Consider the following 225,916-nt stretch of genomic DNA (forward strand, 5'->3'; position numbering starts at 1 on the left):
TCTCCTTGGCCCGGATCTTCGAGCCCATGGCCTCGATCGACTCGGGCGTCGGCCCGACCCAGGTGAGACCGGCGTCGACGACGGCGCGGGCGAAGTCGGCGTTCTCGGACAGGAAGCCGTAGCCGGGGTGGACCGCGTCGGCCCCCGCGCGACGGGCCGCGTCGAGAACCAGGTCGATCCGCAGGTAGGTCTCGCCCGGCGCGTTGCCCGGCAGGCGTACGGCGGTGTCGGCCTCGCGGACGTAGGGCAGATCGGCGTCCGCGTCGGAGTGGATCGCGACGGTCTCGATGCCGAGCGCGTGGCAGGTCCGGAAGACGCGGCTCGCGATCTCGGCCCGGTTGGCGACCAACAGTCGCTTGATCATGGCCGGAACACCCCGAATCGGTCGGTGCCCACGATGGGCTTGTTCTCGATCACGGACAGGCAGATGCCCAGCACCGTGCGGGTGTCGCGCGGGTCGATGACGCCGTCGTCGTAGAGCATCCCGGAGAGGAAGAACGGCAGCGACTGCTCCTCGACGGAGGCCTCGATGAAGGCCCGCATGCCGGCGTCGGCCTCCTCGTCGTACTCCTGCCCGCGACCCTCGGCCGCCGCGCGCGCGACGATCGAGAGCACGCCGGCGAGCTGCGCCGGGCCCATCACCGCGGACTTCGCGGAGGGCCAGGTGAAGAGGAAGCGCGGGTCGTAGGCGCGGCCGTTCATGCCGTAGTTGCCGGCGCCGTACGACGCGCCCATGATCACCGTCAGGTGCGGCACGGTGGAGTTGCTGATCGCGTTGATCATCATCGCGCCGTGCTTGATGATCCCGCCCTGCTCGTACTCCTTGCCGACCATGTAGCCGGTGGTGTTGTGCAGGAAGAGCAGGGGCGTGTCGGTCTGGTTGGCGAGCTGCACGAACTGCGTCGCCTTCTGCGCCTCCTCGGAGAAGAGCACGCCCTGGGCGTTGGCGAGGATGCCGATCGGGCGACCGTGCAGCTTCGCCCATCCCGTGACCAGCGAGGTGCCGTAGAGCGGCTTGAACTCGTCGAAGACGGCGCCGTTCGTCGGGGAGACCCCGTCGCACAGCCGGCGGATCACCTCGCGCGGATCGAAGGGCTCCTTGAGGTCGGCCGGGATCAGGTCGAGCAGACTGTCGGGGTCCTCGTCCGGCTCCGCGTACGCCGACGGCGCGGCCGTGGCCTTCTGCCAGTTGAGCCGGGCCACGATGCGGCGCCCGATCCGGATCGCGTCGAGCTCGTCCTCGGCCAGGTAGTCCGCGAGGCCCGAGGTCCGGGCGTGCATCTCGGCGCCGCCGAGCGACTCGTCGTCGGACTCCTCGCCGGTCGCCATCTTCACCAGCGGCGGGCCGCCGAGGAAGACCTTCGCCTGCTCCTTGACCATCACCGTGTAGTCGGACATGCCGGGCACGTAGGCGCCGCCGGCCGTGGAGTTGCCGAAGACCAGCGCGATCGTCGGCTCCTTGCGCGCCGAGGCGCGGGTGAGGTCGCGGAAGAGCTTGCCGCCCGGGATGAAGATCTCCTTCTGGGTCGGCAGGTCAGCACCGCCGGACTCGACCAGCGAGATCGTCGGGAGGCCGTTCTCCTCGGCGATCTGCGCGGCCCGGAAGATCTTCCTCACCGTCCACGGGTTGGAGGCGCCGCCCTTGACCGTCGGGTCGTTGGCGGTGATCAGGCACTCCACGCCCTCGACGACGCCGATGCCCGTGACGACCGAGGCACCGACGGTGAAGTCCGAGCCCCAGCCCGCCAGCGGGGAGAGCTCGAGGAAGGCGGAGCCCTCGTCGACGAGCAGCTCGATCCGCTCGCGGGGCAGCAGCTTGCCGCGCGCGTGGTGGCGTCCGGCGTACTTCTCCCCGCCGCCGGCGACGGCCTTGGCGTGCTCGGCGTCGAGGTCGGCGAGCTTCTCGAGCATGGCCGTGCGGTGGTCAGCCACGCTCGACGACCTCCTTCATCCGCTCGAGGGTGGTGCGCATGCCGCGCTCGTTGGTGCGGCCGCGCAGCGCGCCGAGCAGCAGCCAGTAGAGGCGCAGGTAGAGCCGGGGCTCGAGCCGGAAGTACTCCGTGACCAGCGAGCCGTCGCCGTCCGGCTCGATGCGGTAGCCCCAGTTGTTGACGGTGATGTTGTCGGCGCCGACGCAGAACTCGAAGACCCGGCCGGGCTCGCAGGCGGTCACCGTGCAGAGCGTCCAGTACGTCGGGCCGACGCCGTTGCGCTTGACGTGTCCCTTGAACTGCGCGCCCTTCACCGGCCCGGTCGAGCCGCGTGTCCACTTCGCCTCGAAGGTCTCCGGCGAGAACTCACCGATGCGGGTCACGTCGCTGACGAGGTCCCACACCTGCTCCGGCGCGGCGTCCATCCGGAGCGTCACCTCGCCCTTCACGAGTGCCCCCTCATGACGCGTAGCCCAGCAGCTTGGCGGCTAGATCGGTCAGCACTTCGCTGGCCCCTCCTCCGATCGGCAGGATCCGGGCGTCGCGGTAGTGCCGCTCCACCTCGGTCCCGTGCATGTATCCCGTCCCGCCGTGCAGCTGGACGGCCTGGTCACAGACGTACGTCGCGCAGTCGACCGCGGTCTGCTTGGCGAGGCAGGCCTCGGCGACCACGAACTCTCCGGCCGCGTGCCGGCGCGCGACCTCGCGCGTGTAGGTGCGCGCGACCTCGACCTGTCTTCGCATCTCGACGAGCTTGTGCCGGACCACCTGCCGGCTGACCAGCGGCTTGCCGAAGGTGTCGCGGTCGCGGCAGTAGGCCGCCGTCAGCTCGAGCGACCGGCCGGCGATGCCGTAGGCGTGGACGGCGAGCGCGAGCCGCTCGACCACGAACTGCTGGGCGATCTGCGCGAAGCCGCTGTGCTCCTCGCCGACGAGGTTGGCCACCGGGACCCGGACGTCGACGAACGACAGCTCGGCGGTGTCGGAGCAGTGCCAGCCCATCTTCGACAGGGCCCGGTCGACGGTGAAGCCGGGAGTCCCCTTCTCGATCACGAGCAGGCTGACGCCGCCGGCGCCGGGGCCGCCGGTGCGGACCGCGGTGGTCACGAAGTCGGCGCGCACCCCGCTCGTGATGAAGGTCTTGGCGCCGTTGACGACGAAGTGGTCGCCGTCGCGGACCGCCGTCGTACGGACCGCTCCGACATCGGAGCCGCCGCCGGGCTCGGTGATGCCGAGCGCGCCGATCATCTCGCCGGCCAGCGTCGGCCGGACGAAGCGGTCGACCAGGTCGGCGTTGCCCGACGCAGCGATGTGCGGGAGCGCGATCCCGCCGGTGAAGAGCGCCGCCATCAGACCGGACGAGGCGCCCTCGGCGAACATCCCCTCCTGCAGGTCCACCGTGTCGAGCACGTCGCCGCCCTGCCCGCCGACCTCCTCGGGGAAGGAGATCCCCAGCAGGCCCTGCTTCGCGGCGGCGAGGTGGAGCGACCGCGGGATCTCGCCGGCGTCCTCCCACTCCTGGAGGTGGGGCGTCACCTCGCGGCGGGTGAACTCGGCGCCGAGCTCGTGGAGCTCCGACATCAGAGCAGCCCCTCCTGGACGTGGACGATCCGCGAGCGGACCCACTCGCCGAGGCCCTTGGCCTGCGGGTCGAAGCGGGTCGACGCGGCGACGCCGTCGCCGAGCAGCCCGCGGATCAGCACGTTGATGCCGCCGAGGTTGGGGAGCACGTGCACCTCGACCTCGAGCTCGGCGGCCTCAGGGACGAGCTCGCGGATCTTGCGCGGGGTGATCAGCTTGGTCAGCCAGGTGACCCGTGCGGCGTACTTGCCCGAGCCGTCGTGGACCACCCACAGCCCCAGGTTGGCGTCGCCGCCCTTGTCGCCCGACCGCGCGTGCACGAACGAGCCGAGCGGCGCGCGGCGAGTGAGGGTGTCCGGCGGGGCGGGGTAGGGCGAGGGTCGCAGGCTGTCGGTGTGCTCGGGGTCGGAGAAGTCGGTCGGGTCGGCGACGACCTCGCGACGGCCGTCCGCGTGCACGACGGTGTGGGTGACGGCCGAGCGCTCGACGTACTCCGCGCGATAGACGCCGTACGGCGCGGGCGCGGCCGGCGGCGCGGTCATCGTGAAGCCGGGGTAGGACGCGAGCGCGAGCTCGACCGCGGCGGCGGTGAAGCCGCGGCCGACCGGGTCGGGCTTCGGGTCCTTGACGGTGCAGCGCAGCAGGGCGGACGCGCCCTCCTCGGTGTCGGCGTCGGCGGGCGGCAGCGCGGTGCGGGTCCAGCTCACCTCGCTGGCGGTCAGGGACGGGGTCAGCTGCTCGCGGACCCAGTCGGCCTTGGCGTCGATGTCGAGGCCGGTGAGCACCAGCTCGACGGTGTTGCGGAAGCCGCCGAGCTCGTTGACGCAGACCTTGAGCCGCTCGGGCGGCGCCTCGCCGCGCACGCCCGCGACCGACACCCGGTCGTGCCCGACCTCGGCGAGCTCGATGGTGTCGAGCAGCGTCGTGACGTCGGGGTTGAGGTAGCGCGTGGACTGGATCTCGTACATCAGCTGGGCGGTCACGGTGTCGACCGTGACCGCGCCGCCGGTGCCCGCGTGCTTGGTGATGACGCTGCTGCCGTCGGCCGCGATCTCGGCGAGCGGGAAGCCCAGGGGGCTGCCGTCGTGGGGCAGCGTCGTGAAGCCGGAGAAGTTGCCGCCGGTCGCCTGGCAGCCGCACTCGAGCACGTGCCCGGCGACGACGGCGCCGGCCAGCTCGTCGTACGACGTCGGCGTCCAGCCGTGGTGCGCGATCGCGGGTCCGACCACGAGCGAGGCGTCGGTGACCCGGCCGGTGACGACGATGTCGGCGCCCTCGCGCAGCGCGGCGGCGATGCCGAAGCCGCCCAGGTAGGCGTTGGCGGTGAGTGCACCCTCGAAGCTCAACGCACGTACGTCGTCGCCCTCGACGTGGGCGATGGCGGGGTCGAGCCCGAGCCCCTGCGCCACCTCGCGCAGCTTGTCGGCGAGGCCGGCGGGGTTGAGGCCGCCGGCGTTGCTGACGATCCGCACGCCCTGCTCGAGGGCGAGGCCGAGGCAGTCCTCGACCTGGCGCACGAAGGTCTTCGCGTAGCCGAGGGACGGGTCCTTCATGGTGTCCTTGCCGAGGATGAGCATGGTCAGCTCGGCGAGGTAGTCGCCCGTGAGGTAGTCCAGCTCGCCGCCCTCGAGCATCTCGCGCATCGCGGAGAGCCGGTCGCCGTAGAAGCCGGAGCAGTTGCCGATCCTCACGCCTTGGCCCGCCCCTCACCCGAAGGGCCGGCGAAGGCCTGCGCGATCCGCAGCCACTGCTCGGCGTCGGTGCCGCTCGCGACCAGGTCGGTGTCGTCGCGATGGACCCGCTGGGTGACGAGCAGGGCGAAGTCCCACGCCGAGCCGGTCACCGTCTGCGCGGCGCCCTCCGGACCCCATGACCACTGCTCCTCCGAGGGCGACACGAGGTCGACGCGGAACTCCTCGGCCGGCGGCGCGAGCTCGTGCACGGAGAACGCGAAGTCGCGGGTGCGGACGCCGAGGTGCGCCACGTGGCGCACCCGGTCGCTCTGCTCCGGGTCGATCCCGAGTGCCTCGTAGACGTCGAGCGCGTGGGCCCACGTCTCCATGAAGCGCGCGGTGGCCATCGACGCCGGCGACATCGGCGGGCCGAACCACGGCATCCGCTCGCCGGACGGGTAGTCGCGCAGGGCGCGGCCGAGCCCCTCGCGGGCGGCACCCCACCGGGCGAGCAGCGCTTCCGGGGCGAGCCGGGCTACCTCCAGGGCCGCCGCGTCGACGTACCCGTCGGGGTCCTGGAGCGCCTCGAGGACGACGGCGTCCCAGGCCTCCTTGCCCTCGGGCGTCCGCGCCCCGGCGGCGAGCACCGCCATCTCGTCGGTCCAGGCCAGGTGCGCGACCTGGGTCGCGACGGTCCACCCGTCGGCGGGGGTGGCGGTCTGCCAGCCACCCTCGTCCAGGCCGGCGACGGCGGTCCAGAGCCGGTCGCCCTCGACCTTCAGGTCGGCCAGCAGGTCGTCGAGCAGGCTCATGGGATCTCCCTCTCCAGCACCTCGGCCCAGCGGTCGAGGATCCGCCCGCGGCGGCGGGCGTCGTTGCCGATCGTGTTGGCCAGGCCGAGACCGCGCACCAGGTCGAGCGTGGCCTGGACGAGCTCGCGGTTGCCGGGCACCGACTCGTCGATGCCGAGCAGCTCGACGGTCAGCCGGTGGGTCTCGCGGCCGACCCGCTGCTCCAGGGGAGCGACGGCCGCGAGCAGGGCGGGGTCGGTGCGGGCGGCGTTCCAGAGCTCGAGCGCGGCCGCGAAGACCGGACTGGCGAAGTGGTCGCCGAGCACCTGCAGCACCGCGCGGGTGTGGCTCGGACCGATCGGCAGCGTGGCGGCGGCCTCGGCGAGCTCGGCGCCCCGCTTCTCGGTCAGGTGCTCGACCGCGGCGACGACGAGGGCGTTCTTGGTCGGGAAGTGGTGGAGCTGGGCACCCCGGCTGACGCCGGCCCGCTCGGAGACCAGGGTGGTCGAGGTCCCGGCGAAGCCGCGCTCGACCAGGCAGTCGACGGTCGCCTCGAGCAGCCGGGCCCGCATCGCCCGGGTCCGCTCCTCCTGCGGCACGCGGGCGGACGCGGGAGAGCTGGCCATGCCCGTCAGCATGGTCGGTCACCAACAAACAGTCAAGCCTGACTTTTTCTTGTACGGGGGCCTGCGGACACGACCGGACAGCAGCGGACATGGGACGGCGCCCGGGACCACGTGGGTCCCGGGCGCCGTACCGGTGCTGCTGGGTGCTGCTTCGTGCTGCTGGCTACGACGTGACGTCGACCAGCGTGATGGCGTCGGTCTCCGGGTAGGACAGGAAGCCGAGGTAGTGGCTGTCGGCATCCAGGCCGGACCACGACACCGTCACCGACGTCTCCTCGTTCTGGGTGACCGGGACCGGGTTCGGGGTGACCGTGAGGTCGCCCGCGGTGGTCGTCGGGTCGATGTCCCAGAAGTCGAAGTCGTACGGGATCGGCGACCCGGAGGCCCCCGGCGCGTAGCCGTCGATCTCGACCAGGTAGGTACCCGGGTCAGGATCCTGGAGCGTCACCGCCTCGTCGCCCGAGGCGGTCGCCGACGAGCCCACCTCGGCCGTGATGTCGGCCTGGTCGCAGGAGTCGCTGGCGTAGACGTACATGTCGATGTCGGCGTCGGCGTCCACCGCGTCGACCTCGAACCTCGCGAGCGAGCTGTCGGCGGCGACTGTCACGCACTCCATGTTGTAGTCACCCGCCGCGACCGAGTCCGACTTCGTGTCGGACTCGGCCATCCCGTGGGTCCCGATGTCCAGGTTGCCCGTGAAGCCGGCCGTGATCGCCACGTCCTCCGAGCCGGAGGTGCCGGTGCCGGAGACCGTGCCCGGAGCGTCCACGCTCAGCGGCCGCAGGGCCACCGGGATCCGGACCGAGGTCGGGCCGGACAGCGTGACCGCGCCCTGGGAGTAGTCGCCCAGCGCGGCGTCGTCCCGGGTGAAGGTGAAGGTGACCTCCTGCAGGTCGTTGACCCGCTTGGACACGATCTTCTTCACGCTGGTGTGCATCGTGAAGCCCGGGACCCCGCCCTTGATCGTCCAGGTGCCCGCACGGGACGCCCGGAAGGTGCGGGTGAAGGACGTCTCGCCGGTCACCGAGCCGTCGGCCATCGACGGGACGTTGACCTGCTTGGCGTCGACCGGGTCGACACCGATGTCGTAGCCCAGGCTCTGGATGAAGCCCTGCCACTGCGTCGCGCCGGAGGTAACGAACAGCCCCGGGTCGAACATCTTCTTGGGGCTGACCTCGCCCGACCCCTGCGCGAGCGCGTCGGTCGACGCCTTGCCCGCGGCGGTCTTGGTGGGCGTGGCCGTGGTCATCAGCGCCGACTTGATCTCCGCCGGCGTCCACATCGGGTGCTTGCTCTGGATGAAGGCGGCCAGACCGGTGATGTGCGGAGCCGCCATCGACGTGCCGGAGTAGAGGTCGTACTTGCGGCCCGAGTTGGACGGCGGCGCGACCGCGGCGAGGACGCTCACGCCCGGCGCCGAGATGTCCGGCTTGAGCAGGTCACCACCGGCGAGCGGCGTCGGGCCGCGCGAGGAGAAGCCCGCGACCTGCGGCAGCGGGGTCTTCGTGCCGGTGACGTTGCCGAGCTTGAACGACGCCGTGGCCTTGTTGCCGGCCGAGGCCAGGTAGTTGTAGACCTTCGGGCCGTCGGTGTCGGAGATGTGGATCGTCGGCACCGAGTGGAAGTCGGCGTCGAGGCTGTTCTCCGACGGGTTGATCAGCACCATGCCGATGCCGCCGGCACGCTTGACCTCGGCGCTCTTGGCGACCCGGTCGTAGACGCCACGCGCACAGACCACGATGTCGCCGGAGGCGTCCCCGAGGGTGTCGGGGCCGCAGAGCTTGGCGTCGTCCTCGTCCGCACCCTCGGCCATCACGTCGGTCGAGGCGACGAGCGGCTTGTCGGTGAGGGTCTTGTCGCTGATCGAGGCGCCGACGATCTTCTTGCCGTTGCCGAGCACCAGCGTGTTCTCGAAGTTGACGTAGGTGCTGGCGGCGACGGTGGTGATCCACGGGGTCGCGTTGTCGAGCGTCGACGCGGACGGACCGCTGTTGCCGGCCGAGGCCGAGATGAAGACGCCCGCCTCGGCGGCCCCCTCGAACGCAGCCTGGATGGAGTCGAGGTCGGCGCTCGCCGAGCCGCCGATCGAGTAGTTGATCACGTCGACGCCGTCGGCGACGGCCTGGTCGATCGCCTGGACGATGTCGGGCGTCGTGCACGAGCTCTTGTCGGGGTCGGCGGCCTCCCAGCAGACCTTGTAGACGGCGAGCTTGGCGGCCGGCGCCATGCCGACGACGGTGCCGAACTTGCGGCCCTCGACGGTGACGTTGTCGACCTGCTCGCCGGCCGCGGTGCTGGCGGTGTGCGAGCCGTGGCCGCCGCCGTCGCGCGCGGAGTCCTGCTCGTAGGGCGACCACTCCGACGGCGGGACCGTCGCGGTGAAGCCGTCGCCGTAGTAGCGGGCGCTGATGATCTTGGTGGTGCAGTCGGTGGCGGCCCAGCCGTCACCGGCCTCGCACTCGCCGTGGAAGTAGGTGCCGTCCGCCTTCTCCATCGTGGTGGCGGTGCCGGTCTGAGAGATGTCCCACGCGGTCTGCGGCTTGGTCGTCAGCTTCGCGCCCTTGAACGACTTGGACTCGGGCCAGATGCCGGTGTCCAGGTCGCCGATGACGATGCCGGCGCCGGCGTTCTTCTGGCCGCCGTGCTTGGCCCAGGCGCCCTTCTTGCCGTTCATGCCGAGGAAGTCGGCTGTGTTGGTCGACGTCACGTGGAGGCTCTCGGACCGGTCCACCAGCAGCACCCGGCTGTCGGTCGCCAGCGACTGGGCCTGCTTGGCGCTCAGGTCGGCGACGAAGCCGTTCGTGGCCATCGTGAGGTGACCCGCGGCGGTGGCGCCGACTGACTTCGCGACCTTCGTCTGCGTGTCACGGAGGTGGCTGGAGTAGGCGGCGACCGCTGCGGACCGGGAGTTGAAGCTTCCGGTCCGCGAGTACGTCGCGGCGTACTTCGGGTTGGCGCCCTTGTAGCCCGAGGCCGCTGGGGCCTTGAGCGTGACGATGTAGCGGCCAGCGGTGAGCTGGCTGAGCGGGGCCTTCACCGCAGGGGCGGTGGAGGCGGCCGTCGCCGGCGAGGCGGCGACGAGCATGCTGGTCACGACCGCACCGGCCGCGAAGAGGCCGGCGGCATGCCGGACCGGCCTCGGGATTCGAACTGGCACCTAGGGCTCCGTCCACGAGAGTTGCCGAGAGGATCGCGCCCTCCCCCGATGGTGGACGGGCACGTGGCGTCCACCCAAGATCACGAAATCGGCCGCGTCAAGAGAGTGGACGCAGGAAATCGTCCGGGAAACAGAAGCGTTACCGGTAGGTGATCGCGTCCCCGTCGAGGTGCGGGTGCTCGTTGAAGGTCAGCAGCCGGGCGCCGGTGGAGCCGACGACCACCCGGGTCACCGACGAGTTGACCGTCACGGCGTTGAAGCGGGCCCACAGCCGGGCCGTGCCGCCCGGGTCCGCCTCGGGGTCGACCAGGCGCGCGCACGCGACGCCGATCGGCCCACCGGAGCTGACCGCGACGACAGTGCGCCCCGACCCCGCCTCGGCGGCGGCCGCGTCCAGCGCCGCGTCGACCCGGCCGACGAAGCCGGCGTACGTCTCGGGGTAGTCGCCGACCCCGGCGGTCCACCGCGACGTGGCCCGCTCGAAGAGCTGCTGGAAGCCGCGCCGGTCCAGGCCGTCGACGCTCTCGCCCTGAGCGCGGACGACCGCGAGGTGGTCGAACTCGTCCCACCGGTCGTCGACGACCGGCTCGGTGGTCCAGCCGGCCGCCTCGGTCATCGCGTCGAGCGTCTCGCGGTGCCGGCGCATCGATCCGCGGACGACGACGTCGGGTGTCAGGCCGCGCTCGGCCAGCCAGCCGCCGAGCCGGCGGCCCTGCTCCCACCCGATCTCCGAGAGGACGTCGTAGTCGTCGGCACCGAACGACGCCTGGCCGTGCCGGACCAGGAGGAGAAGACCCATGCGCGGCAGCGTAGAAGGCTCGCGAAATCCGGCGATGACGGGGCGGCTCGCCCGGGACTAGCGTCGGAAGATGTTCATCCAGATCATCCAGGGCACGTGCACGCGGCAGGACGAGCTGCGCGCGGTGCTGGACAGGTGGCCCGAGGAGCTCGCGCCCGGCGCGGACGGCTGGCTCGGCGGCACCTACGGCTTCACCGACGACGACCTCTTCGTGGCGGTCGTCCGCTTCACCGACCGGGAGTCGGCCATGGCCAACTCGGAGCGTCCGGAGCAGGGTCGCTGGGCCGAGGAGATGATGGCCTGCTTCGACGGGCCCGTGGAGTTCCACGACTCCGACGACGTGACCCTGCTCTTCGACGGCGGCTCGGACGAGGCCGGCTTCGTGCAGGTCATCCGCGGCAGGGTCGACGACCCCGAGCGACTGCGCCGGCTGATCGCCTCGGACCCGACCGAGCTCAAGCGGATGCGGCCGGAGATCCTCGGGGCCACGTTGGCGATCGAGCCGGACGGCACCTTCACCGAGACGGTCGCCTTCACCGACGAGGCGAGCGCCCGCGGTGGCGAGACCGTCGAGCCGCCGGAGGACGTGCAGGCCGAGCTCGCCTACGCGATGGCCGGCGCGACCTTCTACGACCTGCACCACCCCTGGTTCGGCGCCCGCTGACCCGGCAGAGACTTCCTGCCGGGTCAGCGTGCTGTTGCTGCCGGGTCGGCGTCAGGCAGGGAACGAGCCGCCGGACGCGGCCAGCTCGCGCAGGTACGACGTCGGGCGGAAGCGCTCGCCGTACGCGTCGGCGAGCTCGTCGGCGCGGGCCACGAACGCGCCCAGGCCCACCTGACCGGCTGCGTTCTGGTAGCCCTGCATGAACTGCGCGGCGCCGCCGGTCATGGCCGGGAAGCCGATGCCCATGATCGAGCCGATGTTGGCCGCGGCGGCCGACTCGATGACGCCCTCCTCGAAGCACTTCGCGGTCTCGATGGCCTCCGCGAAGAGCATCCGGTCCTTCATGTCCTGGAAGGGGATGGCGTCGGCGATCGGGAACTGCTCGGCGAGGCCGGACCACATCGAGCCGCGCTTGCCGTCGGCGTACTCGTAGAAGCCGGCGCCCTCGAGCCGCGACGGGCGGCCGAGCTCGATCATCTTCTCGACGACCAGGCTGCCCGGGTGCGGGTCGTAGGTGCCGCCGTCGCGCTCGGCGGCGTCCTTGGTGGCCTTGGCGATCTTGCCCATCAGCACCATGTTGAGCTCGTCGGTCAGCTGCAGCGGGCCGACGGGGTAGCCGGCCTGCGTCGCGGCCCGCTCGATCGACCAGGGCTGCTGGCCCTCGGCGACCATCGCGAGGCCCTCGTTGACCATCGTGCCGATGACCCGCGAGGTGTAGAAGCCGCGGCTGTCGTTGACGACGATCGGCGTCTTCCTGATCTGCTGCACGACGTCGTAGGCCCTGGCCAGCGCGACGTCCGAGGTCTCCTTGCCCCTGATGATCTCGACGAGCGGCATCTTGTCGACGGGGCTGAAGAAGTGCAGGCCGATGAAGTCGGCGGGCCGGTCGACGCCGGTGGCCAGCTCGGTGATCGGGAGCGTGGAGGTGTTGGAGCAGAGCAGCGCGTCCGGGTTGACGTACGGCGCGATCTCGGCGAAGACCTGCTTCTTCAGGGACGGGTCCTCGAAGACCGCCTCGATCACCAGGTCGCAGCCGGCCAGGTCGGCCGGGTCGGCGGTCGGGGTGATCCTCATCAGGAGCTCCTGGGACTTCTCCTCGGTGAGCTTGCCGCGCGAGATCGCCTTGGCGTTGAGGCCCTCGGAGTAGGCCTTGCCCTTGGCCGCGCCCTCGGCGGACACGTCCTTGAGCACGACCTGCATGCCCGCGCGGGCGCAGGAGTAGGCGATGCCGGCGCCCATCATGCCGGCGCCGAGGACGCCGACCTTGGTCGCCTTGTAGGGCTCGATGCCCTGCGGGCGGAGCTTGCCGGCGTTGATCGCCTGCAGGTCGAAGAAGAACGCCTGGATCATGTTCTTCGAGCCCTGGTTGACGATCAGGTTCGTCAGGTAGCGCGACTCGATCCGCGACGCCGTGTCGAAGTCGACGCTCGCGCCCTCGACCGCGGCCGAGAGGATCGCCCGCGGGGCGAGGTAGACCGCGCCCTTGGTCTGCTTGCGCAGCAGCGCCGGGAAGGCCGGCAGGAAGCCCGCGAGCGCCGGGGTCTTCGGGGTGCCACCGGGCATCTTGTAGCCGGGCTTGTCCCAGGGGTTCTGCGCCTCGTCGGGGTTGGCCTTGATCCACGCCTTCGCGGCCGGGACCAGCTCCTCGCGGGTCGCGACCAGCTCGTCGACCAGGCCCTTCTCCTTCGCGGCGTCCGGGGAGAACTGCGTGCCCGGGAGCAGCACGTCCATCAGGCCCTGCTGCAGGCCGAGGAGGCGGACGACGCGGGTCACGCCGCCGCCGCCGGGAAGCAGGCCGAGCGTCGACTCGGGCAGGCCGATCTTGACCGAGCGGTCGTCGACGGCGATGCGGTGGTTGCAGGCCAGGCAGATCTCGTAGCCACCGCCGAGCGCGGCGCCGTTGATCGCGGCGACGACCGGGCGCGGGTAGAGCTCGAGCCTGCGCAGCCCGGCCTTGACCGCCTCGCCCATCGCGAAGACCGGCGCGGCGTCGTCCTTGGTCGCCTGCATCATGTTCTTGAGGTTGCCGCCCGCGAAGAAGGTCTTCTTGGCGCTGGCGATCACGACGCCCGTCACGTCGTCGACCTCGTCGTACAGCTTCTGCACGGCGGCGGCCATCGACTCCTGGTAGAGCTCGTTCATCGTGTTGGCGCTGGCGGTCGGGTCGTCGAGGGTGAGGGTGACGATGCCGTCGGCGTCGCGCTCGTAGTGGACGGCCGTCTGCTGCTCGGTGCTGGTGCTCATGGGTGTGTGAGTTCCTGTTCTGGTCAGACGATCTCGACGATGGTGGCGATGCCCATGCCGCCGCCGACGCAGAGCGTGGCGAGGCCGCGGCGCAGGTCGCGGCGCTGGAGCTCGTCGACGAGGGTGCCGAGGATCATCGCGCCGGTCGCGCCGAGCGGGTGGCCCATCGCGATCGCGCCACCGTTGACGTTGGTGATCTCGTGGCTGATGCCGAGGTCGCGCATGAAGCGCATGGCGACGGCGGCGAAGGCCTCGTTGATCTCGAAGAGGTCGATGTCCTCCACCTCGAGCCCGGCCTTGGCCAGCGCCTTGCGGGCGGCCGGGGCGGGACCGGTGAGCATGATCGTCGGGTCGGCGCCGGAGACGGCGGTCGCGATGATGCGCGCCCGCGGGGTGAGGCCGAGCTGGCTGCCGACCTCCTCGGAGCCGATCGCGACCAGGGCCGCGCCGTCGACGATGCCGGAGCTGTTGCCGGCGTGGTGGACGTGGTCGATCTTCTCGACCCAGTGGTACTTCTCCAGCGCGACGTCGTCGAAGCCCGCGTCGCGACCGATCTGGGCGAAGCTCGGCTTGAGGCCGGCCAGGCCCTCCGGCGTCGTGTCCGGGCGGATCAGCTCGTCGGTGTCGAGCACGGTCAGGCCGTTGAGGTCCTTGACCGGGACGATGGCGTTGGAGAAGTAGCCGTTGGCCCACGCCTTCGCGGCGCGGTGGTTGGACTCCGCGGCGTACGCGTCGACGTCGTGCCGGCTCCAGCCCTCGATGGTGGCGATCAGGTCGGCGCCGATGCCCTGCGGCACGAAGCCGGTCGTCAGCGCGGTGGCCGGGTCGGAGGCCCACGCGCCGCCGTCGGAGCCCATCGCGACCCGGCTCATCGACTCGACGCCGCCGGCGAGGATGAGGTCCTCGAAGCCGCCGCGGACGCGGGACGCCGCCTGGTTGACCGCCTCGAGACCCGAGGCACAGAAGCGGTTGAGCTGCACGCCGGCCACCGTCTCGGGGTAGCCGGCCTTGAGCGCGGCGGTCTTCGCGATGTCGCCGCCCTGCTCGCCGATCGGCGAGACCACGCCGAGGACGACGTCGTCGACGCGCTCGGGGTCCAGGGTCGGGTTGCGGACCTTGATCTCGTCGAGCAGGCCGACCACCAGGTCGACCGGCTTGACCTCGTGCAGCGAGCCCGCCGCCTTGCCCTTGCCGCGCGGCGTGCGGATGTGGTCGTACACGAATGCTTCAGCCATGACCGTCCTACTCCATCGAGAGCTGTATCGAGAGCTGCAGAGAGCTGGGGTGGTGAGGAATCCTCTCCTCGATTGTGACACTATTACTGTCACCGTCAAGGAGACGGTCGCTGTGGCGGGGGTCACTCCCGTGCCGCACTGGGGGCTGACGAGCATGGACGAGAACGTCGAGACGCGGCGCGAGCTGCTGACCCTCGACGAGCTGACCGCCCGGGTCGGGATGAGCGTGCGCAACATCCGCTTCTACACGACCAAGGGCCTGGTGCCGCCGCCGATCCGGCGCGGCCGCTCGGGCTACTACAGCTCCGAGCACATCGCCCGGCTCGAGCTGGTCCAGGAGCTCCAGGCGCACGGCTTCACGCTCTCCGCGATCGAGCGGTACGTCGCCGGCATCCCCGTCGACGCCTCCCCCGAGGAGATCGCGCTGCACCGCACGATGCTCGCTCCGTGGCAGGCCGACCTGCCCGTCGAGATGTCGCGCGCGGAGCTCGACCGGCGCACCGGCCGGACGCTCAGCGACGACGACCTCACCACCCTCGCCGCCCTCGGCATCGTCTTCCGCACCAAGCGCGGTCGCTACGAGGTGGCCGTCTCCCAGCTGTCGGTGGGGCTCGGCCTGCTCGACCTCGGCTTCCCGGTCGAGGCCGCGCTCGCCGCCGCGGAGGTGTACGCCGAGCACGGCCGCCAGGTCGCCCACGAGCTCAACGAGCTCTTCCGCACCATGGTGTGGCCGGTCTACAAGGAGTCCGGCGCCAGCGCGGAGACGCTGCGCGAGGTCGTCGAGCGGCTCAAGCCGCTGTCGATCGCCAGCCTGGTCTCGGCGTACGAGGCCGGCATGGACGAGGACCGCCGGCAGCGCGCCGAGCGGCGCGCCCGGCGCGCGTCCGGCGACTAGTGCTGCACCTGGGCTGGCGGCTGGGTCCTGCCGGTGAGTGGTGCGGGTTCACCAAGGGATGAAGGTGAGCCGACACTTCCCCCGGCGAACTCGCCACGGGAGGTGCGGGTTCGACCTGATCCCTTGGTGAGCCACCAGATCCCTCGCCGAACCAGCAGCCAGCCGCGGTCAGCGGTCGAGGCGCAGGTGCAGCCAGGGCCGGGACAGCTCGAAGCGGCGCCCGGTGACCGCGGTCGGGACGATCTCGACCACGTCGTACTTCGGCGAGCCGAGCCACGGCCGCAACGGCAGCTGCTCGGCCCGGTGCGCCTCGTCCTCCTCCAGGTGCCTGGCCCGGCCGCGCACCACGACGCTCACGGCGGTCTCGCCGGCCACGTCGTCGACCTCGAAAGCCACCTCGTGGCCGAGCTCGACGGCGAGGAGCTTGGTGCCGGGTGCGGTGCGGAAGAGCAGGGTGGGGTCGCCGCCACTGTCGTCCACCGCGTAGTTGATCGGCGTGATGTGCTGCTCGTCGACGATCGTGAACGCAAGCCGCCCGAGCTCACGGGCCCGGAGCAGCTCCCAGCACTCCTGCTGGGTCATCTCGGGAAGGGTCGGGTCGTCCATGCACCCACGCTAGGCACCGCCGGGTGGTCCGACGAGAGTCATTGGTCCCGGAACGGGGTACGACCTGGCCGATGACTGCACCCCTGACGATCCTGGTCGCCGGCGCGTCCGGCTTCATCGGCCGCCACCTGGTCCCCGAGCTGCTCGACCGCGGCCACCGCGTGCGCGCGATGACCCGCCACCCCGAGTCGTACGACGGGCCGGGCGAGCCGGTCCACGGCGACGTGGCCGACCCCGGCAGCCTCGGCGACCCCATGGACGGCGTCGACGTGGCCGTCTACCTCGTGCACTCGCTCGACGACGCCGACTTCGAGCGCAAGGACGCCGAGGCCGCGCGGGCGTTCGGGCTCGCCGCGGCCGCGACCGGCGTGCAGCAGATCGTCTACCTCGGCGGCCTCGGCCGCGACGGCGACGAGCTGTCCGCGCACCTGCGCTCCCGGCGCGAGGTCGAGCGGGTGCTGGGCGAGTCCGGCGTCCCGGTCACCGTGCTGCGGGCCGCGATCGTGGTCGGCGCGGGCGGCATCTCGTGGGAGATGACCCGGCAGCTGGTGAAGAACCTGCCGGCGATGGTGGTGCCCAAGTGGGCCAGCACGCTGACCCAGCCGATCGCGCTCGACGACGTCGTCCGCTACCTCGCCGGCGTGATCGGGCTCGAGGACGCGAAGGGCCGCGTCTTCGAGATCGGCGGCGCCGACCAGCTGACCTACGTCGACATGCTCCAGCAGGCCGGCGAGGTCATCGACGGGCGCACGGTCCCCGTCATCACCGTGCCGGTGCTGACCCCGCAGCTCTCCTCGCGCTGGATCTCGCTGGTGACCGACGTCGACACGACCACCGGGCGCAACCTGATCGACTCGATGGGCACCGAGGTCGTGGTCACCGACAACGCGATCCTCGACCTGGTGCCGGGCGACCCCCTGACCTACAAGGAGGCCGTCCGCCGCGCCCTAGAAGAGCGCGGGTAGCGCGAGCAGCATGACCAGCGACCAGGTGCCGTGCACGATCGCCGGGGCGAGGACACCGCCGCTGCGCTCCCGGACGACGGCGGTCACCAGGCCGAGCAGCGCCGCCGCGAAGACGAGCATGGCGTTGCCGGTCGCGAGCGTCGCCACGGTGTAGACGACCGTCGTCACGACCACCGGTCGGCCGACGACGTCGTAGAGGGCGCCGCGGAAGAAGAGCTCCTCGCACACCCCGGTGAGCACCGCGACCAGGCCGATCAGCGGGCCGGACCCGCGCTCGGCGTACGCCGTCACCGACCCCACCAGGTCGTCCAGCGCCGGAATCTCGCGCACCACCAGGGCCCCGACGACGAAGACCGCGCCCAGCCCCAGGCCGACGAGCAGCGGCAGGACCGGGGAGCGGGAGCCGAGCGGCGGCGGTCCGCCGAGCACGCCGCCGAGCGCCCAGGTCGCGGCGAGGACGAGGGCGGCCGGGTAGAACCAGTCCTGGCCGGGCTCGACGTGCAGGGAGATGCCGAGGAGGACGGTCCCGAGCACGAGGAAACCGCCGACGACCAGCGGTCGTCGGCGGTCTCGGATCACAGTCGGCGAGGCTACTTCTTCAGCCCGTCCTTGACGTCCTTCGCGGCGTCCTTCAGGTGCTCGCCGGCGTTCTTGACCTTGGCCCCCATCTGGTCGGCCTTGCCCTCGGCCTCCAGGTCCCGGTCACCGGTCGCCTTGCCGGCGGACTCCTTGCCCTGGCCCTTGAGCTCGTCGACCTTGTTCTCGGCCTTGTCCTTCAGACCCATCGCTACCTCCTCGGGTGTGCGTACACCCGGGAAGTGACCGGTCTGCGCGACGGTCAAACCCCTCGGGGCGCTCAGGCCGAGGAGGTCGGGCGCCGGCCGCGGCCGCCGCGGCGGCGGCGGTTGCCGCTGCCCTGCGGGCGAGCGCCCTGCTGCCCGGCCGGACGCCGGCGCTGACCCTGCTTCGGGGCCTGCTTCGGCCGCTGCTGCTGAGCCGGCGCCTCGACCACGAGACCACCGGGCACCAGCACGCGCTCGCCCGGGGCGAGGTCGGCGAGCACCGGGTGGCTGGCGCCGACGACCTTGGTCGTCGTCGGCTTGATGCCGGCGGCCCGGGTCAGGCTGCGCACCTCACGCACCTGGTCGTCGGTCATCAGGGTGACGACGGTGCCCTTGGCGCCGGCCCGCGCCGTACGACCGGAGCGGTGCAGGTAGGCCTTGTGCTCGACCGGCGGGTCGGCGTGCACGACGAGCGCGACGTCGTCGACGTGGATGCCACGAGCGGCGATGTCGGTGGCGACCAGCGTGGTGGCGCGACCGGAGTGGAAGGCCTCCATGTTGCGGGTGCGGGCGCCCTGGCTGAGGTTGCCGTGCAGCTCGACCGAGGGCACCCCCGCGCTGTTGAGCTGGCGGGTGAGCGCCTTCGCGCCGTGCTTGGTGCGGGTGAAGACGACGGTGCGACCGGGCGCGCTGGTCAGGTCGACCAGGACCGGCACGCGGTGCTCGCGCGCGACGTGCAGGACGTGGTGGTCCATGGTGGCGACCGGCGACTGCGCCGAGTCGGCCTGGTGGGTGACCGGGTTGCGCAGGTAGCGCTTGACCAGCACGTCGATCGCCTTGTCGAGCGTGGCCGAGAAGAGCAGCCGCTGGCTGTCCTGCGGGGTCTTGTCGAGGAGGCGGCGTACGGCGGGCAGGAAGCCGAGGTCGGCCATGTGGTCGGCCTCGTCGAGCACGGTCACCTCGATCGCGCCGAGGTCGCAGTGACCCTGGCCGATGAGGTCCTCGAGCCGGCCGGGGCAGGCGAGGACGATGTCGGCACCGCGGCGCAGGCCGACGACCTGCGGCTGCTGGCCGACGCCGCCGAAGACGGTGCGGGTGGTCAGGCCCGCGGCGGCCGCGAGCGGCGCCAGCGAGGCCTCGATCTGGGCGACCAGCTCACGGGTCGGGGCGAGCACGAGGGCGCGCGGGCGCTTGCTCTGCGCCGGCTTGCCACCCGCGAGGCGGGCGACGAGCGGGACCAGGAACGCGTAGGTCTTGCCGGAGCCGGTGCGGCCCCGGCCGAGGACGTCGCGTCCGGCGAGGGAGTCGGGGAGGGTCGCGGCCTGGATCGGCGTCGGGGTCATGATGCCGAGGTCCGCGAGGACGGTGGACAGGTCCGCGGGCACGCCGAGGTCGGCGAAGCCCGCAGTCGTGACTGCAGAAGACAAGGGGTTCTACTCACTGCTGGGGTGTCTCGCCAGCGATGGGATCCCGAGAGGGGCGCAGGGCACGAGGCCCGCGGGCGGCCCGAGGCAAGACGGAACGGGCTGCACCACCCAGCCTAGGCGCCGGGTGGGCGCACTCCCGCATCCGTGGCTACGTGAACTGCAGCACGCCGTCGTCGACCGGCTTGCGCCCCAGCGTCCTGCGGTCGGCGAGGTAGTCCTGTCGCAGCTTCCACGGCTCGCGGTCGCCCTGGACCGGCAGCTCGTCGAGCGCGCGCAGGATGTAGCCGGACTCGAAGTCCATCAGCCGCTCCTCACCGACGGACGGGTCGCGCGGGGCCACGACGATGCGCGCCCCCGCCTCGTCCATCCGGGTCAGCAGCCGGCACACGAAGTCGGCGACCAGGTCGGCCTTCAGGGTCCAGGACGCATTGGTGTAGCCGATGGTGAAGGCCAGGTTGGGGACGTCGCTGAGCATCAGCGCGCGGTAGGCGAGCGTCTCGTGCGGCTTGACCGGCTCGCCGTCGACCGTCAGCGTCGCGCCGCCGAAGAGCTGGAGCTTGAGACCGGTGGCGGTCACGATGATGTCGGCGTCCAGCTCCTCGCCGGAGGCGAGCCGGATGCCGGTCTCGGTGAAGGTGTCGATCTGGTCGGTGACCACCGAGGCGTCGCCGCGGCTGATCGCCTTGAAGAGGTCGCCGTCCGGGACGAAGCACATCCGCTGGGTCCACGGGTCGTAGGTGGGCTTGAAGTGCCGGTCGACGTCGTACCCCTCCGGGAGCTGCGGCAGCATCTGCTTGCGCAGCCAGCCGCGGATCTGGTCGGGGCGCCGGCGCGAGCGCTGGTAGAAGAAGCGGAAGGTCAGGATCGACTTCCACCGGACGAGCGGGAAGCGGAGCCGCTGGGGCAGCCAGCGCAGGGCGTGGGCGACCGGGTCCGCGCCGGGCAGCGAGAGCACGTACGACGGGGAGCGCTGCAGCATCGTGACGTGGCCCGCGCCGCGGTCGGCCATGGCGGGCACCAACGTCACCGCTGTCGCTCCGGAGCCGATGACGACGACCTTCTTGCCGGTGTAGTCGAGGTCCTCGGGCCAGTGCTGCGGGTGGATCACCGTGCCGCGGAAGTCGTCGCGGCCCGGGAAGACCGGCGTGTGGCCCTGGTCGTAGTCGTAGTAGCCGGTGCAGCCGTAGAGGAAGCCGGTCGTCAGCTGGCTGGTCTCGCCGTCGTGCTCGACCGTGACCGTCCACAGCGCGGTGGAGGAGTCCCAGTCGGCCGCGAGCATGCGGTGCCCGAAGCGGACCAGCCGGTCGACGCCGTACTCCCGGGCGGTGTCCTGGACGTAGCCGCGGATGGACGCGCCGTCGGCGAGCGCGCGCTCGTCGGCCCAGGGACGCCAGGCATAGCCGAGGGTGAACATGTCGGAGTCCGAGCGGATGCCGGGATAGCGGAAGAGGTCCCACGTGCCGCCGATGGCATCGCGGGCCTCGAGGATCGCCAGGCTGCGGCCGGGGTGCTCGGTGCGCAGCCGGCACGCCGCGCCGATGCCCGAGAGGCCGGCACCGACGACGAGGACATCGACATGCTCCGTCATGTCCCGCACCCTACTGAATATCTGTCAACAAGAGAAGAGCTCGACGAAACGGGCCAGCAGCCGGGGCGGGTGCTCGACGTGGCTCGACCGCGCCATCGCGACCAGGCCGTCGGCCTCGGGCGGGTCGAAGTAGCCGTGGCCGGCGTAGGTGCGGATGCGCAGGACGAGGCCCTCGATGTCGAGCTCGGGGTGGAACTGCGTGGCGTAGACGCGCTGCTTGATCCGGAAGGCGTGGACCGGGCAGTCGGCGCTGGAGGCCAGCAGGACGGCGCCGTCCGGGAGCCGGCTGACCGCTTCCTTGTGGCCGAGGAACGCCTGGAACGTCGGGGGCATGGTGCCGAGGAGCGGGTCCTCGCGGCCGGCGTCGGTGAGGGCGATCTCGCGGGCGGAGATCGGCTCGGCGTACGTGCGGTCGACGACGCCGCCCCGGAGCGTGCCGAGCACGCCGACGCCGTAGCAGGCGCCGAGGAAGGGCGCGTCCCGGTCGACGGCCTGCTCGGCGAGGACCTTGAGCTCGGCCTCGGCGCGCTGCTGGGCCGGGCTCTTGGTGTCCTCGGGATCGCTGGTGTTGAACGGCCCACCGCCGAGGATCACGCCGGACCAGTCGTCGAGGTCGACCGGACCGACGGTGTCGAGGCTGTCGCGCTCGAGCCGGACCCGGCGCACGTCGCGCTCGTCGAGACCCGCACAGCGGAGCACGGCGGCGTACTCGCTGTCCGCCGCGGCGTCCTCGGCGCGGGTGCCGATGAAGAGGAACGGCTTCACACCTGGACCGCCACACCCTTCTCGATGAGGGCGTCGACGTCGCCGATGCCCCAGGCGGTGAGCGCCTCGAGGGTGTGCTCGCCGGCGACCTTCGACGGCGGCAGGCCGAGGCTCGGCGCGGTGCGGGAGAAGCGCGGCGCCGGCATCGGCTGGGTGATGCCTTCGTGCTCGACGAAGACGCCGCGGCCCTTCATGTGCGGGTGCTCGACCGCCTCGGTGAAGGGGATGATCCCGGCGACGCAGGCGTCCGTGCCCTCGAAGATCGCGACCCACTCGGCCTGGGTCTTGGTCATGAAGGTCTCGGTGAGGATCGCCCGCATCTCGTCGTACCGCTCCGGCTCGCCCTGCCCCGGGCAGGTGTCCTTGACGCCGAGGATGGTGACGAGCGCGTCGAAGAACTGCGGCTCCAGCGACCCGACCGACACGTGCTTGCCGTCCGAGGTCTCGTAGATGTCGTAGAAGGGGACGCCGCCGTCGAGCAGGTTGGTGGCGCGCTCCTCGCGGTAGCCGCCGCTGGCGAGGAACGCCGCGGTCATCGCGTTGAGGTGGGCGGTGCCGTCGACGATCGCGGCGTCGATCACCTGGCCCTGGCCGGAGACCTTCGCCTCGAGGAGGGCGGCGAGGATGCCGATGACGAGGTACGTCGAGCCGCCGCCGAAGTCGCCGACCAGGTTGCTCGGGAAGTGCGGGCGGCTCTTGTCCTGGCCCATCATGTGCAGCGCGCCGGTGATGGCGATGTAGTTCATGTCGTGGCCGGCCGCCTGCGCGAGCGGGCCGTCCTGGCCCCAGCCGGTCATCCGGCCGTAGACGACCGTCGGGTTGACCGCCAGGCAGTCCTCGGGGCCGAGCCCCAGGCGCTCGGTGACGCCCGGTCGCATGCCCTCGATCACCACGTCGGCGGTCTTCACCAGCTCGAGCACGGTGGCGACGGCCTCCGGGTCCTTGAGGTTGAGCGCCACGCTCGGCCGACCGCGGTTGAGCACCATCGTCGCCCCGCCGGCCAGCATCTGCCCGCCCGGCCGCTCGACCCGGATCACGTCCGCGCCCAGGTCGGCCAGGATCATGCACGCGTGCGGCCCCGGCCCGATGCCCGCGATCTCGACGACCTTCACGCCCCGCAGCGGTCCGGTGCCCTGCCCCAGCTCGTAGCTCATGCCTCGCATGATGACAGAAGTGCTGTCAGCGTCGGGGGGCGGCGCGATCCGTGCGGCGGTGGGTTCGGCTCGGTTTTCCCGAGCGAAAGCGAGCCGAACCCACCGCTGGACGGCCAGTAATCGTCCACAGCGAGCGCTCGAACACCTGAATCCACAGGGCGCTGTCGGTCCTGGCTCGGGCCTCGGGCTCTCGGGTTGGACTCCGGGCATGCGACCGATCCCCGAAACCCTGATGCACGGGCCGTTCAGCCGCGCTCAGGCGCTCGACGTCGGCGTCTCCAAAAAGATGCTCGAAGGCCGACGATTCGTGCCGATCTACCGCGGTGTCTGGCGACACGTGGCGCACGAGATGACCCCGGACGACTGGGTGGTCGCGGCTCGTCTGGCCCTGCCGGCGTCCGCCCATCTGACCGGCATCAGCCGGATCCAGCAGCTGGGTCTCGACTTCGGGCCGCGTCTTCCGGTGCGGTTCGTCGTCGAGGGCGACCTGCACCTGGCCTTCGACAACGTCTTCCTGCACCGCACGAAGCGCCTGGCCCCCACCGACCACGTCGGCGTGGTACCGGCTGCCGCCTTCATCGCCTACTGCGCTCGCGCGCGGGTGATCGACGCAATCAAGGTTGGCGACTGGCTCCTTCACGAGGGTCACACCACCCTCGCCGAGATCAGGACCCTGGCGCTGGCTGGTCAATGGCGGCACGGCGCCGACGAGGCGATCTGGCTCCTCGACCACCTCGATGCCAGGTCGAGATCGTTGAAGGAGAGTGAGGCTCGCGCCATCCTCTGCTTCGCCGGACTCCCGCGGCCCGCCGTGAACGTCGCGCTGCCGGTGGGCGAGCACGTCAAGGTGATCGGTGATCTCTGGTACGCGGAGTGGAACACCCTGATCGAGTACGAAGGCACTCACCACCAGCAAGACCGGACCACCTATCTCGGCGACCTCGACAGGTACGCGCTCATCCGGGGCGCGTCGATCAACTACGTCCAGGTCGCGAAGGAACGGCTCGATCACGCCCGCACCTTCGTCGGAACAGTCTTCCGTGCACTTGTCGATGCCGGCTACGACGGGCAGCCGCCGACCTTTGGCGACCGATGGGACCTGCTCTTCGGCGGCGTGTCCGTCGCGGTCGGTCCGCGGAAGGACCGGGACCGCCACTCAGCGGTGGGTTAGGCACCGTTTCCACCCTGCCAACCGAGCCGAACCCACCGCCGCCTGGGCGGACGACGGGTCAGCGGTGGGTTGCGCTCGGTCTCAGTCGTACAAACCGAGCCGAACCCACCGCTCCACGGCTCAGGCCGGCGGCAGCACCCGCGCCAGGAACTGCCGGGTCCGCTCCTCGCGGGGCGAGCTGAAGATCTGGGCGGGCGGGCCCTGCTCGAGGATCCGGCCCTCGTGGAGGAAGCAGACCTGGGTGGCGACGTCGCGGGCGAAGGCCATCTCGTGGGTGGCGATCACCATCGTCGTGCCGGCGGCGGCCTCGGCGCGGACGATCGAGAGGACCTCGCCGACCAGCTCGGGGTCGAGCGCGGCGGTGATCTCGTCGAGCAGCAGCAGCGTGGGCGAGGTGCACATCGCGCGGACCAGGGCGGCGCGCTGCTGCTGGCCACCGGACAGCCGGTCGGGGTGCTTGGTCGCGTGCTCCTCGAGCCCGAAGCGGGACAGCAGCTCGAGCGCCCGTGCCTCGGCGTCCGCCTTCCGTACGCCGTGGACGCGGCGCGGCGCGAGGGTGCAGTTGTCGAGGACGGTCAGGTGCGGGAAGAGGTTGTAGGCCTGGAAGACCATCCCGATCCGGGACCGGACGGCGCGCGCGTCGACCCGCGGGTCGGAGATCTCGCGGCCGTCGAAGCTGATGACGCCGTCGTCGATCTCCTCGAGCAGGTTGAGGCAGCGCAGCAAGGTCGACTTCCCCGAGCCGGACGAGCCGATCAGGCAGACCACCTCGTGCGGCTCGACCGACAGCGAGACGTCGTCGAGGACGACGCGGTCGCCGTACGACTTCCGGAGACCGGAGACGGACAGGAGGCTCGCAGCGTCAGTCACAGCGTCACTCACAGGGCACCCGCCAGCTCACGTCGCCGCATCCGCGCGGTCAGCCAGTCGCACAGCCGCGCGAGCGGCACGGTCATCGCGATGAAGAAGGCGGCGACCACGAGGTAGGGCGTGAAGTTGAAGTTGTAGAGGGAGTAGTCGCGCGAGGTCGCGAGGGCCTCGAAGACACCGGCCGCGGACGCGAGCGCGGTGTCCTTCTGCAGCGAGACGAAGTCGTTGAGCAGCGGGGGTACGACGCGGCGCACCGCCTGCGGCACGACCACGTGCCGCAGGGCCTGGCCGCGGGAGAGCCCGAGCGCCTCGGCGCTGGCCCACTGCGAGGGGTGCACGGACTGGATGCCGGACCGGAACACCTCGGCGACGTACGCGCTGTAGCTGATGACCAGCGCCACCGTCGCCCAGAAGAAGGGGCTCTTCGGCAGGCCCTGCAGCTCGAGGGCGGGCATGCCGTAGGCCATCACGTAGACGAGCAGGATCGTCGGGATGCCGCGGACGACGTCGGTGTAGACGATCGCGGAGATCCGCAGCGGGGTCAGCCACGCGGAGCGGCTCACCCGGGCCATCGCGATCAGCATCGCGAAGACCAGGATGAAGACCTCGGCGATCAGGAACATCTTGATGTTCAGCCAGATCGCGTCCCAGACGTCCGGGAGCGAGTCCTTGGCGTCCGACCAGCTCAGGAAGTAGTCCTGGAAGCGCGGCCACCCCGGGGACGCGGTGATGCCGAACCCGACGACGACGTAGACCAGCACCGTCATCGCGGTCGCGATCAGGACCGATCGCGTCCGCAGCCGCCGGCGTACCCGCCGGCGCTCCAGCTCGTGCTCGCTCGGTGACCAGTCGGTCACTGGAGCTCGGGGACGTTCACGGTGTCGGAGAGCCACTGCTTCTCGAGCTGGTCGAGCGTGCCGTCGTCCTTGAGCGCGGCGAGCGCCTGGTCGACGCACGGGACGAGCGCGCTGCCCTTCTCGAAGAGCATGCCGAACTCCTCCTGCTCACCGGTCTCCGGCTGGAACTGCCCGATGATCGTGCTCTTCGGGATCTCGACGGCGGAGATGTAGAACGCGGTGGGCAGGTCGGCCAGGATCGCGTCGACCTGGTCGTTCTCCAGGGCGCTCTTGGCGGCGTTGGTGTCCTCGAAGACGGCCGGGTCGCTGTCGGGCTGGATGACGTCGCGGATCGCGGTCAGCGACGTGGTGCCGGTCTGGGCGCCGAGCCGCAGGCCCTTGAGGTCGGCGAGGCTCGTCGCCTCGGCACCGGGGGTGCCCTTGAGCGCGATGACGGCCTGCGACGCGGCGTAGTAGCCGTCCGAGAAGTCGACCACCTCGGCACGCTTCGGCGTGATCGAGATCTGGTTGATGTCGAAGTCGAAGTCCTTCGGGCCGGGCGCGTAGGACTTGTTGAAGGGCTCCTTGACCCAGGTCACCTGGTCCTGGCTGAAGCCGAGCTGCTCGGCGACGGCGTAGGCCACCGCGGACTCGTAGCCCTTGCCGTTGCCCGGGTCGTTGTCGACGAACCACGGCTCGTACGCCGGGGAGTCCGTGGCGATCGTGAGCTGGCCGTCGGTGCGCAGCGGCAGCGAGTCGAGGTCGCACGACCCGGTGCTGCCGGAGGCGGACGGGTCGGAGGCGGAGGAGCCGTCGGACTCCGGGGCGCACGCGGCGGCGGCGACGATGAACGGGATCACGGCCGCGGCGGCCAGGGTGCGACGTACCAGCATGGCCAGAATCGTAGGGCTACCGTCGCAGCATGCGCCGGGCGACTGCTGCTTCTGTAGCCGCGGTCACGCTCGCCACCGGGTGCACGTCCAGCCCACCGGACGATCCCCCGCCCGTGCCCCGGACCCAGACCACCGCGCCGGCGCCGACCGTGACCGCGTCGCCGCCGGCCACCTTCGAGGCGGCGCGGGCGATGCGCACGGTACGGCACCTGGCCGGCCGGATCGGCCCGCGGCTGGCGACCGGGCCGGCCTTCCGCGAGGCGGCGGAGTGGGTGGCCGACGCGCTCCGCGAGCGGGGGTACGACGTCCGCCGCCAGTCCTTCGACGTGCCCGCCGGCGACTCATGGGGCGTGCCGGTCGCCGCCGGCCGCTCCACCAACGTGATCGCGACTCCGGCCGACTTCGACCCGGACGCGCCGTACGTCCTGGTCGGCGCGCACCTCGACACCGTCGCCGTCGCGCCGGGCGCGGAGGACAACGCGTCCGGGGTCGCGGTCCTGCTCGAGCTCGGCCGCGTGCTCGGCGGCACGGGTCAGGTGGTGCTGGTGGCCTTCGGCGGCGAGGAGCCGCGCGGGCCCGGCGACCTGCACCACTTCGGGTCGACGGCATACGTCGCCGCGATGTCGCCGGCCGAGCGCCGCCACCTGAGCGGCATGGTCGCCATGGACCGGGTCGGCGTCGGGGCGGTCGTGCCGCTGTCGTCGGTCGCGGGCACCCCGACCGCCACCCGCGATCGGCTCGCCCGGATCGGCGACGGCCTCGCCGTCCCGACCCTCGTGGAGACCGACGCGGCCAGCGACCACGAGTCCTTCGCCGACGCCGGGCTGCCCGCGGCGCGGATCGGCAGCACGCCGTACGCCGGCTACCACTCGGCGGCCGACGTGCCCGCCGTCGTCAGCCCGGCGCAGCTGCGCCGGGTCGGCGAGCTGGTCACCGCCTGGGCGCGGCGAGCGAGCTGAACGCCCAGAACGGGTCGAGCACCGACCCGGCGTCCGTGACCGGGACGACGTGCGGCGCGAAGTCGTCGTCCATCCGGTAGGGCACGAAGTCGGCCGCCATCAGCCGGCCGCCCCAGAAGGTCGCCTCGAGCACCAGCCCCTCCATCGTCTGCGGCGAGAAGTCCATGTCGAAGACGAAGTTGCCGAGCGAGTGCACGACCAGCGCGTCGCCGACCTGCTCGGCGCCCTGCACCCAGTGCGGGTGCCCCCCGACCACGAGGTCCGCGCCGGCGCGGACCAGCGCCCGCGCCACGACGTGCTGCACCGGCTCGGGCCGGTGGGTGTACTGCGTGCCCCAGTGCGGCAGCACGACCACCACGTCGACCCGGCGTGCGAGCCGGCGTACGTCGCCGAGGACCCGGTCGAGCTCGGCCCGGTCGAGTGGGCCGGTCCGCGGCGGCATGCTCACGGCGTTGGCGCCCGGCTGGTCCGGGCCGGCCTCGGGGGTCTCGCCGATCGCGTTGAAGCCGAGGAACCCGAAGCGGATCCCGTGCCGCGCGACCACCACCGGCGCCCGGGCCTCGGCGAGGTCCGCGCCGGCGCCGAAGGGCCGGAGCCCACCCGCGTCGAGGAGCCGCACGGTCTGCTCCAGCGCGCGGTCGCCGTAGTCGCCGGCGTGGTTGTTGGCCAGGTCGAGCGCGTCGAACCCCGCCCCGCGCAGGTCGGCGCGCACCGACGGCGAGGCGTGGAAGGAGTCGCCGCCCTGGGTCGGCGCACCGTCGTCGGAGAGCGTGCTCTCCAGGTTGCCGACGGTGATGTCCGCGGCCGCGAGCCGCTCGGACATCGGCGCCAGCGGGTCGCCGCTCACCCCGCGGCCGAGCATGACGTCACCGACCACGGTCAGGGTCGTCACCGGCGCGGGTGCGGGACCCTGCACCTGGACGGCGTACGACGCGGGGTCGCGCAGCGGGTCCACGCCGTCGACGGTCGCGACCCGCAGCGCGGGGGTCATCGCGTCCGCGACCTCGATCGCGATGGTGTCCATCGGCAGGTGTCGCAGCCCTGGCGACAGGTCGGTGGTCCGCAGGCGCCCGCCGGCCTGGCCGACCTGCGACCACCGGTGGATCGCGCCGCGCTGCAGCCGGTCGGCCTGCCGCGTGGTGAGGTCGAGCGGCGGCCTACGGGCGTTGACGGCGAAGACCAGCGGGCGGGTGGTGAGGTCGTCGAGGTCCTCGGTGACCCACGGCGGCGGCGACGTGGGCAGGGGTGCCGAGGACGACGGTGAGGCGGACGTCGGCCCCACCGACGACGGCGGCCGGGACCCGCCGCCCGGGTAGTCGGTGCACCCGGCGGCGAGCACCGCCAGCACCACGACCCACCCGGCCTGCGACCGCATGACCCAACGGTAGGTTGCCGGGGTGATCGAGGACCTCTCGGACGACGAAGCCCGCCGCGCGCTGCCCCTGAAGTGGGAGGACCCGGACACGGTCCCGGCCTGGGTCGCCGAGATGGACTTCCGGCAGGCCGAGCCGATCACGCAGGCGCTCGTCGACGCCGTCCGCGACGGTGCGCTCGGCTACCCGCCGCACGCCGACGAGCTCGGCTCGTCGTTCGCCGACTTCGCCCACCGCCACTGGGACTGGTCGGTCCCGGCAGAGGCCTCGGTGCCGACCGGCGGCGTCATCGCCGGCGTCCGGCTCGCGCTCGAGGTGCTCTGCCCGCCGGGACCTGTCGTGGTGCCGCTGCCCTGCTACCCGCCCTTCCGCGACGTCGTCGAGGTGACCGGCCGCGAGGTCGTCGGCGTGACCGTCGACCCCGACAGCGAGCCCGCCGCGCTCGACCTCGGGCAGGTCGAGGCGGCGTTCGCCGCCGGCGCCCGCACCTTCCTGCTCTGCAACCCGCACAACCCGCTCGGCCGGGTCCCCTCCCGCGCCGAGCTGGGCGCGCTCGCCGACCTCGCCCGCGCGTACGACGTCCGGGTGATCACCGACGAGATCCACGGCCCGCTGGTGCTGTCCGGCGCGACGTTCACGCCGTACCTCACCGTCGACGAGCGCGCCGTCCTGGTCACCAGCCCGAGCAAGTCCTTCAACATGCCGGCCGTCCACGGGGCCCAGCTCGTGGTGCTCGACCCGGACGACCAGAAGGCCCTGCGCTCCGTGCCGATCCCGGCGCAGAACACCTGGTCGGCGCTCGGCGTCGTCGCCGGCACCGCCGCCTGGCGCGACGGCGACGCCTGGCTCGCCGCGCTGCTGTCCCGGCTGTCGGTGCAGCGCGAGGTCCTCGAGGAGCTGGTCGCCGACCGGCTCCCCCGCGCCCGGATGCGCCGGCTGGAGGCGACGTACCTCGCCTGGCTCGACCTGCGCGCGTACGGCGTCGCCGACCCGGCCGCGGCCGCGCTCGACCAGGGCGCGCGGGTCGCGCCGGGCCACGACTACCAGCCGGGCCTCGACGGCCACGTCCGGATCAACGTCGCCACCAGCCCGGACCGGCTGGAGCACGTGGTCAACGCGCTCGCGCGCGCCGTGATGGGCTGACGCGCTCGCGCGAAGCAGGATTCACCGGTGCACCGGTGAATCCTGCACTTCTCAGGCATTGCAACAGCCGATAAGTGCAGGAGTCCCCTGAGAAGTACGCCGGATCGGCGACCTCAGCCGATCGACTTGGTCTGCGCGGCGATCACGTCGGCGTACCACTGGAAGGACCGCTTGGGGGTCCGCACCTGGGTCTCGTAGTCGACGTGCACGAGGCCGAAGCGCTGGGTGTAGCCCTCGGCCCACTCGAAGTTGTCCATGAGCGACCACGTGTAGTAGCCGCGGACGTCGACGCCGCGCTGGCAGGCGGTCGCGACCGCCTGCAGGTGGGCGTCGAGGTAGTCGATGCGGGCCTGGTCGTCGACCACGCCGTGCTCGTCCGGGCCGACGTTGTAGGCGCAGCCGGACTCGGTGATGACGATCGGCGGGAGGGCGGCGCGGTAGCGGGCGCGGAGCACGATGAGGTACTCGCGCAGCGCGTCCGGGACGACCGGCCAGCCGAAGTCGGTGACCGGGTAGCCGAGGAGCTCGCGGAACTCGAAGGGCATCTCCGCGTCCTCGGACGTCGCGCCGATCTTGAACGGGTTGTAGTAGTTGAGCCCGTAGAAGTCGAGCGGCTGCCGGATCACCGACAGGTCGCCGTCGCGGACCACGCCCTCGAGCAGCGGCTCGAGGTCGGCCGGGTAGCGGCCGAGCAGCATCGGCTCGGTGAACATGCCGTTCCACAGCGCGTCGAAGAGCTTCGAGGCACCCACGTCCGCCTCGTCGTCGCTGGCCGGCCACATCGGGGCGTGGTTGTTGGCGCAGCCGACGCTGGTCGCGCCGGCGGCGCGCAGCGCGATCGCCGCGCGGCCGTGGCCGAGGAGCAGGTGGTGGGCGACGGGGACGGCGTCGAACATCAGCGACTGACCGGGCGCGTGGGTGCCGATCGCGTGGCCGAGCATCATCACGACGTTGGGCTCGTTGACCGGGATCCAGTGCTCGACCCGGTCGCCGAGCGCCTCACCGACGATCGCGGCGTAGTCGGCGAAGCGGTCGACCGTCGCCCGGTTGAGCCAGCCGCCGTCGTCCTGCAGCGCCTGCGGCAGGTCCCAGTGGTAGAGCGTCACCATCGGCTGGACGTCGGCGGCGAGCAGCTCGTCGACGAGGCGGTCGTAGAACGCGAGACCCGCCGCGTTGGGCGCGCCCGAGCCGGTCGGCTGGATCCGCGGCCACGACACCGAGAGCCGGTAGCCGCCGACCCCGAGCCGCTTCATCAGCGCGACGTCCTCGGCGTACCGGTGGTAGTGGTCGCAGGCCACGTCGCCGGTCGAGCCGTCGACGATCCGGCCCTCCTGGTGGGTGAAGGTGTCCCAGATGCTGGGGCCCTTCCCGTCCTCGCTCGCCGCTCCCTCGATCTGGTACGACGCCGTGCTGGTGCCGAATCGGAAGCCGGGCGGGAGCTGCGGGAGGGGCACGGCACAATCATGCAGGTGGCTGTGGAGATCCGTCGGGGAACCGATCGCTACCTCACCCGGGGTGAGGGCTATTTCACCCGGCACTCGTTCGCGTTCGGAGGTCACTACGACCCGGAGAACGTGCGCTTCGGCCGCCTCGTCTGCCACGACGACCACCGGCTCAAGGCGGGCGCCGGCTTCCCCGACCACGAGCACCGCGACGTCGAGATCGTGACGTGGGTGCTGTCCGGCTCGCTCGAGCACAGCGACTCCGAGGGCCACACCGCCACCGTGCGGCCGGGCGAGGTCCAGGTGCTCTCCGCCGGCTCCGGCGTGACGCACGCGGAGGTCGCCGGCCCCGAGGGGCAGGTCCGGTTCGTCCAGGCGTGGCTGACCCCCGAGGAGCCCGGCACGACGCCGGCGTACGACGTCCGCCCGGTGTCCCTCGAGCCCGGCGCACTCACCGAGGTGGTGACCCTCGGCGACGCCACGCTGCTGGTCGCACGGCTCGATGCCGGCCAGACCGTGACCCTCCCGGACGCGCCGCTGCAGCACGTCTTCGTCGCGGGCGGCGCGCTGACCCGCTCGTCGCTGGCCGAGCCGCTCGCCGACGGCGACGCGTTCCGGATCACCGACGAGCCGGGCCACGAGGTCACCGCCGCCGTGCCGACCCAGCTGATGGTGTGGACGTTCCGGTAGCTCAGCAGATGATGCCGACCGCGCCGGGGACGACCTCGACCACCATCGGGTCGGCGAGGAGCGGGGGCAGGGTGCCGAGCGGCTCGCCGTCGCCGCCGACCGGGATCGGGGCGCGACCGGTGCCGGCCACCTCGACCCGCTTGCCGGACAGGACGGTGACCTCGTCGAGCGCGACGTGGGCACCGTCGTAGACCTTCGGCAGCGAGCGCATCAGGGCGATCCGCGAGGCCGCCTCGATGACCACGACGTCGAGGACGCCGTCGGTGACGGACGCGGGCGGCGCGATCTGCATCCCCTTCCCGTAGTAGGCCGAGTTGGCGACCACGACGGTGGCGGCGGCGTACTCCCGCTCCTCACCGTCGACCGAGACCCGGTAGCGACCGGGGCGGTACGTCGCGAGGGCGCGGAGCGCGGCGTAGGGGTACTGCAGCCGCCGCGGCAGCCAGCCGGCCCGGTCGACGATCTCGGCGGCGCGGGCGTCGACGCCCGCGTAAACCGACCCGGCCACGAGCCGGCGCTCGCCGGGGCCGGTGACGGCGAGCAGGTCGACCCGTCGTACGTCGCCCTCGAGCAGCAGTCGTGCCTGCGCCTCGGGGTCGTCGGGGAGGCCGAGCATCCGCGCGAAGTCGTTGCCGCGGCCGGCCGGCAGCACGGCCAGCGTCCCGGACCGGGCCGAGACCAGGCCGGCCAGCGAGGAGAGCATGCCGTCTCCGCCGACCGAGACCACGACGTCGCCGCGCTCGACCGCCTCGTCGACGAGGCCGACCATCGCGTGCGGGCCGGGTGAGTAGGTGACGTCGACGGTGGCGCCGGCCTCGCGCAGCAGCCGGGCGACGGGCACGACCGCGCCGGGTGCGGCGCCGCCGCCGGCGCTCGGGTTGACCAGGAAGGTGAAGGCTCTGCTGTTCCCCGGGGAGCTCACGGGACCATCACCCCCGGGTTGAGGACCCCGGTCGGGTCGAGGTCGGCCTTGACCGCGCGCAGGACCGAGACGCCGAGCGGCCCGATCTCCCGGGCGAACCACGGCTTGTGGTCGGTGCCGACCGCGTGGTGGTGGGTGATCGTCGCGCCGGCGTCGATCATCGCGTCGCTCGCGGCGGCCTTGGCGCGGCCCCAGCGCTCGAGCGGCGCGTCACCCTCGGGCGCGGCCACGGTGAAGTAGAGCGAGCAGCCGGTCTCGTAGACGTGCGAGATGTGGCAGAGCACGATCGCCGGGTCGCCGAGCTCGGCGGTCAGCGCGCCCTTGACGCCGTCGTACAGGGTGCCGAGGTTGGACCAGAACGTCGCGGTCTCCAGCGTCTCGACGAGCACGCCGACGTCGAGCATCGAGTCGCGGAGGTACGGCGCGTCGAAGCGCCCGTGCGCCCACTTGTCGCCGGCCGCCTCGCCGACCGAGGTGCCACCGAGGCCGGCCAGGACGGCGGTGACCGCGGTGCGCTTGGCCTCCACCGCGGCCGGGGTGCCCTCGAAGCCGGTGATCATCAGGCAGCCCGCCGCGCCCTCGCCGCCGATCGCGGCCGGGTCGGCCAGGTTGATCGCGGTCTCGGCCTCGTCGGAGAGCCGGAGCACGGTCGGCAGCAGGCCCGCCTGGGCGAGGGTGCGCATCGCGGCCGCACCGTCGGCGAAGGACGGCCAGCGCCAGCCCTCGTAGACCTTGACCTCGGCGACCGGACGGACCCGCACGGTGACGGAGGTGATGACCCCGAAGGCGCCCTCGGAGCCGAGGAAGAGCTGGCGCAGGTCGGGCCCGGCCGCGTTGGCCGGTGCCGACCCCAGCTCGAGGCTGCCCCGCGGGGTCGCGACGGTCAGGCCCACGACGAGGGAGTCGAAGCGGCCGAAGCCGGCGCTCGACTGACCGCTGGACCGGGTGGCCGCGAAGCCGCCGATGGAGGCGTACTCGAAGGACTGCGGGAAGTGCCCGAGGGTGACGCCCTCGGTCGCGAGCAGGGCCTCGGCCTCCGGACCGCGCAGGCCGGGCTCGAGGGTCGCAGTCATCGACACGTGGTCGACGGCGAGCAGCTTCTTCATCCGCACCAGGTCGAGGCTGAGCACGCCGGCGTACCCCTCGCGCAGCGCGACCAGGCCGCCGGTCACCGAGGTGCCGCCGCCGAAGGGGACGACGGCGAGGTGCTCGACCACGGCCAGCTCGAGGAGCTCGACGACCTGCTCGTGCGAGGCCGGGCGTACGACGGCGTCGGGCGCGTCGGCGAGGTCGCCGGCCCGGGCCTTGAGGAGGTCGGGCGTCGACTTGCCGCGGGTGCGCAGCCGCCGGGTCTCGTCGTCGGTGTGCACGTGGTCGGGGCCGACGACGGCGGCGATCTTCGCGAGCACGGCGCCGTCGAGGACGGAGGGCGCGAGGGCCGGCTGCTCGACGGCGGGCCGCTCGTCGAGGCCGAACACCATCTCGACGAGGCCGCGGGCCTCGGCGGGCAGGGCGGCGGCGCGGGCCGGGTCGCCCCAGCGGGACGGGTGCATCTCGACGGTCATGCGTTACACTGTGACACATGACGTCACTTCGTCACAACACCGACGAGCAGCCGAGCCCGCGGGACGGCTACCTCGACGCCGCCCGCGACTGCATCCTCGACGTCGGCTGGCGACGGACGACGCTCACCGAGGTCGCCCGCCGGGCCGGGGTCTCCCGGATGACGATCTACCGCGCCTGGCCCGACATGCCGACGCTGCTCGGCGACCTGATGACGCGCGAGTGGGGCGGCGTGGTCGCCGACTCGCTCGCCGAGGAGGACCCGGCCCTGCCGACGGTCGAGCGGCTGGTCGGCGACATCGTCGGGACCGTCCAGCGGCTGCGCGACAACGAGCTCTTCATCCGCATCGTCGACCTCGATCCCGAGCTGATCCTCCCCTACCTCTTCTCCCGCCGGGGCCGCTCGCAGGACGGCATCCTCGAGCTCACCGTGGCCGCGCTCCGCGACGCCCAGGCCGAGGGCGTCGCGCGCGCCGGCAACCCGGTCGCGATGGCCCGCGCCATGCTGCTCGCCGCCCACGGCTTCGTGCTGTCGGCCCACACGATGGTCGACGACGAGGTGTCCGCCGAGGACCTCGACGCCGAGCTGCGCCTGGCCCTGACCCGGAGCCTGCAGCCGTGACCGCTCCGGAGCCGCGGCGGATCACCCCCGGCCTGGTCGACGCTCCCACCGACGTCGACCTCGTCGTGATCGGCCTCGGCATCACCGGCGCCGGCGTCGCCCTCGACGCGGCCAGCCGCGGGCTGTCGGTGCTCGCCGTCGACGCCCACGACCTCGCCTTCGGCACCTCGCGCTGGTCCTCGAAGATGGTCCACGGCGGCCTGCGCTACCTCGCCAAGGGCCAGGTCGGCGTCGCCCACGAGAGCGCCGTCGAGCGCGGCCTCCTCATGGAGGTGACCGCACCCCACCTCACCCACGCGATGCCGTACGTCGTCCCGCTCACCTCCACCGTCACCCGGGTCCAGCAGGCGATGACGCGGGTCGGCATCGCCGCCGGCGACCTGCTCCGCCGCGGCGCTCGCACCGACGCCTCGACCCTCCCGAAGCCACGGCACCTCTCCGCCACCGAGACCCAGCGGCTGGTCCCGGCGCTGCGCCCCGGCGGGCTGCACGGCGCGATGCTCGCCTGGGACGGCCAGCTCGAGGACGACGCCCGCCTGGTCATCACGGTGGCCCGCACGGCCGCGTCGTCCGGCGCCCACGTGCGGACCCGCGCGCGGGTCCTGACCGCTACCGGCACGAGCGTCGAGCTCCGCGACGAGCTGACCGGTGCCACGCACACCGTCACGGCCCGCGCGGTGGTCAACGCGACCGGCGTGTGGGCCGCGAGCCTGGTCGACGGGATCTCGCTGCGACCCAGCCGCGGCACCCACCTGGTGCTCCGTGCCGAGTCCCTGCCCGGCCTGTCGATGTCGGTCTTCTGCCCGGTGCCCGACGAGACCAACCGCTTCGTCATGGTGCTGCCGCAGCCCGACGGCACCGTCTACGCCGGCCTCACCGACGAGCCGGTCGAGGGCGACGTCCCCGACGTCCCGCAGCCGACGGAGGCCGAGATCGGCTTCCTCCTCGACGTGGTGTCGGCGGCCTTCGCCCACCAGCTGCACCGCTCCGACGTGGTCGGCGCGTTCGCGGGCCTGCGCCCCCTGCTCGACAGCAGCGACGGGCGTACGTCGGACCTCTCCCGCCAGCACGCCGTGCTCACCAGCAGCACCGGCGTGATCACGGTCGTGGGCGGCAAGCTCACGACCTACCGCAAGATGGCGGAGGACGCCGTCGACGCGGCGGTCGCCGCCGGCGGCCTGCCGGCCCGGCGGTGCCGCACCCGCGAGCTCCCGCTGCTCGGCGCCGCGTCGCGGTCGGTGCTCGCCGGACTGGAGGAGCCGGCCCGGCTGGTGCGGCGCTTCGGCACCGACGCGGCGCTGGTGCTGGCCGACGCCCGCGAGGTCACCGGCCTGTCCGACGAGGAGCTGCTGGCGCCGGTCTCGGGGCAGGTCCCGGTCACGCTGGCCGAGCTCGTCTTCGGCGTCACCCACGAGGGCGCGGCCGACGTCGACGACCTGCTCGACCGGCGCACCCGGGTCGGGCTGGTGCCCGGCGACCGGGCGGCCGCCGTACCCCTCGCCGAGCGAGCGATGAGTCTGGTGGTCGACGCCGGTCGGTAGTCCCATGCAGACTGGAGCGGTCATGACGACGGTGGACGATCCCGGGGCGGAGCTCGACGACTTCCCCACCCTCACGCAGCGCTACCAGCGCGAGCTGTTGGCGCACTGCTACCGGATGTCCGGGTCGGTGCAGGAGGCCGAGGACCTGGTCCAGGAGACCTTCCTGCGCGCGTGGAAGGCGGCCGAGAAGTTCGAGGGGCGCTCGTCGGTGCGCACCTGGCTCTACCGGATCGCCACCAACGTGTGCCTCACCAACCTGGAGAACAAGCCCCGCCGACCGCTGCCGGCCGGGCTCGGCACCCCCGACGCCGTGGCGGGCGACGCCCTGGAGATGGACCACGAGATCGCGTGGCTCGAGCCGGTGCCCGACGCCGCCGTCGTGGTCGCCGAGCGCGACTCGATCCGGCTCGCGTTCGTCGCCGCCCTCCAGCACCTGCCGGCCCGCCAGCGGGCCGTGCTGATCATGCGCGACGTGCTGCGCTGGTCGGCCGCCGAGGTCGCCGAGGCGCTCGACACCACCACCGCCGCGGTCAACTCCGCCCTCCAGCGCGCGCACGCCCAGCTCGCCGAGCGAGGCCTGACCGAGGACACCGTCTGCAACGAGCTCTCCCCCGCCCAGGAGCAGCTGCTCGAGCGGTACGTCGACGCGTTCTGGCGCAAGGACGTCGACGCGATCGTCAGCCTGCTGACCGCCGAGGCGACCTGGGACATGCCGCCCTTCACCAGCTGGTACAAGGGCGCGCGCAACATCGGCTGGCTGATCGGCACCGAGTGCCCGGGCGGCGCGATGGACATGCCGATGCTGCGCACGTCGGCCAACGGGCAGCCGGCGTACGGCCTCTACATGCGCACCCCCACCGGGGACTTCGAGCCCTTCCAGCTCCAGGTGCTCGAGCTCGACGGCGACCGGGTCCGCCACGTCACGGCCTTCTTCGACCACGCGCTCTTCGAGAAGTTCGGCCTCCCGCTCCGCCTCCCCGCCGACCACCAGCCGGCCGACCACCAGCCCGCATGACCGGCACGCTCGGCGCCTCCGTCGAGCTGCTCGAGCGGGCCCTCGGCTACACCCGCCTCCGCCTCGCCGAGGTCGACGCGAGCCTGCTCGACCGGCCCACCCCGTGCGCCGGCTGGGACCTCGCGGACCTCCTCGCGCACATGGAGGACGCCCTCGACGCCTTCACCGAGGCCGCGGGCGGCGAGGTCTCCGCACCCGTACGCCGGCCGCCGGGGAGCACCGCCACGATCTGCGACAAGGCCTGCGCGCTGCTCGGCGTCTGGGCGCGGCCGGCGCCCGGCGACGTGCTCGTCGGGGACCGCGAGCTCACCAGCAGCCTGCTGGTCGCGACGGCGGCGCTCGAGGTGACGGTGCACGGCTGGGACGTCGGGCAGAGCACCGGCTCCGGGGTGCCGGTGCCCCCGCTCCTGGCCGCCGACCTGCTCCCGGTCGCGCACCTGACCGTCACCCGCCACGACCGGGGTGTCCGCTTCGCCGACCCGCGGCCAGGCCGGCCCGGCGAGCCCGCCGACGTCCGGCTCCTCGACTTCCTCGGCCGCTCCGGACTGGTCCAGTCCGGCTGATCCCCTCATTTCCCCGCGGCGGGCAGCACCGGGCTCCTAGATTCCGGGGCATGCCGAGCACGCCGCCGACCGCCGGAGACCTGGCCCGGGCCGGCGAGGTGACGGCCGCGCTCGCGCTGCTGGCCGCCGAGGCCGACCCGAGCGAGCCCGTCCTGCTGCTGGCCGTCGAGCTCGACTGCCGGCTGGCGCGCGGCGAGCTCGGCGAGGCGCTCGGCCTCGGCGAGCGGCTCGGCCCCTACCTCGACCAGCCCGATGGCGCAGGCGCGGTCGCGCACCACGGTCGCGGCGAGCTGTCCGCCGCGACCGGCGACCCCGACCTCGCCGGCGCCCACTTCGCCCGCGTCGCCCGGCTCGTCCGGCCCGCCGAGGACGACCCGGGCGTGCTGCCCTGGCGGGTCTCGGCCGCCCTCGCGGCGGTGCGCGCCGGGCGTCGGGCCGAGGGCGCCGCGCTCGCCCGCGAGCACCTCGCGCTCGCCCGGGCCGTCGGTTCGACCTACGGCACGGCGCTGGGACTGCGCGCCCTCGCGACCGTCGACCCGCGGGCCGACCACCAGGCGCTGCTGCGCGAGGCGCTCGCGCTGGTCGCGACCCGGCCCGCGGCGCGGCTGGCCGCCCAGGTCCGGGCCGACCTGGCCGGCCTGCTCCTGCTCGGCGCCGGACCCGACGGGCACCTCGAGGCGCTGACGCTGCTCCGCGACGCGGAGACCTACGCCGCGCGCGAGCAGCTGTGGCCGCTCCAGGGCCGCGTCCGCCGGCTGCTCGCCCGGCTGAACCAGCCGTCCCTCGCGGCCTCCCGCGACCGGATCGCGCTGCTCACCGGCACCGAGCAGAAGGTGGCCCGGCTGGCCGCCGAGGGCCGCTCCAACCGCGAGGCGGCCCAGGAGCTCGAGGTGACGGTCAAGGCCGTCGAGTGGCACCTCTCCCACGTCTACCGCAAGCTCGGCATCCGCTCGCGCGTCGAGCTGCCGGGCGCCCTGGGCCTCGCCGTACCTCTGCCCCTAGGGTGACGGCATGTCCGGGCGGACCACGCACACCGCGATCCGGATGGGTGGGCGCGATCCGCACGAGCGGGGCCGCACGTCCACACCGCTGGAGCTGCTCTTCGACCTGACCTTCGTGATCGCGTTCGGCGCGGCCGCGGACCAGCTGGCGCACTTCCTGGCGGAGGACCACGTCGGTGACGGCATCGTCGCCTTCGCGTTCACGACCTTCGCGGTGTCGTGGGCGTGGATCAACTTCACCTGGTTCGCGTCGGCGTACGACACCGACGACTGGATCTACCGGCTGACCACGATGGTGCAGATGATCGGCGTGATCATCCTGGCCATCGGTGTCCCCGACATCTTCGAGTCCATGCTCGCGGGCGGGCACATGGACAACCAGGTCCTCGTGCTCGGGTACGTCGTGATGCGGGTCCCGATGATCGTGCAGTGGTTCCGGGCCAGCAAGCAGGACCCCGACCGCGCGTCGGTGTGCCACGTCTTCATCCTCACGCTGGCGATCTCGCAGACGGCCTGGGTCGTGCTCGCGCTGGTCGACACGTCGATCCCGCTCTTCTTCCTCTGCGCCCTGCCGGTCCTGCTCGTCGAGCTGGTCGGCCCCTTCCTGGCCGAGCAGGTCGGGAGCGGGACGCCCTGGCACGCCCACCACATCGCCGAGCGCTACGGCCTGATGGTGATCATCGCGCTCGGCGAGGGCCTGATCGGCGGCACGGCCACGCTGACCGCGCTGATCTCGACCCAGGGGTGGACCAGCGAGGTCGTCGTGCTCGGGCTCGCCGGCGTCGGCGTCACCTTCGGGATGTGGTGGACCTACTTCGTGATCCCGAGCGGTGACATCCTGCACGCGCACCGGGCCCGCGGCTTCGTGTGGGGCTACGGGCACATCCCCGTCTTCGCGTCCCTGGTCGCGGTCGGCGCCGGGCTGCACGCCGCGGCGTACCGGCTCGAGGACCACTCCGAGCTCGGCGACACCCAGACGCTCGCCGCCGTGGTCGTCCCGCTCGGCATCTACGCGCTGCTGCTCTACGCGCTGTACGCCGCGATGTCGCTGACCCTCGACCCGTTCCACCTGGTGCTCATCGCGATCACCGCGGTGGTGCTGGTCGCCAGCGTGGTGCTCGTCGCGGCGGGTGCGTCGCTGTCGTGGGCGTTGCTGGTCGCGGCGCTGTCGCCGTGGGTGACGGTGGTCGGGTACGAGGCGGTCGGCTACCGCCACAACGAGGAGGTCCTCGACAGCCTGTAGCCGCCTCAGCCGGTCGTGAGCACGACCTTCCCGAGCGCTCGGCGCTGCTCGAGGTCGGCGTGCGCGCGGGCCGCCTGCGCGAGCGGGTAGGTCGTGACCAGCGGGCGCCACTCGCAGGTCGCGACCCGGTCGAGCGCGCGGGCCGCGAGCCCGGGGATGCCGCCCGGCAGCGCCTGCATCCGCGGGCCGAGGGTCCAGCCCGCGCTGATCGAGCGCCGCACCAGGTCCGCGGTCTCGACGCGGGTCGGCGCTCCGGAGGAGAAGCCGAACATCACCAGGCGCCCGCCCGGACGGAGCAGCTCGAGGGCCGTCCGGCCGACCTCGCCGCCCACGCCGTCGTAGACCAGCGTGACGCCCTCCGGGACCTCGCGCTCCCAGCCGTCGCGACCGTAGTCGACGACCGGCACCCCGAGGTCGGCCACCCGGCCGGTCCGCTCCGGGCCCCGCGCCGCGGCGACGACCGTCGCGCCCCGCGCCCGGGCGTCCTGCACGAGCAGCCAGCCGAGGCCGCCCGCGGCCGACGGCACCAGGACGACGTCACCCGCGCCGGCGGGCTCGAGCTCGACGATCCCCTGTGCGGTCCGGCCGGTCCCGACCGCGGCGACCGCGTCGGGGAAGGAGACCCGGTCCGGCAGCCGGAGGAGCAGGTCCACGGTCGTGACCGCCTGCTCGGCGTACCCACCCGGCACCGGGCCGAGGTGCGCGACGACGCGCCGGCCGAGCCACTCGTCGCCGACGCCGGGGCCGACGGCGTCGACGGTGCCGGCGACCTCGCGACCCGGGACCGTGGGCAGGTCCGGCGGCGGGAGCGGTCCCGGCTCACCGCGCCGGACCGTCGTGTCGAGCAGGTGCACCCCGGCCGACGCGACCGCGATCCGCACCTGACCCGCGCCGAGCGTCAGGTCGGGGAGGTCGTCGGGGACGAGGCGCTCCGGCGGGCCGAACTCGTGGAGGCGGATGGCGCGCATGGAGCCATCCGACAAGCTGAAGTGGACTTCAGGTCAAGCGCGCCAGTGGAGCCAGCGCCCGTGGCCATGGGTCTGCGCAACGGCCCGCCCGTCGATGCCGAGGACGAAGCCGTGGTGGTCCTCCGACAGGTCCGCGAAGGTGGCAGCGACCTCGGGCAGCACCCGCGGTCCCTCGTTGCTCACCCAGTGGCAGCGGCCCGCGGCGACCAGGCCGGTCATCATCGCGTGGAAGCGGGCGCGGTCCTCGGGCGCGAGATAGGCGATGACCGCGCTGTGGAAGACGACCACCGGCCCGTGCTCGGCGGCCTCCTCGACCAGGCCGGGCAGCTCCTCGAGCAGGTCGCCGCGGCGGATCGTGGGCGGGTCGGCGCGGGCCACCTCGATCGCACGGGCCAGCTGCGCACGCCGGTCGTCCTGGCCCGGCCAGATCAGCGTGGTCAGCCACTGCATCTGGGCGTCGTCCGTCACGTCGAGCGGGTTGAGGTCGACCCCGCCACGCCAGGCGACGACGGGCGGACCGGCCGGCAGCGGCGCCGGACCGGCCACGTCGGCCCGGAGCTCGGGGCCGCTCCCCGCCCGCCGCTCGCCGTCCGCGGTCGACCACCGGTAGGCGTAGCGGTCGGGGTAGAGGCAGAGCCCGGCCGACGCACCGACCTCGAGGAGCGCGACCGGTCCCGGACCGGCGGCCTCGACGAACGCCGGCACCAGCGTCGCCAGCCGGCCCGCCTCGTTGGTCTGGGTCGACCGGGCCAGGACGGTCGCCCGGATCGTCCCGTCGTCCCCGAGCAGGGCGTCGCGCAGCGCGGCGTAGGGCGCGGTCGCGGGGACGCCGTGCCAGCGCGCGGCCGCGAAGACGAGGTTCGGCTGCTGCTTGTGCAGCGGCAGCGAGGCCAGCCAGGCGACCACGTCCGGGTCCTCGGCGACGCCGGCCGCCCAGGCCGCGAAGGGCGGCGAGTCCGCGGCGTGTGCCACGAACTCGCGGTACTGGACCGCGGTGGCGGCGTACGGCTCCATGGTCCAGCATTCTCCGCATGACGACCTGGGGGCGGCGTCGCGGGGTGGCGGCGGCCGTGGTGCTGGCTGCCGTCGTCGGCGCGCTCACGGGCTGCACCGAGACCGCCGACGAGACCCGCACCCTGCAGGGCCGTCTCGGCCGGATCGACGGGGTCGGCCGGGTCGAGGTCACGTCGCCGTCGTGGGAGCAGGGCGCCGCGATCGCCATCACCTACGAGGACGCCGGCGACCCGAAGGCGCTCGCCGCGCTGATCGGCGACGTCGACGACGTCGCGGCCGACCAGGGCGTCACGCCGTACCGCCTCACGCTGACCCCCGACGGCGCCGGCGGCCACGCGCTCAGCGTCGACGACACCTTCCGCGCCAGCGCCGGCGAGCAGGCCACGCTCGGGGCCTGGTTCGCCGTGACCGCGGCGATGATCGGGCCGGTCGACTACGACGCCGAGGACGGCTGGGAGTGGATCGGCGTCGACTCGGGCGGCGGCATCGCGCACGACGTCGGCGCCGCCCGGGAGCTCGGGTACGGCGGCGCGACGACCCGGTGGACCTTCCGCGACGGCGACACGACGTTCGTCGTCGGTGGTGCCGTCTCGGCCACGGACGTGACGCTGCTCGCCGACGTGCAGAGCGAGGTCGGCTCGGCCGGCCTCCCGGTCCCCGCTGCGGGCTGGCGCCTCGGGCGGTACGCCGGGCACGTGCGGCTCGACGTGGACGTCGCGATCGACGAGGCCACGACGCCCGCGCGCCTCACCGCGAAGACCTACGGCGCGCGGGTCGAGCCGCTCGCCACCGCGGCCCTCGACGCGCTGCGGACCACCGGACTGCGCCGGTTCCTGTCGCTGCAGCAGGCGCCGACCGACGACGAGGACCGGGCCGACGTCTTCGCGACCTGGACCTCGACCCAGCCGCCGGCCCCCGGCCGCGACCGGCTCGGTCGCGGCTGGGACCCGTGGCTGGAGCGAGTGGCCTCGGCCTGAGGGATCAGCCCGCCGGGAGCGCGACGTACGTCGTCTCGAGGTACTCCTCGATGCCCTCGAAGCCGCCCTCACGGCCGAAGCCGCTGGCCTTGACGCCACCGAACGGCGCGGCCGGGTTGGAGATCAGGCCGCTGTTGATGCCGACCATGCCGAACTCCAACGCCTCGGCCACCCGGATCGTGCGGGCCAGGTCGCGCGTGTAGACGTAGGACGCGAGGCCGTACTCGGTGTCGTTGGCCTGGCGGATCGCCTCGTCCTCGGAGTCGAAGGTGCTGATCGGCGCGACCGGCCCGAAGATCTCCTGCACGTTGATCTCGGCGTCGACCGGGACGTCGAGCAGCACGGTCGGCGGGTAGAAGTAGCCCGGCCCGTCGGGGACCGAGCCGCCGGTCACGACGGTCGCGCCGGAGTGGACCGCGTCGGTGACCAGCTGGCTGACCGACTCGACGGCCTTCTCGTCGATGAGCGGACCCACGTCGACGCCGTCGTCCTGGCCACGCCCGACCGCGAGGGCACCCATCCGCTTGCCGAGCTTCTCGCCGAACTCCTGGGCGACGTCGCGGTGCACGAGGAAGCGGTTGGCGGCCGTGCAGGCCTCGCCCATGTTGCGCATCTTCGCGACCATCGCGCCGTCGACGGCCGCGTCGACGTCGGCGTCCTCGAAGACGATGAACGGCGCGTTGCCGCCGAGCTCCATGCTCAGCCGCTGCAGCTGGTCGGCCGACTGCCGGACCAGCACCTTCCCCACCCCGGTCGAGCCGGTGAAGCTGACCTTGCGCAGCCGGTCGTCGCCCTGCAGCGCCTGGCTGAACTCGCTGGTGTGGCTGGTGGTCACCACGTTGAGGACCCCCGCCGGGAGGCCGGCCTCCTCGAGCACGACCGCGAGCGCGAGCATGGTCAGCGGGGTCTGGCTCGCCGGCTTGACCACCATGGTGCAGCCGGCGGCGATGGCCGGGCCGATCTTGCGGGTGCCCATCGCGAGCGGGAAGTTCCACGGGGTGATGAAGAGGCACGGACCGACCGGCTTCTTGATGGTCAGCAGCCGGCTGGTGCCGGCCGGCGCCTGCATCCAGCGTCCGTGGATGCGGACGGCCTCCTCGGAGTACCACCGGAAGAACTCCGCGCCGTACGTCACCTCGCCGCGCGCCTCGGCGACGGTCTTGCCCATCTCGAGGCTCATCAGGTGGGCGAAGTCGTCGGCGCGGGCGGTGATCGCCTCGAACGCCGTGCGCAGGATCTCGCCGCGCTCCCGCGGGGGCGTCTTCGCCCAGTCGGCCTGCGCCGCCACCGCCGCGTCGAGCGCGTCGACGGCGTCGCTGACCGAGGCGTCGGCGACGTCCACGAGCACCGACCCGTCGGCCGGGTCGATCACGTCGAGACGCTTGCCGCCCTCCGCCTCGCGCCAGGAGCCGTCGATGAAGAGACCCCGCTGGTCGGGGCCGAGGAGATCGAGTCCGTTCATGGCGCCCATCATGCCCCTCGGCCACCACCCCGGGAGCGGCTGCACCTTCTCGCAAACCGCTGACAGCCCGACCGCGCTGGTCCTACGCTAGGCACGTCGACTCGGAGGGAGCACTTCTCGTCGGCATGAGCCCCTTGCTGACCCCATGCAGCGAGGGGCTCACCCTTGATGCCTCCGATCTGGCGCACCCCCTCGCGGCAGATCGCGACATCGCGTCGAGGGGCGGAGGCCCTGACCGTGCACGGTCGGGGCCTCCGTCCATTTCGGGGTGGGTTCCCCGCCGTCGATTGGGGTCCGACGGCCCCTTGTGCCGGGCGCCGAAGAGGAGTTCCCTCGGATCGAGGGCCCGACGTCGCGCCCTCGATCCTCGATCGGAGGTTCGGCCATGGCCGACAGGGGCAGCAACCGGAGAGCGCAGGGTCAAGATCTGGGGGCGAGCAGCCCGGACCGGATCAGGAACGTGGTGCTGGTGGGGCCGGCGGGCTCCGGGAAGACCACCCTGGCCGAGACCCTGCTCGCCACCTCGGGCGCGATCACCCGCGCCGGCTCCGTCCGCGACGGCACCACCGTCTGCGACCACGAGGAGTCCGAGCACACCCACGGCCGCACGATCGCGCTGGCCGTCGCCCCGCTGGTGCACGAGGGCACCAAGGTCAACCTCGTCGACACGCCCGGGTACGCCGACTTCGTCGGTGAGCTGCGCGCCGGGCTGCGCGCCGCCGACTGCGCGCTCTTCGTGGTGGCCGCCAACGAGGCGGTCGACGACGGCACCCGCGCCCTGTGGCGCGAGTGCGCGAGCGTCGGCATGCCCCGCGCGGTCGTCATCACCAAGCTCGACCAGGCGCGCGCCGACTACGACGGCCTGCTGATGCAGGCCCAGGACGCCTTCGGCGAGCGGGTGATGCCGCTCTTCGTGCCGGTCCGTCGAGGCGACGAGGTGGTGTCGCTGACCGGGCTGCTCGCGCCGTCCGAGGAGGCGGAGGCCTCGGGGCTCCGCGGCGACCTGATCGAGGCGGTCATCGAGGAGTCCGAGGACGAGACCCTCATGGACCGCTACGTCGGCGGCGAGGAGATCGACGAGAAGGTCCTCGTCGAGGACCTCGAGCGAGCCGTCGCCCGGGCGACCTTCTTCCCCGTCGTGCCCGTCTGCTCGGTCACCGGCGTCGGCTGCGCCGAGCTGCTCGACCTGGCCGTCCGGGCGTTCCCGTCCCCGGCCGAGCACCCCTCCCCCGACGTGTTCCTGCCCAGCGGCGCCGCCGCCGACCCGATCCGCTGCGACCCGTCCGGTCCCCTGGTCGCCGAGGTCGTGAAGACCACCAGCGACCCGTACGTCGGCCGGCTCAGCCTGGTCCGGGTCTTCTCCGGGACGCTCACCGCCGACCAGGCCGTGCACGTGTCGGGCCACTTCTCGTCGTTCTTCGGCGAGGTCGCCGGGCACGCCGACCACGACGAGGACGAGAAGATCGGCGCCCTCGCCCACGTCTTCGGCAAGGCCCAGGTGCCCGCCGACAGCGTGGTCGCCGGCGACATCTGCGCGATCGGCCGTCTCTCCCGGGCCGAGACCGGCGACACCCTCTCCGCCGTCGACGAGCCCCGCGTGCTGCGGCCGTGGTCGATGCCCGAGCCGTTGCTGCCGGTCGCGATCGTGGCCAGCAGCAAGGCCGACGAGGACAAGCTGTCGCAGGCCCTGTCCCGGGTCGCCGCCGAGGACCCGTCGATCCGGATCGAGAACAACGCCGAGACCCACCAGCTGGTGCTCTGGTGCATGGGCGAGTCGCACGCCGAGGTCACCCTCGAGCACCTCACCGACCGCTACGGCGTCCACGTCGACCAGGAGCCCTTCGTGGTGTCGCTGCGGGAGACCTTCTCCGGCTCGGCCAGCGGGCTGGGCCGGCACGTCAAGCAGTCCGGCGGCCACGGGCAGTACGCCGTCTGCCACCTCCAGGTGGAGCCGCTGCCGGAGGGAACGGGCTTCGAGTTCGTCGACAAGGTCGTCGGCGGCTCGGTCCCGCGCCAGTTCATCCCCTCCGTCGAGAAGGGCGTGCGGGCGCAGATGGAGCGCGGCGTCCGGCTCGGCCACCCGGTGGTCGACCTCCGGGTCACCCTCACCGACGGCAAGGCGCACAGCGTCGACTCCTCCGACATGGCCTTCCAGACCGCCGGCGCGCTGGCGCTGCGGGAGGCCGCGGCCGCCACGACCGTCACCATGCTCGAGCCCTACGACACCGTCACCGTCGTCGTCCCCGACGACCTGGTCGGACCGGTGATGAGCGACCTCTCCGCGCGGCGCGGCCGGCTCCTCGGCACCGGCAAGGTGGGCGACGACCGCACCTCGGTGCAGGCCGAGGTGCCGCAGACCGAGCTGGTCCGCTACGCCATCGACCTGCGCTCCTCCACCCACGGCGCCGGCGTCTTCACCCGCACCTTCGCCCACTTCGAGGCAATGCCCGAGGAGGTGGCCCGGGCGGTCCCGGCGCGCGCCTGATCCTGGTCAGGCGGCCCGCAGGAACTGCTCGATGATCGGCCCGGCCGTGCCGGAGCCCGACGAGCCGACGTCGACGAGGACGGCCACGGCGAGGTCGCCCTGGGCGGCGACCATCCAGGCGTGCGTGAGGGTCTTGCCGCCCTGCTCGAACTCCGCCGTCCCGGTCTTCGCGATCACCGGCGGCCCGGGGACGTCGAGCAGGCCGGTGCCGCTGCCCGAGGTGACGACGCCGCGCAGCAGGCCGCGCAGGGCCGCGGTCTCGGACCCGGTGAGCGGCTCGGCCTCGTCGGGCACCGCGGAGTCGACCGACTTCACCAGCTGCGGCACGACGGTGTGGCCGGCCTGGATCGACGCGACCACCGTCGCCATCGCCATCGGCGAGGCGAGGATCCCGCCCTGGCCGATCAGGTCGGCGGCCGCCTCCGTGTCCGACGTCGGGTCCGGCACCTGACCGAAGTAGGCCGGGAAGCCGAGGTCGTGGTCGATGCCCAGGCCGAGTGACGCGGCCGCTCCGGCCAGGTCGCCCTGGTGCACCTTGCCGCGCTGGGAGATCACCGCGGTGTTGCAGGAGTTGGCGATGGCCGTGCGCAGCGGCACGTCGCCGAGCGCGCTGGACGGGTAGTCGTCGTAGTTCTCGAAGCGCTTGCCGTCGACCACGATCGCGGTCGTGCAGGGCACGACCGTGTCGGGCGTCAGCCCGGCGCGCAGCAGCGCGAGGCTGCTGACCGTCTTGAAGGTCGACCCGGGCGCGTACTGCCCGTACGTCGCCGCGTTGTAGCCATCGGTGCCGGGCCCGTTGGCGGCCGCGAGGATCGCCCCGGTCGAGGGCCGGATCGCGACCAGGGCGCTCGCCGGCCCGACGTTCGCCAGGGCCTGCTCGGCCGCGGTCTGCAGCCGCTCGTCCATGGTGAGCCGCAGCGGCGTTCCCTGCTTCGCGTCGAGCCGGTAGAGCTCGCGCTCGCTGCCGTCGGCCTTCACCTCGTTGACGACGACGCCGTCCACACCCTGCAGCTGGTCGTCGTACCGCGCCTGGAGGCCGGACAGCCCGGCGACGTCGCCGACGGCGTATTTGTCGGGGTCGTCCTTGACCATCTCCGCGGTCACCGGCCCGACGGTGCCGAGGATCGGCGCCGCGAACTCACGCGTGGGCGCGAGCGGGACGTCGTCGGGGATCGCCCGGGCGCCCTTGATCCGGCCGTAGTCGCGCGCGACGTCGACCGGCACGTCGTCCTTGCGGAGGACGATCGCCTCGACGAACGCCTCGTCACCGGCCGCCTCGACCTGCTTGGCGTACGACGCCGCGTCGATGCCGACCAGCTGCGCCAGCGCACGGGCGGAGTCGGCGGCCCTGGCCGATCCGACCTGCGTCTTGTCGATGCCGAAGCGGACCACCGGACGGGCCGTGACCAGCGCGACGCCGTGGGCGCCGAGGATCGGGCCGCGCGGGCCGGCGATCGGCGTGACGTCGAGGACGCTGTCGTCGGCGAGCTTCGGCTCGATCACCCGGCGCGACCAGGCGACCTGCCACGCGTCGTCGGCCTCGGTGAGGCCGGCCTCGGTGGTGTAGGTCCACTGTCCGTCGTCCCCGGCGCCGACCGGCCAGGTCCAGGTGAGGGTGGTCGTCGCGCTGCCGTCGGACTCCTGCACGTCGCCGGCCTCGACGGTCGGCTCGAGCTCGCCCATCCCCTCGACCACCTGCTGGTAGTCGGCGGTGACGTCCTGCGGCGTCGTGTCGGTGAAGGCCACGTCGGCGAACGCCCCGCTGGAGAGCGCCGTGGCGAGCCCCTCGGCCGCGTCGTCCGGGTCCGGCCCGGTCACCTTCGACGCGGCGTCGCACGCCGCCAGCGACGTGACGGTCAGGCTGATCACGACCACGGCGGCGAGTCGGCGCATGCACCGGTTCTATCAAGTGGTGCCGACGGGCCCGGGTCGCTGGGCGGGAGTTTCGTCGGGAAGCGTGAGCTACGTGCGGGAACCTCGGCCCGGCCTCAGACCCAGGCCGCCCGGACCCCACCCTCGACCAGGTCCTCGACCGCGGCCTTGAAGCGCGGGCAGGTGGCGATGTCGTGGGCGCGGCAGCTGAGGGCGTGCTCCGTCATCTCGCGGGAGCGGCGCATCTCCTCCATCCGGCGGTCCAGGTCGGCGATGTGCTCCTCGAGCACGCGGTGCCGCTCGGGTGCGCCGGCGTCGAGCATCACGGCGATCTGCTCGAGCGTCATCCCGGCCGCCTTGCTGCGCAGGATCACCGCGATCCGCACCAGGTCGTCGCGGACGTAGCGGCGCCGGTCCGCGCCGTCGCGGCCGGGCTGGAGCAGGCCGACGTCCTCCCAGTGCCGGAGCACGTGGGTGTCGAGCCCGAAGCGCGCCGCGGCGTCACCGATCGAGAGCGTCTCTCCTGAGCCCGGTGCCGGACGGCTTGACTTCATGTCAACATGAAGTCACATCCTCGTGTCCATGGCAATCTCAGACGCGAACCCCGACACTTCTCGGTACGACGCCGTCGTCATCGGCGGCGGCTCGGCCGGGCTCCAGGCGGCCCTCACCCTCGGCCGGGTGCACCGGCGCACGCTGCTGCTCGACGGCGGCACCTACCGCAACGATCCGGCGACCCACATGCACAACTTCCTGGGCCACGACGGCACCCCGCCGGCCGAGCTGCGGGCCGCGGCCCGCAAGGACCTGGCGGCGTACGAGACCGTGACGGTCCGGGACACCACGGTCACGGCGGTGGCCGCGGAGGGCGACGGCTTCCGGGTGCACCTCGGGGACGAGGAGGTCAGCACCCGCGGCCTGATCCTCGCGACCGGCGTGCGCGACACCCTGCCCGACAAGCCCGGGATCCCCGAGCTCTTCGGCGACCTCGTGGCGCACTGCCCGTTCTGCCACGGCCACGAGTTCGCCGGGCGCCCGGTCGCGCTGCTCGGCGACGGCACCGCCCATCTCCAGGGGATCATGGGCCCGGTCGCGTCCTCGGTCACCGGCCTCGACGTCGACACGGTCGCGAGCCTCGAGCGCTCGGGCGACGGCGTCCGCGTCCACCTCGAGGACGGCTCGTCCCAGGAGTACGCCGGCGTCTTCGTCTCGACCGCGCTGACCCAGGCGGCGCCGTTCGCCGAGCAGCTCGGCCTGCGCACGCTGCCGTCGGGCTGCGTCGAGGTCGACGTCCTGCAGCGCACCAGCCTCCCGGGCGTGCACGCCGCCGGCGACATGGCGCACCACCCCGACCTCGGCATGCCGATGGCCTCGGTGCTCACCGCCGCGGCATCCGGCATGGTCGCCGGCGCCGCGATGGTGGCCTACCTGATGTAGCTACCGGCTCTTGTGGCGGGGCTTCCGCGGAGTGCGCGCGTCCTGGCGCGACTGCGGGCCGCCGGTGTCGCGCTGCAGCTCGATCAGCTTGCCGGAGATCCGGGTCTGGCGCAGGGCCTCCCAGACCTCGCCGGGCAGGTCCGCGGGCAGCTCGACGAGCGAGAAGTCCGGCCGGATCTGGATGTGCCCGAAGTCGGCACGGCGCAGCCCGCCCTCGTTGGCGATCGCTCCCACGATCTGGCGCGGCTCGACCTTGTGCCGCTTGCCGACGTTGATCCGGTACATCGCCATCGGCACGTCGCTGCGCGGGCCCCGGTGCTCGCGGGTCGCGCCTCGGGTCGCCGAGCGCTCGGGCCGGTCGCGCTCCTCGCGCGGCTCCCGGACCGGCCGCTCGTCGGCCGGGTCGAGCAGCAGCGGGGTCTCGCCCTGGGCGACCACGGCCAGCGCGGCGGCGACGTCGGCCTCGGGCACGTCGTGCTCGCGGACGTAGTGGCCGATGATGTCGCGGAACCGCTCGATCCGGGAGGTCTGCGTCAGCGCCTCCGTGATCGCGTCGTCGAAGCGCGAGAGCCGGGTGGCGTTGACGTCCTCGGCCGTGGGCAGCTGCATCTGGGTGAGCGGCTGGCGGGTCGCCTTCTCGATGTGCTTGAGCAGGTAGCGCTCGCGCGGGGTGATGAAGGAGATCGCGTCACCGCTGCGGCCGGCTCGGCCGGTGCGACCGATGCGGTGCACGTAGGACTCGGTGTCGGTCGGGATGTCGTAGTTGACGACGTGGCTGATCCGCTCGACGTCGAGGCCACGGGCGGCGACGTCGGTGGCGACGAGGATGTCGAGCTTGCCCGACTTGAGCTGGTTGACGGTCCGCTCGCGCTGGGCCTGGGCGACGTCGCCGTTGATGGCGGCGGCGGAGAAGCCGCGGGCACGCAGCTTCTCGGCGAGCAGCTCGGTCTCGCTCTTGGTGCGGACGAAGACGATCATGCCCTCGAAGTTCTCGACCTCGAGGATCCGGGTGAGGGCGTCGATCTTCTGCGGGTAGCTCACCATCAGGTAGCGCTGCGCGATGTTGGACGCCGTCGCCGTCTTGTTCTTGACGGTGATCTCTTCCGGGTCCTTGAGGTAGGCCTTGGAGATGCGCCGGATCTGGGCCGGCATCGTGGCGGAGAAGAGCGCGACGTTCTTGTCGTCGGGGGTGTCGGCCAGGATCGTCTCGACATCCTCGGCGAAGCCCATGTTGAGCATCTCGTCGGCCTCGTCGAGCACCAGGAAGCGCAGCTCGGTCAGGTCGAGGGTGCCCTTGTCGAGGTGGTCCATGATCCGGCCGGGCGTGCCGACGACGACGTGGACGCCACGCCGCAGCGCGCTCAGCTGGACGCCGTACGCCTGACCGCCGTAGACCGGCAGCACGTGCACGCCCTTGATGTGGGCGGCGTAGCGCTCGAACGCCTCGCAGACCTGGAGCGCGAGCTCACGGGTCGGGGCGAGGACGAGCGCCTGCGGGGTCTTCTGGGACAGGTCGAGGCGGCTGAGGATCGGCAGCGCGAACGCCGCGGTCTTGCCGGTGCCGGTCTGCGCGAGGCCGACGACGTCACGCCCCGCCAGCAGCGGCGGGATGGTCGCGGCCTGGATCGCGGACGGCGTCTCGTAGCCGACGTCGGACAGCGCCTTGAGGACCTTGTCGCTGAGCCCGAGGTCGGCGAACGTCACCTGGTCGGTCGTGGTGTCGTCGTTCTCGTCGTTGCTCACCCGTCAACGGTAGTGGCTCCGTCCAGCGCCGCCACCTTCGTCGTCGCGGTGGGCTGGCTCACTCCGCGGCTCACTCCACCGTCACGGACTTCGCCAGGTTGCGGGGCTTGTCGATGTCGTGGCCCAGCCGCAGCGCCGCGTGGTAGGCCAGCAGCTGCAGCGGGATCGTCATCAGCACCGGGTCGAGCTCCCGCTCGTTGCGGGGTACGACGATCCGCGCGGCCGCCACCTCGCCGAGGTCGACCCCGTCGTGGGTGACGACCACCAGCGGTCCGCGGCGGGCGGCGATCTCGTGCAGCGCCCCCACGTTGCGGTCGGCCAGCTCGTCGGCGGGCACGATCGCGACGGTCGGGACGTCCGGGGAGATCAGTGCGAGCGGACCGTGCTTGAGCTCGGAGGTCTGGTAGGCCTCCGCGTGCCGGTAGGAGATCTCCTTGAACTTCTGCGCACCCTCGCGGGCGACCGGGAAGCCGCGGACCCGGCCCACGAAGAAGAGGCTCTCCGCGTCGGCCAGCCTCCCGGCCAGCTCGGCGATCTCGTCCTCGCGGTCGAGGATCTCCTGGATCTGGGCGGGCAGCCGTTCGAGCCCGGCGATCAGCCGGCGGCCGTCGGCGATGGAGAGGTCGCGCACCCGGCCGAGCTGGAGCGCCAGCAGCGCGAACCCCAGGAACATGGTCGTCAGCGCCTTGGTCGAGGCGACCGCCACCTCGGGCCCCGCGTGCAGGTAGATCCCGCCGTCGCACTCGCGCGCGATGGCACTCCCGACGACGTTGACCAGGCCGACCACGCGGCCGCCCTTGCGGCGTACCTCCTGGACGGCGAGGAGGGTGTCGATGGTCTCGCCGGACTGGGAGACCGCCACGTAGAGCGTGTCCGGCTCGATGATCGGGTTGCGGTAGCGGAACTCGCTCGCCGCCTCGGCGTCGGCGGGGATCCGGGCCAGCTCCTCGATGAGCGCCGCACCCATCTGCCCCACGTAGTAGGCCGACCCGCAGCCGAGGATCTTCACCCGCTTGATCGCCCGGGTCTCGCGGGCGTCCAGGTTGAGGCCGCCCAGGTGCGCGGTCCCGAACCGCTCGTCGAGCCGTCCGCGCAGCACCCGCTGCGCCGCCTCGGGCTGCTCGAGCATCTCCTTGCGCATGAAGGACGCGTGGTCGCCGGTCTCGTACGCCGCCGGGTCGATGTCGAGCGTGGTCGTCTCGCGGGCGGTCGTGAACCCGCTCGCCGTCAGCGTGGCGATCTCCCCGTCCTCGAGGTGGGCGACCGTCGTGGTGTGCCGGACGATCGCAGCGAGGTCGGAGGCGACGAAGACCTCGTGGTCCCCGACGCCGACGATCAGCGGGCTGCCGTTGCGGGCGACGACCATCCGGTCGGGGAAGTCGGCGTGCAGGATGGCCAGCCCGTAGGTGCCCTCGATGGCGGCGAGCGCCTCGCGCACCTTGCCCTCGAGGGTCCCGGCCTCCGAGCGCCCGACCAGGTGGGCCACGACCTCGGTGTCGGTGTCGCTGGCCAGGTCGACGCCCTCGTCGCTGAGCCGCTGCCGCAGCGCCGCGGCGTTGTCGATGATCCCGTTGTGGACCACCGCCACCAGTCCCTTGGCGTCCGTGTGCGGGTGGGCGTTGACGTCGTTGGCGGGGCCGTGGGTGGCCCAGCGGGTGTGGCCGATGCCGACCTTCCCGGCGAACCGCTTCGGCAGCCCGTCCGCGAGGTCCCGCACCCGGCCGGCCCGCTTGGCGACCTTGAGCCCGGTGCCGGACAGCACCGCCACCCCGGCCGAGTCGTAGCCGCGGTGCTCGAGCCGCCCCAGCCCCTCCAGCAGCAGCGGCGCCGCCGGCTGACCCCCGACGTACCCGACGATCCCGCACATGACGCTCTCCTCTGTCTCTGCTATCCGTAGACGATCCGCCGGAGCTGTCGCTCGGTGAGCGGCGGAGCGGCGACCACCCGGTCGGCCAGCTCCTCCGCGATCCGCGCGAAGATCTCGGCGTTCTTCGCCCCGTAGGTCTTCAGGTGGGCGTGCCGCCGCCGCACGTAATCGTCGACCGGCTCGGCGTGGAAGGCGAGCACGTCCTCCACGACCCGGGCCGCCTCGGCCGGACTGAGGCCGGTGCTGGACGCGATGTGCGCGACCAGGGTCGGGTCCGGAGCGGTGGGCACGCCGACGATCGTCGCCACAGCCGCGGTGAGATGCAACTTCCTGCCCGATTTCGGGCAGAAATGACAGTCTCGCGCACGACGAACGGAGCGTTCACTCAGCGGGGGAGCGACACCCCTCCGAATCGGGGCGATCGGGACCTCCAGTGGAGGACTCGCAGCGGATTTTCCGGAAATGTGCCCCTTCGGGTGGGGATGGGCTACTCTTGGTGAACACAAGGTGAACGACAAGCGAACGGAGGGGCACCAATGAGCGACAAGACCGTCAACGGACTCGTGCAGACCTGGGTGCCGGTGACCGACGAGCTGGGCCGGGTCCACATGGAGGCCCACTGGGTCACCACGACCTCGATGCCGGCCGCCGCGCACGCCGCCTGACACCTGCCACGACGCATCACGCACCAGGCCCCCGGGACCCGTTCCCGGGGGCCTGACGCATGTCGGCAGAAAGTTCGGGGCACCCGGGAATGAATCGGACCATGGTCCGGTTCAGGTGATCAAAGGTTCAACCACCTCAACCGACCACCACCCAGGACAGGGAGCCACGATGTCGTTCTTCAACCGCCAGAGCACCGAGCAGTTCGATGCGCCCACCGCCGCCGTCGAGGACATCTCCGGCGACTACACGATCGACCCGACGCACACCCGCCTCGGCTTCAGCACCCGCCACGCGATGGTGACCACCGTCCGCGGCCACTTCAGCGAGTTCTCGGGCACCGCGCACGTCGACACCGCGACCCCCGGCAACTCGAAGGTCAACCTGACCATCCAGACCGCCAGCATCGACACCGGTGTCGCGGACCGCGACGGCCACCTCCGCTCCGCGGACTTCTTCGACGCCGACAACAACAAGGAGATCACCTTCTCCTCGACCAACGTCGAGCGCGACGGCGAGGACTGGGTCATCACCGGCGACCTCGCCATCAAGGGCGAGACCAAGTCGGTCACCATCACCTTCGAGCCCACCGGCTCGGCGCGCGACCCGTTCGGCAACCTGCGGATCGGCTTCGAGGGTGGCACCACCATCAACCGCAAGGACTGGGGCCTGACCTGGAACGCCGCGCTCGAGACCGGCGGCGTTCTCGTCTCCGAGAAGATCAAGCTCGAGTTCGACATCTCCGCGATCCAGAACACCTCGGAGGCCTGAGCACCAGCTCACCTCCGTCTACGACGACGGGCCCGGTCCCCCGGCCGGGCCCGTCGTCGCGTCTCCAGGGGGTGCGGGTCGACCGGGCAACCGCCCGGGCATGACCCCGACCCGCTCCCGCTGGAAGCCTGGAAGCCGGGTCAGGCCGCAGGCGGCAGCGGTGCGCAGTCGCAGGACGAGGTCGCCCGGCGGCGGGCCCGGAACCGGTCGAGCCGGACCGGAGCGGCGGCACCGGGGTCGAGGCGGGAGGGTCGCGCGACGGCGCGACGGGCGGGTCGCCGCTCCTCGAGGGCGACCGGCAAGGAAGAGATGCTGGCGGCGGACATCCGTGTCCCCTTTGTTCGTGCGGGTGCGTGACGACGGCACGAGATCCGTCTCGTGCACTGTCCCGATCGGCGGCCGGCCGGGCGGGCTGAGCGGAAATCGCGAGCGTGCGGGGACCGGTCCAGGCCACACTGCAGGCATGAGCGACCTCGACCTGCCCTCCGGGCTGACCAGCCGACCGCTGGTGATGTCCGACGCCCGCGCCGTCTACGAGGTGATGGCCGCCCAGGAGCAGCAGGACATCGGCGAGGTCGCGATCGAGGAGGCCGACATCGTCGGCGACTGGCAGCGACCGTCGTACGACGTCTCGGCCGGGACGCTCGGCGTCTTCGACGGCGAGACCCTGGTCGCCTACGTCGAGCTGTCCGGCATGGACCGCGGCGACGCGGCCGTGCACCCCGACTACCGGGGCCGCGGCATCGGCACCGCGCTGGCGGGCTGGATGCAGGCCCGCGGCCGCGCGGTCGGCAGCACGGTCGTCGGGATGCCGGTGGCGCAGGGCTCGGACGGCGACCGGCTCCTCGAGCAGCTGGGCTACCGGGTCCGCTGGGAGAGCTGGGAGCTGGTGCTGCCCGAGGGCGCCTCCGTCCCCCACCGCGACCTGCCCGACGGCTACACGCTCCGCGAGGCGACGCCGGAGGACTACGAGGCCTGCTGGACCGTGCTCGAGGACGCGTTCCTCGAGTGGTCGGTGCGTGACCGCGAGCCGTTCGCCGACTTCCTGGCCCGCACGACGGAGCGGCCCGACTTCGCGCCGTGGCACCTCCGGCTGGTCACCGACCCGGACGGCGCGGTCGCCGGCGTGACCTACGTGCGGCTCTTCGAGACCCAGGGGTACGTCGACCGGATCGCCACGCGGCGCGACCAGCGCGGCCGGGGCATCGCGCAGGCGATGCTGGTCGACGCCTTCGCGGCGGCCCGCGACCACGGCGCCACGAGCTCGACCCTCAACACCGACTCGCGCACCGGCGCGCTCGGCCTCTACGAGAAGGTCGGGATGTCCGTCTTCCGCACCTGGGTCAACCGGGGCAAGGACCTCTAGAACAAGTTCCAGTTCTTCTGGTTGGGTGAGCGTCATGCCGCGCACCCAGTTCGCCACCCGCTACGACCTCCGGGCCCCCGGCGCCGACCCCGCGACCCGCCAGGAGATCTTCGCCCGCGCGGTCGAGCAGGCGGCGTACGTCGACCAGCACGGCCAGGACGTGCTGATGATCTCCGAGCACCACGCCGCCGACGACGGCTACCTGCCCAGCCCGCTGCTGGTGGCCTCGGCGTTCGCGGCCGTCACCTCGCGCATCCCGATGACGGTCTCGGCGCTGCTGGTCAACCTCTACGAGCCGGTCCGGCTCGCCGAGGACATCGCCGTCCTCGACCTGCTCAGCAAGGGGCGGGTGAGCTACACCTTCGGGCTCGGCTACCGCCCGGTCGAGTACGCGCTGTACGGCCGCGACTGGGCCCGGCGCGGCGCCGAGATCGAGGAGCGCATCGCGCGGGTGCTGGAGATCTGGTCGAGCGGCGAGACCACGCCCCCGCCGTACTCCCAGCCGCACCCCTTCCTCTTCTACGGCGGCGGCTCCCCCGCGGCCGCCCGCCGGGCGGGCCGCCTGGGCCTCAACTTCCAGCCGCAGCACGGCTCGGACGAGCTGAAGCGGATCTACGAGGAGGCCTGCCGCGAGGCGGGCCGCGACCCGGGCTTCGTGCTCCAGGCACCGGACGGCGGGCCGGCCAACGTCTTCTGCGCACGCGACCCCGAGGAGTTCTGGGAGCGCTACGGCCACCACCTGCTCGCCGACGCCGTCGCCTACCAGGAGTGGCACGGCGAGGCCGGCTCCTACGTGGTCGACCACTCGCGCACCGTCGAGGAGATGCGCGCCGCCGGCGTGTACGTCGTGCTCACCGCCGACGACCTGGTCGACCGGTGCCGCGCCGGCGAGATCCGCCTGGTCACCAGCCACCCCGCCTGCGGCGGCCTCCCCGCCGACCCGTCCTGGGAGTCGCTGCGCCTCGTCTGCGAGACCGTCCTCCCCGCCGTCCGCGGCTAGCGCACCCGGGCCGCGACCACAGTGACGTCGTCGCGCAGCCGGGTGTCCGCGAGGTCGGCGAGCTGGTCGACGAGCTCGGCGAGGGGCCGGTCCCACAGCTCGGCGGCGCGGTGGCGCAGCCGGGCGATGCCGGCGTCGAGGTCGTGGTCGCGCGACTCGACCACGCCGTCGGTGACGAGGAGGACCGTGCTGCCGGACTCGACGCGGAGGCGCTCGGAGGTGCGCGACTGGTCGGCGACCACCCCGAGGGGCGGACCGCTGCCGAGGCCGGCGACGACGGTGCCGCCGCCGGGGTGGACGACCACGACCGGGATGTGGCCGGCGTTCGAGAGCTCCACCGTGCCGGCGGCCGGGTCCACCAGGACGGCGGTCGCGGTGATGAACTGGTCGGCAGCGTCGCGGGCGACCAGCTCGTCGGCCGCCTCGAGCAGCGCCGCGGGCGCGGTCTCCAGGGTGAGCAGTCCCCGGATCCCGGCGCGCACGTGGATCATCGTCGTCGCCGCCCGGACCCCGCGACCCATCACGTCGCCGACCACCAGCAGCAGTCCGCCCGCGACGGTCGGCACGGCGTCGTACCAGTCGCCGCCGATCTGCTCGAGGTCGTCGCCGCCGGGGGCGTAGCTGGCCGCGACCTCGACGCCGTCGAGCACCGGCAGCGGGCTCGCCGCCAGGCTGCGCTGGAGCTCCTCGGAGATCGCCGCGACCCGCCGCTCCAGGTCGATCCGCTCGGTCACGTCCTGGACGCACCCGATGGTGCCGGCGAAGGTCCCGCTCTCGTCGGTCAGCACCTTGCCGTGCGCCTCGATCCACGCGGGGCGTCCGTCGGGGCGGACGATGCGGTTGCGCAGGACGTACGACGAGGACTGCTCGATCGCGCGCTGCACGACGGCGATCGCCTCGTCCCGGTCGTCGGGGTGGATGCTGGCGACCCACGCCTCGTAGGTGCCGTCGAAGCTGTCCGGCTCGAGGCCGTAGATGTGGTGGAGCTGCGGGTCCCAGACGTTGGTGCCGTCCAGTGCGTTCCAGTGCCACGTGCCGAGCTCGGCCGCCGCGTGCGCGAGCCGGAGCCGTTGGTCGTTGGCGGCCGCCTCGGCCTGCGCACGGCGGGTCTGCGTGATGTCCTCGAGCGAGATGATCGCGCCGACGACACCGTCGGCAGGGTCCCGGACCGGGGCCGCCGCAACCGCCGCGACCAGGTCGCCGTCACCGATCCGGACGTCGCCGCGCCAGGTGGTGCCGCCGAGGACCTCCTCGAGCGGCAGCGCGCCGAGCAGGTCCGCCACGGAGCCGCCCTCGAGGCCCGTCCGACCGAAGAGCGTCTCGGCCCGGTCGTTCGCGAACGTCACCGCGCCGTCTCGGCCGGTCGCGAGGACGGCGAGGCCGAGGGCGTCGAGGAGCCGGAGCTGGTCGGTGTAGCGGTGCACGGCGGGCCTCCTTCCGGCGGCCGACGACCACCGGGTGGGGTCATCATGGCAGCGACGGCGGTGCCCGGAGGTCAAATGCGCACGGACGTGACCAAAGTGGTGACGCTCGGGCGGCGGGGCGTCGAGGAGAACCCGAACGACGGCGCCGGGTCCACCGGCGCGAGCACGCCGAGGTCGGCCCCGTCGAACCTCCCGACGATCCCGTCGACGCGGTGCACGTCGGTCGCGCCGTACCACTCCCGGCGCCCGGCGCCGGCCGTCCCACGCGTGCGGACGCCGCGCAGCGCCACGCGGGCGATCGGGTCGGTGACGGCGCACCAGGCCGGGCTCTCCGCGACCCGCGCCGGCACCAGGCGGACCAGCCGGCCGAGACCGGTGCGCGCCCCGACGTCGATGCTCAGGGTGAGCGACGGCGAGCTCAGGACCCAGCCGTCGAGCGCGATCGGCTCGACCCGCACCTCGTCGAAGACGTACGTCGACGCCACGAAGTCGGCCACCTCGTCGGTCGGTGCGAGCAGCACCCGGTGGCCCGCCGCGGTCTCGACCATCGCGTCCGCGAAGGCGCCGTACGGCGAGGCGTCCCAGCGGCCGACGACCACCCGCACCCCGCTCGTCGTGCCGACGCCGGCGATCGCGCCGCGGTACCGGGTCGTCGTCACCCGGGCAACCGTAGTCGGGGCGTAGCCCAGCTGGCCGATCGCCGTTAAACAGGATGGCCGTTCCGTCGGTGCTAGGGGGATCGACGGGGCGGCCTGCCCATGCCCCGGCCGTCCTAGCGGATCGGGGCGCCGGAGATCGAGCGGGCGATGACGAGCCGCTGGATCTCCGAGGTGCCCTCGAAGATCGTGTAGATCTTGGCGTCGCGGGCCCAGCGCTCGACGGGGTACTCGCGGGTGAAGCCGTTGCCGCCGAGGATCTGCATCGCCTCGGTGGTCACCTTGACCGCGGTCTCGCCCGCGAAGAGCTTGGACATCGAGCCCTCGGCGCTCTCGAACTGCTTGCCCTGGCTGGCCATCCAGGCCGCGCGCCACACGAGCAGGCGGGAGGCCTCGATCGAGGTGGCCATGTCGGCGAGCTTGAAGGCGATCGCCTGGTTCTCGATGATCGGCTTGCCGAACTGCTCGCGGGTCTTCGCGTAGTCGAGCGCGACCTCGTACGCCGCGCGGGCGATGCCGATGGCCTGGGCGCCGACCGCCGGGCGGGTGCGCTCGAAGGTCGCCATCGACGCGTTGCCGCGGCCGCCGCTGCCCTCGCGGGCCCGGGCCAGCCGGGCGTCGAGCTTCTCCTTGCCGCCGAGCAGGCAGCGGCCGGGGACGCGGACCTGGTCGAGGACGACCTCGGCGGTGTGGGAGGCGCGGATGCCGTGCTTGTGGAACTTCTGGCCCTGGCTGAGGCCCTTGGTGCCGGGCGGGATCACGAAGCTGGCCTGACCGCGGGTGCGCAGGTCCGGGTCGACCACCGCGGTGACCACGTGGACGTCGGCGATGCCGCCGTTGGTGGCCCAGGTCTTGGTCCCGTTGATCACCCACTCGTCGTTCGCCTCGTCGTATGTCGCGCGGGTACGCATCGCGCCCACGTCGGAGCCGGCGTCGGGCTCGGAGGAGCAGAAGGCGCCGAGCTTGAGGTCGCCCGGGCTGCCGTACATCTGAGGGATCCACTCGCCGACCTGCTCGTCGGTGCCGTTCGCGCGTACGCCGGCGGCGGCCAGCGAGGTGCCGACGATCGAGAGGCCGATGCCGGCGTCGCCCCAGAAGAGCTCCTCCATGGTGATCGGGAAGCCGAGCCCGGTCGGGTCGAACGCCTGGGTGGCGACGAAGTCGAAGGAGTAGAGGCCGATCTTGGCCGCCTCCTCGACGACAGGCCAGGGGAACTCCTCCTTCTCGTCCCACTCGGCGGCGGCCGGCCGGACGACCTCGGCCGAGAACTGGTGGATCCAGTCGCGCAGCTCGCGGTGGTCGGGTCCGAGCTCGAAGGAGGGCGTCGGCGCAGTCGTGTCGCTCACGGATCGCAGGTTACCCATCGGTCACCGCGCGAATCACCCTCCGCCGACCGGTCCGGACCGGACTGTCGGTGGCCGCTGCCAGGCTCGCGCCATGGCTCCCGTGCACCCCACCATCACCCGCTACTTCGAGCGCGGCGGCAGCAGCACGCCCGACGCCGACGGGCTCGCCGAGCTGTTCACCGACGACGCCGTGGTCGTCGACGACGGCACCACGTGGACCGGTCGCGACGGCGTGCGCGCCTGGAAGACGCGGACCGCGAGCGAGTTCACCTACGCCACCACCGTGACCGGCGCGCGGGCTGACGGCGCGGCGATCGTCGTCACCGGCCACCTGGTCGGCGACTTCCCGGGTGGGGAGGTGGACCTGACCTACACCTTCACGCTCGCGGGCGACCTCATCGCACGGCTGGAGATCGCGGCCTGAGAGAACGCGTTCTACCGTGGGGGCATGGCGACCACGTCCCCGGTCCGCGAGCTCCCCCCGTCGCCGCGGGGGCTGCCCCTGATCGGCCGCAGCCTGGAGTACGCCCGCGACCCGATCGCCCTCTTCCGCAAGCAGTGGGAGTCGTACGGCGCGGTGTCGCCGATGAGCATGGTCGGCGGCGACCCCTGGGTGATGCTGCTCGGGCCGGACGCGTGCGAGGTCGCGCTGCGCAACGCCGACAAGGCCTTCGCCAACGGCCCGGCGTGGACCTACCTGGTCGGGCCGTTCTTCGGGCGGGGCCTGATGTTCCTCGACTTCGAGGAGCACCACCTGCACCGCCGGATCATGCAGCAGGCCTTCACCCGCGACCGGCTCGCCGGGTACGTCGGCCCGATGCACGCGGCGGTCGCCGCCGGCCTGGCCGGCTGGCAGCCCCAGGACGGGTTCCAGGCCTACTGGGCGCTCAAGGACCTGACCCTCGGCATCGCGACCGAGACCTTCATGGGCGGGGCGGAGCACACCTCGGCCGAGGAGATGGCCCGGGTCAACCGGTCCTTCATCGCCTGCGTGCAGGCCGCGGCCGCGATCGTCCGCCACGACCTGCCCTTCACCCGCTGGCACCGCGGCATGCGGGGCCGCCGGGTGCTCGAGGACTTCGTGCGCGGCTACCTGCCCTCGCGCCGGGCCGCCGCGAGCGACGACCTGCTCTCGGTGCTGTGCCACATCGAGTCCGACGAGGGCGAGCGCTTCACCGACGACGACGTCGTCAACCACGTGATCTTCCTGATGATGGCCGCCCACGACACCTCGACGTACACGCTCTCGGTGATGCTGGAGAAGCTCGGCCAGCACCAGGACTGGCAGGTCCGCTGCCGCGCCGAGGTCCTCCAGCTCGCCGCCCGGGTCGGCGACCGCCCGACGCTCTCCGACCTCGACGGGCTCACCTCGCTCGACCTGGTGATGAAGGAGTGCCTCCGGCTGCGCGCGCCCGTGCCGGTGGTGCTGCGCCGGACCGTCAAGGACACCGTCGTGCTCGGCACCCGGGTCCCCGCCGACACCTACGTCACCGTGGCGCCGCAGTTCAGCCACCTGATGCCGGAGTACTGGACCGACCCGGAGGCCTTCGACCCCGAGCGGTTCGGCCCGGAGCGGCGCGAGGACCGGTCGCACCGCTACGCCTGGGAGCCGTTCGGCGGCGGGGTGCACAAGTGCCTCGGCATGTTCTTCGCCGGCGCCGAGGTCACCGCCTTCCTCTTCCGTTTCCTCCAGGACTTCGAGTGGACCGTCGACCCCGCGTACGTCGCGCCGCTCAACCACCACTCGCTGCCCTTCCCGAAGGACGGCCAGCCGATCGACCTGCGCCGCCGCTGACCCGCCCCGTCAGGCGTGCGCGGGCGTCTCCGCGTCGAGCTCCTCCTCGACCCCGGGGTCGCCGAGGTCCGCGTGGAAGTCCTGGGGCCGGGTCTGGTCGACGCCCTCGTCGACCTTCATCGCCCGCAGCACGACGGTGAGGACGACGCCGACGACCAGGTTCAGGCCGAAGGCGAGGATCGCGATGTAGACCTTGGTCTCGGTGCCGGGGAGGTTGACCAGCGGACCGCCGAAGTGGTCCTGCACCGGCGACTTCACGCCGTAGGCGAGCCAGGTGCCCCACGCCATGCCGACGGCCCAGCCGGCGAGCAGCGCCCACCGGTGCATCCACCTCGTGTAGAGCCCGATCACGATGGCCGGCAGGGTCTGCAGGATCCAGACGCCGCCGAGCAGCTGGAGGTTGATCGCGAAGTCCTTCGACAGCGCGAGCACGAAGACCAGCGCCCCGAACTTCACCAGCAGCGAGACCAGCTTGGCCTGGCGCGCCTCCTGCGCGTGCGTCGCGGCGCGGTTGATGAAGGCCTTGTAGATGTTGCGGGTCCACAGGTTGGCGGCCGCGATCGACATGATCGCCGCCGGCACCAGCGCGCCGATGACGATGGCCGCGAAGGCGACTCCGGCGAACCACGGGCTGAACTGCTCCTCGAAGAGCTGCGGCACCGACTGCTGCGGGTTGTCGACCTTCACGCCAGCGGCGATCGCCACGAAGCCGAGCAGCGCGAGCAGCCCGAGCAGGAAGGAGTAGGCCGGGAGCAGGGCCGCGTTGCGGCGGATCACCGACCGGCTCCGGGTGGAGAGGACGCCGGTCACCGAGTGCGGGTACATGAAGAGCGCGAGCGCGGAGCCGAGCGCCAGGCTGGCGTAGGCCCACTGCGCCGCCTCGGGCGGCATCGTCGCCTTCGGCGACGCCTCGCCCGCCGCGATGGCGTCGGCGTTGGTGCTGTTGAAGTCGGCGAACCCCGCGGTGACGGTGTCGAAGATGTGGCCCCAGCCGCCGATCTGGCTCGGGATGTAGAGCACCGCGACCAGGATGACGATGTAGATCAGCGTGTCCTTGACGAACGCGATGAGCGCGGGCGCGCGCAGGCCACTGGAGTAGGTGTAGGCCGCGAGCACGACGAAGGCGATGAAGAGCGGCAGGTCCTTCACGAACCAGTTGCTGCTGTCGGTGCCGATGCCCATCACCTCGAGCACCACCTGCATGCCGACCAGCTGCAGCGCGATGTAGGGCATCGTCGCGAGGATGCCCGTCAGCGCGATCGCGAGCGCGAGCGGCCGGCTGTCGTAGCGGCCCTGCACGAAGTCGGCGGGCGTGACGTAGCCGTGCCGGTGGCTCACCGACCACAGCCGCGGGAGGAAGAGGAAGATCAGCGGGTAGACGACGATCGTGTACGGAACGGCGAAGAAGCCGACCGCACTGCCGGCGTACAGCGTCGCGGGGACGGCGATGAACGTGTACGCCGTGTAGATGTCGCCGCCGATGAGGAACCAGGCGATGAAGGTGCCGAAGCCGCGGCCGCCGAGACCCCACTCGTCGAGGCTGTCGAGGTCCTTCGCGCGCCGCCAGCGGGCAGCCGCGAAGCCGAGGACGGTGACGACGAGGAACAGGAAGATGAAGACGCCGAACGCGACGCCGTCGACGTGGTCGATCATCGCGCCTCACCGCCGTCCCGGCCCTCGGGGCGCCCGGGCTCGGCCGGGAGGCCGTGGCGCACCCGGTCGGCGCGGTCGGCGCCGAGGGCGAGGAAGTACGCCGGGAGGGTGAGCGCGACCGCGAGCAGGATCAGCGCGAACTGGAACCAGTAGTAGAAGGGGAACCCGAAGAGCTTCGGGTCCTCGCGGTCGTAGAGCGAGACCCACAGCGGCAGCACCACCGCGGGCAGGAGGAGCAGGCAGATCAGGCTCCAGCGTCGGGCCCCATGGTCGCGCGACGTCATCAATTGCCTCCCGAGATCGAGGATGTCCGTGACCGTGGTCACAAGGAGGTCCCTTACCCAGCCGAGGCGCGCCTGACTCCTCCCGATGATCGACCGGGAACGACCGAGCCCGCCCCGGCGGTGCCGGGACGGGCTCGGATCGTGCTCAGGTCGTGCTCAGGTCGTGCGGTGGATCAGCGGATCAGAACGGGAACACCTTGGGCTTGACCTGCTTGCCGGTGCGGCTCTTCACACACATGATGCCGAGGTCCACGCGGTTGCTGCCGACGCCGTCCCAGTAGAACTGGTACGCGCGGGTCTTGGGCCGCGGGTCCATGCCGTAGTACCAGGTGTGGCGCGGGTTGAAGATGTACCAGCCGCCCACCATCGCCTTGTAGTCCTGGTACTTGCTGCCGTTGTACCCGTCGTCGCACGAGAACTGCTTCTCCTGCGAGCCGAAGTTCAGGTAGTTGTCCCAGTACGGGTTGCCGTGGGTGAAGTCGTGGTTGTAGCCCGGCTTGAAGGCGACCGGCAGCTGGTGCGAGTGGTTGCCACCGACGCTGCTGTTGCCGACGTACCCGTAGAGGCAGCGGTAGCCGACGTTGAGGTGGATGCTCGAGTCCACGTCGCGGAGCAGGAACGCCCAGTTCCAGCTGCGGCCGTCGTCCGACACGAAGCTCCGGTACAGCCAGTTCTTCGTGCTGTAGTCGTAGGAGTCGTAGAAGTCGTAGCTCGGCGCCACGGCGTACGAGCCCGACGGGCAGGACTGGAAGTTGCCGCCCTCGTCGGCGTGCCCGCCGACCCACGAGTCGTCGTAGTCGTCGAAGCTGCCGGAGCTCGACGAGAAGCCGGTGTGGATCGCCTTGTAGTACAGACCCGACACCTTGATGTCGTGCTTGTGGCCGGCGGTCTGCTCGGTCTGCTTGCGGATGCAGGTGAGGTAGAGCTTCACCTGCGCGTTACCGTCCGCGAAGTTCTCGAACCGGAAGAGGTAGCTGTCCTTGTTGTACGTCGAGGCGGTGTAGAAGACCACGTCGCGCTCGTCGTTGTAGATCGCGGTCGAGTCAGGGACGACGTCGTCGCTGGGCTGGTCGACGTGCGCGACCTTCCACATGCCGTCGAGGGCGTAGTCGCCGTCGTTGCAGGTCAGGTAGACGTCACCCGAGTAGTTGTCGGGGTACTCACCGCTGAGGTCGACCTGCTTCTCGACCTTGTACATGTAGACCTCGTGCGGCCGAGGGCCGACGGCGGCGGATGCCGAGCCGACCATGGCGACCACCGCGAGCAGCGGGGCCAACAGGCCGACGACGGCGGCACCGACGAGGAATCTCCGGGACCGGGAATGAGCCGTCATGACGACGATCTCCTTGTGGGTATGCGGTTAGGGGCGAGAGCACGTCTTCCCGAGAACGTTCCTCCGGCCCCCCCAGCCCGGTAGCAGCAGGCTAAGCAAATCCTGTGGAGGCGCGATAACTGGTCTACAACGCTGGTCTACGCCACTGGTCCAGACGAAGCGGACCGCACGCGGCGCGGCGCCGACGGGCCACCGTGAAGACTACGAGCGCCGCCACACCCAGGAGGACGAAGGGCACGTGGGTGGCCGCGCTGAGGGCCACCAGGGCGACGATCCCGAGCACCAGGAAGGCCGGCCGCGGCCGACCGCCGCGGCGGCGTACCGGTCCCGGTCCCGCGATCGCGGGCCGCAGGGCCGGGAGGTCGGCGAACACCGAGGCGAGGTCGCCCCGGGTCCGCGCCGACCAGATCCGGTCCAGTCGCTCCGCGTGCTCCTCGGTCGTGATCCGGCCGAGGGTGTAGTGCTCGCCGAGGTCGGCCGCGGCCGCCTCGCGCTCGCTGTCGCTGATCCGCAGCTGCGACTCGTCCATCACCGCTCCTCTGTCCCCTCGTCGGCGGCCTGCTCGGGGTCGCCGTCGGCGAGGATGCCGTAGAGCTTGCGCCGGGCCTCGACGAGGACGTCGACGGCGGCGCTGCGCTGGGCCTCGCTGCCGGTGCTGACGATCTGCCACACGGCGCCCATCACCTGGCCGATCTCGGGGCGGAGGTCGGCGTACGGACCGGCCTCCTCGTCGGCGCTCTCCCGGAACGGAGCCCACACGGCGGCGAGCTCGTCGGCGTGCTCGGCGACGTAGGTCTCGCCGGCCGGCGTGAGCCGCAGGCTGCGGCGGCCGCGCACGTCGCCGGTCTCGACGAGGCCCTCGTCCTCGAGCTGCTGGATGGTCGGGTAGACGGAGCCGGGGCTCGGGCGCCACGCGCCCTCGCTGCGCTCGGCGATCTGCTGGATGACCTGGTAGCCGTTGATCTCCTCGCCCGCCTCCTGCGCGGAGCGCACGACGTCGAGGATCGCGGAGCGCACGTCGCCGCGGCGGACCCGCGGACCACGCTGGCGCTCGCCCTGGGCGAGGCCGAAGAGCCCAGCCACCCACGGCGGCGGACCCGGGTGGCCCGGCCGACCGAATCCGCCGGGCCCGAACGGCCCGCCCCACGGCCCACCGCGGCGACCGCCGCCGTGCTGCCGGTACTCGTGCTCGGAGTGGTGTGCCCACTGTCGGTTGAATCCCTTGTGTCCCATGTCAGGACTCCTTCTCATGCGTCTGTGTGTGTTCGGGATATCGCAGGGCGACAGTCCCGGACTGTCGTCGACCTTTCGCGATATATCGTGAGCGTACGTCGACCGCGGCGCCGACACAAGCGGGAAGCGGCTGCTGGCAGCCGTTCCCCGCCGCTAGCGCGCGAGCCAGGCGGCGTACGCGTCGAACGTGTACGGCCGGCCGAGGAAGTCGGCGACCAGATCGGCGGCGTCGCGGGAGCCGCCGGGGGCGAGGACGCGGTCGCGGTAGCGCGCGGCCGGGCCGGGGGCGAAGAGGTCGTCGGGGTCGAAGGCGGAGAAGAGGTCCTTCGCGATCACCAGGGACCACATGTAGGTGTAGTAGGCCGAGGAGTAGCCGCCGAGGTGGCCGAAGCTGGCGAACATGTGGGTGTCGTCGATGTAGCGGAAGGGCGAGTAGCGCTCCTGCAGCTCGCGCATCGACGCGGTCAGGTCGACCGGGCGCGAGGTGTGGAACCAGTAGGACATCGCGGCGTAGAACATCTGCGTGCGCGCCTGGTAGCCCTTGCCGTAGTCGTCGGCGGCGCGCATCCGCTCGACGAGGTCCGCGGGGATGGGCTCGCCGGCGGCGTTGACGGCGAAGCCACGCAGCACGTCGGCGTCCCACGCCCACTCCTCGAGCATCTGGCTGGGCGCCTCGACGAAGTCCCACTCGGTGGCGACGCCCGCGAAGCGGGTCCACTCGCCGTGCCCGGCGAGCACGTGGTGCAGCAGGTGGCCGAACTCGTGGAAGAGCGTGACCACGTGGTCGTGCTCCATCAGGCCGCGGGAGAAGTTGCAGACCAGCACGCCCTCGGGCAGCTGCCGGCCCGCGAGACCGTCGGCGAGGGTGAACTGCGCGGCGTGCTTGTACTTGCCCTCGCGCGGGTGCAGGTCGAGGTGGATGCGGCCGATCCGCTCGCCGTCGCGCACCACGTCGTACGTCGCGACGTCGTCGTGCCACACGACCGCGTCGTCGACCTGCTCGTAGCCGAGGCCGAAGAGGCGGGCGGTGACGTCGAGCAGCCCGGCCCGGACAGCGGGGAAGGAGAAGTAGGTGCGCACCTCCTGCGCATCGACCTGGTGCCGCTCCTGCCGGACCAGCTCCTCGTAGTAGAGCGAGTCGGCGGTGTCGATCGCGTCGGCGCCGGGGACGTCGCGGCGGTAGCGCTCGAGCAGCACCTCGAGGTCGCGGCGCATCGGCTCGTCGGCGGCCTCGGCGATCCGGTCGATGAACTCCGGGATCGCGGGGCCGGTGCCGATCATCTTCACGTCGGCGTCGTACGACGCCCAGTCGGCGTAGCCGACCAGGGTCGCGAGCTCGTGCCGCAGCTCGAACATCTCCCGCAGCACCGGCTCGTTGTGCGGCCAGCCGCGCTGCAGGAAGGCCGTGGTCACCTGGCGGCGGACGTCGGCGTCGTGCACGAAGCTGCGGGCGGGCACCGAGTCGGGGTAGTCGGTGGTGACGGCGACGAGGCCGTCGTCACCGGCCGGGTGGGCGTCGAGCCAGTCCTGCGGGAGGCCGGCGAGCCGCTCGGCCGGGACCCGGACCGTGCGGACGTCGTCGCGGATCACCCGGCTGAACTCCTGGCCGAGCTCGGTGAGTCGCTCGTTGATCGCGGTCAGTCGCGCCCGGGTCTCGTCGTCCCGGTCGACGCCCGCGCGCCGGAAGTCGTCGAGCGTCTTGGTCAGCAGCCGCGTCGCGACCGGGTCCAGCCCCGCGGGGTCGAGCGCCGCGAAGACCTCGTAGAGCCGCCGGTCCTGGCGCAGCTCGGTGACGAACCGGTCGACCTCGGCCTCCGACCGCTCGCACGCCGTGCGGACCTCCTCGTCGGGGTGGACGTTGGCCAGCAGCGAGGACGACGCGGCGACGTTGCCGAGCAGGCAGCCGACCTCGTCCCACCGGCGCAGCGTCTCCAGCGTCTCCAGCGTCTCGGCGGACGGCGACTCGCGGAGCTCGTCGACGAGGCCCCGGGCGGCCCCGATGCCGGTGCGGGCCCGGTGCTGCACCCAGTCCAGCGCGTCGTCGGCCGTCGGCAGGACCAGGGGCGTCATGAGATCAGCCTGTCACGCCGGCCCCGCCGTCGTCGCTCATCGGGCGAGCTGGTCGCGGCGCCTCGCGAGGTAGGAGATCTCGGCCGGGTTGTCGGTGGCCGCGATGGCCGCGTCGTACGCCGCGCGCGCCTCGGCGCTGCGGCCGAGCCGGCGCAGCAGGTCGGCGCGGGTCGCGTGCCAGGCGTGGTAGCCGCCCAGGTCCAACCGGTCCACCTGCGCGAGCGCGACGGCCGGTCCGTCGAGCTCGGCGACCGCGACCGCGCGGTTCAGCGCGACGATCGGGCTGGGCGCAACGGCGTACAGCTGGTCGTAGAGCGCCGCGATCTGGCTCCAGTCGGTCGCGTCGGCCTCGGGTGCGTCGGTGTGCACCGCGTTGATCGCGGCCAGCAGCTGGTAGTGCCCGGGCCGGTTGACCGCGAGGCAGGCCCGGACGAGGTCGTGGCCCTCGGCGATCAGCGCGCGGTCCCAGCCGCCGCGGTCCTGGTCGCGGAGCGGAACCAGCTCGCCGTCGGCCGAGACGCGCGTCGTACGTCGCGACTCGGTGAGCAGCATCAGCGCGAGGAGACCGGTGACCTCCGGCTCGTCGGGCAGCAGGGTGCGCAGGATCCGGCCGAGCCGGATCGCCTCGGCGGTGAGGTCCTCGCGGACCGAGTGCTCCCCGGAGCTCGCCAGGTAGCCCTCGTTGAAGACCAGGTAGACCACGGCGAGCACCGCCCCGAGCCGCGCGGTGAGGTCGGCGGGCCCGGGCACCCGGAAGGGGATGTTGGCGCCGGCGATCTTCTTCTTGGCACGCGTGATCCGCTGGGCCATCGTCGTCTCGGGCACCAGGAAGGCCTGGGCGATCTCGGCGACGGTGAGCCCGCCGAGCAGCCGCAGGGTCAGTGCCACCCGCGCCTCCGGCGCGAGGGCCGGGTGGCAGCAGGTGAAGATCAGCCGGAGCCGGTCGTCCTCGACCACGCCGGTCGACTCGTGCGGGGTGTCGTCCTCGATCATCAGTGCTGCCTGGTGCTTGGCGTCGCGGTGGGACTCGCGGCGGATCCGGTCGATGGCCCGGTTGCCGGCGGTGGTGGTGAGCCAGCCGCCCGGGTTGGGCGGTACGCCGTCGGCCGGCCACCGCTCGAGTGCCGTCAGCAGCGCCTCGGCTGCGGCGTCCTCGGCGATGTCGATGCTGCCGAAGCGGCGGACCAGCGAGGCGACGATCCGGCCGTACTCCTCGCGGTAGATCCGCTCGACGGCCGCCCGCGACGCCGTACCCGCGTCGGTCACGCAGGCTCCTCCTGGAAGGGCCGCACCTCGACCGTGCCGCCGCAGGCGGCCGAGGCCTCGGTCGCCCAGGCGATGGCGGCGTCCCGGTCCGGGAGCTCGAAGACCCAGAAGCCGCCGAGCCACTCCTTGGTGTCGAGGTAGGGGCCGTCGGCGAGGACCGGCTGGTCGCCGGTGGCGTCGACGGTGCTGGCGGTGTCCCCGGGCTGGAGGCCGCCGGCGAACACCCAGATGCCCGCGTCCTGGGCCTTGGTGTTGAAGCGGTCGACCGCCTCGAAGGCCGGCTGCATCTCCTCCAGCGACCGGCTGTAGTCGTCGGGGCCGCTGTGCACGCTGAGCAGGTACTGGGTCATCTCTTCCTCCTGAGGTGGGGCCGGTCCGGCCCGTCATCCACACCACGAACGCGTGCGCCCGGATACGACACCCTTCCCGAAAAACGGCGGGGCGCCTACCGTCGCTGCATGACGGACACCGCGGCCAGGACCGACTGGGGAAGCCTCTACCGCGAGCACGTGGCCGCGATCTCCGCCCTCGGCTCCGAGCTGACCGACGACCAGCTCGGCCGGGTCGTGCCGGGCAGCCCGGCGTGGACCGTGCACGACGTCTTCGCCCACCTCGCCGGCGGCGCCTCCGACGCGGTGACCGGCCGGATGGACGGCGCCCCGGGGCCGGAGTGGACGGCCCGGCACGTGGGCGAGCGGCACGCGCTCCCGGTCACGGATCTCACCGCCGAGATCCGCTCCCACCAGGACGCGCTCGCCGAGTCCGTCGTCGACAACCCGCGGCCGGCGCTGGTCTGGGACATCGCGGTCCACCACGCCGACCTGCACGAGGCCCTCGGGCTCGGCATGCTCGGCGAGCCGATGTGGCAGCCGGTGCTCGCCGGCGTCGCGCCGATGAAGTTCGGCTCCGCCGGGATCCCGCCCGACGTCGACGGCTACGAGCTCTTCCGGGCGCTCTTCTCCCGGCGCTCGCGCGCCCAGATGCGGGCCTGGGGCCTCGCGCTCTCCCCCGAGCAGCTGGACGAGCTCTGCATCTTCGGGCCCCGGGAGGACGATCAGCCCGTACCCTGAGTAGGTGCTCCCTCGGGATACTCCCCTGCGCTCACGCGCCCTCGTCACGGTCGTGGCGCTGCTGGCCGTGCCCGCACTCGTGGGCACCGGCGCGGCGCTGGCGAGCGACACCCCGGCCGCGGGGACGACGTACGCCGCACCGGCCGCCCACGCCGAGCAGCACCAGGCCCAGGCGAAGCCGCAGCGCCGGGATCCGCGCCGCTCGCAGGGCCTCTTCGTCGACCCGAAGATGCCGGCCTACAACCAGGGCGGGGTCTACCGGACCCGGATCGGGCAGATGTCGCAGGCGTTCTGGGTGATCCCGGAGGCCTACGGCACGGACGCGGTCCGCGCCAAGGTGAACGAGTACACCGGCGACGCCCTCGCCGCCCACAAGACCCCGGTCCTGTCGGTCTACGGCATCCCGGGCCGCGACTGCGGTCAGTACTCCTCCGGCAACCCGCTGACCACCGCCGCGCAGTACCGCGCCTGGATCTCGCAGCTCGCCAAGGGCCTGGAGAAGAAGAAGGCGCTGGTGGTCCTCGAGCCCGACGCGCTCGCGCTCTTCAGCAGCTCGACGACGACCTGCCCGACGAAGCCGGCCGGCTGGCAGCAGATGCTCCGCTTCGCGTCGAAGAAGCTGAGCAGCACCGGCGCGTGGGTCTACCTCGACGCCGGTCACTCGAACTGGACGCCGTACGACGACCGACCGAGCTACCTCAAGCAGGCCGGCGTGAAGTACACCCGCGGCATCAGCACCAACGTGTCGAACTTCCGCCCCACCGCCGCCGAGAAGAAGTACGCCGCGTTGATGCTCAAGGGCCTGCGCAAGCTCGGGATCAAGCACAAGCACTACGTCATCGACACCTCGCGCAACGGCGCGACCCCGCCGGCCGACGCGGGCTACGACACGATCAACCCGACCTGGGCGCGGCTGGGCAAGAAGCCGCGCCTGGTCTTCCAGGGTGCCTTCGACGGCACCCTGTGGGTCAAGCACCCCGGGGAGTCCGACGGCACCGTCAACGGCGGCCCGCCCTCCGGGCAGTGGTGCGACTTCCTCGCCGACCGGCTCCTGCACCGTCCCGAGTCCACCAGCTGCTGAGCCGACCGGTTACTTCTCAGGCCTTCCTGTCACTTCTCGGCCGTTGCAACACCTGAGAAGTGCAGGAGTCACCGGTGCACCGGTGATTCCTGCTTCGCGCGGGATCAGCAGCTCGAGGGTCAGCCTCACGCCCGGTCCTCCGCGAGGACGTGGGCGACGACGGCGTTCGCGTGGCCGTGTCCCATGCCGTGCTCGTCCTTGAGGAGCGCCACGAGCTCCATGTGCGCGGCGCCCGCGCCGTAGCCGGGGGCCGAGCGCACCACGGCCTGCCACTCCTCGATCGGGCGGCCGTACTTCTTCTCGATCGACGGGAAGTACGACGCCGGGCCCTTCACCTGTGCGGTCACGGTCTCACTCACACCGGATCCGACCCGGTGGCGGGGAAGAACTCATCGCGGGACTAGGTTCGGTCCTCGTGCCCTCCCTCCGCAGCCTCGTCGCCGACACGCGGCCGCTGAGCAACGAGCACTTCCGCCGGCTCTGGCTGGCCAACATCGTCACCGTCATCGGCGCGCAGCTGACGGTCGTGGCCGTGCCGGCGCAGATCTACGACATCACCGGCTCCTCGGCGTACGTCGGCCTCACCGGGCTCTTCGGCCTGGTCCCGCTGATCATCTTCGGGCTGTGGGGCGGCGCGCTGGCCGACGTCTTCGACCGGCGCACGCTGCTGATCATCACCACCAGCGGCCTGATCGGCACCAGCGCGCTCTTCTGGGTCCAGGCCGCCGCCGGCAACACCGACGTGTGGCTGCTGCTGGGGCTCTTCTCCGTCCAGCAGGCCTTCTTCGCGGTCAACCAGCCGACCCGCAGTGCGGTGCTGCCCAAGCTGCTCCCCCCGGAGCTGCTGCCGGCCGCCAACTCGCTCAACATGACGATCTTCCAGGCCGGCGCGATCGGCGGCCCGCTGGTCGCGGGCGTCCTGATCCCGGTGCTCGGCTACCGGTGGCTCTACCTGATCGACAGCATCACGCTCTTCGCCACCATGAGCGCCGTGGTCCGGCTGCCGCGGCTCCCGGTCGAGGGCCCCACGACCACGCCCGGGCTGCGGTCGGTGATCGAGGGCTTCCGCTACCTCGCGGGCCACTCGGTGCTGCTCATGTCCTTCGTGGTCGACCTGATCGCGATGATCTTCGGCATGCCGCGCGCGCTCTTCCCCGAGATCGCGCACCTCGACTTCCACGGCCCCGACGAGGGCGGCCTCGTCTTCGCCCTGCTCTACGCCGCGATCCCGGCGGGCGCCGTGATCGGCGGCGTCTTCTCCGGCTGGGTCTCGCGGGTCGAGCGCCAGGGGTACGCCGTCGTGGTCTGCATCGTCGTCTGGGGTGCCGCGATGGCCGGCTTCGGCATCGCCGTCGGGCTCGCGGACCACTGGCGGACGACCATGCTCTGGGTCGCCCTGCTGATGCTGGTGATCGGCGGCGCGGCCGACATGGCGTCCGCGGCGTTCCGCACCTCGATGCTCCAGAGCGCCGCGACCGACGCGGTCCGCGGCCGGCTCCAGGGCGTCTTCATCGTCGTCGTCGCCGGCGGACCGCGGATCGCCGACGTGGTCCACGGCGCCAGCGCCGCCGCGGTCGGTACGGCGGCCGCCGCTGCCGGCGGCGGCATCCTGGTCGTGGTCGGCGTGGTGGTCGCGGCCCTCGCGGTGCCGTCGTTCATTCGGTACCGGGTCACCCGCGCACCTACCATCGCCCGGTGAACCGCCCCGCGATCGACCCGGACGACCTCGCCACGACCGTGCGTGTGCTGGGTCAGCTGCACCACCTCGACGAGTCCGACCCCGACCTGGTGACCGTCAAGCGCGCGGCGTCGCACATGTACAAGGCGCTCAAGGCCGAGCGCCGCCTGCGCAAGCGTCAGGCCGAGCTGGCCCACGACCGCGCGATCACCGAGGCCACGGCGACCGGCTCGCCGATGCGGATCGACGACGAGACGCAGGGCATCCCGCTGGTCTCGACCGCGCCCGGCGCCTTCGCGGGCGAGCTCATCAACCCCCGCGGCTGCTACATCTGCAAGAGCGACTACACCCTCGTCGACGCCTTCTACCACTACCTCTGCCCGAGCTGCGCGGCGATGTCGCACGCCAAGCGCGGCCAGGGCACCGACCTCACCGGGCGCCGCGCGCTGCTCACGGGCGGGCGCGCCAAGATCGGCATGTACATCGCCCTGCGCCTGCTGCGCGACGGCGCGCACACCACCATCACGACGCGGTTCCCGCACGACGCCGTGCGCCGCTTCTCCGCCCTCGAGGACAGCGCCGACTGGATCGACCGCCTCACGATCGTCGGCATCGACCTGCGCGACCCGACCCAGGTCATCTCGCTGGCGGACGAGGTCGCCGCCGCCGGGCCGCTCGACATCCTGATCAACAACGCCTGCCAGACGGTACGCCGGACGCCGGGCTCCTACCGGCCGCTCGTCGAGGCCGAGCGGGCGCCCCTGCCGACCGGCGTGCGGCTGCCCGAGATCGTGAGCTTCGACCACATCAGCGACGCCCACCCCGCGGCGATCGCCGGCACGCTGAAGCAGCACGCCGTCGCCCACCACGAGACGCCGGCCCACACGCCCGCCTCCATCACGGCGCTCGCGCTGCAGGCCGGCCACGCCTCGCTCGAGGCGCACCTCGCCGGCACGGCCGTCGACGCGGGCGGCCTGCTGCCCGACATCCAGGTCAACAACTCCTGGACCCAGACCGTCGACCAGGTCGACCCGCTGGAGCTGCTCGAGGTGCAGCTGTGCAACGCGACCGCGCCGTTCCTGCTCATCTCGCGGCTGCGCGCCTCGATGCGGCAGTCGCCGGCGCGGCGTACCTACGTCGTCAACGTGTCGGCGATGGAGGGCCAGTTCGGCGGCCGCCGCTACAAGGGCGCCGGGCACCCGCACACCAACATGGCCAAGGCGGCGCTCAACATGCTGACCCGCACCAGCGCGGGCGAGATGTTCGAGACCGACCGGATCCTGATGAACGCGGTGGACACCGGCTGGATCACCGACGAGCGCCCGCACGCGGACAAGCTGCGCATCGCGGCCGAGGGCTGGCACGCGCCCCTCGACCTGGTCGACGGCGCCGCCCGCGTCTACGACCCGATCGTGCGCGGCGAGGCCGGCGAGGACCTCTACGGCCACTTCCTCAAGGACTTCCAGCCCAGCCCCTGGTGAGTCGTCGGCAGCCCGAGGTCCTGCGGTGCGACGATCGGCCCCATGGACGCGATGGAGTGCGACGGCTGCGGGGCGACGATGCGGTGGGAGACCTCGCACTCGAGGTGTGATCGGTGCGGGTACATCCGGCCGTGCTGCGAGGGAGCGCCCGTGACGGCGGGCTGCGTCGTGCCGGCGGGCGCAGTCTCCGGGGCGGCTGCCGCGGGCAGCTGAGCCCCGTGCACCTGCCCGCGCTCCCCGGTCCGCGCGACCTTCCCCGCCTGCTCGAGCGGGCGTCGGCCTTCGTCGACGACCTCGCCGGCCTGGTGCCCCGCACGGCGGCGCTGATCACCGCCGCGGAGGAGCTCCTCGCCGAGGCCGACGCACTGCTGCGGCGCACCGCCGCCGTCGTCGACCGCGTCGACGCGACCCGCGAGGCGGCGGACGTGGTGGTCGCGAGCGCGACCGACCCGGTCCGGCGTACGACCGCGCTGCTCGACCAGCTCGAGCCCACCTTCGCCGACCTCCCCGCACTCACGGTGCGGATCGAGGAGGTCGTCCCGGTGGTGGCCGGCATGGACAACGTGTCCGGCGACCTGCGCAGGCTGCTCGAGATCGTCGGCCAGCTCGACGAGCTGGTCGGGCACCTGCCCGGCATGGGCCGGATCAGGAAGCGGCTCGAGGAGGAGTCAGCTGGGGAGCAGCCCGCGTAGGTAGGCGGCCTGGCCGACGTGCTGCGCGTCGTCGTCGACGATGCTGACCAGCCGGACACCGCGGGTCACCGGCGGGTCCCAGTGGGTGTCCACGACGTCGTCCAGGTCCGCCTCGGTGACGGTGCGCAGGTAGGCGACGGTGGCCTCGTGCGCGGCGCGGAGGTACGCCGCCAGCAGCTCGGCGCTGGCGCGCACCTTCCCCACCTGCTCGCTGGTGTGCCCGTAGCCGTGCTCGTGCGGGTCGAGGTCGAGCCCGAAGCGCTCGCACCACCCGTCGGTCAGCCAGACCTCGTCGGAGCCCGCGAGGTGGGCGACCTGGGCGTCCTGCACGCGCGCGGCGTGCCAGACGAGCCAGGCGACCGAGTTGGCGTCGGGGGTCGGGCGGTGGGCGAGCTGGTCGTCGGTGAGCCCGTCGACCGCGGCCTCGCCGTTCTCCAGGATCCGCTCGAAGAAGTCGATGAAGACGTCTGCCGGAGTCATGACCCCGACGCTACCGACCGTTTGGTCCGCGGCCCATCGGGTAGTGCGCCCGTGTGCGCACCCTCTCGGCCCTGATCGCCACGACGCTCCTCACCGCGGTCGCGCTGCCGGCGGCCGCCGCCCCGTCGTACGACGGCGGGCTGTCGACGCCGCGGGAGGACAGCTACTACCCCCAGCACGGCGATCCCGGCGTCGACGTCCTCCACTACGGCCTCGACCTGCGGTGGCACCGGGGCAGCCGGACGCTCGTCGGCTCGGCCGACATCACCCTGCGCGCCACCGCGGACGCCGACGACCTCCAGCTCGACCTCGGCCGCACCCTGCACGTCAGGGAGGTCAGCGTCGACGGCACCCGCGTCGCCAGCTCCCACGACGGCGCCGTGCTGCACGTCGAGCAGCCCGTGGTCTCCGATCAGCGCTACCTCGTCCACGTCGGCTACCGCGGCACCCCGCACACCGTCGCCGCGCCGTCCACCCGCAGCGACCAGCGCGGCGGGCTCGGCATGCGGGTCACGAAGGACGGCCAGCTGCGCACGATGCAGGAGCCGTACGGCGCGTTCACGTGGTACCCCGCCAACGACCAGCCCTCCGACAAGGCGCTCCTCGACGTCCGCGTCACCGCACCGAAGGGCTGGGTCGGCGTCAGCAACGGACGGCTGCTCAGCCGCAAGCGGACCGCGGCCGGGACGGTGACCCGCTTCCACCTCGCGCACCCGGTGGCGACGTACCTCACCACGCTCGCCGTCGGGCCGTACGTGCACCGGACGGCGACGGGGCCGCACGGCCTGCCACTGAGCTACTGGCTCCCGCGCAGCGACCCGGAGCGCTACCTGAAGGTGCTGCGGCACCTCCCCGCCGACCTCCGCTGGCTGGAGGACCGGCTCGGCCGCTACCCCTTCGAGAGCGCCGGCGTCGTCGTGGTGCCGGGCGCGTCGGCGATGGAGACGCAGACCCTGGTCACCTTCGGAGCGAAGACGTGGGCCGCCAGTGAGATCCCCCGCGAGATCCTGGTCCACGAGGTCGCGCACCAGTGGTACGGCGACACCGTCACGCCATCGGACTGGAGCGACCTCTGGATGAACGAGGGCATGGCCATGTACCTCGAGGCGCGCTGGTCGGCCTCCCACGGCCGCGCGCCCTGGAGCGCCTGGACCAACTACTTCTCCCAGCGGAACCGGAGGGACCGCGCCGAGCAGGGCGGCCCCGGCGACTACGACCCGGGGATGTTCGCCAGCGGCTGCGTCTACTACTGCACCTCGGCGATGTACGAGAAGCTGCGCGGGAAGATCGGCAACGACGCCTTCTGGCAGCTGGTGCAGCAGTGGCCGCAGTCGCAGCCGGACGCCAACGTCGACCGCGCCGGCTTCGCGGCGATGGCCGAGGAGCTGTCCGGCCAGGACCTCGGCGACTTCTTCGAGACCTGGCTGACGTCGCCGACCTGGCCGCCGGCCTGACCCACCCCGGTCCTACGTGGTCATCCGCTCCAGGCGGGTGCGCAGCAGCGGCACCCGGTGGGCGTTGCCGGTCAGGTCGACGTAGCGCTCGCCGTACGCCGCGAGCAGGGCGTCGTCGAGCCGACGGACCGCGCCGGGCGGGTACTTGTAGTCCATCCGCGTCGCGATCGTCTCGGCGTCGACCCCGGCGAGCACGTCGCCGAGCTCGGCGAGCGTCGCGATGCCGAGCTCGGGGAGCAGGCCGGCGATCCAGCCGTAGTGGTCCTGGCGCGACCACTCGGCGTCGGCGTACTGGCCGGCGAGGTAGGCGGCCAGCTCGCGCGGACTGATCGCGTCGCCGGCGCCGGTCGGCTCCTCGACGGCGGCGCCGCGAAGCCGCTCACGGATCGTGGTGAACTCCTGGTCGGCGAGCTCGAGCAGCCCGGCGGCAAGGGTGAAACGGCGGTCGAAGTCGCGCGCGTGCTCGGCCGGGACGCTGCCCTTGTAGCGGATGTCGTGCTCGAACTCCGCCCACGCGTGCTGGAGGACCGTGCGCACCTGGACCTGGGCGACCTGCCCCTCGTCGCCGTCGTCCAGGGTGATCTGCAGGTGGCGGCTCGCGTAGCCGAAGCGGCCCTGGCTGGCGGTCTCGAGGCCGAGGTCGCGGTCGTCGAGCACCTCCAGCTGGGCGCCCAGCACCTCGGCGACCGCGGCGACGTCGGCGTGCACGTAGGTGATCACCCGGACCCCGACCTGGTCGCCGATCTCGCGCAGCGGGTCGGTGTAGGCCGGCACGCCGTCGACCGTGCGCGCGGCCTTGGCCGCGAAGGACTCGACGCTCTTGGCTCGCCCCGCGACGCTCAGGTAGTTGATGCCGGCCTCGTCGAGGATCGAGGTCACCAGCACGACCAGGTCGGCGGCGACCCGGACCAGCGCGGGCTGGCGCTCGGCGTACGCCGCGACGGCCTGCTGGATCGCGCCGTGGGTGTCGAGGAGGGTGGGCGTGACGATGTAGCCGTGCTCGAAGGAGCCGTACGTCGTGACCCGGGTCGGCCAGCGGTCGGCCATCAGGGCGACGTACGCACAGACGACGGCGTCGACCTGGTCCTCGGCGCGGCCGAGCTCGGCCTTGGTGGTGGCGTCCTCGACCTGGACGCGCAGCGCCCGCCAGGTCGGGTCGGGGGGCACCAGCCGCTCCATCAGGTCCATCAGCCGGAGCAGCTCGGCCTGGAGCCCGTCGAGCGTGCGGCCGCGCTTGTCCTTGTACTTCAGGGTCTTGGCGAGGTTGAAGAGCACGATCGTCGCGGGGTGCGGGTAGACCTCGATCGCGCGGCGCTCCCGGCCCGAGCGCGGGTCCATGTCCAGCCGGAGGCGCTTGCAGATCCGGGCGCCGCGCGGCCCGTCGGCCATCTCGGGCTTGCCGAGGTTGGTCGGGTGGGCGCCGGCCTCGAAGCGGTGGAAGTCCTGGTTGAGGTCCTTCTCGGCCTGCCGCGACCCGGTCTGGTTGGTCACGATCAGCGGCGCGTCGAGGCCGACCACGCAGGGGCCCTCGACGTACGGCGCGACCGCGTCCTCGATCTCCTCGTCGGAGTGCACCGACGACAGGTGCACGAGGTGTCCCTCGGCGTCGAGGACGGCGACGCCGGTGCGCTGGCGCTGCCCCCAGGCGAGGTCGATGCCGACGTAGAACACGGACCTAGGGTGCCCTACCGGAGCGATGGGAGGACGAACCGCTCGATCAATGCGCGCTCCTCGGCGTCGTCGCGGCCGGGCACGACGAGCAGCGAGACGATGACGCGGACCAGCCAGCGGGCGGTCTGCTCGTCGCCGAGGATCCCGAGGACGGCGTCGGACTGGGCGAGCGCCGCGGTCGTGCCGGCGTCGGCGGTGCCGAACCACGCGAGCAGCTCGGGCCGGGCGCGGACCTCGCGCAGCGCGGCGAGCACCGCCTCGACCGGGTCGTCGGTGGGCAGCAACGCGACGATCCGGCGCGCCTCGCGCTGCACGAAGGCGAGGTGGAGCGCGTGCCGGTCCGGGAAGTAGCGGTAGAGCGTGGCGCGCGAGCAGCCCGCCGCCGTCGCAATCTCGCCCATGCCGACCGCGGTGACGCCGTGCGCGGCGAAGAGGCCGGCTGCGGCGTCGAGGATCCGGGCCGTCTGGTCGGTCACGCGGCCACCCGGAAGGGGACCGTCGTGGGGCGGCGGACGTAGGGCCCGGGCGCCCAGCGGACCCCGTCGAGGTCGACCGCGAAGTCGGGGCAGCGGGCGAGCAGCTCCTCCAGCGCGACCCGGGCCTGCATCCGCGCGGCCGCGGCGCCGAGGCAGTGGTGGTTGCCCTGACTGAAGGTGAGGATCTGGCCGGGCCGCCGGCGTACGTCGAGCTCGTCGGCGTCGGCGCCGTAGCGGCGCGGGTCGCGGTTGGCGGCGCCGTACAGCAGGAGGGTGCGGCGCCCGGCCGGGATCGTGGTGCCGTGCAGCGCGACCTCGCGGGTGGTGGTGCGGGCGAGGCACTGGACCGGGCTGGTGAGGCGGAGCAGCTCCTCGACGGCGTCCGTGACCAGCGTGGGGTCGTCGAGCAGGAGGCGGCGCTGGTCGCGGCGCTCCTCGAGCAGCTGCACGCTTCCGCCGAGCATGCCGGTCGTGGTGTCGTTGCCTCCGGTGACGACCGCGAAGACGTAGCTGAGGATCGAGAGGATGCCGGCGTCGTCGTCGGCGACGCCCGCGGCGACCAGGTGGGAGACGGTGTCGTCGCCGGGCTCGCGCCGGCGGCGCTCGATGAGCTCGGCGAAGTAGCCGGTCATCTCGAGGTTGGCGCGGGTGGCGCCGGTGATGTCGCCCTCGGCGCTGGCGGAGACGATCGCGTGGGTCCAGTCGTCGAACCGCTCGCGGCCGTCCGCCGGCACCCCGAGGTAGTGCGCGACGACCATCGTCGGCAGCGGCTTGAAGAGCGCCTCGACGACGTCGCCGCCGCCCTCGGCGCGCAACCGCTCGAGCCGCTCGACGACGAACGCCCGGACCTCGGGCTCGAGGCTGCCGATCTGGCGCGGGGTGAAGCCGCGGGCCACCAGCCTGCGGAAGGCGGTGTGGTCGGGCGGGTCCATCATCACCAGCGGCAGGTTGTCGGCCAGGCCGATGGTCTCGAGCTCGTCGTACTCGACGGTGAGACCCTGCGCGGAGGAGAAGGTCGCGGTGTCGACCGCGGCGGCCAGCACGTCCTCGTGGCGGGAGAGCACGTAGTAGTCGCGGCCGCCCGGCCGCCCGACGTGGTGGACCGGGTCGTCGTCACGCAGCGCGGCGTACGACGCCCATGGGCTGGCCCAGGTCTCGGCTGTCCCCGGTCGGTACATGGGTCCGATCGTGAGACAAATCGGCCGATTTGTCCAACGGTGCCAGCCGAGGCCTCGGCTGCTGGCAGCCGAACCCTCGGGCTCAGCGACTCGCGCGCTGCAGCGCGACCCGGGCGGTCCGGGCGGCGGAGGCCGCGCGGTCCTGGCGGGTGCGACCGGGGCGGCGGGAGGGGCTGCGGTGCAGCTCGTTGAGGACGATGGCGGGGTTCACGGTGAGGGGGTTCATGACAGCGATGCTCCGACGTAAGGCGTGGTGTTGACGTCGGGAGGAGTGCTGATTCCGTCGCCAGATACACCGGCCACCACGAAATGAGGTGCCTCAGTCGACCGGGTTCAGTCCACGAGGGCGGGCGGGTGGTGCCCGAACGGCACGTCCTCGGCGTAGCCGAGCGCGGCCAGCACCGAGGGCAGCAGCGCCTTCGCGGTCCGGCGGTAGCCGGCGCCGGAGGGGTGGAAGCGGTCGAGGGAGAACATCTCGTCCGGCTGGGCGATGAAGAACGGGCCGACCACCTCGGCCAGCCCGACCGCCCGGCCGCCCAGCTCCGTGGTCACGTCGCGCTGCACCGCGGCCAGCTGCCGGGACGCCCGCGAGCCGAGGCCACGCAGCGGCTGGCGCAGGGCCCGGAGCGCGCCGAGGTCGGGGCAGGTGCCGACGACCACCTCCGCGCCGGAGCCGCGCAGCGCGGACACCGCCGCGCCGAGGTGCCGCCGCGAGTCGACCGGGCGGATCCGGTGGATGACGTCGTTGCCCCCGACCACGATCACCGCGACGTCGGGGCGGTAGCCGCCCGGCAGCGCCGCGAGCTGGCCGGCCAGGTCGGAGCTCTCGGCGCCGACGACCGCGGCGGTGTGCAGCCGCACCGCGCGCCGGGTCGCCTTCGCCAGTCGACGGGCCAGCTCGGCGCCGAGGGTCTGCTTCGGCCCGTCGGCGCCCAGGCCGGCGGCGATCGAGTCGCCGAGCAGGAGCAGGTCGACCGGGTCGCCGTACTTGCCCTTGTAGACGCGGTCGGAGAAGAGCGCCTCCTCGCCGAACGGCTTGCCGATCACCTCGCGCGCGGCGGCCGCCTGCCGGCGCAGCGCGTACGACGCGCCCGCTGCCGCGGTGGCGGTGCCGAACGCGAGGACTCCCGTCGTGACGGCGATCCGGTGACGAAGACCCATGGTCGGAGCGCACCAGCGCGACCCGACCGGACCGTCACCGGGAGTGGACGGGTCGGTGAACACCACCCGACACCGAGACTTGGCCGGGCGTTCAGCCCGTGGTCGGTCCCGAGGTCGAGCCTGTTCCTACCGTGTGGCCCGTGATGGCTCGCGGCGTGCTCGGCCCCGTGCTCGTGCTCATCGGGGGCCTGATCACCCAGGTGCTGCCCTGGTCGAGCCCGATGGCGAGCGCGCCTGTCCTCGAGCCGCTCCGCGACAGCACCGCCGGCCGGATGTTCGGGCTCGTGGTCGTGATGGCGGGCCTGGCCCTTCTCGGCTCGGCCTGGCTGACGCTGCTCCACGCGACCCACCCCGAGACCGGTCGCGACCCCCTCGACCGGCTGCGGACGGCGCGGATCGCGGGCCTGGCGTGGAGCCTGCCGCTGCTGCTCGCCCCGCCTCTCTTCAGCCGCGACGGCTGGAGCTACGCCGCGCAGGGCGCCCTCACCCACCTCGGGCTCTCGCCCTACATCTGGACCCCCAGCATCTTCGACGGCCAGATCAAGGAGGGCGTCGACCCGCTCTGGTGGAACACCCCGGCGCCGTACGGACCGCTGCCGCTGGGCTGGGGTTCCCAGGTCGCCGCGCTCACCGACAACCCCTGGCTGATGGTGATCGGATACCGGCTGCTCGCCCTGCTCGGGCTCGCCCTGCTCGCCTGGGCGACACCGCGGCTGGCCCGCGCCGGCGGCGCCGACCCCGCGCGCGCCTCGGCGCTGGTGCTGGCCGCCCCGATCACGGTCGTCCACGGCGTCGGCGGCGTGCACAACGACCTCGTGATGGCCGGACTGATGGCGGCCGCGCTCGCGCTGGCCATGGAGCGCCAGCTGCTGCTCGCGGCCGCCGTCACCGGCGCCGCGGCGGCGGTCAAGCTGCCCGGGGGGCTGGTCGGCATCGCGGTCGCCCTGGTCTCGCTGCCCCTCGCCGCAGCGCTCTACCCGCGGCTGCGCCGGATGCTGGTCGTCGCCGCGGTCGCGGTCGGCGTGCTCGTCGGCTCCGGCATCGCGGTCGGCGTCGGCACGGGCTGGATCCACGCCCTCAACGCGCCCGCGCTGGTCCCGACCCCGCTGTCGATGACGACCTGGGTCGGGATCCTGATCGGCGAGACCAGCATCGTCCGCGGGCTCGGCCTGGCTGTGGTCGCCGTCGCCGCAGCGTGGCTGGCGCTGCGCGGCCGCACCGGCGACCCGGCGTACGCCGTCCGCGCCGTCGCGCTGCTCGTGACGGCGCTGCTGGTGCTGAGCCCCGCGGTGCGGGAGTGGTACTTCCTCTGGCCGCTGCCCTTCGTCGCCGCCGTGCCGTGGCGGCGGCCGGTCGAGCAACTGGTCCGCGACCTCGCGCTGGTGCTCGGGATCGCGGCGCCGCTCGACTCCTCGCTGCGCGGTGCACCCGCCGAGGTGGTCGTGGTGCTCGGCCTGGTGGTCCTGACCGTGCTGCGGCTGCGGAGCTACGCCGGAGCCGTCGAGGTCCGCCGTCGCGAGCGCCTCCAGGCGGGTGCGATGGCAAGGCGCCGGCGCGAGAGCAGACTGGACGTCTTCTGAGCGTCGGCAACGCTGCCAGCGTGCCCGAATGGTGGCGCGCAGCAGGCGGACGGCGGCGGTTCCGGCGTCAGGCCGGTCGGCGGGACCGGACGCCGGTCGCGGTCTGACCGCCGGTGTGGACGGCGAGCATCGCCTCGACCGTCTGCTTCCACGGGAAGAGCTCGGCGCGGTAGCGCGCCGCCTCCCGCGTCGAGGCCCGCGGCCGGGCGGCCAGCCGGAGCACCGCGTCGGCGAGCGCGCCGGCCTCGGGCCGGCCCCACTCGCCGCAGGACTCGTCGACCAGCTCCCGGGCGCCGCCCTCGTCGGCGGTCACCACCGGCGTGCCGGCCGCCAGGGCCTCGAGCACCGCGAGCCCGAACGTCTCCGCGGGGCACACCGACAGGGCGATGTCCGCGCGCGCGATCCGGGCCGCGAGGTGCGGACGGCTCGCGACGTGGCCGTGGAAGACGACCGGCGCCGAGCCGACCAGCTGCTCGAGCTCGCCGCGGTGCGGGCCGTCGCCGTACACGTCGAGCTGGAGGGGTACGCCGCGGCGGTGCAGCTCGACCGCGGTCGCGACCGCGAGGTGCGGGCTCTTCTCGCGGGAGAGGCGGCCGACCAGCGCGAGCCGGAGCGGACCGGCGGGCGGGCGGTGCGCGGCGGGGTGGAAGAGCTCGAGGTCGACGCCGAGCGCGACCTGGTGGATCGGGGTGCCGACCCGCGCGGCCGGCGCGGCGAACTCGCCGAGCGCGTAGCGGGAGGTGACCACGATCGAGTCGAACTGCCGCACCAGGATCCGGTTGAGCGCGCCGATCGAGACCACGGACGTGGTCGGCCGGCGGGTGCGGAGGGCCAGCATCGCGTCGAGGCGCTCGTGGGAGAAGAGCACCGACCGGACGTCGTTGCGCCGGGCCCAGCGGGCGACCGGCAGCAGGGTCAGCTTGTCGGACACCTCGACCGAGGTGGGCGCGAAGGCGTCGAGCGCCTCGGCGACCCGCCACGGCTCGACGATCAGTCGGTAGCCGTTGCCGAACTTCGGCGCCCGGAGCTGGACGACGTCGCCGTGCTCGGTCGAGTAGCGCAGGTCGCGGGAGCCCGGGACCACCAGGACGCGGTCGACCCCGGCCTCGACGTACCCGGCACCGAGGGCGTTGACGGCATGCTTCATCCCGCCCGAGGTCGGCCCGACGAAGTTGGCCAGCTGGGCGATCCTGGGCTGCGTCACGCGGCCGCCCGGGTGCGGCCCAGGACCGCGCGGTAGTGCACGTCCGTGAGCTCGCCGACCACGGCGGCCCAGCTGCGTCCCTGCACGGTGGACCGGGCCCGCGCGGCCAGGTCGCGGCGGAGCCCGGGCGCACCGAGCAGCGTCGCGACGGAGCCGCGGAGGGACCCCAGGTCCGTGGGGTCGTAGAGCAGTCCGGTGCGCCCGTGCTCGACCAGGTCGACCGGACCACCGACGGCCGGGGCGACGACCGGGACGCCGCTGGCCTGGGCCTCCTGGACGGTCTGGCAGAACGTCTCGGCGTCACCGGTGTGGACGAACACGTCGAGGCTGGCGAACGCCCTACCGAGCTCCTCGCCGCGGAGCAGGCCGGTGAAGACCGCGCCCGGCAGCTGCCGCTCGAGCTCGCCGCGGGCCGGGCCGTCGCCGATCACGACCAGCTGGACACCGGGCATGTCCGCGAGCACCGAGAGCCGGTGCACCTGCTTCTCGTGGGCGAGCCGGCCGACGTACCCGACGGCCACCCGCGCCTCGTCGGTCCACTGCCGGTGCAGCACCGGGTCGCGGCGGTCAGGGCGGAAGAGGTCGAGGTTGATGCCCCGGCCCCACACGTGGAGGTCGGAGACGCCGAGCGCGGCGAGCTGGTCGCGCGAGGCGGAGGAGGGCACGAGCGTCCGGTCGGTACGCCGGTGCAGGCGGCCGACCCAGCGGTCGAGCACCTGCGCTGCGGCGTCCGCGGCGAGGCCGTACTGGCGGGCGAAGCCGGAGACGTCGGTCTGGTAGACGGCGACGGTCGGGAGGCCGAGGCGTCGGGCGGCCCGGAGGCCGACGTACCCGAGCGCGATCGGGGAGGCGAGGTGCACCAGGTCGGGGCCGAAGCGGTCGAGGCTCCGGCCCAGGTTGGTGTCGGGCAGGCCGAGCGGGAACTCCTTGTAGCCGGGCAGCCCGACGGAGCGGACCCGGACGACGGGAGTGCCCTCGTGGTGGGCGGGCCCCGGGCCGGGGGCGACGACGAGCGTCTCGTGCCCGGCGGTGGTGAGCTCCTCGACCACGTGGCGGACCGTGTTGGCCACGCCGTTGACCTGAGGCAGGAAGGACTCGGTCACGATGGCGACGCGCATGACTTCACGCTGGAGTCGCTACGTGAACGGGTGGTGACCCCTCCGCGAGTGTCTCGCGAAGTCCGGGCGTCAGGGGTGGGTGGCGGCGTACTCTCCCGCGATCGCGGCGCCGAGGCGGGCGTTGTGCCGGACCAGCGCGATGTTCGCCGTCAGCGACGCGCCGCCGGTGATCTCCACGATCCGGCCGAGGAGGTACGGCGTCGCGTCCTTGCCGTGGATGCCGAGCGCGTCCATGTCGGCCAGCGCGCGGTCGATGATCACGCCGATCTCGTCGGCCGGGATCTCGTCCGCGGCGGGGATCGGGTTGGCGATCACGACGCCGCCCTCGATGCCGAGGTCCCACTTGGCGCGCATCACCGCGGCGATCTCGGCCGCCCCGTCGACGCGCATCGGGGCACCGAAGCCGCTGGAGCGGGAGTAGAAGGAGGGGAACTCGTCGCTGCCCTCGACCAGCACCGGGACGCCGAGGGTCTCCAGCGTCTCGAGCGTGAGACCGATGTCGAGGATCGACTTCACACCCGCCGAGACCACCGCGACCGAGGTCTGCCCGAGCTCGGTGAGGTCGGCGCTGATGTCGAAGGTCTGCTGGGCGCCGCGGTGGACGCCGCCGAGACCGCCGGTGACGAAGACCCGGATCCCGGCCATCGCCGCGATCCGCATCGTCGCGGCGACCGTGGTCGCGCCGTGGGCGCCACGGGCCACGACGTACGGGAGGTCGCGGACGCTGACCTTGGTGACGTTGCCGTCGCTGGCGAGCAGCTCGAGCTGCTCGGGTGAGAGGCCGACGCAGAGGCGGCCGTCGAGGATCGCGATCGTCGCGGGGGTCGCGCCGTGATCGCGGACGATGCCCTCGACCTCGGTGGCCATCGCGACGTTCTGCGGGTAGGGCATGCCGTGGCTGATGATCGTGCTCTCCAGCGCGACGACCGGCCGGCCCGCGGACAGCGCGGTCGCGACCTCGCCGGAGAGCTGCAGGGCGGGGTGCGGGGTGGTGCTCATGCGGTCGTGCTCCTGACGAGTCGGTCGGTGAGGTCGGGCCGAACGGTGTGCGGGCTGGCGATGGTGAGAGCGGCGGCCGCGTGGCCGTACGCCGCGGCGGCGGCCGGCTCGGCCCCGTCGAGCAGCGCGTGGCAGAAGGCCGCGAGCATCGCGTCGCCGGCGCCGGTGACGTCGACGACCTCGGCGGGGACGGCGTCGAGGAGGACGTCGCCGTCGGGCCCGCTGAGCAGCGAGCCGCCGGAGCCGAGGCGGACCCAGACGAGCTGGACACCTCGGTCGTGGAGCGCACCGACCGCCCGGGTCACGTGGCGGTCGGTGCGGATCGGGAGGCCGGTCAGCGCGGCCAGCTCGTCACGGTTGGGCGTGACCGCGAAGACGGGACGCTCGGCGACGAGGAGCGGCGCGAGCGCGGCCGCCTTGGGGACGCTCACCGGCTCGAGCACCACGCGGGTGCCCGCGCGGGCGGCCAGGTCGAGGGCCAGGTCGAGGGTGGCGGGGGCCAGGTTGCCGTCGAGCACCACCAGCGAGGCGGCGGCCAGCAGCTCGCGCGCGGCGTGGACGTGGTCGGTGTCGAGCTCGTCGGTGGCGGCCATGTCGGCGACCGCGACGACGAGCTCGCCGTCGGCGTCGAGGACGGCGGTGTAGGTCCCGGTCGACCGGGCCGAGCGGCGTACGTGCTCGACGTGCACGCCGGCGCCGGAGGTGGTGGCGAGCACCTGGTCACCCAGCGCGTCGGCGCCGATGGCGGCGACCAGGTGGGTGCGGGTGCCGAGGCGGGCGAGGTTCTCCGCGATGTTGCGACCGACCCCACCCGCGGACATCGACGCGGTGCCCGGGTTGCTGGTCGCGGCGACGACGGCGTTGCGGCTGCGGGCCTTGACGTCCATGTTGGCGCCGCCGACGACGACCACCGACTGCTGCTCGCTGAGGACGTAGCCGCGGCCGAGGATGACGCCCTTCTTGCCGAGGTTGGAGAGGTGGACGTTGACCGCCGTGCGGGTGGTGCCGAGCGCGCGGGCGATCTCGGCCGACCCGATCAGCGGGTCGCGGCGCAGCAGCGCGACGACCTCCTGCTCGCGGTCGGTGAGGCTCATGCTTGTCAGCATAAGCCATCTTTATTCAGGCAAGTCATCCCGACCGGACGCACCGGGGACCACCAGCGCGGCGATCCCGGTCGTGAGCGGGACGGCTAGGACCAGTCCGATGCTGCTCGCGAGGGTGCGGACGACCTCCTGGGTGATGTCCTCGGTGGCCAGGAGCACCTCGAAGGGCAGGCCGTAGAGCCGCAGCACCAGGAGGACCGCGAGCGCGGTGCCGGCGTAGACGAAGACGATCGTGTAGATCGTCGACGCGATGTGGTCGCGGCCGATCCGCATCCCGCTGGCGAAGACCTGGCGGCGGGTCATCTGCGGCGCGGCCGCGCGGATCTCCCAGACCGACGAGGCCTGGGTGATCGTGACGTCGTTCAGGACGCCGATGCCGGCCACGACGAGCGCGGCGGCGAAGAGGCCCGCGAAGTCCAGCTGGCCGACCATGCCCGAGAGCACCCCGGCGGACTCGTCGGAGACCCCGACCAGCCGGGTCGCCTGGGTGCCGACGACGCCGAGCCCCGCGGTGACCAGCACGCCGGCGAACGTCCCCGCCAGCGCTGTCGAGGTGCGCACCGAGAAGCCGTGGGTCGTGTAGAGCACCACGAAGAGGATCGCCGCGGCGGCGGTCAGCCCGACCGCGAGCCCGGAGCTGCCGACCAGCAGCGCGGGCAGTGCGAACCACCACAGCACCGCGCCGCTGAAGACGACCCCCACCAGCGCGAAGACGCCGCGCCAGCGGGCGACGGCCACCACCACGACGACGAAGGCGGCCAGCAGCACCAGCAGCGGCGTCGTACGGCTGGTGCCGAAGTAGGCGTACGACGGGTCGGCGCCGTCCACGGGCGTGCGTTGCACGACCACCGTGTCGCCGACGGTCAGCCCGGAGTCGCTGATCTGCGGGGGCACCGAGACGGTGACGGTGTCGCCCTGACCGGCGCCCTCCGCGACCGTCACCCGGATCGAGCCGCAGTCGCTGCCACTGCTGCCGCCACTGCCGCCGCCGCTCTGGTCGCCGCTGCAGGCCGGCTGCACGGCCTTCACGTCGGCGGTCGGGAAGGTGACCCCGGGGGCCGCGAAGTCGACCTTGCTGGTGACCGCGTCGACGTCGGAGCCGGACGGCCAGAGGACGACCAGCCCGATCACGGTCGCGATCCCGGCCAGCGCGAGGGCACCCAGCAGGGTGAGCCGAGGCCCGCGGGCGACCTCGAGGCGGTCGGCGTGCCGACTCGCGCGGTGTGAGTGGCCGGCCCCCATGGGGCCCATCCTTCCCGAAGCATGGAAACCCCATGCGGGATCCGCGACCTTTGTCCCACCATGGGCAGGTGCCGACGACCAACCAGTGGCTCGCCTTCGCGATCGCCAGCGCCCTCTTCATCCAGGTCCCCGGCCCGAGCCTGCTCTTCACGATCGGCCGGGCCCTGACCGTCGGCCGCCGCGACGCCCTGCTCTCGGTGGTCGGCAACGCGCTGGGCGTCACCAGCCAGGTGTTCCTGGTCGCGGTCGGCCTGGGCGCCGTGGTCGCGGCCAGCGCCGAGGCCTACACGGTGCTGAAGATCGTCGGCGCGGCGTACGTCGTCTGGCTCGGCGTGCAGGCGATCCGGCACCGCGGCGACGCCCGGGTCGCGCTCGAGGCCGGCCCGGACGAGCCGGACGCCGCGGCTCACGCCTCGGCCCTGCGCTCGCTGCGGATCGGCTTCACGGTCGGGCTGACCAACCCGAAGACGATCGTCTTCTTCGTGGCGTTCCTGCCGCAGTTCGTCAACGAGCCGGCCGGCCACACCGGGCTGCAGCTCGCGGTGCTCGGCCTGGTCTTCGGCGTGATGGCCGCCTGCTCCGACAGCGTCTGGGCGCTGGCCGCGTCCCGCGCCCGTGACTGGTTCGCGAGCCGGCCGCAGCGGCTCGACCGCCTGGGTGTCGCCGGTGGCGTGATGATGATCGGCCTCGGCGCGACGATGGCCGTCGCGACGGAGTAGCCGCCGCTCAGGCGAAGGGGAAGAAGCCGTCCCGGAGGGCACGCAGCGCCAGGATGCGGACGGCATGGAGGTCGTCGACCGTCAGCTGCTGCCGGCCGGCCAGCTCGCGAACGTCGCAGTGCTCGAGGAAGTAGCCCTCGACGACCCGGCGCTGCAGTGTCGGGAGGCCGGCGACCAGCACGGAGAGTCGGTCGGCGTCGGAGGGGAGCTCGGCGAGGGCGAGGTTCATGCCACGGAGTCTCGGGTGGTCACCGTGACGCACGCATGAAGCCGAGCACCCGGTCCGTGTAGAAGTCGTGAACACGACGAGGATCTCCCTATCCTGTGGACGTGTCCCGGGTCCTGGTCGTCGATGACGAGCACCAGATCGGTCACGCCATCAGGTCGGCGCTGGAGCGCGAGGGCGACGAGGTCCTCGTCGCCCACACCGGTCACGAGGGGCTCGAGCTCCTCGCCACCACCCAGCCCGACCTCCTGGTGCTCGACCTGCACCTGCCCGACCTCCACGGCACCGAGATCGTGCGTCGGGTCCGGCCGTGGTTCACCCACCCCGTCCTCGTGCTCTCGGCGGTCAGCGACGAGAGGAGCCGGGTCGAGGCGCTCGACGCCGGCGCCGACGACTTCCTCACCAAGCCCTTCGGCCTGGCCGAGCTCCGCGCCCGGCTCCGGGCGATCCGGCGGCGGACGACGGCCGAGGGCGTCGGTCCCACCTCGTTCACGTACGGCGACCTCGTCGTCGACCTCGCCGCCCGCACGCTCACGGTGGCCGGGAGCGAGGTGCTGCTGACGCCGACCGAGTGGCGGCTGCTGGTAGCCTTCACCTCCAACCCCCAGGTGCTCCTCACCCACCGCCAGCTGCTGACCGAGGGCTGGTCGCAGGGGTACGGCGACGAGAGCCGGCAGGCGCTGCGCGCGCACATCCGGTCGCTGCGCTCGAAGATCGGCGACCCGGCGACCGCGCCGGTCTACATCCGCACCGAGAGCGGGGCCGGCTACCGGTGGGTGGCCGACCCCGGTGCGTCCGTGCCGGCCGCTGCGGCTCCGCCGGGGCCGGACGCCACCGCTGGCGGCGCACCAGGCGGTTCGTCGGCCCGGCTCCACGACCTGAGCAACGTGCTCACGACCATGCGGCTGGCGATCGACCTCGCGGATGGTGGTCTGGACACCCCATCCGATGCGGGGGTCTTCCTCGAACAGATGACGGACCTGGTGGACCGGGCGACGGTTCTCGTGGCCGAGATCGACCGGGGGGACGGGGTGCGATGAGCCTGATCGTGGTCGCCGACGACGAGCCCGAGCTGGGCGACCTGCTCGGGGTCCTGCTCACCCGCCTGGGTCACGAGGTCGTCATCGCCCGCTCCGGGACGGCGACGATCGAGGCCTGCGCCACCCGGGTGCCGGACCTGGTGCTGCTCGACGTGGGGATGCCCGGAGAGCTGGACGGCCTGGAGGTCACCCGACGGCTGCGCGCGCAGGCCGAGACGTCCCGGGTGCCGATCCTGCTGCTGACGGCCCGCGGCTCGGAGGACGACGTGACCTCGGGCTTCGCGGCCGGGGCCAGCGACTACCTGGTCAAGCCGTTCGGCGCGCAGGACGTCCGCGAGCGCGTGACCGCCCTGCTCGAGGCCACGAGCTGAGCGGCTGAGCGGGAAGGTCGCCCGTCAGACGGCGACGCGCTCGCCGGCGAGCTGGCGGAGCAGGTCGGCGACCTCGTTGGTCTCCAGGGTGCCGCCGGCGGTGACGTAGCGGTCGGCCACGGCCTCGGCGAGGGCGCCGTCGACGTGGACCGAGTAGTAGGTGTCCTCGAGGTCGAACTCGAGGTCGACGACCCGGCCGAGGAAGCGGCGGTCGTCGGTGGCGTCCCGGAGCACGACGTACTCGTCGAACTCGAGGCCACGGCTCAGACCGGCAGCGGAGTGCGCGACCTGCAGGCGGCGACCGGACACGGTCCGGGCCTCGATCGGCAGCACGACCTCGAACACAGGAACTCCTCGGAGAACGACGGTGAAGACGGACGGAATGCGCCGCCGGCTCCGAGATGGCCGAGCGATGCAGTACCTATTGTGCGGCTAAATGCACTCGTCCGGTAGAGAACCTGTGAATCCGTGGAAAGTGGCAGTCAGGCGTCAAATAGCGGGGTGGACTCGAAGAGCGCCCGCTCGTCGATCAGCTGGTGCACCCGGTCGACCAGCTGGTCGCGGGTGAACGGCTTGGCGATGAAGTCGTCGGCGCCGCTGAGGTAGCCCCGGCGGACGTCGCCCCGGGTCGCGAGCGCGGAGATCATCAGCATGATCGGGCGGCGTACGTCGGTCCGAGCGGCGAGCGCGACGAGGACCTCGAGGCCGGTCATCCCGGGCATCAGGTTGTCGATGACGACCACGTCGTAGACGCCCCGCACGATCTCGTCGAGGGCGGTGCTCCCGTCGGGCACCGTCACCACGTCGTGCCCGACGCGCTCGAGCATCGCGGCGACCAGCTCGCGGATGTCCTCGTCGTCGTCGGCCACCAAGATCATTGCCATTGGTCGATTGTCTCCTCCGGGCGTGAGGAAGTCGTGTGGACGGGCCGGGCCGGCCGTGAAGGTGCCGTGAGTCCCGTCACCGCAGCTCCCGGCCCTGGTCGTGCGCGAGCAGCGCGACGCCGAGGGAGAGCCGCGAGGCCGGGTCGTCGAGCGGGTGCCCGACGAGCTCCTCGAGCCGCCTGAGGGCGGGGTAGAGCGAGGTGCGGTTGCGGTGCGCGACCCGGGCCAGCTCGGTCTTGTTGCCCCCGACGGCCAGGAACTGCCGCAACAGCTCGACCAGGCCGCCGCCGTACCGCGCCTCGTGCTCGAGCAGCGCGCCGAGCTCGGCCTCGGCGAACTCCTGGAGCCGGGGGTCCTCGCGCAACGACATCAGCAGCCCGGGCAGCCGGATGTCGGCCTGGCGCACGCAGCCGTCGAACGCCGGCAGCGTCGCCGCGACGTCGGCGACGACCCGCGCCGAGCGCAGCGAGGTGGCCGCGGCGAGCACGCCGGTCACGGGGTGGCCGGCCGCGAGCACCGCGTCGGGCTCGACGGCCGTGAGCGCCCGGGCGACGGCGTCGAGGTCGGCGGTCGCGGGCACGAGGAGTCCGACGTGCACCGCGTCGAGGACACCGACCAGCCCGGGGACGCCACCGAGGGCGCTGACCAGGCGGTCGACGGGGGCCTCCGAGCGCAGCCGCGCGACGGCGCCGGCGTACGACGGCGCCTCGGGCACGCCGAGCGCGCGCAGGCGGGCGGCAGCCGCGGCCTCGGTGCCGAGCCGGCCGTCGAGCAGGTCGAGCAGGAAGCCGCCGTGCACGCGCAGCTGGATCGACGTCTCGTCGCGCTCGATCATCCGGCCGAGCTCGAGGGCCTGGGCGGCGCGCTCGGCGACCAGCCGGGCCCGTGCGCGGTCGCGCGGCGCGGTCACGACCAGCCGTCCCCAGGCCCCGCCCTGGATGCCGACCGGCGTGGTCAGCCAGCCCTCGGGGCCGCCGACCTCGCTCACCCGGGGGAAGGGCGTCAGCCGGGACCGGCGCTCCCAGTCGGTGAGCAGCCGGTCCACCGGCTCGTCGCGGGCGGCGGGGACCAGCACCCGGCGGGAGAGGTCCTCGAGCACGACCGAGCTGCCGGCCAGGTCGGCGGCGGCCTCGACCAGCCGCGCCATCGACACCCGGTCGAGGCCCAGCTCGGTGAAGGTCTGGTGCACGTCGCCGGCGAAGCGCACCTCCTCGAACTGCTCGGCCACGATCGCGCGGTGCACCTGCTCGGTCACCTCGACGAAGCGCACCTTCCGGTTGAGCACGACCAGCGGCAGCCCGGCGGCCCGGGCGCGGCGCAGCGCCCGCTCCGGCACCGAGGGGTACGCCGCGCTGAGCTCGACCACCAGCCCGGCCGCACCGACCTCGACCAGCTGGCGCACGACGTCGTCGGCGGCCTCCGCGGTGGCGGCCATGCCGATCCCGGTGGTCAGCACGAGCTCGTCGCCGGCGAGCACCGACCCGATGTCGTGGACCTCGGAGACGTGCACCCAGCGCAGCAGCGCGTCCAGGCCGGCCTCGCCGCTCAGCACGACGGGGTCCCCCGCGGCGAGGACGGGCAGCGCGAGGGCCTCGCGGACGGTCACCGGCATACGACGTACTGTCCCACGTGAGCGAAGAAGTGCGACAGATCGTCCCTCGCCGTGGCGCCGACCGCACGGCAGGCTGGGAGCCATGACGACTCTGATCTCGCACTGGATCGACGGACAGGCACACCCCGGCACCCCCGAGCGCGTGGGGGACGTGACCAACCCGGCGACCGGCCGGGTGACCGGACAGGTCGCCTTCGCCGGCCCCGACGAGATCGAGGCGGCCGTCGCCTCGGCCAAGAAGGCCTCCCTCGACTGGGGCCGCACCTCGGTGAGTGCCCGCGCCCAGGTCGTCTTCCGCTTCCGCGAGCTGCTCAACTCCCGTAAGGACGAGCTGGCGCGGATCATCACCAGCGAGCACGGCAAGGTGCACTCGGACGCGCTCGGCGAGGTCGCCCGCGGCCAGGAGGTCGTCGAGTTCGCGTGCGGCATCCCGCACCTGCTCAAGGGCGGCAACTCCCCGCAGGTCTCGACCGGCGTCGACGTGAAGAGCATCCGTCAGCCGCTGGGCGTGGTCGGCATCATCAGCCCCTTCAACTTCCCCGCGATGGTCCCGATGTGGTTCTTCCCCGTCGCGATCGCCGCCGGCAACGCGGTCGTGCTGAAGCCGAGTGAGAAGGACCCGAGCGCCGCCAACTGGATGGCCGCGCTCTGGCGGGAGGCCGGGCTGCCCGACGGCGTCTTCACCGTGCTGCACGGCGACAAGGTCGCCGTCGACGGGCTCCTCGACCACCCCGACGTCGCCTCGATCAGCTTCGTCGGCTCCACCCCGATCGCGGAGTACGTCTACGAGCGCGCGAGCCGCGCCGGCAAGCGGGTCCAGGCCCTCGGCGGCGCCAAGAACCACATGGTCGTCCTCCCCGACGCCGACCTCGACCTGGCCGCCGACGCCGCCGTCAGCGCGGGCTACGGCTCGGCCGGCGAGCGCTGCATGGCGATCTCGGTCGTCGTGGCGGTCGGCGACACCGGCGACGAGCTCGTCGCCAAGATCGCCGAGCGCACCGGCACCCTCGTCATCGGCGACGGCGCCGACGCTCCCCAGGACATCGGGGCAGACATGGGCCCGCTCGTGACGAAGGTGCACCGCGACAAGGTCGCGTCGTACGTCGACGCGGGCGCTGCCGAGGGCGCGACGCTGGTCGTCGACGGCCGCGCCGTCGACGCGAAGGGCGAGGCGGACGGCTTCTGGCTCGGCCCGACGCTCTTCGACCACGTCACCCCGGAGATGTCGATCTACACCGACGAGATCTTCGGCCCCGTCCTCAGCGTCGTGCGCGCCGAGACCTACGCCGAGGCGCTCGACCTGATCAACGCCAACAAGTACGGCAACGGGACCGCGATCTTCACCAGCAACGGCGGCGCCGCCCGCGCCTTCGAGACCGACGTGCAGGTCGGCATGATCGGCGTCAACGTACCGATCCCGGTCCCGATGGCCTACTACTCCTTCGGCGGTTGGAAGGCCTCGCTCTTCGGCGACACCCACGCCCACGGCGCCGAGGGTGTGCACTTCTTCACCCGGGGCAAGGTGGTCACGACGCGCTGGCCCGACCCGGCGACCGCCGGTGGCCTCGAGCTGGCCTTCCCCAAGAACTCCTGATCCCGGAGGTACGACGAGATGAGCACCGCCTACGAGCTGGACCGCAAGCACGTCTTCCACTCCTGGTCCGCGCAGGCCGAGATCAGCCCGATGGTGATCACGGCCGCGCGCGGCTCCTACGTGTGGGACGACGAGGACCGCCGCTACCTCGACTTCTCGAGCCAGCTGGTCTTCACCAACATCGGCCACCAGCACCCGCGCGTGGTCGCGGCGATCAAGGAGCAGGCCGACCGGCTCTGCACGATCGCGCCGGCCTTCGCCAACGAGCAGCGGGCGCAGGCCGCCGAGCTGATCTCCGGCATCGCGCCGGACGGCTTCGAGAAGGTCTTCTTCACCAACGGCGGCGCCGACGCCAACGAGCACGCGATCCGGATCGCGCGCATCAAGACCGGCCGCTTCAAGGTGCTCTCCACCTACCGCAGCTACCACGGCGGCACCCAGACCGCGATCAACGCGACCGGCGACCCGCGCCGCTTCGCCAACGACACCGCGACTACCGGCACCGTCCACTTCTTCGGCCCCTTCCTCTACCGCTCGGAGTTCCACGCGACCACCGAGGAGGAGGAGTGCGAGCGCGCGCTCCAGCACCTGCGCCGGACCATCGAGGCCGAGGGCCCGCAGACGATCGCCGCGATCATCCTCGAGACGATCCCCGGCACTGCCGGCATCTTCGCGCCGCCGCCGGGCTACCTCGCCGGCGTCCGCGAGCTCTGCGACCAGCACGGCATCGTGATGATCCTGGACGAGGTGATGGCCGGCTTCGGCCGCGCCGGGTCCTGGCTCGCGCTCGACCTGTACGACGTCGTCCCGGACCTCATCACCTTCGCCAAGGGCGTCAACTCCGGCTACGTCCCCCTCGGCGGCGTGATCATCAGCGACCCGGTCGCCGCGGTCTTCGACCACACGCCCTACCCGGGCGGCCTGACCTACTCGGGCCACCCGCTCGCGTGCGCCGCGGCGGTCGCGACCATCCACACGATGCGCGACGAGGGGATCGTCGAGAACGCCGAGCGCCTGGGCCGCGAGGTCTTCGGGCCCGGACTGGCCGAGATCGCCGAGCGGCACGCCTGCGTCGGGGAGGTCCGCGGCGTCGGCGCCTTCTGGGCCCTGGACCTGGTCGTCGACCCGACGACCCGCGAGATGATGCCCGCCGGCGCGCTCAACGAGATCGTCGGCGCCAGCAAGTCCGCCGGCCTGCTGCCCTTCTCCAACACCAACCGGATCCACGTGGTGCCGCCGTGCACGATGAGCGACGACGAGGCGCGCGAGGGGCTCGCGATCCTCGACGAGGCGCTCAAGGTCGGCGACACGCATGTCCGCTAGGCCCACCGCCTACGAGCAGCACGCCCCCGCGAGCGCCGTCGTCGAGGCTGCGCTCGCGGGCTCGCAGCACGCCGTCTTCTGGCTCGAGGACGCGCCCGGCACGTCGTACGACGCCCTGGGCGCAGCCAGCGCCGCCGACCTCGCCGTCGTGGGCGGCGGCTACTGCGGCCTGTGGACCGCGGTGCTCGCCAAGCGCCGCAACCCCGGAGCCCGCGTGGTCCTGCTCGAGGCCAGCACCGTCGGGTGGGCGGCGTCGGGCCGCAACGGCGGCTTCTGCGAGGCCAGCCTGACCCACGGGGAGGAGAACGGCCGCAGCCGCTGGCCCGAGGAGTACGACGAGCTCGAGCGCCTCGGCCACGAGAACCTCGACGCCCTCGAGGCCGACGTCCGCGAGCTCGGCCTCGACTGCCAGCTCGAGCGCACCGGCGCCCTGGCCGTCGCGGTCGAGCCGCACCAGGTCCCCTGGCTCGCCGAGGAGGAGCACGTCCTCGACGGGGCCGGCATCCGCGGCGAGATCGACAGCCCACTCTTCCTCGCGGGTGCGTGGGACAAGGAGGGCTCGGCCCTGGTCCATCCGGCCCGGCTCGCGCGCGAGCTCGCCCGCGTCGCCGCCGACCTCGGCGTCGAGATCCACGAGCACACCCGGGTGACCGGCATCGACCCGCAGTCCGGCGGCGTCGCCGTCCGCACGACCGGCGGGACCGTGACCGCCGACCGGGTCGCGCTCGCCACCAACGTCTTCCCGTCGCTGCTGCGCCGGACCCGGCTGATGACGGTGCCGGTCTACGACTACGTGCTGATGACCGAGCCGCTGACGGCCGCCCAGATGGCCTCGATCGGCTGGGCCAACCGGCAGGGCCTCGGCGACCTGGCCAACCAGTTCCACTACTCCCGGCTCACCGCCGACGACCGCATCCTCTGGGGCGGCTACGACGCCGTCTACCACGCGGGCCGGAAGGTGAAGGCGTCGTACGAGGAGCGCCCGGAGACCTTCCACAAGCTGGCCTCCCACTTCCTCGCCGCCTTCCCGCAGCTCGAGGGCATCCGCTTCTCGCACCGCTGGGCCGGGGCGATCGACACCTCGACCCAGTTCGTCGCCTTCCACGGGCTGGCCGCGCGGGGCCGGGTCGCGTACGCCGCCGGCTTCACCGGCCTCGGCGTCGGCGCGACCCGCTTCGCCGCCGAGGTGATGCTCGACCGGCTCTCCGGGGCCTCGACCCCGCGCACCCGGCTCGAGATGGTGCGGCGCAAGCCGCTGCCCTTCCCGCCCGAGCCGTTCGCAGCCGCCGGCATCAACGCGACCCGCTGGTCGCTGGACCGCGCGGACCACCGCGAGGGCCGGCGCAACCTCTTCCTCAAGACCCTCGACGCCGTCGGACTGGGGTTCGACTCGTGAGCCGCGCGGTCACCAACGTCTTCACCGCCGAGGTCGGCGAGGACCGCACCCACGTCCTGGCCGAGCTCGGCGAGACCGAGGTCGGCGTCTGGGAGATGGGGCCGGGCACCGAGGAGGACACCGAGGTCGACGAGGTCTTCGTCGTCCTCGCCGGCCGCGGGACGGTCGCCTTCGAGGACGGGGAGGTGGTGGACCTCGCGCCCGGTGTCGCCGTTCGGCTCACCGCGGGCGAGCGCACCACCTGGACCGTCACCGAACCGCTGCGCAAGGTGTACGTCGCCCACTGACCGCCCGGGGCTGTCTGACCACCGAGATTTACCCAATCTCGGTGATGCGGCCGCGCGCGAGCGTGGGTATCCGCCCACGATGATGTTCCCGATGATCTCGACCCGCCGCCGCCCCCGCACCCACCGCCCGGCAGTCGGACTCGCCGCGGCCGTCGTCCTCACCGCCGGACTCGCCGCGCCGTCCGCCGCCGCAGCGCAGCCACCCGGACCGGTCAACGCCGGCAACACCTTCAAGTGGGGCGTCGCGAAGCACGACTACGCCTTCAAGAAGCGGTTGTCGCACCGCCAGTGGCGAGTCAGCAGCACCCGCGAGGTCCGGACGACCCACGGCATGCTCGAGCTCGAGTCCCGCGGCAACCGCACGGTGACCGCGACCGAGAACGTCACCGGCCACCGCACCGGCCGCTGGGAGATCCGGCTGCGCTCGCGCAGCTTCGAGGGCCGGCACACCGACTTCCGGGTGCTCACCCAGCTGGTCCCCGGTCGCGGTCGCGACCAGCACTGCGGCGGGCAGAACGTCGCCCTCGAGTCCTACCGGCCCGGGGCACACAGCGTCCAGCACTACGTCCGGGACACCCCGGACCGCGAGTTCCGCACCCAGCGCGCGATCGGGCTGCGCGACGACCAGTGGCACACGTTCGCCGTCGAGGTGACCAAGCAGCGGATCTCGTGGTTCGTCGACGCACAGGTGGTCAGCTCCGAGCGTCGCTCCGCCGCGCTGAGCGGCGCGTCCTTCGCCCTGCGCTTCACCCTCCAGGCCGAGCCCGGCGCCACGATGAACCGGACTCGCATGCAGATGGACTGGGCCCGCTACTGGACCCTCGAGCGGCCGAACCAGCGGTCCACCAAGGCCCCGCAGCTCGACGAGGGCACGTACGGCGGGGCCTGCTGAGGTCATCCATATCGGGGGGATCCGCCGGCCGCTCCGGCTGCCGGCGCCGTTAAGCGGTGGTGACCGCCGCCCCGGCGGCGGTCTACTGGACCCATGTCCCAGTACGGCCAGTTCTGCCCCGTCGCGAAGGCGATGGAGGTGCTCGACGAGCGGTGGACGCTGCTCGTGATCCGCGAGCTGCTGGCGGGCAGCACCCACTTCAACGAGCTGCGCCGCGGCAACCCGAAGATGTCACCCGCCCTGCTGTCCCGGCGGCTCCGGTCGCTCGAGCGCGCCGGCGTCGTCCGCCGCGACCTCGAGGACGGCCGCACCAGCTACCACCTGACCGCCGCCGGCGAGGAGCTCCGCCCGGTCGTCGAGGGCCTCGGCGCCTGGGGCATCCGGTGGATCGGCGACCTCGGCGAGGACGACCTCGACCCCCACCTGCTGCTCTGGGACATGCGGCGCACCGTGCCGGTGGAGGAGTGGCCGGCGCAGCGGACGGTCGTGCACTTCCACTTCGCCGACCAGCCCTCCGCGACCGCGCGCTGGTGGCTCTGCGTGGCCGACCAGCAGGCCGACGTCTGCGACTACGACCCCGGCTACGAGGTCACCGCGACCGTCGAGACGACCCTGTCGACGATGGTCAGGCTCTGGCGGGTCGACCGCACCTGGTCCGACGCGCTCCGCGCCGGCGACCTGCGGGTCGACGCCCCCACCGACGTACGCCGCGCGATGCCGACCTGGCTCGGCCAGATGTCGCTGGGCGCCGTGCCGCACGACCTGCGCGAGCCCGCCGCCGTGCGCTGACCGACACGGCTGGACACCTGTCCAGTGGCAGGATGGACCGCGTGACGCAGGACCTCAGCGCCGTGGCCTGGCCGGTGCGCACCGACCGTCTGACCCTCCGCCCCGCGACCCTCGACGACGTCGCGGCCCTCTGGCGGATCCGCCGGATCCCCTCGGTCCACGAGTGGCTCGGCCACGACTTCAGCGACGAGGCGCGGTTCGCCGAGATGATGGCCGATCCCGACCGGCTCACCACGACGCTCGTCATCGAGCTCGACGGCGCGGTCGTCGGCGACCTCTACCTGCGCGTCACCGACGCCTGGGCCCAGAGCGACGTCGCCGAGCAGGCGAGGAACACCGTGGCCGAGATCGGCTGGGTGCTCGACCCCGCCCACGAGGGCCGCGGCCTGGCCACCGAGGCGGCGCGCGAGCTGCTGCGGATCAGCTTCGAGGACCTCGGCGTACGCCGGGTCAAGGCGCTCTGCTTCGCCGACAACGAGCCGTCGTGGCGGCTGATGGAGCGGCTCGGCATGCGCCGCGAGGAGCACGCGCGGGCCGACTCGCTGCACCGCACGAAGGGCTGGCTCGACGGCTTCACCTATGCGCTGCTGGTCAGCGAGTGGTCTCCCGGACCATCGTCTGCTGGTGCATGATCCGGCCCTGGTAGCGCGACCCCGGGACCACCGGCGTCGGCCCGTGCTTGCGGAAGCCGACGTGCTCGAAGAAGCCGATCGCGCGGGCGTTCTCCGCCGAGGTCTGCAGGTAGCAGCCGGGCGACCCGACGGAGCGGAGCCGGTCGAACCACAGCTCCATCAGCCGAGCCCCGGCACCCGTGCCGCGCGCCTCCGCGGCGATGTCGATGTGCAGGTGGCTGGGCCAGCGCGGGTCGTCGAGCTCCTCGGCGACGGGCTCGCCGCGGCCACGGCAGACGCGCGCGTCGTACGCCGCCCGGGCCAGGTAGAGCGCCGGCCGCGGGCGGAGCCGGATCCGGTGCCGGCGGGCGGCGACCTCGAAGCGCTCCTCCTCGCTGGGGAAGGCCGCGTCGTCGACGCAGCCGGCGAGGTAGCCGGCCGGGAGGTCGTCGACGGTGACCACGAAGACCGAGGCGGGCTCGAGGTCGAGGTAGGGCGTCAGGTAGACGTCGGCCACCGACGGCTCGTGCCCCCAGGCCTCACCGCCGGGGGCTCCGGCGCCGGCCGCACCGAACGCCGCGACCAGGCCGGCGCGGTCGCGTGGGTCGTAGGGACGGACCTCGACGGTCACGAACGGACCAGGCGGGCGATCGCCTCGGACGCCTCCTGGAGCTTCGCCTCGCCCTCGGGCCCTCCGGCGCGCGCGGCGTCGACGACGCAGTGGTTGAGGTGCTCGTCGAGCAGCCCGAGCGCGACCGCCTGGAGCGCCTTGGTGGCGGCCGAGACCTGGGTGAGGATGTCGATGCAGTAGGCCTCGTCGTCGACCATCCGGGAGATGCCCTTCACCTGGCCCTCGATCCGGCGCAGGCGCTTGAGGTAGTCGTCCTTGCGGGTCAGGTAGCCCGGGTGGGCCTGCTCGTCGCTCATGCCGTGCTCCTCTCGCCGGATACCCCATTGGGGTATCGCCGTCGAGGGTACTCCCCGACCCTCGGATCAGCCCTCGAGCAGACCGCTCGCCACCGCAGCGGCGATGCTCGGCGCGAGCGGCAGCCGGGGCAGGAGCGTCGCCTGGACGGCGTGGTAGAGGTCCGGCTTGCCCGACCAGGTGCCGGCCGCGGGCCGGTTCTCCGGGTCGAGCTCGTGCCACCACGACCCGCCGTCGCGATCGATCAGGTGCCCCTCGATGTAGTCCCAGGAGCGCGCGTACCACGCCTCGTACGCCGGGTCCCCGGTGCGCCGCGCGAGGGCGGCGGCCGCGGCGCCGGCCTCGGCCGCGACCCAGTGCATCCGCTGACGGACGACCGGGGTCCCGGACCAGTCGGTGGTGTAGACGAAGCCGGGCGCCCCGTCCGGCGCCCACCCGTCGGTGACCGCGCGGTCGAAGAGCCGGGTGGCCGCGTCGGCCAGGCCGGGCGGCGCCTCGTGGCCGAGGGTGGCCTCGACCTGGAGCAGCAGCCGGGCCCACTCCAGCCCGTGGCCGACGGTCGCGCCGTACGGCTTGAAGGGGTCGGCGGGCCGGTCACGGTTGTGCTCGGGCAGCGGGGTCCACCCGGCGTCGTAGTGCTCGGGGATCCGCCAGTCGTGCGCCGCGGCGACCGTGGCCACCCGGCCCGCGACCCGGCCCGCGCGGCGCGCCCACGCGACGTCGCCGGTCGCGTCCGTCGCGGCCATCATCGCCTCGACGGCGTGCATGTTGCCGTTGATGCCGCGGTAGGGGTCGACCGTCGTCCAGTCCCGGTCGATGGTGTCGACGCACATCCCGGCCGCGTCGTCCCAGAACCGCTCGAGGAAGACCGCCTGCGCCCGCTCGAGCAGCGCGTCCGCGCCGTCCAGCCCGGCGACGGCGGCCGTCGACCCCGCCAGCAGCGCGAACGCGTGGTCGTAGCAGCTCTTGGCCTCGCCGACCGGCCGGCCGTCGGCACCGACCGCGGAGAACCAGCCGCCGTGCTCGTCGTCGGCGAGCGTCGTCCGCAGCCCGCGCGCGACGTCCTCGGCGAGCGGCCGGCAGCCCGGCACGCCGAGCAACGATCCGATCGCGTAGACGTGCACCATCCGCGCCGTGATCCACAGGTGCACCGGCTGCTCGAGCAGCGGCTCGCCCCGGTCCCCCAGCACCGCGGCGCCACCCCGCGGGTGCGCGACGTCCCGTCCGAACTCCAGCAGCCGGAAGAGCTCGGCCTCCAGCCAGGCGCGGTGCGTCGACGTGCTCACCTGCGCACCTTACGGCGCGCCCTCCTTGCCGTTCGTCAGGCCAACCTTGACACTAGGGGTGGCTCGGCGCAGCGACTCGCGCTGGGCGGGGTGGTCGGCCGGCGACGAGTGACGGGCACACGGGGGTCTCGTCACCCGCGCTGGCCAGCGCCCCGCTCAGCGTGTTCTGCAGCTACGGGCCTTGATCAGGCGGTCGTGCTGCGCTCGCGGAGCTGCTCGACCCGGCGGGCGAAGCGCTCCCAGGCGGCCTGTCGCGAGACCCCCATGGCGGTGCCGATCGCGGCCCAGGACAGCTGGCGCGACCGGGCGAGCTCGACCCACTCCACCAGGAAGTCGTCGACCTGCTCGGCCGTTCGGGCGATCAGCGGGAGGTTGCTGAGGATCTCCGCGTCCGACATCGACTCCCACGGCGGCACGGAGGCCTTCGCGGTCTTCGCCGAGGACGAGAACACGTCGGCGTAGTGGGCCACGCAGCTCTCGCAGATCATCGCGCCGTGGCCGCCGGCGAAGAGCATCCCGCGCTTGCCGCGCACCCCGCAGAACGAGCAGTGCTTGCGCTCGACGTCGGTGTCCACGCGTCCTCCTCCTCCGGCTCAGTGGGCCATGTCGACGAAGCGGGAGTAGTGGCCCTGGAAGGCGACGGTGATGTCGCGGGTGGGGCCGTTGCGGTGCTTGGCGACGATGAGGTCGGCCTCGCCGGGGCGGGTCGACTCCTTCTCGTAGACGTCGTCGCGGTGGAGCAGGACGACCATGTCGGCATCCTGCTCGATCGAGCCGGACTCACGCAGGTCGCTCATCATCGGTCGCTTGTCGCCGCGCTGCTCGGGGCCACGGTTGAGCTGGGAGAGCGCGATGATCGGGATGCTGAGCTCCTTGGCCAGCAGCTTGATCTGCCGGGAGAACTCCGAGACCTCGAGCTGGCGGGACTCGACCTTCTTGCCGGAGGTCATCAGCTGGAGGTAGTCGATGACCATCAGCTTGAGGTCGTGCTTCTGCTTCAGGCGCCGGGCCTTGGCCCGGATCTCCATCATCGTCATGTTGGGCGAGTCGTCGATGAACATCGGCGCCGAGGAGACCTCGCCCATCTTGCGGGCCAGCTTGGCCCAGTCGTCGTCGTTCATGTTGCCGTTGCGGATGTGGTTGAGCGGCACCTTCGCCTCGGCCGAGAGCAGGCGCATGGTGATCTCCGAGCGCGTCATCTCGAGGCTGAAGAAGGCGCTGGTGAGGTTGTTGGCGATCGAGGCCGCGCGGCAGAAGTCGAGGGCCAGCGTCGACTTGCCCATGGCAGGACGGGCCGCGACGATGATCATCTGGCCGGCGTGCAGGCCGTTGGTCAGGTCGTCCATGTCGGCGAAGCCGGTCGGGACGCCGTAGAGCCCGGCCTCGCGGTTGGAGATCGCCTCGATCTCGTCGAGGACGCCGTCCATGATGTCGCTCAGCGGCGCGTAGTCCTCCGACGAGCGCTTGTCGGTGATCTTGTAGACCTCGGCCTGCGCCTCGTCGACGATGTCGTCGACCTGGCCCTCGCCGGCGTAGCCGATCTGCACGATCCGGGTGCCGGCGCCGACCAGCTTCCGCAGGATCGACTTCTCGCGGACGATCTCGGCGTAGTAGCCGGCGTTGGCCGCGATCGGGACGTTGGCCGAGAGCGTGTGGAGGTAGGGCGCGCCGCCGATCCGCTGGAGCTCGCCACGGCGCTGCAGCTCGGCGGCGACGGTGACCATGTCGACCGGCTCGCCGCGACCGTAGAGGTCGAGGACGACGTCGTAGATGGTCTCGTGCGCGGGGCGGTAGAAGTCCGTGCCCCGGATCGCCTCGGTGACGTCGGCGATGGCGTCCTTGGAGATCAGCATCGCCCCGAGCACCGACTGCTCGGCGGCCATGTCCTGCGGCGGGGTGCGGTCGCCAGGCGTGCTCGGCCGCTCGCCCGGGGCGTAGGGAGCGGGACCGTCGCCCCAACCGCCCATCGCCTCGTCGGGAGGGGGCTCGGAGAACACCCGTGCCTCGTGCTCGACGCTCACCACAGCTCCCTCGATCGTCCCCGGAATCGACCCTCTGCACGCACGGTAGAGGGCGCCGCCGACAGGCTCCGACGGGCCCGACGGGCACCCCACCCCGACCGAGCAGCCCGACCGACCGGGCAGACGCTATGCCTCGGGTCGCCCCCGGTGGAAGCGCCCTGTCCACACGGCACTGGGGATAACCGGTGCAGACCCGTGGAGTACCCCGGAAGCGGTGTGGAGCGCCCTGGGGATGACCTGTGGAAACGGACGCGTAGGGTCGACATACATGCGGTCTGACCTGCGAGAATGCGGCTGCACACGTTGTGGATCGAAAAAACAGGCCCCGCGGATCCGTTCACGGGCCGGTCAACTCGGCGTCACGTGGTGGTTTGTCGACAAGTGTCCCGGCACCGAGTTATGCACCGTTTGTCCACAGCCCCTGTGACTAGTCGGGTAAGAGACACCATCGCCCGATGACCCTGACGATGACTAGGACCCCATGACCCGCGGCACCACCCGACGCGGCAGCGAGCGTGCGCCCGACCGCGAGACGGACCGGGAGATCCTCCGGCTCGCCGTCCCGGCGTTCCTGGCCCTGGTCGCCGAGCCCCTCTTCCTGCTCGCCGACGCGGCCATCGTCGGCCACCTCGGCACCGCCCCCCTGGCCGCCCTCGGCATCGCCGGCGCGGTCCTCCAGACCGTCGTCGGACTGTGCGTCTTCCTCGCCTACGGCACCACCGGGAGCGTCGCCCGGCGACTGGGCGCCGGCGACCTCCGCGGCGCGCTCACCCAGGGCATCGACGGGCTCTGGCTGGCGGTCGGCATCGGAGCCGGCGTGACCGTGCTCGGCGTGCTGCTCGCCGGACCGCTCGCGCACGCGTTCGGCGCCTCCGACCAAGTGACGGGCCCGGCCACGACGTACCTGCGGGTCGCCTTCCTCGGCGTGGTGCCGCTCCTGCTGATGCTCGCCGCGACCGGGGTGCTGCGCGGACTCCAGGACACCCGCACGCCGCTCGTCGTCGCGATCGGCGGCAACGCGCTCAACGTCGTGCTCAACCTCGTCCTCGTCTACCCGGCCGGCCTCGGCCTGGCCGGGTCCGCCCTGGGGTCGGTGCTCGCCCAGGCGGCCAGCGCGACCGCGTTCGTGGTCGTGGTGGTCCGGGCGGCCCGGCGCGAAGGAGCCACGCTGCGACCCGACCTCGACGGCATCCGCGCGGCCGGGCGCGCCGGCGTCCCCCTCGTCGTCCGCACCCTCACCCTGCGCGGCGCCATCCTGCTCACGACGTACGTCGTGACCGCGGCGGCGGTCGGCGCGCGCGACCAGGAGGTCGACCTCGCGACCCACCAGCTCGCGATGACGCTGTGGGGCTTCCTGGCGTTCGTGCTCGACGCCATCGCGATCGCCGCGCAGGCGATCACCGGGCGCGCGCTCGGTGCGGGCGACGTCACCGGCACCCGGCGGCTCACCGCGCGGATGATCCGCTGGGGTGCGGTCGGCGGCGTGGTGACCGGCGTCCTGATCGCGCTCGCGAGCCCCGTGGTCGGCCACCTCTTCACCGGCGACGCCGACGTGCAGGACCTGCTGCTGCCCGTGCTGCTCGTGGTGGCCCTGGGCCAACCGGTCGCGGGCGTCGTGTTCGTCCTCGACGGCGTGCTCATCGGCGCCGGCGACGGGCGCTACCTCGCTCGGGCCGGCGTGCTCACGGTGGTCGTCTACGCGCCGGTCGCCGTCGCGTGCGCGGTGGCACACGCGGACCTGGTGGTGATCTGGCTGGCGTTCAGCGTGGTCTTCATGGGGGCGCGACTCGCGGTGCTCGTGCACCGCGAGCGCGGCGACGCCTGGCTGGTCACCGGGCCCTCCCTCGCCGAGCCCTAGGGTGACCGGGTGAAGCCGCTGCAGTCGATCGCGATGGGGTTCGTGATCATCGCGCTGTCGGCGCGGGTCGGCGGCTACGACCTGCTGGCCGACCCGGTCGGGTGGCTGCTCGTGCTCCAGGGCTTCGGCCGGCTGCCGGCCGCGCTCTCGCACCGCCCCACCCTGAGCACGCTCGGCTTCGTCGCGCTGGTGATGAGCGTCGTGCTGTGGTTCCCCGGTCTGGCCGACGGGCTCGAGAACACCGACGAGTCGCTGCTGTGGGCCGCCAACCTCCCGCAGCTCGCCTTCGTCGCGCTGCTCTGCCGGGCGCTGTCCGGCCTGACCGACGGGTCGGCGTACCGCTGGCTGCGGACCGCGTCGGTGCTGACCGTCGTCGCCGCCCTGCTCCCCGTCGTCGTCCTCGGCGCCGGCGAGTCGTCGCTCCTCGGCGTGATGGTGGTCGGCAGCGCCGCGGTCCTCGTGCTCGTCATCGTGCTGCTCTTCCGCTACGCCGCCCGCCCGTGGGCGCAGCCCGACGTCGACGCGGCCGGAGGAGTTTCATCGGCCGGCCGATGAAACTCCCGCCCGGACGACGAAGCTTCATCGTCCCAGCGCGAGGTCTGTCGGCCGGCCGATGAAACTCCCACGCGACCGGCCGGGCGGTCCTGACATGCGACAGGGGCCGCCCCTCCTGCTGGAGGGACGGCCCCTGTCGAGGTTCGGCCGGCGGCCGCTTTGCCGCTGCGCGCTCGGACCGGGTGCTCGTCGGGCGTCAGGCCGGGATGACGTTGAGGGCCACCGTGGCGGACACCTCGTCGTGCAGCTTGACCGACACCTCGTGGGCACCGAGCGACTTGATCGGGTTGGTGACCACGATCGTGCGCTTGTCGACCTTCTCGCCCGACGTCTCGGCGAGCGCGTCGGCGATCTCGGAGACCGTGACGGCGCCGAAGAGGCGGCCGCCGGCACCGGAGCGCACCTTGACGCTGACCGGGTTGGACTCGAGCTTGGTCTTGATCTCCTGGGCGTGGCCGAGGTCGCGGACGGCGCGCGAGGAGCGAGCAGACTTGATCTGCTCGACCTGCTTCTCGCCACCACGGGTCCACCGCAGCGCGAGGCCGCGCGGCACGAGGTAGTTGCGGCCGTAGCCGTCCTTCACCTCGACGACGTCGCCGGGGGCACCGAGACCGGTGACTTCCTGGGTCAGGATGAGCTTCATGTCGTCAGCTCCCTTCAGCGACCGGTGGAGGTGTAGGGCAGCAGGGCGACCTCACGGGCGTTCTTGACCGCGGTGGCCACGTCGCGCTGGTGCTGGACGCAGTTGCCGGTCACGCGACGCGCGCGGATCTTGCCGCGGTCGGAGATGAACTTGCGGAGCAGGGCGGTGTCCTTGTAGTCGACACCGGTCGCCTTCTCCTTGCAGAACTGGCAAACCTTCTTCTTCGGCTTGCGAATCACTGCCTTGGCCATTGTGGTGCTTCCTTTCTAGAAGCCCGGCGCGAGCCGGAATGGTTGAGGGTGTTCGGTTGGAAGGGTGATGCTGGATCAGAACGGAGGCTCGTCGGAGCCGGCGCCCGGGGCACCCCAGGGGTCGTTGCCCCCGCCGCCCTGGCCGCCACCCTGCGGAGCAGGGGTCGCCCAGGGGTCGTTGGCAGGAGCGCCGCCGCCACCCTGGGGGCGCGACTGGCCGCCGCCACCGCCGGAGTAGCCACCGCCGCCACCACCGCGCGAGGCGCGGGTGACCTTGGCCGTGGCGAACGCGAGCGCGGGGCCGACCTCGTCGACCTCGAGCTCCACGACGGTGCGCTTCTCGCCCTCACGGGTCTCGTACGAGCGCTGCTTCAGGCGGCCCTGCACGATCACGCGCATGCCGCGCTGCAGGGACTCGGCGACGTTCTCCGCGGCCTGCCGCCACACCGAGCAGGAGAGGAACAGCGCGTCGCCGTCCTTCCACTCGTTGGTCTGCCGGTCGAAGGTGCGCGGCGTCGACGCGATCCGGAAGTTGGCCACGGCCGCACCCGACGGGGTGAAGCGCAGCTCCGGGTCGTCGACGAGGTTGCCGACCACCGTGATGACGGTCTCGCCTGCCATGGAAGCTCCCTTGGGGGTTGGTTCTGATCAGAGTCGTCCGACCACGTCAGCACATCGTTGCCGGTGGCACCGACGCTGGGAAGTGGTCGTCCACAAGAAGGGTCCGGCGCTCAGTGAGCGTCGGGGCGCATGACCTTCGTGCGGAGGATCGACTCGTTGAGCGTGAGCTGGCGGTCGAGCTCCTTGACCGTGGCCGGCTCGGCGTTCAGGTTGATGACGGCGTAGATGCCCTCGGCGTTCTTCTTGATCTCGTAGGCGAGTCGACGCCGACCCCACACGTCGACGGACTCGACGCTGCCGCCGTCGTTGCGGACGACGTTGAGGTACTTGTCGAGCGACGGCTGAACCGTCCGCTCCTCGAGACTCGGGTCGAGGATGACCATCACTTCATAGGCACGCACAGCGGTCTCCACCTCCTCTGGACTAGAGCGGCCACGGACTCTCCGTGGCAGGAGGGCTTGCGTTGGTGTTGCGGTGTCCTGTGGCCGGACCCGTCGGTGGGACGGCACAGGGAACGCCCCAGGCTAGCAGCGGTGGACGCCCGCGATGAATTCGCCGCCGAGCGGGTAGGAGGGCGCCATGACCGAGGGTACGGCGGTGGCCGGCCGCTACGTCCTCCTCGACCGGGTCGGGACCGGCGGGATGGGCGCCGTGTGGCGCGCCCGGGACGTCCGCGCCGCCCCGGGCCAGGACGGCGTCGTCGCGGTCAAGGTGCTCGGCGGGCACGACGCCTCGATGCTGCTGCGCTTCGTGCGCGAGCAGTCGGTGCGGATCCGGCACCCGCACGTCGTCGCCCCCACCGGCTGGGCCGCCGAGGACCACCAGGTCGTGCTCGCGATGGACCTCGTGCGCGGCGGCTCGGTGGCCGACCTGCTCCTCGAGACGGGCGCGCTGCCCGCGTCGTACGCCGCGGTGCTCCTCGACCAGCTGCTCCAGGCGCTGACGGCCGTGCACGCCGCGGGCGTCGTGCACCGCGACGTGAAGCCGGCCAACCTGCTGCTGGAGCCGGGGTCGCCGTACCTGCGGCTCGGGGACTTCGGGGTCGCCGTCGCGGTCGACGACATCCGGCTCACCCGGGACCGCGGCGTCGTCGGCACCGACGGCTACCTCGCGCCGGAGGTGCTCGCCGGCGCCCCGCCGGAGCCGCGCCACGACCTGTACGCCGTCGGCGTCGTCGCCTCGCAGCTGCTCACGGGGCGCCCGCCGCGGCCCGGCGTGCGACCGCTGGTGCCGGAGGGTCCGCTGCGGCCGTGGGCCGAGGCGCTGACCGAGCCCGACCCCGACCTGCGACCGCCGTCCGCGGCGATCGCGCTGGAGCGGCTGCGCCGGATCGAGGTGCCGCCGGACCTCCCGTGGCCGACCGTGCCCGACCGGGTCGGCGACCCGCCGCGCCCGACCGGCCCGCGCTGGCCGGTGGTCGTCAGCGCCGCCTCCCTGGTGGTGATCGTCGGCTGCCTGGTCGCGATCGGGCTGATGCTGACCTAGGGACCACGACCGTCCGCGGCTGCGCCTACGGTGGGCCCATGAGCACGAGCATCGCCGTCGGGGCCCACGTCGAGCAGAGCGACCCGGTCGCCGAGGCGCAGGCGCGCTCGATGCCGCACGTCCAGTTCTTCCTGGGTGACCCGCAGGGCTACCGGGGTCCCGAGTTCGCGTACGCCGGGGGCGCCGAGGGCCTCAAGGCCGACGCCGAGGCGGCCGGCATCGGGCTCTACGTGCACGCGCCGTACATCGTCAACGTCGCCACCACCAACAACCGGATCCGGATCCCCAGCCGCAAGCTGCTCCAGCAGCACGTCGACGCGGCCGCGTCGATCGGGGCGCGCGGGCTGATCGTGCACGGCGGGCACGTCAACAAGGACGACGACCCCGAGAAGGGCTTCGACAACTGGCGCAAGGCGATCGAGGCGGTCGACCTCAAGCTGCCGCTGCTCATCGAGAACACCGCCGGCGGCGACAACGCGATGACCCGCTACCTCGACCGGATCGCCCGGGTGTGGGACGCGATCTCGACGACCGAGCAGTTCGACCGGGTCGGCTTCTGCCTCGACACCTGCCACGCCCACGCCGGCGGCAACCCGCTCGAGACCGTCGTCGAGGACGTCCGGAGGATCACCGGGCGCATCGACCTCGTGCACTGCAACGACAGCCGCGACGACTTCGACTCCGGCGCCGACCGGCACGCCAACCTCGGCGCCGGCAAGGTCGACCCCGACCTGCTCGCCGCGGTGGTCCGCGACGCCGGTGCGCCGGTGATCCTGGAGACGCCGGGCGGGTCCGCGGAGCACGTCGCCGACGCCGGCTGGCTCTCCTCCCGGCTCTGACCGGGCGACCGGTCCGTAGGGTGGGGTGATGGCCACGACCACCGGAACGCCCATGCCGACCATCCAGGACGAGATGAACTCCCTCCTCCAGGAGGCGATCCGCGTCGCCGGCGGGCACCTGGCCGACGCGCCGACGTTCGCCCCCTTCGGTCTCGCGCGCACCCTGGGCGGCCAGATCGAGCGGGCCGAGATGACCGCCGAGGAGGGGTCGGTCGAGGTCGCCGCCGCCGACGTGCACAGCTCGCTGGTGCAGGCCCTCGCCGACCGCAGGGACCTCCTCGTCGCCGCCGCCGTGGTCTCCGACCTGCAGGCTCGCGACTCCGCGGGCGAGCTCATCACCCACCTGGTCCGGGTCGAGGTCGAGCACCGCGACGAGGGCGGGCGCACCCTCGCCGTCCTGGTCAGCTACGACCGTGCCGACGACGGCGTGGTCACCTTCAGCGACCAGCCCCGCACGGAGCCGGCCGAGCGCCGCATCTGGGTCTGATCCGCCTCCCCTCACAGGGGAGTCACAGACGCAGCACGGGGCGCGGCCAAGACGCGACTCCACCGTGGAGGCATGACCGCCACGCTGCTGCCTCCCGTCCAGGCCCCGAACGCGGGCGACGACGTACGCCGACCACGGCGTGACTGGTACCCCTTCGCCCTCGGCGGGCTGCTCCTCGCGACCGCGGTCCTCTACCTGTGGGGACTGAGCGAGTCCGGCTGGGGCAACAGCTTCTACGCCGCCGCCGCGCAGGCCGGCTCGGAGTCGTGGAAGGCCTTCTTCTTCGGCTCCTCCGACGCCGCCAACAGCATCACGGTCGACAAGACCCCGCTGTCGCTGTGGCCGATGGCGCTGTCGGTGCGGATCTTCGGGCTCTCCTCCTGGTCGATCCTCGTGCCGCAGGCGATCGAGGGCGTCCTCGCGGTGTGGCTGCTGGTCAGCACGGTCCGCCGTACGACGCGCTCCTCGGCCGCCGGCCTCATCGCCGGCGCCGCGCTCGCGGTCACCCCCGTGGCGGTGCTGATGTTCCGCTTCGACAACCCCGACGCGATGCTGGTGCTGCTCATGGTCGGCGCTGCGTACGCCGTGCTCCGGGCGATCGAGGCCCCGCTGGACCTTGGGGCGGTCAGGCACCCGGTCCGCTGGATGGCGCTGGCCGGCGTGCTGGTCGGGCTGGGCTTCCTCACCAAGATGCTCCAGGTCTTCCTGGTGCTGCCGGCCTTCGCGCTGGTCTACCTGGTCGCCGCCAACACCGGCGTCCTCAAGCGGCTCGGCCACCTGCTGGTCGCCTTCGGCTCGATGATCGCCGCCGCCGGTTGGTGGATCGCGATCGTCGAGCTGTGGCCGGCCTCGAGCCGCCCCTACATCGGTGGCTCCCAGGACAACTCGATCCTCGAGCTCACCCTCGGCTACAACGGCTTCGGCCGGCTCAACGGCAACGAGACCGGCTCCGTCGGCGGCGGTGGCGGCGGCACCGGCAGCGGCATGTGGGGCGAGACCGGCATCACCCGGCTCTTCAGCTCCGAGGTCGGCGGCCAGATCGCCTGGCTGCTGCCGACCGCGCTGCTGATGCTGGTCGCCGGCTTCTGGCTCGCCGGTCGGGCGCCGCGCACCGACCGGGTCCGGGCCGCGCTGATCCTGTGGGGCGGCTGGCTGCTGGTCACCGGGCTGACCTTCAGCTTCATGGCCGGGATCTTCCACGCCTACTACACCGTCGCCCTCGCCCCGGCCGTGGCCGCGCTCGTCGGCATCGGCGCCTGGCAGCTGTGGCAGCACCGCGGCACCCCGGTCGGCGCCTGCCTCGCGACCGCCGCGGTGCTGACCGCGACCGTCACCTCGTTCGTGCTCCTCACCGAGACCCCCGACTTCGTCCCGTGGCTGCGCTGGACCGTCCTCGTCCTCGGGCTGCTCGCCGCGATCGCGGTCGCCGGCCTCGGCTGGATGCCGCGCCGGATCGCCGCGGTCGTCGCGGCGGTCGCCGTCGCGGTCTCGCTCGCCGGCTCCGCGTCGTACGCCGTCGAGACGGCCGGCACCGCCCACACCGGCTCGATCCCGACCGCCGGCCCGAGCTCGTCGGGCGGCTTCGGCGGCGGCCCAGGCGGCGGGGGCGGCGGGATGCCCGGCGGTGGCGGCGGGATGACCCAGGGTGGCTCGACCACCGGCGGCACCCAGACCGGCGGCGCTCCCACCGGCGGCGGCATGAGCGGCCTGCTCGACAGCAGCTCGCCGGGCGCCGAGCTCGTCGAGGCGCTGCAGGCCGACGCCGGCGACTACACCTGGGTCGCGGCGGCCGTCGGCTCCAACTCGGCCGCCGGCTACCAGCTGGCCACCGAGGAGCCCGTGATGGCGATCGGCGGCTTCAACGGCAGCGACCCGAGTCCCACGCTCGAGGAGTTCGAGCAGTACGTCGCGAACGGCGAGATCCACTACTTCATCGGCGGGTCCGGCTTCGGCCAGTCGCAGGGCGGCAGCTCGGCGAGCAGCGACATCGCCGCCTGGGTGGCGGACAACTTCACCGCCACGACCATCGACGGGGTCACCGTCTACGACCTCAGCGGCGGGGCGGACCAGTGAGCGCGGCCGAGCCGTGGGAGCGGCCGGCGCCGCGGACCGGCGTGGCGGTGACGACTCTCGACGTGGTGATCCCCGTCTACAACGAGGAGCGCGACCTGGCCGCCTCGGTGCTGCGCGTGCGGGAGCACCTCGCGACGCTGCCGTGGTCCTCGCGGGTCACGATCGCGGACAACGCCAGCACCGACGGCACCGCCGTGATCGCGCGGCGCCTCGCGCACACCCATGACGACGTCCGCGTCGTGCACCTGGCCGAGAAGGGCCGCGGTCGGGCGCTGAAGCGGGTGTGGTCGGAGTCCGATGCCGCGGTGCTCGTCTACATGGACGTCGACCTCTCGACCGACCTCAACGCCCTGCTGCCACTGGTGGCGCCGCTGATCAGCGGTCACTCCGACCTGGCGATCGGCAGCCGGCTGCAGCGCGGGTCCCGCGTCGAGCGCGGGCCCAAGCGCGAGCTCATCTCGCGCGGCTACAACCTGCTGCTGCGGGGCGCGCTGCGGGCCCGGTTCTCCGACGCGCAGTGCGGCTTCAAGGCGATCCGCGCGGACGTCGCGCAGGTGGTGCTGCCGCTGGTCGAGGACAACGCGTGGTTCTTCGACACCGAGCTGCTGGTGCTCGCCGAGCGGGCCGGGCTGCGGATCCACGAGGTGCCGGTCGACTGGGTGGACGACCCGGACAGCCGTGTCGACATCCTGCGCACGGCGTACGACGATGTGCGCGGCGTGGTCCGCGTCGGCCGCGGCCTGGTCTCCGGCCGGCTGCCGGTCGGCGACGTCGCCGAGCGGCTGGGCCGCGCGTCGGCGGACGCCGGCGGCGGTCGGCTCGGGATGCAGGTGGTGATGTTCGGCCTGGTGGGGGTCGCCTCGACGATCGCCTACGCCGTGCTCTTCCTGCTGCTGCGCGGCACGCTGTCGGCCTTCGGGGCGAACCTCGTCGCGCTGCTGCTGACCACGGTCGCCAACACCGCCGTCAACCGGCGGCTGACCTTCGGCGTCCGCGGGTCGGAGCGGGCGGTGCAGCACCAGCTGCGCGGGCTGCTGGTCTTCGGGATCGGGCTGGCGGTCACCAGCGGATCGCTGTGGCTGCTGCACGCGACCGGCTCCACCTCGCACGCGGTCGAGGTCGTCGTGCTGACGATCGCGAACCTGGCGGTGACCGTGATGCGCTTCGCGGCCATGCGGGCGTGGGTCTTCGCCCGTCGGTGAACGGGTGGGTGGACGTGCGGGTGAGGGTCGCGTCCCCGGTGCGCGACCCTCACCCCCCGAGATCTCCCCGAGCTCAGATGGCGCTCAGCAGACCCGGATCGTGAGGGTGCGGACCTCGCCTCGCTCGGCGCGGTCGACCCGGCGGCGTACCAGCCGCAGTGGGCGGTCGTCGTCCCCGCCCGGGAACACCAGGAAGAGGAAACCGTGGTCGTCCTGCTCGAGCGGCACGAGGTGACCCGGCCGGTCGAGCAGGTGCCAGCGGCTGAGCCCGAGCCCCCGGCGACGGAACTTCAGCGCCAGGCGCGCCCCCGCCGGCACCGCCAGCTCGAAGCCGGGCTGGGGGTCGTGGACGATGTGCAGCGGCATCGAGCGGATGCTGCTCGCCTGGCTCGACGCCTGGCTCGGCTGCTGGCTCGGCTGCTGGGTCATCAGCGACATGCGGGGCTCCTCGGATCTCTCGATCTCCCTGACGTGGGTGAGGAGCGGCATGACGCGGCCCAGATACGTGTCCCGGCTAACCAAAACAGACGAGGGGCACCGGCGCGCTGTCGGCGGAGACCGCCGGCACCGCCTCGGCCAGCGCGGCGGCCGGATCGAGCCCCGCGGCGAGCCGCTGGTGGACGGCGACGAGCACGTCGTACGCCGCCCGGTCGTTGACCGCCGCCGGTGACGCGATGACGCAGCGAGCGCCGGCGTGGAGCCAGGCCGTGGTCATGCCGATCAGCTCCTCGCCCCAGCGCACGGTCGAGCGGCCGACCTCGCATGCGGAGAGCAGCACGACGTCCGGGACGCGGCGGAGCCGGTCCACGTCGTAGCCGAACCACGGGCCATCCGCGAGCTGGAGACCGGCGAACATCGCGTTCTCCGCGCTGTGCCGTCCGTGCGCCGCGACGTGCAGCACGTCCACCGACTCGGCGAGCTCGGTGACCGCGGCGGCGTTGGCGTCGGCCCCGGTGAGCACCCGCGCCCCCGTCCACTCCTTCGCGGCCGCCGTCACCTCGTCCTCGGCGCGCGCGACCCGCGGCCCGGCGACGAACCCGGCCGAGCCGACCCGCAGGGGCGTCGTCCGGCGCCCCAGCCAGGCCGTCGCGGACTGGGCGACGGTCACCGGGCGGCCGACGTACCCGGGCAGCAGCGTCCACGGGACACCGGCCAGCACGCCGGACGGCGTGAGCACCACGCGCCGCGACCCGACCGCGTCGAGGACCGGCGCGACGAGCAGGTCGGCCAGCACCCCGAGCCGGCCGGCGAGCTCGGCGCGCACGAACGCGCCCATCGCGTCGGGCAGGTCGCTGGCGGCCATGTCCAGGTCGGGCAGCAGGCCACCGAGCAGGGTGTCGAGCTCGTCGCGGTGGCCGAGGTCGACCCACGTCGCACCGGCCGACGTGACGATCAGGGCGACCGCGGCGGTCGCGGTGACGACGTACGCCGCCAGGGCGGTCCCGTCGTCGAGCGCGGCCACGACCTCGTCGAGGGTGACCGGGTCGGCGACCTCACCGGAGCCGCGGTGCTGCCAGGCGCGCTCGCGCACCCGCTGCCGCAGCTCGGCCTCGCGGGCCGCGTCGCGTCGGGACTCGGTGGCCATCTCCCGCAGCTCCGCGAGATCGGCGACGATCTGCTCGTCCGCGGGCGCCCGCACCGGCTGGACCCGGCTGGCCAGCATCCGCGCCCGCTCGGACCACTCGAAGAGCACCGCCGGCTTCCGCGACCCGACGGCCAGGGCCAGGCCGCGGACGCCGAGCCGCGTCCCCGCCCCGGCCACCCCGGTCTGCAGGTCCAGCGACCCGAAGGAGCTCTGCCACTCGTGCAGGTCGGCGAGCCCGGCCCGCAGGTGCTGGAGCGCGTTCGCCCGACGTCCGTCGGCGGCGGCCAGCTCCGCCCGGACGTCGCGGTCGAGGAGTCGCTGCGCCAGTGGGGCGCGCCGGCCGAGCCGCAGGGTCCGCAGCGCCACCCGCGCCTGGTCGGCCCGGTCCAGGCGCACCAGCACCCGCGCGACGTCGAGCCGCGCCTGCGTCGCCTCCCAGCGGAGGCCCTGCTGCTCGAGCTCCTCCGCCAGATCGCGGCCGCGGTCGATGGCCGTCTGGTCGACTCGGCCGGTGGCCACGTCCGCCGACAGCATCGTCGCCTCGGCCCGGACGCGCCATGCCTCCGCGCCCGTCCGACGGAACCGGAGCACCGCCTGCCGGGCGGCGGCCCGAGCGGCCTCGGCGTCGCGGTCGACCAGGCTGCGTGCGAGGGCCAGCTCCCCCTCGCCGCGGCGTTGGTGCAGGCCGCGCGGTCCGTACGCCGCCACGGCCGCGGCGAGCGCTGCGCTGCCCTCGGCGACCAGGCCCGCCGCCATCAGCACCTCGGCGCGGTCCTGCTCGACCATCGCCCGCATCACCGGGCTCTCGTCCGCGAACATCGGGTAGGCCGCGGCCAGATCGCGCAAGGCGGCCACGAGGTCTCCGGCGAGGAACTGGGTGTAGCCCAGGTTGTGGCGGGCCTTCGCCGCGCCGTATTCGTCGCCAGCGTCCCGGTAGGCCTCGAAGGACCGCTCGAACTCCCCGGCGGCCTCGGGCAGGTGCTTGCGCTGCAGCCTCACGTTGCCCCGGCTGAGGTGGACCCGGGCGAGGCGGGCGGGCTCGTCGAGCAGCGGGAGCGCCGCGTCGAGGTGCTCCATCGCCGAGGCGGTCTCCCCGCGGAGCATCTGCAGGAGACCGAGCTGCGAGTGGAGCACGCCCCGGGTCGCGGGCATCAGGTCGGGCATGCCCAGGGACCGCCGGCACAGCTCCATGGCCTCGTCGTGCGCCCCGGTCTCGGACAGCACGTAGGCGAGGCTGGCGCCCACCCGGGCGGCGAGGTCCGCGTCGACAGAGCGGCCGGAGTCGAGATCCGCCCGCGCGCGTTCGAGGAGCCGCCGCGCCTCCCGGTGCCGTCCGCGGTTCATCGCGCGAACGCCCCGGGCGTGCAGGTCCTGGGCCGAAGTCACGTCCTCATGATCGCGCCATACCCGTGCAAGACGTGACCGCATTCCACGCGACACTCACCGCGGCCGCTGCGTCGACCGGTGAGTCGGCCGGCTCGAGGTGCCCCAGGAGGGCGGCCGCGACAGTCCCGGCGACGACCGGAGCGCTGAACGACGTGCCGCTCCAGACGGCGAAACCGCCGCGGAAGTCATCCGGGTCGATCGCCTCACGGAGCCGTCCGAATGCCTGCGTCCGCGCGAGCGGCTCGAAGCCTCCCTGGAAGGCGGGCATGGTGCTCACCACCGAGGCGCCGGAGGCGCGCGTACGGACCCATGGACCGGCGTTGCTGAACATCGCCTCGCTGCGGCGGTTCGGGTTCAGCGCACCGACGGACACGAGCGGGGCGATGTCGGGGTTGAGGTGGATCGGTCCCTCGCCGTCCTCCCACGGTCCGAACGCGGCGGGGAAGGAGGGTCGGCTGGTCGCGTCGTTCCCGGCCGAGCACACCACGACGACGCCGTTGGCCATCATCTCCTCGAGGATCGCGTACATCGTCGGATCGAAGAGCTCGTCCTCGGGGGTCTCGTGGTAGTAGCCCATCGACAGGTTGAGGACGTCGATCGGGTGACCTCCCGGCTCGCCCGCACGATGACGACGCGCTATCTCGGCGATCTGCGCGAGCGTGGCGACCAGGTCGGACTCGACGATCGGGCCGTCGGACGGAACGACCCGCCAGGCCAGGATGTCGGCGTCCGGGCAGCGCTGACGGACGAGACCGGCGATGAACGTGCCGTGTCCGGCGAGCGGGTCGATCGCGCCGTCGAGCGGACCGTCGATGTCACCGTCGATCTCGGGCGAGACGGAGTCCGCGTCCGAGTAGCCGATCGGAGCGCCGTCGAGCGTCACCGTGGTGTCGACGACGCCGTCCAGCCACGGGTGCCGGCCGCAGCCGGTGTCGAGGATCGCGACCACGGGACGGCGCCCGGTGATGTCCTCGTCGGGCGCGCGTCGAGGCGCGGGTCCGACGTACGCGACGGGCTGCCGTCCGCCGAAGCCGATCACCAGGTAGCTGGCGATGGCCCGTGACCCACGGGCATCGGCGGTCGGGTTCGAGTCGTGGAGCGGGTTCGAGTCGTGGAGCGGGTTGCTGTCGTGGAGCGGGTTCGAGTCGTGGAGCGGGTTGCTGTCGTGCAACGGGTTCGAGTCGTGGAGCGGGTTGCTGTCGTGCAACGGGTTCGAGTCGTGGAGCGGGTCGGCGTCGATCGCCGGAGCGACGAGGTGGTCCAGGCTCACGCCCTTGACGGCGTCGACGCCGAACTGTGCCCGGGTCTGCTGCAGCAGCGTCCACGCGTCAGGGGCGATGGTGGCCCGGTTGGAGGCGACGACGAGGCGGAGCGGCTGGTAGCCGAACTTCAGGTCCACCGTGCGCGGATCCTCCGCCTCCGGGACCACGTCCCAGCCGAGCGGCTCGGCCACGACACGAAGCACCTGGAGGGCGTCGTCGACGTCGACCGTCTTCGAGACGAGCAGGCGCGGGCCGACGTAGACGGTCGGGCGGGGGACGACGCCGTCGACCATGAGGGCGGTCGCCGGGTCGAGCAGGCGGCCCTGGACGCCGGCGATGCTGGCGGCCCGCGGCGGGCGCGGGTCGCGATCGAGCTGCTTGCGCGGCGGTCGGGCGGGGCGGTCGGGCTTCTGGTCGGGGGTCTCGGACACGAGTGCCTCAGATCTCGAAGGTGGGGGTGGCGAAGGCCGGGCGGGCGACGTCGTGCGGCTCCAGCCGCAGCCGCATCAGCCCGACCGGCAGGTCGGTCAGCTCGAAGCGACCCGAGTCGCTCACCACCGCGGCATGGCTGCCGGTGGTGTCACCGGGCAGCGCCCGGATGGTCATGGGCTCGGCCGGGACGATCCAGCCGTCGACGCGCGAGCGACCGTTGTCGACCGCGATCCGCAGCAGGAGGTCGGTGTCGCCGTGCACGAACCGCAGCGTGTACGCCGAGGAGCCGCGGGCACCGGCCAGCTCGGTCGACCGCTCGACGAGCGACATCAGCTCGACGTCGAGGTCGGAGTCGGCCATCGCGGCGGCCGCCTGCATGGCGGCGACCAGGTGGTCGGGCACGGGGTCCCGCTCGGTCCACACGTCTCGAACGATCGCCAGGAGGGCGTCGCGGCTCAGCTCGCTCATCGGTGGTCACCTCCGGTCTCCATCAGCGCCACGCGCAGCTTGGCCAGGCACCGGCCGCGGGTCGGGCCGATGCTCCCCACGGGCATCCCGAGATCGGTCGCCAGCTCCCGGTAGTCGGGGCGGTCCTCGAAGGCCACGATCCGCAGCAGCCGGCGGCACCGCTCGGGCAGCCGGTCCACCGCCGCCCACAGCCGGTCTCCCTCGTCGTGCTGGACAGCACTCTCCTCCGCCGACCGCTGCCGCGGAAGGAGCGGTGCGAGGTCCTCGTCCTCGACCGGCATCGCCGACGTGGTCGCGTTCGCGACCCGCCAGGCCTCACGCCGGGCGGTCGTCGTCAGCCAGCCACCCACGGCGACCGGGTCGAGGATCGCCGTACGCCGCCGCACCAGCGCCAGCCAGGTCGTCTGCACGACGTCCTCGGCGGCGGTCTCGGAGAGGCGGTAGGCCCGGACGACGTGCCAGAGCACCGGCGTCATCACGGCGACGAGGTCGTCCAGCCCGGCGGGATCCCCGCCCACCCAGCGGTTGAAGCCGTCCGTCGCCTGGGTCCAGACGGCGTTCGGGCGCGCAGCGTCGCCCGGCCGCTCGGCACCGCCGCGCCCGGACCCGGTCCTGGCCATGGGACGTCCCGCTCCCCGTTGTCTCTCGATGAGGATCACGACCCCCAGGAGTCCGGGGCCGCGCTCCTGATACATCCTCCGTGAGGCGATCCTGCCGAGGAATCGCCTGGATCGGGGGACTTTCGGGCGGTCTGCGTCCGCGAACGCCGGTTCGGTAGCCTCGGACGGTGCCGTCCAGCCCCGAGATCACCGTCCGCGAGATCTCCGCCGACGAGCACCTGGCGTTCGTCCGCGGCCGCTCGTCCGCGAGCTTCCTGCAGACCCCCGCGTGGGGCCGGGTGAAGTCCGAGTGGGGCCGCGAGTCCCTCGGCTGGTACGCCGGGAGCGCGCTCGTCGGTGCCGGGCTGGTGCTCTACCGCCAGCTGCCCCGGGTCAGGCGGTACCTCGCCTACCTGCCCGAGGGACCGCTCCTCGACTGGGAGGTCGAGGACCTCGACCGCTGGCTCGCCCCGATGGCCGCCCACCTGAGGAAGAAGGGTGCCTTCGGCGTCCGGATGGGCCCGCCGGTCGTGACCCGGCGCTGGTCGGCCGCCACGGTCAAGGAGGGCATCGCCGCCGACGACGTGCACCGGCTCGGCGACCTGCCGCCCACCGAGCGCACCCACGAGGGCGCCCGCGTCACCGCGCAGCTGCTCGAGCTCGGTTGGCGTCCCCAGGCTGTCGAGGGCGGCTTCGCCGCCGGCCAGCCGCAGTACGTCTTCCAGATCCCCCTGGCCGGCCGCACCGAGGACGAGGTGCTCGCCGGCATGAACCAGCTCTGGCGCCGCAACATCAAGAAGGCCGTGAAGGAGGGCGTCGAGGTCACCACCGGCGACGACCTCGAGGCGTTCCACGAGCTCTACGTCCACACCGCGCAGCGCGATCACTTCACCCCGCGCCCGCTCCCCTACTTCCGCACCATGGTCGAGGCGCTCGGCGCCGAGGACCCCGACCGGATCCGGCTCTACTTCGCCCGCCACGAGGGCACCCTCGTCGCCTCCACCATCGCGATCCGGGTCGGCGCGCACGCGTGGTACTCCTACGGCGCCTCCTCGACCGAGAAGCGTGAGGTCCGCGGGTCCAACGCGATCCAGTGGCAGATGATCCGCGACGCGATGGCCGCGGGCGCCGACGTCTACGACCTGCGCGGCATCACCGACACCCTCGCCTCGGACGACCCGCACCTCGGGCTGATCCAGTTCAAGGTCGGCACCGGCGGCCAGGCGGTCGAGTACGTCGGCGAGTGGGACCTCCCGCTCAACAGGCCGCTGTACAAGGCGTTCGACGTCTACATGAGGAGGCGGGGCTGATGAGCCTGACCCTCACCGTCGACGGCGACCGCTGGCGCGCCCACCTGCGCGCCGTCGTCGACGCCGAGCCCGACCTGGTGCCGGTCGCGAAGGGCAACGGCTACGGCTTCGGCCTCGGGCGGCTGGCGCGCCGCGCGGAGTGGCTCGGCCTCGACACCCTGGCCGTCGGCACCTACGCCGAGCTGCCCGAGGTCGCCTCCCGCTACTCCGGCGACCTGCTCGTGCTCACGCCCTGGCGTCCGTTCGGGGCCGCGCTGGAGGTCGACCCGGAGGTCGCGAAGCGGGTCGTGCACACCGTCAGCCGGGCCGACGACGTGGCCGACCTGCTCGGCCGCCAGCCGGACGCGCGCTTCGTGCTCGAGCGCACGACCAGCATGCTGCGCCACGGCATGGCCGCGCGCGAGCTGTGGGCCGCGGCCCGCGCCCTCGCCGACCATCCGGGGGCGCGGCCGCAGGGGGTGGCGCTGCACCTCCCGCTCGCCCACGGTGCCCACCTGACCGAGGTGCACCGGCTGATGAACGACGTGGTCGCCGCCGAGGCCGACCTGCGCACCGTGTGGGTCTCCCACCTCAGCGCCGCCGAGCTCACGGCCCTGCGCGCGTCCTACCCCGACTTCCGCTTCCGTCCGCGGATCGGCACCGACCTGTGGCTCGGCGACCGCGGCGCACTGCGGGTCACCGCGACCGTGCTCGACGTGCACGAGGTCGAGCGCGGCGACGCGTTCGGCTACCGCCACCGCACGGCCCCGAAGGCCGGGCACATCCTGGTCGTCAGCGGCGGCACCGCGCACGGCATCGGCCTCGAGGCGCCGCTCGGCGACGCCAGCCTGCGCGGCCGTGCGGCGACCCTGGCCCGGGGCGGCCTGGACGCCGCGGGCTTCGTGCGGTCGCCCTTCTCGATCGACGGCAAGCAGCGGCTCTTCGCCGAGCCGCCGCACATGCAGGCCTCGATGCTCTTCCTCCCGCACGGCGCCCGGGTGCCGGCGGTCGGGGACGAGATCGACGTCCGGGTGCGCTACACCGCGACGGCGTTCGACCGCGTCGAGATCAGCTGACGCGACTGGCGCACCGGGTCGTGCGCCGGCCGCAGCAGGTCGCGCACGACCATCCCGACCAGGTAGAGCTCGCAGGCGACGCGGAGCAGCGTCGCGGCCCAGTAGAAGCCGGCGTCGCCGCCGGCCGCAGGCGCCAGGAAGCCGCCGAGGTACCACCAGACCGAGGCGAAGTAGAGCACCTCCCCGGCCTGCCAGATGATCAGGTCGCGCCAGCGCGGCCGCGCCAGCACGGCGAGCGGCAGCAGCCAGAGGACGTACTGCGGCGAGTAGACCTTGTTGAAGATCAGGAAGCCCGCGACGACCAGGAAGCCCAGCTGGGCGAGCCGCGGCGTCGCCGGTGCGCGCAGTCCGACCAGCGCGACGAGCACGCACCAGACGCCGAAGAGCAGCCAGGTCACCACGTTGATCGTGTGGGGGCTGAAGGAGAAGGGGTCGCCGGTCTGGTCCATGGCCTGCTGCACCACCAGCCAGAGCGACCCGAGGTCGGCGCCGCGCTCGGAGTTGAAGGTCCAGAAGACCTTCCACTCCGCACTGCCGGAGAGGTACGCCGGCGCGTTGACCAGCAGCCACGAGCCCGCGGCCGAGGCAGCCGTCACCGCGAGCGCGCGGTAGCGGCGCTGCCGCACGCAGATGACGAGGATCCCGCCGAGCAGGAAGAGGGGGTAGAGCTTGGCCGCGGTGCCGAGGCCGATCATCACCCCCGTCAGCACCGTGCGGTCCCGCGCCCACGCCCACAGCGCACCGGCCACGAAGACCACCGCGACCATGTCCCAGTTGACGAGCCCCGTGAGCAGCAGCGCCGGTGAGAGCGCGAACGCCGCGGCGTCCCACGGGCGGGTCGGATCGACGCCGGCGAGCAGCCAGGCCGAGATCAGCGCGAGCACCGCGAAGCCGAGCGCGTTGACGATGACGAAGATCCGCATCTCACGCTGGACCGTCGCCCACCCGCCCAGCTCGGCGGGCGAGGCGGCGTACCGCTTGCTCAGGTCGGGCGAGCCGTTGAGGACGTGCGTCACCCGCGCCATCCACCACGCCCAGTAGGAGATGCCGACGGGGTACTCCATCACCTCGTAGCGCTCGCGGTCCTGGGCGTCGTCGCTGTAGGGCCACAGGTCCTCGACGAACCCGCGCCCGGTGTAGAGGTAGGGCAGGTCGGAGTAGCACATGTGGGTGTAGCGGGCGTTGCCGTTCTGCCACGTGTCGTCGTAGCAGCTGCTCTTCTGGAGCATGCCGAGCGCGAAGCAGACGGCGGTCATCGCGAGGATGACGCGCACCGGCGTCCACCACCGGTGCCGGCCGGCGCGGGTGCCGACGGGACCGCCGACGCTCTCGCTCAGCGAGGCGACGACCGGGTCGTCACGGGTGGGGTCGACCCACGTACGACGACCCGACCCCATGCGACAGATCCTGCCTCAACCTCAGCCGCGCCGGCGGCCGCGACGCTCCCGGGTGCCCTGACCGCCGCTCCGACCCGTGCCAGCCCCGGCGCCGTTGCTGGCGCCCTGGGACGGCGAGGCCGTGTCGGAGGGGCTGTCGCAGCCGAGGACGCCGCAGGTCGGGCTGTCGCTCGGCGAGGCGGTGTCGGACGGGGACGTGCTCTCGGTCGGGGTGTCGCTCGGGGTGTCCGACGGGGTCTCGCTCGGCGTATTCGTCGGCTTCTTCGTCGGGCTCGGCGGGGGCGTGTAGGGCTCGTGGCCCTCGCTCGGCGCCTCGCCGTCGAGGTTGGCCGGCTCCGGGAAGTCCTCCTCCGGGACGCCCTCCATGTCCTGCTGCATGACCGCGGTCCAGGTGCGGGTCGGGTAGTTGGCACCGAAGTAGCCGGCCTGCCCGTTGTAGTCGGGCAGCCACCCGTCGAGCTGCTCGTTGCCCTTGCCGCGCACGTACATGACCGCGGTCGCGAGCTGCGGCGTGTAGCCGACGAACCACGAGGAGGAGACCTGGTCGTTGCCGTTGGTCGCCGTACCGGTCTTGCCGGCGGCCGGTCGACCCAGCGCCTGCGCGGCGGATCCGGTGCCGTTCTCGACCACGTTCTGGAGGGCGTACGACGTGTCCGCCGCGACGTCCTCCTTGATCGCGTCGTCGGTGCGCTGCTTGCGCTGGTAGAGGACCGTGCCGTCCTTGTCCACGACCTTGTCGACCACGTGCAACGGGGCCGCCTTGCCGCCGTTGGCGATGCTGGCGTAGGCGTTGGCCATGTTGACCGGGGCGATCGTCGCCGAGCCGAGCGCGATGCCGGACACCGGCTCGAGGCCCGGGCTGTTGTCGATGTTGTTGTAGCCGCTCTTCGACTTGTCCCAGCGGGGGATGCCGAGCGCCTCGGCGGTGTCGAGGATCTTCTCCGGGCCGTCGTCCATCGACATGGTCAGGTCCGCGAACGCGGTGTTGATCGACTCCTCGGTCGCCGTCAGCAGGCTGACGGTGCCGTAGTCGGTGCCCATCCCGTCGTACCCGGTGCCCTCGTTGCGCACGGCGTCGCCGGTGCCCTCGCCGTTGTAGTAGTAGGGCGAGTTGCCGTCGAAGGTGTCCTTGAGCGAGAAGCCCTCGTCGAGGCCGGCCGCGACCGCGAACGCCTTGAAGGTCGAGCCGGGCGCCCCACCGGTCACCGCCCAGTTGATCTGCGAGTCGAGGTAGTCCTGGCCGGCGTAGAAGCCGCGCAGCGCGCCGGTGCCGGGCTCGACGCTGGCCACCGCGACGTGGAGGTCCTTGTTCTGCTTGCCCATGTCGGGCCGGACCTCGGACACGCCCTGCGCCGCCGCGGCCATCGCCTTGCGGGTGAAGGTGGTGGTGATCCGCAGGCCGCCGCCGTCGATCTGCTCGTCCTTGAAGCCGAGGCCGTTGAGCTCGTTGCGGACCATCGAGAGCATGAAGCCCTTCTGGCCGCCCAGCCGGCTGTCGGCGGGGATCTTGGGGAAGCGGGGCAGGCGCCGCTCGGCGCGGGTCGCCTCGTCGGAGGTGATGTTGCCCGCCGTCGCCATCCCGCTGAGGACATAGTCGTAGCGCTCCTTGAGCGCCTCGCGCGAGTCCTTGCCGTTGCTGGGGTCGAAGCGCGTCGGGTTGTTGAGCACGCTGGCCAGCACGGCCGACTGGCGCAGGTCGAGGTCCTTGGCGTCCTCGTCGAAGTAGGCCTGGGCGGCCGCCTGCACGCCGTACGCGCCGCGACCGAAGTAGATGGTGTTGAGGTAGCCCTCGAGGATCTCGGTCTTGCTCATCGTGCGCTGGAGCTTCAGCGACAGGATGGCTTCCTTGATCTTGCGCTGGTAGGAGCGCTCCTGGGTCAGGTAGAGGATCTTGACGTACTGCTGGGTGATCGTGGACGCGCCCTGGGTCGAGTTGCCCGACGCGTTGCTGAAGGCCGCGCGGATGATGCCCTTGGGGTCGATGCCCTTGTCGGTCCAGAAGGAGCGGTTCTCCGCGGCGACGACGGCGTCCTGGAGGTTCTGCGGCATGTCCGCGATCGGGATCGTCTCGCGGTTCTGGATCGCGTAGCTGCCGGCCTCGGTCTTGCCGTCGGAGTAGTAGACGAAGGACGTCTGGGTCTCGAACTCGGCGTTCGGGTCCGGGATGTCCGTCGTCTGGTAGAGGTAGACGAAGCCGCCGACGATGACGAGCACCCCGACCAGGCCGGCGAGGAGGAACCACCGCGCGACCCGCCAGACCTTCTGCTTGCGGGTGCGGGGTCGCTTCGTGCCCGTGGCGGACGGCTTGGTCTGCGGCGCCGTCGTCTGCGCCTTCGTCTGGGCGGGGCCTGCGGCCCGGCGCTTGCCAGTCACGTCGTGGAGCTCCGGGGAAGTCGGGGTCTGAGATCGGTCGTGGACCGTCCGTCAGCGTACGGGGAGGCTCCACGGGCCCCCAAGACGCCGCACGGGTGCGCTTCGCCACGCGCGCGACAGGTCCGGTGTTCGCAACGCGCGGATATATCGCTACGATAGGTCGCATGGCACGTCGTGCGGAGACCATCGAGCTCGCAGTCCTCGGACTGCTGCACGAGGGACCCATGCACGGCTACGAGCTGCGCAAGCGGCTCAACCTCATGCTCGGCTGGGGCCGGGTGCTCTCCTACGGGTCGCTCTACCCGACCCTGAAGAAGATGCTCCGCGCCTCGCTGATCGAGGAGACGATGACCACGAAGACGCCCGGCACCCCCGTGTCGAAGCGGCCCCGGATCACCTACCAGGTCACCGAGGCCGGCACGCGGGAGTTCGAGCGCCTCATGTCGGAGGTCGGCCCCACCGCGTGGGAGGACGACAACTTCGACATCCGGTTCGCCTTCTTCTCCTCGACCGACATGGAGATCCGGCTGCGGGTGCTCGAGGGGCGCCGTACCCGTCTCCAGGAGCGCCTCGACCGGGTGCAGAGCCAGCTGGCCATGACGCAGAAGGAGGTCGACCGCTACGCGGCCGAGCTCCAGCGCCACGGCGTCGAGTCGGTCGAGCGCGAGGTGCGGTGGCTCTCCGAGCTGATCAACGCCGAGCGCAACGGTGAGCGTGAGACCCCGGCGCCCGAGGCGCCTGTGACCCGGCCGTCCGCGACCCCCGCGGGCGACCCCAAGCTGTGACATCAGAAGTGACCAGGAAAGGAAACCCGATGGGTTCGGTTCGAGTAGCAATCGTCGGAGTCGGCAACTGCGCCAGCTCCCTCGTGCAGGGCGTCGAGTACTACAAGGACGCCGACCCGACGGGCACCGTCCCGGGTCTGATGCACGTCACCTTCGGTGACTACCACGTCGCCGACGTCGAGTTCGTCGCGGCGTTCGACGTCGACGACCTCAAGGTCGGCAAGGACCTCTCCGAGGCGATCAACGCCTCGCAGAACAACACGATCAAGATCGCCGACGTCCCGACCCTGGGCGTCGAGGTCCAGCGCGGCCCGACCCTCGACGGTCTCGGCAAGTACTACCGCCAGACCATCGACGAGTCCGGCGCCGAGCCGGTCGACGTCGTGTCGATCCTGCGCGAGCGCCAGGTCGACGTGATGGTGTCCTACCTCCCGGTGGGCTCCGAGGAGGCCGACAAGTTCTACGCGCAGTGCGCGATCGACGCCGGCGTGGCCTTCGTCAACGCCCTCCCCGTCTTCATCGCCTCCGACCCGGTCTGGGCCAAGAAGTTCGAGGACGCCGGCGTCCCGATCGTCGGTGACGACATCAAGTCGCAGGTCGGCGCGACCATCACCCACCGCGTGATGGCGAAGCTGTTCGAGGACCGCGGCGTCACGCTGGACCGCACCTACCAGCTCAACGTCGGCGGCAACATGGACTTCAAGAACATGCTCGAGCGCGAGCGCCTGGAGTCCAAGAAGGTCTCGAAGACCCAGGCCGTGACCTCCAACCTGCAGGGCGAGCTCGCCGGCAAGGTCCACGACAAGAACGTCCACATCGGCCCGTCCGACCACGTCGAGTGGCTCGACGACCGCAAGTGGGCCTACGTCCGCCTCGAGGGCCGCGCCTTCGGTGACGCCCCGCTGAACCTCGAGTACAAGCTCGAGGTCTGGGACTCCCCCAACTCGGCCGGCATCATCATCGACGCCCTGCGCGCCGCGAAGATCGCCAAGGACCGCGGCATCGGCGGCCCGATCATCTCGGCCTCGTCGTACCTCATGAAGTCCCCGCCGGTGCAGCTCCCCGACGACGAGGGCCGCGCCCGCGTCGAGGCGTTCATCAAGGGCGAGGAGTGACCTCCCTGCTCTGAGCACCTGCTCTGGCACGCGTCAACGGCCCCCGGGACCTGGTCCCGGGGGCCGTTGCGCGTCTCGCGACGGGAACGTGCGGTCCAGACCGGATCACGGACACGAATTGTCCGGTGCAGACCGGGGGTAACCACCTCGTCACCCTGCCGTTCGACGGTCGTTGAGGTGGCACCGCGTCGCCACGCAGCGACCCCTGTCCGAGAGTGCGCCCGCCATGAGCCTGCCCCTCCGCCCCGTCCTCGCCGCCGGCATCACGACCGCGCTCACCAGCGCCGTCCTCGCCGCGGCACCCGCCACCCACGCCGCGTCGCAGATCGCCACGGCCCCGACCCACCTGCAGCAGCCCGCGCTCGCGGTCGCCTTCGACGGCCAGGACGCGACCGTCCTCCGCGGCGCGCGCTTCACCGTCGCCGGGACCGTCGCCGACGCCCAGGGCCGCGGCGTCCCGGCCGACCTCACGCTCGCCGTCTCCGACGCGACCGGACGGGTGCTCGGCACCCAGGCCGTCACCGCCGCCGACGACGGCACCTTCTCGACGTCGGTGCCCGGTGCGGTCAGCACGCACCTCGCCCGTACGACGGACCAGCTCGCCGTCCGCGCGGTCGACGTCAGCTACCAGGGCGACGCGATCGACGACGCCGGCGCGCAGGCCGTCGAGCTCGCGGCCGCCGACGCGGGGCTCACCGTCGAGGACAGCTTCGTGTCCTCGGTCGGCTGGGTGAAGCCGGGCGAGGTCTACCCGTCGCGGATCATCGTCCGCAACTCCGACGCCGCTCCGGTCACCGGCGCCACGGTCACGGTCACGGCCCCGACCGGCACCCGCTTCACCGGAGCCAGCGGCCCGGGCACGCACCCCGTCACCGCCGACACGATCACCTGGACGATCCCGACCGTGCCCGCCGCCACCGGCACCACGCCCGGCACCGCCACCCTCGTCCTCGAGAGCACCGCGGAGACCACGAGCCAGGAGCCGACCGTCGTCTGGCGCGACCTGTCGACGACCGCGACGCTCGCCGCACCCGGCGTGAGCAGCACCGTGGTGAGCCACGGCCCGAAGGTGATCCCGCCGAGCGAGTCCTACGACACCGCGCGGTACGGCGACCGGCCGTTCCCCGTCGTCCCGATCCAGTACACCGACCGCTCCTACCTCGCCGACCACTCCGGCGAGGCGCTCGAGCAGAAGATCAACGACCCGGCGGTCGCGGGCTCGACGTACAACCTCTACCAGGAGATGTCGCTCGGCCAGCTCTTCCCGCACGGCACCGTGCCGTCGGCCGGGATCGCGACCGCCGACTTCGACTACGCGCCCGGCTTCCCCTTCACCACGACCGACCCGACGACCGTGAGCACCTGCACCGGCGTCACCTACGCCGACTCCCCGGTCGACGTGGAGGGCACCGCGCTCTACCCGGAGCGGATCACCAACGGCGTCTACAACCTGCCCGGCACCACGGCCTACTACGGCTCCGACGGCGCGGGCTCCGCGGTGGTCGGCTCGCTGACCGGCGTCGCGGCGCTGATGCAGATCGACAGCGGCTGCGGGCCGACCGGCAAGATCGTCGCCGACGCCGCGGCGCTCGCCGACCCGGAGATCGACTACTCCGACTACGACACCGACAAGGACGGCGTCGTCGACTTCTTCATGGGCGTCTTCGCCGGCTGCGGCGGCAACGGCGCCTCCCAGCTCGGCGTCTGCACCGACGACCCGCAGGACGCGCTGCCCTACGACAACATCTGGCCGCACAGCTCCTCGCTGGAGTACTCCTACTCCGACCCGGTCACCGGCCTGCCCGGCTTCACCACCGACGACCAGCTCAAGGACCTCGAGGGCCGGCCGCTCTGGTACACCGACACGTCGTACGACGACATGACGACCACCGACATGGGTGACGCGCTCAAGGTCTTCGTCCGCGTCGGGCCCTACAACCTCAACCCCGAGACCGCCATCGACAAGGCGAGCGTGATCTCGCACGAGTACGGCCACTCGCTCGGGCTGCCGGACTTCTACTCGCTGGGCAGCCGCGAGACCTACGGCGACTGGAACCTGATGGCGACCGACAAGTCGCAGGACATGGACGCCTTCTCCCGCCAGGAGCTCGGCTGGGTGGTGCCCGAGGTGCTCCAGCCCGGCACCACGAAGACCGTGTCCGACTGGACCGACTCCAAGCAGGACACCGGCACCATCCACTGGCAGCGACCCGACGGCACGCCGTACACCCTGAAGAACGGTGCGGACGGCGTCGTGCACAACTCGGAGATGTACGTCGCGCGCCTGCACGGCCGCCAGCTCCTCGACCCGGCGAAGTTCGACACCGGCGACAAGGCCAGCAAGACGCACGCGTGGTTCTCCGGGTCCGGCAACGACTTCGGGTGTGCCGCCGACGGCGGTGGGCACAACCTCGACGTCGCCATCCCCGGCATCGCCGACCTGCCCGCGGGCTCCACGGTGAAGCTCGAGTTCACGTCGCTCTTCGACATCGAGTGGGACTACGACTACGGCTACGTGCTGACCTCGACCGACGGCGGCAAGACCTTCACCTCGCACGAGTCGCTGCGCGACACCCCGACGACGAGCACCACCAACGCCAACCAGAACGCCTGCCAGGGCACCTACAGCAACGGCATCACCGGGTCGAGCTCGTCCTACACCGACCCCGCCACCGTCCAGCTCGACCGGACGCTCGGCAACTACCCCGACTCCTCCTTCATCGCCGACAGCTTCGACATCTCCGACCTGGTCGGCGCCGACGTGCCGGTGCTGCGCTTCAGCTACTCGACCGACCCGGGCCTGGCCCGGCCCGGCTGGTTCATCGACGACCTGAAGGTCACCGCGACCACGCCGAGCGGCGACCAGGTGCTGCTCGACACCGACCTGGAGAACGACGGCGGCCCGGACGACCCGCGGATCTTCAACGGCGGCTGCCAGGCCGACAACCCGGGCGGCGACTGCACGAAGGGCTGGCAGTTCGTGAACGCCGGCGACGAGGCGTCCTTCGACCACGGCTACTACCTCGAGATGCGCGACCGGTCGGGCTTCGACCTCGACGGCCACGGCGAGATCGACCGCGACCCGATCGGCTGGGAGCCCGGTCTCTACCTGGCCTACACCGATGAGGCGCACGGCTACGGCAACGCCGGCACGGACGACCCGCCGGCCCAGTCCCCGCTCGACTCCACGCCCGAGGTCGGCAGCGACACCCCCGACCTGAACGACGCCGCCTTCACCGCGGCGGCCGGGCGGTCGACGTACTCCGACGCAAAGGCGTCACCGCACGTCGACAACTACACCGACCCGACCTCGGCGTCGGGCAACTGGGAGTTCGGCTACGACTGCCTCGGCTTCCAGGTGCTGTCGATGAGCGGCAACAGCGACGGCCCGGCCACCTCCGACGGCGACCTCACCGGCTCGGTGAAGTTCACGATGGCCGACGGCTGCGGCGACTTCGACTACGGCTACACGCCGGTGACGGCGCCGGAGAACACCGCGCCCGTCGCCCGGGCCACCGCCTCCCGGAAGACCGCCACGACCAGCCAGCCGATCACCTTCGACGGCGCCGGCAGCACCGACGCCGAGTCGCCCGACGACCTCGACTACAGCTGGGACCTCGGCGACGGCGGCTCGACCAAGGACGCCTCCGGACCCGGGGTCCGGCACGAGTTCACCGAGCCCGGCACGTACGACGTGACGCTGCTGGTCACCGACCCGGAGGGCCTCACCGACACCGACCACGTCACCGTGACCGTCACCGGCCAGCCCACCGACCCGACACCGACCACGGTCGCCTGCCAGTCCCACAAGGTCGCGAAGCACGGCAGCTGGCGCACCGTGAAGAGCACGAGAGCACCGGGCGGCAGCTACTGCGACAACCTCGGGAAGGCGAAGGGCAAGGACAAGCTGACCGTCTCCTTCACCGGCCCGTCGCTCGACCTGCTGGTCGGCCACGGCACCAAGGGCGGCCTGGCCAAGCTCTTCGTCGACGGGAAGCAGGCGGGCACCGTCAGCTTCCACGGCAAGCACGCGAAGCCGCACTTCACCTTCCGCCGCAAGCTCACCGGCCTCGGCGCCGGCGCGCACACGCTGACGCTGATCGTGAAGAAGAAGCAGGCCTACGTCGAGGGGTTCCGCTACTGACGCTGGGCCGCCCAGGCGAGGAGGGCGTCCCTGGCGTCCTCCTCGCTCATCGGCCCGTGCTCCATCCGCAGGTCGAGGAGGTGGGCGTAGGCCTGGCCGACCTCGCGGCCGGGCCCGATCCCGAGGATCTCCATGATCTGGTTGCCGTCCAGGTCGGGCCGGAGCGAGTCCAGCTCCTCCTGCTCGCGCAGCCGCGCGATGCGCGCCTCGAGGTCGTCGTAGGTGCGCCGCAGTCGGTCGGCCTTGCGCTGGTTGCGGGTCGTGCAGTCGGCGCGGGTCAGCACGTGCAGCCGCTCGAGCTGGTCGCCGGCGTCGCGCACGTAGCGGCGGACGGCGGAGTCGGTCCACTCGCCGGTGCCGTAGCCGTGGAAGCGCAGGTGCAGCTCGACGAGCTTGCTGACCGCGTCAGTGTCGTCGTTGGAGAAGCGCAGCGCCTTCATCCGCTTGCGGGTCATCTTGGCGCCGACGACGTCGTGGTGGTGGAAGGTCACCGACCCGTCGTCGAGGAAGCGCCGGGTGCGCGGCTTGCCGACGTCGTGCATGAGCGCCGCGAAGCGGGCCACGAAGTCGGGGACCTCGAGCCGCTCGGCCTCCAGGTCGATCGCCTGCTCCAGCACGGTGAGGGTGTGCTCGTAGACGTCCTTGTGACGGTGGTGCTCGTCGCGCTCCAGCGCGAGCGCCGGCAGCTCGGGCAGCACCAGCTCGGCGAGCCCGGTGTCGACCAGCAGCCGCAGGCCCAGGCGCGGGTAGGGCGCGCAGATGAGCTTGACCAGCTCGTCGCGCACCCGCTCCGCGGAGATGATCTCGATCCGGCTCGCCATCGCGGTCATCGCCTCGACCACGGCCGGGTCCACGGTGAAGCCGAGCTGCGCGGCGAAGCGCGCCGCCCGCATCATCCGCAGCGGGTCGTCGGAGAAGGAGTCCTCAGGCCGGCCGGGGGTGCGCAGCACCCGGTGGGCGAGGTCCACGACCCCGCCGTACGGGTCCTCGAACTCGCGGCCGGGCACCCGCACCGCCATCGCGTTGACGGTGAAGTCACGACGTCCGAGATCGCCCGCGAGGGTGTCGCCGAAGTCGACGTCCGGCTTGCGGGAGTCCGGGTCGTAGGACTCCGAGCGGTACGTCGTGATCTCGACCTGCCAGTCGCCCTTGCGGCAGCCGATCGTCCCGAACGCGCGCCCGACGTCCCAGACCGCGTCGGCCCAGCCCTTGAGCATCGCCTCGGTCTCCTCGGGGCGCGCGGAGGTCGTGAAGTCGAGGTCGTTGTGCTGCCGACCGAGCATCGCGTCGCGCACCGGACCGCCCACCAGCGCGAGCTCGTGGCCGCCGTCGGTGAAGCGCCGGCCGAGCTCGTCGATCACCGGGGCGATCCGGTCGAGCTCCTCGGCGACGTGGCGCTGGACGTCCGCGATCTGCAGCGGCGGGGGTGGGGCTTCGGGCACGGGCCAGCAGTTTAGTAGCGCGACGGCACGGGGCCCGATTCCGCACAGCCCGCCCCAGTAGAGTCGCGGAGTGCTCCGCCCTCTGTCGCTGCTGCCTGCCCTCGTGGCGGCGGTCGCGCTGGGGACGGCCGCGCTGGTCGGAGTCACCCCGCCCACCCCCGCGGACGCAGCCGCGCCGCGGGCCTCACGCGCCGCCGACCAGGAGCCGCTGGGGGTCAGCATCGACACCCTCGCCCCCTCGGTCCTGCCGAAGAAGGGCAAGGTCCGGATCACCGGCGAGATCACCAACAACGACGACCAGACGTGGACCACGATCAACGTCTACCCGTTCGTCTCCGACACCCCGATGACCTCCGCCGCCGAGCTCGCCGCGGCCGCCGAGGTGGACCCCGAGCAGCAGGTCGGACTGCGGATCAGCAAGCCGGGCGGGCTGCCGTACGACACCATCGACGAGCTCGCCCCGGGCGACACCGTCCCCTACTCGATCGCGGTGCCGCGCAGCCAGATCGGCGTCAGTGCCGAGGGCGTCTACTGGTTCGGCGTGCACGCGCTCGGCCAGGACGACGCCGGCCGCGACACGATCGCCGACGGACGGGCCCGCACGTTCATGCCGCTGGTGGGCAACACCCAGAAGACGGTCGACACCGCCCTCGTCCTGCCCGTCCGGCGGGCGATCCGCCACGAGTCCGACGGCAGCATCGCCGAGGTGTCCGGCTGGGCGCACAGCCTCGACCGCGGCGGCCAGCTCAGCAGCATCGTCGAGTTCGGCACGGCGGCCGGCGACCGGCCGATCACCTGGCTGCTGGACCCCGCCGTACCCGACGCCGTCCGCGCGCTGACCGCCGGCAACCCGGCCCGCTCGCTCGACCCCACCGTCGACGCGAACGGCGACGGTGACAGCGGCAGCGGCGACGAGAGCGAGGACCCGAGCGACGGGTCGAGCGACGACGCCTCCGCCTCGCCCAGCCCGAGCGAGGGCGCCACCGACCTCGGCGACGTCGACCCGGCCGAGGAGGAGGCCGCCACCGCGGGGTCGGCCTGGCTCGAGCGGCTGCACTCCGGGCTCGAGGGCTCGGAGATCCTCGCCCTGCCGTACGGCGACGTCGACGTCGCCGGCGCGGCGACCCACTCCCCGCGCACCTACCGCACGGCCCGGGACCGTTCCGGCACCACCCTGTCCCCATGGGGCCTGCCGATGGCGCCCGCGGTCTCGTCCCCGACCGGCTACCTCAGCGCCGACGGCCTGCGGATGATCGACCCGGACACGACCGCCGTGGTCACCGACCGGATGTTCCGCGGCTCGGCCTCGACGGTGACCCGCTCCGCGGGTCGCACCATGGTGGTCGCGTCGTCGGCGGCGATCAGCGGCGGCCCCGGCCCCGACGACCGCCTCGCGCCGACCGCGATCCGGCAGCGCCTGCTCAGCGAGGCCGCCGTACGCCTGCTGACGTCGCGCAAGCCGCTGGTGGTCGTCTTCCCCAGCAGCTTCAAGACCAGCTCGCCGACCGACTTCTGGGCCGGCCTCGACGTACCGTGGCTGCACCTGACCACGGTCGACTCGATCTCCCAGCGGCCCGGCCGCACGATCGACGTCAGCCAGCTGCACTACCCCGAGAACCAGTCACGCCTGGAGCTCGACGCCGGCGACTTCCAGGCCTCGACCGAGCTCGCTCGCAGCGGCGAGACCCTCCAGAACCTGCTCACCCTCAACGACCAGGTCGCCTCGGCCGTCCGCGACGAGTCGCTCACCGACGTGTCCTACACCTCGCGGCTGCGGCCCTACGCCGCGCGCAGCTCGGCGATCCAGTCGCGCGCCTGGATCCAGGAGCGCCTCCAGTCGGTGCACGTCGACGCCCCGAAGGCGGTCATCCTCTCCAGCGGCAGCGGCCGCTTCTCGGCCACGCTGACCAACGACCTCGACCAACCGGTGACCGTCCGCCTCGACGCCCTCGCCGAACCTCCGTTGCGGGTCTCGGTCCCGAGCGACCCCGTCGAGATCGGGGCCGGCCAGCGCACCAGCGTGCTGCTCAACGCGTCCTCCTCGGCGATCGGCATCCGCAACGTCACGCTGCTGCTGACCGACTCCGACGGCACCAACCTCAACTCCTACGACGACCTGCCGATCCGGTCCAACCGGGTCAGCAACGTGATCTGGCTGATCCTCGGCACCGGCATCGCCCTCCTCTTCGGCGCGATCCTGGTGCGGCTGGTGCGCCGGGTCCGGACGGCGAGGCGGGCATGACCACGGACGCCCCCGCGGGGAACGCGGGGAACGCCGGGAACGACCGGGTCCTCGCCAACACCGCCGTCATGGCGGTCGGCACGGTCTTCTCGCGACTCAGCGGCTTCGTCCGCTCGGCGCTCCTGGCCGCCGCGCTCGGCGCCTCGCTCCACGCCGACCTGTTCAACGTCGCCAACACGATCCCGAACATGCTCTACATCCTGCTGGCCGGCGGCGTGGTCAACGCCGTCCTGGTGCCGCAGCTGGTGCGGTCGGCCAAGCGCGACGCCGACGGCGGCGAGGCCTACACCAGCCGGATCATCACGCTCGCCGTGCTCTTCCTCGGCAGCGTCACGGTGCTGCTGGTCGTCGCGGCGCCGTGGGTGATGGACCTCTTCCTGAGCAGCAAGTACGACGACCCGAACCTCGCCGACCAGCGCGACTCGATCATCGACTTCGCGCGGTTCTGCCTGCCGCAGGTCTTCTTCTACGGCATGTTCGTGCTGGTCGGGCAGATCCTCAACGCCCGCAACCGCTTCGGCCCGATGATGTGGGCGCCGATCGCCAACAACGTCATCTCCGTCGGCGTGCTGGTGATCTACCTCGTCGTCTTCGGTCCGGCGAAGGGCGCCGAGCTGACGGGCCCGTTCACGTCCGGCCAGGAGCTCCTGCTCGGCCTCGGCGCGACCGCCGGCATCGTCGCGCAGTTCGTGATCCTGGTGCCCTACCTGAGCGCGTCCGGCTACCGCTACCGGCCGCGCTTCGACTTCCGGCACACGGGGCTCGCCCACACGCTGCGGCTCGGCGTCTGGACCGTCCTCTTCGTCGTGGTGAACCAGGTCGCCTACACCGTGGTGGTCCGCCTGGCGACGACCGGCACGGCCTCGGGCGGGGACGGCACCGGCTACACGGTCTACTCGCAGGCCTTCCTCATCATCATGGTCCCCCACTCGGTGATCACGGTGTCGCTGGCGACCGCGATCCTGCCGCGGCTCTCGCGGCGGGCCGAGCGCGGGGACCTCGACGGCGTGAGCCTGTCGCTGTCGGAGACCCTCCGCAGCGCCCTCGCGGTCGTCGTTCCGGTGGCCCTCCTGCTGCCGTTCGTCGCGATGGACGCCTCGCACCTGATCTGGGGCTGGGGCGCGGCGAAGAACGACTTCGACGCCTACGCGCCGACGCTCGCGCTCTTCGGCGTCGGTCTGGTCTTCTTCACCGTCCACTACCTGATGCTGCGCGGCTTCTACTCCCTCGAGCGCACCCGCACGGTCTTCTGGATCCAGTGCGCCGTGGCCGCCACCAACATCGTCGCCGCCCTCCTGATCGTCCACCACGTCGACGCCGCGGACACCGCACCGGCCCTGGTGATCGCCTACACGGCGTCGTACCTCGTCGGCGCCGCGATCTCCTACGGCGTGCTCCGCGGCGCCCTCGGCGGCCTCCGCACCCCGCGGCTGGTCCGGTTCGTGGTCCGGCTGCTGGTCGCCGGCGCGGTCGCGACCGGCGCGGTCGCCCTGGCGACGACCGCGATCGGCACCCCGAGCGTGGACGACGCGCTCTGGCTGGCCCTCGTCCGCCTCGCCGTCGCGGGTCTCGTCGAGCTGGTCGTGCTGGTGGCGATGGCCCGGGTGCTGCGGATCCGTGAGGTGACCTCGATGGTCGAGGCCTTCACACGCCGCCTCCCGGTCCTCTCCCGACCCTGACCACGGCCCTACGATGGCCCCGGGACCACCGGAGTCGACGAGGGGAGCTGCGTGCCGAGCGCCATCCGGCCTGGCGACGTGCTCGCCGGACGGTACCGACTGGTCGACCTGCTCACCGAGAGCGGGAACGGCCGGTTCTGGCGAGCCCACGACCGGGTCCTCGAGCGGCACGTCGCCCTGCACGTCATCGCCGAGGACGACGAGCGCGCGGAGGCGCTGCTCGAGGCGGCCCGGCGGTCGGCCACCGTCCCGGACCGCCGGCTGCTGCGCGTGCTCGACGCCGACCGCGCCGACGGGCTCTGCTTCGTGGTCAACGAGTGGGGTGCGGGCGACTCGCTCGACATCATGCTCGCCGACGGCGCGCTCGACCCGCGCCGGGCCGCCTGGATCGTCTCGGAGGTCGCGGCCACCATCGCCGTCGGTCACGAGGCGGGCATCGCCCACGGCCGGCTGGTCCCCGAGAACGTCCTGGTCGACCACACCGGCGGGGTCCGGATCATCGGCTTCGCGGTCGACGCCGCCCTGCACGGCCTGCCGCCGGGGCGGGTCTCCACCGACGTCGCCGACCTCGGCGGGCTGCTCTACAGCGCGCTGACCGGCAAGTGGCCGGGCCGCTCGGAGTCCGCCGTACCCGCCGCACCGCAGGACGGCGGCCGCGTGCTGCGCCCCCGCCAGGTGCGGGCGGGCATCCCGCGCCCGCTCGACGCGCTGTGCGACGAGGTGGTCAACCCCTACGCCAGCGGCACCCGGCTGCGCGAGGTCCACGACGTGGCCACCGCCCAGGGCATCTGCGACTACCTGTGCGCCTTCGTCGGCGACCCGACCGGGCTGGCCGCCGCCGAGGCCGCCGCCGGGCACCGTGGCACCGAGACCGTGAGCCTGCCCGCGATGACCGACCCGCCGGTGCGTGCCGCCGTACCCGAGCCCGACCCGGACCCCGACCCCGAGCCGCAGCCGGAGCCGCATCAGGAGCCGCATCAGGAGCCGCAGCCGGAGCCCACGTCCACGGAGCTGCCCACCGAGGCCGGCCTGCCGATCTTCGACGACGACAACGACGACGTGTCGTGGCTGACCGCTCCCGGCGAGCCTCCGCCGCCGCCGCCCCCCTTCGAGGACCCGCCCGAGCGCCCGCTGTTCGCGCCCGCGCCCAGCGACGGCGGCCCGGCCCGCACGCCCCGCCACCCGCGGCCGGTGGCCGCCGGCCGCGACGAGTACTGGCCGTGGGCGGACACCGGGGCCGGCGGCACGGGCACCGGGGTCCGGGTGTTCGACGAGGACGACGAGCCCGAGCCGGTCCCGGGGCGCAGCTCGCTGCGGGTCGCGGGCGCGATCCTCGCCTGCCTGCTCCTGCTGGTGGCCGTGGTGGTGGCCTTCAACCTCGGCCGGGGCCGCGGCCCGCTCGGCACCAAGTCCGACGACGACCCGTCGTCCTCCCCCACCGGCCGGACGCCGACGACGGCCGCCGCCGGTCCGATCAGCGGCGTCACCGCCACGGACCTCGATCCCCAGGGCGACCCGCCCGAGGAGAACCCCGAGCTCGCCGGACTCGCCGTCGACGGCAAGCCGGCGACCGCGTGGCGCACCAACACCTACACGCAGAACTTCGGCCCGGGCGGCCTCAAGACCGGCGTCGGCCTGGTCCTCGACCTGCACGGCACCCACACCGTCCGCAGCGTCGACGTGACGGTGATCGGCTCGCCGACGGCGTTCTCGATCTACGTCACCGACGAGCAGCCCGCCGATGTCGCCGGTCTCACCCCGGCCGCGCAGGCGACGGCCTCCGAGCCCCGCACGACCGTCGACCTCGACGACGCTCCCGAGGGCCGCTACGTCGTGATCTGGCTGACCAGCCTCCCGCAGGTGCCCGGCGGCTTCCGGGGCCAGATCGCCGACGTCACGGTCGACGGATGAGCGCCGCGGCCACCGACCCGCGCGACGACCACGACCTCCTGCGCGCCCACGTCGAGGGCGACCCGGACGCCTACGCCGAGCTGGTCCGCCGGCACCGCGACCGGCTCTGGGCGGTCGCCCTGCGCACGATGGGCAACCGCGAGGACGCCGCCGACGGGCTCCAGGACGGCCTGGTCGCCGGCTACCGACGCGCGGCCACCTTCCGCGGGGACGCCGCGGTCAGCACCTGGCTCCACCGGGTGGTCGTCAACGCCTGCCTCGACCGGCTCCGCGCGGCGAAGGTGCGCCGGACCGACCCGCTCCCCGACGACCTCGAGGACCACGCCGAGCGCGGGTCCCTGGTGTCCGCGGCCCCGACCGAGGGCGACCCCGCCGAGGCATCGGTCCGCGCGGAGCGGCGTACGGCGGTCCTCGCCGCGCTCCGCCGGCTCCCCGAGGACCAGCGCGCCGCCCTGGTCCTCGTCGACATGGAGGGCTACCCCGTCGCCGAGGCCGCCGCGATCCTCGACTGCGCCGTCGGCACCGTGAAGTCGCGCTGCTCCCGCGGCCGCAGCCGGCTCGCGGAGCTGCTCCGACCCCTTCTCGACGCCGCCGGTGAGCAGGCCCACACGCCGACGGGGAACCCGCCACCGGCGCGGTCCGTCGAATCACCGGACGCACCACGCGGACCCCCGACCGCCGGCTGAGCGCCGTCCGCGCCGCATCGCCCCGCCCCGACGACCTCCGAGGAGGTGACCACCCTGTCCACCGACGACGACCGCATCCGCGAGCTCCTCGCCGACGCCCGGCACACCGGGCCCATCCCCGACGACGTCGCGGCCCGGCTCGACGCCGCGCTGGGCGAGCTCGCCGGCTCCTCGGGTGAGCCCCTTCCGGAGCCGGTGCTGCCCACCCCCGTGCCCTCACCGGCGGTCCCCGACCTCGCGGCCGCCCGGCGCCGTCGTACCGCCCGCAACCTGCTGATCGCCGCCGCCGCCGTGGTGGTCGTCGGCGTCGGGATCAGCCGCCTCGACCTCAGCGGCGTGTCCTCCTCCGCCGACGACAGCGGCTCCTCGGCCGACGGCCCCGCGTCGGCCTCCGACGCCGGTGGCGACGCGGCGGCCGGCAGCGACGGCTCCCTCCGGAAGGCCACCGGTCCGACCGTGGTCCTCGACTCCGACCGGTTCGGGCACCAGGTCCGCGCCCTCCGGCTCCGCGAGCCGGTCGCCTCGGCGCCCGCGTCCGGCGCGTACGACGCACCCACCGACGGCACCACCGACGGTCCGGCCGACCGGCTCTTCGGCGCCGACGGCGAGCGCAGCAGTGAGCTCGGCGCCGCCCGCGCCTCCTGCGACCCCGCCTCGTGGGGTCCCGGACGCCGCGTCAAGGCCCGGTACGACGGCAAGGCCGGCGTGCTGATCTACCGTCCCGCCCAGGGCGACACCCAGGTCGTCGAGCTCTACCTGTGCGGACACGACGACCCGACCCGGTCGATCACGCTCCCCCGTCGCTGAGCGCCCGCCCGAGCACACACCCGAGGCGGGCACGAGCCGGGAAGTTTCCTCGCCTACGATCGGTTCTACTGGTCGCAGCACGCACCCGTCCCCGAGGAGACACCGACTCCATGTCCGACACTGCCCGCGACGTCGTTCGAGATGTCATCGTCATCGGCTCCGGCCCGTCCGGCTACACCGCCGGCCTCTACACCGCGCGCGCCAACCTGAAGCCCCTCGTCTTCGAGGGCTCCGTCACCGCCGGCGGCGCGCTGATGAACACCACCGAGGTCGAGAACTTCCCCGGCTTCCGCGACGGCATCATGGGCCCGGCCCTGATGGACGAGATGCGCGCGCAGGCCGAGCGCTTCGGCGCCGAGCTGGTCGCCGACGACATCGTCGAGGTCGACCTCACCGGCGACGTGAAGATCGTCAAGACCGCCACCGACACCTACCAGGCCCGCGCCGTGATCCTGGCCATGGGCTCGGGCTACCGCAAGCTCGGCCTGCCCCGCGAGGAGGAGCTCTCCGGCCGCGGCGTCTCGTGGTGTGCCACCTGCGACGGCTTCTTCTTCCGCGACCAGCACATCGCCGTGGTCGGCGGCGGCGACTCCGCGATCGAGGAGGCCACCTTCCTGACCCGCTTCGGCTCGAAGGTCTCCCTGATCGTGCGCCGCGACGAGCTGCGCGCCTCGAAGATCATGCAGGAGCGCGCGTTCGCCGACCCCAAGCTGGAGATCATCTGGAACTCCAAGGTCCAGGAGATCAACGGCGCCGACCGGCTGGAGTCCCTCACCCTCGAGGACACCGTCACCGGCGAGACCAGCACCCTCCCCGCCACCGGCCTGTTCATCGCCATCGGTCACGACCCGCGCTCCGAGCTGCTCCCGGGCCAGGTCGACCTCGACGACAACGGGTACGTCGTGGTCAGCCACCCCTCGACCGGCACCAACCTGCCCGGCGTCTTCGCCGCGGGCGACCTCGTCGACCACCACTACCGCCAGGCGATCACCGCCGCCGGCACCGGCTGCGCGGCCGCCCTCGATGCGGAGCGCTACCTGGCCGAGCTCGACCACGCCGCCAGCGGCCCGCGCGACGCGCAGGACCGCGCCGACGCCGAGATGATCACCGAGGAAGTCCAGACCGCAGGCGCCTGAGCCACGAGCAGTCCACCTGCGTGGCGGGGAACAACCGCCACCGAGGTGCTGTTGAGTGTGATCAGACCTCTGTGTTCACCGAAGAAGGGAATCCATCCGTGGGCAACATCAACGCCGTGACCGACGCCGAGTTCGACGCGCAGGTCCTCAAGTCCGACAAGCCGGTCCTCGTGGACTTCTGGGCGGAGTGGTGCGGTCCGTGCCGCCAGGTCGCTCCGATCCTCGACGAGATCGCCTCGACCCACGGTGACAAGATCACGTTCCTCAAGATGAACGTCGACGAGAACCCGGTCACGCCGTCCAACTACCGCGTCACCGGCATCCCGACGATCAACGTCTACCAGGGTGGCGAGGTCGTGAAGACCATCGTCGGTGCCCGCCCCAAGGCCGCGCTGCTCAAGGAGCTCGAGGACCTCGTCTGAGTCCTGCTCCAGAGCTCGCTAGCGAGCACTCCTCGAGGCCCGCGTCGACTTCGGCGCGGGCCTCAGTGCTCCCACGAGCCGTTCGATCGCCGCGTCGACCTCGGTTCGCCAGCGCACCGAGGTCCGCAGGTCCATCCGCATCCGCGGCGTCGTCGGGTGCGCGCGGTGGGTCTTGAAGCCGACGCTGCTGAGGAAGTCCGCCGGCAGCACGCAGCCGGCGCTCCGCCCGGTGGTGTCCCCGAACGCCTCGACCGCGCCCGACCCGCCGCGCTTGATCAGGTCCGCGGCCATCGCCTGCACGAGCATCCGTCCGAGCCCGCCGCCGCGGTGCTCGGGGTCGACGTACGCCGCGGTCAGCAGGACGGCGTCGGGCGACACGGGGGCGGTCGGGAAGCCCGCGGCCCCGGGCACGAACGCCTCGGGCGCGTAGAAGAGGTGTCCGACCGGCACGTCGTCGACCAGCGCGACCCGCCCGCACGACCCCCACTCGCGCAGCACCTCCGAGGCCCAGCCGTCCTTCTCGGCCGCGGCGTCGTCCACCCGCGCCCGGCGTACCGGGTCCAGCTCCCAGAACAGGCAGGAGCGGCACGGCGCCTCGAGGACGTCGAGGTGGTCCAGGGTGAGCCGGACGATCTTGCGCGACATCACACCTCCACGGGTGGAACCCCGGAGCCATCGTAGGCCGGGACCTGTCACGATGGCGGGGTGCGCAAGATCCGACAGAGCAGGAAGCTGCAGAACGTCCGGTACGACGTGCGGGGCCCGATCCTCGTCGAGGCCCAGCGCCTCGAGGCCGAGGGCCACCACATCCTCAAGCTGAACATCGGCAACACCGCGCCGTTCGGCTTCGAGGCACCCGAGGCCATCGTCGCCGACATGGTGCACCATCTGCCGGACGCCCAAGGCTACAGCGACAGCCAGGGCATCTACCCGGCGCGCACGGCGGTCGCGCAGTTCTACCAGTCCCGCGGCCTCCGCGACGTCTCGGTCGAGGACGTCTTCATCGGCAACGGCGTCTCCGAGCTCATCACGATGGTCCTGCAGACGTTCCTCGACGACGGCAACGAGATCCTGGTGCCGGCGCCCGACTACCCGCTGTGGACCGGTGCGATCACCCTCTCCGGCGGGACCGCGGTCCACTACGAGTGCGACGAGAGCAACGGCTGGAACCCCGACCTCGCCGACATCGAGGCCAAGATCACCGAGAACACCCACGGTCTGGTGATCATCAATCCCAACAACCCCACCGGTGCGGTCTACAGCCCCGAGACGGTCAAGGGCCTCATCGACATCGCCCGCCGCCACGAGCTGGTCGTCTTCTCCGACGAGATCTACGAGAAGATCATCTTCGACGACGCGGTCCACCACCACGCCGCGGAGTACGCCGGCAACGACGTGCTCTGCCTGACCTTCAGTGGCCTCTCCAAGGCCTACCGGGTCTGCGGCTACCGCGCCGGCTGGTTGATGATCTCGGGGCCGAAGGAGATCGCCGAGGACTTCCTCGAGGGCCTGACCCTGATGGCCAACATGCGGATGTGCGCCAACGTCCCGGCCCAGCACGCGATCCAGACCGCACTGGGCGGCTACCAGTCGATCGAGGAGCTCATCGTCCCCGGCGGGCGCTTCTACGAGCAGAGCAAGCTGGCCAGCCGCCTGCTCAACGAGATCCCGGGCGTCAGCAACGTCGAGCCGCAGGGCGCGCTCTACTGCTTCCCGCGCCTCGACCCGGAGGTCTACCCGATCGAGGACGACGAGACGTTCGTGATCGACCTGCTCCGGTCGAAGAAGCTCCTGGTCACCCACGGCACGGGCTTCAACTGGCCGCGGCCCGACCACTTCCGGCTGGTGACCCTGCCCGACGTCCAGGTGCTCGAGGAGGCGATCGGCCGGATCGCCGACTTCCTCGCCACCCGCCGCTGACCGGAGGCCACCGCAGATGCGCGACATCACCTACCCGCCCATCATCGTCACGGCGAAGACCGCCTTCCGGGTCCTGGGCCAACGGTTCCAGATGACCGGGACCGAGCACGTCCCCCGATCCGGCGGCGTGCTCCTCGCCTGCAACCACATCGGGTACGTCGACTTCATCTACGGCGGCCTGGCTGCCAACCCGTCCGGGCGCCTGGTGCGCTTCATGGCCAAGAAGGAGCTCTTCGACCACCGGGTCGTCGGCCCCCTCATGCGGTCGCTGCACCACATCGAGGTCGACCGCGGCGCCGGCGAGGCATCGGCGCGGACCGCGATCGACTACCTCCGCGCCGGCGAGGCCGTGGGCATCTTCCCCGAGGCGACGATCTCCCGCTCCTTCGAGCTCAAGGAGTTCAAGACGGGCGCGGTGCGGATCGCCGCCGAGGCCGGCGTCCCGCTGGTCCCGGTCATCATGTGGGGCACCCAGCGGATGATGACCAAGGACCACCCGCGCGACTTCTCGCGCGGGAAGACCATCGCGCTCACCGTGGGCGAGCCACTCCATCCCACCGGCGCCGACCCGGTCGCCGAGACCGCGGAGCTGCGGGCGGCGATGACCGGTCTGCTCGACACGACCATCCGCGCCTACCCGGCCGACGAGCAGCCGCCGGGCTCCTGGTGGTTGCCCGCGTCGTTCGGCGGCTCCGCCCCGACCCCCGCGGAGGCCGAGCGTCTCGACGTCGAGGAGAAGCGGGCGCGAGCCGCCCGTCGTGCCAACAAGTCGACAAAGTGACTAATCGCTTTGCCGCTAGATCTCTAGGTCGTCAGATCGGCCGGTCGTTCCGGTTGCGCGGGTCCATGATGTCGACGATGCGCTGCAGGTCGTCGAGCGAGGCGAACTCGACCGTGATCTTGCCCTTGGCGCGGCCGAGGTCGACCTTCACCCGGGTCTCGAGCCGGTCCGAGAGCCGCTCCGCCAGGTCTGCGAGCCCGGGGGCCACGGGCTTGTTGCGCCGCACCGGGCGGGTCGCCGGGCCGTCGACGTCGCGCACGGCGACGATCTCCTCGAGGCCGCGGACGCTGATGCCCTCGGCGATGACGCGCTGGGCGAGCCGGTCCTGGACCTCCGGGTCCTCGATCGCCAGCAGCGACCGGGCGTGGCCGGCGGACAGGACGCCCGCGGCGACCCGGCGCTGCACGGCCGGTGTCAGCTTGAGCAGCCGGAGCGTGTTGCTGATCTGCGGGCGGGACCGACCGATGCGGGAGGCGAGCTCCTCGTGGGTGCAGTCGAAGTCGTCCAGCATCTGCCGGTAGGCGGCCGCCTCCTCCAGCGGGTTGAGCTGGGAGCGGTGGAGGTTCTCGAGCAGCGCATCGCGGAGCATGTCGACGTCGTCGGTCTCCCGGACGATCGCCGGGATCATCTCGCGGCCGGCCGCCTGGGTCGCGCGCCAGCGGCGCTCGCCCATGACCAGCTCGTAGTCCTCGGGGCCGCGCCGGCGGACGACGACGGGCTGGAGGACGCCGATCTCGCGCACCGAGTGCACGAGCTCGTCCATCGCCTCCTCGTCGAAGACCTGGCGGGGCTGGACGTCGTTGGGCCGGATCTGGCCGACCGGCAGCTCGGCGAAGTAGGCACCGGCGACGGGCTGCAGGCCCGGGGCCGCCGGCTCGGGCGCCGCCGCGGGAGCGTCGCCGTCCTCGGGCGCCTCGGCGGTCGGCGCGGTGGGGATCAGGGAGCCCAGGCCGCGGCCGAGTCCTCGGCGCTGCGGCGGACGGTTGGCGTTCACGAGGCTGCTCCCTGGATCGCGATCTCGCGCGCCGCCTCGAGGTAGGACAGCGCGCCCGGCGAACCGGGATCGTAGGTCATCACGGTCTGGCCGTAGGACGGGGCCTCCGAGACCCGGACCGACCGCGGGATCGACGTCTTGAGGACCCGCTCGCCGAAGTGCTCCCGCACCTCCTCGGCCACGCCCGCCGCCAGCCGGGTGCGCGCGTCGTACATCGTCACCAGGATGGTGGAGACGTCGAGCTGCTGGTTGAGGTGGGCCTTGACCATCTCCACGGTCTCGAGGAGCTGGCCGAGGCCCTCGAGCGCGTAGTACTCGGCCTGGATCGGGATCAGCATCTCGTCGCCGGCGACCAGGGCGTTGAGGGTGAGCAGGCCCAGCGAGGGCGGGCAGTCGATGAGCACGTAGTCGAAGCGCTCCTCCCCCGCGTCGGTGCCGCCGACCAGCGGGTGCCCGTGCACGGCCTTGCGCAGCCGGCTCTCCCGGGCGACCACGGAGACGAGCTCGATCTCGGCGCCGGCCAGGTCGATGGTCGCGGGCACGACCCACAGGCCGTCGACCTCGGGGCTCGGGCTGGCGACCTCCTCCAACGGCACGCCGTCGACGAGGGCGTCGTACGTCGAGGGCACGCCGCGGCGGTGCTCGACCCCGAGTGCCGTGGACGCGTTGCCCTGGGGATCGAGGTCCACCACCAGCACGCGCTGGCCGAGCTGAGCCAGGGCGGCGGCGATGTTCACCGTCGAGGTGGTCTTGCCGACCCCGCCCTTCTGGTTCGCGACCACGAAGACGCGGGTCCTCTCGGGCCGGGACAGCGCCGGGCGGAACCGGGTGCCCTGGCGGGCCAGCACGCTGTGCTCGGCGGCCCGGGCCAGGGGAGTGTGGTGGTCGTCGTCGAAGGTCGGCGCGCCGTCCGCGAGGTCCTCGGCGGTCCGGACGCGGAACGTCGTTTCACGTGAAACATCGGCCACCGGGTCGGTCTCCTCCTGCTGTGGATGACCGGGCTCGGTCTGTGGATATTCACGCTCACCGGCGGTCGGACCACCGGTGGAAAACCCGTCTCCGGGGCCCCCGTGCTCGGTCACGCCGATCGCCTCCGCTTCCGCTTCGATGGGCTCCTCGGCCCGGCGCGACCCTTCGACGTCCGCGCGGCCGCCCCCGTCGCAAGCGGCCAAGATACCCGCCCCGGATCGGCCCAGGCCACCCGGACGGCCACCGTGGTGGAGACCGCCAGGTCCGCCGGCAGCTCCGCGCCGAGCGTGAGCACCTCCGGCGCGCCGCACCCCCACCGCGCGAGCTCGTCGGCCGCCTCCTCGATCTCGGTCTCGATGGAGCTGCCCTTCATCGCCAGCAGCGCCCCGGTGGGCGCGACGAGTGGCATCGACCAGTCGAGCAGCCGGCCCAGGGGAGCGACCGCCCGCGACGTCACCACGTCGAACGTCCGCTCGCCGTGCAGCGCGTCAGCCCGGCCGCGCACCACCTCGACGTGGTCGAGCGCCAGCGCGGTGACGACCTCCTCCAGGAAGGTGGTGCGGCGGAGCAGCGGCTCGACGAGCGTGATCCGCAGGTCCGGCCGGGCGATCGCCAGGACCAGTCCGGGCAGCCCGGCTCCGGACCCGATGTCGCAGACCGACACGTCCGCCGGGATCGGCTCGGCGAGGAGGGCGCAGTTCACCAGGTGCCGCTCCCAGAGGCGGGGCGCCTCCCGTGGGCCGATCAGCCCGCGGATCACACCGTCCGTCGCCAGCAGGCCGGCGTACCGCTCCGCGAGCGGCAGCCGCTCAGACGAGAACACCCTCCGCGCCGACTCCGGCGTGGAGGGTGTTTCACGTGAAACGTCGCTCATCCGAGCACGGTCCTCCCGGTCACGCGGGCAGCACCACGACGAAGCGACGCGGCTCGACGCCCTCGGACTCCGAGGTCAGGCCGGCGGCCGCCACCGCGTCGTGCACGATCTTGCGCTCGAACGGCGACATCGGGTCGAGCGAGACGGACTCGCCGGACTCCTTGACCTGCGCGGTGGTCTTCTCGGCCAGCTCGACCAGCTCGGCGCGCTTCTGCGCCCGGAAGCCCGAGACGTCGAGCATCAAGCGGGAGCGCTCACCGGTCTCCCGGTAGACCGCGAGCCGGGTCAGCTCCTGGAGCGCGTCGAGCACCTCGCCCTTCGCGCCGACGAGCTGCGACAGGTCCGCGCCGACGATGGACACCGCGGCGCGGTCGCCGTCGACGTCCATGTCGAGGTCGCCGTCGAGGTCCGCGATGTCGAGCAGCTCCTCGAGGTAGTCCGCGGCGATGTCGCCCTCACGCTCGAGCTCCTGGAGGCGAGAGCTCTCCGGCTCCTGCGTCCCGGCCTCGTCGACGCTCTCCGCGTCGACGATCTCTGCCTCGGTGGTCGCGGTGTCGGTCGTCGCTGCGTCGTTCACGGGCTCGCTCACTGGTTGCCTCCCTCGGGCTTCGGCTTCGGGCTCGGGTTCGGCCCGCCGGACTTCTTGCGCTGGCTCTTGGACTGCCGCTTGGGCTGCTGCCGCTGCTGCGGGCGCTGCTCCTCCGGCTCGGGCTCGGGCGCCGCCTCGACCGCCGCCGGCTTGCCGTGCCGCTCGGCCTTGAGCCGGTCGCGCTCGAGCTTGGCCTTCTCGGCCGCGGTGCCCGGCGCCGGGTTGTTCCGGATCACGTAGAACTGCTGGCCCATGGTCCACAGGTTGGAGGTGGTCCAGTAGAAGAGGACGGCGATCGGGAAGGCGATGCCACCGACGGCGAAGACGACGGGCAGCACGTAGAGGAGCAGCTTCTGCTGCTGGGCGTACGGGCCGCTGAGCGCGTCGGCCGGCATGTTCTTGCTCATCAGCTGACGCTGGGTGGTGAAGGTCGTCGCGGTCATCGCGACCACGAGGATCGCGGCCACGATCATCACCGCGACCGAGCCGTCGGCGTTCAGGAACGTCGCCTTCAGCGGGATCCCGAAGAGCTCGGCGTTCTGGAAGCTCTGCGCCAGGTCGGTGGTGATGAAGGCCTTCCCGTCACCCTTCGCGGCGTGGTGGTCGAGCAGCCGGAAGAGCGCAAGGAAGATCGGCATCTGGATCAGCAGCGGGAGGCACGAGGCGAACGGGTTGGTCCCGCTCTCCTTGTAGAGCTTCATCGTCTCCTGGGCGAGACGCTCCCGGTCGTGGCCGTACTTCTTCTGCAGCTCCTTGACCTTGGGCTGGATCAGCTGCATGTTCCGGCTGGACTTGATCTGCCGCACGAAGAGCGGGATCAGCGCCGCGCGCACGGTCAGCGTCAGGCCGATGATCGACAGCACCCAGACCAGACCGCTGTCGCCGTTCAGGCCGATGGTCTCGAACAACCAGTGCCACGCGACGAGCACGGCAGAGATGGCGTAGTACAGCGGCGTCATGATGAAGCCGCCGATGTCGCCGAGGAATCCCACGGATCAGGCTCCTTGCTGGGGTGAGGAAGTGGATCCCGCGCGGAGGCGGGGAGAGCGAGGGGGCACCGGGTCGTAGCCGCCGGCGGCCCAGGGGTGGCACCGGCCGAGCCGGCGCACGGCCAGCCAGGTGCCGACGATGCTGCCGCGCTCCGTCACCGCCTGCAGCGCGTACGCCGAGCAGGACGGGTGGTAGCGGCAGACCTGGCCGTAGAGCGGGCTGATCAGCAGCCGGTAGGCGCGCAGGAACCCGATGAGCAGCCAGCGAACCGGGTCGTACCTCATGCGGGGACCTCCGCCCCGGTGCCGTCCAGCGGGGACAGCACCCGTCGGAGGCAACGCTCGAGGTCGGCGCGGAGTTCCGCCGACGAGGCGGACGCCGCCGCCGGGAGCGCCCGGACCACGAGCACAGCAGAGCCCGGGAGCGACGAGACGTGCTCCCGGGCCAGGTGTCGGAGTCGGCGCTTCACGCGGTTGCGGACGACGGCGTTGCCCACGGCCTTGCTGACCACGAAGCCCACCTGCGGCGGTGCCGCGGAGGCCTCGGCGGGCACCGCCAGATGCACCACGACGGTGCGCGAACCGCTGCGTCGACCCCTGCGGGTCGCGTCGCGGAACGACGCACCGTCGGTGAGGCGGTGAGCCGAGGACAGCACGAGGCTGGCCTGGGTCCGGCGGCCGGAACGGCCGTCAGACGGCGAGGCTCTTGCGACCCTTGCGGCGGCGCGAGGACAGGATGGCGCGGCCGGCGCGGGTGCGCATGCGAAGACGGAAACCGTGCACCTTGTGACGGCGGCGGTTGTTCGGCTGGTACGTGCGCTTGCTCATGAAACTCTCTCCATGGTGTTGTCAGGGCGGTCACGCGGGCCGGGCGGCAGTGCACGTGACACGGTGCTGGTGAACGCCGTGCTGGTGACGTGCGAGCGAGCCTTTCGGCTGGCACCGCCCACCCACGCGAGAGACAGCTCTGTCGTGGGCATGCGGCACCGGTCGACACCGGGTGACCAACCAACGGTACGCGCTGGGATTCCACAGGGTCAAACCCGCGCAGACCGGTCCGGTGCCCCCCGAGGTCTGCCCGACGTCGGCCGGGCGTCTGCCCTGTGGATGACGGCTTGCCGCCACGCCGACCGGCTTGTTACGTTCGGCCCCACCGAGGTTCCCCGCCGCCCTCGATCCAGACCGGAAGCACCAGGTCGTGTGATGGCCGTCACAGTTGACGTACACCGCCTCTGACCAGCGCAAACGCGTTCCGATCAGGTCCGGGGGTGCGTCTCGGAACGACACTCTCCACAGGGAGGGGGTCAGGTTCACAACCTGTGGACAAAGTTGTGGACTCCCAGCAGTGACCGCACCGCGACACGACCTGACGGGTTCTCCTGCGAGAGCTTGCGGGCTCCGTCACGATGGGGCACTCGACCGGAGCTCCGGACCCAGGACACCCAGCCGGGTCAGCCGGAGAGACCAGACGACGAAAGCGGGAGCGGTGGAGCAGCACACCTCGGACCTCGATGCGGCCTGGCGGGGCGTCGTCGACGACCTCCAGCCCAACCAGCGGGCCTGGCTGCGCGCCAGCGAGCCGGTGACCCTCCACGAGAGCACGGCCATCGTGGCCGTCCCCAACGACTTCACCCGCAACCAGCTCGAGGGCCGGCTGCGCGCCCAGCTCGAGGACGCCCTGACCGTCCGGTTCGGCCGGGAGATCCGGATCGCGGTCACGGTCAACCCACAGCTCGAGGACGTCGGGCCGCTGCCGGGCCAGGAGATCGAGGACGACTCGTCGACTAGTCGAGAGATCGATATGTCGACAAACGTCGCCGCGCCCAGCGTGGAGCCGGTCGTCCCGTCCGCACCCGAGCCCGTCGACGCGGGCGCCACGCGCCCCAGCTCCTCGCTCGAGACCCGGCTCAACCCGAAGTACACCTTCGAGACCTTCGTCATCGGCTCGTCCAACCGCTTCCCGCACGCGGCCGCGGTGGCCGTGGCCGAGGCGCCGGGCAAGGCCTACAACCCGCTCCTCGTCTACGGCGACTCCGGGCTGGGCAAGACCCACCTGCTCCACGCGATCGGCCACTACGTGCGCTCGCTCTACACCGGCGCGAAGGTGCGCTACGTGTCGAGCGAGGAGTTCACGAACGAGTTCATCAACGCGATCCGCGACGACCGGCAGGACCGCTTCAAGCGGCGCTACCGCGACGTCGACGTGCTGCTCATCGACGACATCCAGTTCCTGGAGGGGAAGACCCAGACCCAGGAGGAGTTCTTCCACACCTTCAACACGCTCCACAACGCCAACAAGCAGATCGTCCTCACCTCCGACCGCGCGCCCAAGCGGCTCGAGGCACTGGAGGACCGCCTGCGCAACCGGTTCGAGTGGGGCCTCATCACCGACGTGCAGCCGCCGGACCTCGAGACCCGGATCGCGATCCTGCGCAAGAAGGCCGCCATGGACCGGCTCACCGCGCCCCCGGACGTGCTCGAGTTCATCGCCTCGAAGATCCAGACCAACATCCGCGAGCTCGAGGGCGCGCTGATCCGGGTGACGGCGTTCGCCAACCTCAACCGCCAGGAGGTCGACATGACCCTGGCCGAGATCGTCCTCAAGGACCTGATCCCCGAGGGTGGCGAGCCGGAGATCACGGCGGCGCTGATCATCGCCCAGACCGCGGCCTACTTCGGGCTCTCCATCGAGGAGCTCACCGGCCCCAGCCGCGGCCGGCACCTGGTGATGGCACGCCAGATCGCGATGTACCTGTGCCGCGAGCTCACCGACCTGTCGCTGCCGAAGATCGGCGCGCAGTTCGGCAACCGCGACCACACGACGGTCATGTACGCCGACCGGAAGATCAACCAGCTGCTCGCCGAGCGCCGCGCGGTCTTCAACCAGGTCAGCGAGCTCACCAACCGCGTCAAGATGCAGGCACGTCAGGTCTGACCCAGGTTCGCGAGCAGCCCCCGGAGCCGCTCGCGGAGCTCGACCAGCTCGGCCAGCGAGAGGCCCATCGCGTCGAACAGCTGACGCGGGACCTCCGACACCTGCTCGCGGAGCCGGTCGCCTGCCTCCGTGACCTCCACCAGCACCCGCCGCTCGTCCTCGGTGTCGCGGCGCCGCACGACGTGGCCGGCCGCCTCCAGCCGCTTCAGCAGCGGGGTCAGGGTGCCCGAGTCGAGCAGCAGCCGCTCGCCGAGCTCGCCCACGCTCAGCGGGCCGCCGGCCTCCCAGAGCGCGGTCATCGTGAGGTACTGCGGATAAGTCATCCCGACCTCGGCCAGCAGGTCCGCGTAGGTCCGGGTCACCGCCCGCGTCGCCGCGTAGAGCGGGAAGCAGAGCATGTCGTCGATGGAGAGCTGTGCCGGGGTGGCCATGGCTCCAGGCTACTCCTTGCACAATTCCATTGCGCACAATAGATTCGTGCGCATGACTCCTCTCTACACCGCCTCCGCGGTCGCGACCGGCGACGGGCGCAACGGCCACGTCACCTCCACCGACGGCATCCTCGACCTCGACGTCCGCATCCCGAAGGAGATGGGTGGCGCCGGCGGCGCCACCAACCCCGAGCAGCTCTTCGCCGCCGGCTACGCCGCGTGCTTCCACAGCGCGCTGCGCCTGGTGGCCGGCCAGGCCGGGGCCGACGTCAGCGAGTCCGAGGTCGTCGCCGACGTCTCGATCGGCACCAACGACGCCGGCGGCTTCACCCTCGCGGTCCAGCTGGAGGTGACGCTGCCGAACGTCGACCACGACCAGGCCGAGCAGCTCGTCGGCCAGGCCCACCAGGTCTGCCCCTACTCCAACGCCACCCGCGGCAACATCGAGGTCACCCTCACCGTCGAGTGAGGACCCGAACCACAACGATGTGAGATGTGGAGCCGGTGTGCAGCCGGTCGCCGGTCACCGGGGACGGCCTGTGGAACAACGGGCCGTCCTCCACCGCCCCGGATCGGCGTGCACACCGGCCCCCGCGTCGTCCACACGCCGTCCACACCGCCTGTGCACGCCGATTTCCGCCGCTGACCTGCACGAACGATGGTTCTCCACAGTTTCCACGGATGCTGTGACTCCCACGTACCTCTACACGGTCCCGATCTCGGTCAACATCCATCCGGGCGCCCACCTGGGGAGAACTCCCCCGAACCTCCCGCCCGTCGGCGCCGCATGGCAGGATGCGCATCCCGACAACTCCTTGCCCGGGATCCCTGTAGTTCGCCGACCCGAAGGAACCACCGTGAAGTTCCGCGTCGAGCGCGACGTGCTGGCCGATGCCGTCGCCTGGGCTGCCCGCAGCCTCCCGGTCCGTCCCAGCGTCCCGGTGCTCGCCGGACTTCTCATCGAGGCGAGCGACGACGGCCTGGTCCTGTCGACCTTCGACTACGAGACCTCCGCACGTGCCACGCTCAGCGCCGAGGTCAGCGACGAGGGTCGTGCCCTGGTCAGCGGCCGTCTCCTGGCCGACATCTGCCGCAGCCTGCCCGCCAAGCCGGTGGAGATGGTGCTCGACGGCGCCCGGGTCTCGCTCACCTGCGGGTCGGCCCGCTTCAGCCTCCAGACGATGCCGGTCGAGGACTACCCCGCCCTCCCGGACATGCCGGCCGCGACCGGCACCGTCTCCAGCGAGGACTTCGCGCACGCCGTCGCGCAGGCGGTGACCGCCGCCGGCCGCGACGACATGCTCCCGGTGCTGACCGGCGTCCGGATCGAGATCGAGGGCTCGACGATCTCGCTGCTCGCCACCGACCGCTTCCGCCTCGCCCACCGCGAGCTCGAGTGGAACCCACGCACCCCCGACGAGTCGGTCGCCGCCCTGGTGCCCGCCCGGGTCCTCGGCGACACGGCCAAGTCGCTGACCGCCGGCGGTGAGGTGACCATCGCACTCGCCGCCACCGGGTCCGGCGAGGGCATCATCGGCTTCGAGGGCCAGGCAGCCGGCGGCCACCGGCGTACGACGACCCGTCTGCTCGACGGCGAGTTCCCCAAGGTCCGCAGCCTCTTCCCGAACGAGCACCTCACCACCGCGCTCGTCGACAAGACGGCGCTCATCGAGTCGGTCCGCCGCGTCGCGCTCGTCGCCGAGCGCAACACCGCGGTCCAGCTCGCCTTCAACGAGGGGGTCCTCACCCTCGACGCCGGCTCCGGCGACGAGGCCCAGGCGTCGGAGTCGATCTCCGCGACCATCGACGGCGAGGACCTGACCACGGGCTTCAACCCGCAGTTCCTGCTCGACGGGCTCGGTGCGATCGACCAGCCGGTCGTCGAGCTGGCGTTCACCCAGGCCTCCAAGCCGGTCGTCATCAGCGGCTCGGTGGAGGAGGGACAGACCGACACGTCGTTCCGCTACCTGCTGATGCCGCGACGCCTCCTGTCCTGACGCCAGGTCCGCGCCCTAGGCTGAGGCCCATGGACATCGGACTCGTCGGTCTCGGCAAGATGGGTGGCAACATGCGCACCCGCCTGCGCAACGCAGGCCACACGGTGGTCGGGTACGACCGCAACCCCGACATCGCGGACGTCGACAGCCTCGCCGCCATGGTGGAGAAGCTGCCGTCCCCCAAGGTCGTGTGGGTGATGGTCCCCGCCGGCGACCCGACCCGCGAGACCATCCGCGAGCTCGGCGACCTGCTCGGCGAGGGTGACCTCGTGGTCGACGGCGGCAACTCGAAGTGGACCGACGACCAGGAGAACGCCGCGATGCTGGCGGAGAAGGGCGTCGGCTTCGTCGACTGCGGCGTCTCAGGTGGCGTCTGGGGTCTGCAGAACGGCTACGCCCTCATGTGCGGCGGGTCCGACGAGGACGTGGCGAAGGTGCAGCCCGCGCTCGACGCGCTCAAGCCCGACGAGGGCGGTTTCGTGCACGCCGGCAAGAAGCCCGGGGCCGGCCACTTCGCCAAGATGGTCCACAACGGCATCGAGTACGCCATGATGCAGAGCTACGCCGAGGGCTGGGAGCTGCTCGAGAAGGTCGACCTCGTCGACAACGTCACCGAGGTCTTCGACTCCTGGCGCTCCGGCACCGTCATCCGGTCCTGGCTGCTCGACCTGCTGGTCGCCGCGATCGAGGAGGACACCCACCTCGAGAAGATCGCCGGCTACGCCGAGGACTCCGGCGAGGGCCGGTGGACCGTCGAGGCCGCGATCGAGCACGCCGTCCCGATGAACGTCATCGCCGCCTCCCTGTTCGCGCGGTTCACCTCGCGCCAGGAGGACAGCCCGGCGATGAAGGCGATCGCCGCGATGCGCAACCAGTTCGGCGGGCACGCGGTCCACACCGAGCCGCCCGCGGGCGGCGACGCCCCCACGTCGTAGTCGGGGCGTAGCCCGACCGTGTACGTCTCCCACCTGTCCCTGCACGACTTCCGCTCCTACACGTCGGCGGACGTCGAGCTCGGCCCGGGGGTGACGGCCTTCATCGGCCGCAACGGGCAGGGCAAGACCAACCTGGTCGAGGCGATCGACTACCTCTCGCGACTCGCCTCCCACCGGGTGGCCAGCGACGCGCCCCTCGTGCGGGCCGGCGCGGACCAGGCCGTGGTCCGCGCCGCCGTGGTCCGCGACGGGCGTACGGCGGTGCTCGAGGTCGAGATCAACCCGGGCAGGTCCAACCGCGCCCGGGTCAACCGCTCACCGCTCCCCCGCTCGCGGGAGCTGGTCGGCCTGGTGCGCACCGTGGTCTTCTCCCCCGAGGACCTCACCCTGGTCAAGGGCGACCCCTCGGACCGGCGGAAGTTCCTCGACGACCTGCTGGTGCTGCGCGCCCCGCGGCTCGCGGGCGTCCGGTCCGACTACGACCGGATCCTCAAGCAGCGCAACTCCCTGCTCAAGACGGCCGGCGCCGCGCGGCGGGGGTCGTCCGCCCAAGAGGGCGCGCTCTCGACCCTCGGCGTCTGGGACGCCCACCTCGCGCGCGTCGGCGGTGAGCTGCTCGCCGAGCGGCTGCTCCTGGTCGACGCGCTGCGCCCGTACGTCGGCAAGGCCTACGAGACGGTCGCGCGCGGGGCGACCCGTGACGACGCGGACATCACCTACCGGCCGTCGTTCGAGCTCGACGGCCAGACCTCCCGCGCGGATCTCACCGAGGCGTTGCTCGCCGAGGTCGAGCGGCGCCGCAACGACGAGCTCGACCGCGGCCTCTCGCTCGTGGGACCGCACCGCGACGAGCTCCTCTGCACCCTGGGCGAGCTGCCGGTGAAGGGCTACGCCTCCCACGGGGAGTCCTGGTCGTTCGCGCTGGCGCTCCGGCTGGCGTCCTACGACCTCCTGCGCTCGGACGGCGACGACCCGATCCTCATCCTCGACGACGTCTTCGCGGAGCTCGACAGCGAACGGCGTGCGCAGCTCGCCGAGCTCGTCGCCGGCGCCGAGCAGGTGCTCGTCACGGCGGCCGTCGGGGCCGACGTACCTGAGGTGCTCACCGGCACCCGCTACGCCGTCGGCGGGGGCGAGGTCGTCCGTGAGCAGTGACGAGCCCGACGCCGTCGACGAGCCGGCGGACGGGGCCGAGCAGCAGGAGCACCAGGCCGACGGGCTCGACCTGGCCCGCGCGCAGACCCGCGCCACCGCCAAGTCGACGCCGGCCGCCCGGACCCGGCAGCGCCGCAAGGACACCCCGAACCGGGGCCGGGTCAGCGGCGCCCACCCCGACGACCGCGACCCGCAGCTCCTCGACGCCACCCTCGGCCGCCTCGTCGCCGACCACGGCTGGGACCTCGACCTGCGGGTCCAGGGCGTCTTCGGCCGGTGGGCGGAGCTGGTGGGTGCCGAGGTCGCCGACCACTGCACGCCGGAGACCTTCGCCGACGGCCGGCTCGTGGTGAGGACCGACTCGACCGCGTGGGCGACCCAGCTGCGGCTGCTCGCGCCGACCGTCGTCCGACGGCTCAACGAGGAGCTCGGCCACGGGACGGTGACGCTCATCGACGTGCTCGGGCCGCACCTGCCGACCTGGAAGAAGGGGCCGCGCTCGGCCCGCGACGGACGGGGCCCGCGCGACACCTACGGGTGAGCCCCACCAGCCCCGCGCAGACGATCTGCCGGGCTCGCCGTCGTACAGGGACCTCACCGCACCCCTGTTCGGCGCTCCGAGCGCCGCTCACGGGGCGCTCACGGGCCGATTTCCGGCGTCGTCGTCCCAAGGCCGAAGTGGCGCACGTGTTCTGAGGCCTTCTGGCGGGTATCATGGACGTTGGCCGCTCGGCGCCCGCGCAGGCGGCCATCTCCATGTGAAGACCGCCGTCAGAAGAGGTGCGCGTGAGCGACGTCAACCCCGTCGAGCCGAGCCAGTCGCCCGACGAGACCCCCGTCCCCGCCCCGACCACCAGCTCTCCCTCGACCAACCGCGTCGAGACCGAGTACGACGCCTCCGCGATCCAGGTCCTCGAGGGCCTCGAGGCGGTCCGCAAGCGGCCCGGCATGTACATCGGCTCGACCGGTGAGCGCGGCCTGCACCACCTCATCTGGGAGATCGTGGACAACGCGGTCGACGAGGCGCTGGCCGGCCACTGCGACCGGATCGTCGTCACCCTGCTCGCCGACGGCGGCATCCGCGTCGAGGACAACGGCCGCGGCATCCCGACCGGCACCGCTCCCGGGCAGGAGCTGCCCGCGCTGACGCTCGCCCTGACCGTCCTGCACGCCGGTGGCAAGTTCGGCGGCGGCGGCTACAAGGTCTCCGGCGGCCTGCACGGCGTCGGCGTCTCGGTCGTCAACGCGCTCTCGAGCAAGGTCGTCGCCGAGGTCAAGAACCGCGACCACCTCTGGCGCCAGACCTTCACGGTCGGCGTGCCCGACGGCGACCTCGAGGAGGTCCGCCCGATGGAGGCCGGTGAGCGCACCGGCACCACCATCACGTTCTGGGCCTCCCCCGACATCTTCGAGACCACGACGTACTCCCTGGAGACGATCACCTCGCGGATCCGCGAGTACGCCTTCCTCAACAAGGGCCTGGAGATCGTCGTGCGCGACGAGCGGCCGCAGGCGGAGGAGATCGCCGACGCGGTCGAGGACGACACCGTCGCCGAGGACGTCGACCAGCAGCGCGCCGACAGCCTCAAGCGGAGCGAGAGCGGCGGCATCGAGCAGGTCTTCAAGTACGACCGCGGGCTCGTCGACTACGTCGAGTACATCAACCGCAAGAAGCAGCCGGCCAACCCGACGATCATCTCCTTCGAGGCCGAGACCCCCGACTCGGTCGAGAACCACATGAGCCTCGAGATCGCGATGCAGTGGAACACCTCCTACACGGAGTCGGTCCACACCTTCGCCAACACGATCAACACCCACGAGGGCGGCACTCACGAGGAGGGCTTCCGCGCGGCGCTCACCTCCCTGGTCAACAACTGGGGCTTCGAGTGGGGCCTGATGAAGAAGCAGGAGGACCGGGTGTCGGGCGACGACATCCGCGAGGGCCTCACGGCGATCATCTCGATCAAGATCGGCGAGCCGCAGTTCGAGGGCCAGACCAAGACCAAGCTCGGCAACACCGAGGCCAAGGGCTTCACCCAGCGGATCGTCAACGACCAGCTGGGTGCGTGGCTCGAGCAGAACCCGCAGGAGGGTCGCGACATCATCCGCCGCGCCCAGGCCGCGGCGTCCGCCCGGATCGCCGCGCGCAAGGCGCGCGACCTGGCCCGCAACCGCAAGGGCCTGCTCGGCGGCGGTGGCCTCCCCGGCAAGCTGCGCGACTGCAGCTCGCGCAACCCGGAGGAGTGCGAGGTCTTCATCGTCGAGGGCGACTCGGCGGGCGGCTCGGCGGTCATGGGCCGGGACAACCGGATCCAGGCGATCCTCCCGATCCGCGGCAAGATCCTCAACGTCGAGAAGGCCCGCATCGACAAGGTCCTCGCCAACACCGAGGTCCAGGCGATCATCTCCGCGCTCGGCACCGGCGTCCACGAGGAGTTCGACCTCGAGAAGCTGCGCTACCACAAGATCGTGCTGATGGCCGACGCCGACGTCGACGGCCACCACATCAACACGCTGCTGCTGACGCTGCTCTTCCGCTTCATGAAGCCGCTGATCGAGGCGGGTCACGTCTACCTCGCCCAGCCGCCGCTCTACCGGATCAAGTGGAACAAGCCGCACGAGCACGAGTTCGTCTACTCCGACGCCGAGCGCGACGCGGTCATGCGCGACGGCCAGGAGCAGGGCAAGAAGCTGCCCAAGGAGGCGCCGATCCAGCGCTACAAGGGTCTGGGCGAGATGAACGCCGACGAGCTGTGGGAGACCACCCTCGACCCCGACCAGCGGGTGCTGCTCCAGGTCACCCTCGAGGACGCCGCGCAGGCCGACGAGATCTTCTCGATCCTCATGGGCGAGGACGTGGACCAGCGCCGTTCCTTCATCCAGCGCAACGCCAAGGACGTCCGATTCCTGGATATCTAGCCGTCTAGGACGAGCACTAGATTCCAGTAGAGGCGACGAGAGAGACAAGACGACGTGACTGAGCAGACCAGCAACCTCGGCAGCGGCGAGGGCGGCGGGGGCGGACGGATCCAGCCCGTCGACCTCCAGGAGTCGATGAAGCGGTCCTACATCGACTACGCGATGGCGGTCATCGTCGGCCGCGCGCTGCCCGACGTACGCGACGGGCTCAAGCCGGTGCACCGCCGGGTGCTCTACGCGATGTACGACGGCGGCTACCGCCCCGACCGCGGCTTCAACAAGTGCGCGCGCGTCGTCGGCGACGTCATGGGTAACTACCACCCCCACGGCGACTCGGCGATCTACGACACCCTCGTCCGGCTCGCCCAGCCGTGGGTGATGCGCTACCCGCTGGTGAGCGGCCAGGGCAACTTCGGCTCGCCGGGCAACGACCCCGCCGCCGCGATGCGGTACACCGAGTGCCGGATGGCGCCGCTGGCCATGGAGATGGTCCGGGACATCGACGAAGAGACCGTCGACATGACCCCGAACTACGACGGCAAGACCGAGGAGCCGACGATCCTGCCGGCCCGGTTCCCCAACCTGCTGGTCAACGGCTCGGCCGGCATCGCGGTCGGCATGGCCACCAACATCCCGCCGCACAACCTGCGGGAGGTCGCCGAGGGCGCGACGTGGGCGCTCGAGCACCCCGACGCCACCCGCGAGGAGCTCCAGGACGCGCTCCTCGAGCGGATCAAGGGCCCCGACTTCCCCAACGGCGCGCTGATCGTCGGGCGCGAGGGCATCGAGCAGGCCTACCGCACCGGCCGCGGGTCGATCACCCAGCGGGCGATCATCGAGGTCGACGAGGACAAGTCCGGCCGGACCGTCCTCGTGATCACCGACCTGCCCTACATGGTCAACCCCGACAACCTGCTCATGAAGATCGCCGAGCTCGCCGACGCGGGCAAGGTGCAGGGGATCAGCGACGTCCGCAACGAGACCTCCTCGCGCGTGGGCCAGCGCATCGTCGTCGTGCTCAAGCGCGACGCGGTGGCACGGGTGGTCCTCAACAACCTGCTCAAGCACACCGAGCTGCAGACCAATTTCTCCGCGAACATGCTCGCGCTGGTCGACGGGGTCCCGCGCACGCTGACCGTCGACCAGTTCATCAGCAACTGGGTCGAGCACCAGATCGACGTCATCCGCCGGCGCACCGAGTACCGCCTGCGCCGGGCCGAGGAGCGGGCCCACATCCTCCGCGGACTGGTCAAGGCGCTGGACGCCCTCGACGAGGTGATCGCGCTGATCCGGCGCTCCCCCGAGGTCGACGACGCCCGCCGTGGCCTGATCGAGCTGCTGGAGATCGACGAGCTCCAGGCCAACGCCATCCTCGACATGCAGCTGCGCCGGCTGGCCGCCCTCGAGCGGCAGAAGATCATCGACGACCTCGCCGAGATCGAGACGCTGATCGCCGACCTCGAGGACATCCTCGCCAACATCAGCCGCCAGCGGCAGATCGTCATCGACGAGCTCGCGGAGATCGTGAACAAGTACGGCGACGACCGCCGTACCCAGATCATCGCGGCGGCCGGCGACCTCTCGATGGAGGACCTGATCCCCGACGAGGACCAGGTCGTCTCGATCACCCGCGGCGGCTACGCCAAGCGCACCCGCGCCGACCAGTACCGCACCCAGAAGCGCGGCGGGAAGGGCGTCCGGGGTGCCACCCTGCGCGGCGACGACGTGGTGGACCACTTCATCTCGACGACGTCGCACCACTGGCTGCTCTTCTTCACCACGGCGGGCCGGGTCTACCGGACCAAGGTCTACAACCTGCCCGAGGCGTCGCGCGACGCGAAGGGCGGTCACGTGGCCGGGCTGCTGAGCTTCCAGCCCGACGAGTCGATCGCGCAGGTGCTGGCGATCCGCGACTACGAGCAGGCGCCGTACCTCGTGCTCGCGACCCGCAACGGCCTGGTCAAGAAGACCCGCCTGGGCGACTACAACAGCCCGCGCCAGGCCGGCGTCATCGCGATCAACTTCCGCGAGGACGACGACGAGCTGATCGGCGCCGAGCTGGTCAACGCCGAGGACGACATCCTGCTGGTCTCGCGCAAGGGCTCCGCGATCCGCTTCCAGGCGGAGGACGGCCAGCTGCGGCCGATGGGCCGCGCGACGTCCGGCGTGACCGGCATGAAGTTCCGGGACGGCAGCGGCGACCACGTGCTCTCGATGTCGATCATCCGCGCCGAGCAGGTCGCGGCCGAGGAGGCCGCCGAGGCCAAGGCCGAGGCGGCCGGGGAGTCGACCGCCGCGGGCGACCTGCCCGACGTGAAGGAGCAGTACGTCTTCACGATCACCGACGGCGGCTTCGCCAAGCGGACCCGGATCTCGGAGTACCGCATCACCAACCGCGGCGGCCTCGGCATCAAGGCGATGCAGCTGGCCAACGAGGACCGCGGGCAGCTGGTCGGCGCCTTCATCGTCGAGGAGGGCGACGAGGTCCTCTCGATCACCCAGAACGGCCAGGTCGTGCGCAGCCCCATCAACGCCGACTTCCGCCCGACCGGACGCTCGACCCAGGGCGTGAAGTTCGTGTCGCCGAAGTCGGGCGACGCGGTCGCGGTCGTGGCCCGCTCGGTGGAGGCCCGCGAGGACGAGGAAGCGGCCGAGGGAGTGGCCGACGAGGGTGCTGTCGAGGCAACCGAAACGGTTCTCGGATCGTCCGACGAGGGTACGGATGCAACAATCGTGGAGAACGAGCCCGATTCCGACGGGGAGAGTGAAGGCTGATGACCGACCGACAGGACACCGCTGTCCGTGCGCCGCTCGGTGAGCGCGCGACGGCGCCCGTCGGCAAGGCCGCCGGCAGCAACGGCTCCGGCGGCGCCGCCCAGGAGCGCTCCGCGCGCAAGCCACGGATCCCCGGCACGTCGTCGGCCGCCTCCCGGCCGGCCCGCCGGGCCCGGCTGCGCCTGACCCGCATCGACCCCTGGTCGGTGATGAAGACGTCGTTCCTGCTCGCGATCGCCTTCGCGGTCGTGACCGTGGTGTCGGTCTTCATCATCTGGTCCGTGCTCGCCGCGGCCGGGGTGTGGGACTCGATCAACCAGACCGTCCAGGACGTCGTCGGTGGCGAGGACGCCTCGACCTGGGACGTCGAGAAGTACGTCGGCCTCTCCCGGGTCATGGGCTTCACGCTGCTGGTCTCGGTCGTGGACGTCATCCTGATCACCGCGATCGCCACCCTGGGCGCCTTCCTCTACAACATGGCCGCGGCCCTCGTCGGCGGTGTCGAGCTCACCCTCGCGGAGGACGAGCGCTGATCCCACCGGGAGCCGAACGGCCTCCCGTTTTGTCGCCGTCCGTGGGGGTCCGGTAGTGTTCCCCCTCGGTTCGCGGGCCTATAGCTCAGACGGTTAGAGCGCTTCCCTGATAAGGAAGAGGTCACAGGTTCAAGTCCTGTTAGGCCCACCATTCCCCCTTGTTCCCCACCGACCCGCGGGAGTCCCGATGAAGAAGATCCTCCTGGTCCTGCTCGTCGCGGCCGCTGCCGTCGTGGTGAAGAAGAAGCTCGACGAGGGCAAGCACGAGCAGGCGATCTGGGCCGAGGCCACGGACAGCGTCCGCTCCTGATCCCTCTGGGATCACTCCCCGCGTCAACCGGGGGCCTTGGCGCAATTGGTAGCGCACCTGCTTTGCAAGCAGGGGGTTAGGGGTTCGAGTCCCCTAGGCTCCACCACCGCTGGACCGCGTCACCTCCCTCGTGGGTTGAGACGTGCGTGGGTCAGGCGGGTCAGGCGGAGGCGGCGTGACCTGCGGCGTACGCCGGTTCGCGATGAGCGGTGTCGGCCGGTCGGGTCTCTCGGTCGCGGTCGTCCCCACCGTCCAGCGCCTCCCGCAGCTCCACGAGCGCTTCCGCTCGCAGCTGCGCCACCCGAGCCTCGGGCACCCCGATCTCGGCCGCCAGCACGCTCATCGGCGTGCGTGCCACGAAGTAGCCCTCGATGACGCGGCGATGCCGTGGCTCGAGCTCGGCGATCGCATCCGTGAGCTGGGCCAGCCGCTCGGCCCGCGCGACCGGCATGTCCACGGCGTCGATCTCGCAGGTCTGGACGCGTGCCCTGTGTGCGGTCCAATCGGTCGCCCGGAGGCGATCGACGACGGCGGCCTTGACCCGCGTCTCGGCGAACCGCGCGAACGGTACGCCCCGGGCCGGGTCGTAGCTGCGGGCGCCGAGCTCCAGGGCCTCCATCCCGGCAGCTCGCAACCCCTCGACGTCGACCGACGGTGGCACTCGTGCCATCACCTGCCGGACGACCCGGTCGACCAGCGCGACGTGCTGCTCGGACCGGCTGTCGATGATCGGTCGTTCGTTCGTCGTGTCGTTCATGGTGCCCCCACCGGCCTGCATCCCCCACGACGCGTGGTCGGACCCGCGTCGCCTGTCTCTCGCCCCCTGTGCTGCGGTGCCATTACGACACGCCCGTCCAGCCGACACGCAAGACTTCCTCAAGATGGGCGCCCGGCCGGCCACCTGGTCTAGTCAGATCTGCCTCGGGGTATCGCCCGAATCGCCCGTTGGGGTGAGCCGGTCGCGCCTACAGTTGCCCAACTTGGATCCGAGACCACGCGAGGGCAGGGGTGAGGGGATGCCGACGAGCGATGCGAACGAGCACCCGCTCTCGGTCGTCGTGTCGCGGGAGCCGACGGGGGTCCCGGTCGTCGTCGTGGCCGGTGAGCTGGACATCGCGTCGGTGGACGCCCTGCGAGCGGTGCTCCTCGATCCGGGGCTGCCGAGTCCGGACCTCGTCATCGACCTGCGTGGTGTCACCTTCATCGACTCGATGGGGCTGAGCAGCCTGGTCGCCGGGCGGCGCGAGGTGAGCGCCCGCGGGGGCACCGTCCGGGTCCTCTGCGTCCCAGGTCCCGTGGCCGCGATCCTGGAGCTCACGAGGCTGACGGAGGTCTTCGAGGTCGTCGAGACGGGCCGGGTCGAGCCCCAGCAGGGTGCGGTCCGACGGCCGTCGGCGTAGCGAACGCCCGACGGCCCGATCCCGCGGACGGAGGCGTCACGCGCCCTCGCGGGCGTGCAGCGACCGGACGGTCGGCGAGGTCGCGACCGACGACGGCTCGGGGTAGGTGCCGAAGAGGCGGTCGGCGGTGCCGGCCGTGGTGACGGTGAACCAGTAGTGCTCGTTCTTGTAGTGGTGGAGCCGGTGGTTGCGCCACACCGACCGGAACCACCGCGACCGCGGCCGGTAGTCGCTGTGCACGAGGTAGTGGGTCCACTCGTAGCCGAGCTTGATGCCGTAGACCGACACCAGGAGCGTCAGCATGCTCGTGGTGGTCGGGGTGGCCAGCCAGGCGACCACGACGTACGCCGGGAGCAGCCAGGCGAGCGCCGGCCAGGGGATGAAGACCAGCGGGATGTCGCGCGGGTCGGCGTGGTGGGCGCGGTGCTTGCGGGCGAGCAGCGAGTCGATCTCGACCGGCCCGAGCTGCCGCGGGCGCCAGTGCAGGATGCAGACGTGGATCACCCACTCGATCGCCGGGAACGCCGCGACCAGCCCGACCGGGATCAGCAGCTCCCACCAGGAGCCGCCGCCGGCGAGCACCCGCCCGACCACGGCCGCGACCAGGAAGGTCGAGATCATCCACGGGCTGGGTGCGCGCCAGAAGGAGCGCCAGGAGTCCCCGAGCGAGACCGACGTACGGCGGGCGCCGGTGATGCGCTGCTCGTCGGCCGCCAGGCGCTCCGCGGCCATGCGCTCGATGTCCGGGCTCGGCTTCGTCATGACTCCTCCAGGGCGGTGAGGGCGGACAGGATGCTGGTGGTCGCCGGGCGCAGCACGTGCTCGGCCGCGGCGCGGGCGGTGTCGGGGTCGCCGGAGCCGATCGCGGCGGTGAGCACCCGGTAGGCGCCGACCTGCCCGACCTCCTCGGCCATCAGCGGGGCGAGCGCCGCGAGGGCGGGCTCGTACGCCGCACGCAGGCTGTTGAACATCAGCCGGAAGACCATCGAGTCCGCGGCGTCGACCACCTGGTCCCAGAACGCCAGGGCCTGGACCTGCCGGTCGACGTCGTCCTCGCTCGCGGCGAGCGCGTCGAGGGTCTCGGTGAGGGTGGCCTCGAGCGCCGGTCCGCCCCGCTCGGCGGCCAGGGCCGCGACCCCCGGACCGACCACCAGCCGCGCCTCGAGGATGCTGCGGGCGACGGCGGTGTCGATCTCGCCGCCGCGCACGAGGAGCCGCGGGAGCAGGTCGAGCCCGGCGTACCGCTTGAAGTCGCGGACCGTGGTCGTGCCGCCGTGGCGGACGTCGAGCAGCCGGGTCTGGGCCATCCGCTGCAACGCCTCGCGGACGGCGGGGCGCGAGACCCCGAGCACCTCGGCGAGCCGGCGCTCGCTGGGCAGCGGCTCGCCGGCGCCGATGGCGCCGTCGACCACCTCGCCGAGGACCTGGTCGAAGACCTCGTCGGGCACGGAGCGGCGGGACACGGGCTGCAGCGGCATGCGCTCGACCGTACAACAGGTCAAGTGGTCTGACCAGTGGGTCGCCCCGTACGCTGGAGAGGTGCCAGAGAAGCTCGCTCCGCGGTTCTGGGGCGCGCACCTGCTGGCGCTGGTCCTCGTCGCGGCCGCCATCGGCCTCGGCCTGTGGCAGTACGGCGCCTGGCAGGCCCACCGCGACGCCCAGGCGGTCGACCTGACCGGGGCGACGCCGGTGCCGCTCACCGACGTGATGGGACCCGACGACCCCTTCCCCGGGAACAAGATCGGCCAGCCCGTCACCGTGTCCGGCACCTGGGTGCCGGCGGGCACGGTCTACGTCTCCGGCCGCGAGCGGGACGGCGTCGAGGGCTACTGGGTCGTCACGCCGCTGGCCGTCGGTGGGGCCGACGACCCGGCGCTGCCCATCGTCCGCGGCTGGGTCGCGCACCCCGGTGACGCGCCCGCGCCCCCGACCGGCACCACCGAGCTCGACGCCTGGCTCCAGCCGCCCGAGGGCACCGGCGAGGTCGACGACGACCCGACCGACGACGTCCTCCCCCAGCTGCGGACCGCCGACATCATCCAGCACGTCGACCAGGACCTCTACGGCGCGTACGGCGTCGCCGAGGAGCCCGAGCAGGGCCTCGACGGGGCCAGCCTCGAGCAGCTGCCCGACGTCGGCGCGCTGACCAGCATCCGCAACCTGCTCTACGCGATCGAGTGGTGGTTCTTCGGGGCCTTCGCCGTCTTCATCTGGTGGCGCTGGCTGACCGAGGTGCCCGAGCCGGAGCGTGAGGACGCCCCCGTAGGCTCTGGGTCGTGAAGCTGTTCTCGACCTACCGGGTGCTCGCGTTCGTCGTCGGCGTCCTGCTCGCCTTCTGCTCGTTCGTCGCGCTCCCGCTGCGCTACATCCCCGCCGACGGCACCGACCTCCAGCAGCTCGGCGAGAACCTGAGCGTCCTGTGGGTCGCCCACGGCTGGGCGTTCATGGCCTACGTCGTCGTGACCTTCCTGCTCTCCCGCAAGCTGCGCTGGTCGATCGCCTTCACGCTCGTCAACCTCGCCGCCGGCCTGATCCCGCTGCTGATCTTCTTCATGGAGCACCGGGTCAACCAGAAGGTGCGTGCCGAGCACCCGGAGGTCGTGGCACCCTCGGCAGCGTGAGGACCCCATGACGACCGCGTTCGTCCTCGGCGGCGGCGGGGTCCTCGGCGCGGTCGAGGTCGGCATGCTGCGGGCCCTCTTCGAGCGCGGCATCCGCCCGGACCTCGTCCTCGGCACCAGCATCGGCGCCCTCAACGGCGCGATGGTCGCCCGCCAGCCGGACCTCGCGGTCATCGACAAGCTCACCGCCCTCTGGGAGGGCGCAGCCAGCTCCACCCAGGGCCAGCAGGTGTACGGCGGGGGCGCGTTGGCCAGCGTGCGCCGCGCGGTCAGCACCGGCACCCACCTCTGGTCCGCCGAGCCGCTGCAGCAGGCGCTGCGCGACGAGTTCGGGGTGGTGACCTTCGAGGAGCTGCCGGTCCGCTTCCAGGTCTGCGCCGCGAGCATCGAGCGGGCTGCGGAGCACTGGTTCGACTCCGGGCCGGTGGTCGAGGCGATCATGGCCAGCGCCGCCGTACCCGGGCTGCTGCCGCCGGCCACGGTCGACGGCGAGCACTACCTCGACGGCGGCATCGTCAACTCCATCCCGCTGGGCCGGGCCGTCCGGCTCGGCGCCACCCGGGTCTTCGTGCTCCAGGTCGGCCGGATCGACCGGCAGCTCAGCGTCCCGCGCCGGCCGTGGGAGGTCGCCCGCGTCTCCTTCGAGATCGCCCGCCGGCACCGCTTCAACCGCGAGCTCGACGAGCTGCCGGCGTCGGTCGAGGCGCACGTCCTCCCGGCCCGCGGCACCTCCGAGCGCGACGACACCCTCTTCGGCAGCCGCGACTTCTCGGGCGTCCAGCAGCGCATCGAGGAGACCTACGCCGCCTCCGCGGCCTACCTGGACGAGCACCTCGGATGATCCGGCTGCTGCGACGGCTGGTGATGGCCTCCGTCGTCGTGGCGCTCGCGGCCCTGCTCTGGGTGACCCTGCCGCTGTGGCTGATCGCCGCCTTCGCGCTGTCGCCGATCCTGCCCGGGCGGCTGCGACCGCTGCGGATCATGTGGGTCGCGATCGTCTACCTCACCTGCGAGGCGCTGCTGCTCGTCGTGATGCTCGGCCTCTGGCTGTCGTCGGGCTTCGGCCGTCGGCTGCGCACGCCGTACTTCGAGGGCATCCACTACGACCTGGTGCAGGGCACCATGTGGGTCTTCTTCCGTGAGGCGCGGCGGGTGCTGCGGCTGGAGATCGCGACCGAGGGGCCGGCGCCGGACGCCCACCCGGGCCGGCCGATCCTGGTCTGCTGCCGGCACGCCGGGCCGGGCGACTCGTTCGTGCTGATCCACACGCTGATGGCGTGGTACGACCGCGAGCCGCGGGTGGTCCTCAAGGACACGCTGGCCTGGGACCCGGCGATCGACGTGCTGCTGCACCGGATCCCGGCCCGCTTCATCACGCCCAACCCGGGCGAGGGCGGGCGGCTCGAGCAGCAGATCGCCGAGCTGGCCACCGGGCTCGACGAGAACGACGCCTTCGTGATCTTCCCCGAGGGCGGCAACTTCACCGAGAAGCGCCGGCAGCGGGCGATCGACCGGCTCCACCGGCTCGGCATGGACCGGATGGCGGCGCGCGCCGAGCGGATGATCCACGTGCTCGCGCCCCGGCCGGGGGGATTCCTCGCCGCCCTCGACGCCGCGCCCGACGCCGACGTCGTCCTGGTCGCGCACACCGGCCTCGACCACCTGGTGGGCGTCGCGGACATCTGGCGCGAGCTGCCGATGGACAAGCGGATCATCATGCGCTGGTGGCAGGTGCCGCGCGCGGAGATCCCGGACGGCCGCGAGGAGCGGATCGACTGGCTCTTCGGGTGGTGGGAGCGGATCGACGGGTGGGTCGAGGAGAACCGCGCCGATCCCGCTCCCGGGACCTGATCAGCTCAGCCGGTCAGGCCTTCTCGTCCACGTCGACGACCTCGGCCGGGTCGTCGGGAGTCGTCGCCGCGTGCGGCGCCTCCGCCTGGTCGGCCAGCGCCTCGGCCGGCGACGCGCCACCCTCGTCGACGTCCTTCGCCGGGGTCGGCGCGGAGGTCGGGGCGGGGGTCGGCGTGTACGACGACTGCCAGTTCTCGCTCTCCGAGCCGCCGCGCAGCTTCGAGACCACGAACGCCGCCGCGCCCGCGACCGCGGCGAAGAGGAAGAAGTTGCGGAGCTTGTGGCTCTTCTTCGGCGGCTCCGCGACCTCGGCGACCTTGTCAGCCGCGGCCTCGGCCGCCTCCGCGGCCTTCTCGGCGGCGATCGCGGCGCCGGAGGCGATCTTCTCCGCGGCGATGGCCGCGCCGGAGGCGATCGCCGGGCCGGCCTTCTCGCGGGCGTCGGCGATCACCGGCGCCGCCTTGGCCTTGGCGTCGGCGATGACGGGAGCCGCCTTGCTCCGGGCGTCGGCGATGACGGGACCGGCCTTCTCGCGGGCGGTCGCCACGGCTGCCTCGACCTGCGGACGGACCTGCTCGACGTACTCGCTCACGGTCTCGTTGGCCTGGTCGAGGAGCGTCTTGTTCTTGCGCAGACCCATGGGGCACTTCCTCTCGTCGTGTCCTGAATCATCCGATCATGTCACCGGCCGCCCAACCAGGCACACGGTCGCCGGGCGGACTGCTTGGCGAGCGTGCGAGGATCGGACGGCACCGGCCCGGCTCCCGCCGGGTACCCCCGGTGTACCCACCGATCACCCGACCGACACCGCACAACACCGAGAGGCAGCCATGGCTGACCAGCAGGCCATCCTGAAGACCAACCGGGGCGACATCACGATCGACCTGTTCCCGAACCACGCCCCGGAGACGGTCGCCAACTTCACCGGGCTCGCGACGGGCACCAAGAGTTACGACGCCGGCAACGGCAAGACCGGCCCCTTCTACGACGGTCTCGGCTTCCACCGCGTCATCGAGGGCTTCATGATCCAGGGCGGCTGCCCGCTGGGCACCGGCACCGGCGGCCCGGGCTACACCTTCAAGGACGAGCCCCACCCCGAGCTCACCTTCGACAAGCCCTACCTGCTCGCGATGGCCAACGCCGGCCCGGGCACCAACGGCTCGCAGTTCTTCATCACCGTCGGCGCGACCACGTGGCTGAACTTCAAGCACACCATCTTCGGCGAGGTCGCCGACCAGGCCTCGCGCGACGTCGTCGACGCGATCGCGACCACCGCGACCGGCCCGGGCGACCGCCCGGTCGACCCGGTGGTCATCGAGTCCGTCGAGATCGTCGGCGCCTGAGCGTCCTGCATTGACCGACCACCCCGCTCCCGCCGGGGTGCCGACCTGCTATCGGCACCCCGAGCGGGAGTCGCACATCCGCTGCCAGCGCTGCGACCGGCCGATCTGCCCGGACTGCATGCGTGACGCCTCCGTGGGCTTCCAGTGCCCCGAGTGCGTGGCCGAGGGCCGGCGTACGACGCGCAGCGCCCGCACCGCGTTCGGCGGCCTGCGGCCGTCCAACGCCGGAATCACCTCGTTCGTCCTGATCGGCATCAACGTCGCCGTCTGGCTGGCGGTGCTGGCCGACTCCTCGCTCGTCGACTGGCTCGCGCTGCGGCCCAACGGCCTCTGCCAGGCAGGCAACGGCTACTTCGACATCTCCCAGACCGTCTGCACCAGCCAGGGCGGCAGCTGGCTGCCCGGCGTGGCCGACGGCGCCTGGTGGCAGCTGATCACCAGCGCCTTCACCCACCAGGCGGTCCTCCACATCGGCTTCAACATGTTCGCGCTCTTCGCGCTGGGGCCGCAGCTCGAGATGATCCTGGGCCGGGCCCGCTTCCTCGCGCTCTACCTCCTCAGCGCCCTGGCCGGCTCGGCGCTGGTCTACTGGGCGGCTCCGGAGTACCAGCCCACGCTCGGCGCGTCCGGCGCGATCTTCGGCCTCATGGGCGCCCTGCTCGTGGTGGCGCTGAAGATGCGGGTCAACCCGCAGCAGGTGCTGATGTGGATCGGCATCAACTTCGTGCTGACCTTCACCATCTCCAACATCTCCTGGCAGGGCCACCTCGGCGGATTCGCCGGGGGCGCGCTGTGCGCCGCGGTGCTCGTCTATGCGCCCCGCCAGCGGCGCACGGCGATCCAGGTCGCCGGTCTCGCGCTCATCGGCGTCGTCATCGCCGTGGCGATCGTGGCCCGCACCGCCGCGCTCTCCTGACCGGACCGGACCACCGGCCCGTTCGTCGGCAGAGCCCTCAGCCCGCGTGCGGACGGGCCGATTGTCCCTGCCATCAGGCCGGCGCCGGGTGCGGAGAAATCCACACCTGTGCACACGCATGTGGAGAACTACATCGGTGTAGTTCTCCACAGGAGTTATCCCCAATGTGGAAACACCGGTCCGCTCTCCCGCCGAAATGCCCACCGCCGGCCGGCCGCAAACGCGACCGACCGGCGGTGGATGGCAAAGAAATCGGGCCCGGAGCCCGCACGGCTACTCCCAGCGGGTGGCGAAGGTGAAGCCGACCGCCATGAAGCCGATGCCCACGACGAGGTTCTTCTGGCCGAGGTCGTTGAAGACCGGCACGTTGGTGAGGTCGTTGCTGAAGACGTAGTAGGTGCAGATCCACAGCAGCCCGATGAGGAAGCAGCCGAGCATGCCGACCACGACGCCGCGGCCGCGGCCGAGCGGGGTGCTCGGGTGGGCCGAGATGATCAGGCCGAGGAAGAAGGCGACGAAGCCGATCACGTAGTTCCAGTCGCCGAGGTCCGCCATGAACGTCGGCTTGCCCGGGTCGGGCGCCGGGAAGGCGGTCGGGTCGACGCGGACGACGACGTAGTAGTAGGCCATCCAGGCGATGCCCAGCACCATCAGCAGGATCGCCAGGATGAAGCGCTTCGACAGCACGGGACCGCTGGCGGGGGCGAGGGGGTCGTGGACCTTGGGGGACACGGGGTGCTCCTGGGTGGCTTGCAACATCAATGGGTGAGCGCGCCGGCGAATCGGGTCGGCGGCGGGCTCCGGGCTACCTTAGTGGGCGTGACCGCCGGATCCCACGCGACGTCCCCCCACGGGCGCCCCCGCGACCGGCGTCGCAACGTCTGGCGGATCGGTACGCCGGTGGTCGTGCTGCTCTGCGGTGGCCTCTTCGTCGTCAGCGCGGCCAACAGCGACGGCTCCGACCTGCGCCCCGGCCGCTACACCGACCTCGCCTCCCTGGTGAAGGACGAGGCGGACCAGTACGACGCGCTCCGCGCCCAGGTCGCCTCGCTCAACTCCCAGGTCGGCGCGCTCACCGCCACGATGAACGACCGCGACGTCGCGCGCGCCCGGCACCGGGTCGAGCGGCTCAAGGACCCGGCCGGGCTGGTCGAGCGCCAGGGGTCGGGCATCAGGATCACGCTCTCCGACGCTCCCGAGGACGTCATCAACTCCACGACCGGCGACGTCAACCGGCTGCTCGTGCACCAGCAGGACATCCAGGCCGTGGTCAACGCCCTGTGGAAGGGCGGCGCCACCGCGGTCACGATCGCCGGGCAGCGCGTCGTCTCGACGACCGGCATCCGCTGCGAGGGCAACTCCGTCCAGCTCCAGGGCGTGCCCTACCCGCAGCCCTACGTCATCGAGGCGGTCGGCGACCAGGGCAGCCTGCTCACCTCGATCGAGGACGACTCCTACGTCTCGGCCTATCGCGAGGACGCGGCCGACCCGAGCGTGGCCGTCGGCTGGAAGCTCGAGCTGGAGGACCTCGTCGTCGCGCCGGCGTACGACGGCCTGCTCGACCTCACCTACGCGCAGCCGCTCACCGGCGGCGCCGCCGCTGGGTCCTCGAGCTGACACCCGGCAGCACGCCCTGCCGGAGCGCCGGCGGGGAAGGCGACCCGCTGGTGCCATCGGACGGCGAGTCGGACGGCGAGTCGGACGGCGTCGGCGTCTCGGTCGACGGGTCGTAGCTCGACACCTGGATGGTGACCGTCGACTTCGCCGGGAGCACCTGTCCCTTGCTGGGTGCCTGGTCGATGACCGTGCCCTTGGGCTCGGTGGTGTCGTCGGTGGTGAAGACCCGCGGCTCGAAGCCGGCGTTGCGGATCGCGGCCTCGGCCTCCTGCTGCATCATGCCGATGACGTCAGGGACCTTCTCCTTGCCGTCGGAGTAGTTGACCGTGACCGTCGTCCCGTCGGCCACCGACTGGCCCTGCGACGGGTCGGTGCTGACGACGACGCCCTTGTCCTCGTCGGACTCGACCTCCGTGAGCGTGACCTGGAGGTGGGCGGCCTCGAGGGTGGCCTGCGCCTCCTCCTTGCTCTGCCCGATCACGTTGGGCACGGTCACCTCGGGCCGGCCCAGGGAGATGACGTAGTCGACGCGGCTGTCGGGGTCGACGTACTCGTCGGACTCCGGACTCTGGCTGATGATCCGGCCGGCCTTGACGCTGTCGCTGTTCTGCCGGTCGATGGTCCCGACCGCCAGCCCCGCCTCGCCGATCAGGCTGCGGGCCTGGGTGTCGGTCTTGCCGATCACGCTCGGCACCGCGACCTGCTCGGGCGCGCTGGGGAAGAGCTTGGGCCACACGAAGTAGGCCGCGAGGACGAGCAGCAGCACCAGCAGCACCGCGAGGAAGACCATCAGGCCGGTCCGCCGCTCGGGCTCGTCGTCCTCGGGCACGTAGGCCGACGACGTGACGGTCGTCGGCGGCGCGGGAGCCGGCGCGGGCACCGGAGCCGGGATCGGCGCCTGCACGGGGCGGCCGGCGAGGTAGCGCTCGATGTCGGTGCGCATCGCGGCGGCCGACTGGTAGCGGTCCTCGAGCCGCTTGGCCAGCGCCTTCATCACGATCGCGTCGACCTCGGGCGGGAGGTCGGTGTCGTGGTCGGACGGCGGCATCGCCGGCTCGCGGACGTGCTGGTAGGCGACCGCGACCGGGCTGTCGCCGACGAAGGGCGGGCGACCGGTGAGGAGCTCGTAGAGCAGGCAGCCGGCGGAGTAGACGTCGGAGCGCGAGTCGACGGTCTCGCCGCGGGCCTGCTCGGGGGAGAGGTACTGCGCGGTGCCGACCACGGCCGCGGTCTGCGTCATCGTCGAGGACGCGTCGCTGATCGCGCGCGCGATGCCGAAGTCCATCACCTTCACGTCGCCGCTCGGGGTGAGCATGACGTTGCCGGGCTTGATGTCGCGGTGGATGATCCCGGCGCGGTGGCTGTAGTCGAGGGCCGAGAGCACGCCACTGGTGATCTCGAGCGCCCGCTCGGGCAGGATCTTGCGGCCCTCGCGGAGGATGTCGCGCAGCGTGCGGCCGGCGACGAACTCCATGACGATGTAGGGCTGGCTCACGCCGGAGCCGTCGGTGGCCGGCTCCTCACCGGTGTCGTAGACGGCCACGATCGCCGGGTGGTTGAGCGACGCGGCGGACTGCGCCTCCCGGCGGAAGCGGGCCTGGAACGTCGCGTCGCTCGCGAGATCGGTCCGCAGCCGCTTGATCGCGACGACCCGGCCCAGCCGGGTGTCGGTGCCCTTCCGCACCTCGGCCATGCCGCCCCGGCCCAGCAGCTCGCCGAGCTCGTAACGACCGCCGACGAGGGGCGGCTGTTGGCTGTTCATCGAGGGTGATCCTGCCTTAGCTACTGGGGGAAGCGCTGTCGCTTGCGGAGTCGGAGGCGGTCGCGGACGGGCTGTCGGACTCGGTCGGCGGCGAGCTGCTCGGGGCGAGCGGACTCCAGAAGGACACGGTCACCTCGTCGCCCTCGTGGAGGGCGCCGGTCGGGTTGACCGCCTCGACGTCGCGCTCGATCTTGTCGCCCGGGTTGTCGACGGGCTGGGTCACCACCCGCAGGCCGAGGTCGGCGAGCTCGCGCTGGACCTCGGCGACCGGCCGGTTGAGGTAGTCCTCCTCGTCGATGCGCACGATGTCGTCGACCGAGGTGTCGCTCGAGGAGGGCTCGCTGGGCTCGGTCGACTCCGAGGTGGCCGAGGCGGTCGGTGTCGTCTCGTCGTCGGTGGGGGTGCCCTCGTCACCGTTGCGGGTGAGGAGCAGCACGACGAGGACGGCGATGACGACCAGGGCGATCACGCCGAGGACCGGCCACAGCCAGCTGCGCCGCTCCTCGTCCTCCGGCAGGGGGGTCGGGGAGGTGATCGGGGCCGACGGCACCGGGGCCATCACCTGGGTGGCGGCCGCGGGCGGCACCGGGACCGGCGCCGCCGCGACGATCCGGGACGCGGCGGTCGCGGGGTCGCGGAGCGCGGCCGCCATCGCGCGACCCTCGGGGTAGCGGTCGCTGGGGTCCTTGGCGAGGGAACGGCGGACGACGGCCGCCAGGTCGGTCGGGACGGACGCCGGCAGCTCGGGCACCGGCTCGCGGATGTGGGCGAGCGCGGTGGCGACCGCGCTCTCCCCGCCGTACGGCCGCCGACCCGCGAGGCACTCGAAGGCGACGACACCGAGCGAGTAGACGTCGGAGGCGGCGGTGGCGGTCTGGCCCTGGGCCTGCTCGGGCGAGAGGTACTGCGGGGTGCCCATCACCTCGCCGGTGCTGGTCAGGCCGACGCCCTCGGCCGCGCGGGCGATGCCGAAGTCGGTGACCTTGACCTGGCGGTCGGGGGTGACGAGGAGGTTGGCGGGCTTCACGTCGCGGTGGACGATGCCGGCGCCGTGGGCGGCGCCGAGGCCGTCGGCCGCCTGGGCGAGCAGCTCGCGGACGGCGACCGGGTCCATCGGCACGTTCGGGCGCATCAGCGCCGAGAGCGGCTGGCCCTCGACGAGCTCCATGACGAGGAACGGCCGGACCACGCCGGAGCCGTCCGCCGCCGGCGCCTCGCCGTAGTCGTAGACGGAGGCGATGTTGCGGTGGTGGAGCGAGGCGGCGTGCTGGGCCTCGGACTCGAAGCGGACCCGGAAGGCCGCGTCGTCGGCGTACTCGAGCTTGAGCAGCTTCACCGCGACCTCGCGGCCGAGGACGGTGTCGGTGGCGCGCCAGACCTCGCCCATGCCGCCGGTGGCGAGGCGGCTGTCGAGGCGGTAGCGGCGTGCGTCGTCGGCGAAGCCGTAGCCGGGCGTCTGCGTCATCGGGCCTCCCTCACTTGATCACGGCCTGCATCACGGCCTTGGCGATCGGCCCACCGAGCTGGCCGCCCGCCACCTCGTCGCGGGGGATGTCGAGGTTCTGGATCATCACCGCGACCGCGACCTGCGGGTCCTCGGCCGGCGCGAAGGAGATGAACCAGGCGTACGGCGACCGGTCGGTCTGGCCCGTCTGCGCGGTGCCGGTCTTGCCCGCGACGTCGATCCCCGGGATCGCCGCCGGAAAGGCGGTGCCGTCGTCGACGGTCGCGACCATCAGCTTGGTGACCTCGTTGGCCGTGGTCGCCGAGACCGCGCGGGAGAGCTCCTCGGGGTCGGTCTTGTGCAGCACCTCGAGGTCCGCCGACTGCTCCTCGTCGACGAGGTAGGGCTTCATCACCGAGCCGTCGTTGGCCAGGCCGGCGGCCACCATCGCCATCTGCAGCGGCGTGGCCGACACGTCGAACTGGCCGAAGCCGGTCTGGCCGAGCTGGGCGTCGTCGAGCTTCTCGGGGAAGACCGAGAGCGCCTGCGGGGTCAGGTCGTCGAAGTAGTGCTGGTTGAAGCCGAAGCCCTCGGCGGTCTTGCGCATGTCCTCGGCGCCGACCTTCTCCGCGATCTGCGCGAAGGAGGTGTTGCAGGAGTTCTCCATCGCCAGGGCGAAGGGGATCTTCGAGTTGTTGGCGCCGCAGTTGCGGCCCTCGTTGTCGATCTCGCCGGTCGGGCCCGAGGTCAGCGGCAGCTGGTAGGTGACGCCGCCGGGCACCTGCGAGCTCGCGTCGTAGAGGCCCTTCTCGATGGCGGCCGCCGCGGTGACGACCTTGAACGTCGAGCCGGGTGGGAGCCGGGTCTGGATCGACCGGTTGAGCAGCGGCTGCGTCGGGTCGTCGTTGAGGCGGGCGGAGGCCTTGCTGACCGAGCTGAGGTCGTGGGAGGCGAGCACGTTGGGGTCGTAGGTCGGCAGCGACACCATCGCCAGGATCTTGCCCGTGGTCGGCTGGATCGCGACGACCGAGCCCTGCACGTCGGAGCCGAGGGCCTTGAGGCCCTCGAAGGCCGCCGCCTGCGCCTTCGGGTCGATGGTCAGCGCGACGTTGCCGCCCTTGGCCTGGTCGTTGCTGAGCAGGTCGACCAGGTTGGTCACGAAGAGGCGGTCGTCCTGGCCGGAGAGGACGTCGTTCTGGGTGAGCTCGGTCCCGGTGGCGCCGAAGTAGGAGAAGTAGCCGGTGATCGGCGCGTACTCCTCGGGCTTGGGGTAGGTGCGCTGGAACTTGTACTTGTCGTCGGACTCCACGCTCTCGGCGACGGGGTTGCGGCCGACCAGGATCGCACCGCGCTCCTGGGAGTAGGCCGCGACGATCACCCGGCGGTTGCGGGCGTCGTCGTTGAGCGCGCCGGCCTTCCAGTACTGCAGGTAGGTCGCGTTGATCATCAGCGCCAGGAAGAGCAGCAGGCAGAAGATCGAGACCGTGCGGATCGGCTTGTTCACCCGATTCTCACCACCTGGGTGTCGTCCTGGCTGAACGCGGCGGTGTCGTCGGAGATGGTCGGCATCGGCCGCCGGGCCTGGTCGGAGATGCGGAGGAGCAGCGCGATGATCACCCAGTTCGCGATGAGGGAGGAGCCGCCGTAGGAGAGGAACGGCGTGGTCAGTCCGGTCAGCGGGATCAGGCCGGTGACGCCGCCGACGACCACGAAGACCTGGATCGCGAAGGCGCTCGCGAGGCCGGTGGCGACCAGCTTGCCGAAGCCGTCGCGGCAGATCAGGGCGGTGCGCAGGGCGCGCTCGACGATGAGGCCGTACATCATCAGCACCGCCATCACGGCGGTCAGGCCGAGCTCCTCGCCGATCGAGGAGAGGATGAAGTCGGAGTTGGCGTAGGGCACCCGGTTGGGGTCGCCGTCGCCGAAGCCGCGGCCGATGAGGCCGCCCCAGCCCATGCCGAACTTCGCCTCGACCGGCTGGTAGCTCTGTCCGCTGTCGTAGTAGTCGAACGGGTGCAGCCAGATGTCGAAGCGGATCCGGACGTGCGGCACCGCGGCGTAGGCGAGCAGCGCGCCGCCCACGAACATCAGGGCGCCGACGACCAGCCACCCGGGTCGCTCGGTGGCGACGTACAGCATGATCAGGAAGAGCCCGAAGAAGAGCAGGCTGGACCCGAGGTCCTGCTGGAAGACCAGGATGCCGAGGCTGACCAGCCACATCGCGAGGATCGGGCCGAGGTCGCGGCCGCGGGGCAGGTCGACGAAGAGCACCCGCCGGCCGGCGAGCGCCAGGGCGTCGCGGTGGAGCACGAGGTAGCCGGCGAACGCGATGACCAGCAGCACCTTCGCGATCTCGCCGGGCTGCAGGCTGAACGGGCCGAGGTGGATCCAGATGCGGGCGCCGTTGATGGTGGCGCCGATCCCGGGCAGCAGCGGCAGCAGCAGCAGCACGATCGCGGCCAGGCCGCTGGTGTAGGTGAAGCGCTGCAGCACCCGGTGGTCGCGGAGCACCAGCAGCGTCAGCGCGAAGAGGATCACGCCGAGCGTCATCCAGGTCAGCTGCTGCTGGGCGAAGTCGTGGGCGTCGCCCTCGGCCTGCTTGGCCAGGTCGATCCGGTGGATGACCGCGAGGCCGAGGCCGTTGAGGGCGGCGACGACGGGGAAGAGCACGGGATCGGCGTACGGCGCGACGAAGCGGATCACGATGTGGGCACCGATCAGCAGCGCCGCGAGCCACCCGCCGTAGCCGAGCATGTCGGCCGGGACCTTGCCCTGGACCCCGAGCCCCACCGCGGCGTAGGCGCCGATGCCGACGACCAGGGCGAGGACGAGCAGGAACAGCTCGGCGCCGCGGCGGCGTCGGTGCACGAAGCCCATGAGCGTCGACTGCTGGGCCATCTCAGCCGCCACTGCCGTCGTCGGTGCTGTCGGTGGGCATCGTCTGGGACTCGGCGAGCCGCTGGACCGTGCTCCGGGCGTCGTCGAGGCTGTCGGCGTCGATGCCCTCGTCGACCTTGCCCGCGTCGAAGTCCGCGAGCCGGTCGACCTCCACGTCGCTGGTCTCGTACGGCGAGGAGAGCGAGACCCCCGGCAGCGAGGCATTGACGCCGCGGAAGATGACGACGACGCCGTCCTGCTCCCCGACGTAGTACTGCCGCTGCGACCACGACCAGAGGGCGGCGAGACCGACCCACACGACGCCGACGACCGCGAGCGCGGCGCACAGGCGCTTGGCCCAGACGTAGCGGCGCGGCGCGCGCGGCGCGTAGCGGGCGGTCTCCGCGTCGATCGGGTCCGCGGTGATCGCGTAGGGGACGTCGTCGGGCAGGTCGGCGATGATCGGGTCGATCTCGCCGGTGTCGCCGGAGCGGTGACCACGGAAGAGACCGCCGCTGCGGGCCCGGCCGCTGCGCCGCTCGGCGGCCGCACCGACGACCTGCGGCTCGGCGGCGTCCCCGCCGGCGGCCTGCTCGGCCGGGACCACGTCGGCGACCAGGCAGGTGACGTTGTCGGAGCTGCCGGCCTCGAGCGAGGAGCGGACGAGCTCGATCGCGGCGTACTCCGGGGTGCCGGAGGAGAGGATGTCGGCGAGGCGGCCGTCGTCGAGGACGCCGCTGGCGCCGTCGCTGCAGACCAGCAGCCGGTCGCCCGCGGCGACCGGGACCGCGAAGAGGTCGGGCTCGCTGTCGCTGACCGCGTCGACCGCGCGCAGGATCAGGTTGCGGTGCGGGTGGACCCGCGCCTCCTCCTCGGTGATCCGGCCCTCGTCGATGAGGGTCTGCACGAAGGTGTGGTCGGTGGTCAGCTGCTGGATCGCGCCGTCGCGGAAGAGGTAGGCGCGGCTGTCGCCCGCGTGGCCGACGCCGAGCCGGACGCCGTCGAAGGCGAGCACGGTGGCGGTGGTGCTGGTGCCGCTGAGCGCGGGGTCCTCGTCGACCAGCTCGACCAGCCGGTCGTGGGCGCGGTGGAGCGCGCCGGCCACCCGGCTGAGCAGCTCCTCCTCGGCGTGGTCCCCGTCCGGGTCCGCCGGCGGCTCGTCGAGCCGGCGGAGCTGTGAGATGGCGGTGCTGGAGGCGATGTCACCGCGGGCCGCGCCACCGACGCCGTCGCAGACGGTGAGCAGCCAGGGTCCGGCGTACCCGGAGTCCTGGTTGTCCTTGCGGACCCGGCCCACGTCGGAGACGGCGGCGAAGGTGAGGCCCAGGTGTCCCGGCACGCGCGGGGTCTCCGCCGTCTCCTGGGCGGACTCCGGGGCGCGGTCGGAGGCGTGGTCGGACATCCGCGGCTACTTCCGGAGCTCCAGGATGGTCTTGCCGATCCGGACCTGGGTGCCGAGGGTGATGGTGGTCGGCTGGCTGATCCGCACCGACCCGACGTAGGTGCCGTTGGTGGAGCCGAGGTCCTCCACGAACCACTGGTCGCCGGACGCGGCGATGCGGGCGTGGCGGGTGGAGACGTAGTCGTCGTCGAGCCGGATCTGCGCGTCGCTGCCGCGGCCGATGAGGATGGTGCCCTGGGCGAGGTCGGCGCGCTCGCCGACGTTGCTGCCCTCGGTGACGATGACGTGGGTCGGGGCGCCGCGCCGCTTGCTGGGCTGCTTCGGGGGCTTCGGCGCCTTGCCGGCGCCGCGCCCGCCGCGGGCGGCCTCGGGGACGCGCGCGCCGAACATGTCGGAGCGGATCACCGAGATCGCGGAGAGCACGAAGATCCAGAGGATCGCCAGGTAGGCGATCCGGATCAGGAAGAGGGTCAGCTCAGACATCGGACACCACCCGCACGGTCATGGTCGTGTTGCCGATTCGTACCTGCGAGCCGTCGCGCAGGCCGGTCCGGCTGATCCGGTGGCCGTCGACGAGCATGCCGTTGGTGGACCCCAGGTCGTGCACCTCGATGGTCAGGTCCTCCGGTCCGCCGCCCACGGTGAACTCGACGTGCCGGCGGCTCACGCCCGGGTCGTTGATCCGGATGTCGGCGTCGGTGCCGCGGCCGACGACGACGCCCGGGGGCTGCAGCGGGTGGCGGGTGCCGTTGACCTCCAGCACCGCCCGCGCCCGGCCGACCTGGGTGTGGGTGGCGTTGCTGCTCACCTTGGCCTGGGCCTGGCTACGGATCCGGAACCGGCCCGTGGTCAGGTCGCCGGCCGGCTCGAACCCGATCGCGATCGGGCCCGGGAAGACGTAGCTCTGCTGGTCGGCGTGCTCCTGGAGCTGGCGGGTCAGCTCCTCGGCGAGCGCGCTGTCGTACGGCGCGAGCCGGTCCAGGTCGGTGCGCGCCAGCTCGACCTTGAAGTCGTTGGGCACCAGCCGGCGGTCGCGGGAGAGGATCTGCGCGTTGTTGTCGCACTCGCGCTGGAGCGCGGCCGCGATCTCGACCGGCTGCACCGCCGAGCGGAAGGCCTTCGCGAAGGCGCCCGAGATCATCTGCTCGAGCCTGTTCTCCAGACGCTGGAGCCCGCCCACGGTGCCTCCTTCCGCGCGTCGTCTGCCGGTGGTCGTCGTCGTGCCCGCTCCACTCGCGTCGAAACCGGCGACCCGATCGTAACGGGGTCACGCAGCCCGGTGCGGGACGCCGGTCCCCCGGTTTGGGCGCGGACCCGGGGCTGGGATAGCCTTGCCCCGCTTCACGCGCGAGTGGCGGAATAGGCAGACGCGCACGGTTCAGGTCCGTGTGCCCGAAAGGGCGTGGGGGTTCAACTCCCCCCTCGCGCACGTGGACGAAGGGCTCGGATCACCCGATCCGGGCCCTTCGTGTGTGTCGGACGTAAGGGATGATCTGGAGATGGATCCCGAGCTCAAGGCCGTGCTCAAGCGCGCCGCTCCCTCCGACCTCGGAGAGCGGATCAAGCGCGCGCGGCTGGCGGCGGGACTGACCCAGGGCGAGCTCGGGGGCGAGCACGCGTCCGTCCCCTACATCTCCCGCATCGAGTCCGGGCAGCGTCGGCCGGACCCCGAGCTGCTCGCGCTGCTGGCGCCGCGCCTCGGCGTGACGGTCGAGCAGCTGCTGTCCGGGCTGATCCCCGAGGAGCTCCCGCCGAGCGACCGGCTGCAGCTCGACTACGCCGAGCTGGCGCTGAGGTCGGGCGAGCCGGAGCGGGCGCTGGCGCTCTCGGGCGAGCTGCTCGGCCGCTACGCGTCGGGGCCGCATCCCGACTTCCTGGAGCAGATCCGGCTCGCGCACGCGACGGGGCTCGAGGCCTCGGGCGACGTGCGCGGCGCACTGGACACCCTCCAGACCGTGGTGTCCGCTCCGTCCGTCGGTACGGCGACCCGCGTGCGCGCGTCGACCGCGCTGAGCCGCTGCTACCGCGACGTCGGCGACCTCGACCGCGCCGTCTCCGTCGGTGAGGCCGTCCTCGAGGACCTCGCCGCGGCGGACCTGCACCACACCGACGAGGCACTCCAGCTGCTGGCCACCGTCGCGGCGGCGTACTTCGAGCGCGGCGAGGTGGAGCACGCGGCGAGCATGTGCCGGCGGGCCGTGGCGCTGGTCGACGAGTCGAACTCGCCCTCGGCGCGCGCGGCCCTCTACTGGAACGCGAGCGTGATGCAGTCCGAGGCGGGCGACACGGTCGGCGCCCTCCCCCTCGCCCAGAAGGCGCTGGCGCTGCTGGAGGAGGCCGACCACCAGGCGAACGTGACCCGGCTGCGTGCCCAGCTCGCCGCCATGCAGCTCCAGCTCGACCCGCCCGAGGTCGAGGCCGCGACGGCCACGCTGGAGCGGGTCGCCGCGGAGCTCGAGACCCTCGGCGGCTCGGCGGTCGACCGGGCGCGGACCACCTTCCACCTCGCGAAGGCGAAGTTCCTCGGCCACGACCTGGTGACCGCCCAGCGCCTGGCGGACGACGCCCTGGCCGGGGCCAGCGAGGTCTCCCCGCGGCTGACGGCCGACGTCCTGGTCCTCCTCGGTCAGCTGGCCGCGGCGAACGACGACCTCACCGCTGCTCGGTCGCACTTCCAGCAGGCGGCCCTCACCCTGGCCGCGGTCGGCGAGACGATGGACCGGCACACGGCCCAGCTCTGGCTCGACCTGGCGAACCTGCTCGAGTCGGTCGGCCTGCAGTCGGAGGCCCTCGACGCCTACCGCCGCAGCGCAGCGTCGGCCGGACTCCAGTCGCGGCAGGTCCGTCCCCGCGACCGATCGCGCTGATCTCTCTTTGCCAACACTGTGCCTACATCCTTGACAGGCGATTGTCAGATGGAGAGGCTGCCTCCACGTCGCGGGTCGCGAGGACACGCGTCGCCGACCGGCTCGGTCGGAGTGGTCCGGTACGGGGGTACGGGTCGACTCCGCGGCCGGGTGAGCCCGGCTCCGGAGCCGTGGTCGGCGGCGCGTGACCTCGGGCGTCGACCGCCGGGTTAGGTTGGCGCCCATGACTGGGGGAGGCCGAGCGCCGGGGCGACCGCGCGACACCGCGCGACAGGGGGCGGTGCTCCAGGCGGTGCGCGAGATCCTCGCCGACGGCGGCTACCCGGCGGTGACCTTCTCGGACGTGGCGGCCCGCGCCGGCGTGACCCGGCAGCTGGTCTACCGCTGGTGGCCCTCGCGGCCCGACCTGGTGGCCGAGGCGATCTTCGCCGAGCTGGAGACCACCTGGCAGGCGAGCTTCCCGGGCCCGCTCGAGGCCGACCTGCGGGTGTACGTCGCCGCGCTCGTCGAGACGGCGGGCCGGCCGGCCGTGCGGGCCGGCGTCATCGGGCTGATGTCGGACCCGGCCGCGGACGACCACGAGCTGCCGGGCCTCGAGGAGTGGGTGCTGGGCCCGCTCGAGGAGGGCCTGCGGGCGATCGTGGACGGCGCGGCCGCGCGCGGCGAGGCCCGCTCGGACCTCGACGTACGTCTCACCATGAACACGCTGCGCGGCGCGGTCGTGATGCACCTGGTGGCCGACGGGACGGAGCCGGACGTGATCGTCGACCACCTCGCCCGGCTCTGCGCCGCCGCGTTGCGGCCCTGACCGGCCGCTCGCGGCGGCGTCCGGAAAAGATCAGGACGATTTCATCCAATCTGCTGCGAAACTGCGCCGCGATCGTTCAGACTTCAACCGAACCCCGCTGGTGACCCGAGACGCCAGCGGGGTTCCCCCATTCCCGGCTGCGGTCAGCGGCGCGACGTGCCGAGCATCGAGCTCAGCGCCCAGATCACCGCGATGTCGAAGGCGATGACGATGACCGCCCACAGCGGGTAGTAGGGCAGCCAGACGAAGTTCATCAGCGCCGAGACGATCGCGAGCACGATGCCCGCGACGAACGCCCAGGGCTGCCCGGCGAGGATGGCCCCGCCGACCAGGACGATGACGACGCCCACGACGAGGTGGATCCAGCCCCACGTGGTCAGGTCGAACTCGAAGACGTAGTTGCTGGTCCGGACGAAGACGTCGTCCTTGGCGATCGCGGAGATGCCCTCGAGGACCTGGAAGAGCCCGACCGTGAGCAGCGCGGCACCGGCGAAGATGCCGATGCCCTCGGCCCAGGCGCGCGAGGTGGCGGACGGTTGGTGGGACATGTCCCGAGTGTCCCGAGGGGACCGGGTGTGCGGGGTCACCCGGAGCGGGTGAGGATGGGGCCGTGGAGCAGAACTGGGCGGGTAACCACACGTACGTCGCGGAGCAGGTCCTGCGGCCGACCTCGGTCGAGGAGCTCGGCGAGCTCGTGGCCGGCCAGGACCGGGTGCGTGCGCTCGGGAGCCGGCACGCCTTCACCGACCTCGCGGACACGACCGGGACCCTGGTCGCGACCGACGCCCTGCCCGGCCCGGTCGAGGTCGATCCCGCCCGGCGGCTGGCCCGGGTCGGCGCCGGGCTTCGGTACGGCGAGCTCGCCGACCGGCTGGCCGCCGAGGGCTGGGCGCTCGCCACGATGGCCTCGCTGCCGCACATCTCGGTGGCCGGCGCGATCGCGACCGGCACCCACGGCTCCGGAGACCGGACCGGCTCGCTGGCCGCCGCCGTCGCCGGCCTGGAGTACGTCGCCGCCGACGGGTCGCTGGTCCGCGTCGGGCGCGGCGAGCCCGACTTCGCCGGCTCGGTGGTCGCCCTCGGCGCGCTCGGCGTCGTCACCGCGGTGACCCTCGACGTCGAGCCGGCCTACGACGTGCGCCAGGACGTGTACGTCGACCTGCCGTGGGACGCCGCCGTCGAGGGGCTCGACGAGCTCACCGGCGCGGCGTACAGCGTCAGCCTCTTCACCGACTGGGTCAGCGGCCGCATCCAGCAGGTCTGGCTGAAGAGCCGCGGCGACCAGGCGCCGGCCGACCCGCTGGGTGCGCGGCCGGCGACGGCGACCATGCACATGCTGGCCGGCGCGGACGTCGAGGCGGTCACCCGGCAGCTCGGCGTACCGGGCCCGTGGCACCGGCGGCTGCCGCACTTCCGGATGGAGTTCACGCCCAGCCGCGGCGAGGAGCTGCAGAGCGAGTACCTCCTCCCGCGCGAGCAGGCGCGGGAGGCGGTCGCGCGGCTGCGCGAGCTGGCGCCGCGCTTCGCGTCGCTGCTCCAGGTCTCGGAGGTCCGCACCATCGCCGCGGACGACCTGTGGCTCAGCGGCGCCCACGGCCGCGACACCGTCGGCCTGCACTTCACCTGGGTGCGCGACGTGCCGGGCGTCTACGCCGTCCTGCCCGCCATCGAGGCGGCCCTGCTGCCGCTGGGCGGCCGGCCGCACTGGGGCAAGTGCTTCGCCGCGACCGCCGCGGACCTGCGCCCGCTCTACCCGCGCTACGACGACTTCCGCGACCTGGTCGCCCGTGTCGATCCGGCCGGCCGGTTCCGCAACGACTACCTGGTGCGGTGTCTCGACCTGCCCTAGTGAGTAGGGCGAGATACCCGCCGGGATACCCGTAAGGGCGAGCCCGAACACCGACCCATAGGACACACTGTGTCCAGCCCGCAGCAGCGGGCGACGACGAGAGGCGCACGTGTCCGAGCCCCGCGGGACCCACACGCCGGCGTACGCCGAGGCCGACCTCACGACCTGCGACCGGGAGCCGATCCACATCCCGGGCGCGATCCAGCCGCACGGGATCCTGCTCGCGCTCGACGACGACCTGCGCGCGGTCATGGTCTCGGCCAACGTCGAGGGGATGCTCGGCGTCACCCCGCAGGCGGCGCTGGGCCGCCGCCTGGCGGACCTGGTGGGCGCCCCGGCCGCGGAGCAGGTGGCCGCGCGGGCGCCGTACGACGAGATCGGCGAGCCGGTGGTGGCGCTGGTCGCCGACGAGCTCTGCGACGTGCGCGTGCACCGCTCCGGTCCGCGGATCGTGGTGGAGGTCGAGCCGGTCGGCGCCAGCGGCCCGTCGCCGATGAGCTACCAGTCGGCGCGCGGCGCGATGGCCCGGCTGGGCGCGGCGACCACGCTCGACGACCTGGTCGACCGGCTCGCGCAGGAGGTCCGCGCGGTGCTCGGCTTCGACCGGGTGATGGTCTACCGCTTCGACCAGGACTGGAACGGCGAGGTCGTCGCCGAGGACCGGCGCGAGGACCTCAACCCGTTCCTCGGCCTGCACTACCCCGCCACCGACATCCCGGCCCAGGCGCGGCGGCTCTACACGGTCAACTGGACCCGCCTGATCGCCGACATCGGCTACCGGCCGGTGCCCCTGCACCCGGTCTTCGACCCGGCCGACGGCTACCCGCTCGACCTCTCCCACTCCACGCTGCGCAGCGTCTCGCCGATCCACGTCGAGTACCTCTCCAACATGGGCGTCACCGCCTCCATGTCGGTCTCGCTGGTCATCGACGACCAGCTGTGGGGGTTGATCGCCTGCCACCACTACTCCGGTCCGCACCGGCCCTCCCACGACGCCCGCGCGGCGGCGGAGTTCCTCGGCCAGGTCTCCTCGCAGCTGGTGGCCGACCGGGTCCGCGCCGACGTACGCGAGCGCACCCTCGAGGGCCGCGCCGTGCTGGCGCGGATGACGGCGCGGATCGCGGCCTCCGATGAGTCGCCGCTGATCTCGATGATGGAGGACCCCGAGCTGCTGTCGCTGGTCAGCGCCACCGGCGCCGCCCTGTCCTACGACGGCACGCTGACCACCGTGGGCACCGTCCCCGACCGTGACACCCTCGAGCGGCTCGCCGCGGCGCTGGAGTCGCCCGACAGCTACGCCACGAGCACCGACCGGGTCTCCCTGCTGATCCCCGAGCTCGCCGACGTCGCGGAGTTCGCGGGCGCCCTGCGGGTCGGCTCGGCACCGGACCGGTGGCTGCTGTGGGTGCGTCCCGAGCAGGAGCAGGTCGTCGACTGGGGCGGCGACCCCAGCAACAAGCTGCTCTACGACGCCGAGAGCCCCGGCGTACGCCTGAGCCCGCGCAAGTCCTTCGACAAGTGGCGCCAGGTGGTGCGCGGTCGGAGCCTCCCGTGGGCGCCGTGGAAGCTCGAGATCGCCGACGAGCTCGGCAAGTACCTCATCGGTCTGCTGCTGAGCCGCTCGCGCGAGCAGATCGTGATGGCCGAGTCGCTCCAGCGCAGCGTCGTCCTCGAGCGCCCCCCGGTGGTCGACGGCCTCGAGGTCGCGGCGCGCTACCAACCGGCCTCGACCTTCCAGCTCGGCGGCGACTGGTGGGACGTCGTCGACCTCACCGGCGACCGGGTCGCGTTCGTCGTCGGCGACGTCGCCGGTCACGGGGTCGCCGCCGCGACCGCGATGACCCAGGTGCGCACCGCCCTCCGGGCCTACCTCTTCGAGGGCCACGGGCCCCGCGCGTGCGTCGACCAGCTCGACCACCTGATGGCGGGGCTGCTCGACCAGCGGGTCGCCACGGCGCTGGTCGCGGTCCTCGACCGGACCACCGGCCGGATCGAGATCGCGAACGCCGGGCACCCACCGCCGCTCATCGTGGTCCCCGGTGGGGCGACCGAGGTCGACGTACCGGTCCGGCCGCTGCTCGGCGTGGGCGCCGGTGAGGCCGAGTCGATCGAGATCGACCTGGCGCCGGGCGAGACCCTGCTGCTCTACACCGACGGCCTGGTCGAGCGCCGCGGCACCGACCTGCGCGACCGTCTGGACCGACTCCTGGTGCTGGCCGGCGAGACGGTCGGCGACGACCTCGAGGCCTGGCTGGACCGGCTGCTGGCCGAGCACGCGGACGGCGACGACGACACGACGGTCGTCGCGATCCGGCGTACCTGAGGTCGACCGGGCTCAGCGAACGCCTCCGGCGTCGGCGAACGCCGCGAAGGCGCGCGAGCGCCGGGCCGCGGCCAGCGCGTGGTCGGGGAGGCCGGCGACGACGAGGGAGATGCCCTCGCGACGGAGGTCGGCACCGAGGGCGGTGACGGTCTCGATGAACGGCATGGTCACCCAGCGCACCTCGGAGCAGTCGAGGACGACCGTCGCGGGGCGCGGGACACGGTCCAGGGCGGCCGCGAGGACCGCGTCCTGGGTCGGCCGGGCGTTTCCGGTGTAGAGCGAGGAGACCAGGCGCAGCACGAGCACGTCGGTCGGATCGCCCGGGTCGGCGGGGAGCGGCTGGGCGCGCGAGGAGCTGAGGTCGCGGATGACCAGGACGAGCGTCAGCACGACACCGATCAGCACCGAGTCGAGGAGTCCCACCGTCAGGCCGAGCGCGGCCGTGGCGGCGGCGACCCAGAACTCGGGCCGGTGCACGAGGTAGAGCTCGACGAAGGCACGGACCGAGACCAGGCCGATGACGGCCACGAAGACCATCGACGCGAGCACCGCCTCGGGCAGGTCGTCGAGGACGGGCCCGAGGAAGAGAGCGACCAGCACGGCCACCAGGGCGGTCGTGACACCGGCGAGCTGGGACCGCGCGCCCGCCCGCTGGTTGACCGCGCTCTGCGAGAAGCCACCCGCCGGCGGCATCGCCTGCGCGAAGCCGCCCAGCAGCGCGGCGACCCCGTTGGCCAGCAGCTCGCGGTCCGCGTCGACGGGCTCCTCGGACTGCTGGCGCTGGGCCCGGGCGACCACGACGGTCTCCATGAACGCCATCAGGGCGATCGCGAACGCGCCGGGCAGCAGGGCGGTGATGTCGCCCCACATCGGCGTGGTCGGTGTCGGCAGGCCCGAGGGCACCCGCGGGATGAGGGCGAGGCCGTGGTCCTCGACGTCGGTCAGCGCGACCAGCAGGATCCCGCCGACGGCGACGACGAGCGGGCCGGGGACCTGCGGCGCCACGCGGCGCAGGAGGTAGAGGAGTCCGATGGCGGCCGCCGACACCGCGACCGTGGTGCCGTCGACGTCGTCGAGCTGCGAGAGCACGTCGGCGACCCGCCCGAAGAAGCCCTCCTCCTCCGGGTCGCCGGCGATGCCGAGCAGGATCGGCAGCTGCGTGGCGGCCACGGTGAGCCCGACGCCCGCCTTCACGCCGGTCATCGTCGCGGGACTGATCTGCTCCACGATCGAGCCGAGCCGGAAGAGCCGCATCGTCAGCAGGCAGGCCCCGACCAGCGCGGTCAGCGTGAACGCGTCCCGCACCAGCTCGTCGGCGCTCCGGTCCTCGGGCAGCCCGGCGAGCACCCCGGCGGTGAGGATCGCGATCGTCGACGTGGTGGACATGCTCAGCGAGTGGGAGCCGCCGAGGAGCGCGTAGGCGAGCATCGGGAGCATGCAGGTGTAGAGCCCCACCTCGACCGGCAGCCCGGCGATGGTGGCGTAGGCCATCGCCTGCGGGACCACCACCGTGCCCGCGGCGACACCGGCCAGCACGTCGTACCGGATCCACTCGCGCCGGTAGCCCCGAAGGGTCGGCGCGAGCATCACGGGGCGCGTCCGCTCGGTCGGCTCGCTACCCACTGGACGGCGTCGTCGTAGGCGTGGTCGAGGGTCTCGAAGAAGGCAGGTGTCTGGACGAGGACGTTCTCCTCCCCGAGCAGTGTGATCAGTCCGGTGCGAGCGAAGACCTCCCGCATCGCGGGGTCGAGGCCGACCACCATCAGCCGGCAGCGTTGGGCATCGAGGGTGCGGGCCCGCCGGAAGAGCGCCTTGAGGATCGTCGAGGAGGCGACGTCGGGCAGTGCCCGGACGTGCAGGATGACCGCTGCGTCGGCCGCGTCGCCCAGCTGCGGCCAGGACTCCTCGAACCGCTCGATCTCCGCGAACAGGCTGACGCCCTCGTAGTGCAGGACCGTGACCGTGCGCGACTCGATGCGCGCCGGCGGCTCGGCCTCGCGCCAGTAGCCGTCCGGCTGCCGCACCAGGGCGACGAGCCGGGCGCGGCGCTGCGCGTTGACGCAGAAGAGGAGGAGCGACAGTCCCGCGCCGAGGAGGATGGCCTGCTGGAGCGGGAGCTCGGTCGTGGCCAGGAACGTCGCCGCCATCGCCAGGGTCGGCAGCAGCCCCGTGCGCACGACCAGGCCGATGTCCGGGACTCGACCGATGATCAGCTCGCCGCCGATGACGATGATCAGGCCCCCGATCACGGGCATCGGTATCCGCTCGGCGACGCTGCCCGCGACCACGACCAGGACGGCGAGGAAGACGCCGGCGAACACTCCGGTCCACCGGGTCCGTGCGCCGGCGCTGGTGGCGACTCCCGTCCGGGAGAGGGAGCCACCGGTCGGCAGGGCGCGGAAGAGTCCACCGGCGACGTTGGCGGCGCCCTGGGCGACGAAGTCGGTCGAGATGTTCGTGCGTGACCCGTCCGGGTTGGGCACCGCCGCGCCGATCCCGGCGGCCTGGGCGAGCGCGACGAGCGCGACGGCGACGGCCCCGACGAGCAGGTCGGGCGCCGCGCCGAGGTCGGGTGCCACGGGGTGGGGGAGCGCGTTCGGGATGCTGCCGATGTCGCCCACCGTCTCGACCTCCCAGCCGCCGACGCCGACGACCACCGAGACGACGATCAGCGCGAGCAGGATCGCGAACGGCTCCAGGCGGCGTACGGCGTGGACGGCGGCCCAGCAGGCGACGGTCCCGATCGCGACCACGAGGGAGGTGAGGTCCCACTGGCCGACGTGGGCGAGGGCGTCGCCGATCTTGGCGAGGGTGTTGTGCGCGTCCGGGCTGTAGCCGGTGGCGTCGCCGATGACACCGGCGACGATCTGGAGGGCGATGCCGGTCGTGAAGCCGGTCATCACCGCGTTGGAGACGAAGCTCATCAGCGATCCGGCCCGCACCAGCCCGAGGACGAGCATGACGATGCCGGTGAGCATCGTGAGCATCGCGATGTTGCTGGCGTCGTCGGGATCGAGGCCGGCCTCGTCGAGGACGCTGTGGGACGTCAGCGCGATCGCGCTGGTCAGGGTGACCGTCATCAGTGCCGTCCGGGCGAACAGCGACCCGACCGCGGTGGGGACCATCCCGGAGTAGAGGCCGATGAGCGGGTTGAAGCCGCCGATGCTCGCGTAGGCCATGCCCTCTGGAATGCTGAACAGCCCCGTCACGAACCCGGCGACCGCGTCCTGACGCGTCGGGCGTCCGATCCGGGGCCACGTCACTCCGGCATCGTGCCGAGTCTCACCGGGCGCAGCCTCACCCGATGTGGGCGAAGATCCCTCGGCGGCTCTGCTAGACAGGGCACGTGATCCCTGAAGGGATGGTGCTCGTCCGGGGAGGAACGACCACCATCGGCAACGACCACTACTACCCCGAGGAGCGACCGCTCCGCGAGGTGACGGTCGAGGACGTCTGGTTCGACGAGCACCCGGTGACCAACGCGGAGTTCGCCCGGTTCGTCGAGGAGACCGGCCACGTCACGGTCGCGGAGGTCGCCCCCGACCCGGCGGACTTCCCGGGCGCCGACCCGGCCCTGCTGGTCCCGGGCTCGCAGGTCTTCACCCAGACGCCCGGTCCGGTCCACCTCGGCGACTGGACCCAGTGGTGGCGCTGGCAGCCGGACGCCTCGTGGCGGGCGCCGCAGGGACCGGGCAGCTCCTGGGAGGAGATCCCCGACCACCCGGTCGTGCACGTCGGCTGGGCCGACGCCTCGGCGTACGCACGCTGGGCGGGCAAGGACCTCGCCACCGAGGCCGAGTGGGAGCACGCGGCCCGGGGCGGCCTCGAGGGCCGTGACTTCGCCTGGGGAGACGAGCTGTCCCCCGGCGGTGCGGTGCTGGCCGACACCTGGCAGGGCCCCTTCCCCTGGCGCAGCGACGACCCCGACGGCCACCACCGCACCGCGCCGGTCGGCAGCTACGCCGCCAACGGCTTCGGCCTGCACGACATGATCGGCAACGTCTGGGAGTGGACCTCCACCCGCTGGACCGACACGCACGCGAGCGACGGCGAGGCCGTCGGCGCCGCCGCCTCCGCCAGCCCCTGCTGCGGCGGCAGCATCCGCCTCGTCGAGACCGACCGCTTCGTCACCAAGGGCGGCTCCCACCTCTGCTCGCCCCACTACTGCCAGCGCTACCGCCCGGCCGCCCGCCAGGGCCACGGCGTCAACGACTCCACCTCGCACGTCGGCTTCCGGTGCGTGCGGCGGGTCTGATGACCCGGTACGTCGACCTCGCCACCGACGGCACCGCCGTCGGTCGCTGCATCGTGCTCCCGGGCCGGCAGTACACGCCCGACGGCCCGCTGCTCTTCTTCGCCGCCCAGGTCGCGCTCGCACGTGGCTGGGACGTCCGGCAGGTCTGGTGGGAGGTGCCCCGCTTCGACGACGACGCCGACGAGGTCGCCTGGGTCGCTGCCGAGCTGGCCGCGGCCGTCGACGGCCACGACGTCCGCGTCCTCGTCGTCGCGAAGTCGCTCGGGACCCTCTGCGCCGCGGCGGCCGCCGAGCATGGGTACGCCGCCGCCTGGCTCACGCCGCTGCTCAGCGAGCCCGACCTGGCGGCACCGCTGCTGGCCTACCCCGCCGCACAGCTCGTCGTGATCGGCTCCGAGGACCCCTACCTCGACCGGGACGTGCTCGAGGCGCTCCCGGGTGAGCAGCTCGTCGTCCCCGGCGACCACGTCCTTCGGATCCCGGGCGACGTGTCGGCGTCGGTGGCGAGCCACGACCGCGTCGTCCGCGCGTTCGACGAGTGGCTGGAGGTGCGGTCATGAGGGTCGCGGTGGTCGGTGCTGGGCTGGCGGGCCTCACCGCCGCCCGCGAGCTGCAGCGGGCGGGGGTCGAGGTCGTCGTGGTCGAGGCGCGCGACCGCGTCGGCGGCCGGGTCGAGGGCGGCGAGCTCGAGGGCCGCCCGGTCGAGCTGGGCGGCACCTGGATCGGCGAGGGGCACTCCCGCATGGACGCGCTGGTCGCCGAGCTCGGCCTCGAGACCTTCCGCACCTGGAACGACGAGGGCAAGGTGCTCATCCAGCTGGGCAACAGGCGGGCCCTGGTCGACGGCGCCAAGGGCGCCGTCCCGCGCCTCAACCCAGTCGCGCTCGCCGACCTCGCACAGGGCCTGGCCCGCTTCGCCCGGCTCGCCCGGACGGTCGACCCGGCGCGGCCGTGGGCCCACCCGAAGGCGGAGCTGCTCGACGGCCAGACCTTCGAGACGTGGGTGCGACGGACCCTGCGCACGCCCAGTGGGCGCGCCTACTTCCGGGTCGCCACCGAGGCGGTGCTCGCCGCTGACACCAGCGACGTGTCCCTGCTGCACATGCTCTGCTACGCCGTCAGCAACGCCGACCTGGAGACGCTGCTCGCCGTCGACCGCGGCGCCCAGCAGGACCGCGTGGTCGGCGGCTCGGTCCTGGTCGCCGAACGGATGGCCGCCGACCTCGACGTCCGGCTCTCGACCCCCGTCGAGGTCGTCACCCAGGACGACGCCGGCGTACGGCTGACGACGCGCGCCGGCGAGACCATCACCGCCGACCGGGTCGTCGTCGCCGTCCCGCCCACGCTCGCGGGTCGCCTGCGCTACGACCCGCTGCTGCCCGCCTGGCGCGACCAGCTGACCCAGAAGCTGCCCGCCGGCACCGTCGCCAAGACCTTCGCGGCCTATCCCACCCCCTTCTGGCGCGACCAGGGCCTCAACGGCCAGGTCGCCAGCGACACCGGCCCGGTCAAGGTCACCTTCGACGTCTCCCCGCCCGACGGTGAGATCGGCATCCTCCTCGGCTTCGTCGAGGGCGGCGAGGCACGCCGCTGGCAGCGCCTGCCCGAGGCCGACCGGCGCCGCGCGGTCATCGACGCCTTCGTGACCTACCTCGGTCCGCGCGCCGCGCACCCGACCGCCTACGTCGAGAAGGACTGGAGCGCCGAGGAGTTCAGCCGCGGTTGCTACGGCGCCCACTTCGCGCCCGGGGTGTGGACCGCGTTCGGCGAGGCCCTGCGGCCGCCGATCGGCCGGATCCACTGGGCCGGCGCCGAGTACGCCGTCGAGTGGACCGGCTACATGGAGGGCGCCGTCCGCTCCGGAGCGGCCACCGCTCGGGAGATCCTCGACCAGACATGACGGTGGCCCCACCGGGTCCTTTCCGTCGGCCGGTGGGGTGGGGTCAGCGGGTTCGTCGTCGCTTGTGGGTGAGGTCGACGAGGTAGTGCTTGCCGGATGGTGAGGTCCATTCGAACCGGGTGCGGGCGAGCCTGGTGTAGGTCCAGTGGCCGAAGGTCTTGAGGCGGTGGTGGTAGCGGCACAGGGGGGCGAGGTTCCAGGAGGTGGTCTTGCCGCCGTGGGCGTAGGCGGTGATGTGGTCGAGGTCGCAGCCGCGGGCCGACTTTGAGCAGCTGGGGAAGACGCAGGTGGGGCAGGTCAGGATCGTCTGCTCGCGTTGCTGGGCGGACGGCTCGTAGCGGTCGACCGAGATCTCGGAGTCCAGCTCCAACACCGGCTTGATGGTGACCTTGGTGCCGGCGAGCTGGCACCAGCCGGCGATCTGCTCGATGGTGGTGTGCCCGAGCCGGCCGTGGGTGCCTTCGACGTCGAGGATGTCGTGGGTCTGGTCGGGTTCGTGGTGGGTGTAGACCACGATCTCCCGTGACACGGCATCGCCGGTGGCGCCGAGGCGGCCGGCGGCCATCGCGCGGCGGATGTCGAGGTCGAGCTCGGGGTGGGTTTCGCCGAGGAGGGCGGCGCCGGTCTTGAGCCGGGCTTCGAGGGCGACCGCATCCACATAGTCGAGGAGCCCGGAGACGGGCACGAGGCCGCCGTTGAGGGCGGCGGCGTCGAGGCGGATCTCGAGGTGTTGTTGCTGCCAGCGGTCGAGGCGTTCCATCTCTTCGTGTTCGTCGTCGACGCGGGCGGCGGCTGCGGCGACGGCACGTTCGATCTGGGCGTAGGAGCAGGTCCCGATCACGGGCGCCAGGGCGGAGTCGACCTCGGCGGCAGCGCCGGGTGGGAGGCGGTGGGTCTGTTCGGTGACCCGGCGGACCTTCCACACCGCCACGTCCCCGGCCATCGCTCGCTTCCAGAGCTTCGGGAGGCGGTGGTGGGCTTCGAGGGCGGCGCCGATGAGCGCCCTTCCTTGGTAGGTGGACAGGCCGCAGGCGGTGGCGAACTCCGCGACCGCGAACTCGCTCATCCCGGGCGCACCTTCGCCCGCGAGGGTGGCGGGCTGGTCGGCGTACATGATCAGGTCGCCGAGCTCGTCGACGACTGCGTCGGTGACCGGTGCGGGGTGGGCTTGGGCCCAGCGCAGCGCCAACGAGAGTCGTTCGGCCTCGGCCATCAACGCCAGTCGGGTCTGTTCTGCAGCGGCATCCAGCAGCACCGACGGTGCGGTAGGAGTCTGCGTCGTGACCATACCACATTGTACATCGAATCGAACAAGTGTTCTAGTCTGATTCGACCTATCTTTCGTCTTTCGGTCCGGGCCACAACGGTCGACCCCGACGTACCTGTAAGCCGAGAGGCTGCTGGAAATCGCTTCGGGTGACCACAGCGGACGGTGACCACGTATTTCTGTAAATGTCTTTTGTCGCCACGCCGGAGGAGGCGGACAGGGACGCTAGGGGCGGTTGCGCCGTGCCTCGGCCCGCCGCAGGGCGTTCTCGCGCACGCGGTTGTTGAGGGTCGTGGCAGCGGTGGCGAGCACGACGATGTTGAAGACCATCTGCAGCAGCACGAGGAAGCGCGCGACCTGGCCGGAGGCGTTGACGTCGCCGAAGCCGACCGTGAGCAGGGTGGTCATCGTGAAGTAGAGCGAGTCCAGCCGCGTGGACATGCCGTGGAACTGCGTGGGGTCCTCGACCTGGAGCCGGTAGAAGGCGAGGGCGAAGACCAGCACGCCACACAGCATCGAGAGCACCAGGCCGTCGACCCGGCGTGCGGGCTGCTCGATCTGGCGGAGCACCTGCCAGAGCACGATCGCGCCGACGGCCGAGATCCAGACGATGCTCAGCACGCCACGCTCGATCAGCCCGCGGTCGAGCTCGCCTCCGACCGGGAGGACGAAGTAGAGCACGATCGCCAGCACCGCGATCGCGATGTCGCGCGCCACGCGCCGCCATCCGGTCATCGCCGACCTCCTCCGCGAATCACCCTCCTCGGGTGAGCGTCCCTCTCGGCCACCACCCGAGGATGGGCCCATCCTGCCGGACCCGGCGGCGGGGACACGGGAGGTGAGTGGGGGTGGATCTCACCGCGATCCGCGACCGGGCGACGACGACGTACCGCACCCGCCGGGACCAGGCCGTCGACCTGGTCGAGAGGACCCCGGTCCTCGGGCGGCTGGTGAGCGAGTTCGTGCGGATCGAGTTCATCGACCGGTGCATGCTGATCGCCGCGCAGGGGCTCCTCGCGCTGATCCCGATGCTGGTGGTGCTGACCGCCTTCCTGCCGCACCTGAGCGGCGATGCGGTGCACACGTTCTCCCACGCGGCCGGCGTCGGTGGCGACGGCACGAAGCTGATCGAGGGGCAGGTCAGCAGCGACCAGGTGCGCACCCAGACCGGCATCATCGGGCTGCTGATCACGATCTTCTCGGCCACGAGCTTCGCGCGGGCGGTGCAGCGGATGTACGAGCGGATCTGGGAGGTGCCCCACGTCGGTGGCATCTCCGGTGCGCGCCGGTGCCTGCTCTGGCTGCTCGGCTGGCTGATGACCCTGCAGCTCGCGGGCGCGCTGCGCCGGATCGCCGACGGGCTGGGCGGACTCCTCGGTGACGGGGCGGCGTTCGTCGTCCAGGTCGTGCTCCTCACGATCATCTGGTGGGCGACGAGCTGGGTGCTGCTCTTCGGCCGCGTCGCCTGGAGCAGGTTGCTGCTCGGCGCGGTGCTGACCGGGGCGATCGGCGTGAGCTACAACCGGGGCTCGTCGTGGCTGATGCCGCCCTACGTGCACGCCAACGCCGAGCAGTTCGGGACGCTGGGCGTCATCCTGGCGATCTCGACCTGGCTGATCGGCTTCGCCGCCGTGCTGGTCGGCTCGGCGCTGGTCGGCCGGATCGTCTCCGAGGACCCGACGGTCACTCGGGTGGTGGGGTCGGCGTGGCGGGCGGTCGGGCGAGCAGCTCCACGACGAGCAGGATGACCGCGGCGATCACGAGCAGCCAGATCGCGAACGACCCGGTCGGGTGGTCGCGCATCACGTAGAGCAGCAGTGCCAGGCCGAGGACCCCGACCCGGATCTGCGTCTTGTACGTCGCGAGCGCGACGCCGAGCCGTCCGGTGTCGAGACCCGCGCGCTCGCCGCCGCTGCGGGCCACCCCGATGGCGCGCGACGTCCCCGAGCGCAGCGCCGTCGGCGCCCGCTCGGGGCCGGTGACCCAGGCGACGAAGGCGACGGCCAGGGCCACGACGAGCAGCGCGCGCAGCGCGAGCCGGATGAAGTGGACGAGCTGGTCGTAGATGGCGGCCGCGGCGTCCAGCGGGAGCTGGTCGGTCGGGACGGCGTTGAGGTAGACCTCGCGGCCGAGGTTGAGGCCGGCGCCGAGCAGCAGCATCGACAGGGCGAGCGCCAGCGCGCCGGCCACGAGCGTGCGCCGCCACGACCGTGCCACGGCGACGGCCCCGATCAGGCAGAGGAGCGCGAGGATCGGCAGCCAGGTGTTGATCGCGTTCAGGAGCCGGAAGGCGGTCTGCGCCTTGGTGATGTCGTCGGACTGGAAGATCGTGAACTGCGCGTTGACGGTGGGCAGTCGCTCCGCGATCGTGAAGCCGCGGTCGATGAGGCGCTGCTTGACGGTGTCGATGAGCGTGGCGAGGTTGATGCTGACGGCGTTGTCGGTGATCTGGACGGTGTCGGTGTCCTTGCCGGTCAGCACCGCGACCATCTGGACGTGCGCCTGTCGGTTGGCCTCGGTCCAGGCGGTCTCGAACTCGTCGGACTCCACGAGCTTCTGCACCTGGTCGTGGACGAAGCCCTCGATGGCGTCCGACAGGGGTGAGGCCAGCGCCTGGAGGCTCGAGGCCGCGAGCGGCGGCAGGCCCTGGTCGCTCAGGGCGTCGACGGCCTGCTGGGTGACGTCGTCGACCTGGAGGCGGGTCACGATCTCCGTGGTGATCCGGTCGGTCACCGCCGCCTGGACGGCGGGGTCGCTCGCGAGCGGGGCGACGGTCTCGAGGTACCGGTCGGTGTCCGACACCGTGTCGTGGGCCCACCGTGCGACCACCGACAGGGGCGCCAGGATCGCCATCACGACGATGAGCAGTGTCGCGACCACCGGCCGCCACCAGCCGGTACGACGACCCTTCAGCCGCTCCACCTCGGCGCGGAGCTCCGCGAGCTCGGCGTCGGACACCTCAGGCCCTTCCGAGGGTCCGGAGCCGGAGGGAGGCTGCGACGGCGATCAGGCCCGCGACCATCAGCCAGATCGCGACGAACACGACCAGCACGTGCAGCGAGATGTCGGTGTAGACGAGCAGGAACCCACCGCCGAGGAGGCTCACGATCCCGCCGAGCAGCTCCCAGCCACGGCCCTCAGGAGGTGGGGCCACGACGGCACCGATGATGCCGATGACGCCGGACACCACCCAGAGGACGCCGAGGACCATCCCGAGCACGACCACGGTCTGCAGCGGGTCGCGCAGGATGAGCAGGCCGACGACCAGGCAGACGCCGCCCAGCAGCCCGACCAGGGCGCGGATCCCGCCGTCGGCCCGGCTCATCGAGAGGGCGCGGACGATGTTGAAGACGCCTCCGACGATCAGCTGGATGGCGAGGAGGGCGACGAACACGCCGACCGTGGCGTGCGGCCAGACCACCAGCACGATCCCGAGACCGAGGGTGATCAGCCCGTAGGCGAGGACCCACGCCCAGTGGTCGGCCAGCTGGGCGAGCCCCAGCGGCAACGGCTCGACCTCGACCACCTCGGCGTGGCCGGATGCGTGCTTGCTCATCTCACTCCTCACTCACGCGACAGCATGGCCGCTGCCTCGAGCTCCAGGTCAAGGTAGGACTCGCCGCTGACGTCGACCGTCACCGCGAGCAGCTTGCCGCCGCTGAACGGGAACGGGTTGGTGTACTGCCGACTCACGGTGTCGGCGCTGTCGAAGCCGACGCACAGGCCGTCGCCGCAGAGGGTGAACTTGCCGACCTGGGCGCGCATCGGACCCTCGGCGACGACCTGGTCGTCGACGTAGAGCTTCGCCGTGCCGGTCGACTCGCCGTACTGCCCCGCGCCCTCGCGGACGAACTCGACGCCGAGCGCGTGCGGCCCCGGCGTGAGCGCCTCGGAGCTGAAGGACTGCTCGGGCGGGATGCCGAGGAAGTTGTAGACGTAGTGCAGCCTCCCGTCCTGGAGGAAGAGCGCGTGGCCGCCGAAGCGCGAGCCGTGGGCGAACATCACGCCCTGCGCCCCCTCGTCGAGGATGACGTCCGCGATGATCTTGTACGACCGGCCGCGCACGCTGACGGCGACGCTCTCGGGGACGGCGACGGCGCCGGGGTAGTAGACGTAGCGCTCGCGCGGCGGCTCGACCTGCGGGCGCTGGATGGTGGTCAGCTGCACGGCCGTGCGGTCGTCGAGCGGCAGCACGTAGTTGGCCTCGGCCTCGGCGAACCAGGCGTCGACCAGCTCCTGGAGCTTCTCGGGCATCTCGGCGGCGAGATCCTTCGACTCCGAGCGGTCCTCCGCGACGTGGTAGAGCTCCCAGGCGTCCTGCGCGAAGTTGCCCTTGCCGCTGATCGGGGCGTGGACGGCCGAGGCCTTCCAGCCGTCCTTCCAGATGCCGCGGGTGCCGAGCATCGCGTAGTACTGCACGGTCTTCTCGGTCGGACCGTCGGCGGGCGCGTCGAAGCTGTAGCGCATCGAGACCCCGTTGAGCGGGTGCTGATCGACCCCGCGGTAGGCGGCGGGCATCTCGAGCCCGGTCACGTCGAGGATCGTCGCGACGATGTCGGTCGAGTGGTGGTACTGGTGCCGGATCTCGCCCTTCGCCTCGATCCCCTTCGGCCAGTGGATCACCATCGGGTCGCAGGTGCCGCCGGCGAACTGCGAGTAGCGCTTGAACATCTGGAACGGCGAGGAGAACGCCGCTGCCCAGCCGGTCGGGTAGTGGTTGTAGGTGTCGGCGCTGCCCAGCTTGTCGAGCATCGCGAGGTTCTCGGCGAGGTCGTCGGGGTAGCCGTTGAAGAACTTGTTCTCGTTGACCGACCCGTTGGGCGAGCCCTCGCCCGAGGCGCCGTTGTCGGCGCAGTAGAAGACCAGGGTGTTGTCGAGCTGGCCGGTCTCCTCGAGGTAGTCGATGATCCGGCCGACCTGGGCGTCGGTGTACTCCGAGAAGCCGGCGTACACCTCGGCGAAGCGGCTGAAGAGCCGCTTCTCGTCGTCGGCGAGCTCGTCCCAGGGCCGGACGAAGTCGGCCGGGTTGGCGGCCTCCTCGGGCATCGGGTTGAGCGGCGTGAGCTCCGTGCCCTCCGGCATGATGCCGCGCTCGATCATCCGGGCGAGCACCCACTCGCGGTAGGCCTCGTAGCCGTCGTCGAAGGCGCCCTCGTACTTCTTGATGTACTCCTCGGGCGCGTGGTGCGGGGCGTGGTTGGCGCCGGGGCAGAACCACAGGTACCAGGGCTTCGACGGGTTCGACGCCTGCTGGTTGCGGAGCATCGCGAGCGCCTGGTCGGCGAGGTCCTTCGAGAGGTGGTAGCCCTCCTCGGGGGAGGAGGGCTGCTCGATGAAGTGGTTGTCCTCGACCAGGTCGGGATACCAGTTGTTCGTCTCGCCCCCGAGGAAGCCGTAGAAGCGGTCGAAGCCCAGCTGGAGCGGCCACATGGACCGGTTGCCGCCGGGGGCGTTGTCCTCCTCGGGCACGTTGTGGTCCTTGCCGACCCAGAAGGTCGACCAGCCGTTGTCCTGGAGGAGGTGGCTGATCGTCGCGCACTCCGGGGGGATCCGACCCGCGGCACCCGGGAAGCCGTCGGTGGCCTCCATGATCGTGGCGCACCGGTTGACGTGGTGGTTGCGGCCGGTGAGGAAGGTCGATCGGGTCGGCGAGCACAGGGCGGTCGTGTGCCACTGCGTGTAGGTGAGCCCGTCGCGCGCGAGCCGATCCATGGTGGGCATGTTGATGCGACCGCCGTACGGCGACCAGGCGGCGAGCCCGGTGTCGTCGTAGAGGACCACGAGGACGTTCGGCGCACCGTCCGGCGCGACCTTCAGCGCGTACGGCGTCCAGTCCGGCGTCGAGTCCCGCACGTCGAGCTCGATGTGGCCGTTGAAGTCCTCGTTCATCTGCCTGCCCTCTCACCTGGTCCCGAGTCATCTCGAGTCTGGTGCTGCGGACGCGGCGTGACCTTCACCCGTTCTGGGTGATCGGCCCGGTCAGAGGAGGCGCATCGCGCGGGCCGCGGCCAGGGCGGCGCTGCGGCGGTTGACCGCCAGCTTGGCGTAGAGGCTGGACACGTGGGTCTTCACGGTGTTCTCGGAGACGAAGAGGCTGCCGGCGATGTCGGCGTACGTCGACCCGCGGGCCAGCTCGAGGAGCACGTCCCTCTCCCGCGGGCTGAGCAGCGGCGCCGGGACCGCCGGCGGCTCCTCGGTCTCGCCCGCGGTACGGGGGCCGTACGTCGTGACCAGGCTGGGCACGTCGGTGACGATCGCGAGCAGCTCGGTGCCCCACTCGGACGGCTGCGTCTCGAGGTGGCGCTGGAGGAGCGGCAGCACCCGGGTGCCGTGCCAGCTCCAGTCGAGGAACGGGATGACGTCGCGGCGCACCTCGGTCAGGGACAGCGCCTCGGTCAGCGCCTCGCGCGCCGCCCGGCCGTCGCCGGTGGCGTCGAGGAGCTGGGCGAGGAGCACGGCGGCGTGCGCGCGGGTGTGGGGCTGCCGGCAGCGGCCGTCACGGACGGCCTCCTCGAGCAGCGCGGTGGCCCGCCGCGGGTCGCCCGCGAGGTCGGCGCGCAGCGCGGAGACGAAGGCGGCGTCACCCGGGCAGCCCTGCGCCGCGAGCCTCTCGGCGGTCGCGAGCAGCGTGGCGCTGTCGCGGGACAGGGTCGCCATCAGGGCACGCTCGACGGCGCCCGTCAGGACCAGGTGACGGGGCAGGGGTACGGGGAGCGGCTCCTCGAGGATCCGCTCGGCCGCGAGGAGCGAGCCGGTCGCGAGCGCGATCCGGGCGCGCAGCAGCCGGGCCCAGAAGGCGGTGAAGAGGTCGGCTTCGTGGAGCGAGGTGAGCGGCTCGGAAACCCAGCTCGTGGGGTGGGTCGGGACGTCGTTGGCCGCGCCGAGCCCGCGCACCAGGTCCAGTCGGCCGACGGAGTAGGGGAGGTCGAGGCCGTGGGCCGCCAGGATCGCGTCCGCCTCGTCGGCCACCTCGTTGCTCGCGAGCACGCGACCGCGGGCGTACTCGACCAGCGCCAGGCTCGTCAGCATCGGGGCCTCGAGCCGCGGCAGGCCGAGCGCCCGGGCGAGCCGGGCTCCGGTGAGGTGCAGCTCGGCGGCGCGGTCGAGGTCGCCGCTCCACGCATGGGCACTGCCGAGCTCCCAGAGCAGGATGGGCAGGACGGCGCTGCTGCTCGCCGGGGTCGCGGCGTACGCCGCCTCGCCGCGCTCGATCGCCGGACCGAGGGGCTCGAGCCCGAGCCGGGCGCGCATCACACCCGCGCATGCGGCCTCGAGCCGCGCGGTCGGGCACTCGCCCTCCGGTGCTGCGACCAGCCGGTCGAGCCAGTGCACCGCCCGGCGTACGTCGCCGACGAACCACCGGTCCAGGGCGAGCGCGAACCACGTCTCGGGGTTGTCCTCGAGGGCGGAGCGCTCGCTCCACGCCAGCTCGCGCGGGAGGTCGCCGTGACCCCGGAGCAGCAGGGCCGGTCCCTCGCTGGCCAGCACGGCGGCCGCGGCCGCGTGGTCGCCGATCGCGACGAGGCGGCGCAGCGCCCGCTCGGTGTCGCCGCGGGCGACGTCGACGAGGACGGCACGCTGCACCGTCGACGCCGCGCGCATCACGTCGACGCCACCGCTGGCGATCCGGCGACGCACGATCTCGGCCAGGAGCGGGTGGATCGCGTAGCGGGTCTCCGCCTCGGTGTCGTCGAGGCCCTCGGGCGTGGTCACGCGGGTGACCAGCAGGCCGGTCAGCTCGAGGTCGGCGAGCACCTCGCCGGCACCGGGGTCCCGGGTCAGGTGCTCGGCGAGGCGCGGGGTGACCTGCGGCTCGCTCGCGACGCACAGCAGCAGGTGCCGCTCGCGCGGACGCAGCGTCGAGAACACCTCGCTCGCGACCCGGTCGGTGGCCGAGTGGCCCAGGGCGTACTGCCGGGCGGCCGCGAGCGGGTCCGGGGCGGCACCCACCGTCCGGGCGGCGAGGACCACGGCGGCGCACCAGCCCTGGCTGCGGCTGGCGATCGCCGTGGCGACGTCGGCGGAGCCCGTGCGGGCGTGGGCCGCCACGACGGCCGCGGACTCGGCGTCGTCGAGGCGCAGCAGGTCTCCCCGGAGCAGGGTCAGCTGCCCGAGCAGCTCGGGGCCGAGCCGGGTCAGCGGCAGGTCCCACCGGGTGGCGAGCACGAGCCGCAGCGAGCCCGGGTCGCGGTCGAGCAGTCGATCGATGTGCTGGATCGTGGCCAGCGGCAGCCGGTGGGCGTCGTCGACGACCACGAGGCCGGGGTGCGTGAGCACCGCGTCGAGGCGCTCGGGGACCCAGCCGAGGTCGCCGGAGACCCAGCGCGCGCCGGCGGCGCGGCGGCGGTCGCGCAGCCAGCCGGCCACGCCGAGCGTCTTCCCGGCGCCCCCGGGACCGACGAGCACGGTGACCGCTCCCTCGGTCGCGTCGTCGAGCCGGCTCCAGAGGCGTTCGCGGCGGACGTAGTCCCGCGGCAGCGCAGGGACGTGCCCAGCGTCGTGCCCAGGTTCGTGCCCAGCCTCGTGGCCCGTCACGGCTTCACGTGGCCCCTTGGTCGACCCCGATGCGGCCATGGTGGTCCCTGTCTGCAGTGAACTCCGGACAGTATGACCTCGACCGATGGTGGTCCTCATCCCCGCGAATGAGGATCGGGGTGATATCCGCACGCGCCGTATGCGAACTCGGTGCTCGGCCGCGGCGGGTCAGATCAGCCCCCGGGCCCGGGCGACGCGGAGGGCGTCCACGCGTCGGTCGACGTCGAGCTTGCGGTAGATCGACGCGAGGTGCGTCTTCACGGTGTTCTCGCTGACGAAGAGCGCGCGTGCCAGGTCGGCGTTGCCGCCGCCGAGCGCCAGCTGGCCGAGCACCTCCCGCTCGCGGGCGGTCAGCAGCGCCTCGGCACCGGCGGACAGGGAGGGGTCCCGGCTCGGGACGGGGTCCGGGTAGGGGCGGCGTACGCCGCGCAGCGTCTCGCTCGCTCGGGCCGCGAAGGGGTGGGGGTCGGGGCCCTCGGCCTGGGCGGCGATGAGCTCGGTGAAGCCGGGACTCACCATGCTGCCGAGCGAGAGCATCCACAGCAGGCGCTGGGGCGCGGCGCGGCCGAGCAGCTCGGGGACCTGGTCGCGCGCCGACTGCACCGAGGCCGGGGTGCCGAGCCGGTGCAGGAAGGCGACCCGGGCGACGGCGGCCGCCATGCCGATGGTCGAGGTCAGGTCGACGGTGCGGGGCAGCAGCTCGGTCAGCAGCCGCACGGTCCGCTGCTCGTCGCCGCCGAGACCGACCAGCAGCGCCTCGGCGAGCAGCGCCTCGGGCTCGGCGTCCACCTCGCGTGCGGCGAGCACGACGGCCTCGATCGCGACCCGGTCGCCCATGGTGACGGCGATCAGCAGCCGGACCAGCTGGTCGAGCCGCTGGATGAAGCGGGGGAGCATCCCGGGCACGTCGCCGCGGCTGTCGAGCACGCGGCGGGCGGCCTCGACCTCGCCGTTCGCGGTGAGCACGCAGGCCCGCAGCAGGCGGCCGAGGCAGATCAGGAGGGGGTCGAGCAGCTCGCCCGGGGTCGCGTCGAACGCCGCGAGCGCGGCCTCGGCCTCGGGCACGCGGAGCTCTTGGAAGAGCCCCCAGCCGCGGGCCAGGTGGGCGCGGGCGTCGGCGACGTCGTGCCGCGAGCCGGCCGGGATCAGCAGCACCGACTCCGCCGTGGTGAGCGCGCTCTGGTAGGCCCCCGCGACCAGCTCGAGCATCGCGCGCTGGGCGAGTGAGGCCCGGGACAGCGACGGCAGGTCGACCTGCTGGGCGTACATCGTGACGTCCTGGACGTGGATGGTGGCGAGCTCGTGGTCACCCAGCCAGGTCTGGAAGTAGGACAGCTCGAGGGTCAGCCAGGCGGCCGGCAGCGGCCCGATCCCCGTGAGGTCGTGGGCGCTGACCTCCTCGTCGTGACGGCAGCCGAGGACCGCCTCGGCCCTGTCGATCGCGGTGCGCGACTCGAGCCAGCCGTAGCGGGCGAGCCACAGCTTGAGCGCCGCCAGCTGGGCGGCGGTGCCGCGGGGGATCGGGCCGCGGGCGGTCGCCTCCGCCTCCAGCGCACGGTCGGTCGCGACCTTCGCGGCGTCGATCCGGCCCTGGGCGCGCAGGAGCGTGGCCTGCAGGACGATCAGGTCGAGGTGCTCGGCCCGGACGTCGATGGGGATCGCTCCGAGCGCCGCCGCGAGCGTGTCGGCCCGGCGCCGGGTGAGCAGGTCCGCCGCGAACTCGCGGAGCACCCGGAGCTGGAGGTCGAGGTCGCCGACGACCTGGGCGTGCCGCACCGCGAGCTCGGCCTCGTGCCGGTCGAGGTAGACCTCGGTCGCGCGGCGGTGCGCGGCGACGAAGACCGGCCAGTCCGGGCCGGTCGGCGCCGTACGCCGGCGGAGCAGGTCGAGCAGCAGGGGGTGGTAGCGCCAGCCGGTGGTGCCGCCGTCGTCCTCGCGGTAGCTGGTGACCAGCAGCCCGGCGGCGGCCGCTTGGTCGAGGACGGCGGGCGCCTGCGGGTTGCCGGAGAGCAGCACGGCGTCGTCGGCGGTGACCTGGGCGTCCTGGCAGGTGGTGAGCAGCACGGTCGCGAGGTCCGGGGCGAGGCCCTCGAAGACCTCGTGGAGCAGGTAGTCGAGCACCGGCTGCCGGGTGGCGGCCAGGGCGGCCCGGGCGTCGGCCGCGTTGGCGGAGCCCGCGAGCGCCCGGGCCCCGAGCACGAGCGCGGCGGCCCAGCCGTCGGCCTGCTCGATGACGGCGGCGACGTCGTCGGACGACGCGTCGGGGTGGTGGGTGCGGACCAGGGTGGCGGCCTCGTCGTCGGTGAAGCGCAGGTCGTCGATGCGCAGCGTGCGCACCGAGCCGGACAGGGCGAGCGAGACCGGGACGACGTCGGGGGCGCTCCGGCCGATCAGGAGCAGCCGCACCGCCTCCGGGCCGGAGGCGAGCAGGTCGGCGAGCAGCCGGCTCGGCTCGGGCGCGAGGAGGTGCACGTCGTCGATGACGATGATGGTCGGGCCGGCGTCGGGGCAGTGGTGGGCGGTCAGCTGCGCCTCGACCTCCGCCGCCCGGTCGCCCCTGGTCCAGGCGACGGTGACCTGGCGGCCGGAGCGGCGTACGCGCTCGGACCAGGCGGCCGCGGCCGCGGTCTTGCCCGAGCCGGCCGGGGCGACGACGAGGTTGACGAGCGTGTCGGGGACCCCGTCGAGGAAGCCGTCGAGCCGGCTGCGGGAGACCAGGACCTCGGGCGGCCGCGGGCTCGGCGCGGCCGGTGCCGGGGCGGCGCGCCCGGGCAGGTCGGAAGCAGGTATGCCGCTGGTGCGCGCCATGGCCGCTCCCTGTGGTCTCCCTGTGCCGGACCCTCACCCGGCAGGGTGAGTCTCGACGCCCGAGCCCTCGGATTCAACTCGTGTCAGTTTTTCCGACCCGGCGAGTCGTCGAGATCACCCGCCGAACACGGCCCGCAGGGCGGCTTCGTGGTCGGGGTCGAGATCGGTCCGGATGAGCTCGGCACGGGGACCGTCGGCGAGGGCGGCCTGCAGCCGGTCGACGACGAGGTCGGGGGCGAGCACCACCAGCGCGGAGGTGCCGGGCGTGACCCGGTCGCGCAGTCGGTTGACGAAGTGGTCGTCGATCCCCACGTCGGCGAGTGACCCGGCGAGAGCGCCGGTCGGTGCACCGAGCGCGGCGCCGAGGAGGGGCACGAAGAACACCAGGCCGAAGAGCAGTCCCCAGAAGCCGTCGCCCAGCGCACCCGGGTCAGCGACCTCGAGCGTCCTCGTGAGCGGCCGCCGGTCGTGGGCGGGCCAGGCCACGACGGCGGCGGCGTGGCCGATCGGCGGGTCGCCGGGGCCGACGCCCTGCAGCAGCCGGGCGGCGCGGTCGGCGGTGTCCGGTCTGTCGAAGCGCCACGCCGTCAGGGTCGCCATCGGCCCTGCCCGCCGTGCGCGAGCCCCCGAGGCGACGGGCCGGGGAGGGCGGGGGAGCTCATGCGCCCAGCCAAGCGGCCCGGCACCGGTCCGTCCTCGCCCGTTTCGTATGAGGACGGGGCGTCGTCGCGGACTTAGCGTCCTGCCAAGGGAACACCGGTGGGTGGCGGACCCGACCGCGGAGGTGACGGCATGACCAGGATGCTGATCCGAGTCGACGCCGAGATCACCGACGAGCTCAGCGGCGCCTTCCCGCACCTCGTCGCGCGGACGCAGCCGGCGACCACGACCCTGACCGGCGAGATGACCGACCAGCAGGAGCTCCAGGGAGTGCTCAACCTCCTGAACTCGCTGGGGATCGGCGTCGTCGAGGTGGTCACGATCCCGGACTGACGCGATGGGTACGACCGACCTGGATCGCGAAGGTGGTCGACTCACCGATCACCGGGGTGGCCTCGAAGACCCGGACGTTGCCGTACGCGCGGGTGGTGCCGTCGCGGTCCCAGCGGCGCACCAGGGCCGCGTCGACCCCGGACAGGTAGAGGGCACCGTCGACGGCGGCGAGCTGGTGCGCGTAGTCCCCGATCATCTTCAGGAACGTCGAGCCGAGGGTCGAGCGCCCGCGCAGCCGCAGCACCACGACCGGTCCGTGGCCGGGCGGCCCGGCCTTCGCGGCGGGCGGCGGCGGCAGCTGACGTTGCAGGGTCCGGGTGCCGGCGAAGAAGAGGGAGCCGTAGACGTCGAGCACGAGGACGTCGTACGGCAGCAGCCGGCTGGGTGCGGGCTCCTGGACGAGCCGGCCCCGGTCGTCGAGCCGGAGCCGGACGACCCGGAGGTCCAGCGCCTCCCGGTTGAGCTGCATCAGCAGGGAGGCCGCGAGCCCGACGCCCACCGCCTCGGCGACGGGCAGCGCCAGCACCGCGACGAAGGTGCAGACCATCGCGATCGCCGGGATCGACCCCGCCCGGGCGACCGACCAGAGCTCGGCGGGCCGGATGGTCGACCACCCCGCGAAGACCAGGACCGCGGCCAGGGTGGGCATCGCGACCCGGCCGACGAGGCCCGAGAAGATCAGCAGGATGGCGAGCATCCAGCAGCCGCTGAAGACCGACGCCCAGCGTGATCGGGCTCCGGCGGCCACGTTGAGCGCCGACTGGCTGACGGACCCGCCGACGACCTGCCCGCCCACGAGCCCGGCCGCGAGGTTGCCGACGCCCTGGGCCGCGAAGTCCTGGCGTCCCGACGACCGGCTGCCGTCGGGGCTGGGCAACGCCTCGGCGACGCCGGCGCCCTGCACGAGCACGATCGCGGCGACCGAGGCCGCACCGACCAGCAGCGACAGGCTGAAGGCGCCGGGGGAGGGCAGCCCGGGCGTCGGGAGGCCCGTCGGGATCGCGCCGCCGTCCGAGACGCGGGCGACGGTCGAGGCGTCCGTCAGCCAGACCACCGCGGTCGGCACGACGAGCGCCACGAGCGCGCCGTACGTCGCCCAGCGGGTCCGGCCGAGGCCGACCAGGAGGGCGAGCGCGCCCAGCCCGCAGGCCGCGGTCGCGAGGTGGACGCCGCCCGGGTGCGTGACGACGTACCAGGCCTTCTGGACCGCGACTCCGCCCTCGGTCGGCGACCCGAGCAGCGTGGGCAGCTGGCCGAGCACGATGTTGGTCGCGATGCCGCCGAGGAAGCCCAGCATCACCGAGTAGGAGACGAAGTGGATGAACCGGTCGAGCCGCAGCACGGCGGCGGCGATCATCAGTGCGCCCGCGACCAGGGTCAGCCAGAGCATCGCATCGGCGCGTTCGGCCCGGTCGACCTCCGCGAGCGTCGAGCCGGCCGCGAGCGCCGCGGCGCTCGTCGTCGTGATCACCATCAGCCGGGTGCTGGTGCTCAGGCCGCCGGCGATCGGTCCGGCGAAGGAGGCGTAGAGGCCGTGGGTGGGGCTGAGTCCGGCGAGCACGGACGCCGCCATGCCGTCCGGGACGCTGCCGATCGCCCGCGGCAGGCCCGCCACCAGGTCCGCCCGCAGGTCCGCGCGACGCGGCCGCAGGTCGCGGAGCCGGCCGCGGACCCGGCGACCGACCGGGCTCACGACGCGCCGGCGACCCCGGGCTCGGCCAGTGGCTCCTCGTCCTTGTTGGAGATCAGCGGACGCAGCCAGCGGGTCGAGGGGTCGATGTCGACGAGCAGCGCCTTCGCCAGCAGGGTGAGCGGGATCGCCAGCAGCGCGCCGAGCGGTCCGATCACCCACGCCCAGAAGATCAGCGAGATGAAGGACAGGGTCGCCGAGAGACCGACGGCGTCGCCGACCACCTTCGGCTGGATCACGGACTGGATCACGACGTTGAGCACGCAGTAGACGACGATCACCGCGATCATCAGCCCCGGTCCGCCGGAGAGCAGAGCCAGGACGGCCGGCGGGATCAGGCCGATCACGAAGCCGATGTTGGGGATGTAGTTGGTGATGAAGGCCAGCAGACCCCACAGCAGCGGCGCCGGCACGTCGAGGATCGCCAGTGCGATCGTGTCGAGGACGGCGACGATCAGGCCGAAGACCGTCGAGACCGCGAGGTAGCGGCGGGTCCCGTGGGCGAAGGACGACAGCGCCTCGATGATCAGCGGCCGGGCTGCCCGGGCGTGCTCGAGCTGCCGCGGGAACGAGCCACCGTCCATCGTCATGAAGAGGACGAGCGCGAGGATGAAGAACAGGTTGGAGACCAGCCCCAGCAGCGCTCCGAGCAGGTCGCCGATGAAGCCGCTCAGCTGGCCGAGGTCGAAGGACGACCCGACCTTGTCGATCTGGTCCTGGCTGACGCCGGCGTCGTGGAGCTGTGCGGTGAGGTCCGCGATCCGCTGGTCGAACTCGTGGGTGTACTGCGGCACCAGGGTCGCGAAGCGGGCCACGGAGACGACGACCGCGAGAGCGAGGCCCACGATCAGCAGGTAGACGACGACCGTGCAGACCAGGGACGCGGCCCAGGTCGGCATGTAGCGGTCGAGCCACCGGCGCAGCGGGTGGACCGTCACCGTGAGGACGAGGGCGAGGAAGGCCGGCGCGATGATGTCGGCCGCGGCCTTGAGGCCGGCGATCACCACGACGGTGGTCGCGAAGCCGAGCATCACGACGACGCCGCGGGGCAGCCCGGTCCGACCGGGTTCGCTCGTGATCGTCACGCCAGCTCCGTCCGTCCTGCTCGCTCGGCCCCATCGTGGGGGACCGCGGACCCATGCGGCTCACCCGACTTGGGTGACCTCCCGCCAGAGGGCCGACCCTACTGTGATCGACATGGAGAGAGGTCCGGTCGAAGTCCTGTTCGTGGCGTTCCCAGGAGACGTCGGCCTGGCCGACATGGTGGGCGTCGTACGACGACCGGTGCAGGCCGGGACGATCCGGCTCATCGACTGCGTCGTGGCCCTGCGCGACGAGAGCGGTGACCTCGCGCTCCTCGACCTCGAGGAGGGGCTGCCTGCGGAGCTGGCCGGTCTCGACATCGACGAGAACGACCTGCTCAGCGACGCCGACCTCGAGGTCTTCGCGGAGTCGTTGGGCGACGGCCAGCAGGGCCTCGCCCTCGTCTTCGAGGAGCTGTGGGCCAAGCAGGCCGTCGACGACCTGGAGGCGCTCGGCGCGGAGATCGCCCTCTTCGGCCGGATCGCGCCCGAGGACGTCGACGCGGCGTTCGCGGCCCAGCTCGATCCCCAGCGCGACGCAGATCCCGACGCAGAGGAGGCCTGACATGATGCGACGGATGGGTCGTCCAGGCCTGGTGGGCACGATGGCGCGGACCGCGGTCATCGCCGGCACCGCCACCGCGACGTCCAACGCGGTCAACCGCCGGCAGGTGGCGCGCGCCCAGGAGCGCGCGGAGGCGGAGGCCTACCGCGAGCAGCAGTACGCCGCCCCTCCCGCCGCGGCACCCGCGCCCGCGCCGGTCGCGCCCGCCCCGGCGGCGGCCGCGGGCGACGACCTGGTCGCCAAGATCGCCCAGCTCGGCGAGCTGCACCAGCAGGGCATCCTCAGCGACGAGGAGTTCGCGGCCGCCAAGCAGAAGCTCCTCGGTTGACGGGCGCTCTCTCCTCGCCCTCGGCCGCGATCGCCGCGATCGTCCTCGCGGTCGAGATCGCGATCATCCTCAGCGCCCTGGTGGTGCTGCCCGGCGGCCGTCGCCCGCAGACCGCGATGGCGTGGCTGATCCTCATCATCGCCGTACCGCTCTTCGGCTTCGTCGTCTTCCTGCTCTTCGGCCGCACCTCCGTGGGCCGCAAGCGCCGGGCCCAGCAGGAGGAGGTCAACGCCGCGATCCTGGCCGCCGCCCCGCTCGACGAGCTCGCGGACGCCGACCGGCACGCGGAGCTGCCGCCCCTGGTGCGCACGATGGCGCACCTCAACCGCAACCTCGGCGTGCTCCCGCTGTCGTTCGGCAACGACGTCGAGCTGATCGACGACTACGAGGGGTGCGTGGCGGCGATGGCGGCCGAGGTCGCGAGCGCCGAGCACTACGTGCACGTGCAGTTCTACATCTCCGCGTGGGACGAGGTGACCGCGCCGTTCTTCGAGGAGCTGGTCCGGGCCGTCGCGCGGGGCGTGCAGGTGCGCTTCCTCTTCGACCACATCGGGTCCAAGGGCATCCCCGTCTACCAGGACATGCTGAGCCGGCTCGAGGGCACCGGCATCCAGTGGGCGCCGATGCTGCCGATCCGGCCCCTCAAGGGCGAGGTACGCCGGCCCGACCTGCGCAACCACCGCAAGATCCTGGTCGTCGACGGCCGGGTCGCCTTCAGCGGCTCGCAGAACCTCATCGAGGCCTGCTACGACAAGCCGAAGAACCAGAAGCTCGGCCGGGCCTGGGTCGAGCTGATGGCCCGCGTCGAGGGCCCGGCCGTCCAGGAGCTCAACGTCGTTTTCGCCACCGACTGGTTCACCGAGACCGGCGAGACGCTGCGCGACCTCGTGGCCGTCCTACCGCCCGCGGCGCAGCCGCGCCCGGGCGACACCGGCGTCGTCCGCGACGTCGGGATCCAGGTGGTGCCGAGCGGACCGGGCTTCGTGACCGAGAACAACCTGCGGCTCTTCAACACCATGCTCTACTCCGCCGAGCGCCGGCTCTCGCTGACCAGCCCCTACTTCGTGCCGGACGACTCGCTGCTCTACGCCGTGACCACGGCGGCCCAGCGCGGGGTCGAGGTGGAGCTCTTCGTCAGCGCGACCGCCGACCAGTTCATGGTCGCCCATGCCCAGCGCTCCTACTACGAGGCACTGCTGATCGCGGGGGTGCGGATCTGGCTCTACCCCGAGCCGTTCGTGCTGCACGCCAAGCACTTCTCCGTCGACGACCAGGTCGCCGTCGTCGGGTCGAGCAACATGGACATGCGGTCCTTCGCCCTCAACTATGAGGTCGTGATGATGATGACCGGCCCGGAGATCGTGGCCCGGCTGCGCGAGGTCCAGGACACCTACCGCGCGCTGTCCACCGAGCTCACTCTCGACGCCTGGCGCGAGCGGACGCGCACGCAGCGCTACGTCGACAACCTCATGCGGCTGACCGCGACCCTCCAGTGAGGCGCGGCGTCGCGGCCGCCCTCCTGCTGGCGGTCCTGGTCAACCTGCCCCTGGTGCACAGCACGGTGACCGGAGCCCACGTGGAGCGTCGGGGCGTCCTGGTCGGGGTGACCCTCGCGATCGACCTCCTGCTCGTGCTCGCCGTCCTGCTCGTGGTCCGGTACGGCGCGAGCCTGCGGCCGGTCGAGATGATTGCGCTCTCCGACGTCGGCCGCTGCGCGCCCGGCGGTCGGTTCGAGCGGCTGGACGAGGACCGCTGGGAGGTGCGCGGCGAGGTGGTCGAGATCGCCCCCGACCGGGTCGTGCTCGACACCGGTGGGCGCCGGGTCGTCGTCCACCTCGACGGGCACGCCAACCCCGTCGGCCACCAGCAGCCGGCGCGGGTGGAGGCCCGGCCCCTCTAGCGGTGGTCCAGGACCGGGGCGACGGCTGGCTCGGCGGCGGTGCGGCGGGAGAGGCCGGAGACCAGCACGGCGACCATCAGGGTCGGTGCGAGGAGCACGAAGGCCATCAAGGCCACGATCACGAACGAGTGGATCGACATTGGGCACCCCTGGAAGTCGGAACGGCCGCCACGGGAGATGTCTCCTCGTGGCGGCCGCCCCAAACGTGCTTCCGGAGTGGCGCAGGTAACGATCGCGCTACGACCGGGTGCCGGACTCCTCGGCCAGCCCGTCGAGCTCCTCGTCGTACGACCCGTCACGCAGGTAGGGCCGGTCGAGGTTCTCGCCCTCGACGTCGACGTTCGGCAGCAGGCGGTCCAGCCAGCGCGGCAGCCACCAGGCCTTCTCGCCGAGCAGGTAGAGCGTCGCCGGGATGAGCACCATCCGGACGATGAAGGCGTCGAACACCACCGCGACGGCGAGCGCGAAGCCCATCGACTTGATGATCGCCTGGTCCTGCAGCATGAACGCCGCGAACACGGCGGTCATGATCGTGGCGGCCGCGGTGACCACCCGGGCGCTGTTGCGGAACCCGTCGACGACCGCCTCCTTGGTGGAGTAGCCGTGGACGTGCGCCTCGCGCATCCGGGTGACCAGGAAGACCTGGTAGTCCATCGCGAGCCCGAAGACCAGGCCGATCAGGAAGATCGGCATGAAGCTCACGATCGGCTGACCCTCCATCAGCCCGAAGGTGCCCTGCTGGAAGATCGCCACGGTGACGCCGAGGGTGGCGAGCACCGACAGCAGGAAGCCGAGCGTCGCGGTGAGCGGCACCAGGATCGAGCGGAACACCAGCATCAGCAGCAGGAACGCGAGCCCGATGACGACGGCGAGGTAGATCGGCAGGGCGTCCGCCAGCCGCTCGGAGACGTCGGTCTGGATCGCGGTCTGCCCGGTCACGCCGATCACCGTGCCGGTGTCGGACTCGATGCCGGCCTGCTCGTCGCGCAGGTCCTGGAGCAGGTCCTCGGTCGCGGTGTCGTCGGGTCCCGACGACGGGGTCACCAGGATCTGCGCGCCGGTCCCGGCGTCGTTCGTGGCGATCACCTGGGCGTTGCTGACGTCCTGCTGGCCCTCGGCCCAGTCGGCGACCTGCGCGATCGAGGCCTGCCGGTCCTTCTCCGGTACGTCGGTCGCGTCGACGACGATCATCAGCGGGGACTCACGACCGGGGCCGAACGCGTCGGTGATGAGGTCGGAGGCCTTGCGCTGCGTGGTGTCGCTGGCGGCGGTGCTGTCGGTCGGGAAGGCCAGGTGGAGGTCCTTCAGCGGGATCGCCAGGGCGCCGAGGCCGATGATCACGGCGAGCACGAAGGCGATCGGCCGCTTGCCGACCAGGCGCGCCCAGCGGACGCCGTTGTTGAGCACGTGGCCGTCGGGCTCGCGGTGCGGGGCGTAGCGGCGTACCCGGCCGCCGAAGGCCTTGGACTTGAGCAGCCCGAGGATCGCCGGCAGCAGGGTGAGCGCGACGAGCACCGCGATCAGCACGGTCGCGGCCGCGGCCAGGCCCATGGCGGTCAGGAACGGGATGCGGACGACGGCCAGCGCGCTCAGGGCGATGAGCACGGTGAGGCCGGCGAAGACCACGGCCGACCCGGCGGTGCCGACGGCGATGCCGACGGCCTCCTCGCGGTCCTCGGTGTGGTGCAGCTCGTTGCGGTAGCGGGCCAGGATGAAGAGCGTGTAGTCGATGCCGACCGCGAGGCCGATCATCGAGGCGAGCATCGGGGTGCTGGAGCCGATGTCCATGAAGGCGGTCATCGCGGTGACGCCGGTGATGCCGAGCGCGACGCCGAACACGGCGGTGAGGATCGGCAGGCCGGCCGCGACGAGCGAGCCGAAGGTGAGCACGAGGACGACGAGGGCGACCGCGATGCCGATCAGCTCGGAGGAGCCGCCGGCCTCGACGTCGCCGCTGAGGCCCTGGCCGTTGGCCTCGACGGTCAGGCCGGCGTCGCGGGCCTGGTCCATCGCGGCGGTGAGGTCGTCGATGGTCGACGCCGCGACGTCCGCGGAGGTGTCGACGTCGAACTCGAAGGAGATGGTGCCGACCTGGCGGTCGGAGGAGAGCGGGCTGAGCGCCTCGGCGTTCGCCTTGGCCTCTCCCGGAGGCGTGCCGCTCTGGCGCGCGGACTCGATCAGCTGCTGGCGCTGGGCGTCGGCGGCCTGGACCGGGTTGGCGAGCTGCGCGTCCTCGGGCATCTGCGGGAGGGCCTCGAGGTCGGACACGAGGGAGTCGACGGCCTTGGAGTAGCGCGACTCGTCGAGCGTGTGCCCCTCGGGGGCGGACACGACGACGGTGACGTTGGCGCTGTCGAGCGCGTCGCCGCTGGCCGGGAAGAGCTCCTGCTGGAGGTCCGCGGCCTTCTCCGACGGGATGCCGGGGATGGAGAACGCGTCGGTCATGGGCTTGGAGAAGCCGGCGGCGATGCCGCCGACCGCGACGAGGAGGATGACCCAGCCGGCGATGAAGGCCGGCCACCGCCGGTAGGCGGTCTTGCCGAGTCGGTAGAGCAGGGTGGCCATGGGTGTGGGCTTCCTGGCTAGTGGGTGGCTGTGGGATCAGCTCGTGAAGAGCTGGCGGGTGGTGGCGAGCTGCACCTCGAAGAGCTCGTCCAGGGAGCGGGTCTCGCCCTCCTGGAGCAGCTCGACGAGCGCGGTGTCGAACAGGGCGAGGAGCAGGCGCAGCAGCAGCCGCGCCCGGGCGCGGTCGAAACCCGCGCCCTCGCGCTCGAGCACGAGCTCGGTGAACTCCTCGGTGATCCCCTCGAACCGCTCGTGGGCGGCGACGAGGAGGCGGGGGTTGGTCGACATCAGCCGGCGGACCAGCTCGACCTGACCGCGGTCCGGCTGCTTGACGGCGAGCACGGCCCGCGCCAGCTCGGCCAGGTCCTCGACCAGGTCGCCGTGCGGGCCGCCGGTGTGGAAGGTGGCGAGCACGGCGGGCGGGATCTCGGGGTGCTCCCCGAGCACGGCGTCGAGCTTGCTCGGGAAGTAGTTGAAGAGGGTCCGGCGGGAGACCTCGGCGGCGCCGGCGAGGTCGTCCATGGTGAAGCCGTCCAGGCCGTGCTCGTCGGTGAGCCGCTGCGCGCACAGGGTGATCCGCTGGCTGGTCTCCCAGCGCTTCTGCTCCCGCAGCGACGTGGTTGCACTCTCGGACATGAAGTGCATTCTTGCACTATCAATCAAGGAGTGCAAACTTGTGGCGACCGTCACACCGATCCCGGCCCCGCTGATGGCAGCCATCGCGGACCCGACTTGCCGGTAACCGACGACGAGGGGGAGGGTTCGAGGCATGGCCGCCACCACCTCGTCGTACTCGATCACCATGCGTCTCCACACCGCCCCCGACCACGGGGTCGTCGGAGCGGTGGCGACGGCGATCGCCCAGGCCGGTGGGATCGTGACCGCGATCGACGTGGCCGAGTCGAGCCACGAGCGGCTGGTCGTCGACGTCACCTGCTCGGCCGCCGACGCGGAGCACGCCGCGCGGCTCGAGGCGGCGGTCGACGAGGTCGCCGGTGTCGAGGTCTACCGGGTGAGCGACCGGACCTTCCTGCTGCACATCGGCGGCAAGATCGAGGTCACCTCGAAGGTGCCGCTGCGCAACCGCGACGACCTGTCGATGGCCTACACGCCGGGGGTGGGTCGGGTCAGCCAGGCGCTCGCCGACCACCCCGAGGACATCCCGCGGCTGACCGTGAAGGGCAACTCGGTCGCCGTCGTCACCGACGGCTCCGCCGTGCTGGGCCTGGGCAACATCGGCCCCGGCGCCGCGCTGCCGGTGATGGAGGGCAAGGCCGCACTCTTCAAGCGCTTCGCCAACATCGACGCCTGGCCGATCTGCCTGGCCTCCCAGGACACCGACGAGATCGTGCGCGCGGTCGAGATGATCGCCCCGGGCTTCGGCGGCATCAACCTCGAGGACATCGCCGCCCCGCGCTGCTTCGAGATCGAGCGCCGGCTGCGCGCCTCGCTCGACATCCCGGTCTTCCACGACGACCAGCACGGCACCGCCATCGTGGTGCTGGCGGCGCTGACCAACGCGCTGCGCGTCGTACGCAAGGCGCTGCCCGAGGTGCGGGTCGTCGTCTCCGGCGGTGGCGCGGCCGGCACCGCGATCGTCACCCTGCTGCTGGCCGCGGGCGTCACCGACGTCGTCGTCGTCGACCGGTCGGGCGCGCTGTCGGCCGACGACGACACGCTCTCGCTGGTCCACCAGCAGCTGGCCGAGGCGACCAACCCGCGCCGCGTCCGCGGCGACCTGCACACGGTCCTCCACGGCGCGGACGTGTTCATCGGCGTCTCGGCCCCGGGGGTGCTCAAGGCGGAGTGGATCCAGGACATGGCGCCCGACGCGGTCGTCTTCGCGCTGGCCAACCCCGACCCCGAGGTCGACCCCGCCGAGGCCGACAAGTACGCCGCCGTCGTCGCCTCCGGTCGCTCGGACTACCCCAACCAGATCAACAACGTGCTGGCCTTCCCCGGCGTCTTCCGAGGCCTCCTCGACGCCCGTGCCCACGAGGTCACCATCGAGATGCTGCTGCGCGCCGCCGAGGCGATCGCCCTCGTCGTGAAGGACGAGGAGCTCAACCCGAACTTCATCATCCCCACCGTCTTCCACCCCGACGTCCCCAAGGCCGTCGCCGCCGCTATCCGCGGGGAGGGCTGACTCGGGTCGGACGGGAGGACCCGGCCGATGCGGCATTCACCGGTGCACCGGTGAATGCTGCACTTCTCGGCCGATGCAACGCCTGAGAAGTGACGGGGTCGCCTGAGAAGTCAGGCGGCCCGGGCCTGTCGGAGTGCCCGGCGAACGAGCTCGGCGGTCCGGGTGGGATGGGCGAGGTCGGCCCAGTCGATCCGGATGCACCGCCAGCCGGTCAGCTCGCAGATGCGCTGCTCGCGCTTCTTCTCCGCGATCACGACGTCGGAGGCGCGTTGCCCGGGCTTGAGGAGCTTCTCGTACTTCACCTTGCCGTCGAACTCGAGGAAGAGACCGAACTCCGGCCAGGCGAAGTCGACACGATGGATGATGCGTCCTGACTCGTCCTTGATCGGATACTGCGCCACCGGCGTGGGGAGGCCGGCGTCGAGGATCAGGTGCAGGGTTCGGCTCTCGCCCACCGACTCGACCAGCCCGTTCGCCCGATGGAGCACGAGGCCGGTCCGGAGGGTGTTCGGCCATCGGTCCATGACGGCGTATCGCTCCAGCAGCTCCTCCTCCGTCGTCATCCCGCAGTGGAGGAAGTGGTTGACGATCACCAAGCCGGCCTCCGCCGAGGCGACGGTGGTGACCTCCAGCGCCAGCCGGGTGGGCGTGATGACGCGGACCCCGTGTCGGTCGACGACGTCGTCCTCGGCGAGCTTCCCGCAGTGCTGGTGGACCCCGGCCTCGTGACGACCCGCCCGCCCGTCGGGTCTGGTGACGTGGACGTCCGCGAGGTCGAGCCCCCAGACCGGCGCGTCGTACTCCGGCAGTCCGGACACGTGGGAGAGCACCACGTCGGTGCACGATCGCTGAACGACGGCTCGCGCCCGCAGCCCGTGCCGTCCGGCAGCATCGAGCTGGTCGTGGTTCGTCTTGTCGGTGTACGCGCCGGGGCGGATCCGGATCAGGACCCCGGCATCGACCAGCCGTCGGATCGAGCGGTCGTCGTGACCGTTGGCGAGCAGCGTCTTGCGCAGGTAGACGGGCGCGTTGCGGGGGTCGTCGTCCGGACGCTCGGGCGGGATCATCATGAGCAGATCCCTGCCCCGCCCGTCTGTGGACGACGCAGCTCGTCTGCCGCCTGTGGAGAACCGGGCGGCGGAAGCACGCGGGGCGCCGTACTTCTCAGGCTTCCCTGTCACTTCTCGGCCGATGCAACGCCTGAGAAGTGCGCGATTCACCGGTGCACCGGTGAATCCTGCATGCGAGCGCTGACCGACCGCGGCCACCAGAAGCGGTCGCCGAGCACCAGCGCGATCGCCGGCACGAGGAGCGTCCGCACCACCAGGGCGTCCAGCAGCACGCCGAGGCAGATGACGGTGCCGAGCTGGGCCAGGACGACCAGGGGCAGCACCCCGAGCACGGCGAAGACCGCGGCCAGCAGGATCCCGGCGCTGGTGATCACGCCTCCGGTGGCCGAGAGTGCGCGGAGCATCCCGCCGCGCGAACCGGCCCCGGTCGACTCCTCACGGGCCCGCGTGACCAGGAAGATGTTGTAGTCCACCCCGAGGGCGACCAGGAAGAGGAAGGCCAGCAGCGGCACCCCGCTGTCCATGGCGTCGAAGCCCAGCGGCCCGGCGAAGAGCCACCACGAGGCACCCATGGCCGCGACGTACGTCGCCACGACCGTCAGCACGAGCAGGACTGGTGCGACCACCGACCGGAGGAGCACGACGAGGCCGGCGAGCACCAGCGCCAGGATGATCGGCACGATCAGCTCCAGGTCGTGGTCCTGGGCGTCGGACTCGTCGATGCGCTGCGCCGAGGAGCCGGTGACGTGGGTGTCGTCGTAGGCGGCGAGCTCGCCGCGGAGCCGTTCGATCGTGGCATCGGTGTCGCTGCCGGCGAGGACCGTGTCGATCACGCTCACGCCGCCCCCGGACTGGCTCACGCGCGCCGACTCCACCCCGGCGGTGCTCCGGACCGTGTCCAGCACGCGGTCCGCGTCGTCGGCGGTCACCACCTGGGTGGGGTCCGCGACGCCGGCCGGGTAGGACTCCGCCAGGCGCTCGGAGGCGGCGATCGCCTCGGGGGTGTCGAGGAACTGGTCGGCCTGCGACAGGCCCAGGGAGATCGACCCCACACCGACGGACAGCGCTCCGAGCAGGACCAGGGTGCCGGCGACGACGCGGCCGGGATGGCGTGCGACACGGTCGCCGATCCGGTGGAACAGGGTGGGCGACTCGCTGGTGACGGCCTGGCCGACGTGCGGGACGCGGGGCCAGAAGACCCAGCGACCGAAGCAGACCAGGGCGGCAGGCAGCACGACCAGGGCGAAGACGGCGGCGACGACGATGCCGACGGCGCAGGCCACCCCGAGTCCGCGGGTCGTCGGGAAGGCCGAGAGCAGGAGGGTGAGCAGGCCGAGCACGACGGTGGTCGCGCTGGCCAGCACGGCTTCCGCCGTACGCCGCAGCGCGGCCGCCATCGCCCGGTGGCGCGACTCCTCGAGCCGCAGCTCGTCGCGGTAGCGCGAGATCAGCAGCAGCGCGTAGTCGGTGCCGGCGCCGAAGACGAGCACCGACAAGATGCCGGTCGTCGACTCGTCCCAAGCCACGTGCAGACCGGCCATCAGCTGGGTCGCCGCGACCGCCGCGAGGCGGTCCGCCACGCCCACGACGACCAGCGGCACGAGCCAGAGGAAGGGGCTGCGGTAGGTGATGACCAGCAGGAAGGCGACGACCAGCGCGGTCGCGAGCAGCAGCCGCGTGTTGGCACCGTCGAAGACGGCTGCCAGGTCGGCCTGGACGGCGGCCGGTCCGGTGACCTGGGCGGTGACCCCCTCCGGCGCCGCGGCCCGGGCCGCGGACCGGAGGTCCTCGACCTCGTCGGCGACCTCGGTGGCGGACCCCGATCGGACCGGGACGACGGTCAGCACGGCGGTGCCGTCCTGCGACGGCTGCACCTCGCCGGCTGCCCCGAGGTCGGGCGCCGCGTCGCGGATCGCGGCGACCTGCTCGCGCGTGAGCTCGCCGGCGTCGGCGGTGAAGAGCACGACGGCCGCGCTGGTCGCCTGGTCGGGCAGGTCGTCGAGCAGCGCGGTGCCCTGCGTGCTGTCGTAGCCATCGGGGAGACTGTCCGTGCTCGTGGTGGTCCGCTGTCCCTCACCGACACCGGCGATGAGGATGCCGGCCAGCAGGAGCGGGAGGACGACGACCGCCCAGGCGGAGCGCCGGGCGGTGATGAGCTCGGGCACGGACATCGACACCTCCGATAGAGTCACTAACTAACTTAGCAACTAAGCAGGTGAGAGAAAATGGCGGGTCCGGCCAGCTCCTTCGCCGACGGGTGGAAGCAGACCCCGAGCCTGCTCGCGCTGCGCGAGGCGATCGAGCGCGGCGGCCGGCTCCGCCACGTGATCGCGCGCCGGGCCGGCCTGTCCGAGAGCGACCTGGTCGCGATGGAGCACCTCATGCGCGAGCCGCTTGGCCCCGCCGAGCTGGCCCGGATCCTCGACGTCAGCACGGCCGCGTCGACCGGGCTGGTGGACCGGCTCGCCCAGCGTGGTCACGTACGTCGGGAGCCGCACGAGGCCGACCGCCGGCGTACCCAGGTCGAGGTCACGGCCTCCGGGCGCGAGGAGGTGCTGGCGCACCTGCTGCCGATGTTCCGGGCGCTCGACGAGCTCGACCGCGGCTTCACCGGCGAGGAGCGCGCGGTCGTGGCGCGCTACCTCGCCGGCGTGGTCGCCGCCTTCGACGACCTCGAGCGTCAGCCGCCGCCCTCGGAGGCGTAGAGCGCGGCGCCGACGACACCGGCCTTGTTGAGCAGCTGCGCGGGGATGATCTCGGTGTCGATCTCGATGAGCGGCAAGAACTCCTCGGACTCCTTCGACACGCCTCCGCCGACCACGAACAGCTCGGGGGAGAAGAGCATCTCGAGCGTGCGGTAGTAGGTCGTCAGTCGCTTGGCCCAGTGCTTCCACGAGAGGTCCTCGCGGGTGCGCGCGCTGTTGGCCGCGCGGGACTCGGCGTCGTGGCCGTCGATCTCGAGGTGGCCGAGCTCGGAGTTGGGCACGAGCACGCCGTCGTGGACGAGCGCCGAGCCGATGCCGGTGCCGAGCGTGGTCACGATGACCAGGCCGGACCGACCCTTGGCGGCGCCGTACCGGACCTCGGCCAGGCCGGCCGCGTCGGCGTCGTTGACGACGTGCACCTCGCGGCCGGTCGCCTCGGTGAAGAGCTTGTCGGCGTCGGTGCCGATCCAGGCCTTGTCGATGTTGGCCGCGGAGTGCACGACGCCGTGGCGGACGACACCGGGCACGGTCACCCCGACCGCGCCCGTGCAGTCGGGGAACTTCGCGAGGAGCTCGACGAAGATCTCCGCGATGTTGTCCGGGGTCGACTTG

At 72.4% G+C, this 225,916-nt stretch carries 212 protein-coding genes and 3 tRNA genes (2 of these 215 cut by a window edge); 96 read left to right on the forward strand and 119 right to left on the reverse strand.

Features of this window, described 5'->3' with window-relative positions; all coding sequences use genetic code 11:
• From K8U61_RS07710 to K8U61_RS07750, 9 genes are all read right to left on the reverse strand, one after another.
• Positions 1-364, reverse strand: the 5' end (the start) of a protein-coding gene (locus K8U61_RS07710; RefSeq protein WP_224122417.1) for an ATP-binding protein. The gene continues 1,505 nt to the left of window position 1, outside the view; the window shows 364 of its 1,869 coding nt (coding positions 1-364); it begins with the start codon at positions 362-364; the stop codon falls past the left edge of the window.
• A complete protein-coding gene (locus K8U61_RS07715; protein WP_263426870.1) occupies positions 361-1,911 on the reverse strand; it encodes an acyl-CoA carboxylase subunit beta in 1,551 nt (516 codons plus the stop codon). The genes K8U61_RS07710 and K8U61_RS07715 overlap by 4 nt, the downstream gene beginning before the upstream one ends.
• 13 nt (positions 1,912-1,924) lie before the next feature.
• A complete protein-coding gene (locus K8U61_RS07720) occupies positions 1,925-2,380 on the reverse strand; it encodes an SRPBCC family protein (RefSeq protein ID WP_224122419.1) in 456 nt (151 codons plus the stop codon).
• A 10-nt stretch (positions 2,381-2,390) separates the two neighbouring features.
• Complete coding sequence (locus tag K8U61_RS07725; protein ID WP_224122420.1) at positions 2,391-3,512, reverse strand: acyl-CoA dehydrogenase family protein; 1,122 nt, start codon at positions 3,510-3,512, stop codon at positions 2,391-2,393.
• A complete protein-coding gene (locus tag K8U61_RS07730; RefSeq protein WP_224122421.1) occupies positions 3,512-5,203 on the reverse strand; it encodes an acyclic terpene utilization AtuA family protein in 1,692 nt (563 codons plus the stop codon). The genes K8U61_RS07725 and K8U61_RS07730 overlap by 1 nt, the downstream gene beginning before the upstream one ends.
• A complete protein-coding gene (locus K8U61_RS07735; protein WP_224122422.1) occupies positions 5,200-5,997 on the reverse strand; it encodes a TIGR03084 family metal-binding protein in 798 nt (265 codons plus the stop codon). The genes K8U61_RS07730 and K8U61_RS07735 overlap by 4 nt, the downstream gene beginning before the upstream one ends.
• Positions 5,994-6,602, reverse strand: a complete 609-nt coding sequence (locus tag K8U61_RS07740) for a TetR/AcrR family transcriptional regulator (protein ID WP_224122423.1) — start codon at positions 6,600-6,602, stop codon at positions 5,994-5,996. Before K8U61_RS07740 ends, K8U61_RS07735 begins: the two co-directional genes overlap by 4 nt.
• 163 nt (positions 6,603-6,765) lie before the next feature.
• A complete protein-coding gene (locus tag K8U61_RS07745; RefSeq protein ID WP_224122625.1) occupies positions 6,766-9,687 on the reverse strand; it encodes a S8 family serine peptidase in 2,922 nt (973 codons plus the stop codon).
• A gap of 211 nt (positions 9,688-9,898) precedes the next feature.
• A complete protein-coding gene (locus K8U61_RS07750; RefSeq protein WP_224122424.1) occupies positions 9,899-10,558 on the reverse strand; it encodes a histidine phosphatase family protein in 660 nt (219 codons plus the stop codon).
• Positions 10,559-10,628: 70 nt separating this feature from the next.
• Here K8U61_RS07750 and K8U61_RS07755 point away from each other — a divergent pair, with 70 nt between their 5' ends.
• On the forward strand, positions 10,629-11,222 hold the full coding sequence (locus K8U61_RS07755) for a hypothetical protein (protein WP_224122425.1): 594 nt from the start codon (positions 10,629-10,631) through the stop codon (positions 11,220-11,222).
• A 51-nt stretch (positions 11,223-11,273) separates the two neighbouring features.
• On the opposite strand, the gene K8U61_RS07760 is transcribed toward K8U61_RS07755, so the two are convergent.
• Positions 11,274-13,466, reverse strand: a complete 2,193-nt coding sequence (locus tag K8U61_RS07760) for a 3-hydroxyacyl-CoA dehydrogenase NAD-binding domain-containing protein (protein ID WP_224122426.1) — start codon at positions 13,464-13,466, stop codon at positions 11,274-11,276.
• A gap of 23 nt (positions 13,467-13,489) precedes the next feature.
• Positions 13,490-14,701, reverse strand: coding sequence for an acetyl-CoA C-acetyltransferase (locus K8U61_RS07765; protein WP_224122427.1), 1,212 nt, complete (start codon positions 14,699-14,701; stop codon positions 13,490-13,492).
• A 154-nt stretch (positions 14,702-14,855) separates the two neighbouring features.
• Here K8U61_RS07765 and K8U61_RS07770 point away from each other — a divergent pair, with 154 nt between their 5' ends.
• Entirely contained in the window at positions 14,856-15,596 is a 741-nt protein-coding gene (locus K8U61_RS07770; RefSeq protein WP_224122428.1) for a MerR family transcriptional regulator, read from the forward strand.
• A gap of 168 nt (positions 15,597-15,764) precedes the next feature.
• Here K8U61_RS07770 and K8U61_RS07775 read toward each other — a convergent pair whose 3' ends face one another.
• A complete protein-coding gene (locus tag K8U61_RS07775; RefSeq protein WP_224122429.1) occupies positions 15,765-16,202 on the reverse strand; it encodes a pyridoxamine 5'-phosphate oxidase family protein in 438 nt (145 codons plus the stop codon).
• A gap of 71 nt (positions 16,203-16,273) precedes the next feature.
• On the opposite strand from K8U61_RS07775, the gene K8U61_RS07780 reads away from it, so the two are divergent.
• Entirely contained in the window at positions 16,274-17,167 is an 894-nt protein-coding gene (locus K8U61_RS07780; RefSeq protein WP_224122430.1) for an NAD(P)H-binding protein, read from the forward strand.
• Here K8U61_RS07780 and K8U61_RS25405 read toward each other — a convergent pair.
• From K8U61_RS25405 to K8U61_RS07810, 6 genes are all read right to left on the reverse strand, one after another.
• Entirely contained in the window at positions 17,150-17,746 is a 597-nt protein-coding gene (locus K8U61_RS25405) for a CPBP family glutamic-type intramembrane protease (protein WP_224122431.1), read from the reverse strand. The two genes, K8U61_RS07780 and K8U61_RS25405, sit on opposite strands and share 18 nt — an antisense overlap.
• 11 nt (positions 17,747-17,757) lie before the next feature.
• Positions 17,758-17,952: a CsbD family protein gene (locus K8U61_RS07790; protein ID WP_224122432.1), complete on the reverse strand. Its 195-nt coding sequence runs from the start codon at positions 17,950-17,952 to the stop codon at positions 17,758-17,760.
• A 71-nt stretch (positions 17,953-18,023) separates the two neighbouring features.
• Positions 18,024-19,376: a DEAD/DEAH box helicase gene (locus K8U61_RS07795; protein WP_224122433.1), complete on the reverse strand. Its 1,353-nt coding sequence runs from the start codon at positions 19,374-19,376 to the stop codon at positions 18,024-18,026.
• A gap of 148 nt (positions 19,377-19,524) precedes the next feature.
• Positions 19,525-20,964: a flavin-containing monooxygenase gene (locus K8U61_RS07800; protein ID WP_224122434.1), complete on the reverse strand. Its 1,440-nt coding sequence runs from the start codon at positions 20,962-20,964 to the stop codon at positions 19,525-19,527.
• A 24-nt stretch (positions 20,965-20,988) separates the two neighbouring features.
• Positions 20,989-21,729, reverse strand: a complete 741-nt coding sequence (locus tag K8U61_RS07805; RefSeq protein WP_224122435.1) for a glutamine amidotransferase — start codon at positions 21,727-21,729, stop codon at positions 20,989-20,991.
• On the reverse strand, positions 21,726-22,883 hold the full coding sequence (locus tag K8U61_RS07810; protein WP_224122436.1) for a CaiB/BaiF CoA transferase family protein: 1,158 nt from the start codon (positions 22,881-22,883) through the stop codon (positions 21,726-21,728). The genes K8U61_RS07805 and K8U61_RS07810 overlap by 4 nt, the downstream gene beginning before the upstream one ends.
• Before the next feature lie 208 nt (positions 22,884-23,091).
• Between K8U61_RS07810 and K8U61_RS07815 the strand changes: the two genes are divergently transcribed.
• Positions 23,092-24,054 carry a hypothetical protein gene (locus K8U61_RS07815; protein ID WP_224122437.1) on the forward strand — a complete coding sequence of 321 codons (963 nt, stop codon included), beginning with the start codon at positions 23,092-23,094 and terminating at the stop codon, positions 24,052-24,054.
• Between the two features lie 120 nt (positions 24,055-24,174).
• On the opposite strand, the gene K8U61_RS07820 is transcribed toward K8U61_RS07815, so the two are convergent.
• Genes K8U61_RS07820 through K8U61_RS07830 form a run of 3 tightly spaced genes read right to left on the reverse strand, consistent with a single transcriptional unit; the run spans position 24,175 to position 26,653 of the window.
• A complete protein-coding gene (locus K8U61_RS07820; RefSeq protein ID WP_224122438.1) occupies positions 24,175-24,924 on the reverse strand; it encodes an amino acid ABC transporter ATP-binding protein in 750 nt (249 codons plus the stop codon).
• An 8-nt stretch (positions 24,925-24,932) separates the two neighbouring features.
• Positions 24,933-25,781: an amino acid ABC transporter permease gene (locus K8U61_RS07825; protein ID WP_224122439.1), complete on the reverse strand. Its 849-nt coding sequence runs from the start codon at positions 25,779-25,781 to the stop codon at positions 24,933-24,935.
• Positions 25,778-26,653 (reverse strand): ABC transporter substrate-binding protein, encoded by an 876-nt coding sequence (locus tag K8U61_RS07830; protein WP_224122440.1) that lies wholly within the window; start codon positions 26,651-26,653, stop codon positions 25,778-25,780. Before K8U61_RS07830 ends, K8U61_RS07825 begins: the two co-directional genes overlap by 4 nt.
• 113 nt (positions 26,654-26,766) lie before the next feature.
• Here K8U61_RS07830 and K8U61_RS07835 point away from each other — a divergent pair, with 113 nt between their 5' ends.
• Positions 26,767-27,612, forward strand: a complete 846-nt coding sequence (locus K8U61_RS07835) for a M28 family metallopeptidase (RefSeq protein WP_224122441.1) — start codon at positions 26,767-26,769, stop codon at positions 27,610-27,612.
• Here K8U61_RS07835 and K8U61_RS07840 read toward each other — a convergent pair.
• Positions 27,584-28,987, reverse strand: a complete 1,404-nt coding sequence (locus K8U61_RS07840) for a CapA family protein (RefSeq protein WP_224122442.1) — start codon at positions 28,985-28,987, stop codon at positions 27,584-27,586. The two genes, K8U61_RS07835 and K8U61_RS07840, sit on opposite strands and share 29 nt — an antisense overlap.
• A gap of 22 nt (positions 28,988-29,009) precedes the next feature.
• Here K8U61_RS07840 and K8U61_RS07845 point away from each other — a divergent pair, with 22 nt between their 5' ends.
• Positions 29,010-30,128, forward strand: a complete 1,119-nt coding sequence (locus K8U61_RS07845) for a MalY/PatB family protein (RefSeq protein WP_224122443.1) — start codon at positions 29,010-29,012, stop codon at positions 30,126-30,128.
• A gap of 113 nt (positions 30,129-30,241) precedes the next feature.
• Here K8U61_RS07845 and K8U61_RS07850 read toward each other — a convergent pair whose 3' ends face one another.
• Positions 30,242-31,582 (reverse strand): GH1 family beta-glucosidase, encoded by a 1,341-nt coding sequence (locus K8U61_RS07850; RefSeq protein WP_224122444.1) that lies wholly within the window; start codon positions 31,580-31,582, stop codon positions 30,242-30,244.
• A gap of 15 nt (positions 31,583-31,597) precedes the next feature.
• Here K8U61_RS07850 and K8U61_RS07855 point away from each other — a divergent pair, with 15 nt between their 5' ends.
• Positions 31,598-32,260: a pirin family protein gene (locus K8U61_RS07855; RefSeq protein WP_224122445.1), complete on the forward strand. Its 663-nt coding sequence runs from the start codon at positions 31,598-31,600 to the stop codon at positions 32,258-32,260.
• A 1-nt stretch (position 32,261) separates the two neighbouring features.
• Here the strand turns inward: K8U61_RS07855 and K8U61_RS07860 are convergent, their stop codons facing one another.
• A complete protein-coding gene (locus K8U61_RS07860; protein ID WP_224122446.1) occupies positions 32,262-33,182 on the reverse strand; it encodes a diacylglycerol/lipid kinase family protein in 921 nt (306 codons plus the stop codon).
• Positions 33,179-34,747 carry an FAD-binding oxidoreductase gene (locus tag K8U61_RS07865; RefSeq protein WP_224122447.1) on the reverse strand — a complete coding sequence of 523 codons (1,569 nt, stop codon included), beginning with the start codon at positions 34,745-34,747 and terminating at the stop codon, positions 33,179-33,181. The genes K8U61_RS07860 and K8U61_RS07865 overlap by 4 nt, the downstream gene beginning before the upstream one ends.
• Positions 34,748-34,764: 17 nt before the next feature.
• Between K8U61_RS07865 and K8U61_RS07870 the strand changes: the two genes are divergently transcribed.
• Genes K8U61_RS07870 through K8U61_RS07895 form a run of 6 tightly spaced genes read left to right on the forward strand, consistent with a single transcriptional unit; the run spans position 34,765 to position 40,730 of the window.
• The gene (locus K8U61_RS07870; protein WP_224122448.1) at positions 34,765-35,367 is read left to right on the forward strand and encodes a TetR/AcrR family transcriptional regulator; all 603 of its coding nucleotides are present in this window, start codon (positions 34,765-34,767) and stop codon (positions 35,365-35,367) included.
• A complete protein-coding gene (locus tag K8U61_RS07875) occupies positions 35,364-36,908 on the forward strand; it encodes a glycerol-3-phosphate dehydrogenase/oxidase (protein WP_224122449.1) in 1,545 nt (514 codons plus the stop codon). Before K8U61_RS07870 ends, K8U61_RS07875 begins: the two co-directional genes overlap by 4 nt.
• A gap of 22 nt (positions 36,909-36,930) precedes the next feature.
• Positions 36,931-37,923, forward strand: coding sequence for a sigma-70 family RNA polymerase sigma factor (locus tag K8U61_RS07880; RefSeq protein WP_224122450.1), 993 nt, complete (start codon positions 36,931-36,933; stop codon positions 37,921-37,923).
• On the forward strand, positions 37,920-38,486 hold the full coding sequence (locus tag K8U61_RS07885) for a TIGR03086 family metal-binding protein (RefSeq protein ID WP_224122451.1): 567 nt from the start codon (positions 37,920-37,922) through the stop codon (positions 38,484-38,486). Before K8U61_RS07880 ends, K8U61_RS07885 begins: the two co-directional genes overlap by 4 nt.
• A 50-nt stretch (positions 38,487-38,536) precedes the next feature.
• Positions 38,537-39,493: a helix-turn-helix transcriptional regulator gene (locus K8U61_RS07890; RefSeq protein ID WP_224122452.1), complete on the forward strand. Its 957-nt coding sequence runs from the start codon at positions 38,537-38,539 to the stop codon at positions 39,491-39,493.
• A 4-nt stretch (positions 39,494-39,497) separates the two neighbouring features.
• Entirely contained in the window at positions 39,498-40,730 is a 1,233-nt protein-coding gene (locus K8U61_RS07895) for a low temperature requirement protein A (protein WP_224122453.1), read from the forward strand.
• 5 nt (positions 40,731-40,735) lie between these two features.
• Here K8U61_RS07895 and K8U61_RS07900 read toward each other — a convergent pair whose 3' ends face one another.
• Together K8U61_RS07900 and K8U61_RS07905 are read right to left on the reverse strand one after the other, a co-directional pair.
• A complete protein-coding gene (locus K8U61_RS07900; RefSeq protein WP_224122454.1) occupies positions 40,736-41,698 on the reverse strand; it encodes a zinc-binding dehydrogenase in 963 nt (320 codons plus the stop codon).
• A gap of 33 nt (positions 41,699-41,731) precedes the next feature.
• Positions 41,732-42,712 carry a DUF2332 domain-containing protein gene (locus tag K8U61_RS07905; RefSeq protein WP_224122455.1) on the reverse strand — a complete coding sequence of 327 codons (981 nt, stop codon included), beginning with the start codon at positions 42,710-42,712 and terminating at the stop codon, positions 41,732-41,734.
• Between the two features lie 17 nt (positions 42,713-42,729).
• Here K8U61_RS07905 and K8U61_RS07910 point away from each other — a divergent pair, with 17 nt between their 5' ends.
• Positions 42,730-43,689, forward strand: a complete 960-nt coding sequence (locus tag K8U61_RS07910) for a hypothetical protein (RefSeq protein ID WP_224122456.1) — start codon at positions 42,730-42,732, stop codon at positions 43,687-43,689.
• 4 nt (positions 43,690-43,693) lie between these two features.
• On the opposite strand, the gene K8U61_RS07915 is transcribed toward K8U61_RS07910, so the two are convergent.
• Entirely contained in the window at positions 43,694-45,151 is a 1,458-nt protein-coding gene (locus K8U61_RS07915; protein WP_224122457.1) for an NAD-dependent succinate-semialdehyde dehydrogenase, read from the reverse strand.
• Between the two features lie 385 nt (positions 45,152-45,536).
• Here K8U61_RS07915 and K8U61_RS07920 point away from each other — a divergent pair, with 385 nt between their 5' ends.
• The gene (locus K8U61_RS07920) at positions 45,537-47,636 is read left to right on the forward strand and encodes an elongation factor G-like protein EF-G2 (RefSeq protein WP_224122458.1); all 2,100 of its coding nucleotides are present in this window, start codon (positions 45,537-45,539) and stop codon (positions 47,634-47,636) included.
• Between the two features lie 6 nt (positions 47,637-47,642).
• Here K8U61_RS07920 and K8U61_RS07925 read toward each other — a convergent pair whose 3' ends face one another.
• Positions 47,643-49,529 (reverse strand): penicillin-binding transpeptidase domain-containing protein, encoded by a 1,887-nt coding sequence (locus K8U61_RS07925; protein WP_224122459.1) that lies wholly within the window; start codon positions 49,527-49,529, stop codon positions 47,643-47,645.
• Between the two features lie 95 nt (positions 49,530-49,624).
• The gene (locus tag K8U61_RS07930) at positions 49,625-50,062 is read right to left on the reverse strand and encodes a MerR family transcriptional regulator (protein WP_224122460.1); all 438 of its coding nucleotides are present in this window, start codon (positions 50,060-50,062) and stop codon (positions 49,625-49,627) included.
• Positions 50,063-50,090: 28 nt separating this feature from the next.
• On the opposite strand from K8U61_RS07930, the gene K8U61_RS07935 reads away from it, so the two are divergent.
• Entirely contained in the window at positions 50,091-50,945 is an 855-nt protein-coding gene (locus tag K8U61_RS07935; RefSeq protein ID WP_224122461.1) for an NAD(P)/FAD-dependent oxidoreductase, read from the forward strand.
• Here K8U61_RS07935 and K8U61_RS07940 read toward each other — a convergent pair whose 3' ends face one another.
• The 3 genes from K8U61_RS07940 to K8U61_RS07950 form a co-directional block, all read right to left on the reverse strand.
• A complete protein-coding gene (locus K8U61_RS07940; RefSeq protein WP_224122462.1) occupies positions 50,946-52,688 on the reverse strand; it encodes a DEAD/DEAH box helicase in 1,743 nt (580 codons plus the stop codon).
• A gap of 70 nt (positions 52,689-52,758) precedes the next feature.
• Positions 52,759-54,555, reverse strand: coding sequence for a glutamine--fructose-6-phosphate transaminase (isomerizing) (gene glmS / locus K8U61_RS07945; RefSeq protein ID WP_224122463.1), 1,797 nt, complete (start codon positions 54,553-54,555; stop codon positions 52,759-52,761).
• Positions 54,556-54,575: 20 nt separating this feature from the next.
• Complete coding sequence (locus K8U61_RS07950; protein WP_224122464.1) at positions 54,576-54,845, reverse strand: hypothetical protein; 270 nt, start codon at positions 54,843-54,845, stop codon at positions 54,576-54,578.
• A gap of 246 nt (positions 54,846-55,091) precedes the next feature.
• Between K8U61_RS07950 and K8U61_RS24915 the strand changes: the two genes are divergently transcribed.
• Positions 55,092-55,220 (forward strand): hypothetical protein, encoded by a 129-nt coding sequence (locus tag K8U61_RS24915; protein WP_263426815.1) that lies wholly within the window; start codon positions 55,092-55,094, stop codon positions 55,218-55,220.
• A gap of 169 nt (positions 55,221-55,389) precedes the next feature.
• Entirely contained in the window at positions 55,390-55,989 is a 600-nt protein-coding gene (locus K8U61_RS07955; RefSeq protein ID WP_224122465.1) for a YceI family protein, read from the forward strand.
• Between the two features lie 140 nt (positions 55,990-56,129).
• Here the strand turns inward: K8U61_RS07955 and K8U61_RS07960 are convergent, their stop codons facing one another.
• Positions 56,130-56,315, reverse strand: a complete 186-nt coding sequence (locus tag K8U61_RS07960; protein ID WP_224122466.1) for a hypothetical protein — start codon at positions 56,313-56,315, stop codon at positions 56,130-56,132.
• Positions 56,316-56,452: 137 nt separating this feature from the next.
• On the opposite strand from K8U61_RS07960, the gene K8U61_RS07965 reads away from it, so the two are divergent.
• Together K8U61_RS07965 and K8U61_RS07970 are read left to right on the forward strand one after the other, a co-directional pair.
• The gene (locus K8U61_RS07965) at positions 56,453-57,355 is read left to right on the forward strand and encodes a GNAT family N-acetyltransferase (protein WP_224122467.1); all 903 of its coding nucleotides are present in this window, start codon (positions 56,453-56,455) and stop codon (positions 57,353-57,355) included.
• 34 nt (positions 57,356-57,389) lie between these two features.
• Positions 57,390-58,355, forward strand: a complete 966-nt coding sequence (locus K8U61_RS07970; RefSeq protein WP_224122468.1) for an LLM class flavin-dependent oxidoreductase — start codon at positions 57,390-57,392, stop codon at positions 58,353-58,355.
• On the opposite strand, the gene K8U61_RS07975 is transcribed toward K8U61_RS07970, so the two are convergent.
• The 3 genes from K8U61_RS07975 to K8U61_RS07985 all read right to left on the reverse strand — a co-directional run bounded on the left by K8U61_RS07975 (position 58,352) and on the right by K8U61_RS07985 (position 61,781).
• On the reverse strand, positions 58,352-59,779 hold the full coding sequence (locus K8U61_RS07975; protein WP_224122469.1) for a PP2C family protein-serine/threonine phosphatase: 1,428 nt from the start codon (positions 59,777-59,779) through the stop codon (positions 58,352-58,354). The two genes, K8U61_RS07970 and K8U61_RS07975, sit on opposite strands and share 4 nt — an antisense overlap.
• 71 nt (positions 59,780-59,850) lie before the next feature.
• On the reverse strand, positions 59,851-60,438 hold the full coding sequence (locus K8U61_RS07980; protein WP_224122470.1) for a hypothetical protein: 588 nt from the start codon (positions 60,436-60,438) through the stop codon (positions 59,851-59,853).
• A gap of 113 nt (positions 60,439-60,551) precedes the next feature.
• Positions 60,552-61,781 (reverse strand): acyl-CoA dehydrogenase family protein, encoded by a 1,230-nt coding sequence (locus K8U61_RS07985; protein WP_224122471.1) that lies wholly within the window; start codon positions 61,779-61,781, stop codon positions 60,552-60,554.
• Between the two features lie 91 nt (positions 61,782-61,872).
• Between K8U61_RS07985 and K8U61_RS07990 the strand changes: the two genes are divergently transcribed.
• Together K8U61_RS07990 and K8U61_RS07995 are read left to right on the forward strand one after the other, a co-directional pair.
• Complete coding sequence (locus K8U61_RS07990) at positions 61,873-62,205, forward strand: nuclear transport factor 2 family protein (RefSeq protein WP_224122472.1); 333 nt, start codon at positions 61,873-61,875, stop codon at positions 62,203-62,205.
• Between the two features lie 24 nt (positions 62,206-62,229).
• The gene (locus K8U61_RS07995) at positions 62,230-63,576 is read left to right on the forward strand and encodes a cytochrome P450 (protein ID WP_224122473.1); all 1,347 of its coding nucleotides are present in this window, start codon (positions 62,230-62,232) and stop codon (positions 63,574-63,576) included.
• Between the two features lie 9 nt (positions 63,577-63,585).
• On the opposite strand, the gene mctP is transcribed toward K8U61_RS07995, so the two are convergent.
• From mctP to K8U61_RS08035, 8 genes are all read right to left on the reverse strand, one after another.
• Entirely contained in the window at positions 63,586-65,229 is a 1,644-nt protein-coding gene (gene mctP, locus K8U61_RS08000; protein WP_224122474.1) for a monocarboxylate uptake permease MctP, read from the reverse strand.
• Entirely contained in the window at positions 65,226-65,513 is a 288-nt protein-coding gene (locus K8U61_RS08005) for a DUF3311 domain-containing protein (RefSeq protein WP_224122475.1), read from the reverse strand. The genes mctP and K8U61_RS08005 overlap by 4 nt, the downstream gene beginning before the upstream one ends.
• A gap of 181 nt (positions 65,514-65,694) precedes the next feature.
• Positions 65,695-66,846 (reverse strand): hypothetical protein, encoded by a 1,152-nt coding sequence (locus K8U61_RS08010; protein ID WP_224122476.1) that lies wholly within the window; start codon positions 66,844-66,846, stop codon positions 65,695-65,697.
• Positions 66,847-66,970: 124 nt separating this feature from the next.
• Positions 66,971-67,375, reverse strand: coding sequence for a DUF1707 SHOCT-like domain-containing protein (locus K8U61_RS08015; RefSeq protein WP_224122477.1), 405 nt, complete (start codon positions 67,373-67,375; stop codon positions 66,971-66,973).
• Entirely contained in the window at positions 67,375-68,079 is a 705-nt protein-coding gene (locus K8U61_RS08020; protein ID WP_224122478.1) for a PadR family transcriptional regulator, read from the reverse strand. Before K8U61_RS08020 ends, K8U61_RS08015 begins: the two co-directional genes overlap by 1 nt.
• 153 nt (positions 68,080-68,232) lie before the next feature.
• A complete protein-coding gene (locus K8U61_RS08025; protein WP_224122479.1) occupies positions 68,233-70,149 on the reverse strand; it encodes a M3 family metallopeptidase in 1,917 nt (638 codons plus the stop codon).
• A 36-nt stretch (positions 70,150-70,185) separates the two neighbouring features.
• On the reverse strand, positions 70,186-71,415 hold the full coding sequence (locus tag K8U61_RS08030) for an RNA polymerase sigma factor (RefSeq protein ID WP_224122480.1): 1,230 nt from the start codon (positions 71,413-71,415) through the stop codon (positions 70,186-70,188).
• Positions 71,412-71,765, reverse strand: coding sequence for a YciI family protein (locus K8U61_RS08035; protein ID WP_224122481.1), 354 nt, complete (start codon positions 71,763-71,765; stop codon positions 71,412-71,414). Before K8U61_RS08035 ends, K8U61_RS08030 begins: the two co-directional genes overlap by 4 nt.
• Positions 71,766-71,873: 108 nt before the next feature.
• On the opposite strand from K8U61_RS08035, the gene K8U61_RS08040 reads away from it, so the two are divergent.
• Both K8U61_RS08040 and K8U61_RS08045 read left to right on the forward strand, forming a co-directional pair.
• On the forward strand, positions 71,874-72,485 hold the full coding sequence (locus K8U61_RS08040) for a maleylpyruvate isomerase N-terminal domain-containing protein (RefSeq protein WP_224122482.1): 612 nt from the start codon (positions 71,874-71,876) through the stop codon (positions 72,483-72,485).
• Positions 72,486-72,489: 4 nt separating this feature from the next.
• The gene (locus tag K8U61_RS08045; RefSeq protein WP_224122483.1) at positions 72,490-73,566 is read left to right on the forward strand and encodes a glycoside hydrolase family 6 protein; all 1,077 of its coding nucleotides are present in this window, start codon (positions 72,490-72,492) and stop codon (positions 73,564-73,566) included.
• Positions 73,567-73,691: 125 nt separating this feature from the next.
• On the opposite strand, the gene K8U61_RS08050 is transcribed toward K8U61_RS08045, so the two are convergent.
• Positions 73,692-73,925: a DUF4287 domain-containing protein gene (locus K8U61_RS08050; RefSeq protein WP_224122484.1), complete on the reverse strand. Its 234-nt coding sequence runs from the start codon at positions 73,923-73,925 to the stop codon at positions 73,692-73,694.
• Between the two features lie 56 nt (positions 73,926-73,981).
• Between K8U61_RS08050 and K8U61_RS08055 the strand changes: the two genes are divergently transcribed.
• The 3 genes from K8U61_RS08055 (at position 73,982) to K8U61_RS08065 (ending at position 77,417) form a co-directional block, all read left to right on the forward strand.
• Positions 73,982-75,265, forward strand: coding sequence for an MFS transporter (locus tag K8U61_RS08055; RefSeq protein ID WP_224122485.1), 1,284 nt, complete (start codon positions 73,982-73,984; stop codon positions 75,263-75,265).
• Positions 75,262-76,725: an SDR family NAD(P)-dependent oxidoreductase gene (locus K8U61_RS08060; RefSeq protein ID WP_224122486.1), complete on the forward strand. Its 1,464-nt coding sequence runs from the start codon at positions 75,262-75,264 to the stop codon at positions 76,723-76,725. The genes K8U61_RS08055 and K8U61_RS08060 overlap by 4 nt, the downstream gene beginning before the upstream one ends.
• 113 nt (positions 76,726-76,838) lie before the next feature.
• Positions 76,839-77,417 carry a hypothetical protein gene (locus K8U61_RS08065; RefSeq protein WP_224122487.1) on the forward strand — a complete coding sequence of 193 codons (579 nt, stop codon included), beginning with the start codon at positions 76,839-76,841 and terminating at the stop codon, positions 77,415-77,417.
• On the opposite strand, the gene K8U61_RS08070 is transcribed toward K8U61_RS08065, so the two are convergent.
• Positions 77,394-77,897, reverse strand: a complete 504-nt coding sequence (locus K8U61_RS08070) for a mycothiol transferase (protein ID WP_224122488.1) — start codon at positions 77,895-77,897, stop codon at positions 77,394-77,396. The genes K8U61_RS08065 and K8U61_RS08070 overlap by 24 nt on opposite strands.
• A gap of 53 nt (positions 77,898-77,950) precedes the next feature.
• Here K8U61_RS08070 and K8U61_RS08075 point away from each other — a divergent pair, with 53 nt between their 5' ends.
• Positions 77,951-79,351, forward strand: a complete 1,401-nt coding sequence (locus tag K8U61_RS08075) for a M1 family metallopeptidase (protein ID WP_224122489.1) — start codon at positions 77,951-77,953, stop codon at positions 79,349-79,351.
• A gap of 12 nt (positions 79,352-79,363) precedes the next feature.
• Here K8U61_RS08075 and K8U61_RS08080 read toward each other — a convergent pair whose 3' ends face one another.
• From K8U61_RS08080 to K8U61_RS08100, 5 genes are all read right to left on the reverse strand, one after another.
• Positions 79,364-81,022, reverse strand: a complete 1,659-nt coding sequence (locus K8U61_RS08080) for a DUF429 domain-containing protein (protein ID WP_224122490.1) — start codon at positions 81,020-81,022, stop codon at positions 79,364-79,366.
• A 14-nt stretch (positions 81,023-81,036) separates the two neighbouring features.
• Positions 81,037-81,498 carry a TetR/AcrR family transcriptional regulator gene (locus K8U61_RS08085; protein ID WP_224122491.1) on the reverse strand — a complete coding sequence of 154 codons (462 nt, stop codon included), beginning with the start codon at positions 81,496-81,498 and terminating at the stop codon, positions 81,037-81,039.
• Complete coding sequence (locus K8U61_RS08090) at positions 81,495-82,676, reverse strand: cytochrome P450 (RefSeq protein WP_224122492.1); 1,182 nt, start codon at positions 82,674-82,676, stop codon at positions 81,495-81,497. The genes K8U61_RS08085 and K8U61_RS08090 overlap by 4 nt, the downstream gene beginning before the upstream one ends.
• A gap of 82 nt (positions 82,677-82,758) precedes the next feature.
• A complete protein-coding gene (locus K8U61_RS08095) occupies positions 82,759-82,902 on the reverse strand; it encodes a hypothetical protein (RefSeq protein WP_224122493.1) in 144 nt (47 codons plus the stop codon).
• Between the two features lie 107 nt (positions 82,903-83,009).
• Positions 83,010-83,837, reverse strand: coding sequence for an SGNH/GDSL hydrolase family protein (locus K8U61_RS08100; RefSeq protein WP_224122494.1), 828 nt, complete (start codon positions 83,835-83,837; stop codon positions 83,010-83,012).
• A 143-nt stretch (positions 83,838-83,980) separates the two neighbouring features.
• Here K8U61_RS08100 and mptB point away from each other — a divergent pair, with 143 nt between their 5' ends.
• Positions 83,981-85,417, forward strand: a complete 1,437-nt coding sequence (gene mptB, locus K8U61_RS08105) for a polyprenol phosphomannose-dependent alpha 1,6 mannosyltransferase MptB (RefSeq protein ID WP_224122626.1) — start codon at positions 83,981-83,983, stop codon at positions 85,415-85,417.
• 67 nt (positions 85,418-85,484) lie between these two features.
• Here the strand turns inward: mptB and K8U61_RS08110 are convergent, their stop codons facing one another.
• The 5 genes from K8U61_RS08110 to K8U61_RS08130 all read right to left on the reverse strand — a co-directional run bounded on the left by K8U61_RS08110 (position 85,485) and on the right by K8U61_RS08130 (position 91,083).
• Positions 85,485-86,621 (reverse strand): glycosyltransferase, encoded by a 1,137-nt coding sequence (locus K8U61_RS08110; protein ID WP_224122495.1) that lies wholly within the window; start codon positions 86,619-86,621, stop codon positions 85,485-85,487.
• Positions 86,618-87,739 carry a glycosyltransferase family 4 protein gene (locus K8U61_RS08115; RefSeq protein WP_224122496.1) on the reverse strand — a complete coding sequence of 374 codons (1,122 nt, stop codon included), beginning with the start codon at positions 87,737-87,739 and terminating at the stop codon, positions 86,618-86,620. Before K8U61_RS08115 ends, K8U61_RS08110 begins: the two co-directional genes overlap by 4 nt.
• Before the next feature lie 69 nt (positions 87,740-87,808).
• Positions 87,809-88,738 carry a pseudouridine-5'-phosphate glycosidase gene (locus K8U61_RS08120; RefSeq protein WP_224122497.1) on the reverse strand — a complete coding sequence of 310 codons (930 nt, stop codon included), beginning with the start codon at positions 88,736-88,738 and terminating at the stop codon, positions 87,809-87,811.
• Positions 88,735-89,832, reverse strand: a complete 1,098-nt coding sequence (locus tag K8U61_RS08125; protein ID WP_224122498.1) for a carbohydrate kinase — start codon at positions 89,830-89,832, stop codon at positions 88,735-88,737. The genes K8U61_RS08120 and K8U61_RS08125 overlap by 4 nt, the downstream gene beginning before the upstream one ends.
• Before the next feature lie 21 nt (positions 89,833-89,853).
• Positions 89,854-91,083 (reverse strand): YibE/F family protein, encoded by a 1,230-nt coding sequence (locus K8U61_RS08130; protein WP_224122499.1) that lies wholly within the window; start codon positions 91,081-91,083, stop codon positions 89,854-89,856.
• Between the two features lie 68 nt (positions 91,084-91,151).
• Here K8U61_RS08130 and K8U61_RS08135 point away from each other — a divergent pair, with 68 nt between their 5' ends.
• Positions 91,152-91,802: a LysE family translocator gene (locus tag K8U61_RS08135; RefSeq protein WP_224122500.1), complete on the forward strand. Its 651-nt coding sequence runs from the start codon at positions 91,152-91,154 to the stop codon at positions 91,800-91,802.
• 7 nt (positions 91,803-91,809) lie between these two features.
• On the opposite strand, the gene K8U61_RS08140 is transcribed toward K8U61_RS08135, so the two are convergent.
• Positions 91,810-92,031, reverse strand: a complete 222-nt coding sequence (locus K8U61_RS08140; protein WP_224122501.1) for a hypothetical protein — start codon at positions 92,029-92,031, stop codon at positions 91,810-91,812.
• 101 nt (positions 92,032-92,132) lie between these two features.
• Here K8U61_RS08140 and K8U61_RS08145 point away from each other — a divergent pair, with 101 nt between their 5' ends.
• On the forward strand, positions 92,133-93,068 hold the full coding sequence (locus K8U61_RS08145) for a response regulator transcription factor (protein WP_224122502.1): 936 nt from the start codon (positions 92,133-92,135) through the stop codon (positions 93,066-93,068).
• The gene (locus K8U61_RS08150; protein ID WP_224122503.1) at positions 93,065-93,439 is read left to right on the forward strand and encodes a response regulator transcription factor; all 375 of its coding nucleotides are present in this window, start codon (positions 93,065-93,067) and stop codon (positions 93,437-93,439) included. Before K8U61_RS08145 ends, K8U61_RS08150 begins: the two co-directional genes overlap by 4 nt.
• Before the next feature lie 24 nt (positions 93,440-93,463).
• Here the strand turns inward: K8U61_RS08150 and K8U61_RS08155 are convergent, their stop codons facing one another.
• From K8U61_RS08155 to K8U61_RS08165, 3 genes are all read right to left on the reverse strand, one after another.
• Positions 93,464-93,784, reverse strand: a complete 321-nt coding sequence (locus K8U61_RS08155) for a hypothetical protein (protein ID WP_224122504.1) — start codon at positions 93,782-93,784, stop codon at positions 93,464-93,466.
• 137 nt (positions 93,785-93,921) lie between these two features.
• A complete protein-coding gene (locus K8U61_RS08160) occupies positions 93,922-94,323 on the reverse strand; it encodes a response regulator (protein WP_224122505.1) in 402 nt (133 codons plus the stop codon).
• A gap of 76 nt (positions 94,324-94,399) precedes the next feature.
• Positions 94,400-95,935 carry a PucR family transcriptional regulator gene (locus K8U61_RS08165; protein WP_224122506.1) on the reverse strand — a complete coding sequence of 512 codons (1,536 nt, stop codon included), beginning with the start codon at positions 95,933-95,935 and terminating at the stop codon, positions 94,400-94,402.
• An 82-nt stretch (positions 95,936-96,017) separates the two neighbouring features.
• Between K8U61_RS08165 and K8U61_RS08170 the strand changes: the two genes are divergently transcribed.
• From K8U61_RS08170 to K8U61_RS08200, 7 genes are all read left to right on the forward strand, one after another.
• On the forward strand, positions 96,018-97,529 hold the full coding sequence (locus tag K8U61_RS08170) for a CoA-acylating methylmalonate-semialdehyde dehydrogenase (RefSeq protein WP_224122507.1): 1,512 nt from the start codon (positions 96,018-96,020) through the stop codon (positions 97,527-97,529).
• Positions 97,530-97,547: 18 nt separating this feature from the next.
• Entirely contained in the window at positions 97,548-98,852 is a 1,305-nt protein-coding gene (locus K8U61_RS08175) for an aspartate aminotransferase family protein (protein ID WP_224122508.1), read from the forward strand.
• The gene (locus tag K8U61_RS08180) at positions 98,842-100,248 is read left to right on the forward strand and encodes an NAD(P)/FAD-dependent oxidoreductase (protein ID WP_224122509.1); all 1,407 of its coding nucleotides are present in this window, start codon (positions 98,842-98,844) and stop codon (positions 100,246-100,248) included. The genes K8U61_RS08175 and K8U61_RS08180 overlap by 11 nt, the downstream gene beginning before the upstream one ends.
• A complete protein-coding gene (locus K8U61_RS08185) occupies positions 100,245-100,535 on the forward strand; it encodes a cupin domain-containing protein (RefSeq protein ID WP_224122510.1) in 291 nt (96 codons plus the stop codon). Before K8U61_RS08180 ends, K8U61_RS08185 begins: the two co-directional genes overlap by 4 nt.
• A gap of 91 nt (positions 100,536-100,626) precedes the next feature.
• Positions 100,627-101,427 carry a family 16 glycosylhydrolase gene (locus K8U61_RS08190; RefSeq protein ID WP_263426819.1) on the forward strand — a complete coding sequence of 267 codons (801 nt, stop codon included), beginning with the start codon at positions 100,627-100,629 and terminating at the stop codon, positions 101,425-101,427.
• A 93-nt stretch (positions 101,428-101,520) separates the two neighbouring features.
• A complete protein-coding gene (locus tag K8U61_RS08195; protein ID WP_224122512.1) occupies positions 101,521-102,216 on the forward strand; it encodes a winged helix-turn-helix transcriptional regulator in 696 nt (231 codons plus the stop codon).
• A 32-nt stretch (positions 102,217-102,248) separates the two neighbouring features.
• The gene (locus K8U61_RS08200; RefSeq protein ID WP_372454209.1) at positions 102,249-102,848 is read left to right on the forward strand and encodes a GNAT family N-acetyltransferase; all 600 of its coding nucleotides are present in this window, start codon (positions 102,249-102,251) and stop codon (positions 102,846-102,848) included.
• On the opposite strand, the gene K8U61_RS08205 is transcribed toward K8U61_RS08200, so the two are convergent.
• The 5 genes from K8U61_RS08205 to dnaB form a co-directional block, all read right to left on the reverse strand.
• Positions 102,808-103,458, reverse strand: coding sequence for a GNAT family N-acetyltransferase (locus K8U61_RS08205; protein ID WP_224122514.1), 651 nt, complete (start codon positions 103,456-103,458; stop codon positions 102,808-102,810). The two genes, K8U61_RS08200 and K8U61_RS08205, sit on opposite strands and share 41 nt — an antisense overlap.
• Positions 103,455-103,754 (reverse strand): metal-sensitive transcriptional regulator, encoded by a 300-nt coding sequence (locus K8U61_RS08210; protein WP_224122515.1) that lies wholly within the window; start codon positions 103,752-103,754, stop codon positions 103,455-103,457. Before K8U61_RS08210 ends, K8U61_RS08205 begins: the two co-directional genes overlap by 4 nt.
• Before the next feature lie 66 nt (positions 103,755-103,820).
• Entirely contained in the window at positions 103,821-105,038 is a 1,218-nt protein-coding gene (locus tag K8U61_RS08215; protein WP_224122516.1) for an AGE family epimerase/isomerase, read from the reverse strand.
• 185 nt (positions 105,039-105,223) lie between these two features.
• The gene (locus K8U61_RS08220; RefSeq protein WP_224122517.1) at positions 105,224-105,613 is read right to left on the reverse strand and encodes a ClpX C4-type zinc finger protein; all 390 of its coding nucleotides are present in this window, start codon (positions 105,611-105,613) and stop codon (positions 105,224-105,226) included.
• 18 nt (positions 105,614-105,631) lie between these two features.
• Positions 105,632-107,005 carry a replicative DNA helicase gene (gene dnaB, locus K8U61_RS08225; RefSeq protein WP_224122627.1) on the reverse strand — a complete coding sequence of 458 codons (1,374 nt, stop codon included), beginning with the start codon at positions 107,003-107,005 and terminating at the stop codon, positions 105,632-105,634.
• A gap of 535 nt (positions 107,006-107,540) precedes the next feature.
• On the opposite strand from dnaB, the gene K8U61_RS08230 reads away from it, so the two are divergent.
• The gene (locus K8U61_RS08230; RefSeq protein ID WP_224122518.1) at positions 107,541-108,917 is read left to right on the forward strand and encodes an MATE family efflux transporter; all 1,377 of its coding nucleotides are present in this window, start codon (positions 107,541-107,543) and stop codon (positions 108,915-108,917) included.
• Between the two features lie 9 nt (positions 108,918-108,926).
• The gene (locus K8U61_RS08235; protein WP_224122519.1) at positions 108,927-109,472 is read left to right on the forward strand and encodes a hypothetical protein; all 546 of its coding nucleotides are present in this window, start codon (positions 108,927-108,929) and stop codon (positions 109,470-109,472) included.
• Between the two features lie 196 nt (positions 109,473-109,668).
• Here the strand turns inward: K8U61_RS08235 and rplI are convergent, their stop codons facing one another.
• From rplI to rpsF, 4 genes are all read right to left on the reverse strand, one after another.
• A complete protein-coding gene (gene rplI, locus K8U61_RS08240; RefSeq protein WP_224122520.1) occupies positions 109,669-110,115 on the reverse strand; it encodes a 50S ribosomal protein L9 in 447 nt (148 codons plus the stop codon).
• A 14-nt stretch (positions 110,116-110,129) separates the two neighbouring features.
• Positions 110,130-110,366, reverse strand: coding sequence for a 30S ribosomal protein S18 (gene rpsR, locus K8U61_RS08245; RefSeq protein ID WP_028637855.1), 237 nt, complete (start codon positions 110,364-110,366; stop codon positions 110,130-110,132).
• Between the two features lie 75 nt (positions 110,367-110,441).
• Positions 110,442-110,987: a single-stranded DNA-binding protein gene (locus K8U61_RS08250; protein ID WP_224122521.1), complete on the reverse strand. Its 546-nt coding sequence runs from the start codon at positions 110,985-110,987 to the stop codon at positions 110,442-110,444.
• Positions 110,988-111,097: 110 nt separating this feature from the next.
• On the reverse strand, positions 111,098-111,388 hold the full coding sequence (gene rpsF / locus K8U61_RS08255) for a 30S ribosomal protein S6 (protein WP_224122522.1): 291 nt from the start codon (positions 111,386-111,388) through the stop codon (positions 111,098-111,100).
• Positions 111,389-111,566: 178 nt separating this feature from the next.
• Here rpsF and K8U61_RS08260 point away from each other — a divergent pair, with 178 nt between their 5' ends.
• From K8U61_RS08260 to K8U61_RS08280, 5 genes are all read left to right on the forward strand, one after another.
• Positions 111,567-112,472, forward strand: a complete 906-nt coding sequence (locus tag K8U61_RS08260; protein WP_224122523.1) for a serine/threonine-protein kinase — start codon at positions 111,567-111,569, stop codon at positions 112,470-112,472.
• A 38-nt stretch (positions 112,473-112,510) separates the two neighbouring features.
• The gene (locus K8U61_RS08265) at positions 112,511-113,311 is read left to right on the forward strand and encodes a deoxyribonuclease IV (protein WP_224122524.1); all 801 of its coding nucleotides are present in this window, start codon (positions 112,511-112,513) and stop codon (positions 113,309-113,311) included.
• A 28-nt stretch (positions 113,312-113,339) separates the two neighbouring features.
• On the forward strand, positions 113,340-113,798 hold the full coding sequence (locus tag K8U61_RS08270; RefSeq protein WP_224122525.1) for a hypothetical protein: 459 nt from the start codon (positions 113,340-113,342) through the stop codon (positions 113,796-113,798).
• A 72-nt stretch (positions 113,799-113,870) separates the two neighbouring features.
• Positions 113,871-115,871 carry an ArnT family glycosyltransferase gene (locus tag K8U61_RS08275; RefSeq protein WP_224122526.1) on the forward strand — a complete coding sequence of 667 codons (2,001 nt, stop codon included), beginning with the start codon at positions 113,871-113,873 and terminating at the stop codon, positions 115,869-115,871.
• Positions 115,868-117,073 carry a bifunctional glycosyltransferase family 2/GtrA family protein gene (locus K8U61_RS08280; protein ID WP_224122527.1) on the forward strand — a complete coding sequence of 402 codons (1,206 nt, stop codon included), beginning with the start codon at positions 115,868-115,870 and terminating at the stop codon, positions 117,071-117,073. The genes K8U61_RS08275 and K8U61_RS08280 overlap by 4 nt, the downstream gene beginning before the upstream one ends.
• Before the next feature lie 84 nt (positions 117,074-117,157).
• Here K8U61_RS08280 and K8U61_RS08285 read toward each other — a convergent pair whose 3' ends face one another.
• The 5 genes from K8U61_RS08285 to K8U61_RS08305 all read right to left on the reverse strand — a co-directional run bounded on the left by K8U61_RS08285 (position 117,158) and on the right by K8U61_RS08305 (position 122,826).
• The gene (locus K8U61_RS08285; protein ID WP_224122528.1) at positions 117,158-117,511 is read right to left on the reverse strand and encodes a hypothetical protein; all 354 of its coding nucleotides are present in this window, start codon (positions 117,509-117,511) and stop codon (positions 117,158-117,160) included.
• 76 nt (positions 117,512-117,587) lie between these two features.
• Complete coding sequence (locus K8U61_RS25410; protein ID WP_224122529.1) at positions 117,588-120,044, reverse strand: CHAT domain-containing protein; 2,457 nt, start codon at positions 120,042-120,044, stop codon at positions 117,588-117,590.
• A 4-nt stretch (positions 120,045-120,048) separates the two neighbouring features.
• Entirely contained in the window at positions 120,049-121,737 is a 1,689-nt protein-coding gene (locus K8U61_RS08295; RefSeq protein WP_224122530.1) for a S8/S53 family peptidase, read from the reverse strand.
• A 7-nt stretch (positions 121,738-121,744) separates the two neighbouring features.
• Complete coding sequence (locus tag K8U61_RS08300) at positions 121,745-122,206, reverse strand: hypothetical protein (RefSeq protein ID WP_224122531.1); 462 nt, start codon at positions 122,204-122,206, stop codon at positions 121,745-121,747.
• Positions 122,203-122,826 (reverse strand): RNA polymerase sigma factor, encoded by a 624-nt coding sequence (locus K8U61_RS08305; protein WP_224122532.1) that lies wholly within the window; start codon positions 122,824-122,826, stop codon positions 122,203-122,205. Before K8U61_RS08305 ends, K8U61_RS08300 begins: the two co-directional genes overlap by 4 nt.
• Before the next feature lie 167 nt (positions 122,827-122,993).
• On the opposite strand from K8U61_RS08305, the gene K8U61_RS08310 reads away from it, so the two are divergent.
• Together K8U61_RS08310 and K8U61_RS08315 are read left to right on the forward strand one after the other, a co-directional pair.
• Positions 122,994-124,115, forward strand: a complete 1,122-nt coding sequence (locus K8U61_RS08310) for a lipid II:glycine glycyltransferase FemX (protein WP_224122533.1) — start codon at positions 122,994-122,996, stop codon at positions 124,113-124,115.
• Positions 124,115-125,170: an alanine racemase gene (locus K8U61_RS08315; protein ID WP_224122534.1), complete on the forward strand. Its 1,056-nt coding sequence runs from the start codon at positions 124,115-124,117 to the stop codon at positions 125,168-125,170. Before K8U61_RS08310 ends, K8U61_RS08315 begins: the two co-directional genes overlap by 1 nt.
• Here the strand turns inward: K8U61_RS08315 and K8U61_RS08320 are convergent.
• Positions 125,131-126,567, reverse strand: a complete 1,437-nt coding sequence (locus K8U61_RS08320) for a glycosyltransferase family 87 protein (RefSeq protein WP_224122535.1) — start codon at positions 126,565-126,567, stop codon at positions 125,131-125,133. The two genes, K8U61_RS08315 and K8U61_RS08320, sit on opposite strands and share 40 nt — an antisense overlap.
• A gap of 21 nt (positions 126,568-126,588) precedes the next feature.
• On the reverse strand, positions 126,589-128,940 hold the full coding sequence (locus tag K8U61_RS08325) for a transglycosylase domain-containing protein (protein ID WP_224122536.1): 2,352 nt from the start codon (positions 128,938-128,940) through the stop codon (positions 126,589-126,591).
• Positions 128,941-129,104: 164 nt separating this feature from the next.
• Between K8U61_RS08325 and K8U61_RS08330 the strand changes: the two genes are divergently transcribed.
• The 3 genes from K8U61_RS08330 (at position 129,105) to K8U61_RS08340 (ending at position 134,984) form a co-directional block, all read left to right on the forward strand.
• A complete protein-coding gene (locus K8U61_RS08330; protein WP_224122537.1) occupies positions 129,105-129,725 on the forward strand; it encodes a PadR family transcriptional regulator in 621 nt (206 codons plus the stop codon).
• A 29-nt stretch (positions 129,726-129,754) separates the two neighbouring features.
• A complete protein-coding gene (locus tag K8U61_RS08335; RefSeq protein ID WP_224122538.1) occupies positions 129,755-130,840 on the forward strand; it encodes an inositol-3-phosphate synthase in 1,086 nt (361 codons plus the stop codon).
• Positions 130,841-131,066: 226 nt separating this feature from the next.
• Positions 131,067-134,984 carry a PKD domain-containing protein gene (locus K8U61_RS08340; protein ID WP_224122539.1) on the forward strand — a complete coding sequence of 1,306 codons (3,918 nt, stop codon included), beginning with the start codon at positions 131,067-131,069 and terminating at the stop codon, positions 134,982-134,984.
• Here the strand turns inward: K8U61_RS08340 and K8U61_RS08345 are convergent.
• Positions 134,978-136,426 carry a CCA tRNA nucleotidyltransferase gene (locus tag K8U61_RS08345; protein WP_372454211.1) on the reverse strand — a complete coding sequence of 483 codons (1,449 nt, stop codon included), beginning with the start codon at positions 136,424-136,426 and terminating at the stop codon, positions 134,978-134,980. The two genes, K8U61_RS08340 and K8U61_RS08345, sit on opposite strands and share 7 nt — an antisense overlap.
• Positions 136,427-136,496: 70 nt before the next feature.
• Here K8U61_RS08345 and K8U61_RS08350 point away from each other — a divergent pair, with 70 nt between their 5' ends.
• The 7 genes from K8U61_RS08350 (at position 136,497) to trxA (ending at position 145,309) form a co-directional block, all read left to right on the forward strand.
• Complete coding sequence (locus tag K8U61_RS08350) at positions 136,497-138,668, forward strand: DUF6049 family protein (RefSeq protein WP_224122540.1); 2,172 nt, start codon at positions 136,497-136,499, stop codon at positions 138,666-138,668.
• Positions 138,665-140,347 carry a murein biosynthesis integral membrane protein MurJ gene (murJ, locus tag K8U61_RS08355; protein ID WP_224122541.1) on the forward strand — a complete coding sequence of 561 codons (1,683 nt, stop codon included), beginning with the start codon at positions 138,665-138,667 and terminating at the stop codon, positions 140,345-140,347. Before K8U61_RS08350 ends, murJ begins: the two co-directional genes overlap by 4 nt.
• Before the next feature lie 51 nt (positions 140,348-140,398).
• Positions 140,399-142,258, forward strand: coding sequence for a protein kinase family protein (locus K8U61_RS08360; RefSeq protein ID WP_224122542.1), 1,860 nt, complete (start codon positions 140,399-140,401; stop codon positions 142,256-142,258).
• Positions 142,255-142,944, forward strand: coding sequence for an RNA polymerase sigma factor SigM (gene sigM / locus K8U61_RS08365; protein WP_224122543.1), 690 nt, complete (start codon positions 142,255-142,257; stop codon positions 142,942-142,944). The genes K8U61_RS08360 and sigM overlap by 4 nt, the downstream gene beginning before the upstream one ends.
• Positions 142,945-142,989: 45 nt before the next feature.
• Positions 142,990-143,751 (forward strand): hypothetical protein, encoded by a 762-nt coding sequence (locus K8U61_RS08370; protein ID WP_224122544.1) that lies wholly within the window; start codon positions 142,990-142,992, stop codon positions 143,749-143,751.
• A gap of 110 nt (positions 143,752-143,861) precedes the next feature.
• On the forward strand, positions 143,862-144,887 hold the full coding sequence (trxB, locus tag K8U61_RS08375) for a thioredoxin-disulfide reductase (RefSeq protein ID WP_224122545.1): 1,026 nt from the start codon (positions 143,862-143,864) through the stop codon (positions 144,885-144,887).
• A gap of 98 nt (positions 144,888-144,985) precedes the next feature.
• Complete coding sequence (trxA, locus tag K8U61_RS08380) at positions 144,986-145,309, forward strand: thioredoxin (RefSeq protein WP_308043123.1); 324 nt, start codon at positions 144,986-144,988, stop codon at positions 145,307-145,309.
• Between the two features lie 18 nt (positions 145,310-145,327).
• Here trxA and K8U61_RS08385 read toward each other — a convergent pair whose 3' ends face one another.
• Complete coding sequence (locus K8U61_RS08385; RefSeq protein WP_224122546.1) at positions 145,328-145,954, reverse strand: GNAT family N-acetyltransferase; 627 nt, start codon at positions 145,952-145,954, stop codon at positions 145,328-145,330.
• Positions 145,955-146,014: 60 nt separating this feature from the next.
• Here K8U61_RS08385 and K8U61_RS08390 point away from each other — a divergent pair, with 60 nt between their 5' ends.
• Both K8U61_RS08390 and K8U61_RS08395 read left to right on the forward strand, forming a co-directional pair.
• Positions 146,015-147,229, forward strand: coding sequence for a pyridoxal phosphate-dependent aminotransferase (locus K8U61_RS08390; RefSeq protein ID WP_224122547.1), 1,215 nt, complete (start codon positions 146,015-146,017; stop codon positions 147,227-147,229).
• A 16-nt stretch (positions 147,230-147,245) separates the two neighbouring features.
• Entirely contained in the window at positions 147,246-148,010 is a 765-nt protein-coding gene (locus K8U61_RS08395; protein ID WP_224122548.1) for a lysophospholipid acyltransferase family protein, read from the forward strand.
• Positions 148,011-148,041: 31 nt separating this feature from the next.
• Here the strand turns inward: K8U61_RS08395 and K8U61_RS08400 are convergent, their stop codons facing one another.
• The 8 genes from K8U61_RS08400 to rpmH form a co-directional block, all read right to left on the reverse strand.
• Complete coding sequence (locus K8U61_RS08400) at positions 148,042-149,004, reverse strand: ParB/RepB/Spo0J family partition protein (protein ID WP_224122549.1); 963 nt, start codon at positions 149,002-149,004, stop codon at positions 148,042-148,044.
• Positions 149,001-149,972, reverse strand: a complete 972-nt coding sequence (locus K8U61_RS08405) for a ParA family protein (RefSeq protein ID WP_372454214.1) — start codon at positions 149,970-149,972, stop codon at positions 149,001-149,003. The genes K8U61_RS08400 and K8U61_RS08405 overlap by 4 nt, the downstream gene beginning before the upstream one ends.
• Positions 149,973-150,082: 110 nt before the next feature.
• The gene (rsmG, locus tag K8U61_RS08410; RefSeq protein WP_224122550.1) at positions 150,083-150,796 is read right to left on the reverse strand and encodes a 16S rRNA (guanine(527)-N(7))-methyltransferase RsmG; all 714 of its coding nucleotides are present in this window, start codon (positions 150,794-150,796) and stop codon (positions 150,083-150,085) included.
• 70 nt (positions 150,797-150,866) lie between these two features.
• On the reverse strand, positions 150,867-151,436 hold the full coding sequence (locus tag K8U61_RS08415; protein WP_372454215.1) for a Jag family protein: 570 nt from the start codon (positions 151,434-151,436) through the stop codon (positions 150,867-150,869).
• On the reverse strand, positions 151,433-152,395 hold the full coding sequence (gene yidC / locus K8U61_RS08420) for a membrane protein insertase YidC (protein WP_263426902.1): 963 nt from the start codon (positions 152,393-152,395) through the stop codon (positions 151,433-151,435). Before yidC ends, K8U61_RS08415 begins: the two co-directional genes overlap by 4 nt.
• 36 nt (positions 152,396-152,431) lie before the next feature.
• A complete protein-coding gene (gene yidD, locus K8U61_RS08425; RefSeq protein ID WP_224122552.1) occupies positions 152,432-152,710 on the reverse strand; it encodes a membrane protein insertion efficiency factor YidD in 279 nt (92 codons plus the stop codon).
• Positions 152,707-153,081 (reverse strand): ribonuclease P protein component, encoded by a 375-nt coding sequence (gene rnpA / locus K8U61_RS08430; RefSeq protein ID WP_224122553.1) that lies wholly within the window; start codon positions 153,079-153,081, stop codon positions 152,707-152,709. The genes yidD and rnpA overlap by 4 nt, the downstream gene beginning before the upstream one ends.
• 34 nt (positions 153,082-153,115) lie before the next feature.
• A complete protein-coding gene (gene rpmH, locus K8U61_RS08435; protein WP_011758123.1) occupies positions 153,116-153,253 on the reverse strand; it encodes a 50S ribosomal protein L34 in 138 nt (45 codons plus the stop codon).
• Between the two features lie 658 nt (positions 153,254-153,911).
• On the opposite strand from rpmH, the gene dnaA reads away from it, so the two are divergent.
• Positions 153,912-155,360 (forward strand): chromosomal replication initiator protein DnaA, encoded by a 1,449-nt coding sequence (dnaA, locus tag K8U61_RS08440; RefSeq protein ID WP_224122554.1) that lies wholly within the window; start codon positions 153,912-153,914, stop codon positions 155,358-155,360.
• On the opposite strand, the gene K8U61_RS08445 is transcribed toward dnaA, so the two are convergent.
• The gene (locus K8U61_RS08445; RefSeq protein ID WP_224122555.1) at positions 155,351-155,791 is read right to left on the reverse strand and encodes a MarR family winged helix-turn-helix transcriptional regulator; all 441 of its coding nucleotides are present in this window, start codon (positions 155,789-155,791) and stop codon (positions 155,351-155,353) included. The two genes, dnaA and K8U61_RS08445, sit on opposite strands and share 10 nt — an antisense overlap.
• A 52-nt stretch (positions 155,792-155,843) precedes the next feature.
• On the opposite strand from K8U61_RS08445, the gene K8U61_RS08450 reads away from it, so the two are divergent.
• From K8U61_RS08450 to K8U61_RS08500, 11 genes are all read left to right on the forward strand, one after another.
• Complete coding sequence (locus K8U61_RS08450; RefSeq protein WP_224122556.1) at positions 155,844-156,260, forward strand: organic hydroperoxide resistance protein; 417 nt, start codon at positions 155,844-155,846, stop codon at positions 156,258-156,260.
• Positions 156,261-156,648: 388 nt separating this feature from the next.
• Positions 156,649-157,788, forward strand: coding sequence for a DNA polymerase III subunit beta (gene dnaN, locus K8U61_RS08455; RefSeq protein ID WP_224122557.1), 1,140 nt, complete (start codon positions 156,649-156,651; stop codon positions 157,786-157,788).
• A 29-nt stretch (positions 157,789-157,817) separates the two neighbouring features.
• Positions 157,818-158,723, forward strand: a complete 906-nt coding sequence (gnd, locus tag K8U61_RS08460; protein WP_224122558.1) for a phosphogluconate dehydrogenase (NAD(+)-dependent, decarboxylating) — start codon at positions 157,818-157,820, stop codon at positions 158,721-158,723.
• Positions 158,724-158,741: 18 nt separating this feature from the next.
• On the forward strand, positions 158,742-159,878 hold the full coding sequence (gene recF / locus K8U61_RS08465) for a DNA replication/repair protein RecF (RefSeq protein ID WP_224122559.1): 1,137 nt from the start codon (positions 158,742-158,744) through the stop codon (positions 159,876-159,878).
• On the forward strand, positions 159,868-160,419 hold the full coding sequence (locus K8U61_RS08470; RefSeq protein ID WP_224122560.1) for a DciA family protein: 552 nt from the start codon (positions 159,868-159,870) through the stop codon (positions 160,417-160,419). The genes recF and K8U61_RS08470 overlap by 11 nt, the downstream gene beginning before the upstream one ends.
• 245 nt (positions 160,420-160,664) lie before the next feature.
• Positions 160,665-162,797 carry a DNA topoisomerase (ATP-hydrolyzing) subunit B gene (gyrB, locus tag K8U61_RS08475; protein ID WP_224122561.1) on the forward strand — a complete coding sequence of 711 codons (2,133 nt, stop codon included), beginning with the start codon at positions 160,665-160,667 and terminating at the stop codon, positions 162,795-162,797.
• 54 nt (positions 162,798-162,851) lie between these two features.
• Positions 162,852-165,572 carry a DNA gyrase subunit A gene (gyrA, locus tag K8U61_RS08480; protein WP_224122562.1) on the forward strand — a complete coding sequence of 907 codons (2,721 nt, stop codon included), beginning with the start codon at positions 162,852-162,854 and terminating at the stop codon, positions 165,570-165,572.
• Positions 165,572-166,105 carry a DUF3566 domain-containing protein gene (locus tag K8U61_RS08485; RefSeq protein WP_224122563.1) on the forward strand — a complete coding sequence of 178 codons (534 nt, stop codon included), beginning with the start codon at positions 165,572-165,574 and terminating at the stop codon, positions 166,103-166,105. Before gyrA ends, K8U61_RS08485 begins: the two co-directional genes overlap by 1 nt.
• A gap of 74 nt (positions 166,106-166,179) precedes the next feature.
• Positions 166,180-166,256: transfer RNA gene (locus K8U61_RS08490), tRNA-Ile, on the forward strand.
• Between the two features lie 36 nt (positions 166,257-166,292).
• Positions 166,293-166,415, forward strand: coding sequence for a DLW-39 family protein (locus K8U61_RS08495; protein WP_224122564.1), 123 nt, complete (start codon positions 166,293-166,295; stop codon positions 166,413-166,415).
• A gap of 30 nt (positions 166,416-166,445) precedes the next feature.
• A tRNA-Ala gene (locus K8U61_RS08500) sits at positions 166,446-166,521 on the forward strand.
• Between the two features lie 54 nt (positions 166,522-166,575).
• Here K8U61_RS08500 and K8U61_RS08505 read toward each other — a convergent pair.
• The gene (locus K8U61_RS08505) at positions 166,576-167,172 is read right to left on the reverse strand and encodes a sigma-70 family RNA polymerase sigma factor (RefSeq protein ID WP_224122565.1); all 597 of its coding nucleotides are present in this window, start codon (positions 167,170-167,172) and stop codon (positions 166,576-166,578) included.
• Between the two features lie 259 nt (positions 167,173-167,431).
• Here K8U61_RS08505 and K8U61_RS08510 point away from each other — a divergent pair, with 259 nt between their 5' ends.
• Complete coding sequence (locus tag K8U61_RS08510; protein WP_224122566.1) at positions 167,432-167,815, forward strand: STAS domain-containing protein; 384 nt, start codon at positions 167,432-167,434, stop codon at positions 167,813-167,815.
• Positions 167,816-167,851: 36 nt separating this feature from the next.
• On the opposite strand, the gene K8U61_RS08515 is transcribed toward K8U61_RS08510, so the two are convergent.
• Together K8U61_RS08515 and K8U61_RS08520 are read right to left on the reverse strand one after the other, a co-directional pair.
• Positions 167,852-168,577, reverse strand: a complete 726-nt coding sequence (locus K8U61_RS08515; protein ID WP_224122567.1) for a sterol desaturase family protein — start codon at positions 168,575-168,577, stop codon at positions 167,852-167,854.
• A complete protein-coding gene (locus K8U61_RS08520; RefSeq protein ID WP_224122568.1) occupies positions 168,574-169,293 on the reverse strand; it encodes a FadR/GntR family transcriptional regulator in 720 nt (239 codons plus the stop codon). The genes K8U61_RS08515 and K8U61_RS08520 overlap by 4 nt, the downstream gene beginning before the upstream one ends.
• Positions 169,294-169,354: 61 nt before the next feature.
• Here K8U61_RS08520 and K8U61_RS08525 point away from each other — a divergent pair, with 61 nt between their 5' ends.
• From K8U61_RS08525 to K8U61_RS08540, 4 genes are read left to right on the forward strand one after another with little or no spacing between them, the layout of a single operon-like run.
• Positions 169,355-170,095, forward strand: coding sequence for an SURF1 family protein (locus tag K8U61_RS08525; protein WP_224122569.1), 741 nt, complete (start codon positions 169,355-169,357; stop codon positions 170,093-170,095).
• Positions 170,092-170,436 carry a DUF3817 domain-containing protein gene (locus K8U61_RS08530; RefSeq protein ID WP_224122570.1) on the forward strand — a complete coding sequence of 115 codons (345 nt, stop codon included), beginning with the start codon at positions 170,092-170,094 and terminating at the stop codon, positions 170,434-170,436. The genes K8U61_RS08525 and K8U61_RS08530 overlap by 4 nt, the downstream gene beginning before the upstream one ends.
• A 7-nt stretch (positions 170,437-170,443) precedes the next feature.
• Complete coding sequence (locus K8U61_RS08535) at positions 170,444-171,277, forward strand: patatin-like phospholipase family protein (RefSeq protein WP_224122571.1); 834 nt, start codon at positions 170,444-170,446, stop codon at positions 171,275-171,277.
• A complete protein-coding gene (locus K8U61_RS08540; RefSeq protein ID WP_224122572.1) occupies positions 171,274-172,287 on the forward strand; it encodes a 1-acyl-sn-glycerol-3-phosphate acyltransferase in 1,014 nt (337 codons plus the stop codon). Before K8U61_RS08535 ends, K8U61_RS08540 begins: the two co-directional genes overlap by 4 nt.
• 13 nt (positions 172,288-172,300) lie before the next feature.
• On the opposite strand, the gene K8U61_RS08545 is transcribed toward K8U61_RS08540, so the two are convergent.
• A complete protein-coding gene (locus K8U61_RS08545) occupies positions 172,301-172,927 on the reverse strand; it encodes a hypothetical protein (RefSeq protein WP_224122573.1) in 627 nt (208 codons plus the stop codon).
• Between the two features lie 190 nt (positions 172,928-173,117).
• On the opposite strand from K8U61_RS08545, the gene K8U61_RS08550 reads away from it, so the two are divergent.
• Together K8U61_RS08550 and K8U61_RS08555 are read left to right on the forward strand one after the other, a co-directional pair.
• Positions 173,118-173,630: a peptidylprolyl isomerase gene (locus K8U61_RS08550; protein ID WP_224122574.1), complete on the forward strand. Its 513-nt coding sequence runs from the start codon at positions 173,118-173,120 to the stop codon at positions 173,628-173,630.
• Between the two features lie 10 nt (positions 173,631-173,640).
• Positions 173,641-174,546, forward strand: a complete 906-nt coding sequence (locus K8U61_RS08555) for a rhomboid family intramembrane serine protease (RefSeq protein WP_224122575.1) — start codon at positions 173,641-173,643, stop codon at positions 174,544-174,546.
• 273 nt (positions 174,547-174,819) lie between these two features.
• Here the strand turns inward: K8U61_RS08555 and K8U61_RS08560 are convergent, their stop codons facing one another.
• Positions 174,820-175,278: a cell division protein CrgA gene (locus K8U61_RS08560; protein WP_224122576.1), complete on the reverse strand. Its 459-nt coding sequence runs from the start codon at positions 175,276-175,278 to the stop codon at positions 174,820-174,822.
• 87 nt (positions 175,279-175,365) lie between these two features.
• On the opposite strand from K8U61_RS08560, the gene K8U61_RS08565 reads away from it, so the two are divergent.
• On the forward strand, positions 175,366-176,163 hold the full coding sequence (locus K8U61_RS08565) for a DUF881 domain-containing protein (protein ID WP_224122577.1): 798 nt from the start codon (positions 175,366-175,368) through the stop codon (positions 176,161-176,163).
• Here the strand turns inward: K8U61_RS08565 and pknB are convergent.
• From pknB to K8U61_RS08600, 7 genes are read right to left on the reverse strand one after another with little or no spacing between them, the layout of a single operon-like run.
• Positions 176,129-177,925, reverse strand: a complete 1,797-nt coding sequence (gene pknB / locus K8U61_RS08570) for a Stk1 family PASTA domain-containing Ser/Thr kinase (protein ID WP_224122578.1) — start codon at positions 177,923-177,925, stop codon at positions 176,129-176,131. The genes K8U61_RS08565 and pknB overlap by 35 nt on opposite strands.
• Positions 177,926-177,941: 16 nt before the next feature.
• Positions 177,942-179,390 carry a serine/threonine-protein kinase gene (locus K8U61_RS08575; RefSeq protein ID WP_224122579.1) on the reverse strand — a complete coding sequence of 483 codons (1,449 nt, stop codon included), beginning with the start codon at positions 179,388-179,390 and terminating at the stop codon, positions 177,942-177,944.
• A 10-nt stretch (positions 179,391-179,400) separates the two neighbouring features.
• Positions 179,401-180,873: a peptidoglycan D,D-transpeptidase FtsI family protein gene (locus K8U61_RS08580; protein WP_224122580.1), complete on the reverse strand. Its 1,473-nt coding sequence runs from the start codon at positions 180,871-180,873 to the stop codon at positions 179,401-179,403.
• Complete coding sequence (locus tag K8U61_RS08585) at positions 180,870-182,267, reverse strand: FtsW/RodA/SpoVE family cell cycle protein (RefSeq protein WP_224122581.1); 1,398 nt, start codon at positions 182,265-182,267, stop codon at positions 180,870-180,872. Before K8U61_RS08585 ends, K8U61_RS08580 begins: the two co-directional genes overlap by 4 nt.
• 1 nt (position 182,268) lies before the next feature.
• A complete protein-coding gene (locus K8U61_RS08590) occupies positions 182,269-183,648 on the reverse strand; it encodes a PP2C family protein-serine/threonine phosphatase (protein WP_224122582.1) in 1,380 nt (459 codons plus the stop codon).
• Positions 183,649-183,654: 6 nt separating this feature from the next.
• Complete coding sequence (locus tag K8U61_RS08595; RefSeq protein ID WP_224122583.1) at positions 183,655-184,131, reverse strand: FHA domain-containing protein FhaB/FipA; 477 nt, start codon at positions 184,129-184,131, stop codon at positions 183,655-183,657.
• Positions 184,124-184,828: an FHA domain-containing protein gene (locus K8U61_RS08600; protein WP_224122584.1), complete on the reverse strand. Its 705-nt coding sequence runs from the start codon at positions 184,826-184,828 to the stop codon at positions 184,124-184,126. The genes K8U61_RS08595 and K8U61_RS08600 overlap by 8 nt, the downstream gene beginning before the upstream one ends.
• Positions 184,829-184,993: 165 nt before the next feature.
• Here K8U61_RS08600 and K8U61_RS08605 point away from each other — a divergent pair.
• The 3 genes from K8U61_RS08605 to K8U61_RS08615 all read left to right on the forward strand — a co-directional run bounded on the left by K8U61_RS08605 (position 184,994) and on the right by K8U61_RS08615 (position 187,323).
• Positions 184,994-185,077 (forward strand) — tRNA-Leu (locus K8U61_RS08605).
• Between the two features lie 70 nt (positions 185,078-185,147).
• A complete protein-coding gene (locus tag K8U61_RS08610) occupies positions 185,148-186,515 on the forward strand; it encodes a helix-turn-helix domain-containing protein (RefSeq protein ID WP_224122585.1) in 1,368 nt (455 codons plus the stop codon).
• Positions 186,516-186,738: 223 nt separating this feature from the next.
• Complete coding sequence (locus tag K8U61_RS08615) at positions 186,739-187,323, forward strand: TetR/AcrR family transcriptional regulator (RefSeq protein WP_224122586.1); 585 nt, start codon at positions 186,739-186,741, stop codon at positions 187,321-187,323.
• Positions 187,324-187,466: 143 nt separating this feature from the next.
• Here K8U61_RS08615 and K8U61_RS08620 read toward each other — a convergent pair whose 3' ends face one another.
• Entirely contained in the window at positions 187,467-187,871 is a 405-nt protein-coding gene (locus tag K8U61_RS08620) for a DUF7144 family membrane protein (RefSeq protein WP_224122587.1), read from the reverse strand.
• 62 nt (positions 187,872-187,933) lie between these two features.
• Here K8U61_RS08620 and K8U61_RS08625 point away from each other — a divergent pair, with 62 nt between their 5' ends.
• Both K8U61_RS08625 and K8U61_RS08630 read left to right on the forward strand, forming a co-directional pair.
• Positions 187,934-189,172, forward strand: coding sequence for a D-arabinono-1,4-lactone oxidase (locus tag K8U61_RS08625; RefSeq protein WP_224122588.1), 1,239 nt, complete (start codon positions 187,934-187,936; stop codon positions 189,170-189,172).
• 109 nt (positions 189,173-189,281) lie between these two features.
• Positions 189,282-191,495 (forward strand): SpoIIE family protein phosphatase, encoded by a 2,214-nt coding sequence (locus K8U61_RS08630; protein ID WP_224122589.1) that lies wholly within the window; start codon positions 189,282-189,284, stop codon positions 191,493-191,495.
• A 12-nt stretch (positions 191,496-191,507) separates the two neighbouring features.
• Here the strand turns inward: K8U61_RS08630 and K8U61_RS08635 are convergent, their stop codons facing one another.
• Both K8U61_RS08635 and K8U61_RS08640 read right to left on the reverse strand, forming a co-directional pair.
• Positions 191,508-193,082, reverse strand: coding sequence for a SulP family inorganic anion transporter (locus tag K8U61_RS08635; protein ID WP_224122590.1), 1,575 nt, complete (start codon positions 193,080-193,082; stop codon positions 191,508-191,510).
• On the reverse strand, positions 193,082-194,758 hold the full coding sequence (locus K8U61_RS08640; protein ID WP_224122591.1) for a SulP family inorganic anion transporter: 1,677 nt from the start codon (positions 194,756-194,758) through the stop codon (positions 193,082-193,084). The genes K8U61_RS08635 and K8U61_RS08640 overlap by 1 nt, the downstream gene beginning before the upstream one ends.
• Positions 194,759-194,841: 83 nt before the next feature.
• Here K8U61_RS08640 and K8U61_RS08645 point away from each other — a divergent pair, with 83 nt between their 5' ends.
• From K8U61_RS08645 to K8U61_RS08655, 3 genes are read left to right on the forward strand one after another with little or no spacing between them, the layout of a single operon-like run.
• Complete coding sequence (locus K8U61_RS08645) at positions 194,842-195,750, forward strand: formylglycine-generating enzyme family protein (protein ID WP_224122592.1); 909 nt, start codon at positions 194,842-194,844, stop codon at positions 195,748-195,750.
• On the forward strand, positions 195,750-196,310 hold the full coding sequence (locus K8U61_RS08650; RefSeq protein WP_224122593.1) for a hypothetical protein: 561 nt from the start codon (positions 195,750-195,752) through the stop codon (positions 196,308-196,310). Before K8U61_RS08645 ends, K8U61_RS08650 begins: the two co-directional genes overlap by 1 nt.
• Positions 196,307-197,650, forward strand: coding sequence for a flavin monoamine oxidase family protein (locus K8U61_RS08655; RefSeq protein ID WP_224122594.1), 1,344 nt, complete (start codon positions 196,307-196,309; stop codon positions 197,648-197,650). The genes K8U61_RS08650 and K8U61_RS08655 overlap by 4 nt, the downstream gene beginning before the upstream one ends.
• A gap of 43 nt (positions 197,651-197,693) precedes the next feature.
• On the opposite strand, the gene K8U61_RS08660 is transcribed toward K8U61_RS08655, so the two are convergent.
• Together K8U61_RS08660 and K8U61_RS08665 are read right to left on the reverse strand one after the other, a co-directional pair.
• Positions 197,694-198,938 (reverse strand): HNH endonuclease signature motif containing protein, encoded by a 1,245-nt coding sequence (locus K8U61_RS08660; RefSeq protein WP_224122595.1) that lies wholly within the window; start codon positions 198,936-198,938, stop codon positions 197,694-197,696.
• 204 nt (positions 198,939-199,142) lie between these two features.
• Entirely contained in the window at positions 199,143-199,652 is a 510-nt protein-coding gene (locus K8U61_RS08665; protein WP_224122596.1) for a potassium channel family protein, read from the reverse strand.
• Positions 199,653-199,765: 113 nt separating this feature from the next.
• On the opposite strand from K8U61_RS08665, the gene K8U61_RS08670 reads away from it, so the two are divergent.
• Complete coding sequence (locus K8U61_RS08670; RefSeq protein WP_224122597.1) at positions 199,766-200,665, forward strand: YhjD/YihY/BrkB family envelope integrity protein; 900 nt, start codon at positions 199,766-199,768, stop codon at positions 200,663-200,665.
• Here the strand turns inward: K8U61_RS08670 and K8U61_RS08675 are convergent.
• From K8U61_RS08675 to K8U61_RS08700, 6 genes are all read right to left on the reverse strand, one after another.
• The gene (locus tag K8U61_RS08675; protein WP_224122598.1) at positions 200,601-201,875 is read right to left on the reverse strand and encodes a hypothetical protein; all 1,275 of its coding nucleotides are present in this window, start codon (positions 201,873-201,875) and stop codon (positions 200,601-200,603) included. The genes K8U61_RS08670 and K8U61_RS08675 overlap by 65 nt on opposite strands.
• 1 nt (position 201,876) lies before the next feature.
• Positions 201,877-202,473, reverse strand: a complete 597-nt coding sequence (locus K8U61_RS08680; RefSeq protein WP_224122599.1) for an HdeD family acid-resistance protein — start codon at positions 202,471-202,473, stop codon at positions 201,877-201,879.
• Between the two features lie 8 nt (positions 202,474-202,481).
• Positions 202,482-204,806 (reverse strand): sulfatase-like hydrolase/transferase, encoded by a 2,325-nt coding sequence (locus tag K8U61_RS08685; RefSeq protein WP_224122600.1) that lies wholly within the window; start codon positions 204,804-204,806, stop codon positions 202,482-202,484.
• A 90-nt stretch (positions 204,807-204,896) separates the two neighbouring features.
• Complete coding sequence (locus K8U61_RS25415; RefSeq protein ID WP_224122601.1) at positions 204,897-207,452, reverse strand: LuxR C-terminal-related transcriptional regulator; 2,556 nt, start codon at positions 207,450-207,452, stop codon at positions 204,897-204,899.
• 168 nt (positions 207,453-207,620) lie between these two features.
• Positions 207,621-210,260, reverse strand: a complete 2,640-nt coding sequence (locus K8U61_RS08695; RefSeq protein WP_224122602.1) for a helix-turn-helix transcriptional regulator — start codon at positions 210,258-210,260, stop codon at positions 207,621-207,623.
• 114 nt (positions 210,261-210,374) lie between these two features.
• A complete protein-coding gene (locus tag K8U61_RS08700; RefSeq protein ID WP_224122603.1) occupies positions 210,375-210,860 on the reverse strand; it encodes a DUF1269 domain-containing protein in 486 nt (161 codons plus the stop codon).
• 192 nt (positions 210,861-211,052) lie between these two features.
• On the opposite strand from K8U61_RS08700, the gene K8U61_RS08705 reads away from it, so the two are divergent.
• Complete coding sequence (locus K8U61_RS08705; protein WP_224122604.1) at positions 211,053-211,253, forward strand: DUF8691 family protein; 201 nt, start codon at positions 211,053-211,055, stop codon at positions 211,251-211,253.
• Here K8U61_RS08705 and K8U61_RS08710 read toward each other — a convergent pair.
• The gene (locus K8U61_RS08710; protein WP_224122605.1) at positions 211,237-212,946 is read right to left on the reverse strand and encodes a SulP family inorganic anion transporter; all 1,710 of its coding nucleotides are present in this window, start codon (positions 212,944-212,946) and stop codon (positions 211,237-211,239) included. The genes K8U61_RS08705 and K8U61_RS08710 overlap by 17 nt on opposite strands.
• Positions 212,943-214,028: an AI-2E family transporter gene (locus K8U61_RS08715; RefSeq protein ID WP_224122606.1), complete on the reverse strand. Its 1,086-nt coding sequence runs from the start codon at positions 214,026-214,028 to the stop codon at positions 212,943-212,945. Before K8U61_RS08715 ends, K8U61_RS08710 begins: the two co-directional genes overlap by 4 nt.
• Before the next feature lie 142 nt (positions 214,029-214,170).
• Between K8U61_RS08715 and K8U61_RS08720 the strand changes: the two genes are divergently transcribed.
• Genes K8U61_RS08720 through K8U61_RS08735 form a run of 4 tightly spaced genes read left to right on the forward strand, consistent with a single transcriptional unit; the run spans position 214,171 to position 216,818 of the window.
• Positions 214,171-214,590 (forward strand): hypothetical protein, encoded by a 420-nt coding sequence (locus tag K8U61_RS08720; protein ID WP_224122607.1) that lies wholly within the window; start codon positions 214,171-214,173, stop codon positions 214,588-214,590.
• 13 nt (positions 214,591-214,603) lie between these two features.
• Positions 214,604-214,918, forward strand: a complete 315-nt coding sequence (locus tag K8U61_RS08725; protein WP_224122608.1) for an SHOCT domain-containing protein — start codon at positions 214,604-214,606, stop codon at positions 214,916-214,918.
• Positions 214,915-216,414 (forward strand): cardiolipin synthase, encoded by a 1,500-nt coding sequence (cls, locus tag K8U61_RS08730; RefSeq protein ID WP_224122609.1) that lies wholly within the window; start codon positions 214,915-214,917, stop codon positions 216,412-216,414. The genes K8U61_RS08725 and cls overlap by 4 nt, the downstream gene beginning before the upstream one ends.
• Positions 216,411-216,818 (forward strand): hypothetical protein, encoded by a 408-nt coding sequence (locus K8U61_RS08735; RefSeq protein WP_224122610.1) that lies wholly within the window; start codon positions 216,411-216,413, stop codon positions 216,816-216,818. The genes cls and K8U61_RS08735 overlap by 4 nt, the downstream gene beginning before the upstream one ends.
• Here K8U61_RS08735 and K8U61_RS08740 read toward each other — a convergent pair.
• From K8U61_RS08740 to K8U61_RS08750, 3 genes are all read right to left on the reverse strand, one after another.
• Complete coding sequence (locus tag K8U61_RS08740; protein WP_224122611.1) at positions 216,815-216,958, reverse strand: hypothetical protein; 144 nt, start codon at positions 216,956-216,958, stop codon at positions 216,815-216,817. The genes K8U61_RS08735 and K8U61_RS08740 overlap by 4 nt on opposite strands.
• A 97-nt stretch (positions 216,959-217,055) precedes the next feature.
• Entirely contained in the window at positions 217,056-219,383 is a 2,328-nt protein-coding gene (locus K8U61_RS08745; protein ID WP_224122612.1) for an MMPL family transporter, read from the reverse strand.
• Positions 219,384-219,419: 36 nt separating this feature from the next.
• The gene (locus tag K8U61_RS08750) at positions 219,420-220,019 is read right to left on the reverse strand and encodes a TetR/AcrR family transcriptional regulator (protein WP_224122613.1); all 600 of its coding nucleotides are present in this window, start codon (positions 220,017-220,019) and stop codon (positions 219,420-219,422) included.
• A 133-nt stretch (positions 220,020-220,152) separates the two neighbouring features.
• Between K8U61_RS08750 and K8U61_RS08755 the strand changes: the two genes are divergently transcribed.
• Positions 220,153-221,529 (forward strand): NAD-dependent malic enzyme, encoded by a 1,377-nt coding sequence (locus K8U61_RS08755; RefSeq protein ID WP_224122614.1) that lies wholly within the window; start codon positions 220,153-220,155, stop codon positions 221,527-221,529.
• 110 nt (positions 221,530-221,639) lie between these two features.
• On the opposite strand, the gene K8U61_RS08760 is transcribed toward K8U61_RS08755, so the two are convergent.
• A complete protein-coding gene (locus tag K8U61_RS08760; RefSeq protein ID WP_224122615.1) occupies positions 221,640-222,599 on the reverse strand; it encodes a putative endonuclease domain-containing protein in 960 nt (319 codons plus the stop codon).
• Positions 222,600-222,745: 146 nt separating this feature from the next.
• Positions 222,746-224,770, reverse strand: coding sequence for an MMPL family transporter (locus K8U61_RS08765; protein WP_224122616.1), 2,025 nt, complete (start codon positions 224,768-224,770; stop codon positions 222,746-222,748).
• Between the two features lie 54 nt (positions 224,771-224,824).
• Here K8U61_RS08765 and K8U61_RS08770 point away from each other — a divergent pair, with 54 nt between their 5' ends.
• Positions 224,825-225,304 carry a MarR family winged helix-turn-helix transcriptional regulator gene (locus K8U61_RS08770; RefSeq protein WP_224122617.1) on the forward strand — a complete coding sequence of 160 codons (480 nt, stop codon included), beginning with the start codon at positions 224,825-224,827 and terminating at the stop codon, positions 225,302-225,304.
• On the opposite strand, the gene ppgK is transcribed toward K8U61_RS08770, so the two are convergent.
• Positions 225,280-225,916, reverse strand: the 3' portion of a protein-coding gene (gene ppgK / locus K8U61_RS08775; protein WP_224122618.1) for a polyphosphate--glucose phosphotransferase. It continues 119 nt past the right edge of the window; the window shows 637 of its 756 coding nt (coding positions 120-756); its start codon lies off the right edge, out of view — the gene reads right to left on this strand; it ends in the stop codon at positions 225,280-225,282. The genes K8U61_RS08770 and ppgK overlap by 25 nt on opposite strands.

This window comes from Nocardioides mangrovi, assembly GCF_020073815.1.
In the GTDB taxonomy this organism is placed as follows: domain Bacteria; phylum Actinomycetota; class Actinomycetes; order Propionibacteriales; family Nocardioidaceae; genus Nocardioides; species Nocardioides mangrovi.

Excerpts from the sequence above, each read along its gene's own strand:
- K8U61_RS07715 (WP_263426870.1), bottom strand. The coding sequence starts at position 1,911 with ATGCTCGAGAAGCTCGCCGACCTCGACGCCGAGCACGCCAAGGCCGTC.
- K8U61_RS07725 (WP_224122420.1), bottom strand. The coding sequence starts at position 3,512 with ATGTCGGAGCTCCACGAGCTCGGCGCCGAGTTCACCCGCCGCGAGGTG.
- K8U61_RS07735 (WP_224122422.1), bottom strand. The coding sequence starts at position 5,997 with ATGAGCCTGCTCGACGACCTGCTGGCCGACCTGAAGGTCGAGGGCGAC.
- K8U61_RS07740 (WP_224122423.1), bottom strand. The coding sequence starts at position 6,602 with ATGGCCAGCTCTCCCGCGTCCGCCCGCGTGCCGCAGGAGGAGCGGACC.
- K8U61_RS07745 (WP_224122625.1), bottom strand. The coding sequence starts at position 9,687 with ATGCTCGTCGCCGCCTCGCCGGCGACGGCCGCCTCCACCGCCCCTGCG.
- K8U61_RS07750 (WP_224122424.1), bottom strand. The coding sequence starts at position 10,558 with ATGGGTCTTCTCCTCCTGGTCCGGCACGGCCAGGCGTCGTTCGGTGCC.
- K8U61_RS07755 (WP_224122425.1), top strand. The coding sequence starts at position 10,629 with ATGTTCATCCAGATCATCCAGGGCACGTGCACGCGGCAGGACGAGCTG.
- K8U61_RS07760 (WP_224122426.1), bottom strand. The coding sequence starts at position 13,466 with ATGAGCACCAGCACCGAGCAGCAGACGGCCGTCCACTACGAGCGCGAC.
- K8U61_RS07765 (WP_224122427.1), bottom strand. The coding sequence starts at position 14,701 with ATGGCTGAAGCATTCGTGTACGACCACATCCGCACGCCGCGCGGCAAG.
- K8U61_RS07770 (WP_224122428.1), top strand. The coding sequence starts at position 14,856 with ATGGACGAGAACGTCGAGACGCGGCGCGAGCTGCTGACCCTCGACGAG.
- K8U61_RS07775 (WP_224122429.1), bottom strand. The coding sequence starts at position 16,202 with ATGGACGACCCGACCCTTCCCGAGATGACCCAGCAGGAGTGCTGGGAG.
- K8U61_RS07780 (WP_224122430.1), top strand. The coding sequence starts at position 16,274 with ATGACTGCACCCCTGACGATCCTGGTCGCCGGCGCGTCCGGCTTCATC.
- K8U61_RS07790 (WP_224122432.1), bottom strand. The coding sequence starts at position 17,952 with ATGGGTCTGAAGGACAAGGCCGAGAACAAGGTCGACGAGCTCAAGGGC.
- K8U61_RS07800 (WP_224122434.1), bottom strand. The coding sequence starts at position 20,964 with ATGACGGAGCATGTCGATGTCCTCGTCGTCGGTGCCGGCCTCTCGGGC.
- K8U61_RS07810 (WP_224122436.1), bottom strand. The coding sequence starts at position 22,883 with ATGAGCTACGAGCTGGGGCAGGGCACCGGACCGCTGCGGGGCGTGAAG.
- K8U61_RS07815 (WP_224122437.1), top strand. The coding sequence starts at position 23,092 with ATGCGACCGATCCCCGAAACCCTGATGCACGGGCCGTTCAGCCGCGCT.
- K8U61_RS07830 (WP_224122440.1), bottom strand. The coding sequence starts at position 26,653 with ATGCTGGTACGTCGCACCCTGGCCGCCGCGGCCGTGATCCCGTTCATC.
- K8U61_RS07840 (WP_224122442.1), bottom strand. The coding sequence starts at position 28,987 with ATGCGGTCGCAGGCCGGGTGGGTCGTGGTGCTGGCGGTGCTCGCCGCC.
- K8U61_RS07865 (WP_224122447.1), bottom strand. The coding sequence starts at position 34,747 with ATGACCGTCGAGATGCACCCGTCCCGCTGGGGCGACCCGGCCCGCGCC.
- K8U61_RS07870 (WP_224122448.1), top strand. The coding sequence starts at position 34,765 with ATGACGTCACTTCGTCACAACACCGACGAGCAGCCGAGCCCGCGGGAC.
- K8U61_RS07880 (WP_224122450.1), top strand. The coding sequence starts at position 36,931 with ATGACGACGGTGGACGATCCCGGGGCGGAGCTCGACGACTTCCCCACC.
- K8U61_RS07885 (WP_224122451.1), top strand. The coding sequence starts at position 37,920 with ATGACCGGCACGCTCGGCGCCTCCGTCGAGCTGCTCGAGCGGGCCCTC.
- K8U61_RS07890 (WP_224122452.1), top strand. The coding sequence starts at position 38,537 with ATGCCGAGCACGCCGCCGACCGCCGGAGACCTGGCCCGGGCCGGCGAG.
- K8U61_RS07895 (WP_224122453.1), top strand. The coding sequence starts at position 39,498 with ATGTCCGGGCGGACCACGCACACCGCGATCCGGATGGGTGGGCGCGAT.
- K8U61_RS07900 (WP_224122454.1), bottom strand. The coding sequence starts at position 41,698 with ATGCGCGCCATCCGCCTCCACGAGTTCGGCCCGCCGGAGCGCCTCGTC.
- K8U61_RS07905 (WP_224122455.1), bottom strand. The coding sequence starts at position 42,712 with ATGGAGCCGTACGCCGCCACCGCGGTCCAGTACCGCGAGTTCGTGGCA.
- K8U61_RS07910 (WP_224122456.1), top strand. The coding sequence starts at position 42,730 with ATGACGACCTGGGGGCGGCGTCGCGGGGTGGCGGCGGCCGTGGTGCTG.
- K8U61_RS07915 (WP_224122457.1), bottom strand. The coding sequence starts at position 45,151 with ATGAACGGACTCGATCTCCTCGGCCCCGACCAGCGGGGTCTCTTCATC.
- K8U61_RS07920 (WP_224122458.1), top strand. The coding sequence starts at position 45,537 with ATGGCCGACAGGGGCAGCAACCGGAGAGCGCAGGGTCAAGATCTGGGG.
- K8U61_RS07925 (WP_224122459.1), bottom strand. The coding sequence starts at position 49,529 with ATGCGCCGACTCGCCGCCGTGGTCGTGATCAGCCTGACCGTCACGTCG.
- K8U61_RS07930 (WP_224122460.1), bottom strand. The coding sequence starts at position 50,062 with ATGAAGTCAAGCCGTCCGGCACCGGGCTCAGGAGAGACGCTCTCGATC.
- K8U61_RS07935 (WP_224122461.1), top strand. The coding sequence starts at position 50,091 with ATGGCAATCTCAGACGCGAACCCCGACACTTCTCGGTACGACGCCGTC.
- glmS (WP_224122463.1), bottom strand. The coding sequence starts at position 54,555 with ATGTGCGGGATCGTCGGGTACGTCGGGGGTCAGCCGGCGGCGCCGCTG.
- K8U61_RS24915 (WP_263426815.1), top strand. The coding sequence starts at position 55,092 with ATGAGCGACAAGACCGTCAACGGACTCGTGCAGACCTGGGTGCCGGTG.
- K8U61_RS07955 (WP_224122465.1), top strand. The coding sequence starts at position 55,390 with ATGTCGTTCTTCAACCGCCAGAGCACCGAGCAGTTCGATGCGCCCACC.
- K8U61_RS07960 (WP_224122466.1), bottom strand. The coding sequence starts at position 56,315 with ATGTCCGCCGCCAGCATCTCTTCCTTGCCGGTCGCCCTCGAGGAGCGG.
- K8U61_RS07965 (WP_224122467.1), top strand. The coding sequence starts at position 56,453 with ATGAGCGACCTCGACCTGCCCTCCGGGCTGACCAGCCGACCGCTGGTG.
- K8U61_RS07970 (WP_224122468.1), top strand. The coding sequence starts at position 57,390 with ATGCCGCGCACCCAGTTCGCCACCCGCTACGACCTCCGGGCCCCCGGC.
- K8U61_RS07990 (WP_224122472.1), top strand. The coding sequence starts at position 61,873 with ATGGCTCCCGTGCACCCCACCATCACCCGCTACTTCGAGCGCGGCGGC.
- K8U61_RS07995 (WP_224122473.1), top strand. The coding sequence starts at position 62,230 with ATGGCGACCACGTCCCCGGTCCGCGAGCTCCCCCCGTCGCCGCGGGGG.
- mctP (WP_224122474.1), bottom strand. The coding sequence starts at position 65,229 with ATGATCGACCACGTCGACGGCGTCGCGTTCGGCGTCTTCATCTTCCTG.
- K8U61_RS08005 (WP_224122475.1), bottom strand. The coding sequence starts at position 65,513 with ATGACGTCGCGCGACCATGGGGCCCGACGCTGGAGCCTGATCTGCCTG.
- K8U61_RS08010 (WP_224122476.1), bottom strand. The coding sequence starts at position 66,846 with ATGACGGCTCATTCCCGGTCCCGGAGATTCCTCGTCGGTGCCGCCGTC.
- K8U61_RS08015 (WP_224122477.1), bottom strand. The coding sequence starts at position 67,375 with ATGGACGAGTCGCAGCTGCGGATCAGCGACAGCGAGCGCGAGGCGGCC.
- K8U61_RS08020 (WP_224122478.1), bottom strand. The coding sequence starts at position 68,079 with ATGGGACACAAGGGATTCAACCGACAGTGGGCACACCACTCCGAGCAC.
- K8U61_RS08025 (WP_224122479.1), bottom strand. The coding sequence starts at position 70,149 with ATGACGCCCCTGGTCCTGCCGACGGCCGACGACGCGCTGGACTGGGTG.
- K8U61_RS08035 (WP_224122481.1), bottom strand. The coding sequence starts at position 71,765 with ATGACCCAGTACCTGCTCAGCGTGCACAGCGGCCCCGACGACTACAGC.
- K8U61_RS08040 (WP_224122482.1), top strand. The coding sequence starts at position 71,874 with ATGACGGACACCGCGGCCAGGACCGACTGGGGAAGCCTCTACCGCGAG.
- K8U61_RS08070 (WP_224122488.1), bottom strand. The coding sequence starts at position 77,897 with ATGACTCCGGCAGACGTCTTCATCGACTTCTTCGAGCGGATCCTGGAG.
- K8U61_RS08090 (WP_224122492.1), bottom strand. The coding sequence starts at position 82,676 with ATGTACCGACCGGGGACAGCCGAGACCTGGGCCAGCCCATGGGCGTCG.
- K8U61_RS08095 (WP_224122493.1), bottom strand. The coding sequence starts at position 82,902 with ATGAACCCCCTCACCGTGAACCCCGCCATCGTCCTCAACGAGCTGCAC.
- K8U61_RS08100 (WP_224122494.1), bottom strand. The coding sequence starts at position 83,837 with ATGGGTCTTCGTCACCGGATCGCCGTCACGACGGGAGTCCTCGCGTTC.
- mptB (WP_224122626.1), top strand. The coding sequence starts at position 83,981 with ATGGCTCGCGGCGTGCTCGGCCCCGTGCTCGTGCTCATCGGGGGCCTG.
- K8U61_RS08115 (WP_224122496.1), bottom strand. The coding sequence starts at position 87,739 with ATGCGCGTCGCCATCGTGACCGAGTCCTTCCTGCCTCAGGTCAACGGC.
- K8U61_RS08120 (WP_224122497.1), bottom strand. The coding sequence starts at position 88,738 with ATGAGCACCACCCCGCACCCCGCCCTGCAGCTCTCCGGCGAGGTCGCG.
- K8U61_RS08125 (WP_224122498.1), bottom strand. The coding sequence starts at position 89,832 with ATGAGCCTCACCGACCGCGAGCAGGAGGTCGTCGCGCTGCTGCGCCGC.
- K8U61_RS08130 (WP_224122499.1), bottom strand. The coding sequence starts at position 91,083 with ATGGGGGCCGGCCACTCACACCGCGCGAGTCGGCACGCCGACCGCCTC.
- K8U61_RS08140 (WP_224122501.1), bottom strand. The coding sequence starts at position 92,031 with ATGAACCTCGCCCTCGCCGAGCTCCCCTCCGACGCCGACCGACTCTCC.
- K8U61_RS08150 (WP_224122503.1), top strand. The coding sequence starts at position 93,065 with ATGAGCCTGATCGTGGTCGCCGACGACGAGCCCGAGCTGGGCGACCTG.
- K8U61_RS08160 (WP_224122505.1), bottom strand. The coding sequence starts at position 94,323 with ATGGCAATGATCTTGGTGGCCGACGACGACGAGGACATCCGCGAGCTG.
- K8U61_RS08165 (WP_224122506.1), bottom strand. The coding sequence starts at position 95,935 with ATGCCGGTGACCGTCCGCGAGGCCCTCGCGCTGCCCGTCCTCGCCGCG.
- K8U61_RS08170 (WP_224122507.1), top strand. The coding sequence starts at position 96,018 with ATGACGACTCTGATCTCGCACTGGATCGACGGACAGGCACACCCCGGC.
- K8U61_RS08175 (WP_224122508.1), top strand. The coding sequence starts at position 97,548 with ATGAGCACCGCCTACGAGCTGGACCGCAAGCACGTCTTCCACTCCTGG.
- K8U61_RS08180 (WP_224122509.1), top strand. The coding sequence starts at position 98,842 with ATGTCCGCTAGGCCCACCGCCTACGAGCAGCACGCCCCCGCGAGCGCC.
- K8U61_RS08190 (WP_263426819.1), top strand. The coding sequence starts at position 100,627 with ATGATCTCGACCCGCCGCCGCCCCCGCACCCACCGCCCGGCAGTCGGA.
- K8U61_RS08195 (WP_224122512.1), top strand. The coding sequence starts at position 101,521 with ATGTCCCAGTACGGCCAGTTCTGCCCCGTCGCGAAGGCGATGGAGGTG.
- K8U61_RS08200 (WP_372454209.1), top strand. The coding sequence starts at position 102,249 with ATGGACCGCGTGACGCAGGACCTCAGCGCCGTGGCCTGGCCGGTGCGC.
- K8U61_RS08210 (WP_224122515.1), bottom strand. The coding sequence starts at position 103,754 with ATGAGCGACGAGCAGGCCCACCCGGGCTACCTGACCCGCAAGGACGAC.
- dnaB (WP_224122627.1), bottom strand. The coding sequence starts at position 107,005 with ATGGGCGGTTGGGGCGACGGTCCCGCTCCCTACGCCCCGGGCGAGCGG.
- K8U61_RS08230 (WP_224122518.1), top strand. The coding sequence starts at position 107,541 with ATGACCCGCGGCACCACCCGACGCGGCAGCGAGCGTGCGCCCGACCGC.
- rplI (WP_224122520.1), bottom strand. The coding sequence starts at position 110,115 with ATGAAGCTCATCCTGACCCAGGAAGTCACCGGTCTCGGTGCCCCCGGC.
- rpsR (WP_028637855.1), bottom strand. The coding sequence starts at position 110,366 with ATGGCCAAGGCAGTGATTCGCAAGCCGAAGAAGAAGGTTTGCCAGTTC.
- K8U61_RS08250 (WP_224122521.1), bottom strand. The coding sequence starts at position 110,987 with ATGGCAGGCGAGACCGTCATCACGGTGGTCGGCAACCTCGTCGACGAC.
- K8U61_RS08260 (WP_224122523.1), top strand. The coding sequence starts at position 111,567 with ATGACCGAGGGTACGGCGGTGGCCGGCCGCTACGTCCTCCTCGACCGG.
- K8U61_RS08265 (WP_224122524.1), top strand. The coding sequence starts at position 112,511 with ATGAGCACGAGCATCGCCGTCGGGGCCCACGTCGAGCAGAGCGACCCG.
- K8U61_RS08270 (WP_224122525.1), top strand. The coding sequence starts at position 113,340 with ATGGCCACGACCACCGGAACGCCCATGCCGACCATCCAGGACGAGATG.
- K8U61_RS08275 (WP_224122526.1), top strand. The coding sequence starts at position 113,871 with ATGACCGCCACGCTGCTGCCTCCCGTCCAGGCCCCGAACGCGGGCGAC.
- K8U61_RS08285 (WP_224122528.1), bottom strand. The coding sequence starts at position 117,511 with ATGTCGCTGATGACCCAGCAGCCGAGCCAGCAGCCGAGCCAGGCGTCG.
- K8U61_RS08300 (WP_224122531.1), bottom strand. The coding sequence starts at position 122,206 with ATGAGCGAGCTGAGCCGCGACGCCCTCCTGGCGATCGTTCGAGACGTG.
- K8U61_RS08305 (WP_224122532.1), bottom strand. The coding sequence starts at position 122,826 with ATGGCCAGGACCGGGTCCGGGCGCGGCGGTGCCGAGCGGCCGGGCGAC.
- K8U61_RS08315 (WP_224122534.1), top strand. The coding sequence starts at position 124,115 with ATGAGCCTGACCCTCACCGTCGACGGCGACCGCTGGCGCGCCCACCTG.
- K8U61_RS08320 (WP_224122535.1), bottom strand. The coding sequence starts at position 126,567 with ATGGGGTCGGGTCGTCGTACGTGGGTCGACCCCACCCGTGACGACCCG.
- K8U61_RS08330 (WP_224122537.1), top strand. The coding sequence starts at position 129,105 with ATGGCACGTCGTGCGGAGACCATCGAGCTCGCAGTCCTCGGACTGCTG.
- K8U61_RS08335 (WP_224122538.1), top strand. The coding sequence starts at position 129,755 with ATGGGTTCGGTTCGAGTAGCAATCGTCGGAGTCGGCAACTGCGCCAGC.
- K8U61_RS08340 (WP_224122539.1), top strand. The coding sequence starts at position 131,067 with ATGAGCCTGCCCCTCCGCCCCGTCCTCGCCGCCGGCATCACGACCGCG.
- murJ (WP_224122541.1), top strand. The coding sequence starts at position 138,665 with ATGACCACGGACGCCCCCGCGGGGAACGCGGGGAACGCCGGGAACGAC.
- sigM (WP_224122543.1), top strand. The coding sequence starts at position 142,255 with ATGAGCGCCGCGGCCACCGACCCGCGCGACGACCACGACCTCCTGCGC.
- trxB (WP_224122545.1), top strand. The coding sequence starts at position 143,862 with ATGTCCGACACTGCCCGCGACGTCGTTCGAGATGTCATCGTCATCGGC.
- K8U61_RS08385 (WP_224122546.1), bottom strand. The coding sequence starts at position 145,954 with ATGTCGCGCAAGATCGTCCGGCTCACCCTGGACCACCTCGACGTCCTC.
- K8U61_RS08395 (WP_224122548.1), top strand. The coding sequence starts at position 147,246 with ATGCGCGACATCACCTACCCGCCCATCATCGTCACGGCGAAGACCGCC.
- yidC (WP_263426902.1), bottom strand. The coding sequence starts at position 152,395 with ATGACGCCGCTGTACTACGCCATCTCTGCCGTGCTCGTCGCGTGGCAC.
- yidD (WP_224122552.1), bottom strand. The coding sequence starts at position 152,710 with ATGAGGTACGACCCGGTTCGCTGGCTGCTCATCGGGTTCCTGCGCGCC.
- rpmH (WP_011758123.1), bottom strand. The coding sequence starts at position 153,253 with ATGAGCAAGCGCACGTACCAGCCGAACAACCGCCGCCGTCACAAGGTG.
- K8U61_RS08445 (WP_224122555.1), bottom strand. The coding sequence starts at position 155,791 with ATGGCCACCCCGGCACAGCTCTCCATCGACGACATGCTCTGCTTCCCG.
- K8U61_RS08450 (WP_224122556.1), top strand. The coding sequence starts at position 155,844 with ATGACTCCTCTCTACACCGCCTCCGCGGTCGCGACCGGCGACGGGCGC.
- gnd (WP_224122558.1), top strand. The coding sequence starts at position 157,818 with ATGGACATCGGACTCGTCGGTCTCGGCAAGATGGGTGGCAACATGCGC.
- K8U61_RS08485 (WP_224122563.1), top strand. The coding sequence starts at position 165,572 with ATGACCGACCGACAGGACACCGCTGTCCGTGCGCCGCTCGGTGAGCGC.
- K8U61_RS08495 (WP_224122564.1), top strand. The coding sequence starts at position 166,293 with ATGAAGAAGATCCTCCTGGTCCTGCTCGTCGCGGCCGCTGCCGTCGTG.
- K8U61_RS08505 (WP_224122565.1), bottom strand. The coding sequence starts at position 167,172 with ATGAACGACACGACGAACGAACGACCGATCATCGACAGCCGGTCCGAG.
- K8U61_RS08510 (WP_224122566.1), top strand. The coding sequence starts at position 167,432 with ATGCCGACGAGCGATGCGAACGAGCACCCGCTCTCGGTCGTCGTGTCG.
- K8U61_RS08515 (WP_224122567.1), bottom strand. The coding sequence starts at position 168,577 with ATGACGAAGCCGAGCCCGGACATCGAGCGCATGGCCGCGGAGCGCCTG.
- K8U61_RS08520 (WP_224122568.1), bottom strand. The coding sequence starts at position 169,293 with ATGCCGCTGCAGCCCGTGTCCCGCCGCTCCGTGCCCGACGAGGTCTTC.
- K8U61_RS08535 (WP_224122571.1), top strand. The coding sequence starts at position 170,444 with ATGACGACCGCGTTCGTCCTCGGCGGCGGCGGGGTCCTCGGCGCGGTC.
- K8U61_RS08540 (WP_224122572.1), top strand. The coding sequence starts at position 171,274 with ATGATCCGGCTGCTGCGACGGCTGGTGATGGCCTCCGTCGTCGTGGCG.
- K8U61_RS08545 (WP_224122573.1), bottom strand. The coding sequence starts at position 172,927 with ATGGGTCTGCGCAAGAACAAGACGCTCCTCGACCAGGCCAACGAGACC.
- K8U61_RS08550 (WP_224122574.1), top strand. The coding sequence starts at position 173,118 with ATGGCTGACCAGCAGGCCATCCTGAAGACCAACCGGGGCGACATCACG.
- pknB (WP_224122578.1), bottom strand. The coding sequence starts at position 177,925 with ATGAACAGCCAACAGCCGCCCCTCGTCGGCGGTCGTTACGAGCTCGGC.
- K8U61_RS08575 (WP_224122579.1), bottom strand. The coding sequence starts at position 179,390 with ATGACGCAGACGCCCGGCTACGGCTTCGCCGACGACGCACGCCGCTAC.
- K8U61_RS08585 (WP_224122581.1), bottom strand. The coding sequence starts at position 182,267 with ATGGCCCAGCAGTCGACGCTCATGGGCTTCGTGCACCGACGCCGCCGC.
- K8U61_RS08590 (WP_224122582.1), bottom strand. The coding sequence starts at position 183,648 with ATGTCCGACCACGCCTCCGACCGCGCCCCGGAGTCCGCCCAGGAGACG.
- K8U61_RS08595 (WP_224122583.1), bottom strand. The coding sequence starts at position 184,131 with ATGTCTGAGCTGACCCTCTTCCTGATCCGGATCGCCTACCTGGCGATC.
- K8U61_RS08610 (WP_224122585.1), top strand. The coding sequence starts at position 185,148 with ATGGATCCCGAGCTCAAGGCCGTGCTCAAGCGCGCCGCTCCCTCCGAC.
- K8U61_RS08615 (WP_224122586.1), top strand. The coding sequence starts at position 186,739 with ATGACTGGGGGAGGCCGAGCGCCGGGGCGACCGCGCGACACCGCGCGA.
- K8U61_RS08620 (WP_224122587.1), bottom strand. The coding sequence starts at position 187,871 with ATGTCCCACCAACCGTCCGCCACCTCGCGCGCCTGGGCCGAGGGCATC.
- K8U61_RS08635 (WP_224122590.1), bottom strand. The coding sequence starts at position 193,082 with ATGCTCGCGCCGACCCTTCGGGGCTACCGGCGCGAGTGGATCCGGTAC.
- K8U61_RS08650 (WP_224122593.1), top strand. The coding sequence starts at position 195,750 with ATGACCCGGTACGTCGACCTCGCCACCGACGGCACCGCCGTCGGTCGC.
- K8U61_RS08655 (WP_224122594.1), top strand. The coding sequence starts at position 196,307 with ATGAGGGTCGCGGTGGTCGGTGCTGGGCTGGCGGGCCTCACCGCCGCC.
- K8U61_RS08660 (WP_224122595.1), bottom strand. The coding sequence starts at position 198,938 with ATGGTCACGACGCAGACTCCTACCGCACCGTCGGTGCTGCTGGATGCC.
- K8U61_RS08665 (WP_224122596.1), bottom strand. The coding sequence starts at position 199,652 with ATGACCGGATGGCGGCGCGTGGCGCGCGACATCGCGATCGCGGTGCTG.
- K8U61_RS08680 (WP_224122599.1), bottom strand. The coding sequence starts at position 202,473 with ATGAGCAAGCACGCATCCGGCCACGCCGAGGTGGTCGAGGTCGAGCCG.
- K8U61_RS08685 (WP_224122600.1), bottom strand. The coding sequence starts at position 204,806 with ATGAACGAGGACTTCAACGGCCACATCGAGCTCGACGTGCGGGACTCG.
- K8U61_RS08695 (WP_224122602.1), bottom strand. The coding sequence starts at position 210,260 with ATGGCGCGCACCAGCGGCATACCTGCTTCCGACCTGCCCGGGCGCGCC.
- K8U61_RS08700 (WP_224122603.1), bottom strand. The coding sequence starts at position 210,860 with ATGGCGACCCTGACGGCGTGGCGCTTCGACAGACCGGACACCGCCGAC.
- K8U61_RS08705 (WP_224122604.1), top strand. The coding sequence starts at position 211,053 with ATGACCAGGATGCTGATCCGAGTCGACGCCGAGATCACCGACGAGCTC.
- K8U61_RS08725 (WP_224122608.1), top strand. The coding sequence starts at position 214,604 with ATGGGTCGTCCAGGCCTGGTGGGCACGATGGCGCGGACCGCGGTCATC.
- K8U61_RS08740 (WP_224122611.1), bottom strand. The coding sequence starts at position 216,958 with ATGTCGATCCACTCGTTCGTGATCGTGGCCTTGATGGCCTTCGTGCTC.
- K8U61_RS08745 (WP_224122612.1), bottom strand. The coding sequence starts at position 219,383 with ATGGCCACCCTGCTCTACCGACTCGGCAAGACCGCCTACCGGCGGTGG.
- K8U61_RS08750 (WP_224122613.1), bottom strand. The coding sequence starts at position 220,019 with ATGTCCGAGAGTGCAACCACGTCGCTGCGGGAGCAGAAGCGCTGGGAG.
- K8U61_RS08755 (WP_224122614.1), top strand. The coding sequence starts at position 220,153 with ATGGCCGCCACCACCTCGTCGTACTCGATCACCATGCGTCTCCACACC.
- K8U61_RS08760 (WP_224122615.1), bottom strand. The coding sequence starts at position 222,599 with ATGATGATCCCGCCCGAGCGTCCGGACGACGACCCCCGCAACGCGCCC.
- K8U61_RS08765 (WP_224122616.1), bottom strand. The coding sequence starts at position 224,770 with ATGTCCGTGCCCGAGCTCATCACCGCCCGGCGCTCCGCCTGGGCGGTC.
- K8U61_RS08770 (WP_224122617.1), top strand. The coding sequence starts at position 224,825 with ATGGCGGGTCCGGCCAGCTCCTTCGCCGACGGGTGGAAGCAGACCCCG.